Source organism: Reyranella sp. (genome assembly GCF_965249915.1).
GTDB lineage: Bacteria > Pseudomonadota > Alphaproteobacteria > Reyranellales > Reyranellaceae > Reyranella.
This window is the reverse complement of the sequence record NZ_OZ252257.1, coordinates 5,412,206-5,634,280: the sequence shown is the minus strand read 5'-3', so window position 1 is coordinate 5,634,280 and position 222,075 is coordinate 5,412,206. Positions and strand designations below refer to the sequence as shown.

At 65.8% G+C, this 222,075-nt stretch carries 225 protein-coding genes, 2 tRNA genes, 2 pseudogenes and 1 riboswitch (1 of these 230 running past the window's edge); of the genes and pseudogenes, 99 read left to right on the top strand and 130 right to left on the bottom strand.

What is annotated here, in order from left to right:
• Positions 1-32: 32 nt before the first annotated feature.
• The 4 genes from ACP15H_RS27740 to ACP15H_RS27725 all read right to left on the bottom strand — a co-directional run bounded on the left by ACP15H_RS27740 (position 33) and on the right by ACP15H_RS27725 (position 4,604).
• Entirely contained in the window at positions 33-1,751 is a 1,719-nt protein-coding gene (locus tag ACP15H_RS27740; protein ID WP_425069973.1) for a thiamine pyrophosphate-requiring protein, read from the bottom strand.
• Positions 1,752-1,777: 26 nt separating this feature from the next.
• A complete protein-coding gene (locus tag ACP15H_RS27735) occupies positions 1,778-2,959 on the bottom strand; it encodes a vWA domain-containing protein (RefSeq protein ID WP_425069349.1) in 1,182 nt (393 codons plus the stop codon).
• A gap of 22 nt (positions 2,960-2,981) precedes the next feature.
• Positions 2,982-3,830, bottom strand: coding sequence for an AAA family ATPase (locus ACP15H_RS27730; RefSeq protein ID WP_422010002.1), 849 nt, complete (start codon positions 3,828-3,830; stop codon positions 2,982-2,984).
• A 78-nt stretch (positions 3,831-3,908) separates the two neighbouring features.
• Positions 3,909-4,604: a cytochrome b/b6 domain-containing protein gene (locus ACP15H_RS27725; RefSeq protein WP_425069348.1), complete on the bottom strand. Its 696-nt coding sequence runs from the start codon at positions 4,602-4,604 to the stop codon at positions 3,909-3,911.
• 196 nt (positions 4,605-4,800) lie between these two features.
• Between ACP15H_RS27725 and ACP15H_RS27720 the strand changes: the two genes are divergently transcribed.
• Positions 4,801-5,256, top strand: a complete 456-nt coding sequence (locus ACP15H_RS27720; protein WP_425069347.1) for a c-type cytochrome — start codon at positions 4,801-4,803, stop codon at positions 5,254-5,256.
• Positions 5,257-5,310: 54 nt separating this feature from the next.
• Here the strand turns inward: ACP15H_RS27720 and ACP15H_RS27715 are convergent, their stop codons facing one another.
• From ACP15H_RS27715 to ACP15H_RS27705, 3 genes are all read right to left on the bottom strand, one after another.
• The gene (locus ACP15H_RS27715; RefSeq protein ID WP_425069346.1) at positions 5,311-5,964 is read right to left on the bottom strand and encodes a TetR/AcrR family transcriptional regulator; all 654 of its coding nucleotides are present in this window, start codon (positions 5,962-5,964) and stop codon (positions 5,311-5,313) included.
• A gap of 530 nt (positions 5,965-6,494) precedes the next feature.
• Entirely contained in the window at positions 6,495-7,355 is an 861-nt protein-coding gene (locus ACP15H_RS27710) for an alpha/beta fold hydrolase (protein ID WP_425069345.1), read from the bottom strand.
• Positions 7,352-7,732 (bottom strand): hypothetical protein, encoded by a 381-nt coding sequence (locus tag ACP15H_RS27705; protein ID WP_425069344.1) that lies wholly within the window; start codon positions 7,730-7,732, stop codon positions 7,352-7,354. The genes ACP15H_RS27710 and ACP15H_RS27705 overlap by 4 nt, the downstream gene beginning before the upstream one ends.
• A 105-nt stretch (positions 7,733-7,837) precedes the next feature.
• Between ACP15H_RS27705 and ACP15H_RS27700 the strand changes: the two genes are divergently transcribed.
• The 3 genes from ACP15H_RS27700 to ACP15H_RS27690 are packed head-to-tail and all read left to right on the top strand — an operon-like array spanning position 7,838 to position 10,014.
• Positions 7,838-8,335, top strand: a complete 498-nt coding sequence (locus tag ACP15H_RS27700) for a hypothetical protein (RefSeq protein WP_425069343.1) — start codon at positions 7,838-7,840, stop codon at positions 8,333-8,335.
• Positions 8,332-9,537 carry a tetratricopeptide repeat protein gene (locus ACP15H_RS27695; protein WP_425069342.1) on the top strand — a complete coding sequence of 402 codons (1,206 nt, stop codon included), beginning with the start codon at positions 8,332-8,334 and terminating at the stop codon, positions 9,535-9,537. The genes ACP15H_RS27700 and ACP15H_RS27695 overlap by 4 nt, the downstream gene beginning before the upstream one ends.
• Before the next feature lie 12 nt (positions 9,538-9,549).
• Complete coding sequence (locus ACP15H_RS27690; protein ID WP_425069341.1) at positions 9,550-10,014, top strand: MmcB family DNA repair protein; 465 nt, start codon at positions 9,550-9,552, stop codon at positions 10,012-10,014.
• Positions 10,015-10,017: 3 nt separating this feature from the next.
• Here the strand turns inward: ACP15H_RS27690 and ACP15H_RS27685 are convergent, their stop codons facing one another.
• The 5 genes from ACP15H_RS27685 to ACP15H_RS27665 form a co-directional block, all read right to left on the bottom strand.
• A complete protein-coding gene (locus tag ACP15H_RS27685) occupies positions 10,018-12,216 on the bottom strand; it encodes a peptidase domain-containing ABC transporter (protein WP_425069340.1) in 2,199 nt (732 codons plus the stop codon).
• A 109-nt stretch (positions 12,217-12,325) separates the two neighbouring features.
• Entirely contained in the window at positions 12,326-13,612 is a 1,287-nt protein-coding gene (gene metK / locus ACP15H_RS27680; RefSeq protein WP_425069339.1) for a methionine adenosyltransferase, read from the bottom strand.
• Positions 13,613-13,814: 202 nt separating this feature from the next.
• Complete coding sequence (locus tag ACP15H_RS27675) at positions 13,815-14,270, bottom strand: helix-turn-helix domain-containing protein (protein ID WP_298314622.1); 456 nt, start codon at positions 14,268-14,270, stop codon at positions 13,815-13,817.
• Between the two features lie 176 nt (positions 14,271-14,446).
• The gene (gene lnt / locus ACP15H_RS27670) at positions 14,447-15,967 is read right to left on the bottom strand and encodes an apolipoprotein N-acyltransferase (protein ID WP_425069338.1); all 1,521 of its coding nucleotides are present in this window, start codon (positions 15,965-15,967) and stop codon (positions 14,447-14,449) included.
• 13 nt (positions 15,968-15,980) lie between these two features.
• Complete coding sequence (locus ACP15H_RS27665; protein WP_425069337.1) at positions 15,981-16,931, bottom strand: hemolysin family protein; 951 nt, start codon at positions 16,929-16,931, stop codon at positions 15,981-15,983.
• Between the two features lie 84 nt (positions 16,932-17,015).
• Between ACP15H_RS27665 and ACP15H_RS27660 the strand changes: the two genes are divergently transcribed.
• Positions 17,016-17,813, top strand: a complete 798-nt coding sequence (locus ACP15H_RS27660; protein WP_425069336.1) for an aldo/keto reductase — start codon at positions 17,016-17,018, stop codon at positions 17,811-17,813.
• A 126-nt stretch (positions 17,814-17,939) separates the two neighbouring features.
• Here the strand turns inward: ACP15H_RS27660 and ybeY are convergent, their stop codons facing one another.
• From ybeY to ACP15H_RS27630, 6 genes are all read right to left on the bottom strand, one after another.
• Positions 17,940-18,383, bottom strand: coding sequence for an rRNA maturation RNase YbeY (ybeY, locus tag ACP15H_RS27655; protein ID WP_425069335.1), 444 nt, complete (start codon positions 18,381-18,383; stop codon positions 17,940-17,942).
• Positions 18,384-18,435: 52 nt separating this feature from the next.
• Positions 18,436-19,365, bottom strand: a complete 930-nt coding sequence (locus ACP15H_RS27650; RefSeq protein WP_425069972.1) for a PhoH family protein — start codon at positions 19,363-19,365, stop codon at positions 18,436-18,438.
• Positions 19,366-19,406: 41 nt separating this feature from the next.
• On the bottom strand, positions 19,407-20,819 hold the full coding sequence (gene miaB, locus ACP15H_RS27645) for a tRNA (N6-isopentenyl adenosine(37)-C2)-methylthiotransferase MiaB (protein ID WP_425069334.1): 1,413 nt from the start codon (positions 20,817-20,819) through the stop codon (positions 19,407-19,409).
• 61 nt (positions 20,820-20,880) lie between these two features.
• Complete coding sequence (locus tag ACP15H_RS27640; protein ID WP_425069333.1) at positions 20,881-21,750, bottom strand: lysophospholipid acyltransferase family protein; 870 nt, start codon at positions 21,748-21,750, stop codon at positions 20,881-20,883.
• Positions 21,743-22,519: a GNAT family N-acetyltransferase gene (locus tag ACP15H_RS27635; RefSeq protein ID WP_425069332.1), complete on the bottom strand. Its 777-nt coding sequence runs from the start codon at positions 22,517-22,519 to the stop codon at positions 21,743-21,745. The genes ACP15H_RS27640 and ACP15H_RS27635 overlap by 8 nt, the downstream gene beginning before the upstream one ends.
• 132 nt (positions 22,520-22,651) lie before the next feature.
• Entirely contained in the window at positions 22,652-23,089 is a 438-nt protein-coding gene (locus ACP15H_RS27630) for a Fur family transcriptional regulator (protein WP_298314641.1), read from the bottom strand.
• Positions 23,090-23,133: 44 nt separating this feature from the next.
• Here ACP15H_RS27630 and ACP15H_RS27625 point away from each other — a divergent pair, with 44 nt between their 5' ends.
• Entirely contained in the window at positions 23,134-23,367 is a 234-nt protein-coding gene (locus tag ACP15H_RS27625; RefSeq protein ID WP_425069331.1) for a sulfurtransferase TusA family protein, read from the top strand.
• On the opposite strand, the gene ACP15H_RS27620 is transcribed toward ACP15H_RS27625, so the two are convergent.
• Both ACP15H_RS27620 and tsaB read right to left on the bottom strand, forming a co-directional pair.
• Entirely contained in the window at positions 23,368-23,838 is a 471-nt protein-coding gene (locus ACP15H_RS27620) for a GNAT family N-acetyltransferase (protein ID WP_425069330.1), read from the bottom strand.
• The gene (gene tsaB / locus ACP15H_RS27615; RefSeq protein ID WP_425069329.1) at positions 23,839-24,513 is read right to left on the bottom strand and encodes a tRNA (adenosine(37)-N6)-threonylcarbamoyltransferase complex dimerization subunit type 1 TsaB; all 675 of its coding nucleotides are present in this window, start codon (positions 24,511-24,513) and stop codon (positions 23,839-23,841) included. It abuts the gene before it with no gap.
• Between the two features lie 57 nt (positions 24,514-24,570).
• On the opposite strand from tsaB, the gene ddpX reads away from it, so the two are divergent.
• On the top strand, positions 24,571-25,128 hold the full coding sequence (ddpX, locus tag ACP15H_RS27610) for a D-alanyl-D-alanine dipeptidase (RefSeq protein WP_425069328.1): 558 nt from the start codon (positions 24,571-24,573) through the stop codon (positions 25,126-25,128).
• Positions 25,129-25,140: 12 nt separating this feature from the next.
• Here ddpX and ACP15H_RS27605 read toward each other — a convergent pair whose 3' ends face one another.
• From ACP15H_RS27605 to ACP15H_RS27580, 6 genes are all read right to left on the bottom strand, one after another.
• Positions 25,141-26,250: a glucosaminidase domain-containing protein gene (locus tag ACP15H_RS27605; protein WP_425069327.1), complete on the bottom strand. Its 1,110-nt coding sequence runs from the start codon at positions 26,248-26,250 to the stop codon at positions 25,141-25,143.
• Positions 26,251-26,351: 101 nt separating this feature from the next.
• Positions 26,352-26,900: a NifU family protein gene (locus tag ACP15H_RS27600; protein WP_425069326.1), complete on the bottom strand. Its 549-nt coding sequence runs from the start codon at positions 26,898-26,900 to the stop codon at positions 26,352-26,354.
• Between the two features lie 289 nt (positions 26,901-27,189).
• The gene (locus tag ACP15H_RS27595) at positions 27,190-27,672 is read right to left on the bottom strand and encodes a universal stress protein (protein ID WP_425069325.1); all 483 of its coding nucleotides are present in this window, start codon (positions 27,670-27,672) and stop codon (positions 27,190-27,192) included.
• 19 nt (positions 27,673-27,691) lie between these two features.
• Positions 27,692-28,537 (bottom strand): TIGR02186 family protein, encoded by an 846-nt coding sequence (locus ACP15H_RS27590; RefSeq protein WP_425069324.1) that lies wholly within the window; start codon positions 28,535-28,537, stop codon positions 27,692-27,694.
• On the bottom strand, positions 28,534-29,460 hold the full coding sequence (locus ACP15H_RS27585; protein WP_425069323.1) for a sulfite exporter TauE/SafE family protein: 927 nt from the start codon (positions 29,458-29,460) through the stop codon (positions 28,534-28,536). The genes ACP15H_RS27590 and ACP15H_RS27585 overlap by 4 nt, the downstream gene beginning before the upstream one ends.
• 8 nt (positions 29,461-29,468) lie before the next feature.
• Entirely contained in the window at positions 29,469-30,500 is a 1,032-nt protein-coding gene (locus ACP15H_RS27580; protein ID WP_425069322.1) for a DUF2333 family protein, read from the bottom strand.
• A gap of 83 nt (positions 30,501-30,583) precedes the next feature.
• Between ACP15H_RS27580 and ACP15H_RS27575 the strand changes: the two genes are divergently transcribed.
• The 4 genes from ACP15H_RS27575 to ACP15H_RS27560 are packed head-to-tail and all read left to right on the top strand — an operon-like array spanning position 30,584 to position 33,656.
• Positions 30,584-31,537: an alpha/beta hydrolase gene (locus ACP15H_RS27575; protein ID WP_425069321.1), complete on the top strand. Its 954-nt coding sequence runs from the start codon at positions 30,584-30,586 to the stop codon at positions 31,535-31,537.
• Positions 31,534-32,658: an MFS transporter gene (locus ACP15H_RS27570; protein WP_425069320.1), complete on the top strand. Its 1,125-nt coding sequence runs from the start codon at positions 31,534-31,536 to the stop codon at positions 32,656-32,658. The genes ACP15H_RS27575 and ACP15H_RS27570 overlap by 4 nt, the downstream gene beginning before the upstream one ends.
• A gap of 60 nt (positions 32,659-32,718) precedes the next feature.
• Entirely contained in the window at positions 32,719-33,165 is a 447-nt protein-coding gene (locus tag ACP15H_RS27565; RefSeq protein WP_425069319.1) for a MarR family winged helix-turn-helix transcriptional regulator, read from the top strand.
• The gene (locus ACP15H_RS27560) at positions 33,162-33,656 is read left to right on the top strand and encodes an AAA family ATPase (protein WP_425069318.1); all 495 of its coding nucleotides are present in this window, start codon (positions 33,162-33,164) and stop codon (positions 33,654-33,656) included. The genes ACP15H_RS27565 and ACP15H_RS27560 overlap by 4 nt, the downstream gene beginning before the upstream one ends.
• A gap of 74 nt (positions 33,657-33,730) precedes the next feature.
• On the opposite strand, the gene ACP15H_RS27555 is transcribed toward ACP15H_RS27560, so the two are convergent.
• The 4 genes from ACP15H_RS27555 to gloB all read right to left on the bottom strand — a co-directional run bounded on the left by ACP15H_RS27555 (position 33,731) and on the right by gloB (position 36,032).
• Positions 33,731-33,973 (bottom strand): hypothetical protein, encoded by a 243-nt coding sequence (locus ACP15H_RS27555; RefSeq protein ID WP_425069317.1) that lies wholly within the window; start codon positions 33,971-33,973, stop codon positions 33,731-33,733.
• 2 nt (positions 33,974-33,975) lie between these two features.
• Entirely contained in the window at positions 33,976-34,407 is a 432-nt protein-coding gene (locus ACP15H_RS27550; protein ID WP_425069316.1) for an OmpA family protein, read from the bottom strand.
• Positions 34,408-34,637: 230 nt separating this feature from the next.
• Positions 34,638-35,087, bottom strand: a complete 450-nt coding sequence (locus ACP15H_RS27545) for a hypothetical protein (protein ID WP_425069315.1) — start codon at positions 35,085-35,087, stop codon at positions 34,638-34,640.
• Between the two features lie 168 nt (positions 35,088-35,255).
• Positions 35,256-36,032 (bottom strand): hydroxyacylglutathione hydrolase, encoded by a 777-nt coding sequence (gloB, locus tag ACP15H_RS27540; RefSeq protein ID WP_425069314.1) that lies wholly within the window; start codon positions 36,030-36,032, stop codon positions 35,256-35,258.
• 72 nt (positions 36,033-36,104) lie between these two features.
• Between gloB and ACP15H_RS27535 the strand changes: the two genes are divergently transcribed.
• Genes ACP15H_RS27535 through ACP15H_RS27520 form a run of 4 tightly spaced genes read left to right on the top strand, consistent with a single transcriptional unit; the run spans position 36,105 to position 40,125 of the window.
• Positions 36,105-36,890 (top strand): class I SAM-dependent methyltransferase, encoded by a 786-nt coding sequence (locus ACP15H_RS27535; RefSeq protein ID WP_425069313.1) that lies wholly within the window; start codon positions 36,105-36,107, stop codon positions 36,888-36,890.
• Between the two features lie 20 nt (positions 36,891-36,910).
• Positions 36,911-37,843 (top strand): DUF1932 domain-containing protein, encoded by a 933-nt coding sequence (locus ACP15H_RS27530; protein WP_425069312.1) that lies wholly within the window; start codon positions 36,911-36,913, stop codon positions 37,841-37,843.
• Positions 37,833-38,336 (top strand): YbaK/EbsC family protein, encoded by a 504-nt coding sequence (locus tag ACP15H_RS27525; protein ID WP_425069311.1) that lies wholly within the window; start codon positions 37,833-37,835, stop codon positions 38,334-38,336. Before ACP15H_RS27530 ends, ACP15H_RS27525 begins: the two co-directional genes overlap by 11 nt.
• Positions 38,329-40,125 carry a GNAT family N-acetyltransferase gene (locus tag ACP15H_RS27520; RefSeq protein ID WP_425069310.1) on the top strand — a complete coding sequence of 599 codons (1,797 nt, stop codon included), beginning with the start codon at positions 38,329-38,331 and terminating at the stop codon, positions 40,123-40,125. Before ACP15H_RS27525 ends, ACP15H_RS27520 begins: the two co-directional genes overlap by 8 nt.
• Here ACP15H_RS27520 and metW read toward each other — a convergent pair.
• Both metW and metX read right to left on the bottom strand, forming a co-directional pair.
• Positions 40,106-40,711 (bottom strand): methionine biosynthesis protein MetW, encoded by a 606-nt coding sequence (metW, locus tag ACP15H_RS27515; protein ID WP_425069309.1) that lies wholly within the window; start codon positions 40,709-40,711, stop codon positions 40,106-40,108. The two genes, ACP15H_RS27520 and metW, sit on opposite strands and share 20 nt — an antisense overlap.
• The gene (gene metX / locus ACP15H_RS27510) at positions 40,711-41,823 is read right to left on the bottom strand and encodes a homoserine O-acetyltransferase MetX (RefSeq protein WP_425069971.1); all 1,113 of its coding nucleotides are present in this window, start codon (positions 41,821-41,823) and stop codon (positions 40,711-40,713) included. Before metX ends, metW begins: the two co-directional genes overlap by 1 nt.
• 102 nt (positions 41,824-41,925) lie before the next feature.
• Positions 41,926-42,001, bottom strand: a riboswitch (SAM riboswitch).
• A gap of 104 nt (positions 42,002-42,105) precedes the next feature.
• On the opposite strand from metX, the gene ACP15H_RS27505 reads away from it, so the two are divergent.
• The 4 genes from ACP15H_RS27505 to ACP15H_RS27490 are packed head-to-tail and all read left to right on the top strand — an operon-like array spanning position 42,106 to position 45,523.
• Positions 42,106-42,957 carry a chorismate mutase gene (locus ACP15H_RS27505; protein ID WP_425069308.1) on the top strand — a complete coding sequence of 284 codons (852 nt, stop codon included), beginning with the start codon at positions 42,106-42,108 and terminating at the stop codon, positions 42,955-42,957.
• Positions 42,958-42,981: 24 nt separating this feature from the next.
• On the top strand, positions 42,982-44,070 hold the full coding sequence (gene hisC / locus ACP15H_RS27500; protein ID WP_425069307.1) for a histidinol-phosphate transaminase: 1,089 nt from the start codon (positions 42,982-42,984) through the stop codon (positions 44,068-44,070).
• The gene (locus ACP15H_RS27495; RefSeq protein WP_425069306.1) at positions 44,067-44,951 is read left to right on the top strand and encodes a prephenate/arogenate dehydrogenase family protein; all 885 of its coding nucleotides are present in this window, start codon (positions 44,067-44,069) and stop codon (positions 44,949-44,951) included. Before hisC ends, ACP15H_RS27495 begins: the two co-directional genes overlap by 4 nt.
• A 2-nt stretch (positions 44,952-44,953) precedes the next feature.
• Entirely contained in the window at positions 44,954-45,523 is a 570-nt protein-coding gene (locus ACP15H_RS27490; RefSeq protein WP_425069305.1) for a gamma-glutamylcyclotransferase, read from the top strand.
• Here ACP15H_RS27490 and ACP15H_RS27485 read toward each other — a convergent pair.
• Complete coding sequence (locus ACP15H_RS27485) at positions 45,520-46,146, bottom strand: TetR/AcrR family transcriptional regulator (protein ID WP_425069304.1); 627 nt, start codon at positions 46,144-46,146, stop codon at positions 45,520-45,522. The genes ACP15H_RS27490 and ACP15H_RS27485 overlap by 4 nt on opposite strands.
• A gap of 170 nt (positions 46,147-46,316) precedes the next feature.
• On the opposite strand from ACP15H_RS27485, the gene ACP15H_RS27480 reads away from it, so the two are divergent.
• Positions 46,317-47,471 carry a trans-sulfuration enzyme family protein gene (locus ACP15H_RS27480; RefSeq protein ID WP_425069303.1) on the top strand — a complete coding sequence of 385 codons (1,155 nt, stop codon included), beginning with the start codon at positions 46,317-46,319 and terminating at the stop codon, positions 47,469-47,471.
• A 130-nt stretch (positions 47,472-47,601) separates the two neighbouring features.
• Here the strand turns inward: ACP15H_RS27480 and ACP15H_RS27475 are convergent, their stop codons facing one another.
• On the bottom strand, positions 47,602-48,762 hold the full coding sequence (locus tag ACP15H_RS27475; RefSeq protein ID WP_425069302.1) for an acyl-CoA dehydrogenase family protein: 1,161 nt from the start codon (positions 48,760-48,762) through the stop codon (positions 47,602-47,604).
• Positions 48,763-48,819: 57 nt separating this feature from the next.
• On the opposite strand from ACP15H_RS27475, the gene ACP15H_RS27470 reads away from it, so the two are divergent.
• Positions 48,820-48,894, top strand: a tRNA-Gly gene (locus ACP15H_RS27470).
• Positions 48,895-48,919: 25 nt separating this feature from the next.
• On the top strand, positions 48,920-50,260 hold the full coding sequence (locus tag ACP15H_RS27465; RefSeq protein ID WP_425069301.1) for an enoyl-CoA hydratase/isomerase family protein: 1,341 nt from the start codon (positions 48,920-48,922) through the stop codon (positions 50,258-50,260).
• A 152-nt stretch (positions 50,261-50,412) separates the two neighbouring features.
• Here ACP15H_RS27465 and ACP15H_RS27460 read toward each other — a convergent pair whose 3' ends face one another.
• From ACP15H_RS27460 to pyrC, 4 genes are all read right to left on the bottom strand, one after another.
• Positions 50,413-51,003: an ActR/PrrA/RegA family redox response regulator transcription factor gene (locus ACP15H_RS27460; RefSeq protein WP_295133027.1), complete on the bottom strand. Its 591-nt coding sequence runs from the start codon at positions 51,001-51,003 to the stop codon at positions 50,413-50,415.
• 23 nt (positions 51,004-51,026) lie between these two features.
• Positions 51,027-52,373 carry an ActS/PrrB/RegB family redox-sensitive histidine kinase gene (locus ACP15H_RS27455; RefSeq protein ID WP_425069300.1) on the bottom strand — a complete coding sequence of 449 codons (1,347 nt, stop codon included), beginning with the start codon at positions 52,371-52,373 and terminating at the stop codon, positions 51,027-51,029.
• Positions 52,374-52,377: 4 nt separating this feature from the next.
• A complete protein-coding gene (locus ACP15H_RS27450; protein WP_425069299.1) occupies positions 52,378-53,175 on the bottom strand; it encodes an NUDIX hydrolase in 798 nt (265 codons plus the stop codon).
• Between the two features lie 116 nt (positions 53,176-53,291).
• Positions 53,292-54,362 (bottom strand): dihydroorotase, encoded by a 1,071-nt coding sequence (gene pyrC, locus ACP15H_RS27445; RefSeq protein WP_425069298.1) that lies wholly within the window; start codon positions 54,360-54,362, stop codon positions 53,292-53,294.
• 51 nt (positions 54,363-54,413) lie between these two features.
• On the opposite strand from pyrC, the gene ACP15H_RS27440 reads away from it, so the two are divergent.
• From ACP15H_RS27440 to ACP15H_RS27420, 5 genes are all read left to right on the top strand, one after another.
• The gene (locus tag ACP15H_RS27440; RefSeq protein ID WP_425069297.1) at positions 54,414-55,469 is read left to right on the top strand and encodes a serine hydrolase domain-containing protein; all 1,056 of its coding nucleotides are present in this window, start codon (positions 54,414-54,416) and stop codon (positions 55,467-55,469) included.
• Positions 55,466-56,368, top strand: coding sequence for an alpha/beta fold hydrolase (locus tag ACP15H_RS27435; protein WP_425069296.1), 903 nt, complete (start codon positions 55,466-55,468; stop codon positions 56,366-56,368). The genes ACP15H_RS27440 and ACP15H_RS27435 overlap by 4 nt, the downstream gene beginning before the upstream one ends.
• Before the next feature lie 10 nt (positions 56,369-56,378).
• Positions 56,379-57,161: a hypothetical protein gene (locus ACP15H_RS27430; protein ID WP_425069295.1), complete on the top strand. Its 783-nt coding sequence runs from the start codon at positions 56,379-56,381 to the stop codon at positions 57,159-57,161.
• Between the two features lie 210 nt (positions 57,162-57,371).
• The gene (locus tag ACP15H_RS27425; RefSeq protein WP_425069294.1) at positions 57,372-58,340 is read left to right on the top strand and encodes a hypothetical protein; all 969 of its coding nucleotides are present in this window, start codon (positions 57,372-57,374) and stop codon (positions 58,338-58,340) included.
• A 384-nt stretch (positions 58,341-58,724) separates the two neighbouring features.
• Positions 58,725-59,351 (top strand): MBL fold metallo-hydrolase, encoded by a 627-nt coding sequence (locus tag ACP15H_RS27420; RefSeq protein ID WP_425069293.1) that lies wholly within the window; start codon positions 58,725-58,727, stop codon positions 59,349-59,351.
• A 9-nt stretch (positions 59,352-59,360) separates the two neighbouring features.
• On the opposite strand, the gene ACP15H_RS27415 is transcribed toward ACP15H_RS27420, so the two are convergent.
• Positions 59,361-60,887 (bottom strand): hypothetical protein, encoded by a 1,527-nt coding sequence (locus tag ACP15H_RS27415; protein WP_425069292.1) that lies wholly within the window; start codon positions 60,885-60,887, stop codon positions 59,361-59,363.
• Positions 60,888-61,020: 133 nt separating this feature from the next.
• On the opposite strand from ACP15H_RS27415, the gene ACP15H_RS27410 reads away from it, so the two are divergent.
• On the top strand, positions 61,021-61,986 hold the full coding sequence (locus ACP15H_RS27410) for an aldo/keto reductase (protein ID WP_425069291.1): 966 nt from the start codon (positions 61,021-61,023) through the stop codon (positions 61,984-61,986).
• 172 nt (positions 61,987-62,158) lie between these two features.
• On the opposite strand, the gene ACP15H_RS27405 is transcribed toward ACP15H_RS27410, so the two are convergent.
• Positions 62,159-62,587: a VOC family protein gene (locus ACP15H_RS27405; protein WP_425069290.1), complete on the bottom strand. Its 429-nt coding sequence runs from the start codon at positions 62,585-62,587 to the stop codon at positions 62,159-62,161.
• A 53-nt stretch (positions 62,588-62,640) separates the two neighbouring features.
• The gene (locus ACP15H_RS27400; protein ID WP_425069289.1) at positions 62,641-62,832 is read right to left on the bottom strand and encodes a hypothetical protein; all 192 of its coding nucleotides are present in this window, start codon (positions 62,830-62,832) and stop codon (positions 62,641-62,643) included.
• Positions 62,833-62,920: 88 nt separating this feature from the next.
• On the opposite strand from ACP15H_RS27400, the gene ACP15H_RS27395 reads away from it, so the two are divergent.
• Positions 62,921-63,385, top strand: a complete 465-nt coding sequence (locus ACP15H_RS27395) for an SRPBCC family protein (protein WP_425069288.1) — start codon at positions 62,921-62,923, stop codon at positions 63,383-63,385.
• 137 nt (positions 63,386-63,522) lie between these two features.
• Here the strand turns inward: ACP15H_RS27395 and queE are convergent, their stop codons facing one another.
• Together queE and ACP15H_RS27385 are read right to left on the bottom strand one after the other, a co-directional pair.
• Positions 63,523-64,248, bottom strand: coding sequence for a 7-carboxy-7-deazaguanine synthase QueE (gene queE / locus ACP15H_RS27390; protein WP_425069287.1), 726 nt, complete (start codon positions 64,246-64,248; stop codon positions 63,523-63,525).
• Positions 64,245-64,772 (bottom strand): 6-pyruvoyl trahydropterin synthase family protein, encoded by a 528-nt coding sequence (locus tag ACP15H_RS27385; RefSeq protein ID WP_425069286.1) that lies wholly within the window; start codon positions 64,770-64,772, stop codon positions 64,245-64,247. The genes queE and ACP15H_RS27385 overlap by 4 nt, the downstream gene beginning before the upstream one ends.
• A gap of 685 nt (positions 64,773-65,457) precedes the next feature.
• Here ACP15H_RS27385 and ACP15H_RS27380 point away from each other — a divergent pair.
• Both ACP15H_RS27380 and ACP15H_RS27375 read left to right on the top strand, forming a co-directional pair.
• Entirely contained in the window at positions 65,458-65,841 is a 384-nt protein-coding gene (locus tag ACP15H_RS27380; RefSeq protein WP_425069285.1) for a DUF805 domain-containing protein, read from the top strand.
• Positions 65,842-65,923: 82 nt separating this feature from the next.
• Positions 65,924-66,631 carry a ribonuclease activity regulator RraA gene (locus tag ACP15H_RS27375; RefSeq protein ID WP_425069284.1) on the top strand — a complete coding sequence of 236 codons (708 nt, stop codon included), beginning with the start codon at positions 65,924-65,926 and terminating at the stop codon, positions 66,629-66,631.
• 18 nt (positions 66,632-66,649) lie between these two features.
• Here ACP15H_RS27375 and ACP15H_RS27370 read toward each other — a convergent pair whose 3' ends face one another.
• The gene (locus ACP15H_RS27370; protein ID WP_425069283.1) at positions 66,650-68,032 is read right to left on the bottom strand and encodes an adenylate/guanylate cyclase domain-containing protein; all 1,383 of its coding nucleotides are present in this window, start codon (positions 68,030-68,032) and stop codon (positions 66,650-66,652) included.
• Positions 68,033-68,204: 172 nt separating this feature from the next.
• On the opposite strand from ACP15H_RS27370, the gene ACP15H_RS27365 reads away from it, so the two are divergent.
• The 3 genes from ACP15H_RS27365 (at position 68,205) to ACP15H_RS27355 (ending at position 70,652) form a co-directional block, all read left to right on the top strand.
• Positions 68,205-68,771 (top strand): glutathione peroxidase, encoded by a 567-nt coding sequence (locus tag ACP15H_RS27365; protein ID WP_425069282.1) that lies wholly within the window; start codon positions 68,205-68,207, stop codon positions 68,769-68,771.
• Between the two features lie 260 nt (positions 68,772-69,031).
• Entirely contained in the window at positions 69,032-70,195 is a 1,164-nt protein-coding gene (locus ACP15H_RS27360; protein ID WP_425069281.1) for a phytanoyl-CoA dioxygenase family protein, read from the top strand.
• A 4-nt stretch (positions 70,196-70,199) separates the two neighbouring features.
• Complete coding sequence (locus tag ACP15H_RS27355; RefSeq protein WP_425069280.1) at positions 70,200-70,652, top strand: hypothetical protein; 453 nt, start codon at positions 70,200-70,202, stop codon at positions 70,650-70,652.
• Between the two features lie 78 nt (positions 70,653-70,730).
• On the opposite strand, the gene ACP15H_RS27350 is transcribed toward ACP15H_RS27355, so the two are convergent.
• Positions 70,731-71,654 carry an IS110 family transposase gene (locus tag ACP15H_RS27350; protein ID WP_425064637.1) on the bottom strand — a complete coding sequence of 308 codons (924 nt, stop codon included), beginning with the start codon at positions 71,652-71,654 and terminating at the stop codon, positions 70,731-70,733.
• Between the two features lie 347 nt (positions 71,655-72,001).
• Between ACP15H_RS27350 and ggt the strand changes: the two genes are divergently transcribed.
• Both ggt and ACP15H_RS27340 read left to right on the top strand, forming a co-directional pair.
• Positions 72,002-73,687 carry a gamma-glutamyltransferase gene (gene ggt, locus ACP15H_RS27345; protein ID WP_425069279.1) on the top strand — a complete coding sequence of 562 codons (1,686 nt, stop codon included), beginning with the start codon at positions 72,002-72,004 and terminating at the stop codon, positions 73,685-73,687.
• A 128-nt stretch (positions 73,688-73,815) separates the two neighbouring features.
• Positions 73,816-74,334: a hypothetical protein gene (locus ACP15H_RS27340; RefSeq protein ID WP_425069278.1), complete on the top strand. Its 519-nt coding sequence runs from the start codon at positions 73,816-73,818 to the stop codon at positions 74,332-74,334.
• A 100-nt stretch (positions 74,335-74,434) separates the two neighbouring features.
• On the opposite strand, the gene ACP15H_RS27335 is transcribed toward ACP15H_RS27340, so the two are convergent.
• Positions 74,435-75,184: an SDR family NAD(P)-dependent oxidoreductase gene (locus tag ACP15H_RS27335; protein WP_425069277.1), complete on the bottom strand. Its 750-nt coding sequence runs from the start codon at positions 75,182-75,184 to the stop codon at positions 74,435-74,437.
• 97 nt (positions 75,185-75,281) lie between these two features.
• Here ACP15H_RS27335 and ACP15H_RS27330 point away from each other — a divergent pair, with 97 nt between their 5' ends.
• Together ACP15H_RS27330 and ACP15H_RS27325 are read left to right on the top strand one after the other, a co-directional pair.
• Positions 75,282-76,499 carry an aspartate aminotransferase family protein gene (locus ACP15H_RS27330; RefSeq protein WP_425069276.1) on the top strand — a complete coding sequence of 406 codons (1,218 nt, stop codon included), beginning with the start codon at positions 75,282-75,284 and terminating at the stop codon, positions 76,497-76,499.
• A 241-nt stretch (positions 76,500-76,740) separates the two neighbouring features.
• Positions 76,741-76,938 carry a hypothetical protein gene (locus ACP15H_RS27325; RefSeq protein ID WP_425069275.1) on the top strand — a complete coding sequence of 66 codons (198 nt, stop codon included), beginning with the start codon at positions 76,741-76,743 and terminating at the stop codon, positions 76,936-76,938.
• A gap of 1,883 nt (positions 76,939-78,821) precedes the next feature.
• Here the strand turns inward: ACP15H_RS27325 and ACP15H_RS27320 are convergent.
• Positions 78,822-79,130: a hypothetical protein gene (locus ACP15H_RS27320; protein ID WP_425069274.1), complete on the bottom strand. Its 309-nt coding sequence runs from the start codon at positions 79,128-79,130 to the stop codon at positions 78,822-78,824.
• A 199-nt stretch (positions 79,131-79,329) separates the two neighbouring features.
• On the opposite strand from ACP15H_RS27320, the gene ACP15H_RS27315 reads away from it, so the two are divergent.
• Complete coding sequence (locus ACP15H_RS27315) at positions 79,330-79,458, top strand: hypothetical protein (protein ID WP_425069273.1); 129 nt, start codon at positions 79,330-79,332, stop codon at positions 79,456-79,458.
• Between the two features lie 359 nt (positions 79,459-79,817).
• Here the strand turns inward: ACP15H_RS27315 and ACP15H_RS27310 are convergent, their stop codons facing one another.
• Both ACP15H_RS27310 and ACP15H_RS27305 read right to left on the bottom strand, forming a co-directional pair.
• A complete protein-coding gene (locus ACP15H_RS27310; RefSeq protein ID WP_425069272.1) occupies positions 79,818-80,621 on the bottom strand; it encodes a glycoside hydrolase family 25 protein in 804 nt (267 codons plus the stop codon).
• An 11-nt stretch (positions 80,622-80,632) separates the two neighbouring features.
• Entirely contained in the window at positions 80,633-81,076 is a 444-nt protein-coding gene (locus ACP15H_RS27305) for a hypothetical protein (protein WP_425069271.1), read from the bottom strand.
• 116 nt (positions 81,077-81,192) lie between these two features.
• Here ACP15H_RS27305 and ACP15H_RS27300 point away from each other — a divergent pair, with 116 nt between their 5' ends.
• Positions 81,193-82,788 (top strand): GMC family oxidoreductase, encoded by a 1,596-nt coding sequence (locus ACP15H_RS27300; RefSeq protein ID WP_425069270.1) that lies wholly within the window; start codon positions 81,193-81,195, stop codon positions 82,786-82,788.
• 218 nt (positions 82,789-83,006) lie between these two features.
• Here ACP15H_RS27300 and ACP15H_RS27295 read toward each other — a convergent pair whose 3' ends face one another.
• A complete protein-coding gene (locus tag ACP15H_RS27295) occupies positions 83,007-84,317 on the bottom strand; it encodes an HlyD family type I secretion periplasmic adaptor subunit (RefSeq protein WP_425069269.1) in 1,311 nt (436 codons plus the stop codon).
• Entirely contained in the window at positions 84,314-86,089 is a 1,776-nt protein-coding gene (locus tag ACP15H_RS27290; RefSeq protein WP_425069970.1) for a type I secretion system permease/ATPase, read from the bottom strand. Before ACP15H_RS27290 ends, ACP15H_RS27295 begins: the two co-directional genes overlap by 4 nt.
• A 275-nt stretch (positions 86,090-86,364) precedes the next feature.
• Between ACP15H_RS27290 and ACP15H_RS27285 the strand changes: the two genes are divergently transcribed.
• Complete coding sequence (locus tag ACP15H_RS27285) at positions 86,365-87,399, top strand: glycosyltransferase family 2 protein (RefSeq protein WP_425069268.1); 1,035 nt, start codon at positions 86,365-86,367, stop codon at positions 87,397-87,399.
• Positions 87,400-87,448: 49 nt separating this feature from the next.
• Here the strand turns inward: ACP15H_RS27285 and ACP15H_RS27280 are convergent, their stop codons facing one another.
• Positions 87,449-88,636: a glycoside hydrolase family 5 protein gene (locus ACP15H_RS27280; protein WP_425069267.1), complete on the bottom strand. Its 1,188-nt coding sequence runs from the start codon at positions 88,634-88,636 to the stop codon at positions 87,449-87,451.
• A gap of 37 nt (positions 88,637-88,673) precedes the next feature.
• Here ACP15H_RS27280 and ACP15H_RS27275 point away from each other — a divergent pair, with 37 nt between their 5' ends.
• Positions 88,674-89,864, top strand: coding sequence for a hypothetical protein (locus ACP15H_RS27275; protein ID WP_425069266.1), 1,191 nt, complete (start codon positions 88,674-88,676; stop codon positions 89,862-89,864).
• 168 nt (positions 89,865-90,032) lie between these two features.
• Here ACP15H_RS27275 and ACP15H_RS27270 read toward each other — a convergent pair whose 3' ends face one another.
• Together ACP15H_RS27270 and ACP15H_RS27265 are read right to left on the bottom strand one after the other, a co-directional pair.
• A complete protein-coding gene (locus ACP15H_RS27270; protein ID WP_425069265.1) occupies positions 90,033-91,793 on the bottom strand; it encodes a flavin-containing monooxygenase in 1,761 nt (586 codons plus the stop codon).
• A gap of 21 nt (positions 91,794-91,814) precedes the next feature.
• Positions 91,815-92,792: a Bug family tripartite tricarboxylate transporter substrate binding protein gene (locus ACP15H_RS27265; RefSeq protein WP_425069264.1), complete on the bottom strand. Its 978-nt coding sequence runs from the start codon at positions 92,790-92,792 to the stop codon at positions 91,815-91,817.
• 66 nt (positions 92,793-92,858) lie between these two features.
• Here ACP15H_RS27265 and ACP15H_RS27260 point away from each other — a divergent pair, with 66 nt between their 5' ends.
• Positions 92,859-94,313, top strand: a complete 1,455-nt coding sequence (locus tag ACP15H_RS27260) for an MFS transporter (RefSeq protein WP_425069263.1) — start codon at positions 92,859-92,861, stop codon at positions 94,311-94,313.
• Between the two features lie 52 nt (positions 94,314-94,365).
• On the top strand, positions 94,366-95,580 hold the full coding sequence (locus ACP15H_RS27255; protein WP_425069262.1) for an MFS transporter: 1,215 nt from the start codon (positions 94,366-94,368) through the stop codon (positions 95,578-95,580).
• A 22-nt stretch (positions 95,581-95,602) separates the two neighbouring features.
• Here the strand turns inward: ACP15H_RS27255 and ACP15H_RS27250 are convergent, their stop codons facing one another.
• Positions 95,603-95,878 (bottom strand): hypothetical protein, encoded by a 276-nt coding sequence (locus ACP15H_RS27250; RefSeq protein ID WP_425069261.1) that lies wholly within the window; start codon positions 95,876-95,878, stop codon positions 95,603-95,605.
• Between the two features lie 177 nt (positions 95,879-96,055).
• Between ACP15H_RS27250 and ACP15H_RS27245 the strand changes: the two genes are divergently transcribed.
• Positions 96,056-96,322, top strand: a complete 267-nt coding sequence (locus ACP15H_RS27245; protein WP_425069260.1) for a GlsB/YeaQ/YmgE family stress response membrane protein — start codon at positions 96,056-96,058, stop codon at positions 96,320-96,322.
• 42 nt (positions 96,323-96,364) lie between these two features.
• Here ACP15H_RS27245 and ACP15H_RS27240 read toward each other — a convergent pair whose 3' ends face one another.
• Together ACP15H_RS27240 and ACP15H_RS27235 are read right to left on the bottom strand one after the other, a co-directional pair.
• Entirely contained in the window at positions 96,365-97,369 is a 1,005-nt protein-coding gene (locus tag ACP15H_RS27240) for a 2-hydroxyacid dehydrogenase (RefSeq protein ID WP_425069259.1), read from the bottom strand.
• A 31-nt stretch (positions 97,370-97,400) separates the two neighbouring features.
• Complete coding sequence (locus ACP15H_RS27235; protein ID WP_298311609.1) at positions 97,401-97,553, bottom strand: hypothetical protein; 153 nt, start codon at positions 97,551-97,553, stop codon at positions 97,401-97,403.
• Positions 97,554-97,740: 187 nt separating this feature from the next.
• Here ACP15H_RS27235 and ACP15H_RS27230 point away from each other — a divergent pair, with 187 nt between their 5' ends.
• Positions 97,741-98,325, top strand: a complete 585-nt coding sequence (locus ACP15H_RS27230) for a TetR/AcrR family transcriptional regulator (protein WP_425069258.1) — start codon at positions 97,741-97,743, stop codon at positions 98,323-98,325.
• Between the two features lie 65 nt (positions 98,326-98,390).
• Entirely contained in the window at positions 98,391-99,065 is a 675-nt protein-coding gene (locus tag ACP15H_RS27225) for a haloacid dehalogenase type II (protein ID WP_425069257.1), read from the top strand.
• Between the two features lie 21 nt (positions 99,066-99,086).
• On the opposite strand, the gene ACP15H_RS27220 is transcribed toward ACP15H_RS27225, so the two are convergent.
• Together ACP15H_RS27220 and ACP15H_RS27215 are read right to left on the bottom strand one after the other, a co-directional pair.
• On the bottom strand, positions 99,087-99,302 hold the full coding sequence (locus ACP15H_RS27220; protein WP_425069256.1) for a hypothetical protein: 216 nt from the start codon (positions 99,300-99,302) through the stop codon (positions 99,087-99,089).
• 192 nt (positions 99,303-99,494) lie between these two features.
• Positions 99,495-99,707, bottom strand: a complete 213-nt coding sequence (locus ACP15H_RS27215) for a cold-shock protein (RefSeq protein WP_425069255.1) — start codon at positions 99,705-99,707, stop codon at positions 99,495-99,497.
• Positions 99,708-99,979: 272 nt separating this feature from the next.
• Between ACP15H_RS27215 and ACP15H_RS27210 the strand changes: the two genes are divergently transcribed.
• Both ACP15H_RS27210 and ACP15H_RS27205 read left to right on the top strand, forming a co-directional pair.
• Entirely contained in the window at positions 99,980-101,434 is a 1,455-nt protein-coding gene (locus ACP15H_RS27210; protein ID WP_425069254.1) for an FAD-dependent monooxygenase, read from the top strand.
• Positions 101,435-101,520: 86 nt separating this feature from the next.
• Positions 101,521-101,952, top strand: coding sequence for a DUF3775 domain-containing protein (locus tag ACP15H_RS27205; RefSeq protein ID WP_425069253.1), 432 nt, complete (start codon positions 101,521-101,523; stop codon positions 101,950-101,952).
• A gap of 102 nt (positions 101,953-102,054) precedes the next feature.
• On the opposite strand, the gene ACP15H_RS27200 is transcribed toward ACP15H_RS27205, so the two are convergent.
• From ACP15H_RS27200 to ACP15H_RS27190, 3 genes are all read right to left on the bottom strand, one after another.
• A complete protein-coding gene (locus ACP15H_RS27200; RefSeq protein ID WP_425069252.1) occupies positions 102,055-102,234 on the bottom strand; it encodes a hypothetical protein in 180 nt (59 codons plus the stop codon).
• 61 nt (positions 102,235-102,295) lie between these two features.
• A complete protein-coding gene (locus tag ACP15H_RS27195) occupies positions 102,296-102,733 on the bottom strand; it encodes an SET domain-containing protein (protein WP_425069251.1) in 438 nt (145 codons plus the stop codon).
• A 9-nt stretch (positions 102,734-102,742) separates the two neighbouring features.
• The gene (locus ACP15H_RS27190; protein WP_425069250.1) at positions 102,743-103,609 is read right to left on the bottom strand and encodes an isocitrate lyase/PEP mutase family protein; all 867 of its coding nucleotides are present in this window, start codon (positions 103,607-103,609) and stop codon (positions 102,743-102,745) included.
• Between the two features lie 157 nt (positions 103,610-103,766).
• On the opposite strand from ACP15H_RS27190, the gene ACP15H_RS27185 reads away from it, so the two are divergent.
• Entirely contained in the window at positions 103,767-105,356 is a 1,590-nt protein-coding gene (locus ACP15H_RS27185) for an ABC transporter substrate-binding protein (protein WP_425069249.1), read from the top strand.
• Between the two features lie 220 nt (positions 105,357-105,576).
• Here ACP15H_RS27185 and ACP15H_RS27180 read toward each other — a convergent pair whose 3' ends face one another.
• From ACP15H_RS27180 to ACP15H_RS27170, 3 genes are all read right to left on the bottom strand, one after another.
• On the bottom strand, positions 105,577-106,560 hold the full coding sequence (locus ACP15H_RS27180; protein ID WP_425069248.1) for a quinone oxidoreductase family protein: 984 nt from the start codon (positions 106,558-106,560) through the stop codon (positions 105,577-105,579).
• A gap of 67 nt (positions 106,561-106,627) precedes the next feature.
• On the bottom strand, positions 106,628-107,341 hold the full coding sequence (locus ACP15H_RS27175; protein ID WP_425069247.1) for a LytR/AlgR family response regulator transcription factor: 714 nt from the start codon (positions 107,339-107,341) through the stop codon (positions 106,628-106,630).
• On the bottom strand, positions 107,329-108,417 hold the full coding sequence (locus ACP15H_RS27170) for a sensor histidine kinase (RefSeq protein WP_425069246.1): 1,089 nt from the start codon (positions 108,415-108,417) through the stop codon (positions 107,329-107,331). The genes ACP15H_RS27175 and ACP15H_RS27170 overlap by 13 nt, the downstream gene beginning before the upstream one ends.
• 203 nt (positions 108,418-108,620) lie before the next feature.
• On the opposite strand from ACP15H_RS27170, the gene ACP15H_RS27165 reads away from it, so the two are divergent.
• The 5 genes from ACP15H_RS27165 to ACP15H_RS27145 all read left to right on the top strand — a co-directional run bounded on the left by ACP15H_RS27165 (position 108,621) and on the right by ACP15H_RS27145 (position 116,959).
• Complete coding sequence (locus tag ACP15H_RS27165; RefSeq protein ID WP_425069245.1) at positions 108,621-111,761, top strand: Calx-beta domain-containing protein; 3,141 nt, start codon at positions 108,621-108,623, stop codon at positions 111,759-111,761.
• A gap of 106 nt (positions 111,762-111,867) precedes the next feature.
• Positions 111,868-112,998, top strand: coding sequence for an acyl-CoA dehydrogenase family protein (locus ACP15H_RS27160; protein ID WP_425069244.1), 1,131 nt, complete (start codon positions 111,868-111,870; stop codon positions 112,996-112,998).
• A gap of 11 nt (positions 112,999-113,009) precedes the next feature.
• Positions 113,010-114,266, top strand: a complete 1,257-nt coding sequence (locus ACP15H_RS27155) for an acyl-CoA dehydrogenase family protein (protein WP_425069243.1) — start codon at positions 113,010-113,012, stop codon at positions 114,264-114,266.
• A gap of 87 nt (positions 114,267-114,353) precedes the next feature.
• Positions 114,354-116,003 carry an amidohydrolase gene (locus tag ACP15H_RS27150; protein ID WP_425069242.1) on the top strand — a complete coding sequence of 550 codons (1,650 nt, stop codon included), beginning with the start codon at positions 114,354-114,356 and terminating at the stop codon, positions 116,001-116,003.
• Positions 116,000-116,959, top strand: coding sequence for a CobW family GTP-binding protein (locus tag ACP15H_RS27145; RefSeq protein WP_425069241.1), 960 nt, complete (start codon positions 116,000-116,002; stop codon positions 116,957-116,959). Before ACP15H_RS27150 ends, ACP15H_RS27145 begins: the two co-directional genes overlap by 4 nt.
• On the opposite strand, the gene ACP15H_RS27140 is transcribed toward ACP15H_RS27145, so the two are convergent.
• A complete protein-coding gene (locus ACP15H_RS27140) occupies positions 116,923-117,921 on the bottom strand; it encodes a D-2-hydroxyacid dehydrogenase (RefSeq protein ID WP_425069240.1) in 999 nt (332 codons plus the stop codon). The genes ACP15H_RS27145 and ACP15H_RS27140 overlap by 37 nt on opposite strands.
• 53 nt (positions 117,922-117,974) lie before the next feature.
• Between ACP15H_RS27140 and ACP15H_RS27135 the strand changes: the two genes are divergently transcribed.
• Entirely contained in the window at positions 117,975-118,541 is a 567-nt protein-coding gene (locus ACP15H_RS27135; protein ID WP_425069239.1) for a glutathione S-transferase family protein, read from the top strand.
• Positions 118,542-118,684: 143 nt separating this feature from the next.
• Here the strand turns inward: ACP15H_RS27135 and ACP15H_RS27130 are convergent, their stop codons facing one another.
• The 4 genes from ACP15H_RS27130 to ACP15H_RS27115 form a co-directional block, all read right to left on the bottom strand.
• Positions 118,685-119,446, bottom strand: a complete 762-nt coding sequence (locus ACP15H_RS27130; protein ID WP_425069238.1) for a DUF3800 domain-containing protein — start codon at positions 119,444-119,446, stop codon at positions 118,685-118,687.
• A gap of 215 nt (positions 119,447-119,661) precedes the next feature.
• Positions 119,662-121,992: a xanthine dehydrogenase family protein molybdopterin-binding subunit gene (locus tag ACP15H_RS27125; RefSeq protein ID WP_425069237.1), complete on the bottom strand. Its 2,331-nt coding sequence runs from the start codon at positions 121,990-121,992 to the stop codon at positions 119,662-119,664.
• Positions 121,993-122,074: 82 nt separating this feature from the next.
• On the bottom strand, positions 122,075-122,713 hold the full coding sequence (locus ACP15H_RS27120; protein WP_422009822.1) for an NIPSNAP family protein: 639 nt from the start codon (positions 122,711-122,713) through the stop codon (positions 122,075-122,077).
• Between the two features lie 13 nt (positions 122,714-122,726).
• Positions 122,727-123,911: a mandelate racemase/muconate lactonizing enzyme family protein gene (locus tag ACP15H_RS27115; protein WP_425069236.1), complete on the bottom strand. Its 1,185-nt coding sequence runs from the start codon at positions 123,909-123,911 to the stop codon at positions 122,727-122,729.
• Between the two features lie 257 nt (positions 123,912-124,168).
• Between ACP15H_RS27115 and ACP15H_RS27110 the strand changes: the two genes are divergently transcribed.
• Entirely contained in the window at positions 124,169-124,420 is a 252-nt protein-coding gene (locus ACP15H_RS27110; protein ID WP_425069235.1) for a hypothetical protein, read from the top strand.
• A gap of 173 nt (positions 124,421-124,593) precedes the next feature.
• Positions 124,594-125,616 (top strand): hypothetical protein, encoded by a 1,023-nt coding sequence (locus ACP15H_RS27105; protein WP_425069234.1) that lies wholly within the window; start codon positions 124,594-124,596, stop codon positions 125,614-125,616.
• Between the two features lie 24 nt (positions 125,617-125,640).
• Here ACP15H_RS27105 and ACP15H_RS27100 read toward each other — a convergent pair whose 3' ends face one another.
• The 3 genes from ACP15H_RS27100 to ACP15H_RS27090 all read right to left on the bottom strand — a co-directional run bounded on the left by ACP15H_RS27100 (position 125,641) and on the right by ACP15H_RS27090 (position 128,388).
• On the bottom strand, positions 125,641-126,504 hold the full coding sequence (locus tag ACP15H_RS27100; RefSeq protein ID WP_425069969.1) for a transglutaminase family protein: 864 nt from the start codon (positions 126,502-126,504) through the stop codon (positions 125,641-125,643).
• An 11-nt stretch (positions 126,505-126,515) separates the two neighbouring features.
• Complete coding sequence (locus ACP15H_RS27095) at positions 126,516-127,610, bottom strand: sensor histidine kinase (RefSeq protein WP_425069233.1); 1,095 nt, start codon at positions 127,608-127,610, stop codon at positions 126,516-126,518.
• 124 nt (positions 127,611-127,734) lie between these two features.
• On the bottom strand, positions 127,735-128,388 hold the full coding sequence (locus ACP15H_RS27090; RefSeq protein WP_425069232.1) for a Crp/Fnr family transcriptional regulator: 654 nt from the start codon (positions 128,386-128,388) through the stop codon (positions 127,735-127,737).
• Between the two features lie 178 nt (positions 128,389-128,566).
• Between ACP15H_RS27090 and groL the strand changes: the two genes are divergently transcribed.
• Together groL and ACP15H_RS27080 are read left to right on the top strand one after the other, a co-directional pair.
• Positions 128,567-130,228: a chaperonin GroEL gene (gene groL, locus ACP15H_RS27085; RefSeq protein ID WP_425069231.1), complete on the top strand. Its 1,662-nt coding sequence runs from the start codon at positions 128,567-128,569 to the stop codon at positions 130,226-130,228.
• Between the two features lie 48 nt (positions 130,229-130,276).
• Positions 130,277-130,816 carry a hypothetical protein gene (locus ACP15H_RS27080; protein WP_425069230.1) on the top strand — a complete coding sequence of 180 codons (540 nt, stop codon included), beginning with the start codon at positions 130,277-130,279 and terminating at the stop codon, positions 130,814-130,816.
• A gap of 22 nt (positions 130,817-130,838) precedes the next feature.
• Here the strand turns inward: ACP15H_RS27080 and ACP15H_RS27075 are convergent, their stop codons facing one another.
• Complete coding sequence (locus ACP15H_RS27075) at positions 130,839-131,942, bottom strand: alpha/beta hydrolase family esterase (RefSeq protein ID WP_425069229.1); 1,104 nt, start codon at positions 131,940-131,942, stop codon at positions 130,839-130,841.
• 54 nt (positions 131,943-131,996) lie between these two features.
• Positions 131,997-132,404: a CopG family transcriptional regulator gene (locus ACP15H_RS27070; protein ID WP_425069228.1), complete on the bottom strand. Its 408-nt coding sequence runs from the start codon at positions 132,402-132,404 to the stop codon at positions 131,997-131,999.
• 149 nt (positions 132,405-132,553) lie between these two features.
• Here ACP15H_RS27070 and ACP15H_RS27065 point away from each other — a divergent pair, with 149 nt between their 5' ends.
• On the top strand, positions 132,554-132,964 hold the full coding sequence (locus ACP15H_RS27065; protein ID WP_425069227.1) for a hypothetical protein: 411 nt from the start codon (positions 132,554-132,556) through the stop codon (positions 132,962-132,964).
• A gap of 31 nt (positions 132,965-132,995) precedes the next feature.
• Here the strand turns inward: ACP15H_RS27065 and acpP are convergent, their stop codons facing one another.
• The gene (gene acpP, locus ACP15H_RS27060; protein WP_425069226.1) at positions 132,996-133,250 is read right to left on the bottom strand and encodes an acyl carrier protein; all 255 of its coding nucleotides are present in this window, start codon (positions 133,248-133,250) and stop codon (positions 132,996-132,998) included.
• Positions 133,251-134,215: 965 nt separating this feature from the next.
• Here acpP and ACP15H_RS27055 point away from each other — a divergent pair.
• The 4 genes from ACP15H_RS27055 to ACP15H_RS27040 all read left to right on the top strand — a co-directional run bounded on the left by ACP15H_RS27055 (position 134,216) and on the right by ACP15H_RS27040 (position 139,652).
• A complete protein-coding gene (locus ACP15H_RS27055) occupies positions 134,216-134,578 on the top strand; it encodes a glycosyltransferase (RefSeq protein WP_425069225.1) in 363 nt (120 codons plus the stop codon).
• 15 nt (positions 134,579-134,593) lie between these two features.
• Entirely contained in the window at positions 134,594-136,039 is a 1,446-nt protein-coding gene (locus ACP15H_RS27050; protein ID WP_425069224.1) for a mannose-1-phosphate guanylyltransferase/mannose-6-phosphate isomerase, read from the top strand.
• Between the two features lie 110 nt (positions 136,040-136,149).
• Entirely contained in the window at positions 136,150-138,420 is a 2,271-nt protein-coding gene (locus ACP15H_RS27045) for a glycosyltransferase (RefSeq protein WP_425069223.1), read from the top strand.
• Positions 138,420-139,652 (top strand): class I SAM-dependent methyltransferase, encoded by a 1,233-nt coding sequence (locus tag ACP15H_RS27040; protein WP_425069222.1) that lies wholly within the window; start codon positions 138,420-138,422, stop codon positions 139,650-139,652. The genes ACP15H_RS27045 and ACP15H_RS27040 overlap by 1 nt, the downstream gene beginning before the upstream one ends.
• Before the next feature lie 269 nt (positions 139,653-139,921).
• Here ACP15H_RS27040 and ACP15H_RS27035 read toward each other — a convergent pair whose 3' ends face one another.
• The 5 genes and pseudogenes from ACP15H_RS27035 to ACP15H_RS27015 all read right to left on the bottom strand — a co-directional run bounded on the left by ACP15H_RS27035 (position 139,922) and on the right by ACP15H_RS27015 (position 143,689).
• Complete coding sequence (locus ACP15H_RS27035) at positions 139,922-140,902, bottom strand: methyltransferase domain-containing protein (RefSeq protein ID WP_425069221.1); 981 nt, start codon at positions 140,900-140,902, stop codon at positions 139,922-139,924.
• A gap of 286 nt (positions 140,903-141,188) precedes the next feature.
• A pseudogene (locus tag ACP15H_RS27030) lies at positions 141,189-141,319 on the bottom strand (IS3 family transposase); the annotation flags it as partial.
• 130 nt (positions 141,320-141,449) lie between these two features.
• Positions 141,450-141,608: a hypothetical protein gene (locus ACP15H_RS27025; RefSeq protein WP_425069220.1), complete on the bottom strand. Its 159-nt coding sequence runs from the start codon at positions 141,606-141,608 to the stop codon at positions 141,450-141,452.
• A gap of 241 nt (positions 141,609-141,849) precedes the next feature.
• Positions 141,850-142,575: an ABC transporter permease gene (locus tag ACP15H_RS27020; RefSeq protein ID WP_425069219.1), complete on the bottom strand. Its 726-nt coding sequence runs from the start codon at positions 142,573-142,575 to the stop codon at positions 141,850-141,852.
• A 49-nt stretch (positions 142,576-142,624) separates the two neighbouring features.
• Positions 142,625-143,689 carry a hypothetical protein gene (locus ACP15H_RS27015; protein WP_425069218.1) on the bottom strand — a complete coding sequence of 355 codons (1,065 nt, stop codon included), beginning with the start codon at positions 143,687-143,689 and terminating at the stop codon, positions 142,625-142,627.
• A 352-nt stretch (positions 143,690-144,041) separates the two neighbouring features.
• Here ACP15H_RS27015 and ACP15H_RS27010 point away from each other — a divergent pair, with 352 nt between their 5' ends.
• Together ACP15H_RS27010 and ACP15H_RS27005 are read left to right on the top strand one after the other, a co-directional pair.
• On the top strand, positions 144,042-145,259 hold the full coding sequence (locus ACP15H_RS27010; RefSeq protein ID WP_425069217.1) for a capsule biosynthesis protein: 1,218 nt from the start codon (positions 144,042-144,044) through the stop codon (positions 145,257-145,259).
• Between the two features lie 8 nt (positions 145,260-145,267).
• On the top strand, positions 145,268-145,984 hold the full coding sequence (locus ACP15H_RS27005; RefSeq protein ID WP_425069216.1) for an ABC transporter ATP-binding protein: 717 nt from the start codon (positions 145,268-145,270) through the stop codon (positions 145,982-145,984).
• Here the strand turns inward: ACP15H_RS27005 and ACP15H_RS27000 are convergent.
• The 5 genes from ACP15H_RS27000 to ACP15H_RS26980 all read right to left on the bottom strand — a co-directional run bounded on the left by ACP15H_RS27000 (position 145,979) and on the right by ACP15H_RS26980 (position 151,661).
• Complete coding sequence (locus tag ACP15H_RS27000) at positions 145,979-147,850, bottom strand: glycosyltransferase family 4 protein (protein WP_425069215.1); 1,872 nt, start codon at positions 147,848-147,850, stop codon at positions 145,979-145,981. The genes ACP15H_RS27005 and ACP15H_RS27000 overlap by 6 nt on opposite strands.
• 10 nt (positions 147,851-147,860) lie before the next feature.
• The gene (locus ACP15H_RS26995) at positions 147,861-149,066 is read right to left on the bottom strand and encodes an FkbM family methyltransferase (protein WP_425069214.1); all 1,206 of its coding nucleotides are present in this window, start codon (positions 149,064-149,066) and stop codon (positions 147,861-147,863) included.
• A gap of 115 nt (positions 149,067-149,181) precedes the next feature.
• Entirely contained in the window at positions 149,182-150,054 is an 873-nt protein-coding gene (locus tag ACP15H_RS26990; protein WP_425069213.1) for a hypothetical protein, read from the bottom strand.
• Between the two features lie 15 nt (positions 150,055-150,069).
• Entirely contained in the window at positions 150,070-151,062 is a 993-nt protein-coding gene (locus ACP15H_RS26985) for a polysaccharide biosynthesis/export family protein (protein WP_425069212.1), read from the bottom strand.
• A 248-nt stretch (positions 151,063-151,310) separates the two neighbouring features.
• Positions 151,311-151,661 carry a hypothetical protein gene (locus tag ACP15H_RS26980; RefSeq protein ID WP_425069211.1) on the bottom strand — a complete coding sequence of 117 codons (351 nt, stop codon included), beginning with the start codon at positions 151,659-151,661 and terminating at the stop codon, positions 151,311-151,313.
• Positions 151,662-152,843: 1,182 nt separating this feature from the next.
• Here ACP15H_RS26980 and ACP15H_RS26975 point away from each other — a divergent pair.
• Positions 152,844-153,740, top strand: coding sequence for a glycosyltransferase family 4 protein (locus ACP15H_RS26975; protein WP_425069210.1), 897 nt, complete (start codon positions 152,844-152,846; stop codon positions 153,738-153,740).
• Positions 153,741-154,792: 1,052 nt separating this feature from the next.
• On the opposite strand, the gene ACP15H_RS26970 is transcribed toward ACP15H_RS26975, so the two are convergent.
• Complete coding sequence (locus ACP15H_RS26970; RefSeq protein ID WP_425069209.1) at positions 154,793-155,314, bottom strand: DUF4113 domain-containing protein; 522 nt, start codon at positions 155,312-155,314, stop codon at positions 154,793-154,795.
• A gap of 73 nt (positions 155,315-155,387) precedes the next feature.
• Here ACP15H_RS26970 and ACP15H_RS26965 point away from each other — a divergent pair, with 73 nt between their 5' ends.
• Positions 155,388-155,543, top strand: a complete 156-nt coding sequence (locus ACP15H_RS26965; RefSeq protein ID WP_425069208.1) for a hypothetical protein — start codon at positions 155,388-155,390, stop codon at positions 155,541-155,543.
• Positions 155,544-155,698: 155 nt separating this feature from the next.
• Here ACP15H_RS26965 and ACP15H_RS26960 read toward each other — a convergent pair whose 3' ends face one another.
• Complete coding sequence (locus ACP15H_RS26960; protein ID WP_425069207.1) at positions 155,699-156,025, bottom strand: hypothetical protein; 327 nt, start codon at positions 156,023-156,025, stop codon at positions 155,699-155,701.
• Between the two features lie 576 nt (positions 156,026-156,601).
• Between ACP15H_RS26960 and ACP15H_RS26955 the strand changes: the two are divergent.
• Both ACP15H_RS26955 and ACP15H_RS26950 read left to right on the top strand, forming a co-directional pair.
• Positions 156,602-159,571: pseudogene (locus ACP15H_RS26955) on the top strand (TrlF family AAA-like ATPase).
• A 273-nt stretch (positions 159,572-159,844) separates the two neighbouring features.
• Positions 159,845-160,399, top strand: coding sequence for a hypothetical protein (locus ACP15H_RS26950; RefSeq protein WP_425069206.1), 555 nt, complete (start codon positions 159,845-159,847; stop codon positions 160,397-160,399).
• A gap of 306 nt (positions 160,400-160,705) precedes the next feature.
• On the opposite strand, the gene ACP15H_RS26945 is transcribed toward ACP15H_RS26950, so the two are convergent.
• The 11 genes from ACP15H_RS26945 to ACP15H_RS26895 all read right to left on the bottom strand — a co-directional run bounded on the left by ACP15H_RS26945 (position 160,706) and on the right by ACP15H_RS26895 (position 170,615).
• Positions 160,706-161,059, bottom strand: a complete 354-nt coding sequence (locus ACP15H_RS26945) for a hypothetical protein (protein WP_425069205.1) — start codon at positions 161,057-161,059, stop codon at positions 160,706-160,708.
• Between the two features lie 294 nt (positions 161,060-161,353).
• On the bottom strand, positions 161,354-161,605 hold the full coding sequence (locus ACP15H_RS26940; RefSeq protein WP_425069204.1) for a hypothetical protein: 252 nt from the start codon (positions 161,603-161,605) through the stop codon (positions 161,354-161,356).
• Between the two features lie 848 nt (positions 161,606-162,453).
• Positions 162,454-162,780: a hypothetical protein gene (locus ACP15H_RS26935; protein WP_425069203.1), complete on the bottom strand. Its 327-nt coding sequence runs from the start codon at positions 162,778-162,780 to the stop codon at positions 162,454-162,456.
• Positions 162,781-162,789: 9 nt separating this feature from the next.
• Positions 162,790-163,413 (bottom strand): hypothetical protein, encoded by a 624-nt coding sequence (locus tag ACP15H_RS26930; RefSeq protein WP_425069202.1) that lies wholly within the window; start codon positions 163,411-163,413, stop codon positions 162,790-162,792.
• A gap of 212 nt (positions 163,414-163,625) precedes the next feature.
• The gene (locus tag ACP15H_RS26925) at positions 163,626-163,964 is read right to left on the bottom strand and encodes a hypothetical protein (protein ID WP_425069201.1); all 339 of its coding nucleotides are present in this window, start codon (positions 163,962-163,964) and stop codon (positions 163,626-163,628) included.
• Positions 163,954-164,529: a hypothetical protein gene (locus ACP15H_RS26920; RefSeq protein WP_425069200.1), complete on the bottom strand. Its 576-nt coding sequence runs from the start codon at positions 164,527-164,529 to the stop codon at positions 163,954-163,956. Before ACP15H_RS26920 ends, ACP15H_RS26925 begins: the two co-directional genes overlap by 11 nt.
• 328 nt (positions 164,530-164,857) lie before the next feature.
• Positions 164,858-167,290: an AAA family ATPase gene (locus ACP15H_RS26915; RefSeq protein ID WP_425069968.1), complete on the bottom strand. Its 2,433-nt coding sequence runs from the start codon at positions 167,288-167,290 to the stop codon at positions 164,858-164,860.
• A gap of 146 nt (positions 167,291-167,436) precedes the next feature.
• Positions 167,437-168,228: a hypothetical protein gene (locus ACP15H_RS26910; protein WP_425069199.1), complete on the bottom strand. Its 792-nt coding sequence runs from the start codon at positions 168,226-168,228 to the stop codon at positions 167,437-167,439.
• 26 nt (positions 168,229-168,254) lie between these two features.
• The gene (locus ACP15H_RS26905; RefSeq protein WP_425069198.1) at positions 168,255-168,851 is read right to left on the bottom strand and encodes a hypothetical protein; all 597 of its coding nucleotides are present in this window, start codon (positions 168,849-168,851) and stop codon (positions 168,255-168,257) included.
• On the bottom strand, positions 168,848-169,192 hold the full coding sequence (locus tag ACP15H_RS26900) for a hypothetical protein (RefSeq protein WP_425069197.1): 345 nt from the start codon (positions 169,190-169,192) through the stop codon (positions 168,848-168,850). Before ACP15H_RS26900 ends, ACP15H_RS26905 begins: the two co-directional genes overlap by 4 nt.
• A gap of 112 nt (positions 169,193-169,304) precedes the next feature.
• Complete coding sequence (locus tag ACP15H_RS26895) at positions 169,305-170,615, bottom strand: integrase (protein WP_425069196.1); 1,311 nt, start codon at positions 170,613-170,615, stop codon at positions 169,305-169,307.
• A gap of 113 nt (positions 170,616-170,728) precedes the next feature.
• Between ACP15H_RS26895 and ACP15H_RS26890 the strand changes: the two genes are divergently transcribed.
• From ACP15H_RS26890 to ACP15H_RS26865, 6 genes are all read left to right on the top strand, one after another.
• Entirely contained in the window at positions 170,729-171,409 is a 681-nt protein-coding gene (locus tag ACP15H_RS26890) for a hypothetical protein (protein ID WP_425069195.1), read from the top strand.
• Between the two features lie 48 nt (positions 171,410-171,457).
• The gene (locus tag ACP15H_RS26885) at positions 171,458-172,309 is read left to right on the top strand and encodes a sulfite oxidase heme-binding subunit YedZ (RefSeq protein ID WP_425069194.1); all 852 of its coding nucleotides are present in this window, start codon (positions 171,458-171,460) and stop codon (positions 172,307-172,309) included.
• A 12-nt stretch (positions 172,310-172,321) separates the two neighbouring features.
• On the top strand, positions 172,322-173,008 hold the full coding sequence (gene modB / locus ACP15H_RS26880; RefSeq protein ID WP_425069193.1) for a molybdate ABC transporter permease subunit: 687 nt from the start codon (positions 172,322-172,324) through the stop codon (positions 173,006-173,008).
• Complete coding sequence (gene modC, locus ACP15H_RS26875; RefSeq protein ID WP_425069192.1) at positions 173,005-174,066, top strand: molybdenum ABC transporter ATP-binding protein; 1,062 nt, start codon at positions 173,005-173,007, stop codon at positions 174,064-174,066. The genes modB and modC overlap by 4 nt, the downstream gene beginning before the upstream one ends.
• A gap of 55 nt (positions 174,067-174,121) precedes the next feature.
• Positions 174,122-175,744, top strand: a complete 1,623-nt coding sequence (locus ACP15H_RS26870; RefSeq protein ID WP_425069191.1) for an FMN-binding glutamate synthase family protein — start codon at positions 174,122-174,124, stop codon at positions 175,742-175,744.
• Positions 175,745-175,813: 69 nt separating this feature from the next.
• Positions 175,814-177,043, top strand: coding sequence for a PLP-dependent aminotransferase family protein (locus tag ACP15H_RS26865; protein WP_425069190.1), 1,230 nt, complete (start codon positions 175,814-175,816; stop codon positions 177,041-177,043).
• A gap of 120 nt (positions 177,044-177,163) precedes the next feature.
• On the opposite strand, the gene ACP15H_RS26860 is transcribed toward ACP15H_RS26865, so the two are convergent.
• The 4 genes from ACP15H_RS26860 to ACP15H_RS26845 all read right to left on the bottom strand — a co-directional run bounded on the left by ACP15H_RS26860 (position 177,164) and on the right by ACP15H_RS26845 (position 180,575).
• On the bottom strand, positions 177,164-177,583 hold the full coding sequence (locus ACP15H_RS26860; RefSeq protein ID WP_425069189.1) for a VOC family protein: 420 nt from the start codon (positions 177,581-177,583) through the stop codon (positions 177,164-177,166).
• Between the two features lie 14 nt (positions 177,584-177,597).
• Positions 177,598-178,230: a YceI family protein gene (locus tag ACP15H_RS26855; protein WP_425069188.1), complete on the bottom strand. Its 633-nt coding sequence runs from the start codon at positions 178,228-178,230 to the stop codon at positions 177,598-177,600.
• Between the two features lie 26 nt (positions 178,231-178,256).
• Positions 178,257-178,793 (bottom strand): SRPBCC family protein, encoded by a 537-nt coding sequence (locus tag ACP15H_RS26850; RefSeq protein ID WP_425069187.1) that lies wholly within the window; start codon positions 178,791-178,793, stop codon positions 178,257-178,259.
• A gap of 180 nt (positions 178,794-178,973) precedes the next feature.
• Positions 178,974-180,575: a flavin-containing monooxygenase gene (locus ACP15H_RS26845; RefSeq protein WP_425069186.1), complete on the bottom strand. Its 1,602-nt coding sequence runs from the start codon at positions 180,573-180,575 to the stop codon at positions 178,974-178,976.
• Between the two features lie 113 nt (positions 180,576-180,688).
• Here ACP15H_RS26845 and ACP15H_RS26840 point away from each other — a divergent pair, with 113 nt between their 5' ends.
• The 5 genes from ACP15H_RS26840 (at position 180,689) to ACP15H_RS26820 (ending at position 189,424) form a co-directional block, all read left to right on the top strand.
• The gene (locus tag ACP15H_RS26840) at positions 180,689-182,002 is read left to right on the top strand and encodes an NAD(P)/FAD-dependent oxidoreductase (RefSeq protein ID WP_425069185.1); all 1,314 of its coding nucleotides are present in this window, start codon (positions 180,689-180,691) and stop codon (positions 182,000-182,002) included.
• Positions 181,999-184,299, top strand: a complete 2,301-nt coding sequence (locus tag ACP15H_RS26835) for a xanthine dehydrogenase family protein molybdopterin-binding subunit (protein WP_425069184.1) — start codon at positions 181,999-182,001, stop codon at positions 184,297-184,299. Before ACP15H_RS26840 ends, ACP15H_RS26835 begins: the two co-directional genes overlap by 4 nt.
• Positions 184,296-184,889 (top strand): DUF938 domain-containing protein, encoded by a 594-nt coding sequence (locus tag ACP15H_RS26830; RefSeq protein WP_425069183.1) that lies wholly within the window; start codon positions 184,296-184,298, stop codon positions 184,887-184,889. The genes ACP15H_RS26835 and ACP15H_RS26830 overlap by 4 nt, the downstream gene beginning before the upstream one ends.
• Positions 184,890-184,965: 76 nt before the next feature.
• A complete protein-coding gene (locus ACP15H_RS26825; protein ID WP_425069182.1) occupies positions 184,966-186,228 on the top strand; it encodes an efflux RND transporter periplasmic adaptor subunit in 1,263 nt (420 codons plus the stop codon).
• A 19-nt stretch (positions 186,229-186,247) separates the two neighbouring features.
• Positions 186,248-189,424 carry an efflux RND transporter permease subunit gene (locus tag ACP15H_RS26820; RefSeq protein ID WP_425069181.1) on the top strand — a complete coding sequence of 1,059 codons (3,177 nt, stop codon included), beginning with the start codon at positions 186,248-186,250 and terminating at the stop codon, positions 189,422-189,424.
• A gap of 24 nt (positions 189,425-189,448) precedes the next feature.
• Here ACP15H_RS26820 and ACP15H_RS26815 read toward each other — a convergent pair whose 3' ends face one another.
• The 3 genes from ACP15H_RS26815 to ACP15H_RS26805 form a co-directional block, all read right to left on the bottom strand.
• A complete protein-coding gene (locus ACP15H_RS26815; protein WP_425069180.1) occupies positions 189,449-189,898 on the bottom strand; it encodes a hypothetical protein in 450 nt (149 codons plus the stop codon).
• 2 nt (positions 189,899-189,900) lie between these two features.
• Positions 189,901-190,395, bottom strand: coding sequence for a pyridoxamine 5'-phosphate oxidase family protein (locus ACP15H_RS26810; RefSeq protein WP_425069179.1), 495 nt, complete (start codon positions 190,393-190,395; stop codon positions 189,901-189,903).
• 91 nt (positions 190,396-190,486) lie between these two features.
• Positions 190,487-190,864 (bottom strand): response regulator, encoded by a 378-nt coding sequence (locus ACP15H_RS26805; protein ID WP_425069178.1) that lies wholly within the window; start codon positions 190,862-190,864, stop codon positions 190,487-190,489.
• A 53-nt stretch (positions 190,865-190,917) separates the two neighbouring features.
• Between ACP15H_RS26805 and ACP15H_RS26800 the strand changes: the two genes are divergently transcribed.
• Entirely contained in the window at positions 190,918-191,061 is a 144-nt protein-coding gene (locus ACP15H_RS26800) for a hypothetical protein (RefSeq protein WP_425069177.1), read from the top strand.
• A 108-nt stretch (positions 191,062-191,169) separates the two neighbouring features.
• A complete protein-coding gene (locus ACP15H_RS26795) occupies positions 191,170-191,496 on the top strand; it encodes a hypothetical protein (protein ID WP_425069176.1) in 327 nt (108 codons plus the stop codon).
• Between the two features lie 25 nt (positions 191,497-191,521).
• On the opposite strand, the gene ACP15H_RS26790 is transcribed toward ACP15H_RS26795, so the two are convergent.
• From ACP15H_RS26790 to ACP15H_RS26770, 5 genes are all read right to left on the bottom strand, one after another.
• Positions 191,522-191,598, bottom strand: a tRNA-Arg gene (locus ACP15H_RS26790).
• Between the two features lie 263 nt (positions 191,599-191,861).
• A complete protein-coding gene (locus ACP15H_RS26785) occupies positions 191,862-192,137 on the bottom strand; it encodes a hypothetical protein (protein WP_425069175.1) in 276 nt (91 codons plus the stop codon).
• Positions 192,134-192,517, bottom strand: a complete 384-nt coding sequence (locus ACP15H_RS26780) for a hypothetical protein (RefSeq protein ID WP_425069174.1) — start codon at positions 192,515-192,517, stop codon at positions 192,134-192,136. Before ACP15H_RS26780 ends, ACP15H_RS26785 begins: the two co-directional genes overlap by 4 nt.
• Positions 192,518-192,619: 102 nt before the next feature.
• A complete protein-coding gene (locus tag ACP15H_RS26775; protein ID WP_425069173.1) occupies positions 192,620-193,006 on the bottom strand; it encodes a hypothetical protein in 387 nt (128 codons plus the stop codon).
• Positions 193,007-193,219: 213 nt separating this feature from the next.
• On the bottom strand, positions 193,220-193,540 hold the full coding sequence (locus tag ACP15H_RS26770) for an alkylphosphonate utilization protein (RefSeq protein ID WP_425069172.1): 321 nt from the start codon (positions 193,538-193,540) through the stop codon (positions 193,220-193,222).
• A 258-nt stretch (positions 193,541-193,798) separates the two neighbouring features.
• Between ACP15H_RS26770 and glgX the strand changes: the two genes are divergently transcribed.
• Both glgX and ACP15H_RS26760 read left to right on the top strand, forming a co-directional pair.
• Complete coding sequence (glgX, locus tag ACP15H_RS26765) at positions 193,799-196,015, top strand: glycogen debranching protein GlgX (protein WP_425069171.1); 2,217 nt, start codon at positions 193,799-193,801, stop codon at positions 196,013-196,015.
• A gap of 89 nt (positions 196,016-196,104) precedes the next feature.
• The gene (locus ACP15H_RS26760) at positions 196,105-196,302 is read left to right on the top strand and encodes a hypothetical protein (RefSeq protein ID WP_425069170.1); all 198 of its coding nucleotides are present in this window, start codon (positions 196,105-196,107) and stop codon (positions 196,300-196,302) included.
• 60 nt (positions 196,303-196,362) lie between these two features.
• On the opposite strand, the gene ACP15H_RS26755 is transcribed toward ACP15H_RS26760, so the two are convergent.
• Positions 196,363-197,526 (bottom strand): ferritin-like domain-containing protein, encoded by a 1,164-nt coding sequence (locus ACP15H_RS26755; protein WP_425069169.1) that lies wholly within the window; start codon positions 197,524-197,526, stop codon positions 196,363-196,365.
• Positions 197,527-197,680: 154 nt separating this feature from the next.
• Here ACP15H_RS26755 and ACP15H_RS26750 point away from each other — a divergent pair, with 154 nt between their 5' ends.
• Entirely contained in the window at positions 197,681-198,229 is a 549-nt protein-coding gene (locus tag ACP15H_RS26750) for a DUF4142 domain-containing protein (protein ID WP_425069168.1), read from the top strand.
• Between the two features lie 49 nt (positions 198,230-198,278).
• On the opposite strand, the gene ACP15H_RS26745 is transcribed toward ACP15H_RS26750, so the two are convergent.
• From ACP15H_RS26745 to ACP15H_RS26730, 4 genes are all read right to left on the bottom strand, one after another.
• Positions 198,279-199,112, bottom strand: a complete 834-nt coding sequence (locus ACP15H_RS26745) for an SDR family NAD(P)-dependent oxidoreductase (protein ID WP_425069167.1) — start codon at positions 199,110-199,112, stop codon at positions 198,279-198,281.
• Positions 199,109-200,278: a zinc-dependent alcohol dehydrogenase gene (locus ACP15H_RS26740; RefSeq protein ID WP_425069166.1), complete on the bottom strand. Its 1,170-nt coding sequence runs from the start codon at positions 200,276-200,278 to the stop codon at positions 199,109-199,111. The genes ACP15H_RS26745 and ACP15H_RS26740 overlap by 4 nt, the downstream gene beginning before the upstream one ends.
• Positions 200,279-200,356: 78 nt before the next feature.
• Complete coding sequence (locus ACP15H_RS26735; protein ID WP_425069165.1) at positions 200,357-201,394, bottom strand: patatin-like phospholipase family protein; 1,038 nt, start codon at positions 201,392-201,394, stop codon at positions 200,357-200,359.
• 2 nt (positions 201,395-201,396) lie between these two features.
• On the bottom strand, positions 201,397-201,942 hold the full coding sequence (locus tag ACP15H_RS26730) for a hemerythrin domain-containing protein (RefSeq protein WP_425069164.1): 546 nt from the start codon (positions 201,940-201,942) through the stop codon (positions 201,397-201,399).
• 291 nt (positions 201,943-202,233) lie between these two features.
• On the opposite strand from ACP15H_RS26730, the gene ACP15H_RS26725 reads away from it, so the two are divergent.
• Genes ACP15H_RS26725 through ACP15H_RS26715 form a run of 3 tightly spaced genes read left to right on the top strand, consistent with a single transcriptional unit; the run spans position 202,234 to position 205,373 of the window.
• Positions 202,234-202,623 (top strand): hypothetical protein, encoded by a 390-nt coding sequence (locus tag ACP15H_RS26725; protein ID WP_425069163.1) that lies wholly within the window; start codon positions 202,234-202,236, stop codon positions 202,621-202,623.
• A gap of 9 nt (positions 202,624-202,632) precedes the next feature.
• Positions 202,633-204,126 carry a malate dehydrogenase (quinone) gene (mqo, locus tag ACP15H_RS26720; protein WP_425069162.1) on the top strand — a complete coding sequence of 498 codons (1,494 nt, stop codon included), beginning with the start codon at positions 202,633-202,635 and terminating at the stop codon, positions 204,124-204,126.
• Positions 204,126-205,373 carry a threonine/serine ThrE exporter family protein gene (locus ACP15H_RS26715; protein ID WP_425069161.1) on the top strand — a complete coding sequence of 416 codons (1,248 nt, stop codon included), beginning with the start codon at positions 204,126-204,128 and terminating at the stop codon, positions 205,371-205,373. Before mqo ends, ACP15H_RS26715 begins: the two co-directional genes overlap by 1 nt.
• A 70-nt stretch (positions 205,374-205,443) precedes the next feature.
• On the opposite strand, the gene fumC is transcribed toward ACP15H_RS26715, so the two are convergent.
• Genes fumC through rsmI form a run of 7 tightly spaced genes read right to left on the bottom strand, consistent with a single transcriptional unit; the run spans position 205,444 to position 210,994 of the window.
• The gene (gene fumC / locus ACP15H_RS26710) at positions 205,444-206,847 is read right to left on the bottom strand and encodes a class II fumarate hydratase (protein WP_425069160.1); all 1,404 of its coding nucleotides are present in this window, start codon (positions 206,845-206,847) and stop codon (positions 205,444-205,446) included.
• 53 nt (positions 206,848-206,900) lie between these two features.
• The gene (arfB, locus tag ACP15H_RS26705; protein WP_425069159.1) at positions 206,901-207,344 is read right to left on the bottom strand and encodes an alternative ribosome rescue aminoacyl-tRNA hydrolase ArfB; all 444 of its coding nucleotides are present in this window, start codon (positions 207,342-207,344) and stop codon (positions 206,901-206,903) included.
• On the bottom strand, positions 207,341-207,904 hold the full coding sequence (locus tag ACP15H_RS26700) for an ankyrin repeat domain-containing protein (protein ID WP_425069158.1): 564 nt from the start codon (positions 207,902-207,904) through the stop codon (positions 207,341-207,343). Before ACP15H_RS26700 ends, arfB begins: the two co-directional genes overlap by 4 nt.
• Positions 207,901-208,863: a glutathione synthase gene (gene gshB / locus ACP15H_RS26695; protein WP_425069157.1), complete on the bottom strand. Its 963-nt coding sequence runs from the start codon at positions 208,861-208,863 to the stop codon at positions 207,901-207,903. The genes ACP15H_RS26700 and gshB overlap by 4 nt, the downstream gene beginning before the upstream one ends.
• A 44-nt stretch (positions 208,864-208,907) precedes the next feature.
• Complete coding sequence (locus ACP15H_RS26690; protein ID WP_425069156.1) at positions 208,908-209,735, bottom strand: SirB1 family protein; 828 nt, start codon at positions 209,733-209,735, stop codon at positions 208,908-208,910.
• Between the two features lie 3 nt (positions 209,736-209,738).
• Positions 209,739-210,104 (bottom strand): YraN family protein, encoded by a 366-nt coding sequence (locus ACP15H_RS26685; protein WP_425069155.1) that lies wholly within the window; start codon positions 210,102-210,104, stop codon positions 209,739-209,741.
• Positions 210,101-210,994, bottom strand: coding sequence for a 16S rRNA (cytidine(1402)-2'-O)-methyltransferase (rsmI, locus tag ACP15H_RS26680; RefSeq protein ID WP_425069154.1), 894 nt, complete (start codon positions 210,992-210,994; stop codon positions 210,101-210,103). Before rsmI ends, ACP15H_RS26685 begins: the two co-directional genes overlap by 4 nt.
• 122 nt (positions 210,995-211,116) lie before the next feature.
• Between rsmI and ACP15H_RS26675 the strand changes: the two genes are divergently transcribed.
• Positions 211,117-212,199 carry a penicillin-binding protein activator gene (locus ACP15H_RS26675; protein ID WP_425069153.1) on the top strand — a complete coding sequence of 361 codons (1,083 nt, stop codon included), beginning with the start codon at positions 211,117-211,119 and terminating at the stop codon, positions 212,197-212,199.
• Between the two features lies 1 nt (position 212,200).
• Positions 212,201-212,938 (top strand): HAD family hydrolase, encoded by a 738-nt coding sequence (locus ACP15H_RS26670; RefSeq protein ID WP_425069152.1) that lies wholly within the window; start codon positions 212,201-212,203, stop codon positions 212,936-212,938.
• A 61-nt stretch (positions 212,939-212,999) separates the two neighbouring features.
• Here the strand turns inward: ACP15H_RS26670 and ACP15H_RS26665 are convergent, their stop codons facing one another.
• Positions 213,000-213,791, bottom strand: coding sequence for an aspartyl/asparaginyl beta-hydroxylase domain-containing protein (locus tag ACP15H_RS26665; RefSeq protein WP_425069151.1), 792 nt, complete (start codon positions 213,789-213,791; stop codon positions 213,000-213,002).
• 197 nt (positions 213,792-213,988) lie between these two features.
• Between ACP15H_RS26665 and ACP15H_RS26660 the strand changes: the two genes are divergently transcribed.
• The 3 genes from ACP15H_RS26660 (at position 213,989) to ACP15H_RS26650 (ending at position 215,583) form a co-directional block, all read left to right on the top strand.
• Positions 213,989-214,879, top strand: coding sequence for a class I SAM-dependent methyltransferase (locus ACP15H_RS26660; protein WP_425069150.1), 891 nt, complete (start codon positions 213,989-213,991; stop codon positions 214,877-214,879).
• 11 nt (positions 214,880-214,890) lie between these two features.
• The gene (locus tag ACP15H_RS26655; RefSeq protein ID WP_425069149.1) at positions 214,891-215,190 is read left to right on the top strand and encodes a hypothetical protein; all 300 of its coding nucleotides are present in this window, start codon (positions 214,891-214,893) and stop codon (positions 215,188-215,190) included.
• A gap of 225 nt (positions 215,191-215,415) precedes the next feature.
• Positions 215,416-215,583 carry a hypothetical protein gene (locus ACP15H_RS26650; RefSeq protein ID WP_425069148.1) on the top strand — a complete coding sequence of 56 codons (168 nt, stop codon included), beginning with the start codon at positions 215,416-215,418 and terminating at the stop codon, positions 215,581-215,583.
• Positions 215,584-215,589: 6 nt separating this feature from the next.
• Here ACP15H_RS26650 and ACP15H_RS26645 read toward each other — a convergent pair whose 3' ends face one another.
• Together ACP15H_RS26645 and ACP15H_RS26640 are read right to left on the bottom strand one after the other, a co-directional pair.
• On the bottom strand, positions 215,590-215,940 hold the full coding sequence (locus ACP15H_RS26645) for a (2Fe-2S) ferredoxin domain-containing protein (RefSeq protein WP_425069147.1): 351 nt from the start codon (positions 215,938-215,940) through the stop codon (positions 215,590-215,592).
• 7 nt (positions 215,941-215,947) lie between these two features.
• Positions 215,948-216,214, bottom strand: a complete 267-nt coding sequence (locus tag ACP15H_RS26640) for a DUF6489 family protein (protein ID WP_068193552.1) — start codon at positions 216,212-216,214, stop codon at positions 215,948-215,950.
• A 43-nt stretch (positions 216,215-216,257) separates the two neighbouring features.
• Here ACP15H_RS26640 and ACP15H_RS26635 point away from each other — a divergent pair, with 43 nt between their 5' ends.
• From ACP15H_RS26635 to ACP15H_RS26620, 4 genes are all read left to right on the top strand, one after another.
• Positions 216,258-217,445: a diaminopropionate ammonia-lyase gene (locus ACP15H_RS26635; RefSeq protein WP_425069146.1), complete on the top strand. Its 1,188-nt coding sequence runs from the start codon at positions 216,258-216,260 to the stop codon at positions 217,443-217,445.
• A gap of 21 nt (positions 217,446-217,466) precedes the next feature.
• Complete coding sequence (locus ACP15H_RS26630; protein ID WP_425069145.1) at positions 217,467-217,889, top strand: DUF2267 domain-containing protein; 423 nt, start codon at positions 217,467-217,469, stop codon at positions 217,887-217,889.
• An 81-nt stretch (positions 217,890-217,970) separates the two neighbouring features.
• Positions 217,971-218,591, top strand: a complete 621-nt coding sequence (locus ACP15H_RS26625) for a hypothetical protein (protein WP_425069144.1) — start codon at positions 217,971-217,973, stop codon at positions 218,589-218,591.
• Between the two features lie 75 nt (positions 218,592-218,666).
• On the top strand, positions 218,667-219,410 hold the full coding sequence (locus ACP15H_RS26620) for a creatininase family protein (RefSeq protein WP_425069143.1): 744 nt from the start codon (positions 218,667-218,669) through the stop codon (positions 219,408-219,410).
• A gap of 227 nt (positions 219,411-219,637) precedes the next feature.
• On the opposite strand, the gene ACP15H_RS26615 is transcribed toward ACP15H_RS26620, so the two are convergent.
• The 4 genes in view from ACP15H_RS26615 to ACP15H_RS26600 are tightly spaced (at most 24 nt apart) and all read right to left on the bottom strand, a layout consistent with a single transcriptional unit that may run on beyond the window.
• Complete coding sequence (locus ACP15H_RS26615) at positions 219,638-220,498, bottom strand: DMT family transporter (RefSeq protein ID WP_425069142.1); 861 nt, start codon at positions 220,496-220,498, stop codon at positions 219,638-219,640.
• A 22-nt stretch (positions 220,499-220,520) separates the two neighbouring features.
• Complete coding sequence (locus ACP15H_RS26610) at positions 220,521-220,925, bottom strand: EVE domain-containing protein (protein WP_422033416.1); 405 nt, start codon at positions 220,923-220,925, stop codon at positions 220,521-220,523.
• A 17-nt stretch (positions 220,926-220,942) separates the two neighbouring features.
• Positions 220,943-221,932 carry an NAD(P)H-dependent glycerol-3-phosphate dehydrogenase gene (locus ACP15H_RS26605; RefSeq protein WP_425069141.1) on the bottom strand — a complete coding sequence of 330 codons (990 nt, stop codon included), beginning with the start codon at positions 221,930-221,932 and terminating at the stop codon, positions 220,943-220,945.
• 24 nt (positions 221,933-221,956) lie between these two features.
• On the bottom strand, positions 221,957-222,075 hold the 3' end of the coding sequence (locus ACP15H_RS26600; protein WP_425069140.1) for a TIGR02466 family protein. The gene runs 517 nt beyond the window's last position; 119 of the gene's 636 nt are visible here — the last part of the coding sequence; the start codon falls outside the window, past its right edge; it ends in the stop codon at positions 221,957-221,959.

Genomic DNA, 222,075 nt, shown 5'->3' with positions numbered 1-222,075 from the left:
TCCCCGCCGCCTGCATCACGACAGTGCGAGTGTCATTTCGGCGTCGAGATCGTCACTTCCTTCGAGGTGATGAACTCAAGCAGCACGGGCACGCCCTTCTGGGTCTGCTCGATGCCGCGCTTGATCGCCGGGATGATGTCCTCGGGCCTGGTGATGCGCTCGCCATAGCCGCCGAAGGCCCGCGCCATCGCAGCATAGTCGCCCGAGATGTCGGTCGAGCGGTACTTCTCGGTCGACACCTTCATGATGTGCAGCTCGATCGCCATCGAGAAGTTGTTGAGCAGGATCGACATGATCGGAATGCGCTCGCGCACCGCCGTCTCGAAGTCCATGCCGGTGAAGCCGATGGCCGCATCGCCCCATACGTTGATGCAGAGCTTGTCGGGGCAGGCGAGCTTGGCGCCCATGGCGAGGCCGAGCCCGTAGCCCAGCTGCGTGGTCTTGCCCCAGCCGATATAGGTGTGCGGCGCGGTCGTCTTCCAGAACGGCGAAAGCTGGTCACGCGGGCTGCCGGCGTCGTGGGTGATGATCGTGTTGGCCTTGTCGACCGTGTGCTGGAGATCCCAGAGCACGCGGTAGGGATTGAGCGGCGCCTCGTTGTTGGTGAGCTTGGGCATCCACTCGTCGAGCCACGCGTCGGCGATCGGCTTGATCTCGGCCACGACCGGGGCGGCGTCGCGCTTCCTGCCCCCGACCAGCTTGCTGCACTCGTCGATCATGGCGCGGAGCGCGAGCTTGGCGTCGCCGATCAGGCCGTACCGGCAGCGCACGTCCTTGTTGAGATGGTTGGGGTCGAGCGTGGTGTGGATCACCGTCTTGCCCTTGGGCATCGAGATGCCGAAGTTAGTCTCGGTGAAGGAACAGCCGATGCCGAACAGCACGTCGCACTTGTCGAGAAAGTGGCGCACCTGCCTCGGATAGGCACGACCGCCCGAGCCCAGCGACAGCGGATGGGTTTCGTCGAAGCTGCTCTTGCCCTGGAGCGACGTGCACACGGGAATTGCCAGCAGCTCGGCCAGTTCCTTCAGCTCGTCATAGGCCTCGGCCCAGTGCACGCCGTGTCCGGCATAGATGACGGGGCGCTTGGCCTCGACCAGCACCTTGGCGGCTTCCTTCACCGCCGCCGGATCGGGACCGTAGCGCGTCGGCTTGATCGGCTCGTAGGCCAGCGGATCGGGCGCGTCCTCGCCGTTGGCCTCCGCCGGGAACTCGATGATGACCGGCGAGCCGCGGCCGTTGCGCAACAGGCTGAAGGCTCGGCGCATGACGTTCTCGATGTCGGCGCCCGAGGTGATCGGCTCGGCATGCTTGGCGACATGCGCCATGGTGATGGTCGAATTGAAGTTCGGCGGCACATGGGCGATGCGGCGCGGATAGCCTGCCGGGATGACCAGCAGCGGCACCGATTCGCCGTAGGCCTGGGCCACGCCGCCATAGGCGTTCTCCGAACCCGGGCCGCTCTGCATGCAGAACACGCCCATCTTGCGGCCCTTGGTCATGCGCGACATGGCGTCGGCCATGTGCAGGCCGATACGCTCCTGGCGCACGATGATCGGGCGGATGTCGATCGCGGCGCAGTGCTCGATCAGATGGTTGACGGGATAGGCGAAGAGATACTCGACCCCTTCGCGCTTCAGGATTTCCGCGACTGCCGGGCCGGTCTTCATCTTCGTTTCTCCCTTTGGTGGAGCCTTACGGTGGCTCTCCCCCTCCGCCCTTCGGGCACCTCCCCCGTCAGACGGGGGAGGCAGGGAGGGGGTGGGCCTCGGACGAGGTCCTACTTGTTCAATTCCTTCATCGCGCTGTCGAGGCCGCCCAGGGTGAGCGGGAACATGCGATTGCTCGTCAGCTGCTGCAGCAGCTGGATCGACGGCGTGTAGCTCCAGTGCCGCTCGGGCACGGGATTGAGCCACGCCATGCTGCGATAGGTGTCGGCCACGCGCTGGATCCAGACCTGGCCCGCTTCCTCGTTCCAGTGCTCCACCGAGCCGCCGGGATAGGCGATCTCGTAGGGGCTCATCGAGGCGTCGCCGACGAACAGCACCTTGTAGTCCGGCGGATAGGTGTGGAGCATCTGTGCCGTCGAGAAGGTGTCGACGTGGCGGCGGCGGTTGTCCTTCCACAGCTTCTCGTAGAGGCAGTTGTGGAAGTAGAAGAATTCGAGGTGCTTGAACTCCGAACGCGCCGCCGAGAACAGCTCCTCGCAGACGCGGATATGCGCGTCCATCGAACCGCCGATGTCGAACAGGATCAGGAGCTTCACCTTGTTGCGCCGCTCCGGCACCATCTTGATGTCGAGATAGCCCGCATTGCGCGCCGTCGAGCGGATCGTGTCGGGCATGTCGAGCTCGACCTCGGCACCCTCGCGCGCGAACTTGCGCAGGCGGCGCAACGCGATCTTGATGTTGCGCGTGCCGATCTCGACCGTGTCGTCGAGGTTCTTGTACTCGCGCTTGTCCCACACCTTGACGGCGCGGCCCTCGCGGCCCTTGTCCTGGCCGATGCGCACGCCCTCGGGATTGAAGCCGTAGGCGCCGAACGGCGAGGTGCCGGCCGTGCCGATCCACTTGTTGCCGCCCTGATGCCGCTTCTGCTGCTCCTCGAGACGCTTCTTCAGCGTCTCCATGAGCTTCTCCCAGCCGCCCATCGACTCGATCTGCTTCTTCTCCTCTTCGGTGAGAAGCTTCTCGGCCAGCTTGCGCAGCCATTCCTCGGGGATCTCGGCGGCGACGCCCTCCGGAGGCAGCGCCTCGAGCCCCTTGAAGACGGTGCCGAACACGCGGTCGAATTTATCGAGGTTGCGCTCGTCCTTCACCAGCGCGGCGCGCGACAGATAGTAGAAGTCGTCGACGCTGTAGTCGGCGACCCCCTTGTCCATCGCGTCCATCAGGGAAAGGTATTCCTTGATGGAGACCGGCAGCTTGGCGTTGCGCAGCTCGAGGAAGAAGTTGATGAACATCGCGTCCTCCTCTCAGCGGTGATTACTGGCGCTGCTCCCGCCGCGCCATGAAGGCCAGACGCTCGAACAGGTGCACGTCCTGCTCGTTCTTGAGCAGCGCCCCGTGCAGCGGCGGAATGAGCTGCTTGGAGTCCTTGGAGCGCAGCGATTCAGGCGACATGTCCTCGACCATGAGCAGCTTCAGCCAGTCGAGCAGTTCGGAGGTCGACGGCTTCTTCTTGAGGCCCGGCACTTCGCGGATGTCGTAGAATACGTTCAGCGCCTCGCGCAGCAGGTTGCGCTGCAGGTCGGGGAAGTGGACGTCGACGATCTGCGTCATCGTCTCGCGATCGGGGAAGCGGATGTAGTGGAAGAAGCAGCGGCGCAGGAAGGCGTCCGGCAGTTCCTTCTCGTTGTTGGAGGTGATCATCACGATCGGGCGCTCGGTCGCCTTGATGGTCTGCTGCGTCTCGTAGACGTAGAATTCCATGCGATCGAGTTCCTGCAGCAGATCGTTGGGGAACTCGATGTCGGCCTTGTCGATTTCGTCGATCAGCAGGATCGGACGCACCGGGGCGGTAAAGCCCTCCCACAGCTTGCCCTTCTTGATGTAGTTGCCGATGTCCTTCACGCGCTCGTCGCCGAGCTGGCTGTCGCGCAGGCGCGAGACGGCGTCATACTCGTAGAGGCCCTGCTGGGCCTTGGTCGTCGACTTGATATGCCACTCGATGATCGGGGCGTTGAGCGCCTTGGCCACTTCATGCGCCAAGACGGTCTTGCCGGTGCCGGGCTCGCCCTTGATGAGCAGCGGACGCTGCAGCGCGATCGCCGCGTTCACCGCCACGCGCAGGTCGTCGCTGGCAACGTAGGAGTCGGTACCGGTAAATTTCATGGTGCAAAATCCAAATTTCACTGTGGTTAAAGCCACCCTAGAGGGGCGGTTTCAGGCCAGCAAGGCCGCGCGAACAGGTCAGCCGCCCACGCGGACGATGAAATAGACCAAAGCGGCACAGGCGAGCAGGACAGAGATCGCAAGGCGGCTCGATGCGAAGGCGAGCCGCGGTGCGGGTGCGCCCGGTTCGACCGCCTGGTCGATCCGCTTGCGGCCGGTGATCATGGGGCCCACCAGATTGTGCCGCTTCCAGACGAGGTAGAGCAGGACGGCGAAGACATGGATCGCCACCAGAACGAGCAGTGCGTTGATCCACCAGGCATGGAAATCGGTCGCCCGCTCGACCCACTTATCGGCGACCTTGAGCGCGAGAGGTCCATTCACCATGCCGGTATCGGTGTCGGCGCTGAACAGACCGGTCACGACCTGGGCCATTACGGCGAAAATCAACACGAGCACCATGGCGCCGCCCACCGGATTGTGCCCGGCATCGCACGGGCCCTCCTTGCGGAACAGGTGCGCGACATGCGCGAACGCGGCCCGGGGTCCCTTGAGGAAACTGGAGAAGCGCGCGGTGGTGCTGCCGACGAAGCCCCAGACCAGGCGGAAGAGCAGCAGGGTCAGGATCGCGTAGCCCGACCAGAAATGCAGCTGCATCCAGTCCCCGCCGGCCCGCCCGCTGAAATACGAGGTCGCCATCAGGGCGACCAGCAACCAGTGGAACAGCCGGACGGGCACGTCCCAGACGAGGATCTTGTCGTTCTTGCCGGCCATCGGTCGTCATCTCCTTGCGAGGACCCAGAATAGGCGAGTCATCGGGTCTGTAGGCAAGAGGCAGTCCGCGACCACTACACGCAGTCGTGATGGGGCTTGTTTCAGCGGACCGTTCGCTTCCGCGCCGGGCTCTGCAACAAATGCTTCCTCGGCGAGGTATAAACAGCCAGCTGAATCAGCCAAAGGGGATGGGTCGATGAGGAAGAGTTTGGTTCTTGCGGTGGTCGGCGCGCTCGCCGCCGGCGCAATGGTGGGTGGCGCGACGATCACGATGGCCCAAGGCGACGTGATCGCCCAGCGCAAGGACAATCGCAAGCAGACGGCGGCGGCGATGCGCGCCATCAAGGCGATCGTCGATGCCAAGGGACCGACGGCCGGCGCCGTCGAGCAGGCCGCTAAGCTGAAGACCCTCGAGGCGTCTTTCGTGAAGATGTTCCCGGCCGGATCCGACAAGGGCGAAACCCGCGCCCTGCCGGCGATCTGGACCGACTGGGCCGGTTTCGAAGCGGCGAGCAAGGCGGCAGACGCCGCCTACGACAAGCTTGCGACGGCGGCCGGCTCGGGCAATGCCGAGGCGCTGGCAACGGCTTTCGCCGACACCGGCAAGACCTGCGGTGCCTGCCACCAGAAGTTCCAGGCGAAGGCCAACTAAATATATCCAAGAGACATGAGGGCGACGGTCTTTCCGTCGCCCTTTCGTTTGGGCTCAGGCCGCCGCTGCAGAGGCTCGAACCGGACCGCCAAGGGCCTGCTGCACGATCGCCTCGGCCGCGAAACGCCACGTCCTCGATGCACGCATGGGCGACAGGCGCTGGCGCTCGCGCATGTTCATCCAGTTCTCGAAGCCAAAGGCCCGGTCGAGCGAGTCCAATCCGGCAAGCCGCGCCTCTGGATCGAGCGTTTCAAGCTCGGCGGCAAACCAAACGGCGATCCGCTGGCGAAGGACCTGGCGCAGACGCGCCATGGCAGCCCCGACGGCCGGTGACACGCGGCGGACGCGCTCGGCGAAGCTCCACAACGGAAGCCATTCCTCGAAGAGTTGCGCCCGGTCGGCGACCAGCAGCGTGATGCGGCTTGTCAGCGGTGCCGCAGGATCTACCGGCCGATCGGCACTGAACGCCCGGCCGACGGCGAGATCGAAGGCTGCCGCATAGAGGTCGCTCAGGTCGGGGAAGTGCTGGAAGAGCGTGCGGCTAGAAAGGCCGGCGATGGTCGCGATCGCCCCGGCTGTCGGCTCGGCATCGCCCGCATGGAAGAGATCAAGGGTCGCCTGGATGAGAGATCGTCGAATGCGCTGCCCCCGGATGATGCGTTGGTCCTGCACGCTCGACACATCAATGACGAAACCGACAATTTTCATTGGAACCGATCGAGGTTTTTTTGCCCGGGTCCCTGAGTCTAACAGTCGGCATTTCCAGGGTAACTTGCAAAAATGCATATCTCAAAGACATGATATCCAATGTTTGCTGCATTATCCCGTTTCGTGATAAGCGTTTTTGGGTAACCTGTACCTGCAGCCACAAGGCAACATCCCGCCCCTCGCAGAGCGAGCACAGAGCGTCCAACCACCAAGTCGACAGTGTCCAGAAATACGAAAGGCCGATCGCTTGGGGAACGATCGGCCTTCCTATGAGCCCGCCTGGGTGTGGGTTAATCGAAGCCTTGGGTGTGTGGGAACGGCTTCGATAAAGCGGCTTGGGGGGCCGCCGGCGGGCTTTGGGTCTGCAATTACTCTACCGCAGACGGGCAGCGGCGGTAGTTGCATTAATGCATATCTGCCACTGAACCGCCCACCGAATGTTCAACAAATTCAGCATATCCTTTGTGGCAGTTAGTCAGAAAAGGTAAATCATGGGGCATGCATGTAATTTACCCCGGCCACCTGGACGGCTACTCCGACGGACTTTCCGCGATTGCGGCGAGCGCCGGCCGCAGATGCTCGAGGAAGCGATCGGGATCCTCGCTCATCGGAAAATGACCAAGGCCCGGCATGATGGTGCAGGTTGCGCCCGGCACCATTGCGGCGACTTCCTCCGTCTCCGCCGGCGAGCATGAATAATCATACTCTCCCGTCATCAGATAAAGCGGACAGCGGCGGGTATCGATCGCTGCGATGCGGTCGCGCAGGTCGCCGTCGACCTTGTAGAAATGAAGGTCGCCTTTGAAGACTCCGGGGCCGCCCTGCATGTAGTGCCACAGCGTCTCCCAGCGATGCTCGCTCGGCGCCTCAGGACCGACCAGCCCGGATACGATGCCCGCACAGACCTCGCCCCCATGGACATCCGCATGATGCAACCAGTCGGTGTCGTAGTAGGGCGCGACATGGGCGGAGGCCTGCAGGCCGATCAGGGCCCGAAAGCGATCCGCATGGGTCGCCGCGAGATTGAGCACCACGCGGCCGCCGATCGAACAGCCCATCACCACCGGCCGTGGCAACGCCAGGGCCTCGACAAACGCCACGACGAAGGCCGTGTAGAAATCCCGCGTCAGCCGGTATTCGTCGCGTTGGAAACCGGCAGGAGGCGAGGACTTGCCGTGCCAGGGCATGTCGAAGGCAATGACGCGAAACCGCTTGAGGATCTCGGCATCGTTCATCACGCCGCGATACTGCCTTCCATCGGCGCCTGCCGTGTGTAGGCAGATCAACGGAATGCCTTCACCCGCCTCCTCGAAGTAGACGCGATAGCCTTGGCCTTCGAATTCGAGGGACAGGTAGCGGCCGACGATCGGCTCGAGACGCGCGGCGGTCACGGCGTCGCTCCGTTCGCCCGATGCGCGGCCCGCGGCGCCTCGAGCACCCCCTTGATGTAGAGCAGGTTGGCCATCAGCGGCTGCAGGTCGCCTTCGAATCTCATGAGACCCCGGCGGACCAGGGCGAGCAGATCGTGATCGCCCGGTGCCGGCCGCGGCCGCCAGAAGCGCTGCCAGCTCGCCTCATCGGCTCTGAGCGCGAAGCGCCAGGACGGCATGACAAAGGGGCCCGTTTCGACCCTGTCGATGCGGCCTCGCAGGACGTGGATCAGCCAGACCCGCGGACGGGCCTCCACGAGGAAGACACCCGTGAAGTGCCGGCCTCGCCGCACGAGCGCCGCGTCTCCGTTCACGAGATCGGCAAGTTGTTCGATCATGCTCCCCGCCCTTCTTCCAGGCCTGGTTTCGTGTTTCGGCCTCAATTCCATGGTAGACGATTTGTCATTCCGCCAGTATCGGCCGTGCCTTCCGGGAGCTTTTCCGTGCACTTCGTTCGTTCCGTTCGCGCCCTCCTCCCCCTCGCCGGGGCTGCCCTGTTGCTCACCGCTGCCGTCCAGCCGGCCGCTGCCGGCATGGAGGAAGCGGTCAAGGCCATCCAGGCAGGCGACACCGTTACGGCGGAAAAGGAGCTGCAGCTTCTCGCCAAGGAGCGCGATCCGCGCGCCCAGTTCGTGCTCGGGCTCTATGTCTACGGCAACGCCGAATCCAAGTTGTTCGACGTCAACAAGGCGATCCCCCTCCTGCTCGATGCATCGGAGCGCGGCTACCTGCCCGCAATGATCCCGCTGGCGGGCGCCTATGCCGAAGGCAAGGGCGTGCCGAAGAGCCTCTTCGAAGCCTACAAGTGGTGCGCGATCGCCGAGCGCTGGAATGTCCCGAACGCCAACCTGGCGCTCGAGCAGGCCAGCCGCGAACTGCCGGCCGATGAGGTCGAGAAGGCCAAAGCGGCCGCGGCCGCATACACTTTCAAGACGAAATGATCGCGGCGCGGACGGCGCTCGTCGCGGCCTTGCTGGCCGCAAGCGCCGTCGCGCAGGCCCAGCAGCCGTCCGACGCCTCGGACGTCGCCCCCTCGCTCCGTCCCGCAGTCCAGGCCTATCGACAGGGCGATACCGCCACGGCCGAGCGGACACTGCGCTCCCTTGGCGCTCTCACCGCCGATTCCGAGGCCTGGCTTGGCGCCGTTCTGCTCGACCGCGGCAACAAGGCCGAGGGTCTGAGGCTCATCCAGCGGGCCGCGGATGCAGGTTCCGCCGAAGGCCAGCACCGGCTGGCGCTGGTCTTCATTAATGGTGACGCCGGCGTCGCCCGTAATCCGGCGCAGGCGATCCAGCTCTTCGAGAAGGCCGCGGCCCAGGGCCACCGCCGCGCACAGCTCAACCTCGGCACGCTCTATTTCCGCGGCCAAGGGGTGCCGCGCGACCTCATTCAGGCTCGAGCCTGGCTGGAGCAGGCAGCCCTCGACGGCGACGTGTACGCCACCTACGCACTGGGACGCGCCCTGTCCGAAAGCGCGGGACCGGCAGCGGCCGATTCGACCCGGGCCGCGGACCTCTTTCGTCGGGCTGCCGAGAAGGGCCACACGCTGGCAGCCCTACGATATGGATTGGCGCTCGCCGAAGGGTCGGGGGTCAAGCAGGACTTGCCGGCCGCGCAGCGTTGGCTAATGCAGGCGCAGCAGAGCGGTGTGCCCGAGGCCGCGCTCGCCTTGGGCGACATGGCGGTCCGCACGCCGGCGACGCGCGACAAGGCGGCCAACGAAAAGATCCTGAAATCGGCGATCAGCTGGTACGAGGCGGCGGCGGGTGCCGGCGTTGCCTCAGGCCAGTTCAAGCTCGCCAATGCCTACCTCGCCGGTTCCGGCGTGGCGCGCGATACCGTGCAGGCCCAGCTTTGGTATTCACGCGCCGCCCAGCAGGGATTGGCGGAGGCGCAACAGGCGCTGGGCGTCATGCTGCTGACGGGCACTGCCGGCACGGTAGACCCCGTCGAGGCATTCAAATGGCTGTACCTCGCCGAGCGCGGCGGCCACCCGGAGGCCAAGGCCGTGCGCGAGAAGGTGGGCGACAAGGTGCCGGATCGCGACCGCAAGCGCGGCGAGGCGCTGGCCCAGGCCTTCAAGCCGACGTCGGAGCTGCCACGCGACGAGACCTTGCCGCGCCTCGTACCGGTCCGCCGCTGAGCGCCGGCGGCGATGCAGTCGTCGGACGCCGCGCGCCAGACGCGCCCTGATATCACCCTCGCGGTTTGCCGCGGCGCCTGCCGGCTCATGCGTCAGTCGGGTCGATCCGTCCTGCGCGAGCTGCCGCTGCCGGACGGGCGACGCGCCGACATCATGGCGATTGCGGGCAATGGCGAGCTCACCATCGTCGAGGTGAAATCGTCGATCGAGGATTGGCGTGTCGACCAGAAATGGCCCGACTATCTCGACTGGTGCGACCTGCTGTACTTCGCCGTGCCGGTCGATTTCCCGCAGGTGTTGATCGCCGAGGAAGTCGGCCTCATCGTCGCCGACGCCTATGGCGGCGACATTCTGCGCCATCCGCAGCGCCGCCCGGTCGCCGCTGCGCGGCGCAAGTCGCTCCTCATCGACTGCGCCCGCCTCGCCTCCGAGCGCCTGGCGCGCCTGGAAGACCCCGAGTTCGTCGACTTCGTCTGAGCCTCAGCCTGGGGTCGAGCGGCCGGTGTTCGCCGCACCTGCCAAGGTCTGGCCGCGACTGGCCTCTGCCATGCGAATGCGGGCATAGGCCATCACCTCGGTCGGCGGTCCGATGCGCTCGACCCGGCCCTCCATCACCAGCGCCACGCGATCGGCGATGGCAAGCGGCGCCAGCCGATGGGTGATCATGATGACGGTTCGCCCGCGCGTGTTGGCCTTGAGCTGGCGCAGGAGCTGCTCCTCGGTGGCAGGGTCGAGCGCGCTGGTCGCCTCGTCGAGGATCAGGATGCGCGGATTGCGGATCAGGGCACGGGCGATACAGAGCAGCTGGCGCTGGCCCGTCGACAGGCCCTGCCCGCGCTCACCGAGCACCGTATTGTAGCCCTGCGGCAGGCGCTGGATGAAATCATGCGCGCCGACGAACTTCGCGACGGCAACGACGCGACCGGGATCCTTGTCCACGACGCCCATCGCGATGTTCTCGCGCACGGTCCCGGTGAAGAGCTGAACATCCTGGGGCACGGCGCCGATCTGGGCGCGAAGTTGGGCCGGCGAGATATGGGCGATGTCGGTCCCGTCGACCAGGACACGACCATCGGCGGGGCTGACCAGCCCCTGCATCAGGTTGGCGATGGTCGTTTTGCCCGAACCCGACGGTCCCACGATGCCGACGATCTCTCCCGCCGCGACCGTCAGATCGGCTTCGCGCAGGGTCGGTGGGCCGCGGTCATGGGCGCGATAGGTCACACGTTCGAGCGTGACTTCCCCGGACAGTGCCGGGATCGGCGCGAACTCACCTGGCGCCGCTTCGGGCGTCTCGCGCATCAGCTCGTCGACGCGCTTGAAGGCGGCGCTCACGGCCTGCAGCTGATGCCAGGCACTCGCCAACTGGCGCATCGGCTGGAGCGCCCGCGCCGCCAGCATGTTGGCGGCAATGAGCGCGCCGATCGTAAGGCGATGATCCGCGATCTCGGCGACGCCGACCATCACGATGACCAGCGACGCGACGAGCTGGAGCGTGCCCGACGCGCTCGCAGCAACGCTGGCGAGGTTGCTGGCGCGCAGGCTGCTCCGGGCCGCCTGTTCGACCCGCACCTGCCAGCGCTTTTCGACCTCGGCCTCCAGCCCCAGGGCCTTGATGGTGGCGGCATTGGCCACCGTCTCCGTGAGAGTCGAACTCTTGGCGGCCAGTGCCTGAAAGGTCTCGTCGGCCAGGCGCCGCTGCGCGCGGTGGCTGGCGAGCGACACGACGACCAGCACCGGAATCGCGAGCGCGGTGATCAAGCCCAGCGTCGTGCTGATCGCAAGGGTGGCGATCAGGAAGAGCACGACGAACAGCAGATCGATCGCCAGCACCGGCATCTGTCCCGTGAAGAAGCCGCGCAGCACGTCGAGCTGGCGCAGCCGCTCGGCGATGACACCGGACGGCGTGCGCTCGAAATGCCTGTACGGCAAAGCCATCAGGTGATGGAGCACCTCGGCGCTCATCAGCGCGTCGAGCCGCGCGCCGGTCCTGGCCGACAGCCAGCCGCGCGCGACGCGCAGGCCGAAATCGGCCGCATATGCGAGAAGCATACCCGCGCAGAGGGTCAACATCACCGACGACAGACGATCCGGCGGCTCCCGCCCGATCACCAGGTTCACGACCAGCATCATGAAGAGCGGCGTGAGGAGTCCGAGCAGGTTGATGGCGAACGACGCCGCGGCGAGCTTGAAGACGACCGGCCGCACGCGCGCCCACAGCGGCGCATACCATTGCCCGGACGGAAGCGGCCCCAATGGCTGGCGGAGCAACAAAGCGCGCGAACCGAGCGTGCCGACGTCCTTGGCCGACACCTGCCAGACGCGGCCCACGCCGACATCGAGAATGGTCCAGGTGTCCGCGCGGCCCGAGACCACGACATGGACGCGCCCGTCGGCCGCGAGGAGCGCAAAAGGAAGAGGGAGTTCGTCGAGCGAACGCGATGCGAGGTCGATCGCCTCGCTCTCGAGACCGAGCCGCCGTCCCGCCGCGAGAAAGGCCGCCTCGTCGAGGCCTGTCGCAGGCACCGCCGTCAGCCGTCGGATATCGGCCTCGCTGACGGGCCGTCCCACCTGCTGGGCGATGTAGAGCAGGGCCCTCATCAGGGAATCGACGCGGTGGCGGCCGGCCTCGTCCCATGCGGACTGCTGCGGGAAGCCTCCGTTCTCGAGGGGAGCCATAGCCAAGGGTACCAGAAACACCCTTGAATTCAATTATTTAGGGTCGTCTCCTAAAGCAAAGGGCGCGCAACTCGCGTTGCGCGCCCCTCGTTCGTGACATTCGAAAGGTCTAGCGGGCGCTGAAAGCGCGCTTCAGCTCGGCCACGAGGTCGGTGCGTTCCCAGGAGAAGCCACCGTCCTTCTCCGGCTTGCGGCCGAAATGACCGTAGGCGGCCGTGCGCTGGTAGATCGGCTTGTTGAGCTGCAGCGACCGGCGAATGTTGGTCGGGCGCAGCGGGAAGAGTTCCGACAGGACCTTCTCGAGCTTGCGCTCGTCGACCTTGCCAGTGCCTTCGGTGTTCACATAGAGCGACATCGGATCGGCAACGCCGATCGCGTAGGCGACCTGGATCAGGCAGCGGTCGGCGAGACCGGCGGCCACGACGTTCTTGGCGAGGTAGCGCGCGGCATAGGCGGCCGAACGATCGACCTTCGTCGGGTCCTTGCCGGAGAAGGCGCCGCCGCCGTGCGGGGCGTAGCCGCCGTAGGTGTCGACGATGATCTTGCGGCCGGTCAGACCGCAATCGCCATCGGGACCGCCGACGACGAAGTTGCCGGTCGGGTTGACGAAGAAGTCCGAGGCCTTCTTGGGCATCCAGCCCTTGGGCAGCGACTTCTCGACATGGCCCGCGATCATCTCGCGGATCATGGCGGAGTTGTACTTCTTGCCCTTGGCGGTCGCCTCGCGATGCTGCGTGGAGACCACCACCTTGGTGGCGCCGACGGCCTTGCCGTCGACGTAACGCACCGTCACCTGGCTCTTGGCGTCGGGCTGCAGGTCGCCGAGTTCACCCGAGCGGCGGGCCTTGCTCAGGACTTCGAGAATCTTGTGCGAGAAGAAGATCGGAGCGGGCATGAACGAACCCTTCTCGTATTCCTCGCTGTCGCGGCAGGCGAAGCCGAACATCAGGCCCTGGTCGCCCGCGCCTTCCTGCTCGCCGAGATTGCCGCCCTTCTTCTTGGCATCGACGCCCATGGCGATGTCGGGCGACTGGCCGTGCAGCAGCACCTCGACGTCGGCGCCGTGGAAGGAGAAGCCGTCCTGATCGTAGCCGATGTCGCGCACGACATCGCGCGCGATCTCGGTGATCGCCTCGCGATTGACGATCGTGTTCTTGCCGTACTTCTTCATGTACGGCTCGGAGGCGCGGCCTTCGCCGGCAATCACGATCTTGTTGGTGGTGACCAGCGTTTCGCAGCCGAGACGCGTGTTGGCGTGGCTGTCGTCGGCATGGCCGAGCTTCACGTCATTGGCGATGAACGCGTCCAGGATGGCGTCCGAAATCTGGTCCGCGACCTTGTCCGGATGGCCTTCCGAAACCGACTCACTGGTGAAGATATAGTCCTTGAGCGCCAACGATCCCTCCCAAAGTGCACTGGACTCCGGGCAGGGCGGGTGTGCCGCCAACGTCCGGCTTAGCCTTTGTTTGCGCGGTGGCAAGTCGTCCAAATCCGTCCGCGGCGATCCCGACCATCGGGACCGCGCTCCGTTAAAACCTCAAAACCCGCTGGAATGCAAGAGGATCGCAGGGCGAACTCCCGCACCTCCCGGCCGCGCGCTAGCGACCCTTGCGCGCACCGACCGTTTCGGCGTGGCTGGCCACACCTACGGCCTTCACCATCTCGAAAATCCGCTTGCGCACCTTGCTCTCGCGAATCTTGTAGTAAGCCCGCACGAGCTCAAGGGTCTCGCGCTTGATCAGCGGGTCCTTCTCCTGCTCGAACGGCGTGCCGGCTTCTCCGAAGCCCTTGCGGCCGCGACCGGACATCGGCCGACCCGCCAGCGCGTTCGAGGGCATCTCGTCGAAGAAGTAGGACACGGGAACGTCCAGCACCTTGGCGAACTCGAACAGGCGGCTCGACCCGATCCGGTTGGACCCGCGCTCGTACTTCTGGATCTGCTGGAAGGTGAGGCCGACCGCCGTCCCAAGCTTCTCCTGGCTCATGCCGAGGAGGGTACGCCGCTGGCGCATGCGCGCTCCGACATGGACATCAACGGGATGCGATCTCGCCATGGGTCGCCCTTCTCCTTCGAAACTCAAACTCCGATCAACGCCGATAGGGCCAAATAATGGCCGAAAGGCGTGCAGCGATTGCTGCCAGGCCACATGTGCAAAAATGCATATCTACACGCGCAGGCTGCATATTACCTAGCGCCCTCCCGAAGCGAATGCAAGCCTAGACGCCGGGGTTAACGCTTTGAATTCGTTGTTTTTTCACCGGATGTGAAGCGAGATAATGTAGCCAGTGCCGCCACTGCGAAGAGCAGGAGCAAAATCAGGGTGGAGTCGCCCCAGCGCCCGTAGGGCGTGGGTTCGCGAGCCGGCGGAATCCGATGGTCGATAAGGCCCTCCTGCTGCATGTCGAGCGCCGCGAGGACCCGTCCATAGGCATCGATCACCGCCGAGACTCCGGTGTTGGCGGCGCGGAGCATCGGCAGACCTTCCTCGATGGCGCGCAGCCGGGCGCTGGCGAGATGCTGGTAGGGCCCGCTCGAAAGGCCGAACCAGGCGTCGTTGGTCACGTTCAGGAGCCAGCGCGGCCGGGCGCCCGGCCCGGTGACGGCGGCCGGAAAAATCACCTCGTAGCAGATGATGGGCGAGAAGGACGGCAGGCGTGGCAGGTCGAGCGTGACGCGCGATTCACCGACTTCGAACGAGCCGCGGCCGATGAACCCGGAAACCGGAGCGAGCTGCTTGTGGAACGGGATGTACTCGCCCAGGGGGACGAGATGGACCTTGTCGTAGGTCGCGACGATCGCGCCGGCGCCGTCGATGACCAGCAGCGAATTCCAGACGCCGTCCTCGCGATTGCGGGTGCCGCGCGCCGCCCCGGTGAGCAGATAGCCGCCCGGCGGTACGGCCTGCGCCATATAGTCGAGCGCCGACGATCCCGGTTCGACGATGAAGGGCGGCGCCGTCTCGGGCCAGATCACCGCCGCCAGCCCGTCGAAGCCCGGGCGGCGGCTCATCTCCACGAGCTTGGCCATGTGCTGCACGCGCAGTTCCGGCCGCCACTTTTCCGCCTGCAGCGTATTGGGTTGGACGAGGCGCACCAGCGGCCCGTCCGGCGCCTCGATCGGCACCATGGCCGACTGGCCGGCAAAGCCCGCGGCGCCGGCGACCACGAGTGCCAGCACCGACGCCCGCCAGCCGGCGGTCGGAGCGGCCAGGATCAGGAACGTCAGCAGCCCGAGACCATAGACCCCGAACAGCGCCGCGCCCTGCAGCAGCGGCGTGGCGAAGGCCCAGACGTGGCCGAGCGGATTCCACGAATAGCCGGTGAAGACATGGCCGCGCAGCCACTCCGCGATCGTCCACGCAATGGCCAGCAGCAGCAGACGGCAATAGCGGCCGCCCAGCGAGGGCCAGCGCAGGGCGACCCATTTCGCGGCGCCGGCAGCCATTGCCGGGAAGAAGCCGAGCAGTGCCGCCAGACCGACGACGATCGGCGGGCCGAGCAGCGCATAGTCGGCCGGCGGCACGAAGAAGGCTTCGACGATCCAGTAGGAGCCGACGGCGAAATGGCCCGTTCCCCACGCCCAGCCGCGCAGCAGGGCACTCTTCGGGCCCGGTGCGGTGTCCCACAGCCAGACGAAGGCCACGATGCCCAACACGGCAAGCGGCAGCCAGTACAGCGGCGGCATGGCAAGTGCGGCGAGCGCGCCGGCCAGAAAGGCGACGCCCGCGGCGCGCCAGCTCGTGAGGGTCATCGCATCCGATCGGTTATTTGGCGGCGGGAGCCGTCGTCGGCGCCCGCACCCGCAGCCGGCGGATCCGCCGCGGGTCGACGTCGAGGATCTCGAACTCGATGCCGGACGGATGGCGGACCACCTCGCCGCGTTCGGGAATGCGGCCGAGCAGCGAGAAGATCAAGCCGCCCACCGTGTCGATCTCGCGCCGCTCGTCCTCCGACAGGACCTTGCCGATCTCCTCCTCGAGGAGCTCGATCGGCGTGCGGCCATTGACGTCGATCGTACCGTCGACGCGACGGGCGACGGTCGGGGTCTGCGCGACGTCGTGCTCGTCCTCGATCTCGCCCACGATCTCCTCGACCAGATCCTCGATGGTGAGGAGCCCGTCGGTGCCGCCGAATTCGTCGACCACCAGCGCCATGTGCGTCCGTGAGCGGCGCATGTCGAGCAGCATGTCGAGGACCGGAAGGGTCGGCGCCACGAACACCACGCGCCGCAGGATGTCGCGAAGATTGAACTTCTTGGAGGTGCCCCAATAGGCCAGCACGTCCTTGATGTGAATCATGCCGATCACGTCGTCGAGCGACTCGCGGTAGATCGGATAGCGCGAATGGGCCTCGGCCTGGATCAACCGCACGACCTCGTCGAGCGGTGTGTCGGCGGCGATGCCCACGATGTCGACCCGCGGCACCATGACGTCGGCCACCGTCTTGTCGCGCAGCTTCAGGATGTTGGCGAGCAGGACCCGCTGGTCCTCGCTGATCGGCGTGTCGCTCTCGGGAGTCTCCTCGATCAACTCCTCGATGGCTTCACGAACCGCTTCGTTCTTCTCCTTGCGGCGCAGCCGCCGCAGGATGGCACGCAGCAGCCCGCCGCTCGAGGGGACATCGGGAACCGGCGATGTCACCGGGGTGGCAAGAAGCTCAGTCGACGAAGCCGGGCTGAAGCCCGGCCTGGTACTGTGCGCTGTGGAGTCAGGCATGTGTCGTAAGATAGGCTATCGGCCCCGTGTTGCAATCCATGGAAGTTCCCGATGCGTTCCTGCAAACTGCCGTCCGGAGCGAAAATGCCTGTGCTGGGCCTCGGGACCTGGCGCATGGGCGAGAACGCGCGGCGGCGAAACGATGAGCTCGACGCCCTGAAATACGGGCTCGATCTCGGCTACCCGATGATCGACACCGCCGAAATGTACGGCGAAGGCGGCGCCGAGGAGATCGTGGGCGATGCGCTCGCGGGTCGCAGCACCCGACCCTACATCGTAAGCAAGGTCTACCCCCACAACGCCTCGCGCGCCGGCGTGATCGCCGCCTGCGAGCGCAGCCTCAAGCGTATGCGGCTCGAGCGCATCGATCTCTATCTGCTGCACTGGCGCGGCGGCGCGCCGATCGAGGAGACGTTCGAGGCGTTTCACAAGCTGAGGGACGCCGGAAAGATCGGCGATTTCGGCGTCAGCAACTTCGACCGGGACGACATGGAAGAGGCCGCCGGTCTCGACAAAGGACTGACCGGCACCAACCAGGTTCTCTACTGCCTGTCGCGTCGCGGGCCGGAGTTCGACCTGCTGCCCTGGATGCGCGAGCGCTCGATCCCGCTGATGGCCTATTCCCCGCTCGACCAAGGAGCGCTGCTGCGCAAGGCGCCGCTCAGGAAGCTTGCCGACGAGGTCGGCTGCACGCCGGCCCAGCTGGCGCTCGCCTGGCTGTTCGCGCAGCCCGGTGTCGTCACGATTCCGAAGTCGTCGACCCGCGAGCGCGTGAAGGAGAACTTCGCGGCGCTCCAGGTGAAACTCACCCCGAAGATCCTGGCCGAACTCGATCGCGCCTTCCCGCCGCCCCGGACGAAGCAGCCGCTCGAGATGCTCTGACAGGCTCGCGATGCGAGTTTTTCAGAAAGACCGACGGGCGACTTTGATCCGTCAGGTCATCACGACCGGCGAATCAGGGGGGTGCGACTCCGGCTTCGTTTGTTTCGTTTATTTCGGTTATTTCGTTTACTGGACCGGACGCCGGCTTTTTTCGACGGCCGGCTCGTCCAGAGCATAGGGATCGGCGATCCCCAGCTTCGCCAGGATGCGACGCTCCAGGGCTTCCATCCGCTCGGCGTCGGCCTCGCCCGTCTCGTGGTCGTAGCCCAGCAGATGCAGCGTGCCGTGCACGACCAGATGGGTGAAATGGTCGGCCGCCGACTTGCGCTGCTCGCGCGCCTCCCGCCACACGGTCTGACGCGCCAGCACCATGTCGCCCAGGAAGTCGCGCTCGCCGGACGGATAGGAGAGGACGTTGGTCGGCTTGTCCTTCTTGCGGTCGCGCGCATTGAGGGCACGCACCCCCTTGTCGTCGTCCAGCGCCACGTTGAGCGAGCGGCGGCCGCTGCGGCGCGCGCCGGCGAAGGCGGCCCGGGCCGCGCGCCTGGCCAGCCGCTGGGCATCGGGCATTGCCTCGGTCCAGCCCTCATCCAGCACGACGACCGTGCAACGGAGCGCCGGCTTAGGATTTGGCTTTCTTGTCGCGGACATCGTAGGCGTTGACGATGCGGGTCACGAGGTCGTGCCGCACGACGTCCTGGGAGGTCAGCCGCACGAAGCGCACGCCTTCGACGTCCGCCAGAGTCTCGACGGCGTCGTTCAGGCCCGACTTCTGGTTGTTCGGCAGGTCGGTCTGGCTGGGATCGCCGGTGATGACCATGCGCGAGCCTTCACCGAGACGCGTCAGGAACATGCGCATCTGCATGGGCGTCGTGTTCTGCGCCTCGTCGAGGATGACGTAGCAGTGCGCCAGCGTGCGGCCGCGCATGAAAGCGAGCGGGGCGATCTCGATCTCGCCCGACTCCATGCGATGGGCGATCTGCTCGGGCGGGATCATGTCGTGGAGCGCGTCGTAGAGCGGCCGCAGGTAGGGATCGATCTTTTCCTTCATGTCGCCGGGCAGGAAGCCCAGCCGCTCGCCAGCTTCGACGGCGGGACGCGACAGCACGATACGCTCGACCTTTCCGGCCAGCAGCAGCATGACGCCCATGGCGACCGCGAGATAGGTCTTGCCGCTGCCGGCGGGCCCCAGCGCGAATACCATGTCGCGCTCGCGCAGGGCGGCGAGGTAGCCGCGCTGGCCCGGCGTGCGTGCCTGGATGGTGCGCTTGCGCGTGCGGATGCTCTCGGTGTCGCCGCCCTCGGCGCCGCTGCGCGCGAAGCGCACGGCCGCATCGATGTCGGCGCCCTCGATCGTGAGGCCGCGCTTCAAGCGTTCGTAGAGACCGGAAATCGCCTTCTGCGCGGTGGCCGCATCGTCGGGTGTGCCGGAGATGGCGAGCTGGTTGCCGCGGGCGCTCAGCTGCACGTTGGCGAGTTGCTCGATCCGCACCAGATTGCGGTCGTGGTTTCCATACAGCACGGCCAGCAGCGCATTGTTGTCGAAAGTCATGCGCCGAACGTCGGCGGCGCGCGTACCGGCGACCGGGTCGCTCACGCGGCGGCCTCATAGGGACCGACGACGATCTCGCCGGAAAGACTGTTGGCGTAACCCTCGATCAGGCGGACATCGACGATGTGGCCGAACAGCCGCGGATTTCCCTGGGCGTAGACGGACTGCAGCCACGGCGTCTTGCCGATGATCTGGCCGGGCTTGCGTCCTGCCTCGGCGAACAGGACCGGCACGATCGTCCCGGCCTTCGATTCGTTGAAGTCCCGCGCCTGTTTCCCGACGAGGGCCTGGAGCGCCGCAAGCCGCGCCACCTTGACGTTCTCGGGCACCTGATCGGTCAGCGCCGCCCCGGGCGTGCCCGGCCGGCGGCTGTAGCGGAAGGCATAGGCCGAGGCGAAGCCCACCTGCTCGATCAGCCGCATCGTATCGTCGAAATCGGCATCGCTTTCCCCTGGAAAGCCAACGATGAAGTCGGAGGACAACGCGAGGTCGGAGCGGGCGTTGCGCAGGCGCTCGACGATGCGCAGGTAGAGATCGCGGTCGTGGCGGCGATTCATCGCTTCGAGGATGCGGTTCGATCCCGACTGTACCGGCAGGTGCAGGTACGGCATGAGCTGCGGCACGTCGCCATGCGCGGCGATCAGGTCGTCGTCCATGTCGCGCGGATGGGAGGTCATGTAGCGCAGGCGCGCCAGGCCCGGGGTCTCGCCGATCGCCCGCACCAGGCGCGCGAGCGACCAGGTCGAGCCGTCGGGACCTTCGCCGTGATAGGCGTTGACGTTCTGGCCGAGCAGCGTGAGTTCGAGCGCGCCCGCTTCGATGAGCATGCGGGCTTCGGCGAGCACGGCGGCAACCGGCCGCGAATACTCCATACCGCGCGTGTAGGGCACCACGCAGAAGGTGCAGAACTTGTCGCAGCCCTCCTGGATGGAGAGGAACGCCGAACCCGCGCGAATCCCCTGGGGCGACGGCAGGTGGTCGAACTTGCTCTCGGCCGGGAATTCCGTGTCGAGAACGCCGGCACCCGGCTGACGCTTCCCGGGATCGGCGCCGGCGGCCTTGCGCGCGACCTGCGCCAGCAATTCGGGAAACCGGTGATAGGCCTGCGAGCCCACGACGATGTCGACCGCCGGCTGGCGGCGGATGATCTCCTCGCCCTCGGCCTGGGCGACGCAGCCGGCGACGGCGATGGTGAGGTCGCGGCCCTCGGCCCGGCGCTCGGTCTTGACGTCGCGCAGGCGGCCCAGCTCGGAATAGACCTTCTCCGAAGCATGCTCGCGGATGTGGCAGGTGTTCAGCACGACCAGATCGGCCTGCTCGGGCGCTTCGGCCAAGGCATAGCCCAGCGGCCGCAGGACGTCGGCCATGCGGTCGGAATCATAGACATTCATCTGGCAGCCATAGGTGCGGATGAACACGCGCTTTGGCTGCCCGTCGGTGCGGACGTCCTTCATCGGTCTCCGGTGCTGGAACGGCCGGTTTCTATCACCGGCGCCCCGCAGGGTCGAGGGGGCCTCAGGGGTGGCCGCCGGTCGATGCCGGTTCGACCAGGGACGGCATCAGCTCGGGCCGGCCGGAATTCGCCGCCTGGACGCCGGCGGAGACCTGGCGGAAGCAGTATTCCGCGAGCTTCTTGCGATCGCCGAGACGCTCGATGTCGATCGGCGGGAAGAAGGTGACCACCGCTTCGGTCTCGCCGAGGCAGACCATCTGCCAGAGATGCGGCACCAGATCGAGATCGCCGAACCAGGCGAACAGGGGCCGCCAGTAGCGGCCGAGCGGAATGCCGTCGAGGCGGGTGTAGGAGATCGCCACCGGCTGCACGACGATCGGCCGGTCGTCGCGCCGCAGCTGCGCCACGCCGAACAGGGCGCTGCGAAACGGCAGCACGCGCGTGCCGTCGCTGCTGGTGCCCTCGGGGAACAACATCAGATTGTCGCCGGTGTTCAGCCGCTTCATCATTTCGTCGCGGCTGTCGCTGGTCTTGTTCGAGCGCCGTTCGACGAAGATCGTGCGCTGTGCCTTGGCCAGCGTGCTGAAGAACGGCCAGGTCGCCACTTCGGCCTTGGCCACGAAGCAGCCGGGAATCAGGCCGCCCAGCACCTCGATGTCGAGATAGGAGACGTGATTGCAGACGAAGAGGGTCGGCGTGACCGTCGAGCGCTCACCGTTGACCTTCACCTTGATGCCGAGGATCAGGCACACCGTCCGGTGATACAGGACCGGCAACCAGCGAATGACCGGCGTGACGCGAAACGCAAGCGCCAGCAGATGGAAAGGCAGCATCACCAGCGTGAGCAGCAGATAGCTCAGGAGCCGAAATGCGCCGCGCAGGGGAGAGCCGATCCACGTCGCGGCCAGAGGAACCCCGGCCTGGCTACTCACGCATTCCGCGTTCGTAGTGACGGATGTACTTCTCCGTCACCAGCTCTGTCTTCACGGTGATGAAGACGTCGGTGCTGTTGAACTCGTGGTCGATCACCGCGCCGTCGCCGACGAAGCCGCCCAGCCGCAGGTAGCCCTTGATAAGCGGCGGAACGCGGGCCATCGCCTTGCGCGTGTCGTAGCTGCCGGCCTCGAGCATATCCATCTTCACGTAGCGGTGCGGCAGGGCCCGGACGCGGATCTCCGGCGGCGCCAGGTGGTGGTGGTATAGGTAGGACAGCGCCTGCGCGTGCTGGGTCGGATCGATGCCCGGAATGCTCGCGCAGCCGAACATCACCTGGATATTGTAGTGATAGGCATAGAGCGCGATGCCACGCCACAGCATCTGCATGGTCGCGGTGTTGCGCGCGTCGCGCGCAATGCAGGAGCGGCCGAGTTCCAGGACCTCGCCCGGATAGTCGATCATCTTCTGGATGTCGTACTCGGCCGACGAATAGAACCGGCCCATCTTCGCCGCCGCAGACCGGCGGATCAGGCGATAGGTCCCGACGATGCCCTCAGGCCCCTCGCCGCGCCGGCGGTCGAGCACAAGCAGGTGATCGCAGACCTCGTCGAACGGGTCGAAATCGCGACCGAGCGCCTTCATCTGCGGCGATGGCTGCGCCGACATTTCTTCGTAGAAAACGCGGTAACGGAGAATCTGTGCCGCCTCGACCTCGGCGGCCGTCTGCGCCAGGCGAACCTCGAAGTCGCCGGCGACGACCTGCACGATCTCCCGATTGGAGACGGGCGGTCCCAGAAGCTCAGCTTCACTGTCAACGCGGTCAATGCGCATGTGTCATCCGCAAGGGGGCCGCCCCGATCATGGGCCCATTATCGGGCTGCCGAGGGGCTCGTCCACTTATTTTTGGCGGTCGGATTTTCCATCCAGGGGAACGCCATAGAGCTCGAGACGATGGCCGACGAGGCGATAACCGGCCTTCTCGGCGATCTTGCGCTGCAGCTCCTCGATCTCGTCGTTGTGGAATTCCACGACCTTGCCGCTCTGGATATCGATCAGGTGATCGTGGTGCTCGTCCGGCGTCTCCTCGTAGCGCGCCCGGCCATCGCCGAAGTCGTGCTTGGCGAGAATGCCGGCCTCTTCGAACAGCCGCACCGTCCGGTACACCGTTGCAATCGAGATATTGGGATCGATCGCCGTCGCGCGACGATGCACGGCCTCCACGTCGGGATGATCCGACGCATCCGACAGGACGCGCGCGATCACGCGTCGCTGGTCGGTCATTTTGAGGCCGCGCTCTGCGCATAGGAGTTCGAGCTTTGATTTCCTGTCTGGCATGCCGTCATACCCTACACCGGCCAGCGTTCTCGGTATAGTTGGACATGTCCCTACGCGCTGACCATGACATCGACATTACCGGCGAGGTCTGCCCCATGACCTTCGTTCGGACCAAGCTCAGGCTGGAGCGCCTGAATCCGGGGGAAACCCTCGCGGTCCGCCTGCGCGGCGAGGAGCCGTTGCGCAATGTCCCGCGCGCCGCAAGGGACGAGGGCCACACCATCCTGGGGATCGAAACGGACGGGGATATCCACATCGTCACCATCCGCCGCCTTTGATCAGCTGAGAGTGAGACGCATGACGAGGGCATCGGCAGCCGGCCGGCCGGGACGCGGATAGTAGCCGGCGCGACGCCCCACGGTCTCGAAGCCGAACGAGCCGTAGAGCGCGAGGGCGCCGGGATTGTCCGCGCCGACTTCAAGGAAGAGCGTTCCTGCGCCATCGGCGCGCGCCTTCTCGACCACCGCATCGAGCAACCTTCGCGCGGCGCCGCGGCGGCGATGGCCGCGGTCCACGGCGATGGCGAGGAGTTCAGCCTCTTCGCCAACGATGCGGCAGATCGCCATGCCGATGTCAGAACCGGCCCCCGTCAGCAGAAAACCGGCAGTGCCGGGCGATGCCAGCAGGCCCGCTATGTCGGCCCGGGTCCAACCGCGCTCGCCCATCGGCTCGAAGGCCTCGCCATGGAGACGCGCCGCCCTGTCGAGGTCGATGGCCCGGATCGGATCGAGCCGGAATCCCCCGCTCATTCACTCCACCGTGCGGCGGGCGCCGTCCGGCAGGGTGATGTTCACGCCGCGCAGATAAAGCGGCCGCGGCAGGCCTTCGGCACGATTTCGCGCGGCCCACGCCTCGACGCCGAACTCCAACGCCAGCCGGCCAAGCACGACCGGATCCGGCGGGCCCTCAAGGGCGCTCGCATCGATCCCCGCAGCCTGCAGCGACTGCAGGAGCGGCGCCACGTCCTTGCCGACGACCAGGCACCGCTGACCGGCAAGACGCGCCGCGAGATCTTCGGCGGTCGACGCGAAGGGCGTGGGATCGTCGCCGATCGCGCAGAACCAGTCGCCGAGCTTGGTGTCGACGGCGGCGATCACCAGCCGGTCCGTCTCCGGCGCCTGCGCGCGCAGCACCGCGGTCGTGGCGATCCCGGAGAGGGGAAGGCCCAACCCGACCGCCAGCCCACGCGCCGCCGACAGCCCGACCCGCACGCCGGTGAAACTGCCGGGACCGGTCGTGACGGCGATCAGGTCGAGTTCCGCCTTCGCCACACGGGCTGCCTCCAGTGCCGCCACGATGGCCGGCAGCAGACGCGCCGCCTGGTCGCGCCCTTCTTCGAAGAGACAGGCCAGGGTTTCGCCGTCCCGCACGATCGCGACGCCCTGCCCGCTCACGGCGCAGTCGAAGGCCAGGACGGTGGTCACGCCCGACCCGCGCGGCGGGCACTGGCATTAAGAAGAGCGGCTGGGCATTGTGGAGTCATGAAGCTCGACCTTGTAGCGATCGCGCCGCCCGATTTCGACGTCGACGTCACGCTGGCTTATGCGACGACGGCAAATCTAACGGGACGGCCGGTCTACCGAAATGCCGAATGCTGGCTGCATCGCGAAGCGGCCGACAAGCTCGCCGCCGCCATCGCGCTGGCCCGGCCGCTTGGCCTGCGATTGCGCATCTTCGACGCCCTGCGGCCGGTGGAAGCACAGTGGGCGCTCTGGAACGTCAATCCCGACCCGGAGTTCATCGCCGATCCCCGTCGCGGGTCGCCGCACTCGCGCGGCGTGGCGGTCGATCTCAACCTGCTCGACGCGCAGGGCAACGAACTCGACATGGGGACGGCGTTCGATGCCTTCACGCCGCTGTCGCATCACGGTCGCACCGACATCTCGGTCGAGGCCCAGCGCAACCGGCATCTGCTGATGGGGCTGATGACGGCCGCCGGCTGGGATTTCTACCGCAACGAATGGTGGCACTATCAGCTGTTCGACGCGCGGCGCTTTCCGCTGGTCGCGGATGCCGATCTGCCGCGGCCCATGATGTAGGCGCCGGGCTTCCTAGAAGCCCGACAACTTCGCCTTGTCGAAATCGCGCAGATCGTTCTCGCGCATGATCTGCCGCACGAACTGGACATACTCCTGGCCGCGCTCCGAATACCGCAGGAGCGCACCGATCAGGCGGAAGCCATCCGGATCCTCGCCGCGCTCGCGCATCGCCGCCCGCTGGCTGCGGAAGCCGGCATAGGCCGGATGGGTATTGAGGTTGGTGATGTAAGCTTCGGTCGCCTCGCCCACGTCCGTGAAGGGCTGCGGCATGCCGGCGCCGGGCTTCCACGGCGCCGAGACGCTGTGGCGGCCGACCGCCTGGATCTGGCCATACAGGGCATTGCCGTTGCGCGCGGCGAACGATGTGCCCCAGCCCGATTCCACGCCGCCCTGGGCGATCGCCATGGAGGGCGGAACGATATCGACGCGACGCACCAGTTCGTCGATCTTCTCGACCGGCGTGTCGTAACGCTCGGCGAGATCCTCGAGCCAGATGCGTTCGATGGCCGTCAGCATCTGCGGACTCGAGCCGAGCTTGTCGCGCAGATAGAGCAGTTGTTCGCGATCGGCGAGGACCCGCTGGTTGACCTCAAGGATCACCGGCAGCAGCGCCGTGATGAACAGCATCTTGCGCTCGGGTCCATCCTTGGTTCCGAGATCGGAGGGGACGCGGTCGAGCTTGACCGGCGGCACAGCCTCGCCCTGGCGTATGTCGGTCAGGGTATAGGAAACGTCGCGGAAGAAGCCGGCGAGTTCGTCGGCCGTGCGCGGGCTGATGGCACGCACCTGGACCTGACGCCGTACGGCGTTGCCCGGCGCCGCGAAGCGTCCGTGAGCCGCTCCGCTGTCGCGGGTCGAACGATGAGCGACGTCGTCGGGCTCGCTCACCTCGTGCCGCACGAACAGGATGGCCGCAGGTTCGACGTCCATCATCTGCATCGCCACCGGCTCCGCCTCCTGGGCGTAGGCACTGCCCACGCCGACCAGCGAGAGATAGGGCATCGCATCGCCCGAAGGCCGCGGCTCGTACAAGCCCACCCCGGTCGCGAGGACCGCCGCCCAGGCGGCGGGAAAAGCATAGTTGCGCCCACGCTCAATCGCGGGCCGTAACGTCAATCGCATACCACACTCTTCATTGTCGTTTGTCGCGCAGACGACCGTCCACGCGGCCCATAGGGCCGCGAGCGCCATCCCAACGCGTACGCTTGAGCGAAAAGCAGCCCTTACTGGGCCGCTTGGACTTCCACGACTTCCGGCACGTAGTGCTTCAGAAGGTTCTCGATTCCCATTTTCAGCGTGGCCGTCGAGCTCGGGCAACCCGAGCAGGAGCCCTGCATGTGCAGGTAGACGATGCCATCGCGAAAATCGTGAAACACGATATCGCCGCCATCCTGGGCCACGGCGGGCCGGACGCGGGTGTCGAGCAATTCCTTGATCTGGGCGACGACTTCGTCATCGTCCGCGGCGACCGACGCTGCGGCGTCGCTGTCGGCGATCACGGGCTCGCCCGACGTGTAGTGCTCCATGATGCCACCGAGGATCGACGGCTTCATGATCTGCCAATCCCGGTCGGCCGTCTTGGTGACGGTCACGAAGTCGGAGCCGAAGAACACGCGCTCGACCCCTTCCACCGCGAACAGCCTCTTGGCAAGCGGTGAGGGCGTGGCGGCCTCGACGTTGGCGAAATCCGCCGTCCCCTTCTCCATGACCACCCGGCCAGGAAGAAACTTGAGAGTCGACGGATTGGGCGTCTGCTCGGTCTGGATAAACAAACCTACCTCCGGTTCGAATGCTTTGGGGCGGACCCCTTCGGCATCGCTCAGGCTGGGGATCAGGACGTCTCCATCCCCACTCGATGGCTACGGACGTAGGAACCGGTTGCAAGGCGATCAAGATGATTCTTGAGAGCCTCTGTATAACTATTATGGAAAATATACCGATTATCGTATTATATCAGTCCACTAATGACGAAATTCCGAATTTCGCGCCAGTGTTTCAATTGTACGCAAAGAAATTTTCCAAGCATATCGCCGCAGAAAGAACGCCCGCTTCTCGCATGCATCATGAGATCGCGTCGATCTCAGCCTCGGAGAGCGCGCCCGGCACGATGGTCAGCGGGATGCGGAGCTGACCTCCCGCCTTGCCGGTAAAGGCCGTCACCAGCGGACCCGGCCCGTCGCTGCCGGAGGCGCTGCCCAGCACCAGGACCGAGATCGAGCGGTCCTCGACGAGGAGCTTCGCGAGTTCATCGCGGCTCTTGCCTTCGCGGATGTAGATCGAGGGCGGCTGGCCGGTCATGGAGACCGCATCATCGGCGTACCGGGCCACGACGATCTCGGCCTGCTGGCGCGCTTCCTCACGCATCAGCTCGACCACCGAGCCCCATTGCTGTCCTTCCGGCGGATCCATGACGTAGAGCATGGCAACCCGGCCGCCGGTGCGCTTGGCACGGCGGCAGGCATAGCGCAGCGCATTGCGCATTTCCGGGCTTTCGTCGACCACGACGAGAAAGACGCGCTCGCCGGACTTGGGCTGCTCGCTCATGACCTCTTCCCCTCAACTCCTAGAGACGCCGCATGACCGCGCCGCCCAGCCAGCCGACCAGCAGCGCCATCAGGATGGCTCCCACCCCGTATAAAGCTCCCTCATGCGCCGACCAGCCCGCGAGCTGGGCGCTGAAGCCGACCTTGCCGACCGGCAACGGGCGCGAGATCGCCGCGACGATCTTGCCCTCGCGCAGCAGATAGACGCGGATGTCGTAGACGCCTTCCGGCAGCCGCGACGGAAAGGGCAGGTCCACGCGGAAAAGCCGGCCAGCCTGGACCGTCACCTGGCCGATGGCCGCGGGGTAGAGCCCCTCCCGCCGCTTCACCTCGACGAGGCCGGCGCGAAAGCGCGCCAGTTCGGCGGCGTCGCGGGGCGTGGCCGGCTTCAGGGTGGACAGCCGGTCCTCGAGCGACAGGATCTCGCCGCCGGCGCCCCGCGCCAGCAGGCGCTGCAGCGGCTGGCTGGCGGCGATGGCGTAATAGGCCGGCACGTCGTCGAAGCCCTGCCGTCCGGTATTGAGCCAGATTCCCAGGAACCGCTGCTTGCGCATCACGGTCTCGCGGGCGGGCGGGCCGGCCACGACGACGACGATCTCGCCGGGCGGATCGAACATGCCGAACAGCAGGATGCTCTCGCCCTGGAAGGCCGAGGTGATCGACACGCGGGCGAGCGATAGATCCATGATCAGGTCGGGCGTCGTGGGCTCGTTCGGCACCGAAGGCGGCGCGATGGCGTCGGGCGGCCCGCCGATAGTCGGCGCGGGCAGAGCTCCCGGTGCCGGGTCCAGGCGCGGACCCTGGGCCAGGGCACCGGTCGCGCCGAGGAGAATCGCAAGGCAGGCAAGGAGACCAAGCGATCTCACGGCAATACCTCGCGGGTGCCCAGCGAATAGAGGGAGCTCGGGGTGCGCAAAAGCTCCGTCAGCAGTTCGGCGGCCACCGCCAGGATCAGCAGCGACATCAGGGCGCGCAGCGCCACGCCGGGCAGCTTGGCCGCGAGCCGCGCGCCGATCGGCGCCCCGACGACGCCACCCAGGATCAGCAGCAGCGCCAGCACGACGTCGACGGTCCCGTTGGTCGCGGCCTGCAGGAAGGTGACGTTGGCCGCGACGAACAGGATCTGGAAGTTCGACGTGCCGATCACCACCGCCGTCGGCATGCCGAGCAGGTAGATCATCGCCGGCACCAGCACGAAGCCGCCGCCGACACCGAGGATTGCCGACAGCACCCCGATGAGGACGCCCAGTCCGAGCGGCAGCAGGGCACTGATATAGAGCTTGGACTTGTAGAAGCGCAGCTTCAGCGGCAGCCGGTGCACCATGTAGTGGCTGTGGAGCTTGCCGCGCGGCCCGTCGGGATTGCGCTTGCGCTTGAAATAGGTGCGCAGGCTTTCGGCCAGCATCAGCAGGCCGATGGTCGACAGCATCACGACGTAGAGCACCGCGATGACGAAATCGATCTGCCCGATCCGCTTCAGGTAGGTGAACAGCCAGACGCCGGCCGACGAGCCCAGCATGCCGCCCGCCAGCAGGACCAGACCCATACGCAGATCGACGTTGCCGCGCCGCCACTGGACCTGCAGCGAGGAGATCGAGTTGGCGACGACCTGGTTGGCCTGGCTGGCCACCGCCACCGCCGGCGGAATGCCGACGAAGATCAGGAGCGGCGTGGCCAGGAAGCCGCCGCCGACGCCGAACATGCCCGACAGCAATCCCGCGGCGGCGCCCAGGCCGAGCAGGATGAACACGTTCATCGATTGCTCGGCGATGGGGAGATAGATCTCCATGCCGCCGCCTACTTCAGCAGGATGTTGGTGATTTCGCGCAGCTGCGTGCGGGCGCGCAGCAGGTAGAAGCCCTGCGCGAGCAGGTGATTGGGAATGAGCAGCGCATCGGGATAGCCGTTCCAGACGATCCACGGGTCGAGCTGGGCCGCGATTCGGAAGGTGTCGACCGTGCCGTTCCAGGCGCTGGTGAGCTCGCGGTCGCGGATCACGTTCTGGAAGTCCACGCCCAGATCCCGCAGCAGCAGGTAGTAGACGTAGAGGCGGCCCTTGTTGAAATAGAAGATGTCGTCGCACCGGGCATCGAACAGGTCGCCGGCCTTTTCGATGACGTGCTGGTCGATCGCCGCCGAGTCCGAGCCCAGATCGCTGGCGATGCGGTCGAGCAGCGCCTGCAGATTGTCGGCGCGCCGCTCGAACACGGCCTGACCGGCACCCAGCCGCTTGTTGTAGGCCATGAGCTTGTCGCGGCCGGCGCGATATTTCTGGGCCGAGGTCGTGGACGGCAACAGCGAGACGCTGGGCTGCCAGAGCCAGATATTGGGCTGTTCGTTCAGGAAGCCGCGCGCCTGCTCGAGGTCGCGGTCGGTCTGGCTCGAACCGCGCGTGCGGCCGAGCTGGTCCATCAGCTCGGTGCTGAACCGGCCCAGCGCCGACATGATGCCACGCTGGAAATTCGGCATGTTGTCGAGCAGCCCGGCCGGCGTGAAGAACGGCATCATCGGCGTCCAGGTGTGGACATCGACCTCGCGCGTGACCAGATCGGCCGCGGTGGCGACCGCCTTGCTTTCGCCGGGTGCGACGCTGCGCGCCGCGAACTGCGGATCGTCGTCGATATCCTCGGTCACCAGCGCGCCGACCGGGTAGTAGAGAATGAGCAGAGCAAGGACGATGCGCCACGTCCACTTCCAGGCAGTGCGACCGCCTGACGATGGGACCGAAGTCGAGCGACCCGGGCGCCATCCCCGCATGCGATCCCAGCTTCGCCGCCACCAGGCAGGCTTGGCCGACGAAGGTGCGCTGTAGTCCGGTTCGAATGTCATGGCACACCTTACCATTCGCCTCGTGACGAAACAGGGGCGCAGCCTGCTAGAGTGTGCGGAATGTTTTCAATGGAGTGGGTGGAATGGCTCTCGATCCGGAATCCCAGCGGCTGATCGACCTGATGGCGGCCGCCAATCGCCCGGCCTGGAACACGCTGAGCCCGCAAGCCGCCCGCGATCTCTATCTCTCGCTGCGCCCCGGCGCGCAGGGCCCGCGTCCCGCCGACGTGAAGGTCATGGATCGCACCATCCCCGGCCCGGCGGGCGAACTGTCCGTCCGCCTCTATCGCCCGGCATCGGCGGCCGCCGACGCCCCGCTGCCGGCGCTGGTCTATGCGCATGGCGGCGGCTGGGTGTTCGGCAATCTCGACAGCCATGACGTGCTCTGCGCCCAGCTTGCGCTCGAAGCCGGCATCGCGGTGTTCCATGTCGATTATCGGCTGGCGCCCGAGGCCCGCTTTCCCGGCGCCTTCGACGATGTCGTGGCGGCGCTGCAATGGGTGGCTGCCAACGGCCCCTCGGTCGGCATCGACCCGACGCGGCTCGCCATCGGCGGCGACAGCGCCGGCGGCAATCTCGCCGCCGCAGCGTCGATCTGGGCGCGCGACAACGGCGGACCGAAGCTCCTGATGCAGCTTCTGGCCTATCCGGTGACCGACGCCGTGGCCCGCACCGAATCCTACCGGCATTTCGAGGACGGCTACGGGCTGAACGCGGTGACGATGGAGTGGTTCTTCGACCACTACACGCCCGACAAAGCCAGCCGCGGCGACTGGCGCGTCTCGCCGCTGCGCGCCGCCTCGCTGGCCGGCCTGCCCCCGGCGCTGGTCGTCACCGCCGGCTACGATCCGCTGCGCGACGAAGGCCGGGCCTATGCCTGGCGTCTCCAGCAGGAAGGCACGCAGGCCGACCTGGTCGAGTTCGGCGGCATGCTGCACGGGTTCCTGAGCTCGCCGATGCTGCTGCACGGCGCCCGGCGCGGCACCACGCTCTGCGCCGCGGCCCTGCGTGAGGCGCTGGTGCTGCGCGCCCAGTGACGACCGCCACCTCTCGTGCCACCGCACCGGTCAGCATGGCGCTGCCGGGGCTGGTGATCGCCGTCTGCATGATCGGCGACACGCTGCTCTATGCCGTGCTGCCGCTCTATCACGAGCAGTTCGGCCTCTCGCTGGCGATGGTCGGCGTGCTCTTGTCGCTGAACCGCTGGATCCGGCTCCTCGCCAATTCCGGCGTCGCCCATCTCGGCGAGCGCCTCGGCCCGCACGCGCTGATGATCGCCGCGGCGCTGGGCTCGGCCGTGTCGACGACCATCTACGGGCTGGTCGACAATCCGACGGCGCAGGTCCTGGCGCGCATTCTCTGGGGCATCTCCTACGCCTCGCTCAATCTCTCGACGCTGGCCTATGCCGTCAGCGACCGGACCAATGCCGGCAAGCGGGTTGGCACCAGCCGCGCCGCCATCGGTCTCGTCCAGGCGATGTCGCTGGTCGGCGGCGCCTGGATCGTGCTCGAACTCGGCGCCCGATCGGTGTTCCTGATCTACGGGGCGCTCACGCTGATCGCGCTCGGCGCGGCGATCATGCTGCCGCGCCTGCCGCCCGAGCCGGTCTCGAAGAAGGGCTTCAAGCTGCCGATTCCCCATCGGCTGGAAGTCTGGGGCTTCGTCATGGGCTTCGCGGGCGACGGCGTCTTCCTGCTGACGCTGGCCTTCCTGATGAAGGACTCCATCACCTCGGTGGCCGCCGTGATGGCGACGGCGATGCTGCTGGCGCTGCGCTGGCTGGTCGAGGTCACGACCGGGCCGATCGGCGGCTGGATCGGCGACCGGTTCGGGGCGCGGCGCATCGCGATCGCGAATGCCGCCCTTCTGGTCGGCGGCTTCGTGCTGATCGCGGCAGACCACGAGCTGCTGGGCGCGCTGATGATCGTCATGACGCGCGGCATGTTCAACACGCTGATCCCGGTGCTGGTGATCGAGCGTGGCCACGGCACGGTGCTGTCCAGCCAGGCGAGCTATTCGACCTGGCGGGACTTCGGCGCCGCCGTCGGGCCGCTGACCGCCCCCTGGCTCTTCCTCAACGTCCCGCAGGTGCCGCTTTATGCGGCCCTCGCCCTGGCGCTCGGCCTCAGCGGCTATTTCTGCCTGGTGAGGCGCTGAAGCGCTCCAATTGATTCCCATATGCTTGCATATGGAAACATATCGGCCTATATCGCGCCGATGACCAGCCCCCCCTTCTCCGCCACCCTGAACCTGCTTCGCGCCACCGCGCGCCTCGAAGAGCGCTTTGCCGGCGAGCTCGGCTCCGTGCACGGGCTCGCCCTCAAGGAGGTGCTGCTGCTGATGCACCTCGAGCGGGCGCCCCTGAAACGGCTGAGCCGCATCGACCTCGCCAAGCGGCTGCATGTCAGCCCCTCGACCGTGACCCGCATGACCAGCCCGCTGGAGAAGCTGGGCTGCGTCGGCCGCGAAGCCGATCCGCGCGACGCCCGCCTCTCCTATGTCGTCCTCACCGAAGCCGGCCAGCGTCTGGTCGGCGAGGCGCGGGCCACGCTGGAGCGCATGGCCGCCGACCTGTTCCGCGACCGCTGGGCCAAGGCGGAGATCGCCACCCTTGCCGACCTGCTGGGCCGGCTCACCGCCGGCCAGCCGGGAGACCTCGCATGATCCACCTGATCTGCGGCTCCACCGGTGCCGGCAAGACGAGCTACGCGAACAGACTGCGCCAGCAGCTCGGCGCCCTGCATCTGTCGATCGACGACTGGATGGTGACCCTGTTTGCAGCCGACAGGCCTTCGCAGGGCAGCTGGTCGTGGATCGAGGAACGGGCGCTGCGCTGCGAGCGGCAGATGCTGGCGACGGCGTTGCAGCTTGGCCGCGCCGGCCTGCCGTCGATCCTCGATCTCGGGCTCCAGCGTGCCGATCAACGCCGGCGCGTCGCCGAGCAGGTGGTGTCGGCCGGCATCCGCGTGCGGCTGCACTTCCTCGACGTCGACGCCGGCGAACGCTGGCGCCGCGTCGAGGCGCGCAACGAGCAGCAGGGCGAGACCTTCCGGCTGAAGGTGACGCGACCGATGTTCGATTTCATCGAAACGATCTGGCAGTCGCCGACAGCGGAAGAAATGTCGGCCCTCGACGGCGTCCGGATCGCAGCCTAGCGGAACACGTCCGGGCGCCTCACCGCCGGCCAGCCGGGCGACCTGTGCCGATCGTTCCCCGGCGCCGTTCGGCGCTATCGCAGAACGGCGGCGACCATGATTGCGGCAAAGCCCAGGAACATCACGCTGCCGACGACGATGGCCACCAGCGCCTGCGCTGAGATGTAGGTACCCGCCACACCGCCCAGGACGGACGGCCAGGCGCTGCGCGACGACGACCCACCGTGAGACGCGCCTTGAGGATAGCCGCAGGATGGGCAGGCGAAGGCCTTGTCGGAGAGCTTTCCTCCACACTCGGGACACGCAATGAGCGCCATCGTCACTTCCCTCCCACTATGAACTCGACCCGCCGGTTCTTCTGCCGCCCTGCGGGATCGTCCGTACCGTCCGGCTTCAGGTTGGCGGCGACGGGCGCTGTCTCGCCCTTGCCCTGCGTCGTCATCGACGACGTCACTCCGCTCGCCGCCAGCCAGCGCATCACCGATGCGGCACGCCGTTCGGAGAGACGCTGGTTGTAGTCGTCGGTTCCCATCGAATCGGTGTGCCCGATGATCTCGACCGAGGCCGCCTGCAGGGCCTTGAGGATCTCCGACATCTTGAGCAGCACGGGCCGCGCATCGCCCCGGATCTCGGCCCGGTCGAAGTCGAACAGCACGTCGCTCGGAAGATCGATCAGGATCGCAGCGCCGCGCTTACGCGCGCCGAGATCGGAGAGCATCCCTTCGGTCTTCAGCCGCGTCTTGTCGTCCATGTCGGCGAGGCCAAAGGTCGAAGCCTGCGACGGGGCCGCGACTTCACTCTCCTGCCGTTTCTCGGCGAAGGAAGATCGCGGCGAGGCGATCTCGCGGAAGGTCGAGGGCTGATCGCCGATTGCGCCAGCGCCCAGGATCCCAGCCCCCGGGATCCCAGCTCCCGGGATCGTCGTCTGTGCCGAAGCGGTCGCGGCGGGAAGGAGAAGGCCGGCGACAAGCGCCAGCCGCCTCACCTCTTCAGCTCCAGGGGAATCGCGAGGCCCGGCCCACTCACGTCGCCGATCTCGTTTCCGGGATTGAAGACCAGGGTCACCTTGCTCGCCGTGGCCGGCAGGGTGCCGGGGAACACGAGGTCACCTTCCATGGTCTTGCCGTTCAGGATGCGCATCCACTTGTTATCCGCGACCTGACGCAGGTGAAGCCGCTCCTGATCGCCTTCGCCCCAGGCGAGATAGGCGTTGTCGGCACCGTTCATCGCTATCGAGTTCGTCCGGTTGCTGTCGAAACTCGCCTGGAGCCGGACCTTCACCGCATCGTCGCCGACCGTGATCGACTTCACCTTCACGGTGAGCCCGACGGGGGCGCTGACCTGCGCACCGGACGTCTCGTAGGTGCGTGTCTCCGCCAGAGCCGTCGCGGGAACGGCAAAGGCAACCACAAGGGCGGCGATCCTCAACAAGCAATCCTCCTCCGTTGTTTGGAGGGGGCATGTAGGGGCGCACTCGTTCGAAAATAAGGTCGAATGTCGATGTGCGATGGGCCCCGGCGCCGCATCGCATCCGATCACGGAATGATCACCCCGTGAATGCTGGACGAGCCGCCTTGGTCGGCGCTCCAACCATATCCCTCAGCGGAAGACGTCCTTGCGGTGGCGCACCTCGGCGAACACCGCGACCGGGTCGGCGCCTGCCATGCCCACCGCCGCCTGGACGGCCGGCACGTCGGCGCGCAGGAACGGGTTGGTCTTCTTCTCCTCGCCGAGCAGCGAAGGGACCGTCGCCTCTCCCCTGGCGCGCGCCGCATCGATGGCCGCCGACCGCTCGAGCAGACTCTTGTTCGACTGCTCGATCGTCACGGCGAAGCGGGCGTTCGACTGGGTGTATTCGTGGGCGCAATAGACCCGCATGTCGTCGGGCAGCGCGCGCAGCCGGCTGAGCGAGGTCCAGAACTGCTGCGGCGTGCCCTCGAACATGCGGCCGCAGCCCAGGGCGAACAGCGTGTCGCCGCAGAACAGCGCCTTCTGGTCGCGGAAGGCATAGGCGATGTGGCCGCTGGTATGGCCCGGCACGAAGAAGATCTCGGCCTCGGCCTCGCCGACCCGGTAGCGGTCGCCGTCGTCGACCTCGACGTCGATGCCGGGGATGCGCGCGCGGTCCTGGCGCAGTCCGACGATCGTGCAGCCGGTCGCCTGCTTGATCTCGAGGTTGCCGCCCACATGGTCGCCGTGGTGGTGGGTGTTGAGGATATGGGTGATCTTCCAGCGGCGCTTCTCGGCCTCTGCAAGCACGGGGCCGGCCACGGCCGGATCGACGACGGCGACGGCGCCGCTCTGCGGCTCCCGCATCAACCACACGTAATTGTCGTTCAGGACCGGGATACGGACAATGTCTAGCGTTGTGCTCATGATGCAAGGCTAGCAGAGCTGGCTTGCGCCGGCCATGGTCCGCGGGCGGCGCTTTCTGCTACACTTGCAGCCATGTGGAGCAACGTCCTCGACCTTGAGGAATTCTATGGCAGCACGCTCGGTCAGATGACCCAGCGGCTGCTGCGCGCCCGCCTGCGCGAAGTCTGGCCGAACGTGCGCGGCGAGACGGTGCTGGGGCTCGGCTTCGCACAACCTTTGCTGCGTCCCTTCATGGAGGAAGCCGGCCGCACGCTGGCCTTCATGCCGGCCCAGCAGGGCGTCACGCGCTGGCCGCGCGAAGGCCGCAACCTCGCCACCTTGGTCGACGAGCTCGACCTGCCGCTGCCCGACCGCTCGGTCGACCGCGTGGTGCTGGTCCACGCCGTCGAATGCACCGAACAGCTTCGGCCGATGCTGCGCGAGATCTGGCGGGTGATGGCCGATGGCGGCCGCATGGTCGTCGTGGCGCCGACGCGCACCGGCTTCTGGTCGCAGGTCGACCGCTCGCCCTTCTACCAGGGCCATCCCTATTCGGCGGGACAGCTCAACGCGCTGTTGCGCGCCAACATGTTCGCGCCGCTGCGCCAGACGCGCGCGCTCTACATGCCGCCGACCCGGTCGCGGCTCATGATGCGCATGGCCCCGACCCTCGAGCGGTTCGGCCAGCGCTGGCTCGGTCGCTTCGGCGGCGTCAACGTCATCGAATCCGGCAAGCAGCTCTTTGCCGGTATCGCCGAGCGCAGCCAGCCGCAAGCCGTCGCCGTGCGCCCCAAGCTGCGTATCGCCAGCTCGCGTGACACGCCGCAGGTCGCCGGCGCCGCGCGCACGACCGAGGACGGCGACAAGCCCGCCTCCTGAATCAACCAAGAAAGAACGACATGGCTTTTTCTCCGCGCGTCATCGCGCTGCTGGGTTTTGGCGAGGCGGGATCGGCCATCGCCCGCGGTCTTGCAGCGGAAGGCGGCTGGCGCGGCCCGTCGAAACCCGGCGACAATGCCCCGCGCCGCGTCATCGCGATCGACACCGCGCTCGACAAGGATCCGCGTGGCACGGCCCTGGGCAAGACCGCGCGCTCCCTCGATGTCGCGATCGCCGACGGCTACACCGAGGCGCTGAGCGAAGCCGATCTCGTGATCTGCGCCGTGCAGGGCGAGCATGCGCTCTCGGCCGCCCGATCGGCCGCGCCGCTCCTGAAGAAGGGCGCGCACTATCTCGACCTCTGCACCGTCACCGGCAGGATGTCCGACGAGGATCGCGCCGAGATCGAGAAGGGCGCGGGACGTTACGTCGACGTTGCCGTCATGGGCGGCTTCTTCAAGCAGGGCATCAAGGCGCCGATGCTGGTGGCGGGCGAGGATGCCGCCGACGCCGTGGCCTGGATGAATGCCAACGGCTTCGTCGCCACCCTTCTCGGACCGAAGCCGGGCAGCGCCTCGTCGGTGAAGATGCTGCGCAGCACGCTGGTGAAGGGCATCGAAGCGCTGGGCGTCGAGGCACTGGTCGCGGCGCAACGCCAGGGCATCCTCGACGAGGTGCTGGGCTGCCTCGGCGACGCCGATTCGATGGGGCTGGCCGGCTTCATCACCATGCTGGTGCAGACGCATGTCGTTCATGCCCATCGCCGCTGGGAGGAGATGGGACTGGTCGCGCAGACGCTGCGCGAGACCGGCGTCGATCCGCTGATGACGGAAGTGATCGAGAAGAGCCATCGCCGCACGGTCGACGCCCAGATCGCGCCGGCCGACGGCCAGGTGCCGAGCCTCGAAGAGGCGCTGAAGATCCTGTCGGAGAAGGTGATCCGTGGACGCTGAGATCTGGACCGGCGAAGTCTTCGATCGGCTGGTGACGATGCTCACCGAGGCGAAGGCGAAGTTCCGCGTCATCGAGCACGCCCACGAAGGCAAGTCGGAAGCCATCAGCGCCATTCGCGGCAACCGTCCCGACCAGGCCGCCAAGGCCATGGTGCTCGACGTGCGCGGCGGTGGCGGCGGCAAGCGTCATGTGCTCGCCATCCTGCCGGGCAGCCGCAAGCTCGACTTCGCTGCGGTTGCCGCGCTGTTCGAGGCGCGCAAGTGCGGCTTCGCTTCGCCGGACACGGCGCAGGAACTGACCGGCTGCGTCATGGGCGCGGTCCCGCCCTTCGCGCTCAATCCCGCGCTCTCGATCGTGGTCGAGGAAGACCTGCTGGCCAACGAGACGCTGTTCTTCAATGCCGGCCGGCTCGACCGGTCGATGGAGCTCGACACGAAGGACTGGCTGGCGATCGCCAGGCCGCGCCTCGCGCGGATCGCCGTTCGTGACTGAGACCTGGAGCTTCGGTCCCGCAACCGAAGCCGATTTCGAACCGCTTCTGGCCCTGCGCACCGACGTTATGCGCGAACATCTCGAACGGGTCGGACGCTACACGCCCGAGCGATCGCGCCGCACGTTCCGCACGCATTTCGACGAGCCCGGCACACGACTGATCCTTCAGAAAGGTATCCGCGTCGGCTGCGTCGGCTTTCGCCGAAGCGACCAGGAAATCCGCATCGACTCTTTCTATCTCGACCGCCGCCTGCACGGTTCGGGCCTGGGCACGACAATCCTGAAAGCGCTGCTGGCCGAGGCCGACGCCACCGGCCTGCCCGTGCGGCTCGAAGTCCTGAAGGGCAGCCAGGCCGACCGGCTCTACCTGCGCCACGGCTTCGCGAAGTTGAGGGAAGACGAGATCGAGGGCTTCTACGAGCGACCTGCCGCCGGCCGCGCCATTGCCGCGCTGATGCCACGCGGCCCGGGCCATCAGTTCGTCTTCTACGGCGACGCCTGCTCCGGCGTCGCCGGCGCCCCGCACGAACGCACCTTCGCCGGCGTCAACGCGGCGGTGCGGCGCCTTGTGCCCTCGCCCGAATTCATCCTGTTCCTGGGCGACGAGATCGCGGGCTACACCGCCGATGCCGAGACGCTCCGCCGACAATGGCGGCACTGGCTCGACGCGGAGATGGCCTGGCTCGATCGGCGCGCGATTCCGATGTGGCATACGACCAGCAACCACGCGACCTACGACACGATGAGTGAGGACGTGTTCCGCGAGGTGCACCACCACCTGCCGCGCAATGGTCCTCCCGGGCAGGAAGGCCTGTCGTACTGGGTGCGGCGCGGCGACCTGCTGATGGTCTTCGTCCATACGCTGTGGACCGGCCTGGGCGGCGAAGGTCACGTCGAGACGGATTGGCTGCGCGACGTGTTGCAACAGCACGCCGATGCCCGTCACAAGATCGTTGCCGGCCACCATCCCGTCCATCCGGTCAACGGCTTCGCCGGCGCCTATCAACGCGACGTCGGCCCCGAGCACGCCACGGCATTCTGGGACGTCTTGGTCGAGGGCGGCGTGCTGGCCTACCTGTGCGGCCATATCCTGGCGTTCGACGTGCAGGTCCATCGCGGCGTGCTGCAGGTCTGCACGGCGGGCGCCGGCACTGCACACCGCATGCCCGAGGGCATCGAATATCTCCATGCCGTTCAGGCTGCGTTGGATGACGGTGGCCTGCGCTATCAGGTACTCGATGCCGACGGCGTGGTCCGCGAGAGCCTGTCTTGGCCACTTGAGGTGCCGCCGGTCGGCCAGTGGCGGGCCTTGGACGAGGCCGGCATCTCCAAGGGCCGGATCGCCGCCTTCCGCTTCACCGGCCACGCCGCTCCCACGGGAACGAGCACCGCCCAGACGTTGCTCTCGGCCTCCCGCCCCGGCGTCCGCGCGCCGCTCTGGATCGGCCTGAGGGGACATGAGCAGCGACTGACGGTGATCCTGGAACCGGAGCCTGGCCGCAGCCCGCACTATTGGCTGGGGCCTGCGGTCACGGCCGATGCGCCGTTCGACATCCGGCTGCTCGTCCATCCGGGCATGGGCCCCGGCGGCCTGCTCTATCGCCTCGCGGCCGATGCCCCCTGGTCATCCTTGTCGAGCGCCTCGGCCTGGGGTGCCGAGCGCCTCGACTGGCCGGATCGCTTCAGCGTCGCTCATGGTCCGGAGGGACCGCACGACCGTGCCTTTCTCGGCCGCGATCTCGCGACCTCGGCAACGATCGTCGAGGATTCTAGTCCCGTCTCAGCATGAACACCGCCTGCTCGCCGATCAGGTTGGCGAGCAGCGGCGGCAGGCTGATGCGGCGGCTCTTGCTGTTGAGCACGATGCCGCGCTCGATGCGGACGCCCATGGTGCGGCAGAGCGCGCGGAAATCGTCGATGCTGCAGAGATGGATGTTGGGCGTGTCGTACCACTTGTGGGGCAGCGACGCGGTTTCGGGCATGCGGCCGCCGAACACCAGCCGCAGCCGCACCTGCCAGTGCGCGAAGTTGGGAAAGGACACGATGGCGCGCTTGCCGACGCGCAGCATCTGCTCCAGCACCCGCCGCGGCTCGCGCGTGGCCTGCAGCGTCTGGCTCAGGATCACATAGTCGAAGGCGGCGTCGGGATAGTCGCGCAGGTCGGTATCGGCGTCGCCCTGAATGACCGACAGGCCGTTGGCCACGCAGGCGTTCACGCCGGCCTGGCTGAGCTCCATGCCGCGCGCATCGACCCGCTTGTCGTTCATGAGATGGGCCAGCAGCGCGCCGTCTCCGCAGCCCACGTCGAGCGCACGGGTGCCGGGCTCGACCATGTCGGCGATGAGCTGAAGGTCGACGCGAATCGGGGCGTTCATCAGTGGGCACTCCGGAGGCCGCGCGCCGTGGCGGCGCCCTTCAGGAAGCCCGAGAGGGTGCGGAACATTTCAGGCTCGTCGAGCAGGAAGGCGTCATGGCCCTTGTCGCTGTCGACCTCGACGAACGACACGTTGGCGGCGGCAGCGTTGAGCGCATGCACGACCGCGCGGCTCTCGCGCGTCGGGAACAGCCAGTCGCTGGTGAAGGACATCAGGCAGAAGCGCGTGGCGGTGCCCTTGAAGGCATTGGCCAGCACGCCGCCATGCGCGCCGGCAAGGTCGAAATAGTCCATCGCGCGCGTGATGTAGAGGTAGCTGTTGGCATCGAAGCGGTCGACGAAGGTCGAGCCCTGGTGGCGCAAGTAGCTCTCGACCTGGAAATCCGCATCGAAGCCGAAGCCCAGCGCATTGCGGTTCTGCAGGGAGCGGCCGAACTTGCGCTGCAGCGCCTGCTCCGAGAGGTAGGTGATGTGCGCCGTCATGCGGGCAACCGCGAGGCCGCGCGCCGGATTGGTCTGGTGCAGCCGATAGTCGCCGCCCTTCCACTCCGGATCGGCCATGATCGCCTGGCGGCCGACCTCGTGGAACGCGATGTTCTGCGCCGAATGGTGCGCGGCGCAGGCGATCGGCACGGCCGAGAAGACACGCTTGGGATAGCTGGCCGCCCATTCGAGCACCTGCATGCCGCCCATCGAGCCGCCGATCACGCAGAAGAGATCGGGAATGCCGAGATGGTCGAGCAGTGCCGCCTGCGCCCGCACCATGTCGCCGATGGTCACGACCGGGAACCGCAGGTTCCACGGCTGGCCGGTCGCGGGATCCCGAGCCTGCGGGCCGGTGGTGCCCATGCAATGGCCGAGCACGTTGATGCAGATGATGAAATAGCGTTCGGGATCGAGGATCTTGCCCGCCCCGATCAGGCTCTCCCACCATCCCTCCTTGCCGGTGACGGGATGACGATCGGCGACGAACTGATCGCAGGTCAAAGGATGGCAGACCAGGACGGCGTTCGACTTCGCGTCGTTCAGCGTACCGTAGGTCTGATAGGCCACCCGGTAGGGGCCGAGATCGACGCCGCAGTCGAGGCGCAATGGCCGGTCCACGCCCAGGATCGCGTGGCGGCACTGGGCGAGCGCCTTGCGTTCGGCATCGGTGAGGTCGTCGAGCACTAACCCACTCCAACGAAAAAGCCCCCGACCGGAAGGACGGGGGCTTTTTCGAGCACTCCGACCTTTTAGCGGTGTTTAACGTGGCCGCAAGCCGGTCGGCTCAAATTCCACGGAGAGGCTCTATACGGTCGCGTGTGGCGGGAGGCAAGCCCCTTGCGACTTGTTTGCCTTTACGCGGGCAGTGCGGACGTAGTATCGCCGCTGCGCACAGGAAAAAACGGCCAAATGGACGCTCCCAGTCTCGACAGCTTGCGGCAGGAAATCGACGCCATCGATACCGACTTGCACGGCCTGATCCGCCGTCGCGCGGAGGTCGTCGGGCTTATCTCCGCAACCAAGCCGGCGGGTGGCCTCGCCTTGCGTCCGGGCCGTGAGGCGCAGGTTCTGCGCAAGCGGTTGGCGTCGCACGACGGCCGGTTTCCGTCGGGCGCCGTCTATCGCATGTGGCGCGAGATGATGAGCGCTTTCACGCTGATCCAGACGCCCGGCCTCAAGATCGCGATCTGCCGTCCCGACGACCAGCCCGGCTACTGGGACCTCGCCCGCGATCATTTCGGCTGCCAGATCCCGTTCGTCGCCCACGACACGCCGGCCGGCGTGCTGTCGGCGGTGCGCGCCAGCACGACGACCATTGGCGTCGTGCCCGCCCCGCTCGAGGCCGACTCGACGCCGTGGTGGCCCCTGCTTGCCGGCAAGGACACGACCCTTCCGACCGTGATCGCGCGCCTGCCCTTCCTCGCCATGCCGAACGCGCGCGCGCGCGGCATCTCGGCCTTCGTGCTGGCGCGCATCGATGCCGAGCCGAGCGGCGCGGATCGCGGCCTGGTGGCGATCGAGGCGAAGAACGGCCTGAGCCGCGACCGCATCGCCGCGGCGCTGGCCAAGGCCGGCCTGCCGGCCTTCACCTCGGCGCTGGACCAGGTCATGGCCGGGGTGCATCACTATCTCGTCGAGGTACCGGGCATGATCGCCGACGACGATCCGCGCCTGCGCGATCTCGAAACGGCCCTGGGCCTGGAAAAAGGCTGCGCGGCGGCCATCGGCGCCTATGCCGTGCCGATCGACGCCAAACCGTGAACTGAACTTTCACAGGAGACTGGCATGAGCGCGCTCACCCCGCGTCCGGGCATCATGAAGATCGCGCCCTATGTGCCGGGCAAGGATTCGATCGACGGCAAGGAGACGATCGCCAAGCTGTCGTCCAACGAGGGCGCGCTCGGCCCCTCGCCCAAGGCGATGGCGGCCTATGCCAAGGCGGCGGCCGACCTGCATCGCTATCCCGACGGCGACACCGCGAACCTGCGCAAGGCGCTGGGCCGGCACTACGGTCTCGATCCGGCGCGCATCGTCTGCGGCGCGGGCTCCGACGAGATCCTGAACCTGCTGGTCCGGGCCTACTGCGGTCCCGGCGACGAGCTGCTCTACAGCCAGTACGGCTTCCTGATGTACGCGATCAACGCACTGGGCGTCGGCGCGACCCCGGTCGCGGCGCCGGCCCGGGACTATGGCAGCGACATCGATGCCCTGCTGGCGGCGGTGACGCCCAAGACGCGCATCGTCTGCCTGGCCAACCCGAACAATCCGACCGGCACCTACGTCACCAAGGACGATGTGCGCCGCCTGCATGCCGGCCTGCCGAAGAACGTGCTGCTGATCATCGACGCGGCCTATGCCGAATATGTCAGCAAGAACGACTACGATTCGGGCCTCGAGCTGGTCGACCAGGCCGAGAACGTGGTGATGACCCGCACCTTCTCGAAGATCTACGGCCTGGGCGGATTGCGTCTCGGCTGGATGTACGGGCCGGCCGGGATCGTCGACGTGATGAGCCGGCTGCGCCAGCCGTTCAACGTCAACGCGGCGGCGCAGATCGCGGGCATCGCGGCGCTCGACGACATCGCCCACACCGACGCCAGCCGCACCAACAACGACATCTGGCTGCCGTGGCTCAGCACCGAGCTCACCAAGCTCGGCCTCGAGCCGGTGCCGAGCGTCGGCAACTTCCTGCTGGTCGGCTTCGGCTCGAAGGAGCGCGCCGTCGCGGCCAACGACTGGCTGATGAACGACGGCCTGATCCCGCGCCTGGTCGCGGGCTACGGCCTGCCCGCGCATCTGCGCATCACGGTCGGGACCGAGGCCGAGGTGAAGGCCGTCCAGGCCTCGCTGGCCCGCTTCGTGGCCGCCAAATGAGCGAACCCCTGTTCGACAAGATCGCGCTGATCGGCATCGGCCTGATCGGCGGCTCGATCGCGCTGGAGGCCCGCAAGCGCGGCCTGGCCCGGACGATCGTGGCCGCCACGCGCAGCCCCGAGACGGCGGCCCTCGCCAACAGGCTGAAGCTCGCCGACCATTGCGGCACCGATCTCGCGGAAGCCTGCAAGGATGCCGACCTGGTGATCGTCTGCACGCCGGTCGGCGCCTGCGGACCGGCCGCCCAGGCCATCGCGTCGAGCCTGAAGCCGGGCTGCATCGTGTCGGACGTGGGCTCGGTGAAGCAGACCGTGATCGCCGACATGGCGCCGCACATTCCCAAGGGCGTGCATTTCGTGCCGGCCCATCCGGTCGCCGGCACAGAGAATTCCGGCCCCGAAGCCGCGCTGCTCGATCTGTTCCAGGGCCGCTGGTGCATCCTGACGCCGCTGCCCGACAGCGACAAAGCCGCCGTCGCCAAGCTCGAAGCCTTCTGGAAGGGTCTCGGCAGCCAGGTCGAGTGCATCGATCCCAAGGACCATGACCGCATCCTGGCCATCACCTCGCATCTGCCGCACCTGATCGCCTATACGATCGTCGGCACGGCCGACGATCTCGGCGGTCATCTCAACAGCGAGGTCCTGAAGTTCGCCGCCGGCGGCTTCCGCGACTTCACGCGCATCGCCGCCTCCGATCCCACCATGTGGCGCGACGTGTTCATGAACAACCGCGAGGCGGTTCTCGAAGTGCTGCAGCGCTTCCAGGAGGATCTGTTCTACCTGCAGCGCGCCATCCGCTGGGGCGAGGGCGACAAGCTGTTCGACCTGTTCACGCGCACGCGCGAAATCCGCCGCGCCCTGATCCACCTCAACCAGGCCTAGGGTTGGGCGCGTCGGCAGCAGAGTCTTCAGCCAGACCAGGCTGGGTCTTCGGCTACGGCTCGCTGATGTGGAACCCGGGCTTCGCGACGCCGGAGACGCAGGCGGCGAGGCTGCAGGGCTGGCATCGCGCCTTCTGCATCTATTCGGAACACTATCGCGGCACACCGGAGAAACCGGGCCTCATGCTCGGCCTGCTGCCGGGCGGCTCCTGCCGCGGCCTGGCGCACCGGCTGCCCGCCGCCACCTACGACGAGGTGCGGCGCTACCTGATCCATCGCGAGATCGACAATGACGGCGTCTACGTCGAGACGGTTCGCCCGATCCGTCTCGATGACGGGCGGATCGTGCCGTCCCTCGTGTATCTTGCCGACCGCTCGCACCGGCAGTTCGCCGGCAAGCTGCCGGAGAACGAAGCGCTCAGGCTGATCCGTCAGGGCCATGGCGCCACCGGAAGCAGCCTCGACTATGTGCTGAACACGGTCACCCATCTCGGCGAACTCGGCCTCAGCGACCGCTCGCTCGAGAGGCTGGCCCGCGCCGCCGCTGGCGACGCAGGACCTGCGAGCCGCTAGCGGCGCGCGGCCTCGGTCGCGAACACCGACTGCACAACGAAGCCGAGTTCTTCGCGCGCCTGCTCGACCGACAGGCCGAGACGCTGGCGAAGCACGACCCAGCTTTCCGGCGCGATGGCCAGGGCCAGGGCGGTCAGGGTCCGCTGACGCGACTCCACCGGCAGAGCGGCCAGCTCGGGACCGAAGGCCTGCGAGAGGTGCGCGGTGTTGGCGCTGTAGATCTGCGAGATCATGTCGGCGGCTTCCGGCGAGCGGCGCTGCAGCGTCTCGACGAAGGTCCACATCGGGCGGAGCTGCTCGTAGCGGTCGGCGCACTGATTGATCAGGCTGGTCACGCGCTGCTCGACGGGGCCGGCGGCCGCAAGCTCCGGCGCTTCCCCGACCAGGGCGGCCAGGACGCGGCCGAGGACGGCGACGTAGAGTTCGGCAGTGTCGGCAAAGTGCTGGAAGACGGTACGGGCCGAGACGCCCGCCATCTGGGCGATGTCGCGCACGATCGGCGCGACCTGCCCCGCGGCGGCGAGGGCCAAGGCCGAGGCGACGATCGATTCCCGCGTGCGGGCGACGCGGTCGCCACGACCGGCTGTGGGAAGCTGCTTCGTGTACAGGGTCTGACCGTCCATTCCTGACTCCCGAGCGAGTGTTTGCCGTCTTGTCGGCAACCTTGCCGATCCTGAAGATGACGCAAGCAAATCACTGTATATGAAGCTACTACTGCATCGTCATTTCAAGTACTTCGATGCGCTATAAGGGCGCGATCGACGTAAGATATATGTAAGCCGACGGGGCCCCGATGTCCGAGAAAGTCTTTGCTGCCGCTTCCCTCGCCGCCCAGGCGATGGGCTGGATCGACCCGGTCACCAAGGCCGTCGTGCCCCCGATCCATATGGCGAGCACGTATCTTCGCGACGAGGACAATGGCTATCGCTCGGGGCGCATCTACGCGCGCGCCGACAATCCCACGTTCGACCAGGCAGAAGCAACGCTCACCGCGCTCGAAGGTGGCGCGAAGTCGCTGATCTTCTCGTCGGGCATGAGCGCCGCCACCGCCTGCTTCCTCGCTCTCTCGCCCGGTGATCATGTCGTGACTTCGAAGGTCATGTACTGGGCGCTGCGCAACTGGCTGATGACCTTCGCCACGCAGTGGGGCCTCAAGGTCGAGTTCGTCGACACCGACAAGACCGACGAGGTCGCCGCGGCGGTGAAGCCCGGCGTCACCAAGCTCGTCTGGATCGAGACTCCGGCCAATCCGACCTGGAGCGTGTCCGACATCGCAGCGATCGCCGAGATCGCCCACAAGGCCGGCGCGCTGCTGGGCGTCGATTCGACGGTCGCGACGCCGGTGCTGACACGACCGATCGAGCATGGCGCCGACATCGTGATGCATTCGGCGACCAAGTATCTCAACGGACATTCCGACATCATCGCCGGCGCGCTCACGGGCGCGCGCGACGATGCCTATTGGGCGAAGCTTCGGACCATCCGCGCGCAGCTCGGCACCATTCTCGGCCAGACCGAGGCGTGGCTGCTGATGCGCGGCATGCGCACGCTGTTCCCGCGCGTCGCCTGGGCCTGCAAGTCGGCCCAGAGCCTCGCCGAAAAGTTCGCCGAGCATCCGATGGTCGAGCAGGTGCTCTATCCCGGCCTGCCCTCCTTCGCCGGGCACGCGGCGGCGGCAAAGCAGATGACGGGCGGCTTCGGCGGCATGCTGTCGGTGCGCGTCAAGGGCGGCGAGCGCGCGGCCATCGCCACGGCGGCGCGCGTCGATCTCTGGAAGCGCGCCACGTCGCTGGGCGGCGTCGAAAGCCTGATCGAGCATCGCGCCAGCATCGAGGGACCGGGCACGCCCTGCCCGCCCGACCTGCTTCGGCTGTCGGTCGGCGTCGAGGAGAGCAGCGACCTGTTCGACGATCTCGACCAGGCGCTGAAGCGAGCGCACAATGCTTAACCCGTCGTCTCGACCGGAGCACCGAAGGTGCGGAGCGGAGAGACCTTCTCTCCACTAAAAGCCGTCTATTCGTAGAGAGAAGGTCTCTCCGCTCCGCACCTTCGGTGCTCCGGTCGAGACGACGGAATTTTTATTGAGCCGTCGTGCCGAACACCGAAGCCAGCCCCGCGCCGATGCGCTCGTTCATCATCTCGATCGAGCCGTCGGTATAGGCGGCGATCTTGGCGCCCGCGAGATGGCGGGCGAGCGGATAGTCGGCGCGCAGGCCGTTGGCGCCCATCGCCTGGATGCAGTCGGCGATGCGCTGCACGGCCATGTCGGTCGCGAACTTCTTGGCGTAAGCGGCCGGCAGCACGGCGTCGGCGCCCTCGTCGATCAGGCGCGCGGCGCGATAGCAGAGCAGGCGGGCGGCTTCGAGATCGGTCGCGGCATCGACCAGCTTCCAGCGCACGCCCTGATGCTCGATCACCGGCTGGCCGAAGGTCTGGCGCTGCTGCGTGTAGCGCACGGCCGTTTCCAGCGACGCCTGCAGCATGCCGCAGCACATGGCCGCGACATAGGCGCGGGCGCCGTTGATGCCGGCGAGCGCGGCCTTGAAAGCCTTGCCCGGCGGATGCAGCACCGCCTCGTCCGGCGCGAAATAGTCGACCAGCCGGAAGCCGCCGACGCCGATCGCGTGGCCGCCATGCAGCTCGAACGGCTTCTCGCGATGGAAACCCGGCCGTTCCGCCTCGATCGCGAGGCAGATGATGCCGCGATAGCCCTGCGCCTTATCGGTCTGCGCATAGGCCACGGAAAGACCCGCGACCGCGGCATTGGTGATCCAGGCCTTGGCGCCGTTCACCTTCCAGCCGCCCTCGACACGCACGGCTTCCATCTCGAGGCCGCCGAAGTCGCTGCCCACGCCGGGCTCGCTGAGACCCGCGCAGCCGATCAGCTCGCCGGTCAGCATGCGCGGCAGCAGGCGCGCGACCTGGGCCGGCTGGCCGTCGCGCGCAAAGCGCGCGCAGGCATTGTGATGGTTGATCAGCGCGAAGGCGAAGGCGAAGTCGTGCCGCGCGATCTCCTCGAAGGCGCGCAGCTTGCAGGAGAAGGACAGCCCCTGCCCGCCATGCTTCTTCGCCAGCTCGATCGTGTTGAGGCCGAGGGCGCAGGCCGCCTTGATGGTCTCGAGCGGATAGCGGCGCTCCCATTCCCAGCGGGCGGCATTGGGCGCGACCTGTTCTTCGGCGAACGTCTTGGCGCGCGCCACGACGGCGCGCTCTTCGGGGGTGAGGACTTCATCGAGCATGTTCCTGAGATACACGATTGGACCTCGGGCGCAACGGCGGGCTAGAATGGTGCCAATGCGGGTGTAGCTCAGGGGTAGAGCGTCGGCTTCCCAAGCCGTAGGTCGCGGGTTCGAATCCCGTCGCCCGCTCCATAATTTTTCGGGCAGGAACGTCGTGATGGGTGGTGAGGCACCGGCGCCGGTCTCGGCCAGCGGCGACTTCGCCGCCGACACGGCTGCCTTCTCCACTTATTGGCGCGACAGCGCGGACCGTCTCTCCCGCCTGCCCGCCAAGCCGAACCGCGATGCTGCCGCCTATGATGCTGCCGAGTCTCTCAAACAGGCCGCGCGCGAAGCCCGCTTCGCCTTCCTGCGCCGCCATGCCCGCACGCTCTACGACAGGCTGACCGACAACCGCGCCAGGTTCGTGCGCATCGAGCGGCTGGTCTACGACGCCGCCGCCCTCGTGCCCGGCCTCGCGCCGACGCAAGCCCAGGTCGCGGCCGAAGCCGAGCTGCGCCAGTCCGAGAAGGACGGCGTGGAGATCGACCAGGGCATCCTCTGCAACCAGTTCCTCGCCGATCCCGACTGCGGCCTGCATCTCTGCCACGCCATGCTGCTGCCGCGTGAGGAATCGGCGGACGCGCTCGCGAAGTTCCAGCGCGACGGCCGCCTCGATCTCGGCTTCGCCAAGGTCGAGCGGCAGGGCAAGGCGGCGGTGCTGCTGCTGTCCAACCGCCGCTTCCTCAACTCCGAGGACAACGCGACCCAGGCCGCGACCGAGATCGGCGCCGACGTCTGCATCCTCGACCGCCAGAGCGAAGTCGCGGTGCTGCGCGGCGACGTGGTGCCCGAGGGCAAGTATGCCGGCCGCAGGGTCTACAATGCCGGCATCAACCTCACGCACCTCTACTACGGCAAGATCCCGTTCCTGTGGTTCCTGATCCGCGACATGGGGTTCGTGAACAAGATGTTCCGCGGCCTCGCCCGGCCGGACGTGCCACCCGATGAAGTCTCAGGCGATTCGATCGAGAAGCTCTGGATCTCGGCCGTCGAGACCTTCGCCATCGGCGGCGGCTGCCAGATCCTGCTGGCCTCCGACTTCAACATCGCCGGCCGCGACGCCTACATGACCCTGCCGGCACGCAAGGAAGGCATCATCCCGGCGATGGCGAACCTGCGCCTGTCACGCTTCGTGGGCGACCGGCTGGCGCGCCAGGCGATCATGTACGAGCGCCGCATCGAGTGCGATTCCGAGGTCGGCCGCATGATCTGCGACGAGGTCGTGGCGCCCGACGAGATCGACGCCACCATCGGGCGCGTCATCGACCGGCTGACCGGCTCGGGCGCGGTCGGCGCCATCGGCAACCGCCGCGCGCTGCGGCTGGGCGTCGAGCCGCTCGACACGTTCCGCCGCTACGCCGCGCTCTACGCGCGCGAGCAGGCGTACTGCCATTTCAGCCCGGCGTTGATCTCGAATCTCGAACAGTACTGGAACGCCGCCAGCCGGCGGGCCTAGTGGTCATTCCACGAATAACCTCATCCTGAGGAGCGGTCCGCAGGACCGCGTCTCGAAGGGTGGGCACGCGCACCAAGCCTGTAGCCCATCTTTCGAGACGGCCCTTCGGGCCTCCTCAGGATGAGGTCAGGAGTTAACGAACGACAGAAGCCTCAGTGCTCGCGCGGGGCGTGCTTGCCCAGGATGCGCTGCAGGGTGCGGCGATGCATGTTGAGACGCCGCGCCGTCTCCGAGACGTTGCGGTCGCATTGCTCGAACACGCGCTGGATATGCTCCCAGCGCACGCGGTCGGCCGACATCGGATTGCTGGGCGGCGGCGGCAGCTTGCGGCCGTGCGCGGTCAGCGCCTGTTCGATCGCATCGGCATCGGCCGGCTTGGCGAGATAGTCGACGGCGCCTTCCTTCACGGCGGCCACCGCGGTCGCGATGTTGCCGTAGCCGGTCAGGACCACGATCCGGATGTCGGGACGCGCCTGGCGCAGCGGCCCGACGAGCTCCAGCCCGTTGCCGTCGGCCAGTCGCAGGTCGAGCACGGCAAAGGCCGGCGGCCGGGCGGTCTGGGCCAGCGCTTCGGCCACGGAGCCCACGGCGGTGACGATGAAACCGCGTTGCTCGAGCGCACGCGCAATACGGTTGCGGAAAGCTGCATCATCGTCGGCGATCAGCAAGGTACGGTCCTTGTTGTTCGTCGTGCCGGCGATCACAGGCGACAAGGGGCGCGGGGCGCCGCTGTCCTGGGTCATGGCGACTCCTTCGACATCGGCCGCTATGTAGCCTTGAAGACGGGATTTGGCCAGCGTACCGAAACGGCGGCCCCGCCGCCCGTGTCGCTGCGGTTGCCGAAGGTCACATTGGCGCCCGTGCGTTCCAGCAGCGTCTTGGCGATGAAGACGCCCAGACCCATGTGCCCCTCCTGGCCCTGCCGGGTCGAAATGAACGGCGTGCCGAGCTCGTCGAGCAGGGCCTCGGAGAAGCCCGGCCCGTCGTCGACGACCTCGACCTCCGACCATTCCCGGGTCCACCGGGTGGTCACGCGAACCTCGCGGCGGGCGAAGGAGACGGCGTTCTGCACGATGTTTCCGATACCCTGCATGATCTCCGGGCTGCGCAACTGGATCGGCGCCGTCTTCGGCACGCCCTCGCCGACCGGACCGGCCTCGAAGGCGATGGCGATCTCCTCGCGCGCGTAATTCTGCGCCGCCGCCTCGATCAGGGCCGGCAGCGGCACCAGCGTATAGGAATCCGAGACGTCGCCCGCGGGATCGGTCGAGAGCCGCGCCAGGATGGCCCGGCAGCGCTCCGATTCGGCGGCCAGCAGCTCGACATCCTCGCGCAGGGGATCGTCGTACTCGATCTCGCGCTGCATCTCCTTGGTGATCACGGCGATGGTCGAGAGCGGCGAGCCCAGCTCGTGGGCCGCGGCGGCCGCCAGCGCACCCAGGGCCGAGAGCTGCTGCTCGCGCGCGAGCGCGGCCTGTGCGGCGGCCAGCGCATCGGCCATCTGGCGGGCCTCCTCGGCGGTCCGCCAGCCGTAGAGCGTGATCAGCAGGGTGGTGAGCGAAAGGCCCGCCCAGACACCGACCTGGTAGATGTCGGGCAGGTCGGGCGGCGGCCCCCGCCAGGGCAGCGGCTGATAGAACAGGCCCAGCACCGCGATGCTCGCGATCGTGAGCAGGGTGAGCGCCACGTTGCTCGCCAGCGACAGGATGGTGGCGCCGATGGCGACCGGCGCCAAGAGCAGCAGCGAGAACGGATTGCCGAGACCGCCGGTGAGATAGAGCAGCACCGCGAGCTGCAGGATGTCGAAGGCGAGGAAGATCGCCGCCTCGCGGTCGTCGATGCGCGCCGAGCCCGGCCGGCCGATGCTGACGGTGAGGTTGAGCAGCGCCGAAAGCGCGATCGTGCCGCCGACCGCCAGGACCGGCATGCCGAAGCCCAGCCCCCAGTGCACGACGGCGGCGGTGAAGGCCTGGCCCGCGACGGCGCCCCAGCGGATGAAGACCAGGGTGCGCAGGCGCACGCCGCCGCGCAGCACCGGCACGGCGCCGGAACGGCGGGGAGCGGCCAGCGGAGTCTCTCGGGACGGGGGCGCGTCGTCGTCACGCACCGCCACGAGCCTATTCCTCGATCATCAGGTGCTTGCGATGCACCGTCGTGAACAGCGGGATCTTGCGCTGGACCGTGCGGTCCGGCGGCTCCTTCACCAGCCGGCCGATCTCGCCCAGGATCAGCCCGGTGATGGTCGGCAGCGGCAGCTCGCGCGCCTCGTCGAGGCGCACCCAGCGGATGTCGCCCATCTCGCTCGAATGACGGATCTCGCCCGACGCATCCTCGGCCCGCGCCATGAAGAAGCGCGCATTGAAGCGGCGCGGCCGGCCGGGCGGCGTCACCGCGCGCGCGATCAGGTCGAGACAGTCGAGCGCCGGCGCCATGCCCTGGTCGAGGAAGCCCTTCCAGTGCTCGCCATAGTCCTTCTTCGGCGCGCCGCCCTCGAGCGGCTTGCCCAGCATCAGGCCGCTCTCCTCGAAGGTCTCGCGCACCGCGGCGACGGCCAGCGCCCGCGCCCGCTGCGCCGAGGCCGCGCGCATCAGGCGCTCGTTGACGAAGGGATCGAGCGAGGTCGCGACGGGCACGCGCGCATCGTCGGGGTCGACCTTGCCGCCGGGGAACACATAGCGGTTGGGCATGAAGGCATGGGCAGCGGCGCGGCAGCCCATCAGCACCTCCGGCGTATCGCCCTTCATGCGCACCAGGATCAGCGTCGCGGCATCGCGCGGCCGCATGTAGGGATAGACCTTGTCGATCTGCTCGACCGGCCGTTCGCTGCCGGGCTTCAGGGGGACCTTGGGGGCTTCGTCGTAGCCTTTGTCGGTGCCGCGGACCACGGCGCCTTCGGGAATGCCTCTTTTGCTCATGCCCGCAAAGTTAAAGGGTCATTCAGCCCAACGCGAGCGGCATTTCTCATTGGAGCGCGCAACTCCAGTTGCGCTCATGATCATGATTGCGCCACTGGAGTGGCGCGCTCCAATGATCAGAAACTCCACTCCACCGGCGTGTCGGGGCGGAAGACGGTGATGTCTTTGCCGCCGCCCGGGACCGCCACGCGATCCGGGATGTCGAGGGGCTGGGCGTGCAGGGTCACCTTCTCCTCGTTTGCCGCCAGGCCGTAGAAGCGCGGGCCGTTCAGGGAGGCGAAGGCTTCGAGATGGGCGAGCGCGCCCTCTTCCGCGAAGACCTGCGTGTAGACCTGCATGGCCACCGGCGCGTTGAACACGCCGGCGCAGCCGCAGGCGCATTCCTTGGTGTCGGTCGTGTGCGGCGCGGTATCGGTGCCGAGGAAGAACTGCGTGCCGCCCGATGTCGCCGCGCGTCGCAGGGCGAGACGATGCTCCTCGCGCTTGGCGATCGGCAGGCAATAGAAGTGCGGGCGGATGCCGCCCTTGAAGATCGCATTGCGGTTGTAGCTGAGATGATGCGGCGTGATCGTGCCGCCCATCCGGCCCGGGTTGGCCTCGACGAAGGCCACGCCCTCGCGCGTCGTGATGTGCTCCAGCACGATCTTCAGCCCCTCGTGGCGCTTCAGCAGCGGCGCCAGCACCTTGTCGAGAAACACCGCCTCGCGGTCGAAGATGTCGACCTCGGGATCGGTCACCTCGCCATGGACCAGCAGCGGCATGCCGGCCTTCTCCATCGCCTCCAGCCCTTTCGCGACCTGGTCCATCGAGGTCACGCCGTGCGCCGAGTTGGTCGTGGCATGTGCCGGATAGAGCTTGGCCGCGACCCAGACGCCCTCCGCCTTGCCGCGCGCCAGCTCGGCCGGATCGGCGCCGTCGGTCAGGTAGCAGGTCATCAGCGGCTCGAAGTTCAGTTCCTTCGGCACCGCGGCGCGGATGCGCTCGCGATAGGCGCTGGCCTCGGCGACCCGGGTCACCGGCGGCACCAGGTTCGGCATGATGATGGCGCGGCCGAACTGGCGGGCGGTGTGCACGGCGCAGGCCGCCAGCATCGCGCCGTCGCGCAGATGGACGTGCCAGTCGTCGGGACGGCGGATGGTGATGGAAGCGGGGTTCGCAGACGTGGGGGTCGGATGTGCAGAAGCCATGACCCGCTTTCTACGCTTGCTCCCGGACGGGCTCCAATGTTGATTGCAGGCATGAACGACCTGAATGACGCCGTCGCCTTCGCCCTGGCCGCCCAGTCCAACTGGCCCGCCAGCATGTACATGCCCGACGGGCAGTTCGTGATGACCTACGATTCGGGCGAGAAGGAACCCGACAACGAGGTGCTGGGGCCGGTCACGCCGCGCGGCGGGCCGTCGGGCCTGATCTATCGCGGGGCTGAGAAGATCGCCGAATGGGGCGACGTCGACCGCGCCGACATGACCTTCAGCGTCGCCAAGAGCTACCTGGCCCTGCTCGCGGGCCTGGCGCTGGGCGACGGGCTGATCGGGAGCCTCGACGACACGGTCGCGGACACTGCGCTCGATGACGGATTCACCAGCGAGCAGAACCGCGACATCACCTGGCGCCACCTGCTGACCCAGACCAGCGAATGGTCGGGCACCGTGTTCGGCAAGGAGGACCGGATCGACCACAATCGCGTGGTCGGCGTCGCGGTCGCCGATGCGCCCAAGGGCACGCGCCGCGCGATGAAGAAGCCCGGCACCTTCTACGAATACAACGACGTGCGCGTGAACCGGCTGTCGCGCTCGCTGCTGCAGGTCTTCCGCGAGCCGCTGCCGCAGGTGCTGAAGCGGCGCATCATGGATCCGATCGGCGGCTCGCAGGGCTGGAAGTGGGACGGCTACCGCAATTCCTACGACACGATCGACGGCAAGCAGATGCTGTCGGTGCCGGGCGGCGGCCACTGGGGCGGCGGCATCGTCATCTCGGCGCGCGACCTCTCGCTGATGGGACGGCTGGTGGCGCAGGGCGGCGTGTGGGACGGGCAGCAGATCCTGCCGAAGGGCTGGACAAATGAGCTGGTGAAGCCCTGCCCGGTCGCGCCCTTCTACGGGCTGATGTGGTGGCTCAACACCGGCCGCAAGCAGTTCGCCGCCGCCTCGGAGAGCAGCTACTTCGCGCTGGGCTGGGGCAGCCACATCGTCTGGATCGATCCCGAGAACGACCTCGTCACCGTGCTGCGCTGGATCGACCGCAAGAAGGCGCCGGAATTCGTCGAACGTCTGCTGGGTGCGATCAGGAAATGAGTCTCGATTTCTCCGCCGTCCCGCGTATGTCGGACGGCCGCACCGCCGCCGAACATATCGAAGACGTCGCCGCCAAGTCGCAGATCGTGCGCGTGCCGATGGGCCCGCGCAGCGCCGGCGGCAGCGGCACGATGATGTGGCACGTGTTCGGCGCCGCGCCCGAGAAGCCGATCCTGCTGCTGTTCCATGGCGGCTCGGGCTCGTGGATCCACTGGATCCGCAACGTCCTGCCGCTCAGCGAGCATTTCAGCGTCTATGCCGCCGACCTGCCGGGCCTGGGCGACAGCGACCCGCCCGACGACGTGAACGACATCTGGTCGGTGACGCACTGCGTCGAGGCCGCGATGAAGGAACTGCTGCCGAAGGACAAACCCTTCTCGATGGCCGGCTTCTCGTTCGGCGGCATGGTCTCGGGCCATATCGCGACGCTGTTCGAGGACCGCATCGAGCGCATTGCGCTGGTCGGCGCCGGCGGCCTGAAGGCCACGCGCAAGCCCGGCCCGAAGCTGCACAAGCTGCTGCCCGAGATGCCGCCCGAGACCTTGGCGGCCGAGGCGCGGCGCAATCTCGAGATCCTGATGCTGCACGATCCGAAGAACGTCGACGGCATCGCGATCCACATGCAGATCCTCAACACCACGCGCGCCAAGACCCGCAGCCGCATCATGGGCCAGGCCTTCAAGCTCAGCGAAGTGCTGCCGCGCGTGAAGACGCCGCTCACCGGCCTCTGGGGCGAGTTCGATTCGACGACCTATCCGCACATCCAGGAACGCATCGATCTCTTCCGCGCCCTGCAGCCCGACTTCGAGATGAACGTCATTCCCGGCGCCGGCCACTGGGTGGCCTATGAAGCCGCCGACGCCTTCAACCAGGTCCTGCTCCGCGTGCTCGCCAAGTGACGACCGCGCGATGAGCCGCCGGGCGCGTGCGGTGCCCGGCACAGGGGCCGCCGCGCTCCTGCTCGGCATGGCCCTGGCGCCGGCCGAAGCGCAGCAGAACGTCGCCAACAATCCGCTGACCGACATCCCGGCGATCCAGGTGCAGAACTACCTGCAGCCGGTGATGAGCGGCCAGCCCATCAGCGGCGCCGACCAGCCCTTCCTGCGCGGGATCCTGCCGCACGACACGTTCGGCTGGCCGCAGCTCCTGCGCGCGTCGCTGGCCACCGGCACGACGGTCTGGGGACCGGCCGGCACCGAGAGCGGCCTTGGCGACCTCACGCTGTTCGACGTGCCGCTCTTCCAGCTCGACAATGCCAAGCTGGGAATCGGGCCGCTGCTGATCCTGCCCACCGCCACCAGCCCGGCGCTGGGCGAACGCAAGTGGCAGGCCGGCGCGCAGGCCGTCGTGAGCGCGCCCTACGACTGGGGGCTCCTTGCGGCGCTGGTCGCCTACCAGCAGGCCTTCGACGGCAGCGCGCGCTCGCTCACCATCCAGCCCTTCCTCTTCTACAATCTCACCGACGGCTTCTACCTGCGCTCGAGCGGCATCACGGCGATCGATTTCGGCCGCCAGCGCGCGGTCGTGCCGGTCGGGCTGGGCCTCGGCCGGGTCCGCCGCCTGGCCGACGGCAACGTGCTCAACATGTATCTCGAGCCGCAATACTCGGTAGTGCAGAGCGGCCCCGGGCAGCCCAGCTTCCAGATCTTCGCCGGCTTCAACATCCAGTTCCCGCCGGGCCGCAGCCCCTGATCGGGGGTGCCGGCCGCGTAACGAGTTGCCCTCGCGCGCGCATCGGCTTTCAATGATCGGGAAAGGTCCCTCGCTGCGCTCGGGATGACAATTTTGTTCTGATTGACGCAGTGCGCCGATCCCGACACCCGTTGTCATCCCGAGCGCAGCGAGGGACCCTTGATCAAACGCGGCAGCCCCACAAAAGAGGGCGCCCGAACGGAGGAAACGATGCCCAACCTGCTCTGCGTCGGCACCGCCGGCATGTCCGTATGGTTCAGCCGCGACGACGGCGAGACCTGGATCCGGCCCTATATCGAATCCGGCCTCTATCTCGAGGCGCGTGTCTGGGCACTGTCGGCGCATCCGCAGCGGCCGGGCGAAGTGCTGGCCGGCACCGATTCCGGCCTCTACCGCTGGAACGAGGGCGACCAGAAATGGACGCATCTGCCGTCGCTGCTCGACGGTTACGACATCTGGGCGATGGCGCAGGCGCCGGACGATCCCGACACGATCGTGGTCGGCACCCAGCCCGCGGCCATCTTCGTCTCGACCGACGGCGGCAGGAGCTTCACGCAAGCGCAGGGCTCGTTCGCCGAAGCCTGCATCTTCGTGGGCAAGCCGCGCGTGACGCAGATCCTCTTCGATCCGGTCGACAAGGACACGCTGTGGGCCGGCGTCGAGATCGACGGCGTGCACCGCTCGACCGATCGCGGCCGCAGCTGGAAGAAGGTGGGCCAGGGCATCAACTCCGAGGACATCCATGGCCTGGCCGTGATCCGCAACGGATCGAAGCTGGTCTATGCCACGACCAACCGCGGCCTGAACCTGAGCCGCGACAATGGCGAGACCTTCGCCTTCCAGGAACTCGACTCGCCCTGGCAGTACACCCGCACCATCGTGCCCCGCGCCGACGGCGACGCGACGGTGTTCCTGACCAACGGCAACGGCCCGCCGGGCTCGACCGGCCGGCTGCTGCGCAGCACAGACCATGGCGCAAACTGGCAGGACGCGAGGCTGCCGGGCGAACTCAACTCGACGCCGTGGACGGTAGCGACGCATCCCTCGAACCCGAAGCTGATCTTCGTCTGCTCCAACCTCGGCCAGCTCTTCCGCTCGACCGACGGCGGCGAGACCTGGACCAAGCTCCCGCGCGAATTCGGCGAGGTCCGCAGCACGATCTGGCAGCCGCTTCCTTGAGCACCCCGACGCACACCCGCACCCACACCCGCACCCACGCCCGCACCCACGCCCGAGCCCGCACCCTCACAACCTCATCCTGAGGAGGCCGCGCAGCGGCCGTCTCGAAGGATGGGAAACAAACGCAGTGCTCGTTCCCACCCTTTGAGACGCTCACTCGTTCGCTCCTCAGGGAGAGGCGATTCCAGAAGCATCGCGCGCAACATTATTGCGCGAACGGTTATCAACTAGGGGGGTGCGACTCTCATTTCGACTGTTTCGTTTATTTCGGTTATTTCGTTTATTGGCCAGAACGTCGACGTTTCCAACGGCCTGCCAAAGGAGCCCGCGATGAAAACCACCGTCGCCGAGATCGCCCCGAGCATCTAACGGCTCTCGCCCTTCGTGAACGCCGTCGGCCCGACCGGCTTCACCTTCAACCCGTTCCTGATCGATGCCGACGAGCCGCTGCTCTTCCCCTACGGCCAGCGCAGCCTCTTCCCGCTGATCGTCGCGGCGGTGAAGACGGTGATCCCGCTCGACAAACTCAGGTGGACTACCTGCTCCCCTGTCGAGGGCGACGAAAGCGGCGCGTTCAACCAGTGGCTCGCCGCCGCGCCCAACGCCCAGCCGGCGCACGGCCTGACCGGCTGCAACATCTGGCTCGCCGACAGGACCGACCGCCCGCCGCGCGCGCTCCAGGACGACGAGGTGCTCGACCTCGGCGGCAAGAAAGTGCGCTGGCTCGACACGCCGCACGTGCCGCACAACTGGGACGCCGGCCTGATCTACGAGAAGACGACCGGCACGCTGTTCAGCAGCGACCTCTTCACCCAGACCGGCCCCGCCGACCCCACCACCGAAAGCGACATCGCCGCCCCCGCCATCGCGGTCGCCGAGCGCCTGCCCTTCATGCCGCCGACCCCGATGGCCGAACCGACGCTACGCCGCCTGGCCGCGCTGAAGCCGACGACGATCGCGCTGATGCACGGGCCAACGTTCAAGGGCGCGGGGCGGCGGCGTTGGCAATAAGCACACCACTCAGTCGAAATAATTTGAAGCACCTTGGAGCCACCGTGACTCTAGAGGCCGACCATCGAGTCGACGCGCAGTTATCATTTCTCCACCCGTCGCAGTGCCTTTTGTACCTAGACGCACCTTGCCAGCCATCACGCAAAGTAAACGCCGCTCATAGAGGTAGTCACAACCAAACAAGCACAAAGGCATCACAACATGCGGATCAAGACGTTCGGTCGGATTACACTCCGAGCGCTTCTTTTTATGGGCGACAACCAAAGCGCTTACACTAAATTGCTCTCCACATATCGCACATTTCTCGGCACTCTTATTGCCAAAGAGCCATTCTTGAAGGATGTACTGCTCGCGACGACGTTTCGCTTGCACAGGCGCGTCAGTACCGACTTCATCCAGCTTTCTCAGTCGCGCGCGGTAGATTTCGTATCTATTTCTTTCATCAATTGTTGTTCGTCGTCTCTCCTGAGGGCTGGTTATTAAGCTATATTTAAAATTCCCTCGGCCAGCAGACGCATTCTTGAAGACAATCGGCGAATTACTTATAGCTTTTGTCACTATTGGCAACCCAAACCCCTCAGCAACCAAATAGTCACGCAACTCGGCAAACGAACTGCTTGCTCGCTTCTTAAAGTAATCAACAACCGCAGTTTGTATGCCAGTAAGCTCACCAGGAGACTCCAGAAATCGCGCCTTCTGTTCGTTGCATTCGAAATATTTCGATGAACATAGATAACGACGCACAAGCGCGACGTCAGGATAAACATACTTCGATGCTCGTGACTTCAGAGCATTTGCGAGACATTCCGCTAGTCGTGAAATCTCGATTTCACTAGACAGTGCGAATGCTTTTTCAGCATAGCCAAAAAGTGTATTTTCCCGATCCTCTAGACAATACCAAAACTCTCTCCCGTCCGCCTCTTTCCAAAGATTGGCATCTAATTGTAAAGCCGATTTAAGTATTGGTAGATCGGTGGCACTCACAAGATCTGCGAGATCCTTGGAGTTCGCCAATCCCAGAAGTCCTGGCCTGGAGCGAGCCGCTTGCAAGGCTTTTCGCATCAGCTCAGCTTCAGCGGGTGCAGCAATAAAACTAAAAGTCGTATCTTCGATTTCTTCGCGCGTCGGCTTATAAAAGCGCTCATTATATAGATCATACTCACCGCATGAGCCCAGCTCTTGCATCAACCTCAAGAGGCCCTTAACGTTGACCGACCCGGTGACAAAGTTTTTCGCGGCCATAACCTCTACATATTCAACCGTCGACCAAATTGCTCGAGATGCTAATAGATCTCTGCATCTCCTCAATATCGGCATCTCATCAATGGATGCTTGATTTCGAAACTTACTGTTGAGGATTTGCCTGACCCTCTCGCGCGTACCGACGCTAAACTTTGATGCGGTTAGCTCCAACGTAGGCCACGCACTGTCGCCAAAGCCAAAGTAATAGCAAATGAGATTAACGTCGCGAGCCTTAGTATTTCCCGGCGGCACCTTGCGTTCTACATACAGAACAAATTCTTCTTCGATATCCATAGGTCACCTCAATGCAACCATATAGAGAATCTCTGCCACTTCCCTCAAGCAAAATGCCGAGCGCCGGAGACACGACGCTCTCAACGAAAGCACCCTTCGCCGCACATCTTTCTGTCGTTAGGTTTGCCTCGTAATGCACTACCACCCCCTCGGAACCACCGGCCTCACCGTCTCCGTCGCGGGCCTCGGCTGCGGCGGCAACAGCCGGCTCGGGCTGGGGCGCGGGGCGAGTTTCGACGAGTGCGTGGGCGTTGCGCGGGCGGCGATCGATCTGGGGGTCAACTTCCTCGACACGGCCGAGGTCTACGGGACCGAGGAGATCGTGGGCGCGGCGGTGAAAGCCTATGACCGCGACAGTCTGGTGATCTCGACCAAGGCGCTGTTCAAGACCGAGGACACGGCGGAGGCGGTGACTGAGAAGCTCGAGGCGTCGCTGAAGCGGCTCGGGCTCGACCATGTCGACATCTTCCATTTCCACGCGGTCGGTCCGGCGGCCTACGAGCATCATCGCGACGTGCTGGCGCCGGCGCTGCTGCGGCTCAAGGAGCAGGGCAAGGTGCGCCATGTCGGCCTCACCGAGACGGGGCCGCGCGATCCTGAGCAGGCGATGCTCGCGCGCGCCGTCGAGGAGGCGCCATGGGAGGTCATCATGCTGGCCTACAGCCTGGTGAACCAGGGCGCGCGCACCAAGGTGTTCCCGGTGACCGTGCGGCGCGGCATCGGCACCTTGCTGATGTTCGTCGTGCGCAACATCTTCAGCAACGACGCCTACCGCCGCGCCGTGTTCGCGAAGCTGGTCGAGGACGGGCGGCTCGAGGCGTCGGTGCTGTCCCAGGGGAGCGCGGACGGCGACCCGCTCGCCTTCCTCGTCTCCGAGGGCGGCGCGGCGAGCATCACCGATGCGGCCTATCGCTATGCGCGCCACGAGAAGGGCGCGGACGTCATCCTGTTCGGCACCGGCAACCAGGCGCATGTGAAGGCCAATATCGAGTCGATCCTGCGGCCGCCTCTGCCCGCTCCGGTGATCGAGCGGCTGCACCGGACCTTCGGGCATCTGAGCGGGGTGGGGCTGGATCTGCCGGGGCCGGTGAAGGCCTGAGGCGGACGCTCCAACACTGACCTCACCCTGAGGAGCGGTCCAACGGACCGCGTCTCGAAGGGTCGGCACGCGCACCGCGCCTGTTGCCCATCCTTCGAGACGCCCGCCGGCGGCGGGCTCCTCAGGATGAGGTGGGGGTGTGGATGCGCAAGGGATTGCGCAGGCGCACCCCTCACCCCGGAAAGTACACGACCTCGAGCTTCAGTCCGTCGGGATCGGCCAGGAAGACGGCGTGATAGCCGGCGCCGTATTGCGGATAGTCGGCCGGCGGATCGAGGATGCGGGCGCCCTGCTGCTTCATCAGCGCGTGCGCGGCGGCGACATCGGCGCGGTCGGCGGCGCGGAAGGCCAAGTGATGCAGGCCGGCGGTGGTGCGGTCGTGCGGGCGGTCCGTGCGGGCGGCGCGCAGGGCGACGCCGGCCAGCAGCCTTCCGTCGGGCGCCAGGTCCCAGACATGCAGCGCGGGCTCCTGCTTCACGCGGCGGTAGCCCAGGAAGGAGAGCAGCGCGTCGTAGAAGGGCGCCGACACCGCGAGGTCGCGCACGGTGAGGTCGATGTGGTGCACGATGCCGCGTATGGGGCCACGTAGGGGGCCGGGCATGGACTCCTCCGGTCAGGGGAGCTCCTTCAAAGGCCCATCGGCCGCGAAGTTCCTCAGCCCTCGTCGCGAATGACGAAGCGGGCCTGCCGGACTTCCTCCGCCGACCAGCCGTCGGCCTGCATCTGGCTGCGGGCGCGATCGACGTAATCCTGGTCGAAGATCGGGGCGTTCACGAAACCGAGCACGATCGAATAGGAGCGGAGATATTCGTCGCGCAGGAAGACGTCGATTTGCTTGGTCGGCACGACGGAACTAATGCCAGCCAATAGTGAACCTATTTTGAAGGCCGCCGCCAACCGGGGGAGACTGCGCGCCCAAGGAGGAGCAGCCCCCATGTCGACCGAGTCCACGACCGAGACCGGAACCGTCCGCCTGCACCGCGTGCTGACCGCCCCGCCCGAGCGCATCTACCGCGCCTTCCTCGACGCCGACGCGATGGCCAAGTGGCTGCCGCCGCACGGCTTCACCGGCAAGGTGCACTCGATGGATGCGCGCGAGGGCGGCGGCTACCGCATGACCTTCACCAACTTCTCGTCGGGCAACAGCCATTCCTTCGGCGGCACCTTCGTCGAGCTGGTGCCCAACGAGCGCATCCGCCACACCGACAAATTCGACGATCCCAACCTGCCCGGCGAGATGCAGACCACGATCGTCCTGCGCAAGGTGATGGTCGGCACCGAGATCGAGATCGTGCAGGAGGGCATCCCCGCGGTCATTCCGACCGAGGCCTGTTACCTCGGCTGGCAGGAATCGCTGACCCTGCTGGCGCAGCTGGTGCAGCCGGAGATTCCGGGGTGAGCCTCCCTTCGGACTCCTCTCCCCCGATCGGGGGAGAGGTTGGGTGAGGGGGTTGCGCACCGACGCTTCGACCCGCCCCCTCACCTAGCCTCTCCCCCTAGCGGGGGCGAGGAACATGAGACTCGAGAGGCTTTGCGCTACACCCCGCGCTCGTTGCCCCAGGCCAGCACGTGCAGCTGCGGCAAGACCGTCGCCTCGAACCAGCGGTCCTGTCCCACGCGATCGACCAGCCAACGGAAGCGGGCCATGAGTCCCTTCTGGTCGACGCCGTCGCGGCCGGCCGCGTTGGGCTCGCCCGGCGTGTGGTTGCCGACGGAGAGATAGACCGGCAGCGAGGGATGACGCGCGGCGGCGGTGCGGGCAAAGGCGTAGTCGGCCTCGTCGAACACCGCGACCTTGAGCACCGTTTGAGGCCCGCCATTGGCAGCGGCGAGGCAGGCGTCGAAGGCGCTCCAGTCGGTGTCCATGCCGGACGAAGGCGGCTTGGGCGAGAGCACGAGATGGTCGAGCGTGGCGAACCAGGCGGCGGCGACGCTGCCCTGGGTCTCCATCGCGAAGCGATGGCCGCGCGCGTGGCCCCGCTCGATCAGCGACGCCAGCGGCTGGATCGCGGGATTGCCGCCGGAGATCGTCACCAGCACCGGCACGCCGCCGGTCAGCGCGTCGACCTGCGCGAGGATCGCCTCCGGCGCCATCGGCCGCCAGTCATGGCGATACGCTGGCAGCACGGCATAGAGCGTGTCGCACCAGGAGCAGCGATAGTCGCAGCCGCCGGTGCGCACGAAGACGGTGGGCCTGCCGATCAGCGCGCCCTCGCCCTGCACCGTGGGCCCGAAGATCTCCGAGATGCGGATCGTGCTCATGCGGCGAGATCGTTGATGCTGTCGTCGGCACGGCTCCACCAGCCAGCACCCTCGCGCGCGGGCAGCACGTCGGCCGGATCGCCGGTGAGCGTCACCGCGTTGGTCGGCGTCTCCTCGACCGTGAGTTCGATGCAGCGCAGCCCGTTGCCGTCGGCGGCGAGGAAGGCGTTGAGCTTGGCCATCAGGCAGGCGGCCAGCATCTCGGTCGTGGGATCGCCCGGCGTCACCAGCAGGCGGCCGAGCCGCTGGGGCTCGTGCGTGCGGAACCAGTCGATCATCGGGTCGCCCGCGCCGAGCTGGAAGGCGTGGTCGACCTGGTCGTCGACGAAGCGGTGCCAGCGCGCCTTGGCGCGGTCGAAGGGCACGACCATGTTGGCGCCGCCGTCGAGGCGCTGCGGCACGGCCGGTTGGAGACGGGCGATCACCTGCTCGTTGTGACCGTGGGGAATGGCGCATTTGCCGGCGGGATCGGCGATCAGCCGATGCGCCATGCTGTATCGCCGGGTGAAGACGAGGCTGAACATCAGCCGCGTGCGCCCGGCACTGGGACGATCATCTAAAACTCCTGTTTTGACCGGGTGGGTCTGCGACCGGGACGGCGCGGGGCGCCGACGGGGCCCTTCTGCCCCAGCCCGGCGGCCAGGGGAAGCCGTCACCGGCGCGGCATGGTGCCGTCTCTTCGCAGCGTGTGAAATTAGCTGAGAGGACAGCGGACCGATCGCAGGCAGCCTGGAGTCTTTCCGATTACGATCGAATCACCAACACCAACCTCATGCCGAGGGGCGCTCCGATGGCGCGCGTCTCGAAGCATGGGCGCGAGCATCATGCCTGTTACCCATCCTTCGAGACGGCCGTGGAGTTTACCCCGAGGTACTCGAGGGGCGGCCTCCTCAGAGGCTGGCCGGAAACGAATTGAATCGATTCAAGCACTTACCTCATCCTGAGGAGCCGCGCCTTGCGCGGCGTCTCGAAGGATGGACAACAGGCAAGGTGCGCGTTCCCACCCTTCGAGACACATCGCTGCGCGATGTTCCTCAGGGTGAGGTTATTGGGGCTGTTCATAGCCCCTTGTTTTAGCTGCATTCATTTCCGGCCAGACTCTCAGGCTGAGGTGGTGCGGGTCGTCTTGAAGCGGAAGGAGTCTAGGCACACGGGTCGATGTGATGGCACACTTCTAATGCTCGGCATGCGAGCATCGGGGGAGATCGAGTGAAGAGACTTTTGTTCAGCTTTCAGGGCCGCCTCAATCGCGCGCCCTACTGGTACGTGCACCTTGCCCTGGCGGTCATTCAGTTTCCGATCTTTGGCGCCTGGTTCGCCATCATCGTCTACCCGGCGATGGAGACACGGGACATGGACACGATCCAGGACGCCGCCAGGACGATGTACCTGCTCTATATCCTGTGCGCGCCCTTCATCTGGATCAGCCTTGCCGTCATGGTGAAGCGCTGCCACGACCGCGACAAAACGGGCTGGTTCATCTTCATCATGCTGGTGCCGCTGATCGGCCCGATCTGGCTCCTGATCGAGCTCGGCTTCCTGCGCGGCACCACAGGACCGAACCGGTACGGCCCCGATCCGCTGGACACCTGACGCTCTCAATCGGTCGTGGCCGTGCCGCGGCGCGTCGCCTATTCTCCGCCGGATTTCAGAATCCCAGAGAAACGGAGACACCGTGCAGACGACGCCGCTTTCGAAAGAGCTCCACGACACCCTGTCGAAGATCACCACCGCCAGTATCACCACGATCCTGCTGAAGAAGGGGCTGCGCAACGTCTGGATGCGCGGCACGCGGCCGATCAAGCCGGGCCAGGGCCGTCTGGTGGGCCGCGTCTTCACCCTGCGCTTCGTGCCGGCCCGCGAGGATCTGGCCACGCCGGCGAGCTGGTCGTCGCCGATCTCGACCCGCGCCGCCATCGAGGCGATGCCCGAGGGCGCGATCGTCGTGGCCGACGCGATGGGCGTCACCGACGCCGGCATCTTCGGCGACATCCTGTGCGCGCGCATGGTCAAGAAGAACGTGGCCGGCCTGATCACCGATGGCGTGGTGCGCGACATTGCGGGCGTGCTGGGCACCGGCCTGCCGGTGTGGTGCCAGGGCGCCGCGGCCCCGCCGTCGGTCGCCGGCCTCACCTTCGTGAGCTGGCAGGAGCCGATCGGCTGCGGCGGCGTGGCGGTGTTCCCCGACGACGTGGTCGTGGTCGACGATGACGGCGCGGTGCTGATCCCCCAGGCGCTGGTCGAGGCGGTCGCCCAGGAAGGCACCGAGCAGGAGCGGCTCGAAGGCTGGATCATGTCCGAGGTCGAGCGCGGCGTGGCCCTGCCCGGCCTCTATCCGCCCAACGACGAAGCCAAGGCGCGCTACGCCGCGACCAAGAAGTAGGCCGGCGCCGCCTCGGCGCTAGGCCACCCAGACGTCGATCGGCGCCTCCCGCCCGCGCAGGCTGAGGGCCGGGATGCGACGGAAGCCACCGGTGACGCCGCTGCCGGTGGCTTCGCCGACCCGCGACACCACCGCGTCGCTGGCGACGATGCGGCAACCGAGCGTGCGCGTCGCGGCCTCCAGCCGGCTCGCGACGTTCACCGTGTCGCCCAAGGTCGCGAATTCCAGCCGCCGCTCCGAGCCGATGTTGCCGAGGATCGCCGGCCCGAAATGGACACCCACCGATATGGCGAGCGTCGGCAGGCCGGCGGCCGCCAGCTCGGCGTTGGCGGAGGCGATGCCCTGGACGATGTCGCGGGCGGCGGCGAGCGCGTTGGCGCAGTCCGCCGGCGAGATGCGCGGCGTTCCGAAGGTCGCCATCACCCCGTCGCCCAGGTATTTGTCCAGCGTGCCGCCGTTGGCGAAGATCGCCTGCTCGACGACGCCGTGGCATCGCCGGAGAAGCTCGATCACCGTCTCCGGCGTCTCGCGCTCGGCGAGATGGGTGAAGCCCACGATATCGGCGAACAACACCGCCACGTCCTGGGATCGCACCGCCCCCACGTCGCTGCTGGCGGCGGCGAGCTCATCCACCATCGAGGGCGGGAAGTAGCGCGAGAGGTTGGCGCGTTCGGCGGCCACATTGGCCTGGCGGATCAGCAGCGCGTTCGACCGCTGCCCGCGCAACGCGAGGATCGCGGCCACCAGGAAGAAGATGAGCATTTCCTGCGCGCGGATCGACCAGACCACCGAGTTCGGATCGACGATTCCGTGCAGGCCCGGCATGCCGGCAAAGGCGGCGGCGACCCGGGCGCCGAGGTTCGGGTCGGTGCTGCCGAACAGGGCAATGCCCAGGACCGCCGCGAGCCAGATCACGACGACGGCGCTGCCCATGGTGAGGATGGTCCGCCAGGAATAGGCGAGCGTCGCGAGGGCCAGGATGATGAAGAAATAGGGAAAGGTCTCGAAGCGGAAGATCATCGCCGTCGGGAACCGTTCGGACGCGAAGGGATTTGGCACCGTGAGCGTCACCGCCAGCAGGACGAGGTCGGCCAGGATCAGCAGCAGCTCGATGCGGGAACGGCCCACCGTGGCGAAGCGGAGCTGCGCCCAGCCCAGGGCGATGAAGACCAGCAGCAGCCCGTGGAAATAGAGCATGCTCCAACTCGCGTTCTGGAACGCGATCAGCACGCCGCTCGCCGCGAGGGCGACGGTGCGCGCCCAGGCGGCGATCCGCTGCCCTTCGAGCTTCTCCTTGCGCAGCGCCTCGAGCAGGAAGGGATTCTCGGGCGACGCAAGCCGTTCCTCCGCGCCCCGAAACCACAGGCTGCGAAAGATTTCGGCTGGACCGGAAGACACCATCACGCCCCCTTCTCGCGAACGCCACCGGGCGGCAGCATGGCGGGCGATGCGCGGCCGGTACAGGGCCGCGGGGACGACGGAAGGCGTCCTGTGCGATATCCTCGCCTGCAAGGAGAGGGTCGATGACATATTGGCGGGATCGCGCGAAGACCACCGCGGCAGGCGGCGTCCCATGAAGGTGTTGCGCATGCTGGCCTTCGCCGTCGCCGGCGCGCTGTTGTCGGCCGCGGCCTGGTCGCAGGCCGGGCGCCAGCCGGTCGACTGGCCCGCCGTATCACTGGAATCGATCGGCGGCGGCCCGCTGCCGACCGCGGACTATGCGGGCAAGGTCGTGCTGCTGGTCAACACGGCCTCCCTGTGCGGCTTCACCGGCCAGTACAAGGGGCTGGAGGAGCTGTGGCGGCGCTACAAGGACAAGGGCCTCGTGGTGCTGGGCGTGCCGTCGAACGATTTCGGCGGCCAGGAGCCCGGCAGCAACGAGGAGATCAAGCGCTTCTGCGAAGCGAGCTTCGACGTCACCTTTCCGCTCGCCGACAAGCAGATCGTGACCGGCGCCAACGCCCATCCGCTCTACCGCTGGGCCGCGGCGCAGACCGGCACCATCGGCACGCCGAGCTGGAACTTCCACAAGATCCTGATCGGCCGCGACGGAAGGGTCATCGACTGGTTCAGCGCGGTGAGCGGCACCGGCTCGAAACTCGAACGCGCCATCGAGGCGGCGCTGGCGTCGAAGGGCTAGTCAAGATTCCGTCGTCTCAGGGCGGGGGTTACCCCGCCCGAACCGGAGCACCGAAGGTGCGGAGCGGAGAGACCTTCTCTCCACGATTTGCCGGCTTTTGGCGGAGAGAAGGTCTCTCCGCTCCGCGCTGCGCGCTCCGGTCGAGACGACGGAGTTTAGTGCGCCGCATCCGCACAGCGGGCCGGTTGCGCGGCGGGATTTGGCTGCAAGTGAACGGCCGCGCTATCGTCGTCGCCTAAGAAAATAACGGAGACGTCCCGATGGCGATGGCCGAAGCCGCTGCCCCCCTTTCCGCTCAGGACCATGCCCAGGTGATGGCCGAGTACAGCCGCGCCGGCGAAGCCCGCGCGCGGGCGCTGGGCAATCGCGGGCCGATCCGGCTCGATGCCGACGGCCGGCTCGCGCAGGACATTCTCGACGCCTACTGGACGCACGGCTTCTACGTCTTCGAGGGCGTGGCGGGGCCGGAGGAACTGGCCGAGCTGCGGGCCGACGTCGATGCCATCCTCGAGCGCGCGCCGGTCGAGCCCGGCGCCGCGGTCGACCGCAACGGCCGCCCGGCCTTCGGCGAGGGCGTGCTGAAGCCGCCCTATCGCTGGGCCAAGCCGTTGAGCGATCCGCTCGGCGGCACCACGAAGAACAACGGCCGCCATCCGGTGGCGATGAGCCAGCCGACCCTCAGCGAGGACGCGCCGGCCTGGACCGTCGAACTGCTCGACGGCAACCTCTACCTGATGAACGCCGCGTTCCGGCTCTACGGCCATCCCGGCCTGCTGGCGGCGGCCGCGTCGATCCTCGGGGACGACTTCGTGCCCTACAACGAGGTGACCTTCATCAAGGAAGCGGGCCTCGGCCCCTCGGTCGCCTGGCACCAGGACGGCACGACCCATTGGGACGCCGCCGACTGGGACATGGGCGCCCACGGCTTCAACTTCATGACCCAGCTCTATCCCAGCACCGCGGGCAACTGCGTCTGGGTGCTGCCGGGCAGCCATCGCCACGGCAAGGCCGACATCCGCAAACTGGTCGCCGAAAGCGGCTCCGACCGGATCGCGGGCGCGGTGCCGATGCTGGCCGGCGCCGGCGACACGATCGTCACCAACCGCCAGCTGCTGCACGGCTCCTTCGCCAACTCCTCGCCCGACCGCAGGGTGACGCTCAACGCCGGCTTCTTCCCGCGCAAGCGCGTGCTGGGCGTCACGACCAAACGGCTGAACGGCGAAGTCGTGACCTATGACGCCGAGCGCATCGACCAGCGGCTGCGCATCCTGCTGCTGGCGATCGACGCGCGCCGCCAGCGCTTCCCGCAGGAGAAGAGCCATGTCTATCGCCCGCTGGCCGACCGGCAGGCGGAGAACCGCTGGAGCGAGGCGATGCGCGACACCGTGCTGAAGAACTATAACCAGCTCGACATGTTCATCTGACGGGATGCGGTTCGGACTCTGCCTGCTGCTCCTGCTCGCCGCTTCGCCGGCATTCGCGCAGGCGCAGGCACAAGACCCTGAACCGCTTCAGAACGACGACGACATGGCGGCCTATTGCCTGGGCGTGAACGGCCAGCTCGCCGAGCGCTTCCGCCAGATGCAGCTCTGGGGCTGCGGCAGGGCGGCGGCGATGCAATGGTGCCGCGACGCCAAGGCCGCCGCGCCCGAGGCGATGCGGGCCCGCGAGCGGCTGGTCATCCGCTTCGCCAACATACTCACGCAAAAGGGGCTGCTCGACGTCGAGCGCCCGCCCGAATCGCGCGCCCGCCTCACCCGCATCGTCTCCGACGGCTCGGCCGATGCCCGCGCCTGCTTCAACCCCAAGGGCGAGCGCAACGAAGCCGCCTGCGAGCGGCTGCAGCGCTGCGAGGAAGCCGAGCAGCGCGTGGGGCAGTAGAGTTTGAGCGCCATCCCAGCTCCCAACCCCGCCCCCAGGCCCCAACCCCAACCTCACCCTGAGCGACCGTCGTGTTGGTCAAGCGTTTGCCCATTGTTTTCTGTCCCTGAGGATGGCGTTGAGGATGGTCACGAGCTTGCGCATGCAAGCGACGATGGCGACCTTTGCCGGCTTTCCTGCGGCGCGCAGGCGATGATAGGTCAGCGCCAAGGGCAGCTTGCGGCGGATGGAGACGAGGATGCTCATGTAGAGGGCAGCCCGTACGACGGGTCGTCCTCCCGCGATGGTACGGCGGCCACGCAAGGTGCCGCTGTCGCGATTGAACGGGGCGACGCCGGTCAGGGAAGCAATCTCGCGTCGGCCGAGACGGCCCAGTTCAGGCAGTTCGGCGATCAGGGTGCGGGCGATCCTGGGCCCGATGCCGGGAACGCTGATCAGAAGGTCCTCCGCTTCCCGCCAGGTCGGTGTTCCCCGGACGGCGGTGTCGATGTCGTCGTCGATCTGTTCGAGCTGGGCCTTCAAGGTGGCAAGCACGCGATCGACGCTCTTGAGGGTGCGTCGAACTGTGAGCATGCGCCGGCGATTGCTCTCGGCCCCGATCATCTCGACGAGCTGACGGCGGCGGGCCATCAGTTCGCCCAACAGTCTGGACTGCTCGTCAGCGAGCGGTCGCGCCGGTGGGTTCACCGCCTCGGCGAAGTGGGCGATGACAGCGGCATCCAGCGCATCGGTCTTGGCCAGCCGTGCGGTGGCCCGGGCGAAGTCTCGGATCTGCCGTGGATTGACGACCGCCACGGGCAGGCCCGCCGCGCCCAGGCCTGCCGCCACGATCGTCTCGAAGCCACCGGTTGCTTCGAGCACGATCAGAGCAGGTGCCATTTTACTCAGCCGCCCAATCAGGTCCTCGATGCCTTCTCCGTCGCGGGCAACGGTGAAGGCCTCGCCGGCGGGGCGCACATGAACATCCAGGCGCTCTTTCGCCACATCGATACCTACGAACATGGATCTTGGCTCCCATCCTTGCGCATGCGGGCTCGCGGTTCGGCCCAGGCGACCGTTCGGGATCACAAAATCAACGGTGGAGGCGCCGAGCTCAGGGACGGGCTTGGAGGCCCCAGGAGCCTGCGGGCTCTCCACCGAGACCGCACCTGCAACTCTACGCCGGCGCGGCCGTGTCTTGATACAAGGAGCGCTCCGCAGGGGCGCGTCTCGAAGGGTGGGCACGCCCACCTCGCTTGTTGCCGACCCTTCGAGACGCGTTCCTGCGGAACGCTCCTCAGGGTGAGGTGTGCGGGTAGCCGCCGCCCGAACCGCGTGCGAGATTTCACCCCTATTCAACGAGGACACGGATGACCCAGTCGACATGGCGCGAGCGCGCGGGCACGCAATTCACCTGCGAGAAGCAGCCGGCGCATGGGCCCGCGGGCATGGCGGTCTCCAACCATCCGCTGGCCTCCGCCGCCGGCCTCGAAATGCTCGCGGCCGGCAGCAATGCGGTCGATGCGGCCGTGGCCATGCAGTTCGCGCTGACCGTGGTCGAGCCGATGATGGTCGGGCTGATCGGCGGCACGACCTGCCACATCCGCCTGGCCGACGGCAGCCATCGCATCCTCGACGGCATGAGCGCCGTGCCGCAGATGGGGCATCCCGACATGTACAGGCCGGTCCCCGGCGCCGCGCCCGAGGTCTACGACGTCGAGGGCCAGGAGAACCTGGTCGGGCCGAAGTCGGTCGCGACGCCGGGCTCGCTGCGCGCCTGGTGCCTGGCGCTGGAGCGCTTCGGCACCATGAGCCTGGCCGACGTGATGGCCCCCGCGATCCGCCACGCCGCGCGCGGCTTCGCGGTGACGCCCTATCTCTCGGACTGCATCAAGGATGCCGGCGCCGACCTGTCGAAGGACAAGCTCGCAGCCGCGCTCCTCCTGCCCAACGGCACGCCGCTGAAGGCCGGAGAGAGACTCGTGCAGGCGCAATACGCCGAGGCGCTGACCCTGGTCTCGCAGCAGGGCGAGAAGGCGCTGCATGGCGGGCCGCTGGGCGACCTGCTCGTCGACTGCATGGAGAAGACCGGCGGCTTCGTGCGCCGCGACGACCTCACCGGCTACAAGGTCGAGGAGCGCGCGCCGATCCGCGGCCACTATCGCGGCTGGGAGATCCTGGGCCCGCCGCCGCCCGCCGCCTCGGGCGTCCACATCGCCCAGATGCTGAACATCCTCGAAGCCTACGACATCGCCAAGATGGGCTTCGGCACCGTCGACACGCTGCACCTGCTGGCCGAAGTGCTGAAGATCGCCTTCGCCGACCGCGCCGAGGCGAGCGGCGATCCGGACTTCGTGAAGGTGCCGGTCGAGCGCATCGTGAGCCGCGACTATGCCGACCAGCGCCGCAAGCTTCTGGACATCGCCCGCGCGACGCAGTGGACGGGCGGGCTGCAGGCGGCGGAAGGCCAGGACACGACCCATCTCACCGTGGCCGACGGCAAGGGCAACGTCGTCAGCACGACGCAGACCATCAACAGCCTGTTCGGCGCGCGCTTCATCGTGCCCGGCACCGGCATGATTCCCAACAACTACATGAACAACTACGACCCGCGCCGCGGCAACGCGCTGTCGATCGCGCCGGGCAAGCGGGTCACCACCTCGATGTCGCCGATGATGGCGCTGCGGGACGGCAAGGTGCGCTATGCGCTGGGCCTGCCCGGCGGCCGCAAGATCTTCCCCTCGGCGATGCAGGCCCTGCTCAACCTGATCGACCACGGCATGGAACTGCAGGAAGCCGTCGAAGCACCGCGCATCTGGACCGAGGGCCCCGTCCTCGAAGTCGAGCACGGCATCCCCGCCCCGGTCCGCCAGGGCCTCGAAGCCCGCGGCCACACGCTCAAGATCATGCCGACCGTGGCCGGCGGCATGAACGCCATCCAGTTCCACGACGACGGCACGATGACCGGCGCCGCCTGCTGGCGCGCCGATGGCACGGCGGCCGCGCTGGGGGGTGGGTTGGCAAGGGCTGGGGTGAGGTTCGTGTTGCCGAGCTGAGCGGTAGCGCCCAAGTTCCCTCATCGACTACCGAAGTCTTGAGAAAGCACGCTTTACTCAGAAAGCTTAAGGTAACTATCGATGAGCCCGTCAAGAGAGCGAATGGAAAGACGGGCATTGTGGATCTCATGCTCTCGCGTTCGCTTCCCAGCGCTCGTCCGGAAGAGCTTGATCACCTTGTCGTCGAATTGAAAGCACCCAAGGTCAAAGTTGGCGCCTCTGAGACCACACAGATACAAGAGTATGCCTTCGCCGTTAGTACCGACGAGCGATTCCGCGACCTCAAGACCCGGTGGACTTTCTGGGTCGTATCCAACGACATGGATGACTTTGCCAGAAGCCTCGGCAGAGCTGCGAATAGACCAGAGGGAATGATCTGGCAGTCGGCCGATAGTCGCTCAACCATATGGGTCAGAACTTGGTCTCAGATCTTGAATGACGCAAAAGCTCGACTAAAGGTCTTCCAGAAAGAGTTGAACTACAACGCCGATAGAGAATCGTCGCAAGCTTTCCTCCAGGAAAGTTACGCCAGAATTCTCAGCGGCAAACCTAACGCCAAGGCCCCAGAGCCAAGTCCCTCAGGCGTTCGTCAATCTGCAGGCAGCGCACCCCCCAACGAGCCAGATTCGGAACCGGCACAAAGCTGATCGCTCGACCAACTCAAATGGCGCGCTGTGATCAGCCCTGATTTCTGAAGTACGGGTGCGCGTAAACAGCATCGCGTGACTTTTCCATATCGACCACGCCTCAGTGAAACACCCGCCCCGAATCAATCACCAGCGTCTGCCCGGTCGTGCTGTTCGTCCGGCACATCGTGACGACCTGGTCGGCGCAGTCGTCCTTGTCGGCGGGTTTGCCCAGCAGCGAGGCGCTGGCGTTCTTGGCCACCACCTCGGGCCGCAGGTTTGCCGTCGCGCGGGTGCCTTCGAGCAGGCCGGGGGCGACGCAGTTCACCAGCACCTCGGGCGCGAGCGCGACCGCCATGCACTTGGTGAGATGGATGAGGCCCGCCTTCGAGACGGCGTAGGCGATCGAGGAGCCGGTGGGGCCCAAGCCCGCGACCGAGGCGATGTTGACGATGCGGCCTTCGCCCTGGCGCTTCATGACCGGGCCGACGGCCTTGGTGAGCAGCATCGGGCCGGTCAGGTTGATGTCGAGGATCTTGGTCCATTCCTCGTAGGTGAGGCCGTCGAGATCGGTGAAGGGGATCGACTTGTTGTAAGCCGCGTCGTTCACGAGGATGTCGAGCCGGCCGAAGCGCTTGAGCACGTGGTCGACCAGCCGGTCGACCTGGTCGCGCTGCGTCACGTCGCAGGCGAAGGCGGCGGCGCTGACCTGGTGGCGTTCGAGATCGCGCGCCACGCCCTCGGCCTGGTCCCGGCTTTGCGCATAGACGACGGCGATGTGGCAGCCTTCGGCCGCCAGCGCGTGACAGATGCGCTGGCCCAGCCCGCCATTGCCGCCGGTGACGACGGCCACCTTCCCCTTGAGATCCATCCGTTTCCCCCGTGGCTGCCTTGCGACCCGTGCCGGGTACAGGCTCATTTTGGTGCGGTATATATAGGCCAGTTCACAGCGTAGCGGAGCCTCTTCAATGTCTCTCACGGCCGACCAGAAACTCAGGCAGCGCGCCCAGCAGGTCATTCCCGGCGGCATGTACGGGCACCTGCGCAGCGACCGGCTGCCCGAGGGCTATCCGCAGTTCTTCGAACGCGGCGAGGGCTGTCACCTGTGGGACGTGAACGGTAAGCGCTATGTCGACTTCATGTGCAGCTGGGGCCCGATCGTGGTCGGCCACGGCAATCCGGTGGTCGCCGAAGCGGTCGCGCGCCAGACGGCCGCCGGCGATTGCCTGAACGGCCCGTCGGAGCGGCTGGTCGAGCTGGCCGAGCGGCTGGTCGGGCTGATCCCGCATGCCGACTGGGCGCTGTTCGGCAAGAACGGCACCGATGCGACCACGACCTGCGTGACCCTGGCGCGCGCCGCCTCGGGCAAGCGCAAGATCCTGGTGGCCGAGGGCGCCTATCACGGCGCCATCCCGTGGTGCTCGCCGAACCCGTACGGCGTGACGCCGGAGGATCGCGCCCACATGCTGACCTACACGTACAACGACACCGGCAGCCTCGAGAGCGCCGTGCAGCGCGCCGGCGACGACCTGGCGGGCATCATCGTCTCGGCCTTCAAGCACGATTTCGGCAAGGACCAGGAGATGCCGGACGCGGCCTTCGCCCGTCGCGCGCGCGAGCTGTGCGACGCCAACGACGCGGCGCTGATCGTCGACGACGTGCGTGCCGGCTTCCGCCTCACGATGCGCGGCAGCTGGGACCTGGTGGGCGTGCAGCCCGACCTCAGCGCCTGGAGCAAGGCGATCGCCAACGGCTACGCGCTGGCCGCCGTCACCGGCAACGACCGCTACCGCGAGGCCGCGTCCAAGCTCTACGTCACCGGCTCGTTCTGGTGCAGCGCCGTGTCGATGGCGGCCGCGCTGGCGACGCTCGACGTGCTGGAGAGCGTCGACGGGCCGACGCGGATGCGCGAGATGGGCCAGCGGCTGCGCGACGGCATCGCGGCGCAGTCGGCCGAGTTCGGCATCGGCGTGCGCCAGAGCGGCCCGCCGCAGATGCCGACCCTGCTGTTCGACAACGATCCCGACACCGAGAAGGGCAACTTCTTCACCCTGGAGGCGCTGAAGCACGGCGCCTACCTGCACCCGCGCCACAACATGTTCCTGTCGACCGCCCACACCGAAGCCGACATCGACTTCGCGCTGGAAGCGACCCGCAAGGCCTTCGCGGCGCTGGCGGCGCGGTGAACTGCACGACCCCGCACACCCTCATCCTGAGGAGGCCCGAAGGGCCGTCTCGAAGGATGGGCGACAGACGCACGGTACGCGGTGCCCCTTCGCGACGCGAGCGGCGCGTCCCTCTAGATCGGCGATCGGCCTGTCGATCAAGGCCGCCCAGTCGGGCATGGGCGTGCGGGCGAGGGTGACATGCTGCTTCGCCGCGGCGAACGTGGCCGAGGTCGCCACAAGGCGTCGGCGGGCTCTGATCGTGACGGACAACGACAAGCCGATCGCGCAGCTCGGCGGGCTGGGCACCGGCGAATACTTCGCGCGCCGCACGGGCCTTCCCTGGGCGATGCCGCTGGCGCTCGGCAAGGACGCCGACGACCTTCACCTCAGCGCCGGTTTGCCGGCCCTGCAGACGCTTCTCCTCGACCTGATCCAGAGGAGGTCATGCGCCGCCTGAGTTCAATGACGGTGGGCTTCGGCGTCGCACATAGCCCCTCTGTATCGGCGTCACCATGGGACCATGACCGTGAGCGCCACCGGGGAAAAGAAGCTACGCACAGGACGACGGGGCACTTCCCGTCACGGCGCGTCGAGGGGATCGCTACCCTCGTGCGCTCCCGCCGTTGGATTCGAAGACTGAGTAAGCGGGGATCGGACAACCCACCCGCGCGCCGGAATCAACCGGCAATCTCTATAGCGATGCGTCAGAAGGGACGGGCGGCTCGGGCGAGCATACCGCGTGAAGAAGCACTTTTCCCTGCAAGGGCGAAGTGCGTCTTCGGAAGTGCGTCTTCGCGCCGGACTCTCAAACAAGCATTGCCGAAAGGAGGCGAGGGTGAAGCGGAAGGTGTGGACGGCTGAGGACGATGGGGACCTCCGGTACTGGCACGCCCTCGGGTACACCGACGGGAGGATCGCTTGGAAGCTCGGGTGCTGCCGGCGGACGGTGTTGCGGCAGCGGGAGACGATGGGGCTGAGAGCGGCTGATCATCCGGGACGCGGACGCGATTCAGGAGAGAGGAAAGTACCTGCCGATGATGAATATTGCCGCTATGTAGATTGTAATCGGCACGAAGCTCCACCAGAACTTTCGCGCCGCTGATCGCCTTAGATGTTGACCATAAGGAGTATATGCCGCGCTTGAGAAATGGATCCAACCCTGGTTTTGGAACTCTGGCCGTATTTGGAAAAATGCCAGAGCGAACTGAATCGATGCAAATGCAAGAAGGCCAAACCAAGCGAGTAAGCAGAAACCAAATATATAGGCGTAAAAGAGAGCCAACATATCTACGTTGGGAATGGCCTCCTTTGCGATGACTTGGCTTAGCGGAGCCAACAATACCAATAACAGAGTTGCAACGATTGCCGCAGATATACTGCGGACCAGCGGACCCATCACCTACCCCCCCGACTTCCTCGCCCGAGCGCGGATTCAATTTCTCCCTTGCATAAGTTGGTCACATTTCCCCTAAAATGAAAACCGCCAGTCAGCGGGCGGGGAGCGACGAACGCGGCCAGCAAACCGGGAAACCACGCAGATGAAAAAGTCTTTGCATCGAGGGACGGTATTGCTTTGGTGCCTGTCTGCGCTGTGCTTTCTTGTTCCCGCTCCTTACATCTTCGTGAGCAACGTTAGTCCCCTCAACTGGATTGCCCTCCTTGTTTCGGCGACCACCAACGCTGGCATATTGTTCGGCTTGGGATTACTCGTGGAATTCGCTGACCAAGCTCGATGGGATCGGCGCAACCCGCCATCATCACGCGGTTGCTGATTTATTCCGCCTCCTTCCGAGCAATTATCAATGCCCATGCACCCGTTCATCATCGCGTGCGTACTGGTACCCATCATCTTCTTCGTGGTCATCGCCTGGACAGGCAAGATCTCACTGGAGTGGAGTTGGGTCTTTCTCGACCGCCCACACCGAGGCCGACATCGACTTCGCGCTGGAAGCGACCCGCGAAGCGTTCAAGGCGCTGGCGGCGCGGTGAAGGGCTAAGGCTCGAGCCTCAAGCCGACCGCATCACCTTTTCCTCAGAAGCACGGGAATTCCCCGCCCCAATGGGGCGGGAAACAGTGGCGGCGCGATCACCACTTCCATCCGAAGGCCAGTGATCCGGCTCCCCACATCGCCGCTCCGGCGATGAGCACAGGGACGCGATGCTGATCGGCGCGTTCTCCGTCGCCGGATCTCCGAATGGATCGTGGTGGCTCTTGGCCATCCTCATGGCGATGTGGCGCTTGCCATGGGGGACGCTACCCAACTCACGACATCGGTGATCACAAAGGCGATCGGGAGAATCCACGTCCCCCACGTCTGTACCCTTGCGTTCATGTCGCTCTCACCACCTCCATCCGAAGACCAGTGATCCGGCCACCCACATCGGCGCCCCGACGATGAGTACAGGGACGACAGCGAGCCACGGAAATCGCGTCTGCCACAAATAGAGGCCGGCGACGGCCATGAATATGGGCAAGAGCCACACCGCCATGACGAGGGCCAAGAGCCACCACGATCCATTCGGAGATCCGGCGACTGAGTACGCGCCGATCAGCATCACCAGGGGGGACGCCACCCAACTCACGATGACGGCGATCATGAAGACGATCGAGAGGATTGTCGTCCCAACGCTCTGCACCCTGGCGTTCATGACGGTGAAGCCGTGCTACCGAGCAGTACGAACGCAAGCACCGGGGTGGACGTGACGCAGGCTAGGACAACCCAAGCGAAGAAGATCGTCGAAAAGATCCACGTCCCCCATCGACGCATCCGTACGTTCACGTCCGGTCCTCTGTTCCCTGCGAGACAGGGACACTACTTCCTCGCGAATTGAATTGCATTCTTTAGTCATGCTGAAGCACGGCGCCCACCTGCACCCGCGCCACAACATGTTCCTCTCGACCGCCCACACCGAAGCCGACATCGACTTCGCCCTGGAAGCGACCCGCAAGGCGTTCGAAGCGCTGGCGGCGCGGTAAACTGCACGACCCCGCACACCCTCATCCTGAGGAGGCCCGAAGGGCCGTCTCGAAGGATGGGTAACAGGCGGGGTGCTCGGGCCCACCCTTCGAGACGCGCTCCTACGGAGCGCTCCTCAGGGTGAGGTCTTTGTTGGAAGCTCGCAGTGGTTCTTTCCATTCGGAGCGGTTCAGGCTGGCGGCGCGTTAGAACCAGCTTCCTCCCCATTCAAAGGGGGCGGTGGCGGCGTCTCGCGGCTTGTAGCCAAGCCGCTTAGCCGACGGAGGGGTCATGAGCTTCGTGTGATCGCTCTTCCTTCGGCGCTCCCGGACATCGCTCCGCGATGTCCTGACGCTCAGGAGGCCGAGCGAGGCTCGGCCTACCGCCCGCCGTTCTTCCACCAGCGGTTCAGGCTCGCGGCGTCGCCGTTGTACATGTTGCGGTCGCAGTGGCCGACGCCCTCGACGTGGCGCGGTTCGCTGCCATAGGCGAAGTTCTGCGAGGTCTCGTCGGCGACATACTGCCAGAGCTTCCAGCCGCGGCTCGCCCACGCCACGGGAAGGCGCGGCTCCTCGCGATAGTCGGCCAGCCACAGGTCGCAGCGCGCCAGGATCGAGCCCGGCCGCACGCTGGCGCCGAGGCTGATGCGGCGACGGCCGTAGATCTCGCCATCGGCCCAGGCGGGATGGCTGTAGAGCATCGGCAGCCGGCCGGTGGCCTTCTGCACCGCCAGCACGAAGGCCTCGGCCTGGTCGAGCCGCATCGTGTTGCGCGGGTTGGCGTCGTTGGGTTCGAGGTCGAGCGCCATCACGGTCTGCGGGCCGGGCTGGCAGGCCGACAGGAAGGAGGCCGCCTGCTGCTCGCCGGAATACTGGCGCGTGCCGAAATGGTAGCCGCCCCACAGGAGCCCCGCCGCCTCGGCCTGGCGCCGCCGCGAGGAATAGGACGGGTCGAACCAGTCGCCGCCCTCGGTCACCTTGTGGATGACGGCCAGGATGTTGCTGCGGCGGACCGCGGCGAAGCTGGTGACCGTGACGTTGTGGCTGATGTCGATCACCGCATCGAGGCCGGGCCGCGTCTGGCCCGGGGCATAGGCCGCAGGCTGGGACGTCGGCTGGCCACCGCAGCCGGCCAGCGCCGGCAGGGCCAGACCGCCCGCCAGCATGCTTCTCCGTGAGATCATCGAGGGGAGTCCTATTTCGCTTTCTTCAGCACGTTGGTGGCGGCGACCGAAACGCCGGCACGGTTCTCGGTATAGAAGAGTTCGAGCGTGCCGTCGTCCAGCAAGGTGCCTTCGATGGCCGAACCGCCCTGCCCGATCATGCGCACGCGCTTGCCGTCGGCCCCGATGACGCCGATGATCGGCTCGGCCTTCGATTCGGACGACAGCGTGCCCCAGAAGCGGCCTTCGTCCTGGCCGTCGATCCGCACCGTGATCTTCAGGTCGACCAGGCGGTTGCCGTCGACGATCACCGACGGCGCGGTCACCGGAAAGTGAGCCGGCAGGCCGCTCACGATGCTCTTGTTGGTTCCCGTCCACGTGCCCGTCATGTCCGGCCCGGCCGGCTGGGCGACCGCGATGCCGGCGGCACAGGCGAGGGAAAGGCCGAGGGGAAGCAGGAGGGAGACACCACGCATGGCTTTTTCCTTCGAGGTTGTCGGGGGCCGCATCATGCCCAAACATCGGCCCGCGTAAAGCCGGGCCATCGTCGCGGCAATCGACAGGCGGGGCACGCCGCGGGATACTGGCGGCAATGGAATACGACTTCATCGTCGTCGGCGCCGGTTCGGCGGGCGCCGCCGTCGCCAACCGGCTGTCGGCCGACCCGCGCCACAAGGTGCTGCTGCTGGAAGCCGGACCCGCCGGCCATCCCTGGACCCGCATTCCCGTCGGCTATTCGCGGTTGATCACCAATCCGGCGGTCAACTGGCTCTACAGTTCCGAGCCCGAGCCCAGCACCAACGGCCGCCGCATCCCGGTACCGCGCGGAAAACTGCTCGGCGGCTCCAGCGCCATCAACGGCCTCGCCTTCGTGCGCGGCCAGGCGCAGGACTTCGACACCTGGGCCCAGATGGGCAACCAGGGCTGGGCCTACGAGGACGTTCTCCCCTTCTTCAAGCGCATGGAAAGCTACGACGAAGGCGACGAGCGCTTTCGCGGCCGCTCCGGCCCGCTGAAGGTCACCAATCCCGCCCCGGCCCATCCGCTCTATGCCACGGTGATCAAGGCGGCCGGCGAAGTCGGCATCCCGCACAACCCCGACTACAACGGCGCGAAGCAGGACGGCATCGCCATGAGCCAGGCCACGATCGCCTCGGGCTGGCGCATGAGCACGGCCCGCTGCTACCTCGATCCGGCGAAGCGGCGCCCCAACCTGCGCATCGAGACCGGGGCGCTGGCCGAGCGGCTCTTGCTCGACGGCAAGCGCTGCACCGGCGTGCGCTACTCGGTGGGCGGCCAGTCGCGCGAGGCCCGGGCGGCCCGCGCCGTCGTGGTGAGCGGCGGCTCGATCAACTCGCCGCAGCTCCTCGAACTGTCGGGCATCGGCCAGCCGGACCGGCTGCGCGCGCTGGGCATCGAGGTGCGGCAGGCCCTGCCGGGCGTCGGCGAGAACCTGCGCGAGCACTATGCGCCGCGCACGCGATGGACCATCGGCATGCGCGGCATGACCTTCAACGATCGCGGCCGCGGCCTCGGCCTGGTGCACCAGGCGCTGCGCTGGGCGCTGAACCGCGACAGTCTCCTGTCGATGGTCGGCGCGCCGCTGCGCGCCTTCGTGCGCTCGCGCGACGGGCTCGAGGCGCCCGACCTGCTGCTGGGCTGGGTGCCGATGTTCACCGAGGCGGGACCGCGCGGGCCTCGCATCGCGCGGCAGTCCGGCATGTCCTGCTACGCCCATCCGATGCGGCCCGAGAGCAAGGGCACCATCCACATCGTCTCCGCCGATCCGAAGAGGCCGCCGGAGATCCGCTACAATTTCCTGTCGGCGCCGGTCGACGGCGAGCTGACCGTGCGTGCCGTGCGCATCGCCCGCGCCATCATGACCGCGCCCGCCATGGCGTCGCTGCAGGTGGCCGAGATCGCGCCGGGACCGGCGGCCAACGGCGACGACGAGATTCTCGACTGGGTGCGCCGCGCCGCCGAGACGACCTATCACCCGGTGGGCACGTGCAAGATGGGCTCGGATGCGATGGCCGTTGTCGATGCGCGGCTGCGCGTACACGGGATCGAAGGGCTGAGGATCGCCGACGCCTCGATCATGCCGACGCTCACCTCCGGCAATACCAACGCCCCCTCGATCATGATCGGCGAGAAGGCGGCCGACATGGTGTTGGGGGACGCGGCTTGAGGCCCATCCGATTCAAGTATCCTCACGACCTCATCCTGAGAGTCTGGCCGGAAATGAATCGATTCAAGCACTTACCTCATCCTGAGGCGCCGCGCCTTGCGCGGCGTCTCGAAGGATGGGCAACAAACGCGGTGCCCGTGCCCATGCTTCGAGACGGCTGCTGCGCAGCCTCCTCAGCATGAGGTTAGTGTCGGGCATCTGTCAGGCCCGGAAAGACTTCACCGCCCCCGGAACGCGCGCGCCAGCTGGTCGCTGAGCGGCTTTACCAGGAACGACGCCACGGTGCGCGGCGTGGTCTCGATGAAGGCCTCGACCGGCATGCCGGCGAGCAGTTGCAATCCCTCGAGACGGGACAGTTCGCCGTCGGCAACACGGATGCGCACGGAGTAGTAGGGCTCGGTCGCCTTGTCCTCCTGCGTGACATCGGCGCCGATATGGATCACCTCGCCGTCGACCTCGGGGGTCGTGCGCTGGTTGAACGCGGCGAACCGCAGGACGGCGTGCTGGCCGATATGGATCTGGTCGATATCCTGGGGCGGCACCTTGGCATCCACGATCAGCGAGTCCGAGTCGGGCACGATCAGCATCAGCGGCTCGCCCGCCTGGACGACGCCGCCCACCGTATGGACGTTCCTCTGGAACACCTTGCCGTTCTGCGGCGAGACGAGATCGATACGCTTCAGCTGATCGTCGGCCGAGACGCGGCGCTCGGTCATCTCCGATTTCTTGGCGCGGATTTCGGCCAGTTCCTTGCCGACCTCGGTGGCGAGATCCTGGTCGATCTGGTGGATCTTGAGTTCCAGCTCGGCGATGCGGCCACGGCTTTGCGCCAGGGTGGCGACCAGGGCGGATCGCTCGCCTTCCATGCGGGCGGCATCGCGCTCGAGCGTGGTGACGCGGCTGATCGGCACGAGATTCTGCTTCCAGAGCACGCGAACGCCTTCCAGTTCCTGCGCGAGCAGCTTCAGTTCCTTGCCCTTGGCGGCTTCCTGCGCCTCCGTGCCTTCGATCTGGAGATTGAGCTGCTTGATCTGTTCGCGCAGCTGCGCCTTCTGGCCGTCGCGCGCGGTGCGGCGCATCTCGAACAGCCTCTGCTCGCCGGTCATCAGGCGGGCGATCTCGGGGTCGCCTGCCCGCGACGTCAGGTCGGGCGGAAAATCGACAGTCTTGGCATTGTCGCGCTCCGCCTCGAAGCGGGCCTGGCGGGCGGCCATCTCCTCGAGCGCCTTGGTCACGATGCCGAGGTTCGCCTTGGCCTGCGTGCCGTCGAGCCGGACGACCACGTCACCCTGCTTCACCCGGTCGCCTTCCTTGACGAGGAGCTCGCCGATGACGCCGCCGGTCGGGTGCTGGATCTTCTTGACGTTGGTGTCGACCACCAGCTTGCCGGACGCAATCACCGCGCCGGACAGTTGGGTCGTGGCGGCCCATCCCCCGATCCCGAAGACGAGGAGGAGGCAGGCCCCCACGCCGATCAGGAGGGGTTTGCGGGTGGCGGCCGGAATGGACACGGGCCGGTCCGGCTTCATGACGGCTCCCGCGCACGCACCACCGGCGCCCGAAGGGGCGTGGGCTGCGGGGCTGCCGGCGGGGGCGGCGCCGCGGCCTTCAGCGTCTCGCGCAGGACGGCGTCCTTGGGACCGAACGCCTGCTGCCGGCCGCCGCGCATCACCAGAAGCTGATCGAGGGCCGCGAGGGCGCTCGGCCGGTGGGCAACCACGATGGCGATGCCGCCGCGCGTCCGCACCGACATGATGGCCCGGGTTAGCGCCTCCTCGCCCTCGTGATCGAGGCTCGAATTGGGCTCGTCCAGCACCACGAGGAAGGGATCGCCATAGAGCGCGCGCGCCAGGCCGACGCGCTGGCGCTGTCCGGCCGACAAAGCGGTGCCGCCCTCGCCCATCTCGGTCTCGTAACCGTTGGGCAGGCCGAGGATCAGCTCATGCACGCCGGCGGCCTGCGCTGCCGCGATCACCTTCGCGGCGTCGGGCTCGGGCTCCAGCCGCGCGATGTTCTGGGCGACCGTGCCGGCAAACAGCTCCATGTCCTGCGGCAGGTAGCCGATATGCTCGCCCAGCGCCTCGGACGACCACTGGTCCAGCGTGGCGCCGTCGATCCGGACCTTGCCGTTGACGGGCCGCCACACACCCACGAGCGCACGGACGAGCGACGACTTGCCCGACGCGCTGGGGCCGATGATCCCGAGCCCCTGGCCGGCCTTCAGGCCGAAGGCGATGTCGCGGGCGACCACCGTGTTCGCGCCCGGCGGAGCCACGCTGACCGATTCGACCGACAAGGTGGCCTTGGGCCTGGGCAGCTGCATGACATCCCGATCCTCGGGGATGCGGGCGAGCAGGTTGTTCAGTCGATGCCAGCTCTGGCGGGCCGAGACGAAGACACGCCACTGGGCGATCACCTGCTCGACCGGCGCGAGCGCGCGGGCCGACAGGATGGAGCCGGCGATGATGATGCCGGCGGTCGCCTGCTGCTTGATCACGAGATAGGCGCCGACCGCCAGCACAGCCGACTGCAGCGCCATGCGCAGCGCGCGCGAGAAGCTACCCATGCCGCCGGTGATGTCGCCCGCCCGCTGATGGGCGCTGACGTAACGACGTCCGTAGTCCGCCCACTGGTGGGCGAACCGCCCCACCATGCCCATGGCGTGCAGCACCTCCGAATTGCGGCGGCTGGCTTCGGCGAGGCTGGTGCGCCGGCTGGAGAGGGACGAAACCTCGATCGACGGCTGGCGGACCTTGATCTCGGTCAGGAAGGTGATGACGACGAGAATCAGGGCGCCGACCGTTGCCGTAACCCCGATCAGGGGATGGAACAGGTAGCAGATGCCGAGATAGAGCGGCATCCAGGGCAGGTCGAACAACGCCGCGGGACCGGGACCCGACATGAAGCCGCGAATCTGGTCGAGGTCGCGGACCGGCTCGAAGCCGTTCATCTGGGGCGCCCGCAGCGGCAGCTTGACCAGCAGGTGGTATATTCGCCGGTCCATCGTCTCGGCGAACCCGCCGGCGATGCGGATGAGGACCCGGTTGCGGACGATGTCGAGGATCGCCTGGAAGCCGTAGAGGCCCAGGGCCAGGATGCACAGCGCCACCAGGGTGGGAACGCTGCGGCTCGGCAGCACCCGATCGTAGACCTGGAGCATGAAGAACGAGCCGGTGAGATACAGAACGTTCAGGACGGCGGTGAACAGCGCCACGCCCAGATAGGACGTCCGGCACGACCTTAGCGCTTCCGCCAGTTCCGTCCGTGGCGATCCTGCTGCAGGGGAAGGGGCCCGCGTCATATTGCTCGTCACGTCCCTGATCGCACCCTACCGTCCCCAGACGGCGGGCCAAGCTAGTCCCTAGCATTCAGCCTGCACGGCTGTCTCTCTCCTTTTACCCGCCGGACCAGCCGATCACCGACATTTGCCCTTGCAACATGAAAGGAATGGCTGACTTTAGCCGCCGGTCGGCGGCTTCAGGTTGCAGTGCCCGCAATCGTCGACCATCTTCAGGCTGCCGCATACCCGATGCGATCGCCCCCAAGAGTTCAAACTAGTCAGACGGAACGGTCAGTATGCCTTCAGCGCCTCCGGTCGGAGTGGTCATTGCCAACTACAACAATGGCGCCTTCGTGGGACGCGCGATCGAATCGGTCGCCCGCCAGTCCTGCCGCAATCTCCGCACCATCATCGTGGACGACGCCTCGACCGACAATTCCGACGAAGAAATTCGCAATTGCCTGTCGCGCCTCGGCGATTCGAGGTTCGACTACATTCGCCTCGACACCAACGTCGGCCAGACTGGTGCGATCAAGCGGGGCCTCGCGCAATTGGACACGCCGTTCGTCGGCTTCCTCGATTCCGACGATATTTGGTACGAGAATTTCATAGAGCGGCATCTGTGCGTTCACATGAACGCCGATTTCCCCGTCGCCCTCACCTACTGCGATTCGCACATCATCGATGCCGACGACCATCTGCTGGCCGGTACGGCCTGGTGGTTCGAGCACAGCGTCTCGACGGCCGCCACCTTCGAGGCGCCGGGCGTGCCGACGATCGATTCGGCAACCGGGAATTTCCGCTTTCCCGCGAACGGCCGGCTGACCTTCCACCCTCACTGGACGGCGCTGAGCGCCACGAACAGCATGGCGAGCATGATGTTCCGTCGCAGCTTCGTGGATCTCGTGCTCGTCGTCCCCGACAGCGACCTCAGACTCTATCTCGACTATTACCTGTCGACCTTCGCCGGTCTGCTGACGGGATCCATCGCCATTCACGATGCGCTCTATGGGTACCGGATGCATGGCGCCAACAAGCATTCGAACGCCACGGTCATGGGCGGCACCTACAATTCCTCGACCAAGGACTGGGGGCCGATCAGCAATCACATCCTCCAGCTGGTGCAGCGCATCCTCGACGAGGAAGCCCCCGCCATCCGGGCCGCCTTCGGAGACTGGCGTCACGCGAACTCGAAGGCGCTGGTGAAGCGCGCCCTCGATGCCCGCGCCCCCGGCAACAGGGGCGCCTGGATCCGATTCGTCGATTCGCTGTCGGCCAAGACGCAGAGTGTGCTCAAGCGCGGCCGCTCGGTGCTGAGCGAACGACGGTAAGACCCCAGGCTTTGACCGGCGGGGCACGGAACCCTGACAGCGCTGTCTGCTAGGGTTCGCCTTTCAGGCCGAGCGACGCCAGGTAGGACCACCGCACCGTGCCCTTGGCGAACCGGATCCCCTCGAGATATTGCCCGATGGCGCGGTCCACCAGCTGCGGCGACGGCTTTTCCTTTCGGAAGCCGTCGGCGTAGGCCACGATCTCGTTCCATCCCTCGGGCCGCGGGATCGACACGATGGTCGATGGCGTGTCGAGATTCTTGTAGGTCCAGAACGACCAGCCGATGCCGTGCGATTCGTGCAGGCGGCGGAACTCCGCGTTCCATTCGTCGGTGAGTTCGCCGGTCTCGCCGAGGAACAGCGGCACGTCGTAGAGGTTGGCGAAGTTCAGGTGCCGCTGGATCGAGTCGCGCTTCGTCGAGGCCCAGAACGAGTGATAGGTGTAGGCGAGGTTCTTCGCGAAGGGCGGGCCGAACATCGCGAAGCTCGAGCTCCACTGGCCGCCGGCCAGAAACACGATGCGCTCGGGATCGACGTCGCGGATTGCCGCCGTCGCGCGCTTGTAGAACGGCTCCAGCCGCGCGTTCAGCGTCGCCACGTCATGATAGGGCGCGATCGGCTCGTTCAGGATGTCGTAGCCCAGGATCGCGGGGTTGCCGCGATAGCGTTGCGCCACGGCGCGCCACAGCTTGACCGTGAGCTCGCGATCACGCGCCACGTAGAACATCAGCGGGTAGCCCGGCCCGTCATCGTGGTTGATGCCCGTCTGCCCGCCGGGCGCGGCATGCAGGTCGGGAATCACGTAGAGCCCCGCGGCGGCGGCCCAGGCGACGACCCGGTCGAGCAGCGACCAGCCCTCGCCGCCGATCTCGCCCTCGGCGCTCATGAACAGCCGCCAGTGCAGCGGCACCCGCACCATGTTGAAGCCGACCGACTTGATGAAGCGGATATCGTCCTCGGTCACGTAAGCGTCACGATAGCGGCGCCAGAAATCCGCGGCACGTTCCGGTCCCAGCAGCCGGTCGAAGGCGCCGTAGATCTGCCGCGGCGATTTCGCGACCTCGAACTTGAACATGTAGCCTTCGGGCATCAGCCAGTTGCCCAGGCTGATTCCCTTGAGGCGCAGGATGCGGCCGTCGGGCTCGACGAAGTTCCTGCCCTCGATGCGGACCAGCGCCTCGGCGTGGGCGGGGGCGGCGAGACCGAGCAGCATCAGGAGAGCGACGAGGAGGCGCATGACGGGACTGTAGCAGGACACTAATGTTCGTCCCGTCATGATTCTTGCCTCGCTCCTGCTGCCGATGGCCGTCGCCGCCATCGTGTTCCTGGTCCAGCGCGTCCGCCTGCCCGTCTTTCTCGCGATCATGGCCACGGTCGTGGTCTATGGCATCGCCGCCGACATGACCTTCCAGTCGGTCGGCAAGGCGTTCGGGCTGGGCTTCTCGACGGCACTGGAGCAGACCGGGCTGCTGGTCGTCGCGGGCGCCCTGGTCAGCGGGCTCGTGCTGCGTGCGCCGCTCGGCACCGGCACGTCCGCCGCAGCGGGTCTGGTGGCGGGACTGGGAGCCTCCGCCGCAGGCGGGCTGGCGCTGCTGCAGCCGGCCGGGCAGGACGCGCCGCGGCGCGCGCTGGGCCTCGCCCTCACCCTGCTCGCAGTCGCGGCCCTCATGGCGCCCTCGCCGCTCGCGGTCGCGGCAGCCTCGGTCATGAAGGCCGACATCCCCACCGAATTCATGATCGCCCTGCCGGTCACGGCCATCGCCGTGGCGCTGGGCTGGTGGCACGTGGCGCGACAGGTGCCGTCGCAGCCGACCGAGGGAGAGCTGTCCTGGGCGTGGCTGTGCGTGGGCATCCCGCTGGTGCTGCTGGTCCTGCAGTCGGTGGCGCAGATGCCCAGCGAGCCTCTGGGCAAGGGCGGAGCGCGCGAATTCTATGTCGGCATCTCCAAGCCGCTGATGCTGACCGCGATCGCCGTCACTTTGGCGATCGTGTTCGCCCGCCGCTGGGAGCCGTCGGTCCTGGCCGGCCGGTCGTGGGCGCCGCTGCTGCTCGCGGTCGGCGCCGCGGGCGGACTGGCCCGGGTGTTCGACGAGACCGGCATGTCGGAGCTGCTGGCCGAATACGCCCTGCAGCCGCGCTACGGCGTGCTGACGCCGTTCCTGGTGGCCGCCATCGTGAAGACGATGCAGGGCAACTCGCTCACCGCCGTGCTCACCGCCTCGGGCATGGTCGAGCCGATGCTGCCGGCACTCGGCCTCGACAGCGCCTCAGGCCGCGCCATCGCATCCGCCGCCGTCGGCGCAGGCTCGATGGCGATCTGCCACGTCAACGACCCGTTCTTCTGGATCGCCGCCCATATGGGCCGACTGTCGCCCGGCCGTGCGCTCTATGTGATCTCGCTGGGCAGCGCCGTCATGGCGATCGGCGCTCTGGTCGTCATCGCGACGATCCGGCAGTTCATCTAGAGGGTCTTGGACCTCACCCTTCCAACAACGACCTCACCCAGAGGAGCGCTCCGCAGGAGCGCGTCTCGAAGGGTGGGCACGAGCACCGCGTCTGTTGCCCATCCTTCGAGACGGCCCTTCGGGCCTCCTCAGAATGAGGTCAAGTAGGGCAACTCAAGATCGAGTATCCTAAGCGACCAACCCCTCCTCGCGCGCCTTGATCTGCAGGGCGAGGTAGCGGGAGTAGATGCGGCACTGGGCCAGGCTGCCGGCGATGAACCACAGGCCGGGCTGCGGCGTCGGCTTGAACATGTTGGCGAGTTCGCCGCCGGCATCGAAGCCCCAGACCGGGCCGATGCGGTCGGCCACCGCGTCGCCCAGGAAGGCCCGCACCGTCTCCTGCTGGTTCTCGTAGCCGGTGGCGACGACCACCAGTTCGGCCTCGCGCAAGGTACCGTCCTTCAGGCGCACGCCGCCGGCCTCGAACCGGTCGATATCGTCGTACTGCAGCAGCTCGATGCGGCCGTCGACGATCATGTCGGAGCAGCCGACGTTGAAGTAGTAACCGCCGCCGCGGCGCAGATACATCATCTGGAAGCCGGTATCGTCCTCGCCATAGGTGAGGCGGAAGCCGCGCTTCTCCAGCCCCGACAGGAGATCGCGGTCGACCCGGCGCATCTCGGCGGTCGAGAGCTGGTAAGCGCGCTGCAGCACCGGATAGGGCGAGGCGGCGGCCAGCAGGTCGCAATCCTCGAACGGCAGGCCCTCGGTATAGATCGCATAGACCTTCTGCGCTTCGCGGATCGACACGACATAGGTCGGGCTGCGCTGCACCATCGTCACCTCGGCGCCGCTGGCGCAGAGATCCTGCGCCACGTCGTGACCGCTGTTGCCGGTGCCGACCACGATCGCCTTGCGCCCCTTCCACACCGCGCCGCTGGTGTAGGCGCCGGAATGCATCACCGTGCCGGCGAAGGCATCGAGACCCGGCAGCGACGGCTTGATCGGAATGGCGCTGACGCCGGTGGCGAAGACGACGTGGCGCGGATGCAGCGTCCTCTCCGTCCCGTCGCCCCTCAGTAAGGTCACGGTCCAGCGTTGCGCCGCCTCGTCGTAGCGGCCCGATGTGAGCTGTGTGTCGGTCCAGTAGTTGAGGTCGAGGTTTTCGACATACGACTCGAACCAGTTCGCCAGCTTGTCCTTGGGAATGAACACCGGAAAGGTCGAGGGGAAGGGCATCAGCGGCAGGTGATTGACGTGCACCTCGTTGTGCAGGGTGAGCGAGTGATAGCGCCGCCGCCAGTTGTCGCCGATGCGCGGATGGCGATCGACGATCAGCGTATCGACCCCCAGCGCCCGCAGGCGGGCCGCGGTGGCGAGACCCGCCTGGCCGCCGCCGACGACCAGCACCGCCGGGTCGCGATCCTCGTAGGCCTGCGCCTTCTGCCGCTGGTCGAGCCAGTTGTCGCCGCCGAAGTCGCGGCTGTAGCGTTCGGCATCGCTCAATTCGCGCGGCTTGCCGTCCGGCCAGCCGTGCAGTTCCTCGAGGGTGGTGAGCAGCGACCAGGCCCGCCACGTCCCGCCCTCGTCGACGAGGCGCACGACCGCGTTGGCATGGCCGAAGGCGGTCTCGAACTCGAAGATCGCCTCGATACACTCGGTGCCGGCGCGCTTCACGCGGCGCGGCGGCGTGCGCCTGTCGGGAATACCCACATGCTTCGCGGCGGTGCGCGCCAGCACCGGCGCCAGCGCCGCCTCGATCGCCGCCCGCCCGGAATGGGTGACGACGTCCCAGGTGAAGGCCAGCACGTCGCGCCAATGCCCGTCGGGCAGGAACGTCGCCGCCACCGCCGCCGCATCCTGCGCCTGGAGCGCGGCGCCGAACGAATCGAGCCAGCGCGCGGTGATCTCTCCGGCTTCGTCCGGAACCTCGGCAAATTGAACGGACATCAAAACCACTCCGAATGAGGATCAGTCGAGCTTCACGCCCGAGGCCTTGACCGCGGGCTCCCAGAGCTTGCGGTCCTCGGCCAGGAAGCGGTCGAAGCCGGCACGGCCGGGTGGTGGCATGTCGAGGCCGAGATCGTCGTTCCAGCGCTTCTGGATCTCGGGCGACTTCAGCGCCTCGGCAATCGCGGTCTCGAGTTTGGCGAGGATCGGCTCGGGCGTGCCGGCCGGCGCGCCGATTCCGTACCACGAGGTGGCGACGTAGCCCGGCACGGTCTCGGCGATCGCCGGAATGTCGGGGGCCGCCTTCGAGCGCAGGGCCGAGGTGACACCAAGGCCCTTCAGCTTGCCGCCGCGGACCTGCGGCAGCATCGAGGGCATGTTGGCGAACATCATGTTCACCACGCCCGCCATGAGATCGGAATAGACCGGACCGGCGCCCTTGTAGGGAACATGGATGATGTCGACGCCGGCCATCTTCTTGAACAGCTCGCCGCTCAGGTGCAGCGACGTGCCGGGGCCCGACGACGCGAAGGAGTACTTGCCCGGCTCCTTCTTGCAGAGCGCGATCAGCTCCGCGACGTTGTTGGCCGGCAGCGACGGCGTGACGCCCAGCAGGTTGGCGAGGATCGCGACGCGCGAGATCGCCACGATGTCCTGGTCCGGATTGTAGGGCAGCCGGGAATAGAGCATCGGGTTCAGCGTGTGGCTGGCCACCGAGATGAGGCCCAGCGTGTAGCCGTCGGGTGCCGCACGCGCGAGTTCGACCGTGCCGATGTTGCCGCCGGCGCCGCCCTTGTTGTCGACGACGAAGGTTTGTCCGAAGGCCTTCGAAAGCTGATCGCACATCAGCCGGCTCACCGTGTCGGTGCCGCCGCCCGGCGCGAAGGGGCAGATGAACTTCACGGTCTTGGCCGGCCACGTTCCCTGCGCCCGCACGATCGACGGTGCCGCAACCGATGGAACGGCCAGCGCAGCGGCCAGCAGTAACCGTCTCTTCATGGTGCTTCCTCGTTCATTTCTTGTTTTATGAGCACGGAGCGTAGCGGCATCCGCTACTCTGTCCAGATGAGAGAGCCGAAAAGCGTACAGGCGTATATCGACCAGACCCCGTCCTGGCCCGACGGCACGCCCACCCCCAGCGTACCGATGACCCGGATGCAGTGGCGAATCTGGACACTCGCCACCGCCGGCAAGTTCTTCGAAGGCAAGGTCGTGTTCATGACCGGCGTCGCCCTGCCCCTGATCGTCGAGGAGTTCGCTCTCTCGGCCGTCGGCAAGGGCCTCGTCGGCGCCGCCACCCTGGCGGGCATCATGATCGGCGCCGTGGCGCTGGGCGGGCTGGCCGACAGCTACGGACGGCGGCGCATGTTCGTGATCGAGATGCTGGTCTTCGTCATCTTCCTGGCCGGCCTGACCATGGCGCCGAGCTTCGGCTGGCTGGTCTTCTTCCTGTTCGGCGTCGGCGTGGCCCTGGGCTGCGACTATCCCACCGCGCATCTCGTGATCTCAGAGAGCATTCCCAGCCGCGACCGCGGCAAGCTGGTGCTGGCCGCCTTCGCCTTCCAGGCGATCGGCGCGCTGGTCGGCACGGCGCTGGGCTTCGTGATCCTGACCCTGGATCCGTCGCTGGACGCCTGGCGCTGGATGTATGGCATCGTGATCGTGCCGGCGGCGTTCGTGGTGGGCGCCCGCCTGTTCGTGAGCGACAGCGGCCAGTGGCTGATGAGCCGCGGCCGCCGCGCCGAGGCCGAGCACGAGCTGCGGCGGCTGCTGAAGCGCGAGCCGCAATATCCTAAGCAGGTGCGGCTGGCCGAGTTGGCGGAGCCCCCCCGTCCCAGCCATCACCGGCGCGGCCGCTGGAGCGATCTCTTCGACGGCAAGAACCGGCGGGCCACCATTCTCGCCTCCGTGCCGTGGTTCCTGCAGGATCTCGGGACCTATGGCATCGGCATCTTCACGCCGACCATCCTCGCGCACACGATCGGTCACGAGATTACCAACGCCCACAACGTGTCGGCGCTGATCGCCCGCGACCTCCAGGGCGCGAAGGGGGCGGCGCTGGTGGACACGCTGCTGATCGTGGGCATCCTCGCCGCCGTGCTGATGTCCGACAGGGTCGGCCGCATCCGCCTGCAGGTGTTGGGGTTCCTCGGGTGCGCCGCCGGGCTGGCGATGGCGGTGCTGCAGTCGCACGTCGAGGAGCCGGCGCGCACGATGCTGCTGTTCGGCGGCTTCATGCTGTTCAATTTCATGACCAACCTCGGCCCCAACGCGCAGACCTACCTACTGGCCGGCGAGGTCTTCCCGACCCATATCCGCGCCAAGGGCGCGGGCTTCGCCGCCGCCTTTGCCAAGATGGGCGCCGTGCTGACGGCCTTCGTCTTCCCGGTGGTCCTGGCCGACGCCGGCACCGACCTCCTGCTGACCGCCCTCGTCTTCACCTCCCTCCTCGGCGCGCTGATCACCTGGTGGTTCCGCATCGAGACGGCAGGCGTCAATTTGGAGGAGATCGGGCGCTGAAACCCGCAGGCCGCGCTTCGCAGGACGCGGCCCGGCGGGTACCTTCGGCGCAATGGACTCGCCGATCCGCGAACTGCTGCGCTCGCCCGACTTCCTGAGACTGTGGCTGGTCGGCGCCTTCGCCAACGCGATGCGCTGGCTGGAGCTGCTGGCGTCGGGCCTGTTCGCCTGGGAAGTCACGCACTCCGCCTTCGCCGTCACGGTCGTCGTCGCCCTGCGACAGATCCCGCAGCTCCTGTTCGGCGCTTTCGCGGGCGCCATCTCCGAGGCGCTGAACCGCAAGCTGATCTTCATGCTGGCGCTGGTCGTGCCGGCGCTGATCTCGACCCTGCTGGCGACGCTCGCGGTGACCGGCCATCTCGAGGTCTGGCACGTGGCGCTCGGCAATCTGGTCTCGGGCATCATGTGGTCCACCGAGATGTCGACCCGCCGGCGCATGGTCGGCGAGGTCGCGGGGCCGCACCGCATCGTCAACGCCATCGCCCTCGACAGCGTCACCTCGGCGGCGACCCGCGCGGTCGGCCCGCTGCTGGGCGGCATCGCCTTCGAATGGCTGGGCATGAAGGGCGCCTATACCGTCACCGCCCTCGTGCAATTCGCCGGCGCCTTCGCCATCGCGGGCCTCGCCCATGCCCAGCTGACGCGACGGCTCGATCTCGTGCGCATTCCCCACGACATCGCCGAAGGGCTGCGCTTCGCCTGGACGCGGCCCACCATCCTGCTGGTGTTCGGCGTCACCATCGTGACCAATGCTTTTGCGTTTGCCTATTCGGGCCTGGTGGCGCCCCTCGGCCAGGGCGAATTCCACGTCTCGCCGGCGCTGGTCGGCCTGCTGGCGGCCGGCGAGCCGCTGGGTGCCCTGATGGGCGGCGCGCTGATCGCGGCGGGTCTCCTGCGCCTGGACCGGCGCCTCGCCTTCGCCGGCGGCGCGGCGCTGTTCATGGTGGCGCTCATCTTCATGGCCCTGTCGCCATCCTACTGGCTGGCGCTGGCCCTGCTGATCATGGGCGGCTTCGGCACGGCGGGCTTCAGCAACATGCAATCGACCCTGATGCTGACCGAAGCGCCGCCCGAGATGCGGTCAAGGCTGATGGGCGTCGTCACCGTGTGCATCGGCACCGGCCCGCTCGGCCAGCTCGCGGCCGGTGCGCTCTCGGGCCCCCTCGGCCCGCGGGGGGCGGTCATCGCCATGGCGGCGGTCGGGCTGGTGCTGACCGGTGCGATGGTACTGGCTTTACGCAGAAAGCCAGTACCGCCAGCGTTGTGATTGCGGCCCTAGGGCCGGGGCATCACTTCAGGAACTTCAGGCACTCACCGGCCGCTTCGGCGGCGGCGCGGGCGGTGTCGCGCGACATCGAGCCGCCCATCACCATCGGGCGCGCGACGCTGGTGAGGGCGTCCTTGATGTCGGTCTGGGGCGTCATCGTGGGCGCCACCTTGCTGTAGAGAAGCTGGCCGTCCTTGGAGAGCTGCGCGGAACACGCCGTGGCGGCGGCCTGGTCGGCGGCCTGGGCGACGGCCGGCAGAAGGGACAGGCCGAGCAGGGGGAGAAGGATGCGGCGCATGAATGGTCTTCCTCGATAGATGGTTGCGGGCCGGAACATAGCGGCCCCGGCAGCCTGTGCCATAGCCGCCTGCAGCGGCGCAATTGCGGCAATGCACGCGCGCAACGTGGCGAGGTGCGACGCGTTGACCGCACGCCGATGTGCTGCACGTCCGCGGGACGGCCAGGGGATCTCACCATGAATATGTCGGCCGAAAGCATTCTCGTCATTCTCGTCGTCGGCATCGTGGCCGGCTGGCTGGCCGGCAAGGTCGTTCGCGGGACCGGCTTCGGACTGGTGGGCGACCTTCTGGTCGGCATCGCCGGCGCCCTGTTCGCCGGCCTGCTGTTTCCCCGCCTGGGACTCAACCTGGGTGGCGGACTCCTCAGCGAAATCCTGTTCGCGGCGCTGGGTGCGATCATCCTGCTGCTGATCGTCGGACTGGTGCGCGGTCGGCGGGCCTAGCCTCCCGCTGCTTCCCTGCGCCCTTCGGGGCGTCAGGGGGCGTCAGGCGAGCTTCTCGACCGAAATCTCGTGGACGGCGCGGCCGGCGCGCTCGAAACCCGTGATGTTGGCAATCGTGGTGCCGGCGATGCCCTGCAGGGCGTCGGCGGTGAAGAACGCCTGATGTCCGGTGATCAGCACGTTCGGAAAGGACAGGAGGCGGACGAAGACGTCGTCCTGGATCACCTTGTCGGACAGATCCTCGAAGAAGAGGTCGGCCTCCTCCTCGTAGACGTCGAGCCCGAGATGCCCGAGGCGGCCGTCCTTCAGGGCCGCAATCACCGCCGGCGTATCGATCACCGCGCCCCGGCTGGTGTTGATCAGCATCGCACCCGGGCGCATGCGCGCCAGCGCGGCCGCGTCGATCAGGTGACGGGTTGCGGGCGTCAGCGGGCAATGGAGCGAGACGATGTCGGAGCCCGCCAGCAGTTCGGGCAGGTCGACATAGCGCACGCCCGCCGCGAGGCAGGCCGGGTCGGGCGCCGGATCGACGGCAAGGATCGTGCAGCCGAAGCCCGCCAGGATGCGCGCGAAGGTGGCGCCGATCCGTCCGGTGCCGACGACTCCCACCGTCCGGCCCTGCATGTCGAACCCCAGCAGCCCCTCCAGCGCGAAGTTTCCCTCACGGACACGGGCATAGGCGCGGTGGATGCGGCGGTTCAACGCCAGGACGAGCGTGACGGCATGCTCTGCGACCGCATGCGGGGAATATTCAGGAACGCGCGCCACGGTGATGCCGAGCTTCCGCGCGGCGACGAGGTCGACATTGTTGAAACCGGTGCAGCGTAGCGCGACGAGACGGACGCCCTGTCGGGCGAGCGGCTCGAGCACCTCCACCGAAAGCGAATCGTTCACGAAAGCGCACACGGCCGAGACGTCCCGCGCCAGCGCAGCGGTTTCGACCGTCAGGCGAGGTTCGAGATAGACCAGCTGATGGCGGGCGGACGCGTTGGCGGCCTCCAGGAAGTGCCGGTCGTAGGGCTTGGTGCTGAAGACCGCGACGCGCACGGCACGGCTCGGGCGGGCCGGCCGCGCTCCTCTAACCCTTCTGGCCCTGGCCGGTCGGGCGCTTGTCCTTCTTCACCGACTTCGGGCCGCCGCGCACCGCGTCCTTGGCGATCTGCTTGGTCGACACACGGAGGGCCGCCTGGTGCTGGCGGTCGTTGGGGGTGCGCTGGACGGTCTTGCTCATGACGGTCCAACGCCCGAACCGCGGCGAAGTTGCGTGACACCCGCACTGGCGAAGGGGCGTCGAGGGGCGCACAATTGCCCCACCCTCGGCGAGTGGCCGCGGCCGAGAAGCGATGGATACGGTGCCCAACAGCGAGCAAGAGACCCCTTCAATTCAGGGTGCCGTGAGCCCCCCAAAGCCCCGTCGCATGGACGGCCGGGCGCTCCGCAGCGAACGGACCAAGCAGCTCATCATCGAAGCGTATCTGGCCCTGCTGGACGAGAGTCCGGAAACGCCGACGGCGGCACAGATCGCCAAGCGCGCCGGATATTCCGTGCGATCGGTCTTCGAGCGGTTCGACGACATGCTGGCGCTCACCGTCGCGGCCGCCGACTACGCCTTCGCCGAAGGGCTTTCCCGAGACGTCCATCGCCACTTGGGCGAGACTCGCGCCAAACGCCTGCGGGGCCTGATCGAGAGGCGCTCCGAACTGATCGAGCGCTTCCTCCCGCTCTGGCGGGTGTTGCAGAGCCACCAGCGCGAATCGGAACTGGTGAGGGCGCGGATCGGCCGGGTTCGCGATACCATGTGGACGCGCCTGGCGCTGATCTACCGTGTCGAACTGGCTTCCGTGCCGGAGTTCGAAAGCAGGAGGCTGCAGATTGCCCTGGAGCAGCTCACCGACTTCGAAAGCTGGGCCCGCATGCGTGAACGCCACGGCCTGTCGGTCGAAGAGGCGCGCGATGTCTGGATGATGGCGCTCGATCAGCTGCTGCCGCCGGGACCTCCCTAGGAAGCGGAACCGGCGCCCGTTTGAGGACATTGTCGCGGATCGGGCACGCACTCAGAGAGCATCGGATGGATCCGCGCACCGTCACCTTCGACTTCTACGGCACGCTCGTTCAGTGGCATGAGGGTGTCGACGCGTGCTTCCGCGCCATCGTCAGGCGCCACGGCCAGCCCGCGATGGAACTCGCGCCGCTCATCCACGCCTTCCATGGCGAGGGACGCAGGCTGCGCGATACGCCGCCCTGGCGGCCCTATCGCGACGTGCTGCGCGAAAGCCTGCGGTTCGCGCTCGATCGCAGCGGGTTGCCGATGTCGGAAGCCGACGTCGACGTCATGATCACCGGACTGTCACGACTGCCGGCGCACCCCGATGTGCCGGCCGCCCTCGCCGCCTTGCGGGCCGGCGGCTGGCGTCTCGCGGCGATCTCCAACACCGACGATGACCTGATCGCCGGCAGCCTGCCCGGTCTGGGTCTCGAGCTGGACGCGGTGATCACCGCCCAGCAGGCGCGCGCCTACAAGCCCGACCTCCGCCTGTTTCGTCATGCTCACGAAGTGCTGGGCGTGGCGCCGCAGCAAACCGTGCATGTGGCGGCGAGCCAACCCCTCGACATGGCCGTCTGCAAGGCGCTCGGGTTGCGCGGCTATTGGGTCAATCGGCGGGCCGAGACGGTGGATCCGCAATGGCTGCCCTTCACCGAGGTGAAGGACGTGGCGGAGGCGGCCGTGTCCATCCTTCGGTGAAGGCGCTTTCTCGGCTGACGCTCAGGCGCGCACGAGCGTCTTGATGACGAGCGCGGGCTTGCCGGACTTTTCGGCGACTTCACGATCCTGCTCCGCGATGATCTCACGGGCGGGCAGATCCTTCTCGAGACCTTCGAGGGCTTCGAGCGGGACACGGCGGTTGGAGCGCTGGCTGCCGTCTTCGTAGGTGACGTTGAACAGCACGTACTCGGTACGCTTGCTGGATTTCTTGCCCATGGGGGCCTCCAAATCGGTTCCGGTCCGTCGACTATGAGGGGGCAGATGCGCCTTCCCCGTCGGGAACGCGTAGAGGAAGCACGTCGACCTGCAGGCAGACTTGCCGCCAGCCAACGAAAAACCCCGCACCCAGAGGGTGCGGGGCTATCTCGTGTCGCTGTTACGTGGCCGCCGTCACCGGCAGCCGCGTGATCAGCCGGCAGCCTTCAGATTGTCGGCCGACATCTTGCCGCTGCGACGATCGGAGACGAGTTCGTACTCGACCTTCTGACCTTCGTTGAGCGTGCTCATGCCAGCGCGCTCGACGGCGCTGATATGCACGAAGGCATCGGCACCGCCGTTGTCCGGCTGGATGAAGCCGAAGCCCTTCTGAATATTGAACCACTTCACGGTTCCCGTCGCCATGGGTAACCCTTTCACTACTTTAGATATGCTGACCCGCGCGGCGTCCCACATTGAAACAAAGGGAACGCGCAGCCGGCCGTCGAATTCGCACTGGTTTTCGGGATCAAAGTTCGTGGAGCGGGCTGCCGGCGAGGCCAGAAGCGCGGACCAAATCGTCTGTCCGTCTATCGACTGGCTGCATATGGCCTTTTAGCGGGGCTTTTGCAAGGCCCGATTGGCCGCGGTCCGGAGGGGGCGCTAAGCTTGCGCAGCATAGCGCAAGGGAGCGTTGGATGGCGAACGAACCGCAGGTGCTCATCGCGGGCGCAGGCCCCGTCGGTCTCACGCTCGCCAACGAACTGGTCCGCCTCGGGATTTCGGTTCGCATCGTCGACAAGGCGGCGCAGCGCACCGACAAGTCCAAGGCGCTCGTCCTGTGGAGCCGCACGCTCGAACTGTTCGACGATGCGGGCTACGCCGACGCCTTCCTGTCGGCGGGAATGCCGGCACGCGGCGCCCGGATCTCGACCGGCAGGGAGATCGTGGCCGAAGTCTCGTTCGACCTGATCGACAGTCGCTTCGCCTACGCGCTGATGATCGCGCAAAGCGAGACCGAGCGCGTACTGGAAGAGCGGCTGGCCGCTTCCGGCGTGACCGTCGAGCGGACGGTCGACCTGACCCGCTTCAGCGACAAGGGTGCGTCGGTCGAGGCCACCCTCACGAAGGCCGGCGGGGAAAGCGAAACGCTCGATGTCGGTTGGCTGGTCGGCTGCGATGGCGCCCATTCGGCGGTGCGGCACGGGCTGGGCTTCGCCTTCGAGGGCTCGACCCTGCAGTCCCACTGGGCCCTGGCCGACGGGCATATCGCCGGAATCGCTCCCGCCGACCATCTCCACATCTTCTGGCATCGTGACGGCATCCTGGCCTTCTTTCCCATCGCCGGCGACCGCTGGCGGGTGATCGCCGATCTGGGACCGGCGAAGGACGGCGAGACGCATCCCGATCCGACGCTCGAACAGATCAACGGGTTGATGGCGCGCCGCGGCTCGCCCGGCATCGTCATGTCGGATCCAGTCTGGCTGGCCGCCTTCCGCATTAACGAGCGCAAGGTGAAGGACTACGCCAAAGGCCGCGTGTTCCTGGCCGGTGACGCGGCGCACATCCACAGCCCTGCCGGCGGGCAAGGCATGAACACCGGCATGCAGGACGCGTTCAATCTCGCGTGGAAGCTGGCGCTGGTCATCGGGGGCGCCGCCAGGCCGTCGCTGCTCGACAGTTATTCGCGTGAACGCAGTGCCGTCGGCGATCGCGTGCTGAGGAATGCAGGCCTCATGACGGAGGCGGCGACACTGCGGAATCCGCTGCTGCAGGACGTGCGCAACGCGATCCTGCGGTTCGCCGCGGGCTTTCCGCAGGTCCGGCACAAGGTTGCCGACCAGCTTGCCGAGATGGATATCGGCTATCCGGACAGTCCGCTGACGGCCCGGAATGGCGACGTCGCCCAGGGTCCGAAGGCGGGCGAACGCTGGCCGCACCGGCTGCCCGAGAGAACAGGCGGCCGAAAGTTCACCGCGCTGGGTCCGGCTGAGATCGTGAAGACGCTCGCGCAGAAATTTCCCGGCCTGGTGATGGCCGTACCGGAGGGAGACTCGCTGCGGCTCATCCGGCCCGACGGCTATGTCGGTTTCGCCGGAGGGCCGAGGGATGCCGCCCGCGCCGAAGCCTATCTGGCGGCGCTCGCGCCTTGAGGTCCGGCCCCCACGACGTGCGGACGGAACGGTGACGGCCCCCGGTCGTTGGACGGCCTGACCCGCCGACCTTCAGGAGAAACACCATGTCCGACGCCACCGTTGACCCGCCGGCCCTCGCGATCGCGACCGACATGGTCTGCCACATCATCGTGAAGGCCCGCGAATTCGACGGTCAGGACGTCGAGACGGATCCCGATTCGGGCTCGAACGCCGCCGACGATGGCGGAATCTCGGTCCTGGAGGATCATGACGACGATCCGACCCAGGACGAACTCATCGCCTTCATCGAAGCGCTCGACGAAGACGAGCAGGTGGATCTGGTCGCCCTGCTATGGCTCGGCCGCGGCGATGGCGACATCGAAGATTGGGACGACCTGAAGGCTCAGGCACGGGATTCCCGCAACGAGCGGACCTCGGCCTATCTCCTCGGTCAGCCGCTGCTCGCCGATCACCTGGCCGACGGGCTCTCCGCGTTCGGCCTGTCCTGCGAGGATTTCGAGAAGGACCACCTTTAGGGCTGACCGAAGCTCAGCCCGTTAAGCGACAGGCTGCGGCTTGGTTACAAGCCGCTAAGCGAGCAAGGTCCGAGAGCGCCGAAGGACGAACGAACGTCTACCTCACGGCATCGTCCCGTGAGGCCGCTTCTCGCCCGGCCTCACGCGCCGATCCTCGTCCTCGGGGCCGACGGTACGGGACGTGTCGCCGTCGCGCCGAGGCACGCGCTCCTCGACGTCGGGGCCACGCTCGACATCGACATTATGACGGTCGCGGGGCTTGGGGTCCGGATCCTGGGTCATGTCGTTCCTCCTTCGAAGGACGAACGACGGGGCGCCCGGCGGGTTGCCGAACCCCACCCTCTCAACGGCGGCGCGACTTTGCCCGCGAAGACGCCGGCACGACCTCGTCCCGGTCGAGATTGTCGTGGTCCTCGTCCATGAGCCGGTAGTCCATGGTGAGTTCTTCGCCCGCCTTGATGTCGCGCAACGCGTAGTAGGTCACGTCCCCATCGTCGGAGCCGATGTTGGGATCGGCATCGTGGTTCATGTACCAGCCGGTCGAAATGCGCAGGAAATCGAGCGGCGTCCAGTAACCGCGGCGCGTCCGGATGCCGAAGCGCTTGATGAGGTGCACCTGGGGCGAGGCATGTGCCCGGGCGAGCGGAATGAAGCGGCTGTCCTTGCCGTCCCACACGCGGACCAGTTCGCCCTTCTTGATGTCGATGTCGGCAAAGCAGCCGAGACCGTGGATCGAGGACGCACCGAGATAGACGAACGCCTTGCTGGTCTTGCGCTTCATGAGCTGACGTCAGCTCTTCACGATGAACGGCTTCGCCGCGACATCGTAATCGGCATAGCCCAGGGTCGTGCGCAGATCGGCCGGCGACAAGGCGCTCTTGCTCTCCGCCTCGCCGGCCTTGAGCGCGGCCAGCCCGGCCTTCATGCCGGCGGCGGCCGGCGACAGCATGCCGGTCGGATAGGTGCCGATCTTGAAGCCGAGCTTGGCGGCCTCCGTCTGCGACGGCGTGGCGCGCGGCGCGCCGGGCGACAGCACGGCAAAGGACGGACGGCCCTTGGCGGCGGCGATCCCGCGCTTGATCTCCTCGTCATCGGCCGGCGAATCGAGGAACAGGATGTCGGCGCCCTCCTCGACATACATCTCGATGCGCGCCACCGCCTCGTCGATGCCCTGGGTCGGCCGGCAGTCGGTGCGCGCCAGCACCAGGATGCCCGATTCCTTCGCGGCCTGGACGGCGGCGCGGATCTTCATGCGCGCTTCCTCGCGCGGCAGGCAGGGCTTGCCGGCGGCCGTGAGCGCGCGCGGCGTGATCTTGTCCTCGATGAGCACGGCGGCGGCGCCGGCACGGCCATAGGCACTGACCGTGCGCTGCACGTTCATCGCATTGCCGTAGCCGTGATCGCCGTCGGCCAGCACCAGCAGGTCGGGGGCCGCGCTGTGCACCATGTTGAAGGAATCGAACATCTCGCCGAACGAGACGAGGTCGAGGTCGGGACCGCCCAGGCGGCTGGCGGCCACGCAGGAGCCCGAGAGGAAGGCGGTCTTGAAGCCCTCGCCATAAGTCAGCTTGGCGGTGAGCCCGTCCCACACGGCCGGCATGACGACGAGGCCGGGTTCGGCCAGCAGGGCGCGCAGACGCTGGGGGGCAGTGGTCAAGACGATCTCCTCGGATTCACTGAAAGGCGGCGGACGATAGCAGACCCAAGCTGCCGGTCGACACATCGCGTGCACGCGGTCTAGGCTTTCAGCCGCACTGCAATCGAACGGAGACCCAAGAGCACCAACAACACGGACACTGTCGGGAGGAAACAAAATGAAAGTCGACAAGACGCGTTTCGCTTCGATCCTCATGGCCGCGGGAGTCATCGGGTGGGCCGGCGCCGGCTGGGCGCAGAAAAGCGGCGGCACGCTGCGCATACAGCATATGGACACGCCGCCCAGCGCCTCCATCCATGAAGAGTCGACCGTCTCGGTCGCCGTCCCCTTCATGGCGATCTACAACAACCTGGTCGTCTTCGACCAGAACGCCCCGAAGAACAGCCTCGACACCATCGTTCCCGACCTCGCGACGAGTTGGGAGACGAAGGACGAGGGCCGCAAGCTGGTCTTCAAGACGCGTGACGGCGTGAAATGGCACGACGGCAAGCCGTTCTCGGCGGCCGACGTCGCCTGCACCTTCGATCTCATCCTCACGCCCGAGAAGCTGCGCCGCAATCCGCGCAGCACCTGGTACGGCAACGTCGAGAAGGTGACCGCCGACGGCCCGTCGGAAGTGACCTTCCACCTCAAGCAGCCACAGCCGTCGCTGCTGGCGCTGCTCGCCTCGGGCTACACGCCGATCTATCCCTGCCACGTGCCGGCCGCCGACATGCGGCGCAAGCCGGTCGGTACCGGCCCGTTCAAGCTGGCCGACTTCCGGATGAACGAAGGCATCAAGCTGGTGAAGAACCCCGACTACTGGAAGCCGGGCCGCCCCTATCTCGATGCCATCGAGTTCTCGATCATCCCGGATCGCTCGACCCGGATGCTGTCCTTCGTCGCGGGCAAGTTCGACATGACCTTTCCCGCCGACGTCACCGTGCCCCTGTTCAAGAACATCAAGCGCGACGCCCCCCAGGCGCAGTGCACGATGCGCGAGAGCGGCGTCAGCACCAACCTGATCGTCAATCGCGAGGTCGCGCCCTTCGACGATCCGAAGATCCGCCGCGCCATGGCGCTGACGCTCGACCGCGAGGCCTTCATCCGGATCCTGAGCGAGGGCGAAGGCAAGATGGCCGGCGCCCTGCTGCCGCCGCCGGACGGCGTCTGGGGCCTGCCTCCGGAGAAGCTCGAGGGCCTGATCGGCTATGGCGACGTGGAGAAGGCCCGCGAGGAAGCCCGGGCGCTGATGAAGCAAGCCGGCTACGGGCCCGACAAGCGGCTGAAGCTCAAGGTCAGCACGCGCAACATCGCCACCTACAAGGACCCGGCGGTGATCCTCATCGACCAGCTCAAGCAGATCTGGATCGATGGCGAGCTCGAGATCATCGATACGACGATCTACTACAACCGCGTCTTCAAGAAGGACTATGTGGTCGCGCTCAACCTCACCGGCAGCGCGGTCGACGATCCGGACGTGACCCTGTTCGAGGGCTATGCCTGCGGCTCGCTGCGCAACTACAACAACTACTGCGACCCGGAGATGACAAAACTCTTCGAGGAACAGTCGCGCGAAACCGACCGCCGCAAGCGACAGGAACTGGTCTGGGCGATCGACCGAAAGCTGCAGGAGGACGTGGCGCGGCCGATCATCGGTCACGGCCGCATCGCCGGCTGCTGGCACCCGCAGGTCAAGAACGTGACGCTGCACATCAACAGCATCTACAACAACTGGCGATTCGAGGACGTCTGGCTGGATCGCTGAATATAATCCCCCGTCAGCCGGGCAGGGCAATCGCATGCGGTGCCGATGGCGGCGGGAGCTCGTGTTTTGAGAAAGAGAAAGGTCCTTCGCTCCGCTCAGGATGACACTTCTGCTGGGATTGGCGCAGTGCGCCGATCAAACGAACGATGTCATCGCGAACGGAGTGAGGGACCTTTGTCTCACATGCGAGTGCTCTGGTTCGACGGGGAAGAGAAGAATTTCAGCCGCCCGCCTTCAGCAGCAGCTTGCCGGCCACGCCCCGACCTTCGAGACGGCGGTGCATCTGCGCCGCCTGGCTGAGCGGAAACACACCCTCGATGGGCACTTTCAGCCAACCCTCGACGAGACCGGCCATCACCTGGTCGACACCCTGCCGCCATTCGGCCGATGTCTGGTCGATATGGCCGAGATGCAGGCGGGTGAAGGTCTGGGAGCGCGGCAGGATACGCTCGCGGATGTTCTTGAACGGCTGCCCCTCGGCTTCGCCGATGCTGATGATATGGCCCAGCATCTTCACGACCCCGAAGGTGCGGTCGAGCATCGTGGCGCCGTAGGAATCGATGGCGAGGTCGACGCCCTTGCCCCCGGTGAAGTCGAGCACAGCGCGCTCGAAATCCTCCTGCGACGTCACCACCACCCGCGAGGCGCCGTAGGCCAGCGCCCTTGCCTCCTTGCTCGGCGTGCCGGTGGTGCCGATAACGCGCGCCCCGGCATGGACGGCAAGCTGGGTGCACATCAGCCCGACGCCGCCGCCGATCGCGTTCACCAGCACCGTCTCGCCCGGCCCGATGCCGCCATAGATCGTCCACATCATGTGCCAGGCGGTCAGCGCCTGGATGGGAAAGGCCGCCCCGACGTCGAGCCCGACCGCATCGGGCAGCTTGATCAGCCCCTTGGCCGACGCGACGCACTTCTCGGCATAGGCGCCGCCCTTCTCCGGAAAGGTCGCGACGCGGTCACCCAACTCGACGCCCGTCACGCCGGGTCCCAGCGCGACCACCGTCCCCGAGACTTCGAAGCCCAGGACCATCGGATAGGTCATGGGATGCGGATAGATGCCCATGCGGACCTGCGTGTCGGCCCAGTTGCAGCCGGCATAGGCGACGTCGATCAGAACCTCGCCGGCGCCGGGCACCGGATCGGGAAGGTCGGCCAGCACGAGCTGCTCGGGGCCTCCGGTGGCATGGATGACGACGGCCTTCATGAGGTCCTCCCGCGACGTTGCGGCGAGAGCCTTGCAGCTTCGGTGCCAGACCGTCCGTTCCGGGCGGTCAGCCCTTCTCCGCCAGCAGCTCGCGCAGGCGGGCAGTCGCGGCGCGGCCGATGACGAGCGGGTCGGTCATGCCTTCGAGGACGAGGCGGCTGGTCGATCGCGTCGGCGCGTCGACGCGGCGCAACCGGTCGCGATTGATCATCACCGAACGGCCCAGTCGCACGAACGAGCCGGCCGGCAGCACCTCTTCGAAATGCGCCAGCGTGCGCAGGATCATCAGCGGCGGCTGCCCGGCCACGAACACGCGCACGAAGTCGCCGTCGGCGCAGAGCGCCACGATCTCGGCCGGCGCGACGAGCAGGGTCCGGCGCGGCGTCCTGAGCTCGATCGTCCCGGGGCCGGGCGGCAGCGCCTGCAGGGCGATCTGCCGCGCCGCGCGCGCCAGCGCCCGCTCGAGGCGGGCCGGCTCCACCGGCTTGAGCAGGAAATCGACGGCTTCGACCGCAAAGGCATCGACCGCGTGTTCGGGATAGGCCGTCACGAAGACCACGATGGGCGGCCGTTCCAGCGAATCCAGAAGATCGAAGCCGTCGCGGCCCCCGCCCAGTTCGATGTCGAGGAGGACGAGGTCGGGCTGTGCGCTCGCGACCAGCGCACGCGCGACCTCGGTACTGTCGGCCTCGCCGACGATCTCCACCTCGGGATGGGCCGCCAGCAGCCGCCGCAGGGCGCTGCGCGCCAGCGGCTCGTCGTCGACGATCAGGACCCGCACGGCTCGCCCCTGAGTTCGAGCTTCGCGATCACTTTCTTGTCCCCGGCATGCTCGCCGATCTCGGTTAGGCTGAAGGCATGCCGGTCCGGATAGTGCAGCGCGAGACGACGGCGCACATTCTCCACCCCGATGCCGGGGCGCCGGTGGCGTGCCGAGCGCCGCGTCGTGTCGAGGATGCCGCTATTCTCGATCTCGACATGAAGCGTATCGCCCGCGAGGCGGATGTCGACGCGGAGGTCGAGGCCGCCGTCGCGCCGGCCGTGCTTCACGGCATTCTCCACGAGCGGCTGCAGCAGGAAGCTCGCGATGCGCCACGACGCGGCCTGCGGCATCACGTCGAGACGCGTGTGCAAGCGGCTGCCGAAGCGCGCCCTCTGGACGCCGAGATAGGCCATCAGGCCGGCAACCTCGTTCGAAACGGTTACGACCGTGTGATCGATGCCGTCGAGCGAATGCCGCAGATAGGCGGTCAGATTGCGCAGCATCTCCAGCGCCGCGGCCGGATGCTCGGGGATCTCCTCGGCCACCCCGTTCAGGGCATTGAAGAGAAAGTGCGGATCGAGCTGCAGTCGCAGTTGCTCGAGCTCGGCGCGCAGCGCCTCGGCCTGCGCGCGCATCGCCTTGCGGTGCTCGGCCTGCTCCGCCAGCTCGGCGCGCAGCCAGAAATAGGCCAGGCTCCATCCCGCCAGGACGAAGAAATAATGCACGAGCGGGACGAGGAACTCCTCGGCCCCGCGCCGGTCGGGCGTCACGAGCCAGGGAAGGGCCTCGTGGGCGACCACGATCGCGGTGGCCGTCGCCAGCGCGCCGAGCAGCGACAGCAGGCCGATCAGCGCGATGGCGCCCAGCGACACACGGGCCCTGAAAGGTCGCGAGACGTAAACGGTGTGCATCGCCGTCGAGATCGCGATCAGGCAAAAAAGGATGAGCGCCGTGCGGGCGAAGGCAACGCCGTAGCTGTGGAAAGCCACCCGCTGCGCCATGACATTGACGAGGGCGAAGAGGCCCCATCCCGCAAGCTGGGCCCGCCAGAACAGGGGCAGACCGTTCCACCGGGCAAGCAGGAAAGCGGACAAGATCGTGAACTCCGGAGGACGCAGCAGACGTCCGGCGGAAGATTGGGCATTTGGCGAGGCGAGGCAAGCGTCCCCCTTCCCGCCGCCGGCCGCGCCGTTCGCCGAGTTTCCTGCCGCGTTCACCGACTAGGGCCGCGGCCGCCGATTTACTGTCAGAGAGTCGATGGCAACCTTGCAGCCGCGCAACCGAGTGGAGGCAGGCAATGGCGACCGTGAAGTACACGATCAAGGACAATTGGGGCTCGGGCTTCATCGGCAACATGACGGTCGACGGCGGCGCCTCGGGTGCCCATGGCTGGACGATCGAGTTCGACGCCGGCTTCGCCATCACGAACATCTGGGGCGCCGAGATCGTCAGCCATGCCGGCACCCATTACGTCCTGCGCAACGCTTCCTACAACGGCGACGTCCCGTCCGGCGGCAGCGTCACCCTCGGTTTCCAGGCGACCCCGGGCGCCACCGGCGGTACGGCGGCGACCGGCCTGTCGCTGAACGGAGACGGCAGCGTGCCGCCGGTCCTGCCGACCCTCTCGGTCGGCGACGCGTCGCTCGTCGAGGGCAACAGCGGAACCAAGCAGATGGTCTTCACGGTCAGCCTCTCCCAGGCGGCGACCGGCCCGGTGACGGTCAACTACGCAACCGCCAACGGCACCGCGACGGCCGGCCAGGATTACGTGGCCAAGTCCGGCACGATCACCTTCGCCGCCGGCGAGACGCAGAAGACCGTCAGCGTCACGATCAACGGCGACAAGGTGGCCGAGCTCAATGAAGCCTTCGCGCTGAACCTCTCTTCACCGAGCGGCGCGACCCTCGCCGACGGCGCGGCCATTGGCACCATCCTCACCGACGACGTGATCGTGCCGCGCATCACCATCGCCGACGCCACGGTGAAGGAAGGCGACGGCGGCACGCGCAACCTCGCCTTTACCGTCAGCCTCTCGGAAGCCACCAGCGGCCCGGTCACGGTGACCTATGCCACCGCGAACGGGAGCGCCAAGGCCGGCGAGGATTATATCGCCCAGACAGGCATTCTCACCTTTGCGGCCGGCGAAACCTCCAAGGTCGTCAACGTCAAGGTCACCGGCGACACGGCGATCGAAGGCAACGAGACGCTGAAGATCAACCTGACGGCCCCCACAGGCGGCAAGATCGCCGATGGCGGCGCCATCGGCACGATCGTGAACGACGATGCGAGGATTTCCGTCGCCGATGCCACCGTCACGGAAGGAAACAACGGCACCAGCAGCCTCGCCTTCACCGTCACCCTGTCGGCCGCGGCGTCCGGGCCGGTCACGGTCGACTATGCCACGAGCAACGGGTCGGCCAAGGCCGGTCTGGATTACACCGCCCAGACCGGAACGCTGACCTTCGCCGCGGGCGAGACATCGAAGGTCATCAACGTCCAGGTGACCGGCGACACGGCGATCGAGGCCAACGAGACGCTCAAGCTCACTTTGTCGGCGCCGACGGGCGCCACGATCAGGGATGGCGGCGCCATCGGCACGATCGTCAACGACGACAGCACGACGCCGAGCCTGCCGACGCTCAGCATCTCCGATGCCTCGGTGATCGAGGGCAATCCCGGCAGCGGCGCGGCGCCGGGCTGGCTCAGCACCTCGGGCAACCAGATCGTCGATTCGGCCGGCCACACGGTGCAGATCGCCGGCGTGAACTGGTTCGGCTTCGAGTCCTCGACCTTCGCGCCGCATGGCCTGTGGACGCGCGGCTACAAGGACATGATGGACCAGATGGTGGATCTCGGCTTCAACACCATCCGCCTGCCCTTCTCGAGCGAGATGCTGCACACCAGTGCGGCGCCCAACGGCATCGACTTCAACAAGAATCCCGACCTGCAGGGCCTGTCGGCGCTGCAGATCATGGACAAGATCGTCGACTATGCCGGCCAGCTCGGCCTCAAGATCATCCTCGACCATCATCGCAGCAACGCCGGCGCCGGAACGTCCGATAATGGCCTGTGGTACGACAGCCAGTACACGCAGGCCGCCTGGATCAACGACTGGAAGATGCTGGCGGCGCGCTATGCCGACGACCCGGCGGTCATCGGCGCGGACCTGCACAACGAGCCCTACAACGGCACCTGGGGCGGCGGCGGCGCCAACGACTGGGCGCTGGCGGCCGAGACCGCCGGCAACGCCATCGGCACCGTCAACGCCAACTGGCTGATCTTCGTCGAGGGCGTCGGCACCTACAAAGGCGAGAGCTACTGGTGGGGCGGCAATCTGATGGGCGTGCGCGACCGGCCGATCGACCTCGCGCTCGACGACAAGCTGGTCTATTCGGCGCACGACTATCCCAACTCGGTCTACAAGCAGCCGTGGTTCCAGGGTTCCGACTTTCCGGCCAACCTGCCCGCCAAGTTCGACCAGATGTGGGGCTATATCTACAAGGAGGGTATCGCGCCGGTGTGGATCGGCGAGTTCGGCACCAAGCTGGTCGACCCGAAGGACGCGCCGTGGCTGGAGGCGATCACCTCGTATCTCAGCGGCGACTTCAACAATGACGGCACGTCCGACCTGGCGGCCGGGCAGAAGGGGCCGAGCTGGACCTTCTGGTCGTGGAACCCCAACTCCGGCGATACCGGCGGCATCCTGACCGACAACTGGACGGGCGTGAACCAGACGAAGATGGGCTACCTGACGCCCATCGAATACCAGTTCCACGAGGATGCGCCGGGCGACGGCAGTGCGCCTGCCGGTCCGACGGCAACATTCGTGCTCACCCTCTCCGAGGCCGCGACGCACGAGGTCACGGTGGACTACCAGACCGTCTACGGCGAGGCCGGCGCGGCCGACTTCGTCGCCAGCAACGGCCACGTCACCTTCGCGGTCGGCGAGCAGAGCAAGACGATCACGATCGAGATCACCCCCGACAAGCTGGTCGAAGGCAACGAACATTTCGGTGTCGTGCTGACCAATGCGGCGGGCGCCACCATCTCGCGCGCCACCGGCACCGCCACCATCGTCGACGACGATGCGGCGGCGACCCCAACCCCAACGCCCACCCCGACGCCGCCGGCCAGCGCCGGAGATGTCGATGCCGTGTTCGCGATCGCGAACTCCTGGTCCGGCGGCTTCAACGGCAACGTGACCCTCGAGAACGGCGGTGCGAGCGACGTGACGGGCTGGCAGATCAAGATCGAGACCAGCAACCAGATCACGGACATCTGGAATGCCGTCATCGTGTCGCATGACGCGAGCGGATACGTCATCGGCAACACCTCCTACAACGGAACGATCGCCCATGATGGCGAGACCAGCTTTGGTTTCGTGGCCGCGGGCGCACAGGATCCATCGACGGTTCACATAGATCTGCTCCACGTCTGACGAAGGACGCTGCTTCGGCGGCGTCTCGCCCTGCAGTTCCCCGCACTCTCCGGGAGCTTCCGATCATCCCTCCCAGTGCCTAAAATCGGCGCCGGGAGGATTTTCGATGAAGTTCAGCTTCTCCAGCGAGCAGGAAGAATTCAGGACCAGCCTGCGCCGGTTCCTCGGCGAGCGCTCGCCGACCAAGGAGGTGCGGCGCCTGATGGAAACCGATGCCGGATTCGAGCCCGCCGCCTGGCGCAAGCTCAACACCGAGCTCGGCCTGACCGCGGTGCGCATTCCGGAGGAATATGGCGGACAGGGTTTCGGCTTCGGCGAACTCGGCATCGTGCTGGAGGAGATGGGCCGTGCGCTGCTGTGCGCGCCCTTCTTCTCGACGGCCGTTCTTGCGACCGGCGCGATCCTGAATGCCGGCAGCGAGGCCGAGAAGCAGGCCCTGCTGCCCGGCATCGCCGCCGGCGACACGATCGCCACGCTGGCCTGGGTCGAGGCCCCCAACCATTGGGATGCGGCCGCCACGAAGATGACGGCCAGCCAAACGGGCGGCACCTGGAAGCTCGACGGCCACAAGAGCTACGTGCTGGATGGCCATACCGCCGATCTCATCGTCGTGCTGGCGCGCACCGCCGGAACCTCGGGCGAGGCGGGCCTCTCGCTGTTCACCGTCAAGGGTGACGCCAAGGGACTGGAGCGCCGGAACCTCAAGGTGATGGATCCGACGCGCAAGCTGGCACGCCTCGACTTCAAGGGCGTCGAGGCGACGCTGCTGGGTGAGGCCGGCGCCGCGGCGGCGCCGTTTGCCCGCACCCTCGTCGAGGCGGCGGTCTGCCTGTCCAACGAGATGGCCGGCGTCTCGGATCGGCTGCGCGAAGATGCGCTGGCCTATGCGCAGATGCGCATGCAGTTCGGCCGCCCCATCGCTTCCTTCCAGTCGATGAAGCACAAGCATGCCGACATGCTGGTCGATGTGGAACTCGCGAAGTCGGCCGCCTATTACGCGGCCGCGGCCCTCGACGAGGGAGACGAGGACATCGTCGCGGTCGCGTCGCTGGCCAAGGCAGCTGCCAGCGAGGCAGCCCTTCAGACCGCCGTCCATGCGATCCAGATCCATGGCGGCATCGGCTTCACGTGGGACAACGACACCCATCTCTGGTTCAAGCGCGCCAAGAGTTCGGAGGTGCTGCTGGGCGATGCCCATCACCACCGCGAGCAGATGATGCAGCACTGGGCCGCCTGAGGAGCAGGAAGATGAGCGAACTCACCGAAGACTCCGTCCGCGCCGACGTCCGCGCCTGGCTGGAAGCCAACTGGTCTCCCGAACTGGGCCTCGTCGAATGGCGCAACAAGCTGGCCGACTCCGGCTGGGGCGTACCCACCTGGCCGAAGCAATGGTACGGCCGCGACCTGCCGCAGGCCTTCCAGGCGGTGGTCGACGAGGAATTCCAGAAGATCGGCGCGATCGGCGTCGCCAAGGCCGGCATCCGCACCCTGGCCGCCGCGACCATTCTCGCGCACGGCACGGATCTCCATAAGGAGAAGTTCCTGCGCCGCATCCTCACCGGCGAGGATACGTGGTGCCAGCTGTTCAGCGAACCCGGCTCCGGCTCCGACGTGGCGGGTGCCGTCACGCGTGCCGAGATGCAGGGCAACAAGTGGATCGTGAACGGCCAGAAGGTCTGGACGACCTCGGCCCATCACGCGCACTGGGGCCTGCTGCTGGCCCGCACCGACTGGGACCAGACCAAGCACAAGGGCCTCTCCTACTTCATCATCGACATGCACCAGCCCGGCGTGAACGTGCAGCCGCTCAAGCAGATGAACGGCCATGCCTCGTTCAACCAGGTGTTCCTCACCGACGCCGTGGTCGAGCCGGAATTCCTGGTCGCCAACGTGGGCGACGGCTGGGCGGTGACGACGACGACCCTGATGCACGAGCGTCGCGGCGCCGATGGCTTGCGCAGCTGGGCCATGGGTTCGGACCGCAAGGGCCGCGCCTATGACGAGGAACGCGCCGAGATCGCGACCACGATGGAGCCCTACAAGTGGTATCCGCAGCGCGCGGGCCGGGTCGATCTGATCCTGCAGCGCGCCCAGGAGACCGGCCTCATCGACGATCCGGTGGTGCGCCAGGAAATCGCCCGGGTGCTGGTCATGTCCAAGGCGGCGGAATGGACCGCCCGTCGTGCCCGTGCCGCCGCCCAGCAGGGCAAGCCGCAGGGTCCGGAAGGCTCGCTCGGCAAGCTGGTCTCCAGCCATGTCGCCCGCGCCGCCGCGCGCGTGCACACCCAGCTCTCCGGTGCCGATGCCTTGTTGTCCGGCTCCGACAGTCCGATGAACGGCGTGATCGCCGAGATTCTCGTCTCCGTTCCGGCCACGTCGATCGCCGGCGGCACCGACGAGATCCAGCGCAACATCATCTCCGAGCGCGTCCTCAAGATGCCCAAGGAGCCGAGCATCGACACGACGAAGCCGTTCCGCGACGTGCCGCGGAACACGGTGCGCTGATAGACCGATGGCGGTGTCTCCGACACCGCCATCTTTCTTTGCGAAGCCGGTTGGCTTCACGGCCTCGCCACCGATACTGTCGGGTTCATGACACCGAGCCCGATCACGATCTTCCGCGCCCGCCGCATCCTCACCATGAACCCCGCCCGTCCGGAGGCCACGCATGTGGCGGTCCGTGAGGGCCGCATCCTGGGCGCAGGCCCGCTGGAGGAGCTGGCCGGCTGGGGCACCTACACGCTCGACGACACATTCGCCGACAAGGTGCTGATGCCGGGCTTCGTCGAGGGCCACAGCCACGCCGCCGAAGGTACCTTCTGGCGCTACACCTATCTCGGCCGCTTCGACCGCATGGATCCCGAAGGCAAGGTCTGGCCCGGCGCCGAATCCATCGAGGACGTGGTGGCGCGCCTGCAGGAGGCCGAACGCAAGCTGGGTTCGCCCACCGAATCGCTCGCCGGCTGGGGTCTCGATCCGATCTATTACGGCGACCGCCGCGTCGTGCGCGCCGACTTCGACCGCGTGTCGACGACACGTGCCGTCGGCGTGATGCATGCGAGCGGCCACATCTTCAACGTGAACACCCGCGCGCTGGAGCTGGCCGGCCTGCTGCGGCCGGGCGTCAACCATCCCGGCATTCCCCTCGGCGACGACGGGCTGCCGACCGGCGAGCTGAAGGGCCCCGAGGCGATGACGCTCGTCGGTGCCCATATCGGTTTCGACCGCGAAGCGCTGGCCAACGACGAGAACGGGCTTCGCCGCTTCGCCAGGCTCTGCGTTCGCCAGGGCGTCACCACCGCGACCGATCTCGCGAACCTGCTGCCGGACGATGCGGTGTCGATGATGGCGCGGGTCACGGGCGAAGCCGGCTTCCCGGTGCGCATCGTGTCGTTCCGCCGCTTCCAGGCGCTGACGCCCGAGCAGGTGGTCGAGATCGCCGTGAAGCTCAAGGCCAAGTCGACGGACCGGTTGCGGCTGGGCGCCATCAAGCTGTTCGTCGACGGCTCGATCCAGGGCTTCTCCGCCCGGCTGCGCTGGCCCGGCTACTATAACGGCGCGCCCAACGGCCTGTGGTACACGCCGCCCGAGGCGATCAGCGGTCTCTACAAGCTCGCCCTTCAGAAGGGTGTGCTGGTGCACAGCCACACCAACGGCGACCAGGCGACCGAGATGGCGCTCGATTGCCTCGAGGGCGCGCTGCTCGACCAGCCGGCCCGCGACCATCGCTTCACCCTGCAGCACTGCCAGCTGGCCGATGCCGCCCAGTTCCGGCGCATGGCCCGGCTCGGCATGTGCGCCAACCTCTTTCCCAACCATCATTTCTACTGGGGCGACCAGCATTACGAGACCACGGTGGGACCGGAGCGGGCGATGCGCATGAACGCCTGCGCGACGGCGCTGGCCAGCGGCGTGCCGCTCGCCATCCATTCCGACGCGCCGGTGACGCCGCTCGGCCCGCTCTTCACTGCGTGGGGCGCCGTCAACCGCCGCACCGCCAGCGGCCGCGTGCTGGGCACCACGGAGTGCATCTCGGTGGCCGATGCGCTGCGCACCATTACGCTGGGCGCGGCCTGGACGCTGAAGCTCGACGGCGAGGTCGGCTCGATCGAATGCGGCAAGCGCGCCGACTTCGCGGTGCTGGAAGACGATCCGCTGGAGATCGCGCCGGAGAACCTGAAGGACGTGCGCATCTGGGGCACCGTGCAGGGCGGTCGCCTCTTCCCCGCCAACGGGGCGTGAGCGAGACCCGGCCAGGCGGGCGGCTGCCGGTCACTGTGATCGGCGGCTATCTCGGCACCGGCAAGACGACGCTGGTCAATCGTCTCCTGCGCGCCGCCGACGGCCAGCGGCTCGCGGTGCTGGTGAACGATTTCGGCGCGACGCCGATCGACCGCGACCTGATCGTGTCGTCGGACGGCGACACGCTGGAAATCTCCGGCGGCTGCATCTGCTGCAGCTACGGCTCGGACCTGATGGATGTGCTGATGGCGCTGCCCGAACGGCAGCCGGACGTCGAGCGCGTCGTCATCGAGACCAGCGGCGTCGCCCTGCCCGGCATGGTGGCCAGCGCCGTCTCCCTTCTCTTGCCCTATCGCATCGACGGCATCGTGGTGATGGCCGATGTCGAGACGGTGCGGACGATGGCCGACGACGCCTATCTCGGCGACACGATCACGCGCCAGCTCGCCGCCGCCGACCTTTTAGTCGCCAATCGCTGCGACCTTGTAGACGAGGCTTCGCGGGAGGTGACGCTCGCCTGGCTAGGGGCGGAAAGTCCCTCCGCCCGCATGGTGCCCGCGACACGGGCCGAGATCGCGCCCGACCTGCTGCTGGGTCTGCGAGATGCCGCCCCGCCTCGCCTGTCGGCAACGCTCGCGACACCCGGCGCGCCGGACGCGGCATCGCTCTACGACTCGCTGGAACTCGATCTGCCCGCCGACATCGACGTCATGGAGCTAGGCCAGCGGCTCACGGCGTCCACGACCGGCGTGTTGCGCGCCAAGGGCATCGTGCTTCAGGCGGACGGCCGTCGCGTGGCGCTGCATGTCGTCGGCCAGCGCTTCGAGATCGATGAGGCCCCTGCCGGCGCGAGACCGGGCAGGCTGGTCGTGATCGGCCTGCGGGCGCGCCTCGACCGCCGCGCCGTGACGGAGGCGCTTCAGCCGAGATTGTCGACGTCGTTGCGCAGCGCCTGACCGGCGCGGAAGCGCGCCAGGTTGTCGAGGAAGATGCCAAAGATCGCCTCGTTCTGGCCCAGCGAATGGCTGGCGGTGTGCGGCGATACCAGCACGTTGGGGAGATCCCACAGCGGCGACGCCGGATCGAGGGGCTCACGCTCGAACACGTCGAGATAGGCGCCGGCGAGCCGGCCGCTCTGCAGCGCCGCGATGACGTCGGTCTCCACCGCGATCTCGCCGCGCGCCACGTTGATCAGATGCGCGCCCTCGGGCATCGCGGCGAAGGCCGCCGCGTTGGCGATGCCACGCGTCACCGGCGAGACCGGGCAGCACAGGATCAGCCAGTCGGCCTGCGGCAGCACCTCGTGCAATTGCTCGTAGGCCACGACCTTCTCGCACGGCTCCACAGGCTCGGCGGTGCGGCGCACGCCGATCGTGCGCATCCCCAGCATCGTGAGCAGCGAGGCGATGTTGCGGCCGATCGGGCCCATGCCGACGATGACGGCACACTGACCCGCGAGGTCGCGCGGCGAGCGCTCGGCCAGGCGCGGTTCCCAGGCATGGCGGCGCTGCGCATCCGCGAGCAGCGGGAAGCGCCGGTTGATGGCGATCACGGCGCCGAGCGTGCTGTGCGCGACGGTGACCGCCGTGGCGCCCGACGCGGTCGTCACCTTCACGCCCCGCGCCCGCAGCTCGCGATAGATCGGGCGGTCGGCGCCGGCCGGATGGATCTGGAGCCACTTGAGGTTCGGCGACTTCCGCACCACCGCGTCAAAGCCCTGCAGCTCCGGCGTCAGATTGGTCGGGCTGGATTTTCCCGTGACCTCGCGGGTCATGAAGGCGATGTCGGCGGCGCTGGGGCCCTCGGCGGCCAGCGCCTCCTCGGCGGTGAGGAAGGAGAGCGTGCCCGGCGGCACGGAAGCAGCGATGCGCTCGCCCCAGATACGCTGCGCGTGGGACGACAGCAGAAGAGTGATCATGACGGCAGGATAACCAACCTTCGACCGTTGGGACAGGCGTGCTACGGTTGGCCATGCTCACCCTGTATTACTCGCCCGGCTCCAGCTCCATGGCGGCCCATATCGCCCTCCACGAAGTGGGCGCCTCGTTCGACAAGCATGCGGTGTCGGTGGCGCGCAAGGAAACGCGCGAGGCCGACTTCCTGTCCGTGAATCCGATCGGCAAGGTTCCGGTGCTGATGATCGACGGCCGTCCGCTCACCGAGGTGGCCGGCATCCTTTACTATCTCGCGCGCACCTATCCCGCGGCCGGCCTGCTGCCGGCGGGCGACATCGAGGCGGAAGCCCAGGTCGTCTCCTGGATGTCCTATGTCGCCTCGACCATCCATCCGGCGATCCGTCAGGGCGTCGCCGAGGCGCGCGACCTCTACGCCGTGGCCGACAAGCGCCTGGGCGGCCGGACGTGGATCCTGGGCGATCGCTATTCGATCGCCGACATCCATCTGTTCCGGGTCTACTGGCGCTTCCGCGACCAGCTCGAGCGCAAGCCGGGCGAGTTCGCGTCACTCGAAGCCCACCACGCCCGCATGCTGGAGCGGCCGGCGGTCAAGAAGACGATCGAGATCGAGACGAAGGGTTAGGGAGATCCCTCCTCATTCCAATGGGGACGTTACACCTGACATACCCAACCTCGACGGGTACGTTTGGGGCACGGCTAATTCCGTGCTCTCCGCCGCCCACCTCCAAGACGAAGGCGCGGCCTTCGCGAGAGTGGTAAAGAGGCCTAGTCCTCCCAAAAGTGGGTCGCGGTCGCGGTGATGTGCCGAATTTCGCTGTTGAAGATTTCGGCCATCACCGGAGTACGGGGCGTCGGCTGACGACCGTTCTTCTCAATCGCGCTCACTTGGCGTGTGATGTGGTAGACGAAAAAGTCAGCCATCTGAACGGCGGCACAGCTCTTCTTGTCAACGAAGCTGATGGACTTGAACTTGCAACTGGCACCGAGACCGTCGATTCGGTCTATCGAAGTTTTCACCTCGTTGAATACACGAACCAAGTCCCCATCGTTCTTGTGCCCAGCCTCCACAAGAAACGAGATATCCACGCCATCGGTGCTCAGCCATGAGCGAAGCCCCGGATCTTGGAGGATTAGGTTCGCAAGCGCTAGGAAAGTGAACCCATACGCAGAAGTGTGTTTGTTGAGGCCCGTTTTCGCATTGCGCCGCTTGAGTTCGTCTTTGATGGCAGAGAAGGCCACGCCAGCGACAACAAGCGGTCTTAGGAGTTTGTACAATTCGGCCGTGAAGGCGACCTTGCGGGCGGCGGTCCATCCTTCAAAGGGGCGCTTGCCGTGGTGGAACCGCTTGCCGTGTAGGTAGTCAATGCCTTCTCGATCAAAGAGCGCGCGAGCCGGCCCCTCGAACTCCTCCCATGCCCGCAGGCCAGCGATGTATCCGCCTATGGTGATCGCCGGGACTTCGCCGTCTCCGCCACTGTCATCGAGGTAGCAAATCAGCACGACAAACGACTCGCCCTCTGGGGTCATCCCTCCCCCGCAGCGGACGAACAATGCGCGCAACAGTGTGGGCGCCGCCGGGGCTCATACGCTACCCCTTGCCCATGGGTATGGGAAGTGTAACGCCCCATTCAGATGGGGAGGTGTCGCATCTTATTCGACGGAGGGGTCCTGACCCCATCGCCCTCGAAGACGAGGGCACTTCCCCTTTGCGGACTCCGCAAAGGGGAAGAGGCTGATTAAATCTAACCGCCGTTCAGCGCCCGCCACACCTTCTCCGGCGTGGCCGGCATGTCGATGTGCTTTCCTCCCAGCGCATCGACGATCGCGTTCATGATCGACGGCAGGGCGCCCGCACAGCCCGCTTCGCCGCAGCCCTTGACGCCGAGCGTGTTGGTCTTCGCCGGAACGGGATGGCTCTGGATCGTGAAGCTCGGCGCATCCTGCGCCCGCGGCAGGGCGTAGTCGGTGAAGGAGCCGGTCAGGAGCTGGCCCTGCTCGTCATAGACCGTGCGCTCCATGATCGCCTGGCCGAGCCCCTGCACGACACCGCCATGCGCCTGGCCCTCGACCAGCAGCGGATTGATGACCGTGCCGAAGTCGTTGACCATGAAGTAGCGCACCAGCTCGATCGTGCCGGTCTCGGGATCGATCTCGACCTCGCAGACATGACAGCCGTTGGGGAACGACGAGGGCGGCGTGTCGGAGACATGCGCGACGTCGAGGGTCTGCGGCACGTCGTCCGGCAGCGCGAGACCGTCGCGCAGCTTCTGCGCCAGCTCGAGGAGGCCGATGCTGCGATCGGTGCCGGCGATCTTGAAGCGCCCCTTCTCGAATTCCATGTCGGCCACCGACGCTTCGAGCACGTGCGCCGCGATCTGTTTCCCTTGGTCGATGACCTTCTTGCTGGCTTCGAGGAACGCCTCGGCGCCCACTAGCGCCGAGCGCGAACCGCCGGTGCCGCCGCCGGCCTTGAGCTGGTCGCTGTCGCCCTGCAGCAGCTTGAAGCGTTCGAAGGGAATGCCCAGCAGGCCGGTCAGCACCTGGGCAAAGGCCGAGGCATGGCCCTGGCCGTAGTCGAGCGTGCCGCTCAGCATCGTGACGCTGCCATCGGACTCGAAGCGGATGCCACCATGCTCCTTGCCGGCCGGCGCCGTCACTTCGAGATAGCTGCCGACACCACGGCCGCGCAGCTTGCCGCGCCTGGCACTCTCTTCCTTGCGGGCCGCGAAGCCGTCCCAGTCGGAGATCTGCAGCGTCTCGTCGAGGATGGCGCGGAACTCGCCCGAATCGTAGAGATTGTTGGCCGGCGACTTGTACGGCATCTGCTCCGGCGCGATGTGATTGCGCCGCCGCAGCTCGATGCCGTCGATGCCCATTTCACGCGCGGCCGTGTCGATCAGGCGCTCCATGAAATAGTTGCCCTCGGGACGGCCGGCGCCGCGATAGGCCGCGATCGGCGTGCAGTTGGTGAAGACGATCTTGGAATTCACCTCCATGGCCGGCGTCCTATAGACGTCGATCAGGTTCTTCACCGCGTTCGTCGTGGCCGGCATCGGCGGATAGATGTAGGCGCCGGCATTGCCGTAACCGGTGAGCCGCACCGCGAGGAACTTGCCGTCCTTGTCGAGCGCCAGCTCGGCGATCCTCTCGTGATCGCGGCCATGATGATCCGACAGGAAGCTCTCGGACCGCTCGTCGGTCCACTTCACCGGACGGCCGAGCTTCTTGGCTGCCAGCAGCAGCGGCGCATATTCCGGATAGGGCGGCGCCTTCATGCCGAACGACCCGCCGACATTGCCGGTCAGCACATGCAGCTTGTCCGGCGTGACCTTCAGCACATCCTTGGCGAGGCCGCCACGCAGGCCGAACACGCCCTGGCAGCCGACGTTCAGCACCCAGCGGTCCTTCTCGGTATCGTAGGAGCCGATCGCCGAGCGCGGCTCCATGGCGTTGACCACGATGCGCTGGGAATCGATCTCGAGCCGCGTCACGTGGGCCGCCTCGGCGAAGCCCTTGGCGACCGCGTCGGCATTGCCGAAATGGAAATCGAGCACGAGGTTGCCCGGCGCGTCGTCATGGATCTGCGGCGCGCCCTCGGCCAGCGCCGCCTCGGGGCTGGTCACGGCCGGCAGTTCCTCGATGTCGAGCATCACGGCCTCCGCGGCATCCTTGGCCTGGACCGCCGTCTCCGCGACCACGACGGCCACCACCTCGCCCACGAAGCGCACCTTGTCCTTGGCGAGCGACCAGCGCGGCGGCGTCTTCATCGGCGTGCCGTCCCTTTGCGGGATGTTCAGCGGGCACATCAGCGGCCCGAAGCCCGCCTCGTCGAGATCGGCGGCCGTCAGGATCATCAGCACGCCCGGCAGGGCCCTGGCCTCGGACGTGTCGATGCCCTTCAACAAGCCGTGCGCGTTGCGGCTGCGCACCATCACCGCATGGGCCTGGCCCGGAAGATTGATGTCGTCGGTGTAGCGTCCCTGGCCCCGCAGGAGGGTCGGATCCTCCTTGCGCGTCACCGGCTGGCCGACACCGAACTTCACGAAGGCAAGACTGTCGTCGAACGTGTCCATGCGCCGATCCTCGCAATTTCCAAGCCACCTCGGCCCGAGGATCGCTCCCCGGGCTGAGGTCGTCTTGTTTGTTTCGTTTGTTCTACTTCAGCGGCGAGTAGTTGGTCGGCAGCAGCAGCGTGGAGTGCATCTCCTGCAGCTTGGCCGGCCCCTTGGCGAGATAGGCCTGCCACGCCGGATCCTTCATCGCCGCGGCGCGGGCCTCGAAGCGCTCCTGCAGGTTCTTGTAGCGCCAGAGATGGATCCACTCGTTGGGCTGCGGGAACTCGCCGGTCCAGGCGCCCCAGATCGGCGAATACTTCTCGCGCGCCGCCTGGACTTCCTTGAAGTCCTTGCCGTACTGCACCGCGCCGCCCAGGCCGCAGCGGTAGATGCGCAGCTCGTAGATGTTGCCGGTGGTGCCGTCGTCCGGCCTGATGTCGACCACGGGGTTCATCAGGCGCAGGTCCTGGCGGACCACGCAGGTCCGCACGATCGGCAGATACTTCTCCGTCCAGTCCTTGTTCTTCTGCAGCTCGGTGCGGAGCCGCGTGCGCTCCTCGAAGCTGTCGTACTTCCACAGATGCCAGATCTGGTTCAGCGCGCCGAACTCCGACGTCCAGTAGCCGTGGTTGACGCCGTAATTGTTGCCGCGCGCCGGGCGGCCGATCGTCTCGGCGGCCTTGAGATATTCCGGCATCTTGCCGGGCGCCAGCGTGTAGGTGCGAAACTCGTAGACCATGTCTTCAGTCCTCTCAGGGATGCGGGTTCTTCGGCGGATGCGCCTTGACCGCTTCCTCGTTGATGTCGGCACCCCAGCCGGGCCGGGTGGGCACGATCAGTTCGCCATTCTGGATCACCGGCGGGTGAGTCACCAGATCGTCCTTCCATGGCACGTCATCGATATCGATTTCCATGATGCGGAAGTTGGGCATGGCAGCGCAGAGATGCGCGCTCAACAGGGTCGACATGTGGCCGTAGAAATTATGCGGTGCGCAGTTGATCTCGTAGGCCTCGGCCATCGACGCGATCTTCAGCGACTCCGCGAGCCCGTTCCACGGCACGTCGATGATCGACACGTCGATCGAGCGGTTCTCGAAGTAGGGCCGGAACTGGCGGCGGCCGAACAGCGATTCGCACGAGGCGATGGGCATCGACGCGCGGTCGCGGATCAGGCGCAGCCCCTCGGGATCGTAGGAATCGATCTCCATCCAGAAGAGATTGTAGGGCTCGCAGGCCCGCGCGACCTTGATGTAGCCCTCGGTCTTGAAGTTGAAGTTGGTGTCGAGAAGGATGCCCATATCGTGACCGGCGCCCTGGCGGAAGGCCGCCAGCCCGTCGGAGATCGCGCCCAGCACGGCGCCGTCGGCGTTCAGCTCGGGCCCGCCGGGGCTCCTGCCAAATCCCGGCTGGTACATGTTCGGCGGATCGAGATCGAAGCGGAAGATGTTGGTCTTCAGCGCCTTGAAGCCGCGCTCCTTCACATGCCGGCCGAGCTTCACCAGATCGTCGAGCGAGCGCACCGGCTCGACACCCATGACCTCGGCATTGCGGAACCGATAGCTGCCGCAATGCGACCAGTAGAGCGGCAGCCTGTCGCGCACCGGCCCACCGAACAGCTCGCAGACCGGGATGCCCAGCGCCTTGGCCTTGACGTCGATCAGCGCGTTCTCGATGGCGGCCATCGCCTGCTGGTTGATGCCGCCCGGCGCTTGGCGGGTGACGGCATAGAGCGTCGACATGATGCGCTCGACGGGACGCGGATCCTGGCCGATCAGCCCCTGCGCCATGCGACGGATGACGGCGGTGAGGCCGGCGCTGCCATAGCCTTCATTGTATTCGGACCAGCCGACCAGCCCGTCGTCGGTCGTGACCTTGAGAAAGGAGAAGTCGCGCCATCCAGCGTCGCAATGAAGATCCTCGATCCTGGCTATTTTCATGATTTTTTCCTCCCGAAGAGTCCCGAGCATAGACCAGGCCGTTACGTCTTCGGAGGATCCCGATCTTCGCGAATTCCACCTGTCCCGCTCCCGCAGGCAGGCCGCGACATCGCCGGCGACAAGTGATGTGGATATCGCGACGAACAGTGTCGACGGCAGTCTCTCCGATCTGACATAGGGTGACGCAGCGCCCCATGAAGCCGAATGCATCCGGGCGCCGCAAATCGCAGCAATCGTGAGTAGCCCAGGAGTGGTCCATGTCTACGTCTTCCGTTCCGGACAACCGTGCGCGGGACTTCTGCGCCGCTCTTGCGGAAGAAACGTCCGGCATGGTGCCCGGCGCCTGGCGGATGCTCGATACCGTCGCGTCACGTATGCGTCTCGGCTTCTTCGAAGTGGAGGCGATTGCGAAGGATTGCGTGCGACGTGGATGGACCCAGCTCGCCGCCGATACGGTTCGGCTCAAGGAAGAAGGCCGGGCTGCCGTCCTCCAGGACCGGCGCGGCTAGACAGGCGGCTCTGCCGTCCGTAGGGCAACGTCCTACGCCGCCTGCGTCCGCCCGAAGAGCCCGGAGCATGGGCCAGGCAGGCGCGGGCCACGCCTCCGATTTGTCACGGCAATTCACCGCCGGGCGGCGATTCGCCGATTGTTAATCGAGGGCGAGAAGGGCACGGGCTTGGCATGCGCTCCAACAAGCCGGTGAACATGGACATCGATCAGCTTCGGGGATGGGCCTCGATCATGGACAAGGCCATGATCGGGAGCCTCGTCGCCACCGTCCTCGCCGTTTCGGCGCTGGGCATCACGACCTTCCTGTCGTTCCGCTACAGCGGCGCCGTGCGCGCTCACGAGCAGGCCGCCCTCGAGCGGTACCAGGGCCTGGAGAGCCAGGCCGCGCAGCAGGAACGCGAAGCATCGGCGGCGCGCGAAAAACTGGCCACCCTCGAACGTGAAATCGCTTCGGCGCAGGGTCGGACGGCGATGCTCGAGCAGGAGGTAGCCGCGGCGCGCGAGCAGGCCGCGACGCTCGCGCAACAGGCGGACAGGGCCCGCGAGCGGGCCGCGGCGTTCGAGCAGGCCGCGCGTGAGGCGACCGAACGGGCCGCCCGGGCGCCACGCGAGAGCGCGGCCGCCCCTGAGACCGCACGGGCTCCTCTGTTCGATGCCGCCGAGATCCGCCGTCGCCTCGCCGACCTGGGTAAGCTCGTCAGGGATGCGACGACGCGCGCACCGGAGGCGGTCCCCGGGCGGAGCCCGGCAACGGAATCGGCATCGGCATCGCCGCCGTCGATGGCTCCGCCGCCGCCACCGCCGTCACCGTTCGTCGCGAGCCTGCAACGCTACGCCGGGACCAAGGCGGCGCTGTTCCTGCTGGGCCAGATATCCGACGCACCTGCCATCGGCGCGACGATTTCCGCCGATCTCGGCCAGGCCGGCTGGTTGCCGGAAACCTGGACGTGGGGCGGCGTGGCCGGGATTTTCGGCGTCGTCGTGCTGGTCCGGGATGGCAGCGACCCGGCCACGCACGAAGCCGCCGCGGCCCTGGTGGACGCCCTGGGGGCCGCCGGCTTCAGCGCGAGCAAGGGAGAGTGGCCGGCGAACTGGGGCCGGTTCCGCGGCACGCTCAACGGGCCGCAGACACCCAGCCCGACCGATGCCGCCATCCGCATCGTCGTCGGCGAGAAGGCCCGGAAGGCGTCGTGAGCCCGTCCGCGCCCGACGTCGCTTTCAGACGGGCGTCACGCTGAGGTCGACCCAGAGACCGCGATAGGAATCGCTGGCGCCGGTGAAGTCGCCCGACACCGGCGTCACCTGCCAGATCTCGCGCGCCACCGCGACCGGGATCAGGTTGGAGCCGCCGACGCTGCGATTGGTCGGATCGAAGGTGATCCAGCCGGCGCCCGGCACGTAGACTTCCGCCCAGGCATGGGTGGAATCGGCTTCGTAGTTTCCCGTCGCGCGATCCGGCCTGAAGAGATAGCCCGAGCAGAGCCGCGCGCCGAAGCGCAGGCAGCGGGCCGCCTCGACGAACAGCACGGCGAGGTCGCGGCAGGAGCCCAGGCCGCGCGCCAGGGTCTCGAGCGGCGATTGCGTGCCCTCGCTCTCGCGGCTCTGGTAGCGGATCTGCTCGGCGACACCTGAACTCAGATCCGTCAGGAGCGACAGCGTGTCGGTCGGATCGCTGCGCACGAACCCCTTCGCCCAGGCCAGAAGTTTTCGATCCGGATCGGCATATTGCGGCACCACCAGCGCGCCGAGGTCCGTCCAGTCGGCGCTGGTGTAGGCGAAGGGGTATCTGACCGCGACGGCGGCGATGTCGAACATCGGCCACGGATCGACGCCCAGCGTGAGCACCGCCTCGCTGTCGACCACCAGCCGGTCGGTGAGCCCCTCGAAGCCCGCCGTCGCCACGGCATTGCCGAACACGTCGTGCGCCCAGGTGACGCTGGCCGCCGGGGTCACCGTGACCTCGTGCGACACCAGCCGCAGCTCACGGCTCTCGCGCGGCCGCAGCATCAGCCGGTGCGGCCCCAGCCGAACGGGCGCGTAATAGAGATAGGTGGTGCGGTGGCGAATCCTGAGAGTTAGCAAATGGACCTTCGTCAGCCGACGGGGAAGATGACCTTGAAGCATGAGCCACGGCCCACCGGATTGGAATGCGCCGTGAGCCTGCCCTGCAACTGCCCCACCAGCGCGTTCACGACCTTCATACCGAGGCCGAGACCCGACGGCGCCGCGACATCGAAGCCCTCGGGCAGGCCTGGCCCCTCGTCGAGCACGCAGAGTTCGTAGGCACCTTCTGCCAGCCGGTGAAACGTGATCGTGATCGGATCGCCGGCATGCTTGCGCGCATTGGTGGCCAGCTCGTTGACGATCAGGCCGATCGGCAGCACCTGCTCCTTCGGCACGTCGACCTCGTCGGCGCCCTCGAGCCTGATCTCGCTGCCGACGCTGGTCGACAGCTCCTCGCAGAGCCGGCGGAGATGGGCCACGATCGGCACGCGTCCAGCGGTTTCCGGGGTCGAGAAGGTCCGGTGCACGCGCGCCACCGACAGCACGCGGTTGGCCGCCGCGCGCAGTTGCTGCGTCACCTCGGGCGAGTTCGACGCACGGCTCTGCAGCTGCAGCAGGCTCGCCACGAACTGCAGGCTGTTCATCGCGCGATGATCGACCTCGCTGGTGGTGAGCTCGGCCTGGGCCAGCACGCGCCGCGCCGTGAGCCGCATCCCCAGGAGGTCGGTCGCGATGCCGCCCAGCGCGCGCAGCCGGCGGATCTGCGGCTCCTCGATCCGACGCGGCCGGCGATCGATCACGCACAGCATTCCGATTTCGTAGCCGTCGGAACTGTACAGCGGCACCTCGACATGGAAGCCCTGCCTGAATTCGCTGCGAATCCACGGCGCCAGCGCCGGCTGGGACGGGTCCGCCCCGCGCGGCGCATGGCTTGCCGTCAGCCCGTGATGCGACTTGAAGAAGACGTTGGAATGGCCGGTGAAGCCCAGCAGCGCGATCGGCGCGTTGAAGAGGTCAGCGGCCATCTCCGTGATCCGGTCGAAGGCGGGCTCCGCCACGGTGTCGAGGATACCGTAGGCCTCCAGCGCGGCGAGCCGCGCAGCCTCGATCTCCGGACGGCGCGCCGGAACAGGAGACAGGTCGTGCGATGTTGGGCCCTCTGTGGGCGGGACGAGATGCAGCATGAAATGCGCCCCCCGGCGAGCATCGCGGGAAAAGTCCCCTGCCGCGATACCTTCGCACGGTATGCTGCGCTGCGGCGGGAGTCTGTCCAATAGTGACCAGTCGGCGATGGCCCGCCCCCGCTGCCTACTCCTGCAGCAGCACGCTGAGCAGCGAGCTGTGGATATGCAGATGGCCGTTATAGGAGATGAAGCCAAGCTTCCTGAACTTGTTCATGAAATGGCTGACCCGCGGACGGGTCGTGCCGATGATCTCGGCCAGCGTCTCCTGGCTGATCCTGGTGATGATCGGCTGTGGCCCGCCGTCCTTGCCGAAATTCGCCAGCAGCAACAGCGTCCGGGCCAGCCGCTTCTCGCTGGAGTTGAAGAGCTGATCGACCAGGTCTTCCTCGACCCGGCTGTTGCGCGTCAGCAGATGCTTCATGAAAAGTTCGCCGAAGGCCGGCTCGTCGCGCAGCACGCGCAGCATCTCGTTCTTGTCGACCCGCGTGACCTCGCAGTCGACCAGCGCCTTGGCCGTCGCGAGCCTGAGCGGCTGGCCGATCAGGCAGCCTTCACCGAAGAACTCGCCGGGCCCCATGATCCCGACCACCGCCTCCTTGCCCTGCTTGGAGGTGACGACCAGCTTCACCCGGCCGCGCAGCACATAGAACACCGCATCGGACGGCATGGCCTGCCGGAAGATCACGCCATTCTTGCGATGCTCGTTCACCGTCCGGCCGCGGCTCACGGTCGCCAGGAAGGCCTTCGGATCGAATCGGTCTGCGGCTTTGCGGGCCATGGAGCCTCCTGTTTCGTGGACCCCCGGCCGTCATATGTAGGCTTTCAGACATAGCCTGTCCGATTAATCGCTGGCTATTGCAGCCCAACGCCCCCATCTAGGAGGGAGCGCCGCACCGCGGCCCTCAGGTCTGCCGTCAGACCGACCATTTCAGAACACCTCTCGGGGGCGAAACGCCATGTCCGCTAAGGAAGTCCGCTTCGGCGGCGACGCGCGCACGCGCATGATGCGCGGAGTCGACATGCTGGCCGATTCCGTGAAGGTGACGCTCGGTCCCAAGGGCCGCAACGTCGTGCTGGCCAAGTCCTACGGCGCGCCGCGCATCACCAAGGACGGCGTCACCGTCGCCAAGGAGATCGAACTCACCGACCGCTTCGAGAACATGGGCGCACAACTCGTCCGCGAGGTCGCCACCCGCACCTCGGATTCGGCGGGCGACGGCACCACGACCGCCACCGTGCTCGCGCAGGCGATCGCACGCGAAGGCCTGAGATCGGTCGCCGCCGGCATGAGCCCGATGGACCTCAAGCGCGGCATCGACCTTGCCGCCGACTGGGTGATCGAGGAGCTGAAGCGTCGCGCCCGCAAGGTCTCGACCAGCGAGGAGATCGCCCAGGTCGGTACCGTGTCGGCGAACGGCGACAAGACCATCGGCAAGATGATCGCCGAGGCCATGAAGAAGGTGGGCAACGAGGGTGTCATCACCATCGAGGAGGCCACGACGCTCCATTCCGAGCTCGAGATCGTCGAGGGCATGCAGTTCGACCGCGGCTACCTCTCGCCCTACTTCGTGACCAACGCCGCCAAGATGAGCTGCGAGCTCGAGAACCCCTACATCCTGATCCACGACAAGAAGCTTTCGGGCCTCTCGACCGTGCTGCCCCTGCTCGAGCTGGTGGCCCAGTCGGGCAGGCCGCTGCTCATCATTGCCGAAGACATCGACGCCGAGGTGCTCGCCACCCTGGTGGTCAACAAGCTGCGCGGCGGCCTCAAGGTCGCGGCCGTCAAGGCACCGGGCTTCGGCGACCGACGCAAGGACATGCTGGGCGACATCGCCATCCTCACGGCGGCGCAGGAGATCTCCGAGGATCTCGGCACCAAGCTCGAGGGCGTGACGCTCGAGATGCTGGGGACCGCCAAGCGCGTCCACATCGACAAGGACAACACGACCATCATCGACGGCGCCGGCAAGAAGAAGGACATCGAGTCCCGCGTGGCGCAGATCCGTGCCCAGGTCGACAAGGTCGAGTCCGACTACGATCGCGAGAAGCTGCAGGAGCGGCTGGCCAAGCTCGCGGGCGGCGTCGCCATCATCAAGGTGGGTGGCGGCTCGGAGTTCGCGGTCAAGGAGAAGAAGGATCGCGTCGACGACGCCATGCACGCGACCAAGGCGGCGGTCGAGGAAGGCGTGGTCGCCGGCGGCGGCGCCGCGCTGCTCTACGCCACCCGCACGCTCAAGGACTGCCGCGGCGCCAATCCCGACCAGCAGGCCGGCATCGACATCGTGCGCCGCGCGCTGCAGGCGCCGGTGCGCCAGATCGCCCAGAATGCCGGGCATGACGGCGCGGTGATCGCCGGCCACATGCTCGAGCAGAAGGACGCCAACTTCGGCTTCGACGCCCAGAAGGGCGAGTATGGCGACATGATCAAGGCCGGGATCATCGATCCGGTGAAGATCGTCCGCACCGCGCTGCAGGGCGCCGCCTCCGTGGCCGGCCTGCTCGTCACTACCGAGGCCATGATCGCCGAACTGCCCGATGCCGGCGGCGGCGCCGGTGGCATGGGTGGCGGCGGCATGGGTGGAATGGGCGGTGGCGGCATGGGGGGCATGGGCTTCTAGCCCGTGTCCTCGCGGTCGCGAACAGGCAAACCTTACGCCGGAGGCCCGATGACCCTGCGTCCGGAATATTCACTCGGCCACTCGGCCTATAACGAGTTCCTGTTCGGCTCGCTGGGTCAGGATGCGTCGGGAACGGAGGTCACCATGCTCTCGGCCCTGTCGCGACTCGGCATCGATCCGTGGCAGGAAGCGGCACGTCTGGCTGCGCTGCCGCGCGACGGGGCGGTCGAGGCGCTGGCAGCGACCCTCCTGCGATTGCCTGACGGGACGACACCGGCAAGCGAGGCCGAGAAGATCGCGGCCCGCCTGGTGGCCTTGTTGCCGGAAGGCAGCGTTGCCGACATCCCGCAGACCGCAGAGGCCCGCATCGCCTCCCTCGCCGTGACGAAGGCGAACCGCAAAGCGGAGACGCCCGAGAAACGCGCCGCCGCGAAAGCAGCACGGGCCGCCCTCCCGAAAGCCAAGGCCAGTCCCTGGACCTGGCTGATATGGGGCGCACTCGCCCTCGCGTTCTATCTCCTGATCGTGCAGCTCACGCCCACCCTGAATCTCGAATCCGAGGGACGCGAGACCCAGCAGGGGTCCTGACCGCCTGAAGGTTCGCGGCGTCTCACGCCGCCAGCCGATGCTGCAGGAAGAACCGCACGAACTCGGCGCTGGCGTCGGGGCCTCTCGGGTCGGTGAAGGAACCGTCTCCGCTTCCGCCCGACCAGGCATGACCGATCCCCTGCAGGACCCATTGCTCGCCGATGCAGCGATCCTGGCGATCGTATCTTGTCGTGCGCGTGAAGGCGATGCCGGTCGGGGTCTCTCCGCGTGACACGCGCGTCCGGACGCCGGACCCGCCCGAGGCCTGTTCGATGGCCTGATCGCCGTTGACGGGACTGACGGTGGTGTCGCGATCGCCGTGAAAGACGATCGTGGGAACCACCCGTTCGTTGCGGGCGAGGCGCTGGGCTGCGGGCGCTCCTTGCCGCATGGCAGAGAAGGCGCCGGGCATGTCGCGTGCCGCCCCGCAGGCCAGTCCCGAATGGATGCCGACGGCGGCATAGAGGTCGGGATAGGTGGCGCCCATGATCGCCGCGGCCGCGCCGCCGGCGGACAGGCCCGCCACGTAAACCCGCTCTTCGTCGACGGCGTGGTCGCGCAGGATCTGCCGCGTGAGCGCCGCGATCAGGAGAGGCTCTCCCGCGTCACGACGCTGGTCGCCTTCCTTGAACCAGTTCCAGCACTTGTTCGGGTTCGCCGAGCTGGGCTGCTCGGGATAGGCCACGAAGAACTTCTGTTGGTCGGCCAGTTCATTCATGCGCGTGCCCGCGGCGAAGTCATCCGGCGACTGCGTGCAGCCGTGAAGCATCACGATCAGGGGCAGGGGTTGCCCGTCATGGCCCGCCGGACTGTAGAGCTTGAAGCGACGGCTGCCGGCTGCGTCCCGAACGGTGTGATAGCGGAAGGACGACGTCCCGCCGGGCTTTGCCGTGCGGAGGTCGCCTTCGGGGGCGGCAGCGTCGCTCCATGCCCCCGTGGAATCGGAAGGCGGGACGAGATCGACAAACGGAGCGCGAGGCGTCCCGGCCCGGCTTTCTTGCCCCTTCTGGATGTCTCGGGGGCTGGCCTCGGAAGAACCTCCCCTCAGGACGGTCATCGCTTCGACGAGCTTGCCTTCGCGGGTGAGGCGCAGGGCCTCGAACATGTCGGCACGATGTGAGGTCATTGGGGGTACTCTCTTACGCTTTGAGCAAAAGGACTCTTTGGGATCGTCGTGCGGCTAGCGCATGCGGTCTTCGAGGGCTTTCTTCACCTCGTCGCTCGCGTGAAGCGCTCCGAGGATCTGGAGCGAGCCGATGGTGGCCCTCGCCAGTTCACCCGATACGTCGGGGGCGATGACCGCCAGGCCCAGCACCTGGATATCCAGTCGTTCGCCGGCCGCGCGGACCGCTTCCAGTTCCTGTCGGCTGTAGGTGCGCAAGCCCAGTTCGAGCTTCCGCCGGCTGACGAGCTGCTTTACCGCATCGCCGTGACGGTCGAGTTGGCCGCGAATGGCGGTTCGGATGAAATCGGTCCGGTTCGAGTAGAAGCCTTCGCGCACCAGAAGGTCGATCTGGCCCAGATCGACCAACCCGAGGTTCGTCGTGATTTTCTCGCTTTCGGGGGGCCTGCTTCCAACAGTGCTCATTCAAACATCCGTGTGCCATCCAGGTGGATGGTATATGGATGGCATATCCGGGCGTTACAAGCCCCATAAAGACGTAGCCCGACGGGCCGCCCATCCCCATGTAGGGCGAGCGCACGCTGCCCTTGCGCTCCCTACCGCCCCAGGAGCCCATGACCGTTCGCCCCGACTATGCGCTGAGCCGGGCTCGCTACACGCCCTTTCTCTTCACCGTCGTCGGCTCCGAAAGGAGCGACGCCGAGAACAGTGGGGAGGACATCATCGTCCTGACGGCCTTGGCCCGTCTCGGAATCGATCCGTGGGAAGAGGCGGCGCGTCTGGCGGTGTTGCCGCGGCTCGAGGCGGCACAATCCCTGGCCGCGACCTTCATCAACCTGCCCGACACGCGCTGGGCCCAGGGCGACGCCACGGGCGCGGCCCGGCGCATCGTCGACACACTGCCGCCTCTCAGCCATCGCCCACCGCCGCCTCTTGGGTCAGGACTCTTCCTGACCTGGCGGTTCTGGGCAGCAGCCGGAGTGCTCGCGCTGGTCGCGCTCAACTACATGGTGAATCGAGCCTGACGCGCGCCTGGCGGGCGCCCGGCATAAGCGCCTACTTCGTGCGAGACCGGTCGACGAGAGCGACGACGTCGTCGACGGTGACCAGCCTGTCGGCCTCGGTGTCGGAGATTTCGACACCGAACCGATCCTCGACCGCCATCACCAGTTCGACGAAGTCGAGGCTGGTGGCGCCGAGATCGGCCACGAGGGCTACATCGCCGCGCGCCTTGTCGGGCGAAATGCCGAGGATGCTCCCGACGATCTCGCGCACCTGAGCCGGCAGGGCTTCGGGTCCGGGCGTCGGCACTGAAGGGGTTTGTGTTCCGGAGATCATCATGGCGAACCTCTCGATTGGTTCAGCTGGCGGGGTAGTGCGCAACGCGATCACGCCAAGAACTATTCAAGACTCTCAACGGGATCCGCTCGCATAGGCTGCGGCGGCGGACAGAAAAGCGCCGCCTGGTTCCGCCGCAATCTGCCCTGGTCGGCTGGTCGTCAGGAAACGCCGGCCGGTGTCCGCAGCAGAGCGTAGGAGACGATCAGCACCGCAAGCATGACCGGAAGCAGAAAAGGCGGATCGTACCAGTGATTCATGAGTGCGCTCCTCCGGTGAGGGCGGGAGCACATGCCTCTCTCAGCCATCGCAAGCCAAAGCATAAGTGGGCGATGGTGCCCCTGCTTACACGCCGCACCGAACAGTGTCGAGAAAGCGTTTGTAGCCGCCTTCCCTCACCGACGGGCGGTGTGAATACCGACGAAAGAGATAACGGGGTCCCGGCAAAGTGCTACATTTCGCGGGCGTCCGGAGCCTCCACCACAGGAGTTATGATGCCTCTCCTCGGCAAGGGTGAGACACCAAGGGCCGGAACCAGTTTTACCGTAAGCCTTTGAAATGCCCGAACTTAACAGAGTCCGTTCACGCTCCCGTTTCGAGCTCCCACAGAAAAATCCCACAGAAAGCCTTTTGTCGCAGGCGGGCCATCGGACCACGCATCAGAAGGCTCCTTCCGGGCGCGCCATTTCTCCCTAGTAAATGCAGCCTTTTCTGCCCCGAGCGCCTGACGGGCGGCGTGTGCTCCGCGCGCCCGAAGACACCGGGTAGCCACCGACGTCTGTCGAAAACTCGTTGTCGATTGGAATTGAGTCGAAGGCTTGTCTCGCGGTGATCAGGTCGGTGCCCTCCGAAGGCAGAGGTCGTGAGTTCGAATCTCGCCGGGTCCGCCATCTAGATTTTTGTTTTTACTCGATAAGAAAGGCTCCCCAGCCCACCATATGCGCCGCGCCCCACGGCGCGTGCGCTACGTACCGCGTCACCATCTCGTGGCGTTGATCAAGGCAGCCCGCGCTCTGTTGTTCCCGTCGTTGTATGAGGGCTTCGGTTTACCTGTACTGGAGGCCATGGTCCTAGGGACCCCTGTCATCACCTCGAGCGCCGCATCGCTGCCCGAAATTGCCGGCGATGCTGCGCTCATAGTGGATCCCTATTCATCCGCGAGCATCCGCCACGCTCTCATGTCAATCGACGCGGACGCCGACCTGCGCCGCGAGCTCGCCGCTCGGGGGCCGCAGCAGGCAAAAAAGTTTTCGGCAACAGCGTATGACGATCGTCTAAGAACACTCTACCAACAATTCTGAAGTTGGGGGATTGCTTTGGCCAAGATCACACCCGTCATCCTCGTCGGCGGCTCCGGCAAGCGGCTCTGGCCAGTGTCTCGCGAGAATATGCCCAAACAGTTCGTGCCGCTGGTGGGAGACCGCTCCACCTTCCAGCAGACACTGCAACGGGTGGAGAATCGCGAAGTCTTCAACCGCCCCTTGATTGCGACCAACGAAGCGTACCGTTTCCTCGTGGAAAGTCAGGCTCGTGATATTGGCCAGGAAATCGACGTTCTGGTGGAGCCGGAGCGACGTGATTCGGGGCCAGCAATCGCTGCCGCGGCGGTCTGGTGTCGCGAACAGAGAGCCACCGCTGTCCTGATGCTCGCCTCGGACCACCTGGTCGTTGGAACGGATGAGTTTGTCCAAACCTGTCACGACGGGCTTGCGGCTCTGGACGCCGGCGGCATCGTGACATTTGGTATAAAGCCGACCGAGCCCAAGACCGACTACGGCTACATTCAATCCGGATCCGACCGCATCGGCAGCGCACGCAAGGTCGTGGCGTTCATCGAGAAGCCAGACTCGGAGGCCGCACTCCGCTATCTGGCGGAAGGCCTGTTGTGGAACAGCGGCAACTTCCTGTTCGATCCCGACGTACTGCTCTCTGAGCTGGAGCACTACGAACCGGCGATGGCGGCGGCTGCGCACGCAGCCGTGCGCTCAGCCCGCCAACAAGGCTCCACGATCTTCCTAGACCCTGCCGCGTTCGCCGCGGCACCCGCCAAGTCCATAGACTATGCGGTAATGGAGAGAACGGCGAAGAGCTGGGTCGTCCCTGCGCGCTTCGGCTGGTCCGACCTTGGCACCTGGGATACCTTGCGTGAAGTCGGTGTGATCGACGACTTCGGAAACGCGACGAAGGGTCCGGTCGAACTCGATGACGTACGCACGTCCTACGTCCGCTCGGACGGGCCGCTGACCGCCGTGGTCGGTCTTGAGGACGTCGTCGTGGTGGCCATGCACGATGCCGTCCTTGTCGGGCAACGCGGAAGCCTCCCGCGCCTCAAGTCCCTCGTCACGCGCATGGCCGACCGCAATCACGCCGCTGCCACCAATCACGCAATGGTACATCGGCCCTGGGGCACGTTTCACGATCTGGACAGAGGCGCCCTACATCGCGCGAAGATCATCCGGGTCAGTCCCGGCGCTCAACTCAGTCTTCAAAGCCACAAGCATCGCGCGGAGCACTGGGTCGTCATTAGAGGCGTCGCCGAGGTGGTGAGGGGCGACGAGACTCTGACACTCGACGAAGGCGGACACATCTACATACCCAAGGGCGCAATACATCGCTTGAGCAATCCAGGCTCCAACTCCTTGGAAGTCCTTGAGGTTCAAATAGGACACTACTTGGAAGAGGACGACATTGTCCGTTACGAGGACATTTATGATCGGGCGTTTCACACCATCGCGGCAATGACTCCGCCGCCAAAAGCCTGATCGTGGAGAAGCAGAACTTCATGCGGACGCTACTACGCGGCGTGTCGACACGAGCAAGCGGTGCCTTGATTGGGTCGGCAGACGCCGCACGTGATCGACGGGACTGGGGTATGGCGACCGAGTTGTACAGGCGTGCTCTGGAGAGCGACGACGCGCAACCAGACATCTGGGTCCAGTACGGTCATGCGCTAAAGGAGAGCGGCTCGCACGCCGAGGCAGAGCTTGCATACCGAAAAGCGATCGCTCTCGCGCCACGGCAATCCGATACTCATCTGCAACTCGGCCACTTGCTAAAGATTTGTGGCCAGAGAGCAGCGGCGATCGCCGCCTACGAAATGGCGCTCAACCTGGATGCCGGCAATAAGCACGCGGCTAACGAACTCCACGCGCTGGGCGAGTCACGTCGCGCTGAAACTATCATAGCCTCGCAGACAGAGACGGTCATCGAAGACGGAGCAATGTTGTTCGATGTCTCTGATCTGGTGTTCTACCTCGGCCACCACGATAACCTGACCGGCATACAGCGGGTCCAGGCAAGCATTCTGCTAAGTCTGCCAACCTTGGTCGACTTGCGGAAGGTAGAGTTCGTCGCTTTCGACCGCACCGTGAAGGGCTTCAGGTGCCTCGACAAGCGGCGCTTCCTAGCCCTGCTGGAGCAGTTGCCGCACCCCGCGGAACGCCGGACAATTATGTTTGACCGAGAAGCGGCCCAACGCGGCCGTCTGTTCTCAGAAGGCCTGCTCCATCGAGCACTGTCCGGCCGGCCGAGCGCCAGCTTGGTCCTTCTTGGGGCTGCATGGGTGCTGCCGGACTATCCAAGCATGGTGGTAAACCTGAAGCGCGAGCACGGCCTGCGCTTCCTGATGCTATTTCACGATCTGATCCCGATTTATGCTAGAGAAACGTGCGACCAGGGCACAGCGAACGTCTTCAAGCTCTTTCTCGACAGCATCATCCCGCACGTCGACGTCGCTCTGTGTGTCTCAGATAACACCGCGAAGGACCTACGACGCTATTGCGACCAGACCGGCCGCGCCCCCCCGCCCACCGTCGTGACACGCAACGGTACACTCCTGCCGATGATGACGGGGCAAACGGAGCAGCTCAGAACAGCGCGGATGGACCTTCTCCTGCAGCGCCCCTTCGTGCTTTTCGTGTCGACCATCGAAGGCCGAAAAAACCATCTCTTCGCCTTTCGCCTTTGGGAGCGCATGTTGCGAAGTGGCCTGGACGTCCCGGCCCTTCTTTGCGTTGGTCGTCTGGGCTGGCGGGCTGAAGAGTTCCTACAGTTCTGCGTCGACAGCGATTTCCTCGGCGGGCGCATCTTGCTTGTCCAAGACGTCAGCGACGTTGAGTTGGTCACTCTTTACAGGGAATGCCTATTCACGCTCTACCCGAGCCTCTACGAAGGCTGGGGACTGCCCGTTGGGGAAAGCCTGTCGAGTGGCAGGATTTGCGTCCTGTCGGACCGCTCTTCGCTCCCCGAGGTGGCCGGATCGCTCGGGGTGTACCTGAACATCGACGACCTCGAAGCTTCTGTTAACACGGTTAGCGATCTCATTGGAGACCCTGGCCGACGGCAAGAACTCGAATTGAAGATCGCTAGAGAGTATCGCCCGGTGACGTGGCAGGGAGTCGGCGAAGCGGTGATCGACGCGTGTCACAAAGCGGCCCGAGTATCGTCGAAGCGCGTCGTTCCTTTGTGGCAGTTCGGAACAGAATACATCTTTAGGGCGCTGGAGGACCCGCCCGAAGGAGTTATGGGACAAGCCATGATGGACCACATCCTCGCGTCGCGGGCACATTCGCTGACCAGCGGTTACGCCAAGCGAGACACGCAGTACGCGGCGCTCGACGCACGAGACGACGGATGGTTTACGCCGGAGAGCTGGGGGTGCTGGACCAGGAATGGTGGTGGCGCCTTGACGATCGGCCTGCCACGAATGCGACTCGATGAATCGGAACACCTCCTCATCTACGCATCAATCCAGTTGCCTGGATACGCGCGGCTTCCGGCACGAGTAGGTCTGCTGATAGGCGACGGCTTTATGGAAACACGCAAGATCGAGACGAACCATAAAGTGGTCGCTTGGAAGGTGCCAATCCGCCTTGTCCAACCCAGCGATGCCGGCGCCCCTGAAGAGACAGTCGTTAAGCTTACCTTCACTAGTCAGATCGAGCGGGAAGTGCGCGAGGAATCAGGTCAGGAAATGCGCGATCTCGGCATCGGCATTAAAAGCCTCATCGTCGTACCAGACGGCGACATCGAAACGCGGCTGCGGATCATGGATCACCTAATTGACCTTGCCCCTACGGTCACAACGCCAAAGGCCGGAGCATGGGGATACAACCTCGACCCGTCGTCCACCGGAACAACTTGATGAAAGCCTACGACGCAGCGTCGCTGGACACATTCGTCGCGGAGGTCGATCGGCTGGGCGGTGTCGAGTCCCCCCTGTTTAGGGAAGCCTTTGCTACTTTCTCATACCGACCTGGGATTGAAGTCGATCAGCTTATCGATCCGTTGTCCGAGGACTATGTGGAGCAGCAAGTCCGCCTTTACAGAGAAATCTCCGGCCGCGATCTCAATCAGGCCGATCACGAGCTGACCCAGTTCGATCTCGAGGCGCACGTGGCGGCTGCCAACCCCTATGCCTCGCCCTATCCCTCCGGCCTCGCGCTGCACCACTTGCGATTGGCAACGGCGCTACACCTAGCCCGGCTGGGACGATCACCTCGTCTCCTCGATATGGGCGCGGGGTGGGGCCTGTCCACCGAGTTCTTTGCCGGCATGGGTTGCCGCACCACGGCGGTCGACATCAACCCGTCCTTCGTGGAGCTGATCAGGCGCCGGCAGCAAAGGAGTAACCTCGCAATTGAGGCGCTCCAGGGATCCTTCGACGACTTCGAGCCAAGTAGCAGTTTCGACGCAGTCTGCTTTTACGAATGCCTACATCACGCGGTCCGGCCGTGGCGATTGATCGAACGGGTACGAAGCTGGTTACGGGAGGGGGGGAAACTGCTCCTCGCCGGTGAGCCCTTTAACGATCTGTACTGGAAGAACTGGGGCCTCCGGCTTGATCCCTTGTCGGTCTACTGCATCCGCAAATTCGGCTGGTATGAAAGCGGCTGGTCGCTACCCTTCCTGACGGCTTGCCTGAATCGCAGTGGCTTCTCGGTGGAGACGGTTGATATTCCGATCGAAGGAGCCGGCATAGCCCTCATCGCCACTAAGATCGCGGGCAACGCCCTCCACCCCGCCAAGGCCTGCCCAGTTGATATCGCGATCACCGATTCGATGACGAGCGGCGATTTTCTCACGCTCGCCGGCTCCCACGAGATCGCGGTGGAGAACGGCGAAGCGCCACAAGTTCTTTCCATGCACGTCAGGAACCACAGACCGAAGGACGTCGTGGTGTCAATATCCGCTACCTCCGAAAGCCGGACGCATACGATCTCTCCCGGGCCTTATGAATTTCGCCTGAAGCTTCGGCCGGGCTTAAACGCCTTCTCGTACCAGGCCGAAACATGGGTGCCGGCTCTGGAACTAGGCAACGACGACCGGCGTCCGCAGTCAGTCCACATCGCGGGATGGGAACTCCTGAGAGCCTAAGGGCTTAATTCAACCGCAATCTCTTCCTCACTCCGGCGACGGAAAGAATACTGGCGAACGCGACGACGGAAGCACATTTCGCGAAATAGACCAAATCGTAATGCGTGACGCTCGATCAGGCGCCGCCGTTGGTCGGCTTGGACCGCTCGAGGCGTTTGCCACTCTGCGCCGCTTTAAGAAGGTGAACCTTCGGAGAGGGGAACACTCCGAAGTGTGCCACGATCACAAAGGACGGTGATAAGTTGGGCCGCCGGTCTGTTGTTAGTGCGCTAGTTCTTTACGCCGAAGAATGTATGCGAGCCGTACCCCCCAGTCGCCATGTCGAGAAGGACCTCCTTGGGCTGCGCCCCGGCATTGGCAATTATGTCTAAGATTTTATGCATTGGCAGTGCGTGCATTTCGAAATCTTCGCCAACCGGATCGCGTGATGCGAGATAGTCCTTTGAGGAGAATTTGTAACCAGGCGTATGCGTCGGCACCTGAAACAGAAAAGCTCCACCGGGACGCAGCTTGCCGAAGACAACGCGCAGAATTTCTGCCATGAGTGGTGGTGGATTATGCTGGAGTACGATGACGGAATAGAAGAAGTCTATACCGCTCAGATCTTCAATCTGCCTGAGATCTCGCAGCAGCATTAAATCGACATGGCCGGAGAGCATCTCCGCGTTCAAGTAGTCTCGAGCGAGATTAAGATTTCCTTCCGATATGTCGACACCGATAACTTTTTGGAAGCGGTTCGCGAGATAGCGTGTGATCCGTCCAACGCCGCACCCGAGCTCGAGGCAGGTGCCCTGAGGCACAACTATCTCGCAGCGCTGCGCGAAGATGTCGATAATTCGATCCGACGAAGCTCCACTAGCATAGAACTCTTCCTTCGAACCCTCGATCGACTTCATACGGAAACGGTCGTGGGAAAGAACCGACCAGTAGGGATCGATCTCCCCGAGAGCCGACCATTGTTCCCGCACGCGATCAAACATCGCATCGAAGACTTCCTTGGAAACGTCAACCTCGATCCCGTTCAAAGGGCGCCCGTAGCCTTTGTTGACCTCGTCGGCAAAGTCGGCCTTCTTAAAGCGGGATTCGGGTGCATTGACAAAATCGCTCAATAATTCCGACGGCGTTCTGAAATGATCGATCTTCTCGTTTATTACTGCCTCGCTCTCGGGATCTCGTCCAAGTATGACCTGATAGGCAGCGACGACCAAGTCGCGCTCGAAGGAATTTTCTCTCTTCGGTCTGTTCGTCATTATCTGGCCTTGCTTGATCGCTTGGGTATTTGAGGTTGCCGGCTCTTTCCTGGAGACATCGAGCCCTATCGGAGCAGGACAATGCCCGACGGCGCGCCGCTCAAGCCGGAGGGTGAGCCAGAGGTCGAATGGTCGGCACAAACAAATTCGGGAGGACTGTTACTCATTTTGGCTTCTCGGGAGAAGTGGCAGAAGGCGCAAAAGACTTTCGTTGCAATGACTCGCCGATTGACGCGGTCCAGCGGGCATAGCGCGGCCTTGTCGCTGATCATGGTTCGCACACCTGCTTGCCGCGGATCACGCCCTGCAAGCCAGCGTTTGCATCAGTCGTGCTACCGTGCAACGTGCCACATCTTGGCCCTCACGATTGAGCTGCTGCGCGACCTTGCACACGCAATAGACACCGAAGTTCTCCTTGAACCGGTGCTGAATCTCTGGCTTCAGATTCTTTCCGCTTCGCACGTGCTGACAACCTGGTTGGGTCTGCGCGCTGGGCTAAAAATCGGGCTGGTCCGGCTAGGCTTCCCGACCTCGCGTTCCGCCGCCTTCACCCGCTCTTCGGGGTATGCGCCTTGCACCCGATCTTGGAAGCAATCAGACACTCTGTCGCCCATTGCGATCCAAGATCAGCCTTGAGATCCAGCACCAGCCGGATCGCACGATCGCGCACCTCGATCGAAAACTTGTTTGCTGTCTTGCCTGCCATGACTCCACTTTCTCAAGAGTTGGAGCCTCCGACAAACATGGGGCGGTTCAGTACCTCCGAAAGCCAGACGCATACGATCTCTCCCGGGCCTTATGTATTTCGCCGGAAGCTTCGGCCGGGCGCTTAAACGCTTTCTCGCACCAAGCCGAAACATGGGCGCCGGCTCTGGAACTAGGCAACGACGACCGGCGTCCGCAGTCAGTCCACATCGCGGGATGGGAACTCCTGAGAGCCTAAGGGCTCAATTCAACCGTACTCTCTTCCTCACTCCGGCGACGGAAAGAATACCGACGAATGCGACGACGAAAGCGCATTGCGCGAAATAGGCGAGATCGTAATGCGTGACAAGCGCGTCTCCAAAGAATCCCGCACGGAAGACCTCGTAGCAGTGCACAAGAGGGTGATAGAGAGCCACCTGCTGGCCCCAGCTCGGCAGCCAGTCGACCATGAAGAAGGCGCCAGAAATCGGGATGTTCAAGTACTGGAACGGCTGCACGAAACGCTCGATAGTCTCCGTTAGCTCGGTAACTGCCGCTAGCATTGCACCGAAGGCCGCACCTATCGCTGCCATCATGAACCATCCGAGCAGAAAAAGATCCCAGCGTGCGATGTCGCCGACCAAGCCAGCAATGTTCAGAACGCTCCAAACTACGAAAAGGGCCGTGGTGGTCGCGATGAACTCCAGAGCTTGGCGAGCGGTGACCAAATCGAAAAGCGTCACTCGCCGGTGGTAGAGCAGCGCCGAGCTACTCCTGAACATGTTCACGACTGGCCCTGTAAGATGGCGCCACAAAGTCAACGGCATGTAGCCGGTGAGCACAATCTCGACGACCTTGATGCCGTTGCGCGACGGTCCGGAAACAGACCAGATGATCATCACGCCGCACGTCAGAATCATCGGCTCGAGAATGGCCCAAGCGAAGCCGATATTGTCGCGGCCGTAGCGCATCATGAGATCGCGCTTCATAAGCGCCGAGATGCTTCGGCCCTGGATCGCCCAGCCCGCCCAGACGGACTCAGCGCTTCGTGCCATGCTCTGAGACTCCGGTAAGAACCAACCAACCAATCATCACGAGGAGGATGTTCCCGCACAGGATGGTCAGCAGCGTCCGCACGCGCTTTGGAAACGCCGGGTAGTCCGGCTCGCTCGGCTCCACCACCCGTGCGAGGTACAACAGCTGCTTTGCGGCTTCAGCCCGTGCCAGGACGAGTTCAGTCTCGGCGTCGCTGAGGGTTTTCTCGGCGAACTGCCGCTCCAGTTTCAGGCGGTCGTACTTGGCGATGCGCGTCGCCAGGCCGGAATCGGACGAGATGCGCCCTCGTTCCTCCTCGATCTGCTTCTGGAGCGCGGAGGCCTTGCGCTGCAGAGCTCCCAGTTGAGGGCTGGCGCTGGTTCCGCTGTGCATCTCGTGGATCCGGGATTGTGTACCGCCCAATTCCGCAGCGAGCTGACCGATCAACTCGGAAAGACGCACGGCGGTCTGGGTAGGGTCGACGATTTGCTCGACGTTACGGAACTCGGTCAGCGCCGCTTGAGCCGCGATCAGCCGGCTCTGGGCGAGCTGCACTTCTGTCAGGGCGCTGCGAATGGCATCGTGCTGGCTCCGCTCATTGAGGCGGTTGACGAGTTCCTCCGCCAAGCCGAGCAATGCCGCGGCGATACGATGGGCGTCCGCGGCTGAGAATGCCCGAACCTTCAGCGTCGAGATACCGGTCTTGTCCGTATGGACCACGCTCACCATCCGCTGGAAGTACCGGTGGAACTCTTCGCTCTCGGGACCGAAAAGCATCGACGGATAGTGGGCAACGAAGTCAAGATCGCTGCCTCGGTATATGTCGCGCAGTTTCATCATGCCCGAGAGACGAGCGATCGCATCGCGAGACGTCATGTATTCCTGAACAACGAAAGCGTCGTCCTGAGAGCGGGCTATACCGAGTTGGACGAGGAATCCCAACGCTCCTGGCATATTCGGGCGCGATGCTGAGCGCACCACAAAGCGGGCCTCCGACTCGTATTGCTCTGCCGCCAGTGCGAATAGATAGAAGGCCGAGATCAGAGTCGGCAACATCAGGAGGAACAAGCGCCAGCGCCGGAGGAACGCCAGCGCCCAGGACCATCGAGCCGAGCCACGACCAATGTCGCTAGCGGACGGTCTACGTGTCGCGGCTAGGTGATCTGCGAGCAAAGACATCTCTCCATCTTCGCCACTCCTCGCGCGTCGGGGCAGTGGCGCAAGACAACGCTTTTGAACGTCTCTGTGAGTGCGATCTTGCATCTAGGACTGGTTGACGCACCAAGGCGGAGGATCCCAGTCGCCGAGGCCGCACCGAAGCGCATCCAAACATATTGGGTGGATGGAACGGTGAACAATTGCGTGACATCCAGTAGCGTGCCCGCTTGCGACTGGCGCGATAATTTCAGAAGTTGCAGCAATGCCCGACGCTTCGCAATTCGCGCCGTACGCCCGCATGCTGCAATTGATGCCGGTATCCGAGGCCGTCAGCGGAGTCTCGGTCGCACCGGCTTCTGAACAGACAATCGAAGCGGCGCGCGCGCGGCGGCCGCATTACCTACTTTCGCTCTTTCTGCTCATAGTGCTGCCGACGTGTCTGACGGCAACGTACCTCTATGGATTTGCGGCCAATCGCTTCGAATCCGAAGCGCGCTTCGTGCTTCGAATGCCTGGACGCTCTGCGAGCGCTCTCGCGGTTCCTACGGCCGTGCAGGGGCAGGGAATGATGCGGTCGAGCGACGATGGATATGTCGTGCAGGATTTCCTGCAATCGCGCGACGCGATGGCTTGGCTCGAGGAGCATGCCGACCTGCAGGCAGCAGTGCGGCGTGCGCCCTGGGATCCGCTGTGGCGTTTTCCGGCAGTGTTGGGGCGCGACACCCAGGAGGCCCTGTTCAAGTATTTCCGAAGGATCGTATCTATTACCTTCGACACGACGACGGGCGTGTCGACGCTCGCCGTCCAGGCTTTCGAACCAGACGATGCCCAGCGCCTTGTCAACGGACTGCTGGCCGCAGCCGAGGGCTTGGTGAATCGCATGAACGAGCGCGCTCGACGCGATGCTATCGGCATTGCCCAAAGTGAGGTCGACCGCCAGAAGCGACGTGCTGAAGATGCGCAGGCCGCGCTGAAGGCTTTCCGCGAGCGCGAACGCCTCATCGATCCCACTCACGCTACGCTCACCGTTCTGGAGACGATCGCCAAGCTCTCGCAGGAAGCAGCCCAAGTCGGTGTCCAGTTGGGCGAATTGACGCGAGCATCGCCTGATGCGCCCCAGATCTCTGGGTTGCGGCTTCGGCGGGCGGCCCTCGAAGAACAGATAGACATTGAGCGCCGACGGCTCGCCGGCGACGCATTGGCGGTGGCGCCGCGAATTGCCGAGTATGAGCGATTGAGCCTCGAGCGCGAGTTCGCAGAGCGCACCTTGATCTCGGCGATGACCATGCTCGAAAGCGCCCGGGTGGAAGCGCTCCGCCAGCAGGTCTACCTGGAGCGAGTAGCAACGCCGAGCAAGCCGGACTATCATGCCTATCCTTGGCGCTTGCTCTGGTGCCTGGTCGCCGCTGTGGGTGGCACCATGGCTTGGCTGATCTGGCGCGTGATCAAGGCCGACGCGCTTCGCCACACCGAGTCCTAGGGGGCCGCATGCCCGATGGAACCTTCCGGCGGCAACCGGACCGCGACAGCCGCGATGGGCCTGGTGATTCTCGCCGCTGCGTCGAAGTCTTAAATGTCTCAAAAGTCTTCCACGGCGCCCACGGCGCCCATACCGCCCTTCAGAACATTTCTTTCCGGGTCTTTGCCGGCGAGCGCATGGGTCTCATGGGGGCTAACGGCTCAGGAAAATCGACCCTTATCAAGATTCTCTCCGGTATACTTGTCCCGTCGGCGGGCGAGGTGCGGCGTGGCCTCAAGCTATCCTGGCCGCTGGCGCTCGGGGGCGGCTTCGACGGAGAGCTCACCGGCTATGACAATGTCCGGTTCCTATGCCGACTCTACGCATTGCCGTTCAAGGAAACCTTTGCCTACGTCGAGGACTTCTCGGAGCTCGGCCAGCACATGTTCCGCCCTGTCCGCTATTACTCGGACGGCATGCGTATGCGGCTGGCCTTCGCGCTGTCGTTAGCGATGGACTTCGAATGTTATCTGATCGATGAGGTCCTGCTGGTCGGTGACCGGCGCTTTCAGATCAAGTGTCATGACGAACTGTTCGGCCGTCGCGGCCATTGCGGCATGATCATGGCCATTCACGACGCCGGTGTAATCAGAGAGTATTGCCAAAGTGCCCTGATTCTTAAGCATGGCCGCGGCCGCCTCGTCACCGACCTCGCCGTCGCAGCAAACATCTATAATCGACTATAGAGCCCGCCTTTTTGCCCGCAAGCTCTCGACAAGCCTCATGGTTGGAGATTTTCTTTCGCGACCGCTGGCGCTCCCCTCGTCGATTTTCAATGGCAGACGGCGCAATGCGGCGCCGCGGAAAATGAGATGGCCCCTAACAAATCCTCTCGCAAAAACTCTGAACTCGACGAAGGTCTCTGCGCTCTCCACGGAGAATTCGAGAGTCTTTTTGGTCCGATTCGCCTCGCCGCACTCCACCGTGGACTGGGCCAGCACCTTACCATCGTATACATCAAGGAAAAGGAGCGCCCCCGCTTCGTCTGCGGCATCCGGCGACAGATAAAGCTCAAACTCCACACGATACCGTCCCGGCAGTACTCTAAGATGCGGACCGAACACGATATGATGGGGCACGTGTGTGCTCAACGGCACAACGGCATGTTCTTCGTAGACAGTGTCTCCTAAGACCGAAAACTGCCGATGACCAACATACGCAGTGGACGCTCCGGTGGTAGACGACCGGAGGCCGGCCCCCGATGCATTAGGTGGGTCCCCAACGGTGGCAGCCGACACCAACGGGTTGAGAAGCGATTCCAGCGTCTCGATATCATACAGCGTGACGAAGTTGTTTTGCGGCTCAAGAGGAAGGTCAAAGTCTGCGAGGGTCAATTGTTGCATCGCAAGCAGCCTGCGATAGTGGGCTTCCTCAGCCGACTTCAACCCATCGCACTCGTCGAAGGATGGCCCGTCCATGGACGGGCGCGATTGGATTTGCTCCGCCGGAAGCAGCGCCCCTGCAAGCGCAGCCTCCAACTGTGAGGCAACAACCGCTGCAGTATACCGAGGAAGGACATGTCGATTCTGCCAATTCGCGAGCGCTTGATCTGCCCCCGGGACCGTGGTGATCGCTGCTATTCCCGAAGCGAAACGACGAATGTCGAAATCGTCATATACAGTCGGATGTCCGTGCATAAGCTCCGCGATAGCCGTGCCACTCCACGCCACGATCGGAACGTTCAACCTCATTGCCTCGTAGATAGGCATCCCGAAGCCTTCGTGCTGTGACAGGCAAAGGAATACTGATGCACGCCGATAGTGCTCCTCGAGCTCGCTCTCCGACACCTCCCCGACGAACCGCACAGGAACATCCAAGCGCTGTGCCAACGCCTGCAGACTACGGAGATGCATATTCGCACCCGCCTCAGCGCGCCCCACGAGCACCAGCTCAATAGGCCGCGTGACAATCCTCTTGAGATGGGCCGCCACCACGATCATATGCGCAAAGCCCTTGTGAGCAACCACTCGCCCGACGAAGAGTACGTTTATCGAGTCCTCCCCGGACCACATTGCGGAGCGCCCGTCGACACGCGCTCTCGGAAGCAAATATCTCGAAGCCGGATACACAACTGAAGTTGGGACGCGACCTGCACCCAGCCATCTCATCTGCTGGCAGGTGAACGCTGAGTTGCACCAGAACTCAACGTTGCTCCGCCTAGAAAGTCGCAGGATCGCTCTGAATCCGCGCGTCGTACGTTCCAGCGAATGCCTCGCTATCCTTCCAAAGAACCAAGGCGGTGTGTTGTTGTGCCATCTGACGACCAACCGCCCGGTGAACCGCGCGAGGAGATCTTCGAACGCCGGCCACCCGTCGCAGAAGTGATAGATCAACACTGCGTTGGCGGATTCGGGCAACACGACCGAAAGCAACGCGGCGTCTTCTATCGGCAAATCCGGGTAGTGCTCGCGATCATACCTTGCCGCGAATAACCGAACATTCAAATGCTCTTTGGCCTGCAGCTGTCGAAACTGATAGACGGCATCGTACCCAATGGAATCGCTCTTTTCGAACAGGCCTTCAACCACAATGAGTACGGAAAGCTGCGTCATTGCAATCACCTTAGTAAGCGCGTCTCTCTCTTACGGCGTACAGAAGACCGGCATACGGATCGAACGGGTTCGTCTGATCGAAGACCGTGAAGCCGTTCCGGTTCAGCTTCTCGATGAGATAGTCCTGATTCTTGCCTGGAGACCAGGCCTTGTGCCACTCGATCATGTATATGACCGGGAGACCGGCGACGTTCGCTCGGTCGAGCGCGTCCAGGATCGGGAATTCGGAGCCCTCGCAGTCGAGTTTGAGTACAATGTCCAGGTCGCTGTGCCTGGCCGCCAACTCCAATACGACCTCAGCGGCATCTCTGATTTCGATTTGTGTTGGCTGACCTTTCGTTGTCCCCTTAATGCTGACATCTATAGAGTGCTCGGCATCGTGGAGAACCACCCGCCTTTCGTTTTGCAGACCAAGGCCAAAGTTCATAGCCTGGATCTTGTCCGAAAGGGTCGGGTTCAACTGGAAATGCGAGACAGCGCGATCGTGGATCGCGCGAAACGGTTCGAAGCCATAGACTTTCTTCACTCTTGGAAACGTCGCGAAGTGGAGCGCCGCTATCCCGGCATTCATTCCGACATCCAACACACAGACATCGCGCCTGGGCGAGAAGCGATAGACGTTTGCCACGAGAATTTCCTGGATCATCTGGAAATCGTCATAGTTGGTGACGTTTAGCTTTATTCCGAGAAAGCTGACCAAAGTTCCTCTCTCATTCGGTCGGACTTCTGCCCCTTTGTTGAAAAGGTCACAGAACTGATCGAAATGCTTCTCGAAGAATGGCGTGTGGGGGCCATCATCGGTGAGGATCGGACTGAAGCGGGATTGTCTATGGATTGAAATGATGCGATCTGCGGCGATGAGCAGGTCCGCAGCACCCGTCGCGTATACCCGAAACTCAAGAGCCATGGCGTCTCTCAGAGAGAAGTCGAGTTTATGCTGCGCTCCTCTTGCCGTCAGTGCCCGGGCGAAGAGGGGCCGCCGCGCGAGCACACGGGTGCCGGCCTCCCCTGTCACGTCAATGTAGGCGCAGATCGAGTTCGGCCGTGCGCCTCGCCGATTCCGCTCCGGGATTTCTATTTCGAATGAGACCGAATAGTCCCCCGGCGGCATCCTGTCGTAGGGTCCATATAGAGCGAACCCCGCCTGATCCCCGGCAGTGGTTATATATGTCTTGCCTTCGACGGTTGTGACCGCTCCTACCGCGGAGTGAACCATCAACAACTCCCTCCTCCAGCAGTCCGGACCGGGTCGAAAGCGGCTCGAACAATGGCATCCGGTCCCCTATTCATTCTCAATCGCCTTACATCCAGGCGGGCGGCGACTGCCACGCCTATCCTATTGCCTCGAGACGAACTTCGATCAGCGCTGCCTGTCCCTCCAACGCGGACTCCTGGCTCGCCAGCCGTATCTCTATCGGAATGAGGAGATCGGTGATTTGAAATTCCAGATCCACCGTGAAGAAGCCGCCTGACTGGACCTCGAAGAAGCCGCGCATCAAACTGTTCGGCGTGACGACCTCGAAGATGAACGGCAGCTTTTCGATGTCGGGACTGAAACCGAAACATCCCGTGGCACGCCAATGGCCGGTCGGTAAAGGCAGATAGGGGCCGTAGAGGAGGATGCGGGCCCGCCCCGCGAGCTCCATCACCAGCGGCAGCGGGTCGCCCATGAGGTCGCCGTTGAGAAAGCATTCCCGCGGCCAAACGATGGCGCGAGGCAACGTCCCGCTTAGCGACGCCCACAGGGGGTCCAGATAACTCGCGACGAGGGGCGAATCGAGCGTCGTGTGGGCCTCCGGTGGCGGCAGCTCTTCGACCCCGGCGGAGTCGATGTCGGTGAGCGACAGCGCACCCGCCAATTCGCTCAGCCAAGCGAGCTGGTCATCACCGACGAGTGTTAGGACCTTGCAACCGCCGCGCGCCACGAGCTCGCGGATGTAGATCGCCCGCTCCGCATCCTGCCGCACTACCTCGTGCCAAGCAGTTGTGTCACGAGTGCTTGCTTGGGCAAGACTTGCTGCATCGACGGCCACCACTGCGTCGACTCCTGCCTGCACCAGTGCATGCAGGGATTCACGATTACCGCGCCCTCCGAGCCTATGTGTCGTCCCCTCGCGCGCTATTCCCGCCAGCGGCCTGAGCCGAGCCAGAACCCGTTCTACCCAAGCTGCGCGCTCCCCCTCCCCGACGATAATGATGTTCATGCCGGTTATGAATTGCTACTTGGCTACGGTCGAAGCCGCTACGACAGTGGCACCGAGGCCGGTAAAGCCCCAAATTATGCTCATGACCTTCTGCAACTCCGCTGCCGGTGCGTTGGACACGAACAAGATGTCCTTGTTGTGCATTGGGAAGCGGCGCGCCAGGAAGAAGCTGTTGGCCTCGCGCATATTGACGCGATAAACGACCGGGACCTCGGCCAGCGGGTTGGGCACCGGTCTCGCGAGTCCGAGTTGATCGTAGTCCTCTGGACGCTCAAAGCGGATGACGAAAACGCCGCCGGGATCCGCACGCATATCGCTCAGGCCCCCAGCGCGCGCAATTGCTTGGTCAAGTGTAATGCCAATCGCATCGAACGGCACGACGGCATTCTGTCCGGTCGCGCCGGCGGCTGTGAAGGTTTGCGGCTCCCGCGTGACCGAGATCAAGTCGCCAGGCCGGACCGGAACGTTTTCGGCCGGATCAGTGAGTAATGCCTGTAACGGAATCCGCGTTGACAGCCCGTCTCGAGAAAGGGTTACAAATGTTTCGTGAGGCGCGGCTTTCGTACCGCCCGCTTGAGCGACGACGTCCAGGATCCGATCGCCTCCCGCGGTAAGCGGCACCCGTGCGCCCGCCGTCACTTCACCTACGACAGTCACCGTATTACTCACATTGCGCGTAACCGTAACTAGCACCTGGGGGTCCAGGGCCTTGTTGGCCAGCGCCCGAACGATGGCCTGCTCGACCTGATAGGGCGTCTGACCCATCACGAGAACCCGACCCGCGAAAGGAACGGTGATTGCACCCTCCGCCCCTACGATCTGTTCCGGAATGCTAGCGCCACGCGTGCCCGCCGCGACTCTGTCGTTGACCGGCGCATTGAACAGTCCACCCGTGCCCGCTTCCCAAATCGTAATCTGTACTTGGTCACCGACACCGATTGTCGGCGCCTTGGCCGGAACACGCAGGCCGAAGCTGCCTCGCAGCGACGCGATTGGCCAACGCGTCATAACTGATACAAGTTCAGCGTTCACATCTACGAGTGCAAAGCGAATTCCATTTGAAGGCGCGGCGTTCCTGGCCGATTCCGCGACTTGTGAAGCCGATGGACCGCTCGTCGGCATAGCCGAGCAGCTCGATAGAACCATGAGGAAGCACAACGCAGCGGGGGATACAACACGGTGTCGGGCCCAAAGACATGTCAGTAACGTCTTACTAAGCATCAAACAGCCTCTTTGGGTGCCTTTCGGACGAGCGACTAGATATCGCGAATGGGCGACGTTTGGGCCGCCTTTACTTCTGCTTGTAAAAGGCGAAGTCCCTCTTCGAGCAGTCCAACCTTGTCGGCCTGAATTCGCAGCCGCGATATTGCACGGCTGTAGCGTTCATCCTGCTCCAGAACGACCCAGCGGTTGTCCCTGAGCCGCTCTACAATACTTCGGATCGCTTGCTCGCTGCATCGCAAATCCCAACTCAATTCCTTGAAAGTCGTCGGCTGCTTCGCCGCATGTTCGGCAAAATACACGCCAAGCAACACGTCGACCGCCATAATCGAATTGGACACTGGCAACATTTTCTTTGTCCATCGGTTGAATGCAATGGCCGCCATTGCGACCTCAGCCAGACGTAACTGTTCGCTAGCAGCGGGCACGTGATCATCGACCCTTCATGCAAGAGACTTGCTCAGGTAGTTGAATAGAGTTTGTAACGCGGTCGTACCAAGGGAACGCCGCATCGCAAATCCAACCGCGTTGCAGACAAGCGCGCGCGCCCAACCACTGCAACGAAATTCTTTTGCGCCTTTTGCTTCTTCACCAGCGCGAACTTTTTTGACACAACATTGCAGATACGTTTGCGGTTGTTTCCCCTTGGAGAAATGCGACAGAGTTCGCGGGTAAACCCCGAGGGCAGCGCGTCAACCGCGCCTCCACCAGGCACGAGCCCGAGCCGGCCTCCTGGGTCTTATCGGATGAAACTATTTCCCGACGCGTCGTAACGCTTAGGTGATCGGCATAGACCCGGTCTCAGCACTCCAGACTTCACAAAGCCCCGCACCCCCAGAAGGTCTAGAGACAGCCAAAGTGTTTTGTGTCGTCCCTCGCACGACGATGATCTGAGGAGTGTAAGATCACCGGCGTGTGGGTTGCGCCGTTCTCGTAGGCTGCTTCAAAACGTGTGCGCTCTCCCGACGTATTCAGTGCCAGGAGGATGAGCAAATCGAATGCGTAACATGGAGATCCACAATACTGCGTTGGGCCGCGAGAGGTGCTCTACAAGCCGAAGGATCGTCTTTGATGTGACTGGTCTTGTTCATTGGTATGCCTATATGCGGAACCCATCCGGTATACAAAAAGTCATGGAGAACGTCTTAGGCAGGCCAATACTAGCGGCACGCGCCGACTGCATCTTCGCCTTTCGACCGATCGGCTCCGACCGATTCTACATCGTCAATCCATCATATATTATGGGTCTCATAAACCCCGGACTTCGCCGTTACTCGATAGCGTGCCTCCGGCGCGTGTTCGCGGAAAGCATGAGAATTGCGACTCCGGCAAGGGTCTGGAATGAGATGCTATCCGATCACATTACTTACTTGGCGATCGGCCGCGGAGGCGCAGCTCGTCATTGGGAGGCAGTGAATTTGGGGCGGTGGCCTGAAAGAGGATCGCTCCTCCGAGCGCTTCCCGACCTAACCGGGGAAGACCTCATCGTCGTACTCGGCGATTTTTGGTGTTATCGGGATCAGACCGAAGCACTTCTTAGACTTAAGTCGAGAAGTGGCGCGAGGTTGATGTTGATGATTCATGACCTATTCCCCATCACCAATCCTGAGTGGACGCACCCCCGCTATGGCAAGGCTTTTTGCGACCAATTGGAGCGTCTCTTCTGCACTGTAGACTTCTGGCTGACGAACTCGCATTACGTGCGCCATCAATTGACAGCCGAATTGCTGCGGCGCGGCATTGATGCTCCCGGTATCAGTGTCTTGCCGATGGGAGGACCAGCACCCGAATCGCATCTCACAGAAGCCGATTTAAACATCGCCCATCTCAAGGCACACGGACTCGTGGGCGGGCAATATTTCTTGTGTGTTGGAACCGTAGAACCTCGAAAAAACTTCGACAACTTGATTGATGCAGTTGTCCAGCTAGGTGACAAGATTAGTTCCCGACGCATGACGTGCGTCATAGTAGGCCGCCCAGGATGGCGCTCGAAATCTCTAGTAGTCCGACTTCGCACCCTAGCTCAGAAGGGTGGCAGCATTCGTTGGGTCGAAAGCGCCGATGATACAGAACTTAGAGCGCTGTACCGCGGCGCAAAATTCTCTGTGGTGCCAAGCCACAACGAAGGGTGGGGTTTGGTGGTTCAGGAGAGCATTCGCCACGGCGTGCCGTGCATCGCGGTTGCGGCGGGTGGATTGCGTGAGGCGGGCCGTGATCTGGCGACCTTTGTGCGATCGGCGAGCGTCGCAGATCTGCGCGATGCCATATCCCGGTTTGTTACTGACAGCGCAGCTGTTTTGCGCGCGCGGCGCAAGATCCGTCATCGACTAGTCAGTGGACCACCCCTCCCCTCTTGGCGCGACGCTGCTGCGTTTCTACTAGAGCGTGCACGCTACTTAGAGTCAGCTGGCACTGGACGCTACCCCGCGAGCAGCCCTAGGCGGGCAGGCAGCCTGGCGGAATAGCTACAGTCTAAGAGGCTTTAGGCCTTTTGAGCAATTGAAGTGTTATGTCCTGCTGTCATCCAAGACTTAGTAACTATTCCCCCGATGTTCGGTAGACGGCGGCCTCTCGCGCGCGAAGCTCCCAAGCGCTATTCGGATTTGACCTGGACGTTCTTGTCGCGGTCGGCGCTGTGACGTTCAGTGCGGCTCTACAGGCTTTTCTCGGGTCGCTTTACGCCTCGAATCCCACACGACTAGTCTTTGCTCGCTTTTGGGGGAACTTTCATCTCTCGAAGGCGGATCGAGCGCGAGACTCTGGCAGTTGGGCTGAAGCCGCCGAGCACTATCAAAACTGTCTTCAAGTGTTCACGCATCGTCATGATTTGTGGATTCAGCTTGGGAACATGCGAAAGGAAGTTGGGGACTTGGAAGGTAGCCGGTCTGCATACGAGGCGGCACTAGCTCTGGCAGCGGACGATTCTGACTTGGCGCTACAGCTCGGTCACTTGACGAAGATTCTCGGACATGTCGATGAGGCGCGCACTTGGTATCATAGAGCACTGGCACTAGATTCGCGGAACGAAAGCGCATTTCAGGAGTTAGCTGCTCTGGGTGAGGACCTGCACACTCTTTCTGCGTTATTGGCACCAAGGCCTGGGCCGGACGCAGAAACTTCTCGACTTAGGCCGTGAGCGGCTCGCGGTTGATCGGACCGTCTGAGCGCGTACGTGGTCGTCACGTACTGTAAGTCGCGATTCTCGTCGAACAGCCGGGCAGCTCACGACCGTCCGCACACATCACAGTCCGAACTGTAGGACGTTATTGCACGGGCGTCAGCGTTTTCACGAGACACAGAACCCGTTGCCAAGCCGCCGCAGGCCCGTCTGTTAGCTCGCACGGTAGTCAAGCTAGCTTCCGCAGTTCAGAGCGAAATGGAGGCGCGGGATCATGAGCGCGCCAAAATGCGATAGACGTCGCGAGCTGGCTTCCGAGGAAAGGAGAAAGCGGGAGGCACTACCGGAAGACGTCGAGATTCTTGAGCGCTCCATTCGGACACGCTGCATTTTAATCGGTCAGACCCTAAACAGCTCGTCCCACTCCGGAGTATAGCACCGGCTCAGAATCCCGCTACGCAGTTGCCACGGGTGATTCGCGTCTGTTAGCGCGAACGCGATAGTGTTGCGGCGAAAGCGGGCGTTAAGCGTGTCCAGCGTCCGCATGCGGGCGAGCGATCGCGGATCGTCGCGCCGACTGAACAGGCCGTCGCCGACGCTCACCGCTCTCACCAGGTCGACCAGCATCACGCAGGCCTTCTCGTAGCGGTAGCCGTCGCGCCAGATGGCGCCCAGGGCGCGGTGCGCCGCCGCGATGAGTTGCCCAGTGTCGGCCGTCGCTACGGGCAGGCGGATGCCGCGCGTGGCCATGTATTGCGAATCCTGCTCTCGGAACGGGTTCGTCTCGAGGAAAACGGAGAGGTGTGCGGTGGCCAGGCCGTGCCGGCGCATTTTGGCCGCCGCCCTCGAGGCGAAGGCTGATACGGCCTCCTCGACGTCGGCCTGCAGCGTGATCGCCTGGCCGAACGTTCGCGACGCCACGACGCCGAACTAGCGGCGCAGGTCTCGCGGGCGCAGCGGGCCACAGAAGGTCTATCCGAACTACGAGGCGCCGGTGATCCGCTCCCTGGCGACGCCCGGCGGCATTGTGTGGGACATCGCGCCAAAGCGCTGGGGTTTCCCGGCACCGCGAGAGGAAGCCCTTCATCTGCAGAAGGCGGCGCCGAAAGATTCGATCGTGCTGTTGCCTGAGCAGAAGAAAGCGGCCTAGCCGGCCGATTCGCGTTGGTAGCCTGCTGGCACCGCAGTTGCGAGCGCACCCCCGCGCGCCACGGCGCCGGCAGCGATCGCAAATGACGTAGTGGTGGCCCAGGATGGTCCACAGCGCGCGGAGCGTTCCGGGCGGGTGTGGCCAAGGGCCGACCATCACGATGTCTTGCCGCCGGCGAACGTGAGCTGCGCGCCATCGTAGGCGCCTGGTTTCGGCCGGGTCTCGATGCCGGAAGCCGCGATCCAGCGCTGCATTGCCTCGGCCTGGTCCGTTGTGGCGAAGTGGATCAGCCTGCAATCCCAGTCCGCCCGCATGCCGGCGACGGAGTACCAACCCACGTGCCCTGCGATGTGATCGGCGGCGGTGTGCCATTCGGCCTTGTTCGCCTCCCGGAAGGGCTCCTCGCGCCGCATGCGGGCAAAGTGGGGCAGGGCTCTAAGTCTTAGCTGGTGGCTGTTCCAGCCGCGCTTCGGTCGGGCCATGTCGATCTCCGGTTGGCTGCGGCCCCACGCCCCGCCGCCCGGTTCTGTCTCGCGCGAGTCCTAGCGCGGGGCCGACCTAGCGACGATTCCGTTCTGTGCATGGCGTCATGTAACCCGCGCGATTCGTCCGCGGCTTGCGGTGCTAGCTACCCTAGGGGTTGCGTGACGGTGCTGCTGTTATCCTAAGACAATCGCTGCCAAAGGCGTGCGAAGATCAGGATCAGCACCAGTGCTTCCGGGGCGCAGTGAATGCGGAAATAGAGACCGCGAGCGGTAACAACCCACTCTACCATTTTGTGTGCCTCTGCTGGTGGGCATGCCTTCGTTGGCATGGCGATCGGCCGGAACTTCAAGAATCGGACTCTGGGAATGCAAGACATTAGCTCATCAACGGCACAGCGAATGGTGGTCACAGCTGAAAGAGGTGCAGGCATCGTGGGTGCCGATGGCGCGGAGGTGACTGGCCATTCTAGCGTGTACGGCAAGTACACTGCACACGCGTCTGTCGGCGACGATGCCGATCCGGCCCAGTCATGACCTTGACGACAGCCAGAAGGAAAATGCCCAATGGGGACTATGATCACTCGCGGTTCGGAATGGCATCGATGGGAACCGCATATCCATGCACCCGGGACTATTCTCAACAATCAGTTTGGTGCCACCGATCCCTAGAACTCCTACCTCACCACACTCGAAAGCCTGACACCGGCGGTCGAAGCCATCGCGGTCACAGATTATTACGTTACCGACACCTACGAGAAGTTGCGCAAGCATAAGGCGGCGGGCCGCTTGCCCGGCGTTAAGCTGCTGTTCCCAAACATCGAGTTGCGCCTCGACGTGGCGGCAAAGTCGGGCTTCGTGAACATCCATCTGCTAATCAGCCCCGAGGAACCGAATCACGTAGAAGAGGTGAAGCGCATCCTGAAGCGGCTGCAGTTCGGGGCGCATAATGATCGCTTCGACTGCACGCGCGAAGAGCTGATAAGGCTCGGCAAGCGTTCCGATACCACGATCACCGAAGATGGCGCGGCTCTCCGCCACGGCGCCACGCAGCTCAAGGTCAACTTCGACTAACTGCGTAAGGTGATCCACGAGAGTGAATGGGCGAAGAAGAACATCCTGATCGCCGTCGCCGGAGGCGCTGGCGATGGAACGTCCGGCCTGCGCCAGGCGGCCGACGCAACCGTGCGTCAGGAAATCGAGAAATTCGCCCACATCATCTTTTCGAGCAGCCCGGCGCAGCGTGAATTCTGGCTTGGCCAGCGCGGTGTAACCATCGAGGAGCTGCGTGCACGATATGGTGGCTGCAAACCTTGCCTGCACGGCAGCGACTCCCACGACCAGGAGTCCGTCGGGCAGCCCGCCGACAATCGCTTTTCTTGGGTCAAGGTGCGATCGAATTCGATGCCCTTCGCCAAGCATGCATCGACCCCGAAGGCCGCGCTATGTCGGTGAGCAACCGCCACGCTCGGCTATGCCATCGCAGGTCGTTTCGCACGTCCGAATTGACGGCGCAGAATGGGCTACCACGCCTGCAATCCCTTTCAATCCTGGGCTGGTGGCCATCATCGGAGCGCGCGGTTCAGGAAAGACGGCGCTGGCCGATGTGATTGCCGCGGGGTGCGACGCGATCACGCCGGCCAGTTGGGACGCCGACGAGAACATCAGCCCTTCCTTCCTGGCACGGGCTCGTAAGCTGATCGGTAACGCGGCGACGACGCTCGCCTGGGCCGGCGGCGTGACCATCACCCGCGCTCTAGATGGAAGAGACGCCAACGGCCATATGTCGTTCCCCCGTGCCAGATATCTCTCCCACCAATTCGTTGACGAGCTGTGCTCGGCCAAGGGTGTGTCCGACGGCCTCGTGGACGAGATCGAGCGCGTTATCTTCGAGTCTCATTCATCGGATGACCGGGAGTGGGCGCTCGACTTCGCCGAGTTGCGCGACCAACAGACCGCGCGTTTCACGCAGGCGCGCGAGCGTGAGGCCGAAGCAGCAGACATCTCCGACCGCATCGCCATTGAGTTCGAAAAGGAGAATCTGGTCGCCAGCCTGACGACTCAAGTCGCCCAGAAGAAACAACTGATCGCCGATTACACGGCCGATCGCGCCAAATTGGTGGTCAAGGGACAGAGGCACAGGTCGCCCGCCACGCCCAACTAAGCCAGGTGGCGCAGACGCTCCGGAACAAGATCCAGGCTTACGGCAATCAGCGCCGCACCTTCGTCGCCCTTCAGGACGAGGTTCGTAGTATGCGCGCCACCGGCGCGCCGGAAATGCTGCGGCAGGCCCAGGCGCGGCATTCCAGTAGCGGGCTCGACGCCGCACAGTGGGGAGAATTCCTGCTGATCTACAAGGGTGATGTCGACAAGAGCCTTGCTGCCTATGTCGCGTGGGCGGATGGCGAGGCGAGTAAGCTCAACGGTGTTCCCCCGCCGCTTGGCGATCCTAGAGCCCCATTGGTCGCCGATACGGCCGATCTTTCCACCCTTCCCCTTGCGCCGATCGCCGCAGAAATGACGCGGCTCGAGGCGCTGTTCAGCGCGGACAAGCTTGTTCGAGACCAATACGCCGCGCTCACTTCCCGCATTGCGCAGGAGAATTCGGCGTTTCAGACGTTGGACACCAGACTCACCGACGCGCAGGGCGCAGCGGTGCGTCGAAAGGATCTCCAGACAAAGCGCGACGACACCTACGGCAGGGTCTTCGAGGCTATCATCAACGAGCAAAATGCGCTCGCCGGCCTCTATGCACCGCTGATGGCGCGACTAGCTGTGTCCTCAGGCACACTCAAGAAGCTGAGCTTTTCGGTGCGCAGGATTGCCGATGTCCAGAAATGGGGCGCGTTCGCCTAAGAGGAGCTTCTAGACCGGCGGAAGACTGGTCCATTCTACGGTCGCGGCTCGCTGATCGCGGCCGCTACCGATGCGCTTAAGGGGGCGTGGGAGACTGGCACCGCGGCACAGGTGAAGGCCGCCATAACTAACTTCATGGTGAAATACCTGAAGGCTCTCCTGTCGCATGCACCCTACGCCTCAACGCAACAGGCTGAATTCCGGGCCTGGTCGAAGCGGTTCGCAAACTGGCTTTTCAGCACAGCGCATATCGCGGTCCGGTACGAGATTTCCTACGATGGGGTCGACATTCGGAAACTCTCGCCAGGTACGCACGGCATCTTCCTGCTGCTTCTCTACCTCGCCCTTGATGATTCAGACGACCGACCACTGATCATCGATCAGCCTGAGGAAAATCTCGACCCGAAATCCGTCTTCGACGAGCTCGTGGGCCTGTTCATCGCAGCGAAGGCAAAGCGCCAGGTGATCATGGTGACGCACAGTGCGAACCTGGTCATTAATACGGACGCCGACTAGGTTATTGTCGCTGAATCCGGCCCGCACCCATCGGGGGGTCTTCCACCCATCAGCTACGTTGCCGGCGGTCTGGAAAACACCGAGATCCGGAAAGCGGTCTGCGACATCCTTGAAGGCGGCGAAGCTGCATTCCGCGAGAGAGCCCGCCGCCTTCGCGTCCGCCTCGATCGATAGGATATCCGCGTTTCCCCGCGGACATCGGAGCCGCTGTGTCAGAGGCGGGCCTCTGACAAGCTATCGCCGCTGCGCGGCCGCAGCTTCGCAGAAGCTAAGCGAACGTCCTATGGCCGCTAAGGAGGCTCGCCCGATCTCGCCCACGTCAGAACGAAAGATCATCACAGACGGCGTCGGCGAGAGCTCCGCATCCTTCACGTGCCCGAGGCGGCTGAGAAGGAATCTAGCCTCATATAGCGTAGTAAGGAGCTGCAAGACGGGTTTGCCTTCAAAATGAATGAAATTCGCCATCCGGCCGCTATGATCGGGATACCGCTGTATTTAGCGGCATCGCACATCCACGATTATGTCCTGCAGGCCGATGGGGCCTTCGACGAGACGGTGCGCGGCATCCTCAAATTGAAGGCTGTTGGTCAGCAGGTGGAAATCAGAGTTGTTGTACATCGACAGAACGCTGGGCTTCCAGCACTCGCAGAGTTCATCGGCCGGAATTTGGCATTCGTCGACCATGTCATATTCATGGGCCTCGAGATGACGGGCTTTGCGAAAGCCAACATACTTGATCTGTGGATCGACCCTGTGGACTACCAACATGAACTGTACGAAGCCGCATCTCTGGTCGACGACTTGGGACTGAGGACGTCAATCTATGATCATCAACTCTGCGCAGTGAACCCGCGAGTGCGTTCGCTTGCAGCGCAATCAATCAGCGATTGGAAGAACGAATACATCGACGAGTGCGAGAGCTGCATTTTGCGAAGCTCCTGCGGTGGCTTTTTCGCCACTGGGCGTGTCCGCCGCAGCGATCACATCAAGGCTATTCTGTAGCTGCGTATTGTCGATCGCTACTCTGGATGTCCTGGCCGCGGCGGATGGTGGCATCCTTCAGGCTAGCTCCCGGACAGCTGACATTTGGCGCGTAGGTGCCCGGAGCAATTTTTTTTAGGCGATCTGGCAGACCCTGGTCAAAGTTGGGATCCTGGGTTTTCTGCCAGAATTCGGTGTCGTGTTTGGCCTTATGTTGAACCGTAGCCAGGCGGTCGTAGGCGACCAGCGACGTGGGTAGTCCCACACCATAGCCAGTTACACCTCGCGTCCCCTGCGCCGATGGCGGCAGTGTATTGCTGAAGGGCTTCAATCACGGGCGCGGCTCTTCGCGGAGGCGCGAAACCTCTTCTTCAGCCACATCAGTCGCGCCCGTTTGCGCGCCTCTTCATGAGGATCCGGCGCGGTGTCGGGCTTCGTGCTCGCCGGCGCATCGACTGTGGCAGGTACACGCCTGATCCGAAGAGCCATTAAGTCGCTCAACAGGATCGTAGGCGGGTATCCCTTGAAGTAGGGAAGTTTTCCGCTGAGGCGAAGGCGCTGCACCTTTCGGCGGCTCCACCGCATCCTTTCCGCGGCCTCAGCCTCGGTCAGAACCTCATCCGCGACGTCGGCCGCCTTTGTCGCGCGCGGCGTGTGGGACTGGTCATCTTCGGTAGGCATCGTGTCCTCGAGTTGAAAAGTTCGGGAGCGGCGCAAATTTGTTCGGGCGTCTTACGCGCCCGGTCGCCCCGCGTTTGGAGTGTACCGGGGGCGTGCTTGGCAGGTGGCAGGCACCCAGGTGGCGGGCTCGCGCGGCGCGGCCTGTCGGGCGGCTACGGTCACAATGACGGCCGCAACGCGCCCCGCTCCGAGCCAAGCCTACTGCCGCGCCAAGTCTCGAGCCCTTCGAGCGCCTGACGCGGCCCAGTAGCTGCGGCCAGCGTCGCGGGTGCGACGCTGGCGCCGGCTACTATCTTACGCGTCGCTCGCGGCGATCGTCCTCTCGACCCAATGCACCTGCGCTTGGACAGCCGGCCCGGCCACCGCATGGCCGGCAAAGCGCTGCAGCGTGCGATACGCCACGCCCCTCAGTTTGCCATCGTCGGTGTGCGCAGCAGCGAAGGCAAGATCCTCTGCCGCCTCCTGGATAGCGGCGTTATCAGCGCCCTTAACGACGCGGCGCAGCGCGGTGCAAGCCGCCTCTACATAACGAGCTTCATCGACCATAACGTTCTCCTGTTAGTCCCAATTGGACAGGCCAAACGTCCTGAAAACAGTGTATGTGCGCAAGATAGTAGGTGTACGAACTATCCGATTCTACAACGCGTTGTCAGAACAGCAGGATTTAAGGTTTGTTCGGCGACGTATGCTGCATGTCGGCAACTATTGCGCGGGGGCGTGGCTCGTTTTCATACACGCTTTCGCGCTTTCTTTGAGGTCACGGAGGGACTGGTTATCTCTCCTAGATAGTAGGCAACACACGATCTATTGCCCCGGACGCACACCGACGGGCGCAGGCGGGGCGCAACTGCCAGAAATAGAGCCGATCGGCGCGCCCATCGCGGATCGCGGCGAAGGGAGACCAAGTCAAGCTTGCGTAGGCACCGGCCCCTCGTCGCGCACAACGGCTGGCACTACAAATCGTCGGGAGGGCCGGCCGGCCTGCTGACTCGCAACATCCGCCTCTGGTTTGACCGCTGGGCCGACGGGGCGGCGCAAGCTTGGCAGCCGCGCGGGAGACACTCCGCCGAGCCGGGTGGCGCCGGCGGCGCGCGCCGTACGCGACCGGCTGCCCATTAGAGACCGCTAGCGGCGCGCCCTTCCGATCGGTCAGCACACTGGGGCGCGCGCCGCCGCTTGGAAGCAGCACACGGCGGCGCGAGAAGCTGGGCGGCGTCTGACGATCCAAGACGGCCTCGCATGGCGACTGTGCTGAAACCAGCCGCCGCCCTGAGTGCTAGAGATTTTTAAAGCATTTTCGTCAATCGGCCTGATCGACTTGCCGTCCACAAAGGCCACTTGAAGAGCTCTCGCAAGTTTCTGCTTCGGCCAGCCTCGGCGAGGCGCATCCCGTCTCAGAATCCGCTGTATGGCGTGCCGCCCCGGAAGCGCCGGTTACCGTTTGCGACGCTGATTTGTGGGCGCCGGGTGGCGTCCGCCTGGTCGAGCGCGCCATAGCCCGGCTGCGGCGACCAGCGGCCCGTCGCCTGCCCCAGGCGGTCGAATTGCTGCTGGTCGAAGTTGGGGTCCTGCGCGTAGCGATACAGTTCATCGAGGCGATTGGCGTTCTGCCGCGTCTCGTTCGCTTTGGAGTAGGCGTACAGCTGGCGCGGATCGATCGGGCGGAACATCTCGGCGAGGCTGTCGAACCCCTCTTTGACCCCAGAATCTGAGACAGGCATCGCAGCCTCCTACGGGGTCACCTGGACCGCGTTGTAGCGCGGGCCGAAAAGCCCAGTGTTGTAGTTCCCGATTTGCGACTGCCCTACGCCTGTGCCCGCATAGGCGTTCGCCTTCTCTAGCCCAGCCTGCGTGCCCAGCGCCGACGTGAAAGTCGAGAACAGCTGCCCCAGCGGCTCGTACGTGTCGGGCTGCGTCAGCAGCGACGCGCGGCTCTGTGCGTTCGTCGCGGCGGCGTTCTCGTCGCCTGTCGCGACCACTTGGTTCACAAGGCCAGTGCGCGCATCGGCAACTGCGTTGCGCGCTGAGTTCTCGAAGTCGAGCCCCTTGTCGGCCACCGCGCGCTTGTTGGTGTCGTATAGCTTCGCGAGCTCGGCTTCCTTGCCAGTGCGCGACGTGCTGTTCAGCAGGCCGTTGCGATCGAGATGGAAGGTGAGCTTCTTCCGGGCGTCGGCGAACTGGTCGTCGAGCTGCGGCGTGGCGTAGTCGAGGAATGCCTTGGATCGGCCCTTGAAGTAGTCGTCCGTAAACTGGTTGTCGAAGATGCTGTTGATGTTGCGGATGCCGTCTTGGGTGTCGTTCTGACGGGTCAGTTCCGCATTTCGTGCCGCGATGGAGTCGCCGCTACCGCCCATTGAGATGCACATTTGTGGCTCGCTTAAGCTCCGTGCGCGCTTGGCAGCAGGGGGCCGGTAAATCTGAAACTGCGCTACGACGTCGGGATAATGGCCTGGCGCCCGTAGGTGCTTCGAAGATTGAATTTCAACAGTCGCGCTCTCGCGCCTGTCAGGTTGCGGGATCCCGAGTTCCGCGGTTGTCGGGGTTGTCCATAGTGTACCACGTTGCGTCACTCAAAGACACCATCGCCACCATCCCTTGCGCGCGCTCGGCGCTTCGCCTGGGCTTGGATGCTCTTGATCTCGTGAGCAAGCTGAGCCGGGGTCATCGCATGGGGCTCGATAACCGGATCTTCCTCCGCTCGGGCGAAAGCACCAGCGGCGCGCATGAGCGCCACGACCATCGTGGCCTTGGCTGGTGCCGGCGCCTTCCCGTCCTTGCAGATGCTGATCGCTGTCCGGTACGCGACGTCCAAGCCTTCGGTTTTCACCAGCCGCTGAAACTGCTCGCGGGCCTCCTCGGGGCTGGCGTCTAGCGCCTGCTCGATCGCATCGTCGTCATCGGTCATTGATCGAATCCTCTCCTGTGATCTCTTGCTCGCGGCGAAGCTCCTCCAGGGCAGCTTTGCACTTCCTGAGCTCGGCTATCTCGACCGCCAACTTCTCCTGCTCCGAGTCGGGTGCGGGCGCCGCGGGTGGCGTATTGAACGCGGTGGCAAGTGCGCGATCCCGCCGACGCTGCTCCCGCTCGGCGGGGGTGCCGGGCTTGTGTGTGCGCTGCCACGCCTCGTATCGCACCCGCTCTTCCGGCGTCATCTCAGCGACCCTAGCGGCCTGCTCTGCGCGCCGAAGCGCGATCTTGCGGAGCTTGCGCTCGAGCTTTGCGATCGGCGCGCCGCGCCCTGGCATCTGCACCTTGTGCCAGTCCGCCCCGCGCGGCGTGACGCCGCCATGTAGTCGGCAGCGGCCGTTCTCCAGGCCGGGATTCTCACAAGGCTGGCGATCGCTCTTGCGGGTCGCTCCGCATTTCGGCGCAGCGGCGCGCGCAGCGGCGGCCTGCTGCGATGCAAGGCGCCGCTGTTCGGCCGCTTGGGGAGACTGGCTCCAGGCGCGCTGACCAGGCGTCGTGCCCACAGGCCGGTTCTTTCGGCCCCTCATTGGGCGGTGTCCTTCCGGTATTTCAATTCCACAGGGCTTCTTCCTGTCGAAGACAACCTGTCCAGCCGCTGTATTGGGCGGCCTGGGAGGGTTGGCTGGCTTATCGAGCCAAGCCATCCTCCGTAGGACCGATAAGCTCGATAAGCTCCAAGCCTTGATTTTATTGGGTTTTTTCGGCCCTTGTCGGAAATTCTTGCCGATAAGCCCGACAAGCCCCCTGCCAAAGGGCCCGAAATGCTGCAGCCACTGCGTTTTACGCTTGTCGCCGATAAGCTGCCGATAAGCCCGACAAGTCCGATAAGGCTCATGCCGCACCAGCCACTGGCGCTTCTGCGGTTCTCACCACCCACCAAGGAGATGTCTCCAGATCAGCGTCCTTAGCGACGCGGATGCGGACAACCTGTCCACGGCGGACGAAGCTAGCGCCATTGCCGCCGAGAGCGGCCGTGATATGGGCGGTTACACTGTTACGCGCCTTTGCCTTGCACAATCCGGCGGTCCGCATGCGCTCGCCCATGCCGGGCCACATGTCACCCAGTGCGATCCGGTCGACGGTGCCGAGAAGATCGTCCGCGATCTCTGCGACCGCGACGGCCTGCGCCTTGTCCTTCGCGTCGCCGCCGACTGCCGCGGCAGCCACCAGCGCTCTGTGGTCGATCAACTCGAGGACGGGCGCCCGATCGCCGCCCAGGCGTAGCGCTTCGCGCGGCGGCCCGTCGAAAACGGCTGCCGCTGAGCCGGCAGCGCCCGCCCCGTTGCCCACCGGCGCGCTTACCCGCCTGAAGACCAGGGGCTCGGTCGGCCGCCGGTCGTGGCTGACCTTCGAATAGTCGAGCCGGATCAGCCTGTCGCCGGCGTTTACGCCCCAGTCCTTCTCATCGCCCTGCCCGGTGACGTTGCACAGGGTGAAGGCGCTGCGGACCTTGCCGACGGCGGCGAACCCGCCGCGGCCGGCGCCCATGTCACCCTTCGCGTCGCGCGTCGCCTTGGCGGTGTGATGGACAACTTGGATATTGCAGCCGAGCTTGGTCGCCATGACGGCGAGTGTCTGCATGACGTCGTCCTGGTCGTCGTTGTCGTTCTCCCGCGCGCCGGCGCAGAGGCTGACCTGCGGATCCAGAATGATGAGGACCGCGCCATATTGGCGGGCGACCTGCTCCAGGGTGTCGGCGCCTGGCGCCCGCTGAAGGGCGTCGCGATCGGTGCGTCGCTGCATGATTGTTAGCCGAGGGTGATCGATGCCGCTCCACAGGATGATGGGGTGCGCCATCGCCTCCGGCGTCACGCCGTAATAGCGCTGGGCCGCGGCAAGCCGCCGGCGCATCTCTTCTGCGCGATCTTCGGCGTTGTAGACGATCACGGCGCCCGCCTGGTGCAGCCGCTCGGGGCTGATCGGCGCGCCCGCGACGTCGACGCCGCGCAACAGGCGTTCGTCTCCGGTCGCTACAGCCAGAGCGTCGCGAAGGGCAAACGTCGACTTGGAAATGCCTGGCTCGCCCACGCACTGCGTAACGTCTCCGATAGGAAGTCTCGGCGCGACGAGCCAGCACCGGACGGGCAACGCCTGAGCGTCGACGAGGCCGGTGACGACGCACAGGGGTGGCAAGACGTCGGCGGCGGGCGAGGCCGGCGCTGGGGCCGGGGCTGCACCCGAAGCGAACCACTCGTCGGCGACCGGCCGTGCCTTCGTCTTAGCCAGGGCGCGCGCAACCGTTCCTGCGGCGTAGCTGGCGCCGTAGCCTTGGCCGTCCTTTTCCTCGAGCTTACTGGGGGCGATCGCGAAGACCGCCTGAGCGAGCTCGGTAGGGTCCCGCAGCCCATCCTCCGCGAGGCGTGCCGCGATGGCGTAGTCCCGTGCAGAGCGGTCGACGTCGCGCGCAAGCAATGCCTCAAGCCGAGACCAAGTGTCCCGCAACGTCGCCACACGGGCGGCAACGTTCGGCGGAAGCTCTTCAGGCCGGCCGCACACGCCAATGACGGCGTCGTAGTCGATCCCGCACGCTCCAGTGTCCGGGCGGTCCGCCTCTGGCAGCGGCGCCGCCAGCATCGCTAGCGTCTCCAGACTGTAGCGGGCGGCAGGGTCGTGCCTCAGGAGCGTTGCGACGCTCGGCCGGCGGCCCTTTGCTCGCTTCTTGGCGTCGGGCCAGTTTGTCGTAAACGGAATCCTGAAGAGATGGTCTATGGAGTGGGTCTTATCTGACCCGACCAGGCGACCGAGCGCCTTCGATTGGCACTCTACCGTCGCACAAGTCTCGGGCGTGTTCGGCAATGGCTCCTTGAGGAGCCAAATCATCTGAACGCCGTTGCCGCTGTCGATGATGGTGGTGGGCGGCGCGAGGAAGTTTCCCGCCCACTCGTTCGCGAGAGCCAGTAGCCTAGCGCGCTCGCGATCGTAGCCGCCCTCTGTGGCTTCTTCTTCCTCCCGCGGGTCGAGGTCCAACACGACGCCACGAATCACCGCTACATCAACCTTTTTGAGCCTCCCGGCCTTGCCCATACGGGCACCCTTCGGCTTCGGCTCGTTCAGGGAGAAGTGCAGATTAGCGGTGGCGTTGTTTTCTGCGAGCCACGCTCGGCACACGTCCCGCTGTGTCGACATTCTTGGAAAGGCGCCAACCAGGCCGCCGTCCGGGACGATCCGAGCGAGAGCAACGGTCCCGCGGTCAACGAGGGTGGACAGGAAGTCGGCCGCGCGGTCGTAGTCGACCGCCGGCGCGGCTTGTGTTAGGATGGACATCTTCAATCCAATCAGACTTTACGGCGTCGCTGGCTGCAGGCCTCGACGCCGTTTCTCTGTGATGAGGCCGGCGCGTAGGCGTCGGATGGTTGCGCGTGGCGAGCGCGCGACGGTCGCCTACAGACAAGGACAGTCGATCGGACAGGCTAAGAAGTTTGCTGCAGTGGTCCTGCGCTCAGCGCCAACAGAGCGACGAACGACCCTAGACTGATGTTGTAGTTCAACAGCTTGGAGGCGAAGTCGCGGGCCGGCAGAGGGACGGCGTCGGTCAGGGCCAGTCCTATGGCTTCAACCGCGGTGCAGGCCAGCATAGCGCGCAAATCGACTAGATCGCCTCGCGGCGTGATCGGATGCGAGTCGAAATTCTGGAGGACGGGCATCGAGTATGGGCCAGGAAGCACCCGGACGTAATAGCGCCCCTCCAACACAGTGACGTGTGAGGCCATTTCGAGCAGCTGCTCAGCCGGAAGCTCGGCCGCAGTCGCAAACCCGCACCGCCGCCGCAGCTGGTCGGCGAAGCCGACTTCGCGCAAGCCGTTGTAGGCGGCGAGATCCAGGATCGCCCGCCCCGGCATAACCGACACCAACTTTTTGAACGTGAAGGCGAGTGTCGCGGCGACGACGTTGAAACCTGGCTCCGGTGCGTATATCTCTGCCAAGACACCGCACGGCAGCTCCGGCATTGCGTTGCGGTCGGGCAGAGATACAGAGGTCTCGGTCCAGCTTGGCACTGGCCCAAAGGCGGCGCCCCGTCGGGGTAGAGCGGCCGTCGGCGATAGCTCGACGTGGCCCGCGGTCCGAACGACGCCCGCGCCTTCTATGCGCTCTAGGAGCCGAGTGATTGCATGGGCCTGCTCCGCATCCCAGCCGCTGCCGGCGCTATAACGGAGGGTCGCCAAGACGAGCGGGTCGGTCGGCGCCGTCCGGTCGCCGCTCATGCGAACTGATAGGCTTGCGGCAGGGCTCATGTGGAGGCGCTATCGTTCGGAGAGACCGGCAGGTTTGCCCACCGCCAATACACCTCGATCGATAGATGGTCTGCTGTCGTCAGCGCTACTTCGACCAAGTCGCGCTCCTCGCGACCAGCCTTCGCATGGCGTGCCTGAGACCACCGAACTAGCTTTTCCACGTCGTTCTGGGAAATGCCGGGCCCGAGGGCTTTTGCTGCCTCGGCGCAGACGTTTGCGTCGCTGCGCGGGTCCTGAGCGCGGTTCGCGAATTTCCGGCACGCGAGGAAGTGTGCATAGGCAAGGTGGGCGCCTAGCGGGTAGCTCCGGGCTGTCGGCCGGGCAGACCGCTTCATGAGTGCGAGAATGGCGAACTTAGCGAGGTGTGTCTCGCTCGCGAGCAAATGCAGCAACCAAGGCGGGCGCGGCCCATCCGACGGCATCCCCAGCGCGACGATTCGTTTCTCGGTGTCCGCGGATGCTGCATCGAGCAATCGCTGCATCGTCACCACTTCCGGCTCTGCCTTTTCACGAACGACGTCACACCAGCGGACGAGGGCAGAGCCTTGCGGCGGGTTGCGGAAAACGCCCGGCAGGGCGGCGCGCGTGCTCAAGCGGCACACACACGCCGCGCCGCCTGGGCGGCATGAGCTGTCCGACCTTGTGCTGCCGGAGACCAAGGCTCGGCACCGTCAACGAAGTTATTCAGGCTCAGCGTTGTGACGAGTGTGCGCCCCTCGAGCCGGCGGAACTCCAGCCGCGCTTCTGACTGGGCTCGATATAGGCTGGCGACAGAAACCCCGGAGATGCGGCTGGCCGACTGGAGCGTCTGGTATTCGGTCTTGCGCCAGTCCTGTTCGTCGACTCGAGGCGTAGCCGGCAGCGCCTGAGCAACCTTCGCCGGCCGGTCGGTTGGCTTACGTGCCGCCCGATTCGCGGCAGTGATCCTTTGCATCGTTCACTCCTGACTTTCGTGAGGCAGAGGAACGATAACAGAATATAACCCCTAAGTCATTGAAATTGCTACGTATATCGCCTGTATGTCGAGCGTATATCATTAATTTTCTTCATCTGATCACAGCGGGAAAATTTGGAGATTCCACGGGCTTGGCGAACGTCAGAGCTGCACGGCGCGCTAGATCTTCTGTTGCATCGACAATGAACGCCGCATAGTGCGCCTCTATCATTTCGATCGAAGTGTCGTGCAAAGCTGCCACCAGACGCACCGGCAACATCGCTTTCAGGCCGCGGACGATGGAACTGTGCCGTAGCGCATACATCACGGTGTCAGCAGGGACGCCAGCGCGCGCGACTGCTGCCGGCCACCACCGGTCGGCCTCGTGCGCCCACCCCCACGCACGGCGCGTATCGCGCCCCCACGCGCCTTTGCCAGTGCGACGGAAAGACCAGCGTTCGAGCAAAGGCTCCTCTGCTGCACGCCCCTGTGTCGCCGGCACAAGACGAGCTATCACGTCTTCGGTGAGGGGGATTGCCACAGGTGGCTTAACGCGCTGGGTGCGGCCCTTTACTGAGCCAGGCATCATGATTCTCGACTGCGGTGCTTGCAGAGCCAACACTGTGGCTTTCCGCGCCTGTGAATGACGCGCACCTGTTGCCGCCAAGGTCAAGACGAGCCGACCGAAGTCGCCCGACTCATCAACCTCAAAAGCCGCCTCCACAAGCGCGCTGACTTGGGTGTCTGTCAGCAACTGCCGGCGTGCTTGCGTAGATGCGTCGAGCGCCTTCGTGCCAAATTTGATTTCTTGGAAGATGTGAGCTGGCAATTGTCGTCGATGCTTGGTCGCGGCAGCGTAGAGCGCCGCGCGCAGGTCATTCAGGAGCCGATTGATCGAAGACGGGGCCATACCCGAGCCCTCAACAAGTCCGGCGACCAGTTCTTCAATATTGGGGGCGCGCAGCTTGGCTAACTTTGTCCGGCAGAACTCAGCGTGACCCAGGACGTGCCTCTTTAGCCGCGCCCTCGCGTTGGCACCGTCATTTTCTGACCTCTTCTTTCGCACCAAAATGTAGGTCTCAACGGCGCTCCCGACAGTCGGCTCGGCAGCCGCTCGCTCAGTATCGGCCGACGTTTCCAAGACTTCTTGCTGGCGACTGCTCCACTCCAGGGCGCGCGCAACTGCAGCCTTGAAGCCGATCGCATCTGCGGCCGCCGGCGCATCATCTGCACGTCCGATGCGCTCTTCAGCGCGACCGCCGAAAGCAATTGTCTTTGCAATCCAAACTCCGGCGCCAGTCCTGCTGCGGCGGTAGCCCAGAGACACCCCGCCTCGTCCACCGGAAATTCCTACCCAATACGGATTTTTGCGAGCCATAAGACGTGTACGCTTGGCCGGAGTATCTATCTCAACTGACTTCATGCCGTCCCACTCCTGCTTCCCACTTTGAGGTCCGGGATGCTCATGAAAATGATAACTTCGCCCCCACAAAATGCTAGGTTTCACAGGCATCCGGAGCCTCCACGATAGGAATTATGATGCCTCTCCTCGGCAAGGGAATGCTGCTCACGTTCACCGACGTGTCGGCGCGGGACGAGCGCGACTACAACGAGTGGTACAATCGCGAGCACATCGACGATCGCGTGAACCTGCCGGGATTCCACCGTGGCCGACGCTACGCCGCGGTGCGCGGCACGCCGAGATATCTCGCCGTCTACGAATGCGACACCGTCGCCATCCTGGGCACGCCGAACTATCTGCAGACGCTGGACAACCAGACGCCGTGGAGCCAGGCGGTGATGGCGCGCTTCACCCATTTCAAGCGGCTGACGCTGCGCATCCAGGTCGACCAGACGCATGGCGTTGGGGCTGCGCTGGCGACGGTCCGCTTCGTGCCCGATCCGCGCCGCCGCAAGGCGCTGGTCGACTTTCTCTCCACGCAGATCCTGCCGAAGCTGATCGCGCGGCCGGGCGTCCTGGGCGCGGCGGTCGGCGAAAACGACCTGGAGGTGATGCATGCCCCCCTGCAGGACAAGAGCATGGATCATCCCAGGGCCGACGAGTCCGAATGGGTCGTTCTGATCGAGGGGGCCGACACGGCGGCCGTCGGCGCCGCCGCACGTGCCCTGTTCACAACGTCGCGACTGCGGCCCTTCGGGGTCGAGGCGGCGCCCGCGATCGCCACCTGGCGATTCCTGTTCGGCAACCAGCGATGACGTATCTTTGACCCGCTGTTGATCGCGCAATCGAATAGGGTCGCCCGCGTGTCCAATCAGCGTATCATCTTCTGGCTGAGGCTCGCGACGCTGGTCGCCCTCTCCCTGCCCGCCCTCGATCTGGCCTGGCGCTGGTACAGCGGCGATCTCGATCCACGCCCCGTGACGCTCGCCACGCATGCCACCGGCGACTGGGCGGTCGCGTTCCTGCTGGTCTCGCTGGCGCTGACGCCGGCGCGCGCGGTCTTCGACTGGTCGCCGCTGATCCATATCCGGCGCAGGGTCGGCGTCGCGGCCGCGCTCTATGCCACAGCCCACCTGCTGATCTACGTGCTCGATCAGAAATGGAACCTGATCGTCGTCGCCACGGAGATCGTGAAGCGCTTCTACCTCACCATCGGCTTCGTGGCCCTCCTCGCTTTGGTGGCGTTGGCGATCACCTCGACCAATGGCTGGCAGAAGCGGCTGAAGCGCAACTGGAAGCGCCTGCACTGGCTGGTCTATCCGGCCGTCGCGCTGGCGCTTCTGCACTTCTTCATCCAGTCCAAGGTCAAGATCGGCGAGGCCGCCTTCGCCGCCGGCCTGTTCGTCTGGCTGATGCTGTGGCGCGTGCTGCCCGTGCGACTGCGCACGAGCTTCGCGGGCCTGTTCCTGCTGGCCGCCGCCGCCACGCTGATCACGGCCGGCTTCGAGGCATCGTGGTACGGGCTGGTGAACAAGATCGATCCGATGCGCGTGCTGGCCGCCAACCTCGATCCCGAACTGGTGCCGCGTCCCGCACAGAAGGTGCTGGCGGTTTCCCTGCTGGCGATCGTGCTGGTCGCGTTGCGCCGCGGACTCGCTGCGGCGACCGGGCTCTGGACGCAGCGCTATATCCGAAGGACTATATCGCCTTCCTGATCGGAAGAGGACATGACTCCGGACGAATGGACGGCCGTACGGCTGAGCCTCCTGATCGCCACGACGGCGACGCTCTGCAGCCTGCCGTTCGGCATCGCCATCGCCTGGCTGCTGGCGCGCCGACGCTTCTGGGGCAAGAGCCTGCTCGACACGCTGGTCCACCTGCCGCTGATCCTGCCGCCCGTCGTGACCGGCTACCTGCTGCTCCTGTCCTTCGGCCGGCGCGGCCCGATCGGCGGCTTCCTGGCCGAGGAATTCGGCATCGTCTTCTCCTTCCGCTGGACCGGCGCGGCGCTGGCCTGCGCCGTCATGGGCTTTCCGCTACTGGTGCGTGCCATCCGCCTGTCCATCGAGGCCGTCGACCAGCGGCTCGAAGCGGCCGCGGGCACCCTGGGCGCTCATCCGCTCTGGGTCTTCGCGACCATTACGCTGCCGCTCTGCCTGCCCGGTATCATCGCCGGGGCGATCCTGGCCTTTGCCAAGTCGATGGGCGAGTTCGGCGCCACCATCACCTTCGTGTCCAACATACCGGGCGAGACGCAGACGCTGCCGGCCTTGATCTACACGCTCACCCAGGTGCCGGGGGGCGACGCCGCCGCGATGCGCCTCACCCTGGTGTCGATCGCCATCTCGATGCTCGCGCTGCTGGGGTCCGAGCTCCTGGCCAAGCGGATCGGCGCGCGGCGGCAGACGGCATGAGCCTCGAGGTCGACATCGACCACAGGCGCGGCGCCTTCAGGCTCCAGGCGCGCTTCACGGCGGCGCCGGGACTGACGGCGCTGTTCGGCCGCTCGGGTTCCGGCAAGACCAGCCTGGTCAGCATCGTGGGCGGTCTGATCCGCCCCGACCGGGGCCGCGTCACGATCGACGGTCAGACCCTCGTCGACACCGAACGCGGCCTCTTCGTGCCCGCACACAAACGGCGCATCGGCTATGTCTTCCAGGACAGCCGCCTGTTCCCGCATCTCAGCGTGCGCCGCAACCTGCTCTACGGGCGCTGGTTCGCGCGCGGCAGCGGCGGCGCGACGGCCGATCTCGGCTCGGTGGTCGAACTGCTGGGCATCGGCCATCTGCTGGAGCGTCAGCCTGAGTCGCTGTCGGGCGGCGAGAAGCAGCGTGTCGCCATCGGCCGGGCCCTGCTCGCGCGGCCGCGGCTGCTCCTGATGGACGAGCCGCTGGCCTCGCTCGACGAAGCGCGGCGCGCCGAGATCCTGCCTTACATCGAGCGGCTGCGCGACGAAGCCGGCGTCCCCCTCCTCTATGTCAGCCACTCGGTCGCCGAGGTGGCCCGGCTCGCCACGACGGTGGTGATCATGTCCGAAGGCGCGGTGACGGCGGTCGGGACGGTGCAGGACATGCTGCCGATGGCCGATGCTGCCGACGGCGGCGCGGTGCTGGACGCCCGGATCGTCCGCCACGACGAGACGTTCCACCTCTCGGTCCTGGAAAGCGCCGCGGGCGAGCTGCAGGTGCCGCGCCTCGATGCGCCGGTCGGCGCGCCGGTCCGTGCCTATATCCGCTCCCGTGACGTGATGCTGAGCCTGCAGCCGCCCGTGGACATCAGCGCGCTGAACGTGCTGGCCGGGCGCATCGCTTCCATTTCCCCGACGACCCGTGCGCAGGCCGATGTCCGCCTGGACTGCAACGGCGCCGTCCTGGTGGCCCGGCTGACCGCCAAATCGGTCGATCGGCTGGCCCTCTTCCCCGGGCGGCCGGTTTACGCGGTCGTCAAGAGCGTGTCATTCGAACGCAGTTAAGTGCGCTAGACTGACGGTGGGCACCCGGCCCGCCAATGAAGCCTGAGGGAACCGAATGAAATCGATGCCGCTGCCGCTCACGCCGCGATTCATCACCTGGACGCTGGCGACGACCTTCGCCGTGCTGCTCGGCGCCGCCTGGGCCGTCGATCCGCGCTCGTGGTGGATCGGCGTCGGGTTCGTCCTTGCCCTCTTCCTGGCCCTCGTCGGCCTCTACGACTATTTCCAGACCAAGCACGCGGTGCTGCGCAACTACCCCATCGCGGCGCACATGCGCTTCATCTTCGAGGCGATCCGGCCCGAGATGCGCCAGTATTTCTTCGAAGGCGAGAAGGACGGCCTGCCGTTCCCGCGCGACCGGCGCGCCATCGTCTATCAGCGCGCCAAGCTGGTGCTCGACGTGCGGCCCTTCGGCACCAACTACGACGTCTATGCCGAGGGCTACGAGTGGATGACGCACTCGATCTCGCCCACGCCCGTGAGCAAGGAGCCGTTCCGCATCTCCATCGGCGGGCCGGACTGCACGCAGCCCTATTCCGCGTCGATCTTCAACATCTCCGCGATGAGCTTCGGCGCGCTCAGCGCCAACGCCATCCGCGCCCTGAACGGCGGCGCCAAACTGGGCGGCTTCGCACACGATACCGGCGAGGGCGGCTACAGCCCCTACCACCGCGAGGGCGGCGGCGACATCATCTGGGAAATCGGCTCCGGCTACTTCGGCGCGCGCAATCCCGACGGCACCTTCTCGCCGGAGAAATTCGCCGCCGGTGCCGCCAACCCGCAGGTCAAGATGGTCGAGCTGAAGCTCAGCCAGGGCGCCAAGCCGGGCCATGGCGGCGTGCTGCCCGGTCCCAAGGTCAGCGAGGAGATCGCCCTGACGCGCGGCGTGCCGGTCGGCAAGGATTGCATCTCGCCGTCGCACCACACCGCCTTCACGACGCCGATCGAGATGATGCAGTTCATCGCCGAGATGCGTCGCCTGTCGGGCGGCAAGCCGGCCGGCTTCAAGCTCTGCGTCGGTCACGAATGGGAATTCCTGGCGATCTGCAAGGCGATGCTGCAGACCGGCATCTATCCCGATTTCATCGTCGTCGACGGCAAGGAGGGTGGCACCGGCGCCGCGCCGATGGAGTTCCTCGATCATGTCGGCAAGCCGATGCGTCAGGGCCTGCATCTCGTGCACAACGCCCTGGTGGGTATCGGCGCGCGCCACCGGATCAAGATCGGCGCCGCCGGCAAGATCATCACGGCCTTCGACATCATCCGCGCGATGGCGCTGGGGGCGGACTGGTGCAATTCGGCGCGCGGCTTCATGTTCGCGGTCGGCTGCATCCAGTCGCAGTCCTGCCACACCGACCGCTGTCCGACCGGCGTGGCCACGCAGGACCCGACCCGCCAGCGCGCCCTGGTGGTGCCCGACAAGATGGAGCGGGTGGCGAACTTCCACCGTGCCACCCTGCAGGAGCTGGCCGAGCTCACCGCCGCCGCGGGCCTCGACCATCCCATCGACTTCAAGCCCATCCATATCACCCGACGTGTCTCGCCGAGCGTCGTGGCGACCTATGCCGACCTGTATCCGGCGCTGGCCGAGGGCGAGCTCGTGTCGGGGACCAGCGACAAGCGTTGGCGGCGGGCCTGGGACATGGCCCATGCCAATTCGTTCCGCGCGACGGCCTGAGCGAGCGCAAATCTGTTGCGAATCCTCTTTGGTTGGCCCAGCAATTGGCCAACCAAAGAGGAAACGACCATGACTGCTCCGTTCGACTTCGCGCCCCTGCTGGCGCCCGGCACACCCGCACCCGCCGCGAAGTGGAACGGATTCCCCAAGTACAACTTCATCGGCGGCCACAACGACGCCGGCAACGTGCCGGTGCAGGCGCTGATCGACGCGGCCACGGCGGTGCTGACGCGCGAGGGCGCGACGCTCGCGACCTACGGCCTGAACAGCGGCCCGCTGGGCTACAAGCCGCTGCGCGAGTTTCTCTCGGCCAAGCTCAAGGACCATGCCGGCATCGAGTGCGCCTCGGACGAGATCCTGATCACCTCGGGCTCGATGCAGGGCCTCGATTTGATCAACAGCCTGCTGGTGACGCGGGGCGATACCGTCATCATCGAGCAGGAGACCTATGGCGGCGCGCTGACCAAGCTGAACAAGCTCGGCGCCAATGTGGTCGGCATCCCGCTCGACGGCGAGGGGCTGCGGCTCGACGTGCTGAAGCAGAAGCTCGAGGAGCTGAAGCAGAAGGGCATCAAGCCCAAGTACATCTACACGATCCCGACGGTGCAGAATCCGACCGGCGCCATCATGGGCGAGGCGCGCCGCGCCGAGCTGCTGAAGATCGCCGCCGAGTACGGCGTGATGATCTTCGAGGACGAGTGCTATTCCGACCTGATCTGGAGCGGCAAGCGCCCGCGCTCGCTCTACGCCATGGCCAAGGGCGAAGGCGTCATCTTCATCGGTTCCTTCTCCAAGTCGATCGCACCGGCGCTGCGCGTCGGCTACATCGTGGCCAAGTGGGAAATCCTCGGCCGCATCCTCGGACTCAAGCAGGACGCGGGATCCGGCGCCCTCGAACAGATGGTGCTGGCGGAGTTCTGCAGCCAGCATTTCGCCAACCACGTGCCGAAGCTCAACAAGACCCTGGCAGCCAAGCTGCAGGTCCTGCGCGAGGCACTGGCCGAGCAATTCGGCACCGCCGCCGAGTTCGGCGATCCCGAGGGCGGCATCTATCTCTGGATCAAGCTGCCGGACCAAGTGGACACGACGAAGCTCGCCCAGGCCGCCCTCGCGGCCGGCGTCTCGCTCAATCCCGGCCAGGAATGGTCGACCAACAAGGACTATGCCCGCTCGCGCCTGCGGCTGTGCTTCGCCAATCCCGAGCCCGAGACGATCCGCAAGGGCGTCGAAGTCCTGGCCGAGGTGTGCCGCCGCGAATTCGGCGTACCGCTGCGCTCGTCCAACGTCGAGAAGAAGTAACTCTTCCTTCGTAATCGGAAACGATCAATGGAGCGCGCAACTCCAGTTGCGCTCATCCTTTGTCCAGCGACGAAGCTTGAGCGCCACTGGAGTGGCGCGCTCCATTGCGAGGCTTAGGCCTCACATCTCCTGCGGCACCATCACCATCCACGAGACGCCGAACTTGTCGGCGACGCAGCCGAAGCGCGGCGAGAAGAACGTCTTGCCGATCGGCATCTGGATCTGGCCCTCCCTGGCCAGCGCCTCGAAGGCCTTGTCGGCCTCCGCTTCGGTCGCGACATCGAGGGCCAGCGAAAAGCCCTGAAAGTTCGTCTTGCCGTCGCTCGACATGCCGTCGGAGCACATGATCATCGCCTCGCCGATCCGCAGGCTGGCATGCATCACCGCCTCGGGGTCGACCTTCATGTGTTCCGCCGCGCCAGTATCGGGATTCTCCCTGAAGCGCATCATCATCTCGACCTTGGCGCCGAGCTTCTCCTGATAGAAGGCCAGCGCCTCCTCGCAGCGGCCATTGAAAAACAGATAGGGCTGGATCGCCATGTCATCCTCCTTGGCTAAGGGTTCCGCTCGAACTCGGTATCGATCTGGATCTGGATGGGGTCGGTGAAGAGCGACGGCAGCCCGTAATCCTGCGGATTGATCGTCGCAACGGCATGGACGCCGAGGCGCGGCTTGCCTTCGAAGCCCTTGCCCGCGCCGCCCAGCTCGACGTCGAAGGTGACGGGCCGGGTCTTGCCCATCAGCGTGAACTGCCCCTCGACCTTGCCGCGCGTCTTGTCGACCGGCTTGAACGACGTCGAGACGAAGGTGGCTTCGGGAAAGGCCTTGGACTTCAGGAAATTGTCGCCCGCCAGTTCCTCGGCGAAACCTTTCACGTTGGTCGCGATGGAAGCGGTCTCGACCGAGGCCGAGAGCTTCGACTTCTCGATCGCCGCGGGATCCCAGGTGAGCGAGCCTTTCGCCCGATCGAAGCGGAAGACGCTCTGCGAATAGCCGATATGGGAAACGCGAACGATCACCGCGGTGTGCTGCTCGTCGAGCGTATAGGTGCCGGCCGTCGCCAATGCGATGTCGCGCTCGCCGGCGAAGACTCCCGGCGGCAGCGTTCCCGGTGCCGGCGTCTGGGCCAGCGCGGCTGTCGAGCCCATCACGAGAGCGACGGCAAGCGTGCGCAACATGCGGTTCATATGGATCCTCCTCGACAAGTGTGTGTTCACTTCTCGACGACGGTCTTCAGCTTTGCCAATCCTGCCGCAAAATCCCGGCCGATCATGTCGTCCATGTCCATGAAGGTGCCGACCAGCTTGGTCATGAAGGTGCTGGGACCGTACATCGCCCAGGTGACAATCGTCTGGCCGCCCTTCGGTTCCACGGTCAGCTCGGCCATGTTGTGACCTTCGAAGGGCTTGAGGAAGTCGAGCTTGATCACCACCCTGTGCGGCGGCGTCGAATCGACGATCTCCATGCGGCCCTTGCCGACTTGGTCGTTGCCGTCCCATTCGTAGACGGCGCCCTTGCCGCTTTCGGCGCCGCTGTAGGTGCGCTTCATCGCCGGGTCGCGGCCCTCGTAGGGCGACCATTCGGTCCAGCGCTTCAGCCCGTCGATGTAGGGAAAGATCTTCTCAGGCGGCGCGTTCAGGCTCGCCGAACGCTCGACGCGAAACGAATCCGGCCTCGTCGCGGCATAGATCAGAATCGCCGCAATGCTTGCCAGGACGACGGCAACGACGATCGTCAGGAACTTGCGCATTCGGGCCTCGCGTCCCGTTAGTTAACCAATAAGTTAACACTTAGGGCGATACGATAGCTCTCGTCAATGATCTATGGCCATGGTCCGGCGCTGGGGGCGCGGCCCTCCTGTGGCGCGTCTTCCTTGGCAGCAAGAGAAGATCGCGCGACCGGAGTCGCTCGCAGCAAAATTGACCCTGAGTCAGGCCAGCGCGAAGCCCTCGTAGCCGTTGGCCACGACTCTCTCGCAGGCCTGGATGTAGGCCGGCAGGCCGCCGATATAGGGCATGAAAACGCGCGGCTTGCCGGGAATGTTGGCGCCGACATACCAGGAGCTGCAGGTCGAGCGCAGGGTGATGTTGGACACGTCGCCGACATGGCCGACCCATTCCTCCTGCGCTTCCGGCACCGGCTCGATCACGGTCTTGCCCTTGGTGCGCAGCGCCTCGAGGCAGTCGGCGATGAAATCGACATGCTGCTCGATCGAGGGAAGCATGTTGGTCAGCACCGAGGGGCTGCCCGGACCGGTGATCATGAACAGGTTGGGAAAACCCACGACGGTCAGGCCGAGATAGGTCTTCGGCCCCTCGTTCCAGCGTTCCTTCAGTGTCACGCCATCCCGGCCGCGAATGTCGACCTTGAGAAGCGCACCGGTCATGGCATCGAAGCCGGTGGCGAGGACCAGGCAATCGAAGGTGTAGTCCTCGCCCTTGGCCCGCAGGCCGTTCGGCGTGATGCGCTCGATCGGCTCGTCGCTGATGTCGACCAGCGTCACGTTCGGCCGGTTGAAGGTCGCCCAGTAGCCGGTGTCGACGCACAGCCGCTTGCAGCCGATGATGTTCTTCGGCACCAGCGCCGCGGCGGTCTTCGGGTCCTTCACGACTTCGCCGATCTTGGCGCGCACGAAATCGGCCGCGGCCTTGTTGGACTCGTCGTTGAGCAGCAGGTCGGAGAAGGAAGCCATGAAGCCCAGCCCGCCATAGTCCCAGCGCGCCTGGAACTGGCGATTGCGCTCCTCCTCCGGCGTCTCGGCGGCCGATGCGGGATTGATCGTGAAGTCGATGCCGGCCGGCTTGGTCTTGGCCCGCTGGCGCATCTCGGCATAGCTCGCCTTCACCTGCCGCACATAGTCGGGGTCGAGCGGCTTGTTGTGCGCCGGCACCGTGTAGTTGGCGGTGCGCTGGAAGACGGTGAGATGCTTCGCCTGCTCCGCCATCACCGGGATCGACTGAATGGCCGAGGAGCCGGTGCCGATCACGCCCACCGTCTTGCCGGTGAAGTCGACACCTTCATGCGGCCAGTTGCCGGTGTGATAGGTCGGCCCCTTGAAATCCTCGAGGCCGGGAATCTTGGGTGTGTTGGGCGACGACAGGCAGCCCATCGCGGTGATCACGAAGCGGGCCGTGACCTTGTCGGATGCACCGCCGGCCTTCTCGGTCTCGATCCTCCACAGGTTGGCGGTCTCGTCGAAGACGGCCTTGCTGACCCGCGTCTCGAAGCGGATGTCGCGGCGCAGGTCGTAGCGGTCGGCGACGTGGTTGGCGTAGCGCAAGAGCTCGGGCTGGGTGGCGTAGCGCTCGCTCCATTCCCATTCCTGCTCCAGCGCGGGATCGAACTGGTAGGAATACTGGACGCTCTCGACGTCGCAGCGCGCCCCGGGATAGCGGTTCCAGTACCATGTCCCGCCCACGCCCTTGCCGGCCTCGAACACGCGCGCCGTGAAACCCTTCTGGCGAAGCTTGTGCAGCATATACATGCCGCCAAAGCCTGCGCCGATGATCACCGCATCGAAATCGATCGACATGCGTCCTCCGGAATTTTGGAAATGGGTAGAAATTCCCTGGCAAAATTAGTGCGGGAGAGCAGGTGGCCGCGCAAGCCTTCCCGTGGCACCTCTTCTCGCGGAGAAGAATGGAAATGAGCGAATCCGACTATCCGGCCAGCTGGTATGCCGCCACGCGAGACGCGGGCACGGCGCGCACGCCGCTCACCACGCGGGAAGAGGCCGATGTCGCGGTCGTGGGCGGCGGCTTCGCGGGCCTGCACACGGCGCGGCTGCTGGCGCAAAAAGGCCAACGGGTGGTCCTGCTGGAGCGGCAGCGGATCGGATGGGGCGCCTCGGGCCGCAACGGCGGCTTCGTCGGTCCGGGCTATGCCCAGCGATCGGGCGCCTTGATCGACCGGCTGGGGCTCGATCACGCGCGACGGCTCTATGCCCAGTCGCAGCGAGGCGTGGCGATCGTACGCACCGCCATCACCGAGCTCGCACGCCCCGACATCCTGATGGGCACCGGCAAGCTCAGCGTCTCGCGCACCGACCAGGGGGCGGGTTTCGCCGACCGCACGCGCAAGCTCGCGGAGCAGCTCGGCGCCTCCTTCGAGCCGTGGGAGACCGCGCGCGTCCGGGCCGTGCTCGCGACCGCACGCTATCATCAGGCGATCCACGACCCGACCTCGTTCCACATCCATCCGCTGAACCTCGCGCTCGCTTTGGCCGCCGACATCGAGCGTCAGGGTGGCGCGGTCTACGAAAATTCCGAAGCGGTGGAGTTGACCCGTGACGGCCGGTACTGGCGACTTCGTACCGCGCGCGGTCGCGTCCGGGCACAGCATGTCGTGCTGGCCGGCAATGCCGATCTCGGCGCCGTGCAGCCGCGCATTGCGCGCGCTGTGTTGCCGGTGGCGACCTACGTCGCCGTCACCGCCAAGCTCGGGCCGCGACTCGGCGAGGCGATCCGGTGGAGCGGCGCGATCTCCGACACGCGCCGCGCCGGCGACTATTACCGAATCGTCGACGGCGATCGGCTGTTGTGGGGTGGCCGTATCACCACCGACACGACGGAGCCGCCGCGGCTGCGCGACATGATGCGGAACGACATTCTCTCGGTCTATCCGCTGCTCGGCGACATCAGCATCGCCTATGCTTGGCCCGGCATCATGGGCTACGCGCCGCACAAGATGCCCCAGGTGGGCGAGATCGAGCCCGGTCTCTGGGTCTGCTCGGCCTTCGGCGGCCATGGCGTCGCCCAGACGGCCGCAGGCGCCGACGCGGTCGCCGCCGGCATCCTGGGCGATCCCACCCGCTGCCGCCTGTTTGCGCCCTTCGGCACCGGCTGGGCCGGAGGAGCCGCCGGCCGGGCAGCGACGCAGCTTGCCTACTGGGGCCTGCAGATGCGTGACTGGTGGGACGAGAAGCGCCAGGCCCAGAACGCGGAGACGTTGCGCACATGACGATCCAACGGATGGGCGACTCTCCCCGGCGCCGCGAGGATGCGCGCTTCGTAACCGGCCAGGGCGCCTATCTAGACGACCTGACATTCGAGCGGCTGGCGCAGGCCGTGGTTTTGCGTTCGCCGCATGCGCATGCCCTCATCAAGTCGATCGACACGGCCGCCGCCCGCTCAGCGCCTGGAGTGCTCGCCGTTTTCACCGCCACCGATGCAACAGCCGACGGGCTGAAGCCGCTTCGCCCCTATGCAGAAGCCAACGTGCAAACGGGTGAGCTCTTCGCCTTCGCGCCGCAGCCGTTGTTGGCCAGCGACAAGGTGCGCTTTGCCGGCGAGCCGGTGGCATTGATCGTGGCGGAGACGCACGCGCAGGCGCTCGATGCCGCGGAGCTGGTGGTCGTGGACTATGAGCCGCTGCCGGCCGTGACCTCGGCAGAGGCCGCCCGCACCCAAGGCGCGCCGCAGCTTGCCGGCGAGATTCCAGACAATACCTGTCTCGACTGGCGCACCGGCGACACGGCGGGCGCCGAAGCAGCCTTCGCCACGGCAGCGCATGTCGTGTCGCTCGACCTCGACAATCATCGCATTGTGATGAACCCGATGGAGCCGCGCGGCGGCGTCGGCACCTTCGATCCCACGACCGGCCGCTACACGCTCCACGTCTCCAGCCAGAACATCCACATCAACCGCAACCATGTGGCCCGCTCGCTCGGCGCCGAGCCGAAGGACGTGCGGTTCGTGGCGCATGATGTGGGCGGCGGCTTCGGCGCCAAGAACTTCGCCTATGTCGAGCACGCGCTGATCCTGTGGGCCGCGCGCAAGGTCGGCCGGCCGGTCAAATGGATCGCGAGCCGCAGCGAGGTGTTCCTGTCGGATCATGCCGCGCGCGACATGCGGGCCAAGGCTTCGCTGGCGCTCGATGCCCAGGGCAAATTCCTCGCCCTCAGGATCGCGAGTCTCGCCAATCTCGGCGCCTACATGGCGGGCGCCGGCGGCGGCGTTCAGACCTATCAGTACATTCATCTGCAGGGGTCGGTGTACCGCATTCCCTCGATCGCGCTGCACGTCGTGGCCGTCGTCACCAACACCGCGCCGATCGGCGTGACGCGCGGGCCGGGCTTCGCCGAGGCGATCAACATCGTCGAACGGCTGATCGACGCGGCAGCCCTTCAGACCGGCTTCGATCGTGCCGACCTCAGGCGCCGGAACATGGTGGCGCCCGAGGCGATGCCGATGACCAATGCCTTCGGCTTCGAGGTCGACAGCGGCCACTTCGCCGAATCGCTCGACCTCGCGCTGGTCCGTGCCGACCGGGCGGGCTTCGAGGCGCGGCGGCGCGAGAGCGCGGGACGCGGCCGGCTGCGCGGGCTGGGCTTCGCCTATCACATCAAGGCCACCGGCGGGCCGCCGGACGAGAATGTCGACGTGTGCTTCGAGGCCGACGGCACGATCTCGCTGATCACCGGCACGCAGCATATCGGCCAGGGCCACGAAACGACCTTCCCGCAGATCCTCAGCACGCGGCTGGGTGTTCCCAACGCCCGCATCCGCCTCGTGCAGGGCGACACCGACGCGATCGCGTTCGGCGGCGGCCATGGCAGCTCGCGCGCCACCTATATGGGCGGCACGGCGATCTGGCGGGCCTCGGACGAGATCATCGCCAAGGGAACGGTGCTGGCGGCGGATGCCCTGGAAGCGTCCGAAGCCGACATTCGCTTCGAGGAGGGACGCTTCGTCGTTTCCGGCACCGATCGCGCGATCGGCCTGCTCGAGGTCGCCGCGCTCGGTCGCGAGGGAGGCACGCCGCTGGACACGTTCCATGCCTGGAAGCGCGAGCACATGACCTTTCCCAATGGCGCACACGTCGTCGAGGTCGAGATCGACCGCGACACCGGCAGGGTCGACCTGGCGCGCTACACGGCCGTCGACGATTACGGCGTGCTGGTCAATCCGATGATCGCAACCGGCCAGGCGCACGGTGCCATGGCGCAGGGCGCGGGCCAGGCGCTGCTGGAGCTTGCCGCCTACGACGCCACGTCCGGCCAGATGGTGGCCGCGTCCTTCATGGACTATGCCCTGCCGCGCGCCGACGACCTGCCGTCGTTCGATCTCGGCTTCAATCCCACGCGCTGCACGACCAATCCGCTGGGGGTGAAGGGTTGTGGCGAGGCCGGCGCCATCGCGGCCTTCCCCGCCATCGCCAACGCCATCCTTGACGCGCTGGCGCCGCTCGGCGTGAAAGGCTTCCACGGACCCGCGACCCCCGCGCGGATCTGGCAAGCGATCCAGGAGGCACGATGAAGCGCGAAGCACCGGCGGCGGCCCGCAACCGGCAACCCATCCTCGACGTGCTGCAGCCGCGGCTTCCCGAAAAGGGTCTCGTGCTGGAGATCGCCAGCGGCACCGGCGAGCATGTCGTCCACTATGCCGCCGCCCGGCCCGAACTCACGTTTCAGCCCAGCGACCCGGATGAAGGGGCCCGCGCCAGCGTCGACGACTGGGTGCAGACCCTGGGTCTGCACAACGTGCGCCCCGCGCTCGAGATCGACGTCACCCGGTCGGCATGGCCGGTCGAACGGGCGGATGCCGTGCTCTGCTGCAACATGATTCACATCGCGCCGTGGGAAGCCGCCATCGGGCTGGTCGCCGGCGCCGCGCGCCTGCTGCCCCCGGGCGGTCTGCTCTTCCTCTACGGCCCCTATCGGCGCGGCGGCCGGCATACGGCGCCCAGCAACGAGGCTTTCGACGCCGACCTGAAACGGCGCAATCCCGCATGGGGCGTGCGCGACCTGGAGGCCGTCACCGAACTCGCCCGTTCGCAGGGATTCGCGCCTCCCGGGATCGTCGAGATGCCGGCGAACAATCTGTCGCTCCTGTTCAATCGGCTGTGATGACCCTGGGCGGTGGCAATCCTGCAGGGGATGCGCTAACGCTTGCGCCGGCCTCGCGGGGAGCATCGTCGGAAACATGTCGAATCGTAGCGATGAAGCCGTAGTTCTTGCAGTCACAAGGCGAATTGGGGGCCTGGTGCCCTTCCTGGCGGCGATCGCGCTGACCGGGCTGGTCGCCGGCTGCAAGCAGGAGAACAAGTTCCAGCCCCCGCCCCCGGCCGAGGTCAGCGTCGGCGTTCCCGTGAAGCAGGACGTGGCGCCCTTCGAGGTACTCACCGGCAACACGGTGGCCTTCGCGACCGTCGACCTCGTCGCCCGCGTCGAGGGCTTCCTCGTCTCGCAGGACTATGTCGACGGCTCCGTAAAGAAGAACGGCGACAAGCTCTTCGGCATCGAGCAGACGATGTACAAGGCCAAGGTCAAGGAGGCAGAGGCCCAGCTCGACGGCGCCAAGGCCTCGCTCGTGCAAGCCGAAGCCGAGTTCACCCGCCAGGAAATCCTGCTTCGCCAGAACGTCTCGGCCCAGAACACCTACGATCAGGCCAAGGCCAAGCGCGACAATGCGCGGGCCAATGTCGAGAATGCCGAGGGCAACCTCACGATCGCCCAGACCAACCTCGGCTACACGACCGTCCTCGCGCCGTTCGACGGCATCGTCAGCAAGCATCTGATATCGGTCGGCGAGCTGGTCGGCGCCTCGACCGCCACCAAACTCGCCACGATCGTGCAACTGGACCCGATCTACGTCACGTTCACCATGAGTGAACAGAACGTGCTGCAGATCCGTCAGAACCTGAAGGATCGCCGGCTCGACCCCGAGGAACTGAGCAAGGTTCCGCTGGAAATCGGCCTGATGAACGAGGAGGGATTTCCCCACAAGGGTTTCCTCAACTACGTGTCGCCGGAACTCGACGCGACCACCGGCACGATCCTGGTCCGCGGACTCTTCAGCAATCCGACGCGCGCCCTCATTCCTGGTTTCTTCGTGCGCGTGAAGGTGCCTCAGGGGCTGGAGGCGACGCCCTCGCTGCTGGTGCCCAACCGGGTGATCGCCGAGGACCAGGCCGGCAAGTACGTGCTGACGGTCAACAAGGACAATGTCGTGGTCCAGACCAGGGTCACCACCGGACAGCTTCTCGCCAGCGGCCTGCGCGTGGTCTCGACGGGCCTCAAGCCGGAAGACCAGGTCGTGCTCAACACCAACGGTGCCGCCATTCCCGGCGCCAAGGTCGTTCCCAAGGTGACGACGATCCAGACCGCGACCGACGGCACTCCCGCCGCGCCCCCTGCCGCGCCACCCGCCGCGCCACCCGCCGCGCCCGCCGCCGCCCCCAAGTGACCGGCCGCGGAGCGCAGCCATGATTTCCGCCTTCTTCATCAACCGGCCGGTTCTGGCCAACGTCCTCGCCATCGTCATCGTGCTGATCGGCGGCGTGGCGCTGGCCACCCTGCCGATCGCGCAATATCCCAACGTCGTGCCGCCCACGATCCAGGTCACCACGACCTATCCGGGCGCCAGTGCTGCGGTGGTCGTGAACGATGTCGCCCTGCCCGTCGAGCTGCAGGTCAACGGCGTCGAGAAGATGATCTACATGCAGTCCTACAGCACGGACTCCGGCACCTACACGCTGACGGTGACGTTCGAGATCGGCACCGACCTCAATTTCGCGCAGGTACTGGTGCAGAATCAGGTCAGCGCGGCGCTCGCCTCGCTGCCCATGCCGGTGCAGGCGCAGGGCCTCGTCGTCCAGAAGAAATCGACCTCGATCCTGCAGATCGTGTCGCTGACCTCGCCCGACGAGCGCTACGACAGCCTCTATCTCAGCAACTACGCCACCATCAATCTCGTCAACGAGCTCGCGCGCCTGCCCGGTGTCGGCAACGTCAACGTGCTGGGCGTCGGCCAGTACTCGATGCGCGTGTGGCTCGACCCGCAGAAGCTCTACACGTTCGGCCTCACCCCGTCGGACGTGAGCAAGGTCATCCAGCAGCAGAGCCAGGACGTGACGGCCGGTCAGGTCGGCCAGCCGCCGGCGCCCAAGGGCCTGGATTTCCAGTACACGATCGACGTCGTCGGCCGCCTCAGCTCGCCGGAGGAATTCGGCAACATCATCGTCAAGGCCGAGCAGGGCAATGGCGGCAGGATCGTGCGGGTGCGCGACATCGCCCGGGTCGAGCTGGGCGCCCAGACCTACTCCCAGACCTCGCACATCAACGGCAAGCCCAATTCAGGCCTCGCGATCTACCAGCTGCCCGACGCCAATGCGCTCGATGTCGCCAATCGCGTGAAGGCCAAGATGGCCGAACTGTCGAAGTCGTTCCCGCCCGGCCTCGCCTACGAAGTGCCGTTCGACACGACGCTCTTCGTGAAGGCATCCATCCACGAAGTCTTCATGACCCTGATCGAGGCCGGCATCCTGGTTCTGATCGTGATCGTGATCTTCCTGCAGGACTGGCGCGCGATGCTGGTGCCGGCGACCACGATCCCGGTGACGATCATCGGCGCCTTCGCCGCCATGGCCGCGCTGGGCTTCACGATCAACACCACGACCATGTTCGGCATCGTGCTGGCGATCGGCATCGTGGTCGACGACGCGATCGTGATCGTCGAGGGCGTCGCCCATCACATCGAACGGGGCATGACGCCCCACGACGCGTCGATCAAGGCGATGGACGAGCTGTTCGGCCCCGTGATCGGCATCACCCTGGTGCTGATGTCGGTGTTCCTGCCGGCCGCCTTCCTGCCCGGCCTGACCGGCCAGATGTTCGCCCAGTTCGCCCTGGTCATCGCCGCCACCGCCCTGATCAGCGCCGTCAACGCCGCCACCCTGAAGCCCACCCAGTGCGCCATGTGGCTGCGGGCCGCCACTCCGCCGGAGAAGCGCAACGTCTTCTTCCGCGGCTTCAACAAGGTCTACGGCAAGCTCGAGGACGCCTATGCCGGGCTGGTCGGCTTCATGGTCCACCGCGCCGGATTCATGGTGTTGCTGGCGCTGGTCGCGGCCGGCATCGGCGGATGGGGCGTCGCGCGGCTGCCGACGGCCTTCATTCCCAACGAGGACCAGGGCTATCTCATCATCGGCGTGCAGCTGCCGGACGGTGCCTCGCTCGAACGTACGGGCGTCACGCTGCGTCAGGCCGCCGAGATCGCCATGGCGGCGCCGGGCGTCGAGAACGTGGTCGCCCTGGGTGGCATGTCGGTGCTCGACAGCAACTCCTCCCTGGCGAACGCCGCGGTGTCGTACGTGATCCTCAAGGACTGGGACACGCGTCTCAAGGCCAAGGACCAGGACCTGCGCTCGATCGTGCTCGGCCTGATGGAGAAGCTGAAGGTCCTGCAGGACGGTCGCGCCTTCGTCATCGTGCCGCCCGCCATCCAGGGCATCGGCAATGCCGGCGGCTTCCAGATGCAGATCGAGCAGAAGGACGGCAGCTTCGACTATGCCAAGCTGCAGGCCATCACCGACACCGTGATCCGGAGCGCCAGCACCCAGTCGGCGCTCACCAACCTCGTCACCTCGTTCCGCGCCGGCGCGCCGCACGTCCGCATCGAGGTCGATCGCGTGAAGGCCGAATCTCTCCGCGTGCCGGTTGGCGACGTCTTCACGACCCTGTCGAGCTACATGGGCTCGTCCTTCGTGAACCGCTTCAACAAGTTCGGCCTGAGCCTCCAGGTCTATATCCAGGCCGACTCGCAGTACCGCACGCGGCCCGAGGACATCCTGAAGCTGCAGGTCAAGAACCTCGACGGGCAGATGGTGCCGATCGGCGCCATCGCCGAGCTGAAGCCCGCGCTCGGCCCGCCGCTGATCAGCCTCTACAATCTCTACCCGTCGGCCGCGATCGTCGGCTCTCCGGCAGCGGGTTTCAGCTCGGGCGAAGGCATCGACCTGATGGACCAGATCGCCAAGGCGATCCTTCCCCCCGGCACCGGCTATGAATGGACCGGCATGGCGTACCAGGAGAACATCGTCGGCAACCAGCTGCTGTACGTGTTCGCGCTGGCCATCCTGCTGGTCTATCTGTGCCTCGCCGGCCAGTACGAGAGCTGGATCGCGCCGCTCGGCGTGATCCTGGCCGTGCCGCTGGCGCTCAGCGGCCCGGCGATCGCGCTCAACGCGGTCGGGCTGGCCAACAACATCTACACCCAGATCGGCCTGATGCTGCTGATCGCGCTGGGCGCCAAGAACGCCATCCTGATCGTCGAGGTGGCGCGCGAGCGCCGGGCCGAAGGCAAGGATATCGTCGAATCGGCGATCGACGCGGCCCGCACCCGCTTCCGGCCGATCCTGATGACCTCGTTCGCGTTCATCCTGGGCGTCGTGCCGCTGGTAACGGCGACGGGCGCGGGCGCCAACTCGCGCATCTCGCTGGGCCTTTGCGTGTTCAGCGGCATGATCGCCTCGACCTGCCTGGCCGTGCTGTTCGTGCCGTCCTTCTTCACCGTGCTGCAGCGCTTCGAAGAACGCGGCAAGGCCAAGAAGAGCAAGACGACACCGCCGCCGGCCGAAGGCGTCGCCGCAGCCGGCGACTGACGAAGAAAACGAGTCGGCCGATCCTCAGTGGTGGACGATCCGTATCGCATTGTCGGAAAAGCGACGGCTTCCCAAAGAGGCGGGAAGCCGGTCCAGATCGTCCCGCAGGATCCCGAGCGCCACGCGCTCGATCTCGATCTCGCGTGCGGTCCGAATCCCCAGCCGCCGCAGCAGGGGTTCCAGCGGCGACCAGCCCCTCGCGGCAAGCTGCACCAGCGATGCCGTCCAGGAGACGGGGACAGAGGGCAGACGACGATTGACCAAGGCGCCCACCATCACACCAAGGGAGGCGATGACGGAAGCATTGTGGTCGAGCAGGCTTTCGAGCTCAACCTCTTCGTCGAGCTCGCGCAACCGCCGCTCGATGCGTCGCCGGCTGCCCGCGCATCGACGGAGTTGCGCGCCGGTCGCCTCTTCGATGCGGCGATCGACATCCCGCAGGGTGTCGGACGGAATGCGCCCGATCCTCGCCATCCTCAGCCCCGCAAGCTGACCGTTGCGACCTTGTCCTTGTAATCCTGCTTCGGATCGGCGCCGAACAGCATCTTGATGCCGGCCACGATGCTCGACGCATCGAGCCAGATCTCGGCGCGCTCGGCATCGAGACGCAGCAGCGCCAGCTTGGGATCCGTCTTGCCGCCTTCGTACCAGGCCGCCACGTAGCGGTTCCACAGACGGTCGATCACCGCCGGATTGTTGTCGAGGGAGAGGCTGCCGTGGACCGTCGCGAACAGGTCATGGCCTTTGGACGTGAAGGTGGCGATCGCGCGATTGCCCTGGCCGGCGCCGAGCTTCTCGACGATGCCATTTTCGCGGCTGGTGAAGAACCAGATCGGCCCGCGCTCGCCGTCGAGCTGCGCGGTCATGGGTCGGGCGTGACCGTCTTCGACGCCATCGAGACCCAGCATCATGGTCATGTCGGACTTGAGGGCCGACCAGAACTTCTCTTCGATTTCTTTCGGGGTGGGCATCGTCGGCTCCTGCAAGGCGATTGAGATTGCCTGCCCAACGCGCGGGCCCGGAGACCGTTGCAATGCCGGGTCGGGCCACCGCCGGGAACGGCTAGGCCACGCGCTCGCCCTCCAGGATCTTCGCCAGCGCCTGGACGATCTCCTCGGGGCGGAAGGGCTTGTCGAAGAATGGTTTGTCGCCATGGCGGAGCGGCATCAGCGCCGTCGACCGTCCGCTCGCGAAGACATAGGGCACACGCAACGCCAGCAGGGTGTCGGCGACGGGAAACACAAGTTCGTCCTTGTAGAGGCGGATGTCGAGGATCGCGGCATCGAGCGCATGATCGGCGATCAGCGCGAAAGCACCGTCGACGCTATTGGCGGGGCCGACGGGCGTTGCGCCGGCAGCGGACAGAGTTGCCCTTAGATCCAGCCCGATCGCCGGATCGTTTTCCACGATGAGAATCGTGCGACCATCGAGAAGAGCCAAGGAACGCTACTCCAGTCAACCCGGCACAAACGCTTGGGCACTGTGCACGTTGCATGGCCTCACGCAACCTTCAAGGGCATCGGCTCGTTTCAAAATACCTTGACACGAAGGAGATACAAATGGGCCGTTCAATTCTTCTCTGGCTGGTCGGCTTGCCGATTCCGATCATCATTCTGCTGGCGCTCTTCTGGCGTTGATCGGCACGACCGAACGTCTCTCACGATGATGTACCGTGGAGGGGCTGAGTACTTGCTCCGCGTTCTCTAAGTTGCCATCCTGCCTCCGCAACTTATCGGGGAAGCACGATGCGCGCCGCAACCGCGCTCCTGACGATACTCAGCGCCTCCGCGTGTAGCACGACCTTACCCGTCACCGGCTCCCTGGATGACGGGCCAGAGACATTCACGGGCTCGGCCACAGGCTATATGGACGGCGGCGGTACCCTCGCGATCACCACGAACAAGGGCCTGAGTTGCACCGGGACATTCGTCTACATGACGTCTCGCAGCGGCCAAGGTGCCATCAATTGCACCAATGGGCAGAACGGAATCTTCGAATTCGTATCGACGGGTAAACGGGGCGCCGGAATCGGGAATATCGGTTCGCGACCCGTCACGTTCACCTTCGGCTAGAAACTCGCGCTTCTCCGACGCGAGCTGGCGTCCCCGAGAGGATTCGAACCTCCGACCTCCGGTTTAGGAAACCGCTGCTCTATCCGGCTGAGCTACGGGGACAAGCCATTTCAGTACTCGCCGGCGATCCGATGGGGGATTGCCGGTGGGGGATTGCGTTGCCCCTCTATTTGCCTGGATCCTTTGTAGCACGTTCCGCGGCGCGCGCTGCAAGGGCAGATATCGGTTCGATGGCGCCGGGATTCGGCCGTTTGCCAGGCCCTCGGCCCCTCTGCAGCTGGCTCGCGACCCCACTCCACCCGATTAGCGACGCCCGTCCTCCGATCGCAACGGCTGCCCGATTTCGATTCCCAAGCCGCACGGCGTCAGACCGCGGCTCGCGCACGCTGGAAGATCTCGCGACGCATTTCCCGGCAGTGTCGGAAGAGCGGCAGGTCGTTCCGATACCACCGCCGGATGTTGGCCTCTCCCTCTTCGCTGAGAGTCGTGGAGAAGCCCTGCGGGGTCTTATGGGTCGCGACTTCGTCGGTCGGCAACGTGATATCGGCCGGCAGCGCCAGCAGCCTCTTCGCCCGTGCGAAATCCTTGGTGAGCTTGTCCTGCCACAGGATGCAGGCGATGTCGGCCGCACGATCCTTCACTCCTCGATCGAGAACCATTCGGTCAGGGGCGTGGCATGCCGCAGCGCCGCCATGGCCTCGATGGCCGCGGTGCGCGTGCCCTCGTCGCGAGCCGACAGGGCGACGGCCAGCGCGTCGGGCGTCTTGAAGATCGCGAAGGCTCGAGCCTCGTCCGGCGACCATTTCCTGTTCAGCCGCGGGCGCCCCATGCGGAGCCGGCTGTTGAAGCCGCTCACGAAGCGAGGCACCGGGTGACGAATGCAGAAGAACACCTTCTGACCGACCGGCACGTCGCGCAACCTGGTCGCGTGGCGATGCAGCACCACCAGGTCGCCGCAGTCCTTCAGGGCTGCCTTGATCGTCGAGCCGCCGGTCTTGCCGATGTGCAGGTAGTGAAGCATCGCGCGATGGTAGCACGCGACAAGCCATTCCGCGGCCTTGAACACAGGCTCGTGCCAGCCGCGGGGCGCCGAAGCGCCCCGCGTTCTCTGGCTCAGGATAGGTTATTGAAACCGGCGATTGTTATTGTACGGATCGACCGCATTCGGGACGCCATCGCGATCCTTGTCTCCCCAGGCCTGGTTGGGACGGCGGTTGTTGTTCTGAGGGTCGACGGCATTGGGAACGCCGTCTCGATCTCTGTCACCCCAAGCCTGGTTCGGGCGGTTGTCGTAACGGTCGGCGCGATTGGGAACGCCGTCATGGTCCTTGTCCCCCCAGCCGCGGTTGGGGCGGTTGTTGTTGTAGGGGTCGACGGCGTTGGGGACCCCATCGCGATCCTTGTCACCCCATGCCTGCGCATCTGCAGGCTGGAACGGCGAGGTGACGATCGTTGTCGCCGCAAGAGTGCCAGCGGCAACGAGGGTCGTGAGAAGAACGCGGCTGAGCATCGGTACCTCCATTCTGCGCGGATCGCGTGTCACTGTTGACAATACGCAGTCCGGGCGGCGCCGTTGCTCGACGCTCTCGAATTTCGGTTTACGATCGAGCCGCCGGTCCAGCGACTGGCTCGGGCCTTTCCTTCGCCCTCCGCGTCACGCTCCCTGAACGTGCAGCGTCGCCTTCACGCGGCAACGCGCCCCGCGCCGGAGCGCTTCGGTCGCTCAGCGCTTGCGGACGAACTCGGCGCGCAGGACCAGCCCCTTGATGGTGTCGTGGCGGCAGTCGATCTCCTGGGCGTCGCCGGTCAGGCGGATGCTCTTGATCACCGTGCCGCGCTGCAGGGTCTGGTTGGAGCCTTTGACCTTCAGATCCTTGACCAGCAGGACGCTGTCGCCATCAGCCAGCAGGTTGCCGACGGAATCGCGCACCTCGACCGTGCCCGCAGCGGCTTCGGCTGCAGCCTTCTTCGCGGCGGCTTCGGCCGCGGGAATCCATTCGCCGCTGGCCTCGTCGTAGACATAGTCGTCGTCGCTGTCGGCCATTTTGTTCCCGCTCCTCAAAGTGAGCGTGCGCTTACAGGCCGGCGCCGGCCGTCGCAACCCGGCGCATTGTCTCGCCCCTCCCCGGCCGGCCCCCCGGCACCGCAGAGACCGGGCCGGACTCGCCGATTGCCGCGCCGCAACGAACGTGCCCCGCGGCCGTTGAGCAAAGTCGACCAGGGGAGACACCACCATTTCCGTTCCAGTTCCTTCAGCCACCGTGCCGGGTGCCGCTTCCGTTGCAACCGTGGACACCGAAGCATGAGCCCCGTTCGCCTGAGCGAGGGCCTCCCCTACCCGTTGGGCGCAACCTGGGATGGGCTCGGCGTCAATTTCGCGCTCTTCTCGGCCAATGCGACCAAGGTAGAACTCTGCCTGTTCGATGCGAGCGGCGAGCACGAGATCGATCGAATCGTGTTGCCCGAATACACCGACGAGGTCTGGCACGGCTATCTTCCCGATGCCCGGCCCGGCACCGTCTACGGCTATCGCGTCCATGGCCCCTACGAGCCGACGGCGGGCCATCGCTTCAATCCGAACAAGCTGTTGCTCGATCCTTACGCCAAGCAGGTGATCGGCAAGCTGACCTGGAACCCGGCCCTGTTCGGCTACAAGATGGAGAGCGGCGACGATCTCACCTTCGACGATCGCGACAGTGCTCCCTTCACCTACCGAAGCTGCGTCATCGACCCGGCCTTCAGCTGGGGCCGTGCGCCGCGCCGCCGCACCTCGTGGGAGAATACGATCGTCTACGAGGCACATGTCCGTGGCCTCACCCAGCTTCATCCGGCCGTTCCGGAAACGCTGCGCGGCACCTATGCCGGGCTCGCGTCGGCGGAGATCACCGGCTACCTCTCCTCGCTCGGCGTCAGCGCGGTCGAGCTGCTGCCGGTCCACACCTTCGTCGACGACAGCAACCTGCTGGAGAAAGGCCTCAAGAATTACTGGGGCTACAACACGATCGGCTTCTTCGCACCGGCGCGCCGCTACGCCTCCAATCCGGACTTCGCCTTCGCGGAGTTCAAGGAGATGGTGGCGCACCTGCACGCCGCCGGCCTCGAGGTCATCCTCGACGTGGTCTACAACCACACCGCCGAAGGCAACCAGCTTGGACCGACGCTCAGCTTCAAGGGCATCGACAACGCCTCGTACTACCGGCTGGCGCCGGACCGGCGCTACTACATCAACGACACCGGCACCGGGAACACGGTCAACCTCAGCAATTCGCGGGTGCTGCAGCTCGTGATGGACAGCCTGCGGTACTGGGCGACCGACATGAGGATCGACGGCTTCCGCTTCGACCTCGCCACCATCCTCGGCCGCGAGCCGCACGGCTTCGAGGAAGAAGGACGCTTCCTCGACGCCTGCCGCCAGGATCCCGTCCTGTCGGAGGTCAAGCTGATCGCCGAGCCGTGGGACATGGGACCCGGCGGCTACCAGGTCGGCCGTTTCTCGCCGGGCTGGGCGGAATGGAACGACGCTTTCCGCGACACGGTGCGCGGATACTGGCGCGGAGACGAAGGCAAGGTTCCCTCCCTCGCGGCCAGACTGACGGCCTCGGCCGATCTCTTCGCCAAACGCGGACGCAAGCCCTGGGCATCGATCAACTTCATCACCGCGCATGACGGGTTCACGCTCGGCGATCTCGTCGCCTACAACGACAAGCACAATGAGGCGAACGGCGAGGACAACAAGGACGGACACTCGCACAATCTCTCGAACAATTACGGCGCCGAGGGGCCGACCGACGACCGCGAGATCCTCGACACGCGACTGCGCCAGATGCGCAACATGCTGGCGACCCTCATCCTGTCGCGCGGCACGCCGATGCTCCTGGGCGGCGACGAGTTCGGTCGCAGCCAGAAGGGCAACAACAACAGCTACTGCCAGGACAACGAGATCTCGTGGGTCGACTGGGAGGGCATCGGCCCGGCCGAACGCGACCTCGCCGAGTTCGTGCGCAAGCTGATCATGATCCGTCACGCCCTGCCGATGCTGCGGCGGGGCCGCTTCCTCACCGGCGCCTTCGACGAGGAGCTGGGCGTCAAGGACGTGAGCTGGCTCACGCCGGCGGGAGAGGAGATGACCGACGACAACTGGAACGACGGCAATGCGCGCTGCCTCGGCGTGCTGCTCGACGGCCGCGCTCAGGAAACCGGCATCCGCCGGGTCGGTTCGGACTCCACGCTGTTGATCGTGATGAACTCCCATACCGACACGGTGCCGTTCACCCTGCCGGAGGCGGTCGGCGGCAGCCGCTGGGTGAGGTTGATCGATACCAGCGATCCCGAAGGCGAGCCTCTGGGGCTACGCGATTTCCGCCAGGTCTACGACGTGACGGCGAGGTCGATGCTCCTGTTCGTTCTCCAGCCGACGCGAACGCCGCAGCGCAGCACGGCGGCCGAACGCTCGTTCCAGCGGGTCGTGCAGGCAATGGACGAGGCGTCGACCAAAGCCGTGCAGTTCGGCTTCGACTGAGTGGGGCAGACTCGGGTGTTGCCGCAAGAAGTGCCTTCCTGCGGCAACCCGAAGATGCTCCAGGCCGTTCGGACACCATGATCACCCAATTGGACCCCCCGCTCCCGCTCGAGACCCCGAAGGGTCCGGGCCTCGCTCACTTCCTCATCGACTATGGGCCCGAATCCCATCTTCTTTGGGTCGTCTTCCTCGACGAGGGCGGCGCCTGCTGGACCGTTCCAAATCCCGAGATTCGCATCCAGAGCAACTGGTCCCTGCGGCGGCGCGAGAAGGCCGCGGCCCACTAGCGGGTCGAAGACGGATGTCCGCCGCCGACAACCTCCTGCGGGCCGAAGAGGTCGGCGACCTCACGAACGATCGAGGCAGTATCGGGCGCGCCAAGTTCGGTCGCTGCCAAGCAAAGCCTTTCGAGCCTCTCGAGCAGAAAGCGATCGGCACGGTCGGGCGGCAATGAGTGGAGATTGCGCGGTACCGCGAACGTCAGGCCGGCATTGACGTCGGCGCCTGCGGCGGCGGGCATGGACGCCAAGGCAGAGCCGGTCGCCGAAAGCGCATGCATCAGCCGCATCGCCCCATCGATGAGCTGCCGGCGATTGCCCAGACCTTCCGCATACGTATGCAAGGAGCGTCAGCGTGAGACCGTAAAGGGCGTTGCCGAAATCGAGGAGTGCCGCGGCGGCCGGTTCAGTCACCCACACCCGGTCCAGCCCTTTCGCCGGCGGGCGCATTACCGGATTCACCGCGGCCGCGTGATACGGCACGAAGCCGGGATTGGCCTCCAGCGCATCGTCCCATTCGCGAGAGATGCCGAGAAAGCGCCTGTAATGGCAATCCTCCTTCTCGCATGACGACCCTTCGCCTTGCTCGACGATCGCCTCCAAGGCCTGTAGCGCGTCATCCATGTGCCGGATGACGCGCAGGCCGGATATCTGAATGTCCTCCGGAGAGAGCTGGCGTACCTGCGAAGAGGCGACGAAGGCATCTTCACCGGACGCCTTCCCGAGCGCGTCCAATGCGCTGCGGATCTCGTCATAGAATTCGCCGATCGTTTCGTAGTCGGGCGTGGAGGGGACCAGCCCGCCGGGCGTCGGTTGGCGCGCCGGACCGTTGTGGCGATAGTCCCTATCGGCGTCGCGCACTTTCGCCTGCGCGGGACGCTCCAGAAAGATGAAGTGTTTCAGGGTCTCCCGGGAGAAGGGAGCGAGGCGGATCACGAAGCTCGCCGGATGGTAGCCGGGAGGCACCGGCAGGTTGGGCCGGTCGAACTGCGGCGCTCCGCCGACAGCCACCAGCAGATTGTTGACCTGTGCGAGATGCCCCATCTCCTCGATCGCGACGCCGACGATCGACTTGCGCCAGCCACCCACCACGACACCTTCGTCGACGGTGAGGCTGTCGCAGTCGCGCGCCTTCAGGCTGAAGGCGGCATAGAGATAGGAACAGAGCAGATTGTGCTCGATCTCCGCCGCTTCGGTGAGGAGATGGATGAGATATTCGCGAGGTCCGGCCATGCCGGGCAACGGGTGGCTGGGCGTTTGGATGCTCCCGCACACTGCTATCCCCACGGCCGCTTTCGTCTCCGTATGCCGGCGAGGAAACGAGTCCGCAGGGCAACCGGGATCGCGGCGTCTCGTTCGCCCCGTACCTCAACAGACGGAGATGCACATGAAGAGACTCGTTCTAGGCAGTCTGACGGCCGCCCTTCTGATGACGGGCGCGGCGACGATGACGGCGGCGCAGACACCCTCCGTTCCGGAGCGGACCGGCGTGAACTCCACCTTGGGTGTCGCGCCCTCGACCCAGGACTTCGTGACCCAGGCGGCGATCAGCGACATGGCCGAGATCGAGTCGAGCAAGCTCGCGGCCACCAAGACCGACGGCAAGACCAAGGCTTTCGCCGAGAAGATGATCAAGGATCATACCGAGACCTCGGCCGAGCTGAAGGGTCTTGTGACCGGAGGCAAGGTGAAAGCCACGCTGCCGACGGAAATGGACGCCGCTCACAAATCCAAGATCGACAAGCTGAAGGGCCTCTCCGGGGCGAGCTTTGCCAAGGAGTACGACGACATGCAGGTCGCGGCTCATAAGGAAGCCGTCTCGTTGTTCGAGCGCTATGCCAAGAGCGGCGAGAATACCGAGTTGAAGGCCTTCGCCGCCAAGACCCTGCCGCATCTGCAGATGCATCTGAAGATGGCGGAAGAGCTCAAGAAGTAGACAAAAGGCCCCGATCGCAGAAACGATCGGGGCCTTCTCTTTCTTAAACTTATTTTTTCGTTGCGGAGCCCGGGGCGGCCTGCCGGGCGTGCTGGTCCGCCATCATCGTTTCCGGCAGGACCTTCGCCAGCGCGACCTGCAGCTTGTTCTGCCAGCCGCTGACCACGCCGCTATCCCCCGCCATCATCGCCTTGAAGCCGTTCGCCGCCACATCCGCGGGATCGTCCTTCTCGGCCCGGCCGACCTTGGTGTCCATCATGTCGGCGCGTTCGAAGAACTCGGTCTCCGTCGCGCCCGGCATCAGGCAGGTCACGGTCACGCCGCGGCCCTGCACCTCCGCCCGAAGCGCATAGGCGAACATGTCGATGAACGCCTTCGTGCCGTTGTAGACGGCCTGGTAGGTGCCCGGCATGAAGCCCGCGATCGAGCCGGTGATCAGGATACGACCGTGTCCGCGGCCGGCCATCTCGCGGCCGACCCTGTGCAGCAGATAGACCGTCCCGGTCACGTTGGTGTCGATCACATGCCGGATCTCATCCCAGTCCTGGTCGAGGAAAGCCCTGCCCAACCCGTGGCCCGCATTGGCGAGCAGGGCATCGATCGGCCGGTCTTTCACCGCAGCGAGGAGCCTGTCGACACCCTCGGGAGTCGAAAGATCGACCTGCACCGCTTCCACACTGCCGCCCGCCTGCCCCAGCGAACGCGCAGCCTCTTCGATGCGAGGATCGTCCGCCGCGACCAGCAGATCGAAGCCCTCGGCGGCACAGCGCTTCGCCAGTTCGAAGCCGATGCCGGACGACGCGCCGGTCACGATGGCGAGCGGGCGCGCGGCGCGGTTCCTGTCCTTGGCGACGGTCGTATCCGTGGTGTTCGGCGTGTTCATGGCTTGAGCACCACCTTGATGCAGCCGTCCTTCTTGTCGCGGAACGTCTTGTAGAGTTCAGGGCCCTCTTCGAGGCTCGCGGTGTGCGTGATCACGAAGGACGGATCGATCTCGCCGCGTTCGACCCGGTCCAGGAGCTTCGGCAGATAATGCTGCACCGGCGTCTGGGCCATACGGAAGGTGAGTCCGCGATTGATCGCCGAGCCCATCGGGATGTTGTCGAGCAGCCCGCCATAGACGCCGACGATCGAGACGATGCCGAAGTTGCGACAGTTCTGGATCGCCTGCCGCAGCACGTGCGGACGATCGGTGCCCATGAAGGTCGCGACCTTCACGCGATCGACCACCGAGTCGAAACTCGCGCCCGTCCTCGGCTCGGTGCCCACCGCATCGATGCAGGCATCGGCACCGCGCCCATGTGTGAGGTCCTGGATGCGGTCGTACACATCCTCCTTCATGAAATCGATGGTGAGGGCACCGGAGGCGGCGGCCATCGCGAGACGTTCCGGCACCGTGTCGATGGCGATGACGCGGGCGGCGCCCAGCAGGAAGGCGCTCTTGATGGCGAACTGGCCCACCGGACCGCAGCCCCAGATCGCGATCGTATCCTCCGGCTGGATGTTGCAGAAGTCTGCCGCCATGTAGCCGGTCGGGAAGATGTCGGACAAAAACAGCACCTGCTCGTCGGTCAGGCCGTTCGGGACCTTGATGGGCCCGACATCGGCATAGGGCACACGCAGATATTCCGCCTGGCCGCCGGCATAGCCGCCCAGAAGATGCGTGTAGCCGAAGAGGCCGGCCGGAGAGTGACCCCACAGCTTCGCGGCCTTCTCCTTGTCCGGGTTGGTGCGCTCGCAGCCCGAGAAGAAGCCCTTCTTGCAGAAGAAGCACTCGCCGCAGGCGATGGTGAAGGGCACCACGACCCGGTCGCCCACCTTGAGGGCTTTGTTCTCCGCACCTACTTCGACGACCTCCCCCATCGTCTCGTGGCCCAGGATGTCGCCGCCCTCCATGCCGGGCATGACGCCATCGAAGATGTGAAGGTCGGAGCCGCAGATCGCGCAGGCCGTCACCTTGATGATGGCGTCGCGCGGATGCTGGATCTTGGGATCGGGAACGCTCTCGCAGCGAATGTCGCTCTTGCCGTGCCAGGTCAGCGCCTTCATCGGGCTTCTCCTATGGAAATGGGAAATCGTTCAGCGGCCGCCGGCAATCGCCGATGGCCCGGGACTTTGCGGAGACGGTCAGGCAGCCAGGGTCGTCGGGAGACGCGCCGCGTCTGTGCCCGTCGGCTTTGAACGCCGAATGCCGAGGGTCGTACCGGGCGCGGCGTGTCCCGCTGCGGCCTGCGCCACGGCGTGGCGGCCGTCGAGGAAACCTTCGGCCCAGCGATCGCGCGCCGAGGCGAGGGAGAAATCGTACGGCGCTTCCGGTCCCGCCTCACCGCTGACGGGAAGGTAGCTCAGGTAGAGCGTGGAGGGAGCCAGGCGGCCTTCCGCGAGATCGCGTTGCCACAGGCGGCGATAGGCTTCGAGCCGATACCAGGTCTGGTTTCCGAACAGGATCGCATTCTTGCGGGCCAGGGCCTGCTGCAAGCCGACCGGCCGCGCGCCGTCGCGGGCGAAGAGATCCGCGACGATCATCGTGTCGTCGGTCCCGGCCAGCTCGTCGAGCACGGGCTCGACCGGCGCGTTCATCGAAAGGCCCCCGTCGCCCAGCAGGCGGCCCCCGATCTCGACGGGAGCGAATTCCGGCAGGAAGCCGCAGCTCGCGAGGATGTGGTCCATCTCGATCCGGTCGCCCTTGCCCGTGTCGAAGATCACCGCATCGCCGCTCTCGATGTCAGTGGTCGCCACGGTGAAGCGCAGGTCGCCGGCGTTGAGACGCTCGAAGTCGAGCGTCTTCTTCAGAAAAGCGACCGTGGGGGCGAGGTCGTAGAAGCTGCCGAAGCTCAGGCGGGGGCCCAGGGTCTGGATATGGCCCAGCGCCCCGAACAGCCTCGACTGCACCGCACTGACCCAGTTCAGGGCATGGCGCGTCATCCCGAAGGACAGCGCGTTGAGGTTCTCGGGTCCCCGGAGCCAATAGCCGCGCAGAACGTCGAAGCGTTTTTCCGGCGGCGTGCCGACGATCAGCGCGCCATTGAGAGCGCCGACGGAACTGCCGGCGATCCAGGAGGGCGAAAGCTGGGACGCATTCGCCAGGGCTTCATAGACGCCCGCCTGGTACGAGCCGAGCGCGACGCCGCCCGACAGCACCAGCGCCGTTCTGCGATCCCCCACCGTCAGGCCGCCTTCGCGCCCGCGACGGGCTTGCCCTGGACCATCTCGTGTCCCGCGAAGGAGCGCGTCTCCGGCGGCGGCAGCTTGGAGCGGTTCTTGAGGTCGGCCAGAAGTTCTTCCTTCAGCATCTTGAGCTTGTCGCCCAGCGCCACGAGATCGACGTCAGCTTCGCGCGCCTGGGCGAAAATGCCTTCCTTCGGCTGCTCTTCTTCCTTCACGTGATGCTTGATCAGCTCGGAAAGGACCTTGACCTTCGCATCGTAGAACGGGTCCTTCGGCGAGCCCTGCGAAAGCTCGGCGATCAGCACCTTGGCGCCATCGTGCTCGACATAGGCCTCGTCCAGCATGTCCTCCTCGACCTTCTTGGTGCAGGCCGGATAGAAGATCTTCTCTTCGATCGACGCATGGACGGTGAGCTCGGTGCAGATCTCGCGCACCAGCGCGACCTTCTTCGTCTCGTCGCGGGTCTTTTCGAATTTCTCGAACAGCTCCTCGACCTTGCGGTGATCGGCTTTGAGCAGGGCGATGGCATCCTGTTTGGTGGACATATGAATTCCTTCTTCAGTCGCTTCGATGTGAATTGATGTGCCGGCGCTCTCCGGTCCGATGCCCGGCTGGCGACCGGGCTGTGCTCGATCGGGATGTCGGAAGAGCAAGTCCCCGCCCAACGGCAGCTTTCCGAGGACGTTGCAGCGTGCGCTGGAGCACCCACCGGCGGATGATCCGTCCATCGCGGGATGATGTCAGGCGTGCTGCAGAGGCTTTGTTGCCAGTGGCAAGAGCCCGTATTACGGTCCGGCCGTGTGCGACAATTGCAGGGCAACGGCATGATTCGGTGTGTGCGGATTTGGACGGGCGAAGACCAGAATTCACACGTCGAGGAAGGCTGGATCGACCTTGAACCGGGTGCGCACGGCGACCTGCTCAGCGGCAAGATCGCCGTCACCAGCGCATCCTTGCAAGAGACCCAGCCCGGCGGCACCTATGCCTGGCACACGGCGCCGGTCCGCCAGCTCGTCGTCACCCTGAGCGGCACGCTCGACTTCAAGACCCGGGGCGAGCAGCATTTTACCTTGGCACCTGGAGACATCCTGCTGGCCGAGGATACGACCGGCGGCGGCCACACCTGGCGGCTCGTCGACGATCAACCGTGGCGGCGCCTCTATGTCGTGCTGGGCAAGGATGCCCCGGTGCCGTTCAAGCGCGCCGCCCCTCAAGACCACCGTTAGGAGAGCCCGATGGCAGACACTCATTCCGGCGACTTCGACGTCGTCCTGGTCGGCGCCGGCATCATGAGCATGACGCTGGCCACGTTCCTCAAGGAACTGCAGCCTCATCTCAAGATCCAGATCCTCGAACGGCTGGAAGGCGAGGCCCAGGAGAGCTCGGCAGCCTGGAACAACGCGGGCACCGGCCACGCCGCCAACTGCGAATTGAACTACACGCCGCAGCGGCCCGACGGCAGCGTCGACATCTCCAAGGCTCTCGAGGTCAATGTCGAGTTCGACCTGTCGCGGCAGTTCTGGTCGTATCTGGTGAAGAAGGGTGCGATCGAGCGCGCCGATTCCTTCATCCACCCGGTGCCGCACATGAGCTTCGTGATCGGCGCGGAGCGGGCGGCCTTCCTGAAGAAGCGCCACGCCACGATGAGCGCCCATCACTGCTATCGTGGCATGGAGTATTCCGAGGATCACAAGCAGATCGCCGAATGGGCGCCGCTGCTCATGGAGGGCCGCGATCCCGGCCAGGTGGTGGCCGCGACGCACATGGTCACGGGCTCCGACGTGAACTACGGCACGTTGACGACCAACCTGCTGACCTACCTGCGCCGCCAGGAAGGCTTCTCCATCCAGTTCAACCAGGAAGTCACCAACCTTCATCGCACGACGGACGGCGGCTGGACGCTCGACGTCAAGGACGAGAAGTCCGGCGAGAAGAAGACGGTCGGCGCCCGTCGCGTGTTCCTGGGCGCGGGCGGTGCGGCGCTCACCCTGCTCCAGAAGTCCGGCATTCCCGAGGCCGACGGCTTCGCCGGCTTCCCGGTGAGCGGCATCTGGCTGCGCTCGGGCAAGCAGGAGATCGCCACGCGTCACCTGGCCAAGGTCTACGGCATGGCGGCCAGCGGATCGCCGCCGATGTCGGTGCCGCACCTCGACACCCGCTATGTCGACGGCAAGCGCTGGCTGCTGTTCGGTCCCTTCGCGGGCTTCTCGACCAAGTTCCTGAAGCACGGCTCGATGTTCGACCTGCCGCTGTCGCTGCGGCCGGACAATCTCCTGCAGCTGCTCGCCGTGGCGCGGGACAATCTTCCGCTCGAGGAATACCTGATCGGTCAGGTGCTGCAGACCAAGTCGCACCGCTTCGATGCGCTGCGCGACTTCTATCCCAGCGTCGACGAGAAGGACTGGGAGTTCGACGTCGCCGGCCAGCGTGTCCAGATCATCCGCAAGGACGTGGCGCGGACGGGCAAGCTGGAGTTCGGGACCGAGATCGTGCACTCGGCAGACTCCTCGATCGTGGCCCTGCTCGGCGCCTCGCCCGGCGCTTCGACCGCCGTCTGGATCATGGTCCACATGCTGGAGACCTGCTTCCACGAGGAGCTTGCCGGCCAGTGGGTGCCCAAGCTGAAGGAGATGATTCCCTCCTACGGCCAGGACCTCAAGACCGACGCAGCACTGGTCGAGCGCGTGCGCAAGGAAACCGCCGAAGTACTGGGCCTGCACACGGTCTGATGACCGCCCCGCGGACCCCGCTCACCGAGTCCCTGGAAGTCCTGCTGCGCTTCGGCGCGCTGATGCTGCGCGCGGGCGACACAGCCTTCCGCGTGCGCGATGCCATGCGTCGCCTGGCCCATGCGCTCGGCATCGAGCGGCTCGAGGTCGAGCTGTCGACCGTCGGCCTGACGGCGATGGCGTGGACCGGAGGAGAGGCCACGACGCTGGCACGCGAGATCGGTCCGCCTGGCGTCGATGCCTCGAAGATCGCCGCACTGGAATCGCTGTCGCTCCGCGCCGCGCCCGGCCTCGATTGCGTGACTCTGGAGGCCGAACTCGACCGGATCGAAAAGGCGGCCCCGTTGCACGGGCTGCTGCCGGTCGCGCTGTCGATGGCGGTCGCGTCGACGGCCTTCTCCTACCTGAACGGCGGCGACCTGCTGGCGACCGGTGCGGCGGCGGTCAGCGGCGGGATCGGCCAGGCGGCCCGGACCCTGCTGTCGCGCCAGGGCTTCAACCAGTTCGCGATGACCGCCCTGTGCGCCGTGCTGGCGTCCGGCCTCTACTGTCTGATCGTGATCGGCTTCGGTGTGCGTACCTTCGCCTTCGCCCACGCGATCGGCTTCATCTCGTCGGTGCTGTTCCTGGTGCCGGGCTTCCCGCTGGTCGCCGCGCTGCTGGACCTGACGCAGCACCAGACCAAGGCCGGCATGACGCGTCTGTTCTACGGCGTGCTCCTGACGTTGAGCGCCGCCTGCGGCATGTCGGTGGTGGCGATGCTGGCCGGTCTTGCGCCGGCGCCGGCCGCGCCGCCGCCCGGCGCGATCGAGCCGCTCACCGTGCTGGGCCGGGCGCTCGCCTGCTTCGCCGGCGGCTATGGCTACGGCATCCTGTTCAACAATCCGCATCGCACGGTTCTGGCGGTCGCGCTGCTCTCCATGGTCGGCAACGAGGTGCGGCTCGGCCTGCACGATCTCGGCCTTGCCCTGCCCCAGGCGACATTCTTCGGCGCGCTGGCGGTCGGACTGGGCGCTTCGCTGCTGCGCGGCCGCCTGCACGCGCCGCGCATCGCGCTCACGGTCCCCAGCATCATCATGATGACGCCCGGACTGTTCGCCTTCCAGACGATCGTGTTCCTGAACCAGGGCAAGTCTCTGTCGGCGGTCGAGGCCGCCGCGACCTGCGGCTTCGCGGTCGGCGGCATGGCGATGGGTCTGATCGCCTCCCGCTTTCTCACCGAGCGCCAGTGGCGCTACGAGCGCTGACTTCTGGACGACTCGAAACGCTTCCCCTTTGCGGCATCCGCAAAGGGGAAGTGCCCTCGTCTTGCCAGGCCTACTCCGTCGCGACGTAGGGATGAACCATCTTCGACGGGTCGACGACCTTGTCGAATTCGGCCTCGGTCACATACTCGAGCTTCAGCGCCGCTTCCTTGAGCGTGAGGTCGTGGTCGATCGCGTAGTGGGCGATCTTGGAGGCCTTGTCGTAGCCGATCACCGGCGCCAGCGCCGTGACCAGCATCAGCGAACGGTCGACATATTCCTTGATCTTCTTGAGGTTGGGCTGGGTGCCCTCGACCAGGAACTTGCGGAAGTTGGCGCAACCGTCGGTCATCAGCGTGATCGAATGCGCGATGTTGTAGATCATCAGCGGCTTGTAGACGTTCATCTCGAGATAGCCGCTGGCGCCGCCGAAGCCGACCGCCACGTCGTTGGCCATGACCTGGACCGCGATCATGGTCAGCGCCTCGGCCTGGGTCGGATTGACCTTGCCCGGCATGATCGAGGAGCCCGGCTCGTTCTCGGGAATGTGCAGCTCGGCGAAGCCGGCGCGCGGGCCGCAGGACATCAGGCGGATGTCGTTGCCGATCTTGTAGAGCGAGACCGCGAGCGTACGGAACGCACCCGAGAGCTGGACCAGCGCATCGTGCGCGCCCTGCACGGTGAACTTGTTCGGCGCCGTCACGAACGGCAGGCCCGTCAGCTTGGCGATCTCCGCCGCCGCCGCCTCGGCAAAGCCCGGGGCCGCGTTGATGCCGGTCCCGACCGCCGTACCGCCCAGCGCCAGGCGATAGACGCCCTTCAGCGCATCCTCGATCCTCTCGATATTGTCGGCCAGCATGCCGGCATAGCCCGACCATTCCTGGCCGAGCGTGATCGGCGTCGCATCCTGCATATGGGTGCGGCCGATCTTCACGATGTCGGCCCATTCCTTCGCCTTTGCATCGATCGAGTCGTGCAGCGCCTTGAGCGACGGCAGCAGCCGCTCCTTCGTGTTCACGGCGGCGGCGATATACATGACCGACGGAAACGAGTCGTTCGACGATTGCGACATGTTGACGTGGTCGTTGGGATGCACCGGCTTCTTCGAGCCGAGCGGCGTGCCCGCGAGCTGGCAGCAGCGGTTCGAGATCACCTCGTTCACGTTCATGTTGAACTGCGTGCCGCTGCCGGTCATCCAGACGTGCAGCGGGAACATGTCGTGATGCTGGCCGGCCAGGATCTCGTCGCAGGTCTCGAGGATCAGCTTGTGCGCCTGGTCGTCGAGTCGCTTGCCGTCATGGTTGGCGTTGGCGCAGGCCTTCTTCAAGGTCGCATAGGCGGTGATCATCTCGCGCGGCATCAGGTCCTTGCCGATACTGAAATGCTCGAGCGACCGCTGCGTCTGGGCGCCCCAGAGCTTGTCGGCCGGTACGCTGACCTCACCCAGGCTGTCTGTTTCCTTGCGAACGTCTGCCACGCGGCACCTCATCTGGTTTGACGGCCGACAGTACCTCAACCTTCCCCGTGCCGTCAGTCGTCCGATGTCCGGGCTTTTCGCAGGGATTTGACCGCGCCATGGCGCTTCTTGTCGTCGACGCGCCGGCGCTTGGCGGATCGGCTCACCTTGGTCTTCACGCGCGGAACCGGCTTGTGGGTCGCCTCGCGGATCAGTTCGATCAGGCGGGCGAGCGCCTCCTCGCGGTTGCGCAACTGGCTGCGCTGGCCCTGGGCCACCAGCACCAGAACGCCGTCGCGCGTGAGGCGCCGCCCGGCGAGACGCTCGAGCCGCTGGCGCACATCGTCCGGCAGCGAGGGCGAATTGCGAACGTCGAAGCGAAGCTGCACCGCCGTCGAGGTCGTGTTGACGTGCTGGCCGCCGGGGCCGGCGGCGCGCACGAAACTCTCCTGGATCTCGTCCGGGTCGATCGACAGCGAGCCGGTCACCCGGATCGGCGCCGCCCCGGTCGCGGTCATTCCTTGCCGCCGGCCTTGCGCAGCATCGCCTCGATGGACCCCCGGTTGTTCTGCTTGGCATAGGTGACCGCGGTGCGCCCGGTGAAGTCGCGCGAATTGGGGTCGGCCTTCTTGTCGAGGAGAAGCCGAACGATCTCCGCATAGCCACGCCCCGAGGCGATCATCAGCGCCGTCTGGCCCTGGCGATTCTGGCCGCGCGGGCTCGCGTTGCGCCGCAGCAGGATGTCGACGATCTCGACATCGCCCTTCTCGGCAGCCCGCATCAGCGCCGTATAGCCTTCCGGGTCCGCGGTGTCGGGCAAAGCGCCGCCCTTCAAGAGGGTCTCGACCACCGGAATGTGCCCGGCGCGCACCGCCACGACCAGCAGCGGCTGGCCGTTGTTGGCGGTCTGGTTCGGGCTCTCCTGCTTCAGAAGGGCCTGCCGCACCTTCTCCTCGTCGCCCTCCATGACCGCCTTGACGATCTGCTTCTGGCCGAACAGGTCCGAGTTGGACGTCTGCGCCAGGACGGTGCCTGCCGCAAAGATCATCGACAGGGAGAGAAAGGTTCGTCGGATCATGTCTTGCTCCCGCGGGTCTCCTGATAACGGACCTCGATCCGGTCCCAGATTTGCGCCTCCAGCGAGACGCCGTCGAAACGATTGATCTGCTGCAGGCCGGTCGGCGAGGTGACGTTGATCTCGGTGAGATAGTCGCCGATCACGTCGATGCCGACGAAGATCATTCCAAGCCTCGCGAGCTCCGGCCCGATCGTCTCGCACAGCTCGATGTCGCGCTTGGTCAGCGTGGCCTTCACCGCCTTGCCGCCGACATGCATGTTGGAGCGTGCCTCGCCGGCCGCCGGCACGCGGTCGATGGCGCCGACCGGCTTGCCGTCGATCAGGATGATGCGCTTGTCGCCCTTGCGCACCTCCGGAAGATAGCGCTGGGCGATCACCGGCTCGCGGCTGCGCTGCGAGAACATCTCCAGCAGCGAAGCGAAATTCTCGTCGTCGGGGCGCACGCGGAAGACGCCGGCGCCGCCGTTGCCGAACAACGGCTTCAGGATGATGTCCTGGTGTTCCTCGCGGAACTCGCGCAGCGCGCGCGCATCGGCGGTGATCAGCGTCGGCGGCATCACATTGTCGAAATGCGTGACGAACAGTTTCTCCGGCGCATTGCGCACGCTGGCGGGATCGTTGACCACCAGCGTCTTGGGATGGATGTGCTCGAGCAAATGCGTCGTGGTGATGTACGACATGTCGAACGGCGGATCCTGGCGCAGCAGCACGACATCGATGGTCGAGAGATCGATCATCTCGGCGGCACCCAGGGTGAAGTGATTGCCCTTCTCGCGGCGCAGCTTCATCGGCTGCGCACGGGCCATCACCTTGCGGTCGCGAAAGATCAGATCCGGCGGCGTGTAGTGCCACACGGTGTAACCGCGCTTCTCGGCTTCCAGCCCGAGCACGAAGGTCGAATCGCCGTCGATGTCGATCGTCGAGACATGGTCCATCTGGATGGCGACGTTGAGCTTCATGACAGTATCCTGACTTGGCGACGCGAGACGTGGATCGGCTGGTTTCAGTTAAGGCCGCGGCGAAGTTCCTGCAACAGCGCCGAGGCGCTTCGCCGGAGATCGGTATCGCCCTCGAGTTCGAGGAGGCGCTCGTAGGCCGCGATCGCTGCCCGGCGCTTGTCGAGGCGCGCATTGAGCTGGCCGGCCTCGAACAGCAGCTCCGTCCGGTCGGGCGCGATCGCCAGCATGCGGTCGAGGGAGCGGGCGACGCCGTGCCAGTCCTCGCGCCTGGCCAGGCGCAGCCGCACGTTGTTCTCGAGCCGCAACAGCACGTCGCGATCAGGGACGGGATCGAAATGCGCCGGCATCAGCTCGGCGTCGGGGCCGAGAACCTGCCGCAGCAACCTGCGCAGATCGGCGGCCTCGCGCACGACGCCCTCGTGGAACGGATCGACGACATGACGCGCGCCGTCGATGCCGACGCGGATCAGGAAATGACCGGGAAAGGCCAGGCCTTCCGCCTGCCATCCCAGCGCGCGGGCGACGTGCAGGTAGAGGATCGACAGCGCCACCGGCAGGCCCTTGCGGCGCTCGATCACGCGCACGAGGTCGGCATTCTGCAGGTCGTCGTAGGTCTCGCCGTCGCCGCGATAGGCATAGGACCGCGCGATCACCTCCGAGAGCGACGCGGGCGACGGGCCGCGCCGGTGAACCAGGTCGGCAAGCTCGTCCGTCATTGCCGTGACGTGCTGGCGGAAGGGCGTGAGGTCGGTCGCCTCGCCGCGACCGAGCACGCTCAGCAGCAATCCCGCCTCCAGCAGGTCGATGCGTTCGCCGTCGCCGGCACAGGCATCCTTCAGTCGCTTCAGGTCCGCCGCGCGTTCGTCAGCCACGGGTCACTCCGGCGCTTGCCAGACGTCGGGCAGATGGCGCGGCCACATGCCGCCGACCAGCACCGCGTCGAAGCGCACCGAGCAGGCGGCGTAACGCGGATGGTGGGCGATGAACAGGCTGGCGGCGCGCGACACCCGGCCGAACTGGCGATCGCCCAGCGCGTCGGCGGCCTTGATGAAATCGCCGCGCGCCTTGACCTCGACGAAGGCCAGCACGTTGCCGCGACGGGCGACGATGTCGATCTCGCCCAGCCGGGTCTTGTAGCGGCGCATCAGGATCGTGTAGCCACCGAGCCGCAACCGCCAGACCGCCCGCCACTCGGCCGTATGGCCCATGCGATAGGCTTTCTGGCGGGCCTTCGTCGTCATGCCGCGCTCCGCTTGAGCTCGAGCGCGCGGGCATAGACGTCGCGCCGCTTCAGCCCGTAGCGCGCCGCCACCTCGGCGGCGGCATCCTTGACCGATGCGCCCGCCATGGCCTCGCGCAGCGCCTCGTCGACCGTGTCGGCGCTGCGTGCCCCCTCGGCGGAGGGCGCCCCGACCACGATGACGATCTCGCCCTTCACGTCGGGATGGGCGGCGTAGTGCGCGGCGAGCTGAGCGAGCGGCGCGCGGCGCACCTCCTCGAACAGCTTGGTGAGCTCGCGTGCCACCGCGGCGGGACGGTCGCCCAGCAGATCCTGCAGATCGGCCAGGGACTCGGGCAGCCGGTGCGGCGCCTCGAAGAACACCAGGGTCGACGGGATGGTGGCCACTTCGCCGATCGCGCGGCGACGCTCGGTCTGCCGGGCCGGCAGGAAGCCCGCGAAGAAGAACCGGTCGGTCGGCAATCCCGACAGAGCGAGCGCCATGGGAACGGCGGAGGCGCCCGGCGCCGACGTGACGGAATGGCCTGCCTCGACCGCCGCCCGGACCAGCCGATAGCCGGGATCGGAGATCAGCGGCATGCCGGCGTCCGACACCAGGGCGACGCTCTTGCCGGCGGCGAGCGCCCGCACGAGGCGCGGCTCGGACTTGTCCTGCGTGGCGTCGCTGTAGGACACGGTCGGGGCGGAAATGCCGTAGTGGGTCGCGAGTTTTGCGAACACCCTCGTGTCCTCGCAGGCGATCAGGTCGGCTGCCTGAAGCACGTCCAGTGCCCGCAGCGTGATGTCGCGCATGTTGCCGATCGGTGTGGCAACAATATGCAGCCCCGGGGAGAGCGGCGGTTTACGCGGGGGCTGCCCGTCGGTAGCTTGGGGCCGTTCGTCCAAGTCCATCTGTTTCCGATCGCCGGAGTTTCGCGCCGATGCGTAGGTCATTCATTGCGCTTGCCACAGCCGCCCTTTTGTTGGGCGCCTGCAGCGAGCCTCCCCAGACTAGCACGAGGACCGCGCAATCGGTGACCGTAACGCCGAAGGCCGGTTCCCCGCTGACTGCCTCCGGCAAGGTCCGTATCGCCCTGCTCCTGCCGCTCAGCGGCCGCGCCGCCCCGATCGGCCAGGCGATGCAGCAGGCGGCCGAAATGGCGCTGTTCGACAGCAGCTCCAAGGAACTCGCCTTGTCGGCCTACGACAGCGGAGAAAGCGCCGAAACCGCCGTCGAGGCCTATCGCAAGGCCCGGCTCGATGGTGCAGCCCTCGTGCTGGGACCGCTCTACGGCACCTCGGCCAGCGCCCTGGCGCCGCTGGTGAACCAGGGCGGCATGAACGTGCTGGCCTTCTCCAACGACGAGCAGGTCGCGCAGCGCGGCGTCTGGATCATGGGTATCGCCGCCCCGCCTCAGGTCCGCCGCGTGGTCGATCATGCGCTGGAGACGGGAATCCGCCGGTTCGCGACCTTCGCGCCACAGACGACCTATGGCGAGCAGATGAGCCGCACGCTCGAGACCTATGTGACGACACGCGGCGGCACCGTGGTCGGCCGCGAATTCTTCGACCCCAACGGATCGAACATCGCTGCCCAGGCCCGAGAACTCGCGGCCTCGGCCAAGGGGGACGGCGGCAAGGTTGCCGTCCTCGTGCCGGTGGCGCCGCCCCTGCTCTCGACCGCGCTGGCCTCGCTGGCGACCAACGGCCTCGACGGGCGCGCGGTCCAGTTCATCGGCACGGGCGTGTGGGACTTCCCCGGCGTCGGCGCGGAAACCATGCTGCGCGGCGCCTGGTATGCCGCGCCCGATCCGGCCCGGCGCGCCGACTTCGAGCGCCGTTTCGTGTCGACCTATGGGCGGCCGCCGCACCGGCTGGCGACCCTCGCCTATGACGGCGTGGGCCTGGCCGGCCAGCTCGCGCGGATGAAGCCGGGCGGCGACTTCTCGGCCGAGGCGATCACCAACCCCAACGGCTGGTCCGGCGTCGACGGCATCTTCCGCTTCCTGCCCGACGGCCGCTCCGAGCGGGCGCTCGCCGTGATCGAGATCCAGGGCGACCGCGGCGTGGTCGTCAGCCCCGCCCCCACGACCTTTGCGGGCCAGCCGACGAACTGACATGGCCGATCTTTCCAAAGCGGGCCTGCCCCGCGCGATCCTGTTCGACATGGACGACACGCTGATCCGTGCCTACGCGCAGCCGGAGGAGGCGTGGACCCGCCTGCTCCATGTCTTTTCCGCCCATCTCGACGCTCATGACGAGGCGGCCATCGTGCGCGTGCGCACCGCCATCATGGAAGAGGCGCGCGCCTTCTGGAACGACCGGGCCGAGGCCGCGAAGTGGCGGCTCGACATCCCGGGCGCCCGCCGGCTGTCGGTCCGTCGCGGCCTCGCGAAGCTTGGCCGCGCGGACGACGAGCTGGCCGACCGCATCGCCGATTCCTTCACCGAACTCAGGCGCAAGGAATACCGGCTCTATCCCGACGCCCATGCCACGGTCGACGCCTTGCGCGATGCCGGTGTCCGGCTGGCCCTCGTCACCAACGGGGCCGCGGAGACCCAGCGCGCCAAGATCGAGCGGTTCGAACTCGCCCACCGCTTCCACCACATCCAGATCGAAGGCGAGTTCGGCCAGGGCAAGCCCGAGCTCGCGGTCTACCGTCACGCGCTGGAGCGGCTGGGTGTGGCTGCAGAAGACGCCTGGATGGTCGGCGACAACTACGAATGGGAAGTCGTAGCGCCGCAGGCGCTGGGCATGTGCGGCATCTGGTACGACCCGTTCGACGCCGGCGTGCCGGCGCATGCGACGGCCAGGCCGACGCGCATCATCAAGCGGCTGGCAGAGCTGATCGAGTAGAGTTTACCTGAAGAAACACCCCGTCGTCCTGAACGCAGTCGAAGGATGACGGGACATACTTCTACGCCGCGCCGTTGCCTGCGTTGCGCGGCGGGACGCCGATTGCGGCGCGTTCGTAGACGGCCTTCACCTCGGCGCTGCGACGCCCGAGTTCGTAGCGCAGGCTGGTGTAGAGGTTCACCGGAAACGGCATGTCGGCATTGAAGTCGATGATCAGCACGACGCGCGTCTCGTCGGTCTGGTTCTTGACCCAATGCTCGCGCGTGTCGTCGAACACCAGCGGCACACCCTCTTCCCAGAAGAAATGGTGGCCACCGATCTCGATCCAGCACTTCTCCGGCTCGCTGGGCACGATCAGCGGATAGTGGAAGCGGACCACGCCGGCTGCGGAGCCGCGATGCGGCTCGATCTCGGCCCGGCCGGCCAGGATGCTGAACAGGGCGGTGTGCACGCCCGGCAGCCGGTTGATGGCGGCCATGGTGTCGGGAACGGCCGCGGTGTTCTCCGTGATCTCGTGGCCGTAGATCTTGAGGATGAACGTGCGCCACGCCCGGCCCGGCACATAGAGATCCCGCGGATGGACCTCGTGAAGAGTCGGGATCGCTTCATGGTGACTGAGCAGGTAGTCCAGGTCGGCCTTGATCTGGGCGTGGCTCTTCTTCAACTCGGCCAGAACGGGAAAGGACTTCAGCGCGTCCTCGCCCGACAGCGGCAGCTTGGGCATGTTCCGCAGGATCCAGTCCGACAGCTTGAGATTCAGGTTCTCGAGCGGCTCCTGGGGCACCCAGATGTTCTTGGTGAGATAGAAGCGGCCCTTTTGGCCAACGCCCTGCGGCAGATCCGTCGTCGTCATGCGGGAGCAATCCTGCGTGTTGCAATGCCCGATTTTTTGCATCGATGGCGCGAGTAACCGGCGCCTCGTGCGTCGCTCAGCGCGTACTTCTGAGACAAACTTTTCTCCAATGCAATAACCCGAATGTCGCAAAAACCGTGTGGTCCGCTGCGTCCGCGAATGGCTTATGGTGCGCCGATGAACATCAGGGCCACTCAATGACCGAAATCGCTCACGCTGCCGGCGCCTCGCCAGAAGCCATTCGCGCCCACTACGACGTCGGCAACGATTTCTATCGGCTGTGGCTCGACGAGACGATGACCTATTCCTCGGCGATGTGGCGCGACGAGAACGACGACGCCTCCCTGGCCGATGCGCAGCGCCGCAAGATCGACTGGCATCTGCGCAACGCCGGCGCCGACCGCTCCTCCAGCCTGCTCGACATCGGCTGCGGCTGGGGCGGCATGTTGCGCGCCGCCGTCGCCACGCGCGCACCGGGCGCCCCGCCGCTGGCGCGCGGCGTCGGCCTGACCTTGAGCGATGCGCAGGCCGAACTCGCCCGCGCGGCGATCCGCGACGCCGGCTCGCCGCCGGTCGAGATCCGCGTCGAGAGCTGGGCCGACCATCGCCCGGCCGAGCCCTACGGATCCATCATCTCGGTCGGCGCGTTCGAGCACTTCACCAAGCCCAAGGACGATGCGGCCACGAAGACCGCGATCTACCGCCACTTCTTCACGCGATGCCGCGACATGCTCGCGCCCGATGCGCGCATGACCCTGCAGACCATCGCCTATGGCGATCCCGACGACAAAGTGCCGATGGGTCCCCTGGTCGAAGACATCTTCCCCGACTCCGAGCTGCCCCGCCTGCCGGAGATCCTGGCGGCCGCCAACGGTCTGTTCGAGGTCGAACGCTTCCGCAATGACCGGGTCGACTATGGCCGGACCTGCGAGATCTGGGCCGCCAACCTCAAGGAAAAGCGGGCCGAGGCGATCGCCATGGTCGGCAAGGACCAGACGCGGCGCTACGAGCGCTACCTGAAGTTTTCGGCCTGGGGCTTCTTTTCGCACCGTATCCACCTGTTGCGCTTCCGCCTGAAGCGCCGCTAGCAGGAGCCGCCATGACCGCCCTCGACGCCTTCGCCGCCAGCGTCACGGCCGACGCGCCGCCCGCCGGATCCAGTCCGGCGGTGCAGGCTCTCTGGTGGGCCCGTCGCGGCGACTGGGCGCAGGCCCACGAGTGCGTCCAGGCGCACGAGGGCGAGCCGGATTGCGACAGCGTGCACGCCCATCTACATCGCCAGGAAGGCGATCTCGCGAATGCCGGCTACTGGTATCGCCGGGCAGGCCGGCCGGTGTCGCAGCAGTCCCTGAGCGAGGAATGGACGGCCCTGGCGACGGAGCTGCTCGCGAGGAGCTGACGTCGAGATCGGCCATCCCGCACATTCCACGCGGATACCGGGCACGATCGCCCCCTCGACGGTACCAGGATACCTGCCTAAGGGGGTGCGACTCTGGCTTCGATTATTTCGTTTATTTCGTTTATTTCGGTTGGGCTCGCGAACGACGTCACCGGGGAAGCCCCGGTCCGCGCGTCGGGCCGTCCAGAAGGGACGACCGGTCGGGACGGGTCGTAGCTCCGTTCGATGAGCGGCTTCGCGATCGGCGGCATCCGCGATGCCGCCCGCAGGGAACGCCTCCCGGCCTCCTACGTTTGGAGGGCAGGAGGTCATGCCATGCTGGGCGCCATCGTCGTCATGATCATCTTCGCCGGCTCGCAGTGGCGCGGACAGCGCCGCGCACGCGGTCTCTGACGCCGGCTATTTGTCTTCCGGCTTCAGCATCAGCCGCTCGACCCGGCCGCCCTTCAGCAGGTGCGTGTCCAGCACCTCGTCGACGTCTTCCTTGGTCGGCACCCGGTACCAGATCCCCTCGGGATAGATCACGAGAGTCGGCCCCAGCTCGCAGCGGTCGAGGCATCCGGCGTTGTTGATGCGCACGTTCTTGAGGCCGAGCGCCTTGGCGCGGCTCTTCATGTGGTCGCGCAGGGCCTCGCCGCCGCGTTCGGCACAGCAGCCGCGCGGATGGCCGGCCGGGCGGCGGTTGGTGCAGCAGAAGACGTGGGCTTCGTAGTAGGGCTTGGGATCGGCTGGCTTCTCGCGCTGGCTCATGATCCGCCTATTCCTTCTTCGTCGATCCGCCGGTGGCGATGTTGGCGAGCTGGGACCAGAAGACCTGCTGCATCTGCTGCATCTGGTCCATGCCCTGCATGGAAGCCGGCAGCCAGGTCTTGAAGATCGTCTCGGGGTTCATGGCGCCGAGGCTGGAGCGCAGGCGCTCCTCGATTTCACCCATGATGCGATCCTGCATGGGCTTGATGTCCGGCAGGCCCATGAAGGCGCGGGCCTCCTCGGGCGTACAGGTCACTTCGACATTCACCTTCATGGGCTACTCCGTTTTGCGGAGCTTAGCATGCTATGACCCCGGCATGACGACCCCCCGATTGGCCCCCGGGTTGGCCCCTTGGCTGACCAAAAATCCGCGCAGCACGCGCCCCCTCGAATTCGGTCGCGAACAGCAGTTCGTGATCAATCCCAACGGGATTCCCGAACTGTGCGAGGAGCTGAAGGCCTGCCCGGCGCACAAGCCGACGCCGCTCTACGAGCTGCGGGCCCTGGCCGCACGGCTGGGCGTGGGCGAAATCCGGGTCAAGGACGAGAGCCAGCGCTTCGGCTTCGGCGCCTTCAAGGCGCTGGGCGGCGTGATCGCCGTCGCCAACGTGCTCACCGGCGCGGTCGGCGACGCCTACCATTCCACGCCCTCCTTCGAGAGCGTGATGAAGGGCGAGCACAAGGAAATCACCGGCCGTTTCGTGTTCACCGCCGCCAGTTCGGGCAATCACGGCCGCTCGGTCGCCGCGGGCGCCAAACTGTTCGGCAATCGCTGCGTGATCTTCCTGCCGAAGTTCACCAGTGCCGAGAAGGAAGCCGCCATCCGGGCGCGCGGCGCCGAGGTGATCCGGGTCGACGGCGACTATGACACGGCTGTCGCCGAGTGCCGCCTCCAGGCCGAGACCAACGGCTGGACGATCATCTCCGACACGTCGTGGGAGGGCTACGATTCGGTGCCGCGCAGCGTCATGCGCGGCTATTGCGTGCTGGTCCACGAAGCCGCCGTCCAGCAATGGGGCGCGGCGCCCACCCATGTCTTCGTGCAGGCCGGCGTCGGCGGATTGGCCGCGGCGGTGATCGGCTATCTCTGGGCGGTGTGCGACGAGCGGCCGGTGTCGATCGTGGTCGAACCCGAAAGTGCGGACTGCTGGTTCCAGAGCAACCTCGCCGGCCAGCCGACGCTGGCCAGCGGCGATGCCGACACGGTGATGGGCGGCCTCGCCTGCCGCGAGATCTCGCCCGTGAACTGGCCGATCATCGGCCAGGCCGCCGACTGGTTCATGACCATCGGGGAGGACAGCGTCCTGCCGGCCCGCCGCCTCTACGCCAACCCCTTGGGCCACGATCCCGCGATCATCTCCGGCCCCTCGGGCTGCGCCGGTCTCGCCGGACTGATGCGCGTCTGCACCGACGAGGCCGCCTTCAAGGCGCTGGGTCTCGGGCCGACCTCGCGCGTACTGCTGATCAACAGCGAGGGCAATCTGGGCGAGCCCTTGCCGTCCTGACCCCGTCATGGAGTGACGACGATGCCGGTGCCCGTCGAGTACAAGCGCGCGTCGATGACCTTCGAGCAGTTCATGCTCGATGCGCGGGATATTTCCGGCCTCGCGACCACGCACCAGACCTATACGATGGTGCAGGGCGTGTTTCAGGCCTTCCGCCGACGGCTCGACGTGAAGGAGGCGATCCGGTTCGCCAACGTGCTGCCGCCCGTCCTGCGCGCGCTCTTCGTTGCCGACTGGGATCTCGACGAGCCACGCCGCCCCTTCGAAGATCGGAACACCATGACGCGCGAAGTGCAGGCGCTGCGTCCCGACCACAATTTCGCACCCGATTCCTCGATCCGCGACGTTGCCGCCGCGCTGCGCCGGAACATCGACCAGGTCGAGCTGGACCGCGTCCTGGCAAGCCTGCCGCCCGGCGCCTCGGCCTTCTGGCAAGCCGACTAACCCTCAGTTGTTCTTTCTATCCCCCTGCCCTCTGTGGTAGCAAATCGCGCCGACTCATCCGGCAGGGGGAGATACAAGACAATGAACGTGGGGAAACTGGCGGGCCTTGGCCGCCTGATGATTTCTGTCGGCCTGGTGTCGACTTCTGCGGCTTGCGCGACGGTGGTCGGCGGCACCACCCAGGACGTCTACGTCGATAGCGAGCCGAAGGGCGCCGCCTGCACCGTCAATCGCCAGGGCGCCACCGTCGGATTCATCAAGCCGACACCGGGCAAGGTGGCCCTCTCGCGTTCCAAGGAAACCGTCATCCTGAGCTGCGCCCTCGACGGCTACGAGCAGTCGAACGAGGTCCTGGTCGCCAGCTTCACCGGTGCCACGGTGGGCAACATCCTGCTCGGCGGACTGGTCGGCGTCGCCATCGATGCGGCCTCCGGCGCCAACAACAAGTACCCCGAGCGCGTGATGGTCATCCTGACACCCGCGAGCTTCCCCAGCGACGAGGCGCGCGATGCCCACTATGCCGGCATCCGCCAGCGCATCGAAGCCGGCGCCAAGGCCGAAATCGACCTCGTGAACACGCGCTGCAGCTCGACCAACCGCGAACTCTGCACGATCGAGGCCAAGCAGATCGCCGACGCCCGCGACAAGGCACTGGCCGATCTCGACCGCCGCCGGCTGGCCGCGAAGGTGGTGCCGGCCTGACGTCAGCTCGCCGACGTTCTTGTCTCGCTGCACGAAGCGACGCATCCTTCGACCACATCACAGGAGTTTCGGTTCGTGCAGCTTCAGCTCAAGACCTGGCAGTTCGTCGAAGACTATCTCAAGACCAAGACCGGCATCATCATCCCGATCGGCTCGACCGAGCAGCACGGCCCGACCGGCCTGATCGGCACCGACGCACTGACGGCCGAGATGGTGGGCCGCGGCGTCGGGGAGAAGGTGGGCGCGCTGGTGGCGCCGACGATCTCGGTCGGCATGGCCCAGCATCATCTCGACTTCGCGGGCTCGATCACGCTGAAGCCCACAACCCTGATCGCCGTCGTGCGCGACAACGTGCTGTCGCTGGCCAAGCACGGCTTCACGCGCTTCTTCTTCGTGAACGGCCATGGCGGCAACATCGCCACGGTGACAGCGGCCTTCTCCGAGATCTATGCCGAGCGCTCGATGGAGCGCATGAGCAACCAGCCCTCGATCAAGTGCGCCCTTCGCAACTGGTGGGACAGCCCCGGCATCAAGCGGCTCAGTTCCGAACTCTATCCGACCGGCGAAGGCAGTCACGCCACGGCCTCGGAAGTGGCGCTGACCTGGTACAAATATCCCGAGACGATGGACCGCCGTGTGCTCGAGCCGCGCATCGCGCCGAACGGCTCCTTCGCCGATTCCGAGGACTATCGCCGCGCCTTTCCCGACGGCCGCATCGGCTCCGACCCGAGCCAGGCGACGCCCGAGCACGGCAAGCGCTTCTACGACCAGGCCGTCGAGGACGTGGCGCGCGACTACGAGGCGTGGGTGGCGCGGTAGGATTACATCCTAACGTTCACAACATCAGCCTCTTCGCCCTCTCCGCCCGCCTGCGGGGGGAGAGGGAGGGGACCCGCGAAGCGGGGAGGGTGAGGTGGGTCTCCGCTCTCGCTATCGACGCATCGCTTTCTTATCTCGCACCACCTCACCTACCCATTGCTTCGCAATGGGCCCCTTCCTCTCCCCCACTTCGTGGCGGAGAGGACATAATGACGTTGATCTCTCCGTTAACTCTTCACCCGCTCGCGGTGCAGGATGTAGAGGCCCGAGCCGACGATCACGACGATGCCGGCGAGCGCCAGGGTGTTGGGGACCTCGCCCCACACGACGTAGCCGATGGCGAGCGCCCACAGGATCGAGGAGTAGCGGAACGATCCCATGACCGAGATCTCGCCGCCCGAGCGCAGCGCGATCACGAGGAACTGATAGCCGATCGCGAGCAGCAGCGACGACGCCACGATGTAGCCCAGGGCGCGCGCATCGATCGGCTGCCACCCCTCGACCAGCGCCCAGGCGCAGCCGACGACGGCGACGGTGATCGCCGTCGTGAAGGAAACGACGAGCGTCGGCACGGCCGGCGGCAGGTGACGCGCGATGACGTCGCGAAAGGTGCCGAGGAAAGTCCCCGTAAGTGCCACCCAGGTCCAGCCGTTGATGTCGCTGGGTCGCGGCTGGATCACCAGCAGCACGCCCGCGAAGCCCACGCCCACGGCGGTCCACCGCCGCCAGCGAACGTCCTCCTTCAGGAGAAGCACGGCGAGCACCGTCAGGATGAGCGGTGTCGAGAGGTTGACGGCGGTGGCGATCGCAAAGGGGATCTGGAACAGGGCGATCAGGTAGATGATGGCCGCGCCCGCCTCCAGCCCGCCGCGCAGCATGACCTTGGGATGGACCGCGTAGGCCATCTTGCGCCAGGCCCCCGTCGCCAGCAGCGCCAGCGCACACCAGAGCGTGGCAAAGAGGCCGCGCACGCCGATCGCCTGGACCGACGGCACGGTCTCGGCGGCGAGCTTGATCAGCGCATCGTTGAAGATGAAGACGACGACCGACGCCAGCATCGCCACGATGCCGCGAGTATTGTCGATCATGACGAGGCTGCTGACGAAGCGACTACTTCGCCATCTTCTCGATCATCTTCCACTGCTCGGCGGAGACCGGCACCACCGACAGGCGCGACTGGCGCACCAGGCCGAAATCCGCGAGCTTCGGATCGGCCTTGATCGCGGCCAGCGTCACCGAGTTCTTCACCGGCGCGACCGGCTTCACGTCAACGGTGACGGCCTTGCCCGCCGCATCGGTGGGATCGGGATAGGCGGGCTTCACGACCTCGGCGATGCCCACGATCTCCTTGCCCTCGTTGGAATGGTAGAAGAAGCAGCGGTCGCCGGGCTTCATCGCCTTGAGGTTGATCGCGGCCTGGGCGTTGCGCACGCCCGTCCAGGAGGTCTCGCCGTCCTTCACGAACTGCGCCCAGGAATAGACCGAAGGCTCGGACTTGATGAGCCAGTACGCCATGTCGTTTCCCCCTGCTCCTACTTGCCTTCGCGCCGCAGCGGCCGCGCCAACAGCGCGCGAATCGAATCGTCGAGATCGGCGCCGCGATGCAGGATAGCATCGACCGCGGTGCATATCGGCATCTCGATGCCGAGCTTGGCGGCGCGTTCGAGCACCGCCGGCGCCGTCGCCGCGCCTTCGACCACCTGCCGCCGGCCCTGCATGTAGGTTTCGTATGACATGCCCTTGCCGAGCGCAGCGCCCAGCGAGCGATTGCGCGACAGCGGTCCCTGACAGGTGAGCACGAGGTCGCCGAGCCCGCTCAGGCCCGTGAGGGTCTCGAGATTGGCGCCGAGGGCAAGGCCCAGTCGCGCCATCTCGGCGAAGCCGCGGGTGATCAGCGCGGCGGCGGCGTTGTGGCCGAGGCCGCGGCCCTCGACGATGCCGGCGGCGATCGCCAGCACGTTCTTCACCGCGCCGCCCAGCGACACGCCCACGACATCGTCGGTCCAGTAGGGCCGGAACATGCCGGCGGCGAGCGAGGCCGCGAGGTCGCGGCCGAGCGCGGCATCGGCGGTGGCGATGCTGACCGCCGTCGGCAGGCCCAGCACGGCTTCCTCCGCGAAGCTCGGGCCCGAGAGCATGGCGATGGCCCGACCCGGCAGCACCTCGGCCAGTACCTCGGGCATCAACAGGCCGCTGGTGGCCTCGATGCCCTTGGCGCAGATCACGACGGGGCCGCTGCCGGGCAGGCCGTGGGCCACGGTGCGCAACGCCTGGGCCGGACAGACGAGCAGGATCGCATCGCAGTCGGCGAGCTGGGCGAGCTCCGTGGCCGCGTCGATGCCGGCGTCGAGCGATTGTCCCGGCAGGTAGATCTCGTTGCGACGGTCGTGCGCGATCGCGGCCGATACACTGCGATCGCGCGACCAGAGCGTCACCGTGCGACCGGCCCGGCGTGCGAGGCAGGCCAGCGCCGTTCCCCAGGCGCCGCCGCCGACGACGCCGATATGCGCGATGCCCGTCACGCGATCCCCCTCACGCGATCCTCGTCACAGGCTGAGATTGAAGGCGATGGAGATGCGCTGCGCGGTGCCGCGATAGGGCCGCACCTGATGCAGCACCCAGGACGGAAACATCACCAGCCGCCCGGCCCGGGGCGAGATCGTCT

Bases quoted from the DNA above. Each gene is read 5' to 3' on its own strand.
- ACP15H_RS27735 (WP_425069349.1), bottom strand. From the start codon at position 2,959: ATGTTCATCAACTTCTTCCTCGAGCTGCGCAACGCCAAGCTGCCGGTC.
- ACP15H_RS27730 (WP_422010002.1), bottom strand. From the start codon at position 3,830: ATGAAATTTACCGGTACCGACTCCTACGTTGCCAGCGACGACCTGCGC.
- ACP15H_RS27725 (WP_425069348.1), bottom strand. From the start codon at position 4,604: ATGGCCGGCAAGAACGACAAGATCCTCGTCTGGGACGTGCCCGTCCGG.
- ACP15H_RS27720 (WP_425069347.1), top strand. From the start codon at position 4,801: ATGAGGAAGAGTTTGGTTCTTGCGGTGGTCGGCGCGCTCGCCGCCGGC.
- ACP15H_RS27715 (WP_425069346.1), bottom strand. From the start codon at position 5,964: ATGAAAATTGTCGGTTTCGTCATTGATGTGTCGAGCGTGCAGGACCAA.
- ACP15H_RS27705 (WP_425069344.1), bottom strand. From the start codon at position 7,732: ATGATCGAACAACTTGCCGATCTCGTGAACGGAGACGCGGCGCTCGTG.
- ACP15H_RS27695 (WP_425069342.1), top strand. From the start codon at position 8,332: ATGATCGCGGCGCGGACGGCGCTCGTCGCGGCCTTGCTGGCCGCAAGC.
- ACP15H_RS27690 (WP_425069341.1), top strand. From the start codon at position 9,550: ATGCAGTCGTCGGACGCCGCGCGCCAGACGCGCCCTGATATCACCCTC.
- ACP15H_RS27685 (WP_425069340.1), bottom strand. From the start codon at position 12,216: ATGGCTCCCCTCGAGAACGGAGGCTTCCCGCAGCAGTCCGCATGGGAC.
- ACP15H_RS27675 (WP_298314622.1), bottom strand. From the start codon at position 14,270: ATGGCGAGATCGCATCCCGTTGATGTCCATGTCGGAGCGCGCATGCGC.
- lnt (WP_425069338.1), bottom strand. From the start codon at position 15,967: ATGACCCTCACGAGCTGGCGCGCCGCGGGCGTCGCCTTTCTGGCCGGC.
- ACP15H_RS27665 (WP_425069337.1), bottom strand. From the start codon at position 16,931: ATGCCTGACTCCACAGCGCACAGTACCAGGCCGGGCTTCAGCCCGGCT.
- ACP15H_RS27660 (WP_425069336.1), top strand. From the start codon at position 17,016: ATGCCTGTGCTGGGCCTCGGGACCTGGCGCATGGGCGAGAACGCGCGG.
- ybeY (WP_425069335.1), bottom strand. From the start codon at position 18,383: ATGCCCGATGCCCAGCGGCTGGCCAGGCGCGCGGCCCGGGCCGCCTTC.
- ACP15H_RS27650 (WP_425069972.1), bottom strand. From the start codon at position 19,365: ATGACTTTCGACAACAATGCGCTGCTGGCCGTGCTGTATGGAAACCAC.
- miaB (WP_425069334.1), bottom strand. From the start codon at position 20,819: ATGAAGGACGTCCGCACCGACGGGCAGCCAAAGCGCGTGTTCATCCGC.
- ACP15H_RS27630 (WP_298314641.1), bottom strand. From the start codon at position 23,089: ATGCCAGACAGGAAATCAAAGCTCGAACTCCTATGCGCAGAGCGCGGC.
- ACP15H_RS27625 (WP_425069331.1), top strand. From the start codon at position 23,134: ATGTCCCTACGCGCTGACCATGACATCGACATTACCGGCGAGGTCTGC.
- ACP15H_RS27620 (WP_425069330.1), bottom strand. From the start codon at position 23,838: ATGAGCGGGGGATTCCGGCTCGATCCGATCCGGGCCATCGACCTCGAC.
- ddpX (WP_425069328.1), top strand. From the start codon at position 24,571: ATGAAGCTCGACCTTGTAGCGATCGCGCCGCCCGATTTCGACGTCGAC.
- ACP15H_RS27605 (WP_425069327.1), bottom strand. From the start codon at position 26,250: ATGCGATTGACGTTACGGCCCGCGATTGAGCGTGGGCGCAACTATGCT.
- ACP15H_RS27595 (WP_425069325.1), bottom strand. From the start codon at position 27,672: ATGAGCGAGCAGCCCAAGTCCGGCGAGCGCGTCTTTCTCGTCGTGGTC.
- ACP15H_RS27585 (WP_425069323.1), bottom strand. From the start codon at position 29,460: ATGGAGATCTATCTCCCCATCGCCGAGCAATCGATGAACGTGTTCATC.
- ACP15H_RS27580 (WP_425069322.1), bottom strand. From the start codon at position 30,500: ATGACATTCGAACCGGACTACAGCGCACCTTCGTCGGCCAAGCCTGCC.
- ACP15H_RS27575 (WP_425069321.1), top strand. From the start codon at position 30,584: ATGGCTCTCGATCCGGAATCCCAGCGGCTGATCGACCTGATGGCGGCC.
- ACP15H_RS27565 (WP_425069319.1), top strand. From the start codon at position 32,719: ATGACCAGCCCCCCCTTCTCCGCCACCCTGAACCTGCTTCGCGCCACC.
- ACP15H_RS27560 (WP_425069318.1), top strand. From the start codon at position 33,162: ATGATCCACCTGATCTGCGGCTCCACCGGTGCCGGCAAGACGAGCTAC.
- ACP15H_RS27555 (WP_425069317.1), bottom strand. From the start codon at position 33,973: ATGGCGCTCATTGCGTGTCCCGAGTGTGGAGGAAAGCTCTCCGACAAG.
- ACP15H_RS27550 (WP_425069316.1), bottom strand. From the start codon at position 34,407: ATGGACGACAAGACGCGGCTGAAGACCGAAGGGATGCTCTCCGATCTC.
- gloB (WP_425069314.1), bottom strand. From the start codon at position 36,032: ATGAGCACAACGCTAGACATTGTCCGTATCCCGGTCCTGAACGACAAT.
- ACP15H_RS27535 (WP_425069313.1), top strand. From the start codon at position 36,105: ATGTGGAGCAACGTCCTCGACCTTGAGGAATTCTATGGCAGCACGCTC.
- ACP15H_RS27530 (WP_425069312.1), top strand. From the start codon at position 36,911: ATGGCTTTTTCTCCGCGCGTCATCGCGCTGCTGGGTTTTGGCGAGGCG.
- metW (WP_425069309.1), bottom strand. From the start codon at position 40,711: ATGAACGCCCCGATTCGCGTCGACCTTCAGCTCATCGCCGACATGGTC.
- ACP15H_RS27505 (WP_425069308.1), top strand. From the start codon at position 42,106: ATGGACGCTCCCAGTCTCGACAGCTTGCGGCAGGAAATCGACGCCATC.
- hisC (WP_425069307.1), top strand. From the start codon at position 42,982: ATGAGCGCGCTCACCCCGCGTCCGGGCATCATGAAGATCGCGCCCTAT.
- ACP15H_RS27495 (WP_425069306.1), top strand. From the start codon at position 44,067: ATGAGCGAACCCCTGTTCGACAAGATCGCGCTGATCGGCATCGGCCTG.
- ACP15H_RS27485 (WP_425069304.1), bottom strand. From the start codon at position 46,146: ATGGACGGTCAGACCCTGTACACGAAGCAGCTTCCCACAGCCGGTCGT.
- ACP15H_RS27480 (WP_425069303.1), top strand. From the start codon at position 46,317: ATGTCCGAGAAAGTCTTTGCTGCCGCTTCCCTCGCCGCCCAGGCGATG.
- ACP15H_RS27475 (WP_425069302.1), bottom strand. From the start codon at position 48,762: ATGCTCGATGAAGTCCTCACCCCCGAAGAGCGCGCCGTCGTGGCGCGC.
- ACP15H_RS27465 (WP_425069301.1), top strand. From the start codon at position 48,920: ATGGGTGGTGAGGCACCGGCGCCGGTCTCGGCCAGCGGCGACTTCGCC.
- ACP15H_RS27460 (WP_295133027.1), bottom strand. From the start codon at position 51,003: ATGACCCAGGACAGCGGCGCCCCGCGCCCCTTGTCGCCTGTGATCGCC.
- ACP15H_RS27450 (WP_425069299.1), bottom strand. From the start codon at position 53,175: ATGAGCAAAAGAGGCATTCCCGAAGGCGCCGTGGTCCGCGGCACCGAC.
- pyrC (WP_425069298.1), bottom strand. From the start codon at position 54,362: ATGGCTTCTGCACATCCGACCCCCACGTCTGCGAACCCCGCTTCCATC.
- ACP15H_RS27440 (WP_425069297.1), top strand. From the start codon at position 54,414: ATGAACGACCTGAATGACGCCGTCGCCTTCGCCCTGGCCGCCCAGTCC.
- ACP15H_RS27435 (WP_425069296.1), top strand. From the start codon at position 55,466: ATGAGTCTCGATTTCTCCGCCGTCCCGCGTATGTCGGACGGCCGCACC.
- ACP15H_RS27430 (WP_425069295.1), top strand. From the start codon at position 56,379: ATGAGCCGCCGGGCGCGTGCGGTGCCCGGCACAGGGGCCGCCGCGCTC.
- ACP15H_RS27425 (WP_425069294.1), top strand. From the start codon at position 57,372: ATGCCCAACCTGCTCTGCGTCGGCACCGCCGGCATGTCCGTATGGTTC.
- ACP15H_RS27415 (WP_425069292.1), bottom strand. From the start codon at position 60,887: ATGGATATCGAAGAAGAATTTGTTCTGTATGTAGAACGCAAGGTGCCG.
- ACP15H_RS27410 (WP_425069291.1), top strand. From the start codon at position 61,021: ATGCACTACCACCCCCTCGGAACCACCGGCCTCACCGTCTCCGTCGCG.
- ACP15H_RS27405 (WP_425069290.1), bottom strand. From the start codon at position 62,587: ATGCCCGGCCCCCTACGTGGCCCCATACGCGGCATCGTGCACCACATC.
- ACP15H_RS27395 (WP_425069288.1), top strand. From the start codon at position 62,921: ATGTCGACCGAGTCCACGACCGAGACCGGAACCGTCCGCCTGCACCGC.
- queE (WP_425069287.1), bottom strand. From the start codon at position 64,248: ATGAGCACGATCCGCATCTCGGAGATCTTCGGGCCCACGGTGCAGGGC.
- ACP15H_RS27385 (WP_425069286.1), bottom strand. From the start codon at position 64,772: ATGTTCAGCCTCGTCTTCACCCGGCGATACAGCATGGCGCATCGGCTG.
- ACP15H_RS27370 (WP_425069283.1), bottom strand. From the start codon at position 68,032: ATGGTGTCTTCCGGTCCAGCCGAAATCTTTCGCAGCCTGTGGTTTCGG.
- ACP15H_RS27365 (WP_425069282.1), top strand. From the start codon at position 68,205: ATGAAGGTGTTGCGCATGCTGGCCTTCGCCGTCGCCGGCGCGCTGTTG.
- ACP15H_RS27360 (WP_425069281.1), top strand. From the start codon at position 69,032: ATGGCGATGGCCGAAGCCGCTGCCCCCCTTTCCGCTCAGGACCATGCC.
- ACP15H_RS27355 (WP_425069280.1), top strand. From the start codon at position 70,200: ATGCGGTTCGGACTCTGCCTGCTGCTCCTGCTCGCCGCTTCGCCGGCA.
- ACP15H_RS27350 (WP_425064637.1), bottom strand. From the start codon at position 71,654: ATGTTCGTAGGTATCGATGTGGCGAAAGAGCGCCTGGATGTTCATGTG.
- ggt (WP_425069279.1), top strand. From the start codon at position 72,002: ATGACCCAGTCGACATGGCGCGAGCGCGCGGGCACGCAATTCACCTGC.
- ACP15H_RS27340 (WP_425069278.1), top strand. From the start codon at position 73,816: ATGCTCTCGCGTTCGCTTCCCAGCGCTCGTCCGGAAGAGCTTGATCAC.
- ACP15H_RS27335 (WP_425069277.1), bottom strand. From the start codon at position 75,184: ATGGATCTCAAGGGGAAGGTGGCCGTCGTCACCGGCGGCAATGGCGGG.
- ACP15H_RS27330 (WP_425069276.1), top strand. From the start codon at position 75,282: ATGTCTCTCACGGCCGACCAGAAACTCAGGCAGCGCGCCCAGCAGGTC.
- ACP15H_RS27320 (WP_425069274.1), bottom strand. From the start codon at position 79,130: ATGAACGCCAGGGTGCAGAGCGTTGGGACGACAATCCTCTCGATCGTC.
- ACP15H_RS27315 (WP_425069273.1), top strand. From the start codon at position 79,330: ATGCTGAAGCACGGCGCCCACCTGCACCCGCGCCACAACATGTTCCTC.
- ACP15H_RS27310 (WP_425069272.1), bottom strand. From the start codon at position 80,621: ATGATCTCACGGAGAAGCATGCTGGCGGGCGGTCTGGCCCTGCCGGCG.
- ACP15H_RS27305 (WP_425069271.1), bottom strand. From the start codon at position 81,076: ATGCGTGGTGTCTCCCTCCTGCTTCCCCTCGGCCTTTCCCTCGCCTGT.
- ACP15H_RS27300 (WP_425069270.1), top strand. From the start codon at position 81,193: ATGGAATACGACTTCATCGTCGTCGGCGCCGGTTCGGCGGGCGCCGCC.
- ACP15H_RS27295 (WP_425069269.1), bottom strand. From the start codon at position 84,317: ATGAAGCCGGACCGGCCCGTGTCCATTCCGGCCGCCACCCGCAAACCC.
- ACP15H_RS27290 (WP_425069970.1), bottom strand. From the start codon at position 86,089: ATGACGCGGGCCCCTTCCCCTGCAGCAGGATCGCCACGGACGGAACTG.
- ACP15H_RS27285 (WP_425069268.1), top strand. From the start codon at position 86,365: ATGCCTTCAGCGCCTCCGGTCGGAGTGGTCATTGCCAACTACAACAAT.
- ACP15H_RS27280 (WP_425069267.1), bottom strand. From the start codon at position 88,636: ATGCGCCTCCTCGTCGCTCTCCTGATGCTGCTCGGTCTCGCCGCCCCC.
- ACP15H_RS27275 (WP_425069266.1), top strand. From the start codon at position 88,674: ATGATTCTTGCCTCGCTCCTGCTGCCGATGGCCGTCGCCGCCATCGTG.
- ACP15H_RS27270 (WP_425069265.1), bottom strand. From the start codon at position 91,793: ATGTCCGTTCAATTTGCCGAGGTTCCGGACGAAGCCGGAGAGATCACC.
- ACP15H_RS27265 (WP_425069264.1), bottom strand. From the start codon at position 92,792: ATGAAGAGACGGTTACTGCTGGCCGCTGCGCTGGCCGTTCCATCGGTT.
- ACP15H_RS27260 (WP_425069263.1), top strand. From the start codon at position 92,859: ATGAGAGAGCCGAAAAGCGTACAGGCGTATATCGACCAGACCCCGTCC.
- ACP15H_RS27255 (WP_425069262.1), top strand. From the start codon at position 94,366: ATGGACTCGCCGATCCGCGAACTGCTGCGCTCGCCCGACTTCCTGAGA.
- ACP15H_RS27250 (WP_425069261.1), bottom strand. From the start codon at position 95,878: ATGCGCCGCATCCTTCTCCCCCTGCTCGGCCTGTCCCTTCTGCCGGCC.
- ACP15H_RS27245 (WP_425069260.1), top strand. From the start codon at position 96,056: ATGAATATGTCGGCCGAAAGCATTCTCGTCATTCTCGTCGTCGGCATC.
- ACP15H_RS27235 (WP_298311609.1), bottom strand. From the start codon at position 97,553: ATGAGCAAGACCGTCCAGCGCACCCCCAACGACCGCCAGCACCAGGCG.
- ACP15H_RS27230 (WP_425069258.1), top strand. From the start codon at position 97,741: ATGGACGGCCGGGCGCTCCGCAGCGAACGGACCAAGCAGCTCATCATC.
- ACP15H_RS27225 (WP_425069257.1), top strand. From the start codon at position 98,391: ATGGATCCGCGCACCGTCACCTTCGACTTCTACGGCACGCTCGTTCAG.
- ACP15H_RS27220 (WP_425069256.1), bottom strand. From the start codon at position 99,302: ATGGGCAAGAAATCCAGCAAGCGTACCGAGTACGTGCTGTTCAACGTC.
- ACP15H_RS27215 (WP_425069255.1), bottom strand. From the start codon at position 99,707: ATGGCGACGGGAACCGTGAAGTGGTTCAATATTCAGAAGGGCTTCGGC.
- ACP15H_RS27210 (WP_425069254.1), top strand. From the start codon at position 99,980: ATGGCGAACGAACCGCAGGTGCTCATCGCGGGCGCAGGCCCCGTCGGT.
- ACP15H_RS27205 (WP_425069253.1), top strand. From the start codon at position 101,521: ATGTCCGACGCCACCGTTGACCCGCCGGCCCTCGCGATCGCGACCGAC.
- ACP15H_RS27200 (WP_425069252.1), bottom strand. From the start codon at position 102,234: ATGACCCAGGATCCGGACCCCAAGCCCCGCGACCGTCATAATGTCGAT.
- ACP15H_RS27195 (WP_425069251.1), bottom strand. From the start codon at position 102,733: ATGAAGCGCAAGACCAGCAAGGCGTTCGTCTATCTCGGTGCGTCCTCG.
- ACP15H_RS27185 (WP_425069249.1), top strand. From the start codon at position 103,767: ATGAAAGTCGACAAGACGCGTTTCGCTTCGATCCTCATGGCCGCGGGA.
- ACP15H_RS27180 (WP_425069248.1), bottom strand. From the start codon at position 106,560: ATGAAGGCCGTCGTCATCCATGCCACCGGAGGCCCCGAGCAGCTCGTG.
- ACP15H_RS27165 (WP_425069245.1), top strand. From the start codon at position 108,621: ATGGCGACCGTGAAGTACACGATCAAGGACAATTGGGGCTCGGGCTTC.
- ACP15H_RS27160 (WP_425069244.1), top strand. From the start codon at position 111,868: ATGAAGTTCAGCTTCTCCAGCGAGCAGGAAGAATTCAGGACCAGCCTG.
- ACP15H_RS27155 (WP_425069243.1), top strand. From the start codon at position 113,010: ATGAGCGAACTCACCGAAGACTCCGTCCGCGCCGACGTCCGCGCCTGG.
- ACP15H_RS27150 (WP_425069242.1), top strand. From the start codon at position 114,354: ATGACACCGAGCCCGATCACGATCTTCCGCGCCCGCCGCATCCTCACC.
- ACP15H_RS27140 (WP_425069240.1), bottom strand. From the start codon at position 117,921: ATGATCACTCTTCTGCTGTCGTCCCACGCGCAGCGTATCTGGGGCGAG.
- ACP15H_RS27135 (WP_425069239.1), top strand. From the start codon at position 117,975: ATGCTCACCCTGTATTACTCGCCCGGCTCCAGCTCCATGGCGGCCCAT.
- ACP15H_RS27130 (WP_425069238.1), bottom strand. From the start codon at position 119,446: ATGACCCCAGAGGGCGAGTCGTTTGTCGTGCTGATTTGCTACCTCGAT.
- ACP15H_RS27125 (WP_425069237.1), bottom strand. From the start codon at position 121,992: ATGGACACGTTCGACGACAGTCTTGCCTTCGTGAAGTTCGGTGTCGGC.
- ACP15H_RS27120 (WP_422009822.1), bottom strand. From the start codon at position 122,713: ATGGTCTACGAGTTTCGCACCTACACGCTGGCGCCCGGCAAGATGCCG.
- ACP15H_RS27115 (WP_425069236.1), bottom strand. From the start codon at position 123,911: ATGAAAATAGCCAGGATCGAGGATCTTCATTGCGACGCTGGATGGCGC.
- ACP15H_RS27110 (WP_425069235.1), top strand. From the start codon at position 124,169: ATGTCTACGTCTTCCGTTCCGGACAACCGTGCGCGGGACTTCTGCGCC.
- ACP15H_RS27105 (WP_425069234.1), top strand. From the start codon at position 124,594: ATGCGCTCCAACAAGCCGGTGAACATGGACATCGATCAGCTTCGGGGA.
- ACP15H_RS27095 (WP_425069233.1), bottom strand. From the start codon at position 127,610: ATGCTGCATCTCGTCCCGCCCACAGAGGGCCCAACATCGCACGACCTG.
- ACP15H_RS27090 (WP_425069232.1), bottom strand. From the start codon at position 128,388: ATGGCCCGCAAAGCCGCAGACCGATTCGATCCGAAGGCCTTCCTGGCG.
- groL (WP_425069231.1), top strand. From the start codon at position 128,567: ATGTCCGCTAAGGAAGTCCGCTTCGGCGGCGACGCGCGCACGCGCATG.
- ACP15H_RS27080 (WP_425069230.1), top strand. From the start codon at position 130,277: ATGACCCTGCGTCCGGAATATTCACTCGGCCACTCGGCCTATAACGAG.
- ACP15H_RS27075 (WP_425069229.1), bottom strand. From the start codon at position 131,942: ATGACCTCACATCGTGCCGACATGTTCGAGGCCCTGCGCCTCACCCGC.
- ACP15H_RS27070 (WP_425069228.1), bottom strand. From the start codon at position 132,404: ATGAGCACTGTTGGAAGCAGGCCCCCCGAAAGCGAGAAAATCACGACG.
- ACP15H_RS27065 (WP_425069227.1), top strand. From the start codon at position 132,554: ATGACCGTTCGCCCCGACTATGCGCTGAGCCGGGCTCGCTACACGCCC.
- ACP15H_RS27055 (WP_425069225.1), top strand. From the start codon at position 134,216: ATGCGCCGCGCCCCACGGCGCGTGCGCTACGTACCGCGTCACCATCTC.
- ACP15H_RS27045 (WP_425069223.1), top strand. From the start codon at position 136,150: ATGGCGACCGAGTTGTACAGGCGTGCTCTGGAGAGCGACGACGCGCAA.
- ACP15H_RS27040 (WP_425069222.1), top strand. From the start codon at position 138,420: ATGAAAGCCTACGACGCAGCGTCGCTGGACACATTCGTCGCGGAGGTC.
- ACP15H_RS27035 (WP_425069221.1), bottom strand. From the start codon at position 140,902: ATGACGAACAGACCGAAGAGAGAAAATTCCTTCGAGCGCGACTTGGTC.
- ACP15H_RS27025 (WP_425069220.1), bottom strand. From the start codon at position 141,608: ATGGCAGGCAAGACAGCAAACAAGTTTTCGATCGAGGTGCGCGATCGT.
- ACP15H_RS27020 (WP_425069219.1), bottom strand. From the start codon at position 142,575: ATGAAGCGCGATCTCATGATGCGCTACGGCCGCGACAATATCGGCTTC.
- ACP15H_RS27010 (WP_425069217.1), top strand. From the start codon at position 144,042: ATGCCCGACGCTTCGCAATTCGCGCCGTACGCCCGCATGCTGCAATTG.
- ACP15H_RS27005 (WP_425069216.1), top strand. From the start codon at position 145,268: ATGCCCGATGGAACCTTCCGGCGGCAACCGGACCGCGACAGCCGCGAT.
- ACP15H_RS27000 (WP_425069215.1), bottom strand. From the start codon at position 147,850: ATGACGCAGCTTTCCGTACTCATTGTGGTTGAAGGCCTGTTCGAAAAG.
- ACP15H_RS26995 (WP_425069214.1), bottom strand. From the start codon at position 149,066: ATGGTTCACTCCGCGGTAGGAGCGGTCACAACCGTCGAAGGCAAGACA.
- ACP15H_RS26990 (WP_425069213.1), bottom strand. From the start codon at position 150,054: ATGAACATCATTATCGTCGGGGAGGGGGAGCGCGCAGCTTGGGTAGAA.
- ACP15H_RS26985 (WP_425069212.1), bottom strand. From the start codon at position 151,062: ATGACGCGTTGGCCAATCGCGTCGCTGCGAGGCAGCTTCGGCCTGCGT.
- ACP15H_RS26980 (WP_425069211.1), bottom strand. From the start codon at position 151,661: ATGGCGGCCATTGCATTCAACCGATGGACAAAGAAAATGTTGCCAGTG.
- ACP15H_RS26975 (WP_425069210.1), top strand. From the start codon at position 152,844: ATGTTGATGATTCATGACCTATTCCCCATCACCAATCCTGAGTGGACG.
- ACP15H_RS26960 (WP_425069207.1), bottom strand. From the start codon at position 156,025: ATGGCCCGACCGAAGCGCGGCTGGAACAGCCACCAGCTAAGACTTAGA.
- ACP15H_RS26950 (WP_425069206.1), top strand. From the start codon at position 159,845: ATGAATGAAATTCGCCATCCGGCCGCTATGATCGGGATACCGCTGTAT.
- ACP15H_RS26945 (WP_425069205.1), bottom strand. From the start codon at position 161,059: ATGCCTACCGAAGATGACCAGTCCCACACGCCGCGCGCGACAAAGGCG.
- ACP15H_RS26940 (WP_425069204.1), bottom strand. From the start codon at position 161,605: ATGGTCGATGAAGCTCGTTATGTAGAGGCGGCTTGCACCGCGCTGCGC.
- ACP15H_RS26935 (WP_425069203.1), bottom strand. From the start codon at position 162,780: ATGCCTGTCTCAGATTCTGGGGTCAAAGAGGGGTTCGACAGCCTCGCC.
- ACP15H_RS26930 (WP_425069202.1), bottom strand. From the start codon at position 163,413: ATGGGCGGTAGCGGCGACTCCATCGCGGCACGAAATGCGGAACTGACC.
- ACP15H_RS26925 (WP_425069201.1), bottom strand. From the start codon at position 163,964: ATGACCGATGACGACGATGCGATCGAGCAGGCGCTAGACGCCAGCCCC.
- ACP15H_RS26915 (WP_425069968.1), bottom strand. From the start codon at position 167,290: ATGTCCATCCTAACACAAGCCGCGCCGGCGGTCGACTACGACCGCGCG.
- ACP15H_RS26910 (WP_425069199.1), bottom strand. From the start codon at position 168,228: ATGAGCGGCGACCGGACGGCGCCGACCGACCCGCTCGTCTTGGCGACC.
- ACP15H_RS26900 (WP_425069197.1), bottom strand. From the start codon at position 169,192: ATGCAAAGGATCACTGCCGCGAATCGGGCGGCACGTAAGCCAACCGAC.
- ACP15H_RS26895 (WP_425069196.1), bottom strand. From the start codon at position 170,615: ATGAAGTCAGTTGAGATAGATACTCCGGCCAAGCGTACACGTCTTATG.
- ACP15H_RS26890 (WP_425069195.1), top strand. From the start codon at position 170,729: ATGATGCCTCTCCTCGGCAAGGGAATGCTGCTCACGTTCACCGACGTG.
- modB (WP_425069193.1), top strand. From the start codon at position 172,322: ATGACTCCGGACGAATGGACGGCCGTACGGCTGAGCCTCCTGATCGCC.
- modC (WP_425069192.1), top strand. From the start codon at position 173,005: ATGAGCCTCGAGGTCGACATCGACCACAGGCGCGGCGCCTTCAGGCTC.
- ACP15H_RS26870 (WP_425069191.1), top strand. From the start codon at position 174,122: ATGAAATCGATGCCGCTGCCGCTCACGCCGCGATTCATCACCTGGACG.
- ACP15H_RS26865 (WP_425069190.1), top strand. From the start codon at position 175,814: ATGACTGCTCCGTTCGACTTCGCGCCCCTGCTGGCGCCCGGCACACCC.
- ACP15H_RS26860 (WP_425069189.1), bottom strand. From the start codon at position 177,583: ATGGCGATCCAGCCCTATCTGTTTTTCAATGGCCGCTGCGAGGAGGCG.
- ACP15H_RS26855 (WP_425069188.1), bottom strand. From the start codon at position 178,230: ATGAACCGCATGTTGCGCACGCTTGCCGTCGCTCTCGTGATGGGCTCG.
- ACP15H_RS26850 (WP_425069187.1), bottom strand. From the start codon at position 178,793: ATGCGCAAGTTCCTGACGATCGTCGTTGCCGTCGTCCTGGCAAGCATT.
- ACP15H_RS26845 (WP_425069186.1), bottom strand. From the start codon at position 180,575: ATGTCGATCGATTTCGATGCGGTGATCATCGGCGCAGGCTTTGGCGGC.
- ACP15H_RS26840 (WP_425069185.1), top strand. From the start codon at position 180,689: ATGAGCGAATCCGACTATCCGGCCAGCTGGTATGCCGCCACGCGAGAC.
- ACP15H_RS26835 (WP_425069184.1), top strand. From the start codon at position 181,999: ATGACGATCCAACGGATGGGCGACTCTCCCCGGCGCCGCGAGGATGCG.
- ACP15H_RS26830 (WP_425069183.1), top strand. From the start codon at position 184,296: ATGAAGCGCGAAGCACCGGCGGCGGCCCGCAACCGGCAACCCATCCTC.
- ACP15H_RS26825 (WP_425069182.1), top strand. From the start codon at position 184,966: ATGTCGAATCGTAGCGATGAAGCCGTAGTTCTTGCAGTCACAAGGCGA.
- ACP15H_RS26820 (WP_425069181.1), top strand. From the start codon at position 186,248: ATGATTTCCGCCTTCTTCATCAACCGGCCGGTTCTGGCCAACGTCCTC.
- ACP15H_RS26815 (WP_425069180.1), bottom strand. From the start codon at position 189,898: ATGGCGAGGATCGGGCGCATTCCGTCCGACACCCTGCGGGATGTCGAT.
- ACP15H_RS26810 (WP_425069179.1), bottom strand. From the start codon at position 190,395: ATGCCCACCCCGAAAGAAATCGAAGAGAAGTTCTGGTCGGCCCTCAAG.
- ACP15H_RS26800 (WP_425069177.1), top strand. From the start codon at position 190,918: ATGGCCTCACGCAACCTTCAAGGGCATCGGCTCGTTTCAAAATACCTT.
- ACP15H_RS26795 (WP_425069176.1), top strand. From the start codon at position 191,170: ATGCGCGCCGCAACCGCGCTCCTGACGATACTCAGCGCCTCCGCGTGT.
- ACP15H_RS26780 (WP_425069174.1), bottom strand. From the start codon at position 192,517: ATGCTTCACTACCTGCACATCGGCAAGACCGGCGGCTCGACGATCAAG.
- ACP15H_RS26775 (WP_425069173.1), bottom strand. From the start codon at position 193,006: ATGCTCAGCCGCGTTCTTCTCACGACCCTCGTTGCCGCTGGCACTCTT.
- ACP15H_RS26770 (WP_425069172.1), bottom strand. From the start codon at position 193,540: ATGGCCGACAGCGACGACGACTATGTCTACGACGAGGCCAGCGGCGAA.
- glgX (WP_425069171.1), top strand. From the start codon at position 193,799: ATGAGCCCCGTTCGCCTGAGCGAGGGCCTCCCCTACCCGTTGGGCGCA.
- ACP15H_RS26755 (WP_425069169.1), bottom strand. From the start codon at position 197,526: ATGGCCGGACCTCGCGAATATCTCATCCATCTCCTCACCGAAGCGGCG.
- ACP15H_RS26750 (WP_425069168.1), top strand. From the start codon at position 197,681: ATGAAGAGACTCGTTCTAGGCAGTCTGACGGCCGCCCTTCTGATGACG.
- ACP15H_RS26745 (WP_425069167.1), bottom strand. From the start codon at position 199,112: ATGAACACGCCGAACACCACGGATACGACCGTCGCCAAGGACAGGAAC.
- ACP15H_RS26740 (WP_425069166.1), bottom strand. From the start codon at position 200,278: ATGAAGGCGCTGACCTGGCACGGCAAGAGCGACATTCGCTGCGAGAGC.
- ACP15H_RS26730 (WP_425069164.1), bottom strand. From the start codon at position 201,942: ATGTCCACCAAACAGGATGCCATCGCCCTGCTCAAAGCCGATCACCGC.
- mqo (WP_425069162.1), top strand. From the start codon at position 202,633: ATGGCAGACACTCATTCCGGCGACTTCGACGTCGTCCTGGTCGGCGCC.
- ACP15H_RS26715 (WP_425069161.1), top strand. From the start codon at position 204,126: ATGACCGCCCCGCGGACCCCGCTCACCGAGTCCCTGGAAGTCCTGCTG.
- arfB (WP_425069159.1), bottom strand. From the start codon at position 207,344: ATGACCGCGACCGGGGCGGCGCCGATCCGGGTGACCGGCTCGCTGTCG.
- ACP15H_RS26700 (WP_425069158.1), bottom strand. From the start codon at position 207,904: ATGATCCGACGAACCTTTCTCTCCCTGTCGATGATCTTTGCGGCAGGC.
- gshB (WP_425069157.1), bottom strand. From the start codon at position 208,863: ATGAAGCTCAACGTCGCCATCCAGATGGACCATGTCTCGACGATCGAC.
- ACP15H_RS26685 (WP_425069155.1), bottom strand. From the start codon at position 210,104: ATGACGACGAAGGCCCGCCAGAAAGCCTATCGCATGGGCCATACGGCC.
- rsmI (WP_425069154.1), bottom strand. From the start codon at position 210,994: ATGGACTTGGACGAACGGCCCCAAGCTACCGACGGGCAGCCCCCGCGT.
- ACP15H_RS26670 (WP_425069152.1), top strand. From the start codon at position 212,201: ATGGCCGATCTTTCCAAAGCGGGCCTGCCCCGCGCGATCCTGTTCGAC.
- ACP15H_RS26665 (WP_425069151.1), bottom strand. From the start codon at position 213,791: ATGACGACGACGGATCTGCCGCAGGGCGTTGGCCAAAAGGGCCGCTTC.
- ACP15H_RS26660 (WP_425069150.1), top strand. From the start codon at position 213,989: ATGACCGAAATCGCTCACGCTGCCGGCGCCTCGCCAGAAGCCATTCGC.
- ACP15H_RS26655 (WP_425069149.1), top strand. From the start codon at position 214,891: ATGACCGCCCTCGACGCCTTCGCCGCCAGCGTCACGGCCGACGCGCCG.
- ACP15H_RS26650 (WP_425069148.1), top strand. From the start codon at position 215,416: ATGAGCGGCTTCGCGATCGGCGGCATCCGCGATGCCGCCCGCAGGGAA.
- ACP15H_RS26645 (WP_425069147.1), bottom strand. From the start codon at position 215,940: ATGAGCCAGCGCGAGAAGCCAGCCGATCCCAAGCCCTACTACGAAGCC.
- ACP15H_RS26640 (WP_068193552.1), bottom strand. From the start codon at position 216,214: ATGAAGGTGAATGTCGAAGTGACCTGTACGCCCGAGGAGGCCCGCGCC.
- ACP15H_RS26635 (WP_425069146.1), top strand. From the start codon at position 216,258: ATGACGACCCCCCGATTGGCCCCCGGGTTGGCCCCTTGGCTGACCAAA.
- ACP15H_RS26630 (WP_425069145.1), top strand. From the start codon at position 217,467: ATGCCGGTGCCCGTCGAGTACAAGCGCGCGTCGATGACCTTCGAGCAG.
- ACP15H_RS26625 (WP_425069144.1), top strand. From the start codon at position 217,971: ATGAACGTGGGGAAACTGGCGGGCCTTGGCCGCCTGATGATTTCTGTC.
- ACP15H_RS26615 (WP_425069142.1), bottom strand. From the start codon at position 220,498: ATGATCGACAATACTCGCGGCATCGTGGCGATGCTGGCGTCGGTCGTC.
- ACP15H_RS26610 (WP_422033416.1), bottom strand. From the start codon at position 220,925: ATGGCGTACTGGCTCATCAAGTCCGAGCCTTCGGTCTATTCCTGGGCG.